General features: G+C 60.2%; 141 protein-coding genes, 2 tRNA genes, 3 rRNA genes and 3 pseudogenes (1 of these 149 only partly in view). 71 read left to right on the forward strand and 78 right to left on the reverse strand.

What is annotated here, in order from left to right; genetic code table 11:
- Window positions 1-161, forward strand: partial view of an NAD-dependent protein deacetylase gene (locus BFP95_RS22080; RefSeq protein WP_065872323.1) — the end only. The gene continues 685 nt to the left of window position 1, outside the view; 161 of the gene's 846 nt are visible here — the last part of the coding sequence; the start codon falls outside the window, past its left edge; the stop codon is at window positions 159-161.
- Between the two features lie 545 nt (window positions 162-706).
- On the forward strand, window positions 707-1,036 hold the full coding sequence (locus BFP95_RS22085; RefSeq protein WP_025854475.1) for a hypothetical protein: 330 nt from the start codon (window positions 707-709) through the stop codon (window positions 1,034-1,036).
- 61 nt (window positions 1,037-1,097) lie between these two features.
- Here the strand turns inward: BFP95_RS22085 and BFP95_RS22090 are convergent, their stop codons facing one another.
- Entirely contained in the window at window positions 1,098-2,003 is a 906-nt protein-coding gene (locus BFP95_RS22090) for a LysR family transcriptional regulator (protein WP_065872324.1), read from the reverse strand.
- A gap of 133 nt (window positions 2,004-2,136) precedes the next feature.
- Between BFP95_RS22090 and BFP95_RS22095 the strand changes: the two genes are divergently transcribed.
- Genes BFP95_RS22095 through BFP95_RS22105 form a run of 3 tightly spaced genes read left to right on the forward strand, consistent with a single transcriptional unit; the run spans window position 2,137 to window position 4,722 of the window.
- On the forward strand, window positions 2,137-2,835 hold the full coding sequence (locus BFP95_RS22095; protein ID WP_065910690.1) for a CoA transferase subunit A: 699 nt from the start codon (window positions 2,137-2,139) through the stop codon (window positions 2,833-2,835).
- 34 nt (window positions 2,836-2,869) lie between these two features.
- On the forward strand, window positions 2,870-3,529 hold the full coding sequence (locus BFP95_RS22100; protein WP_065910691.1) for a CoA transferase subunit B: 660 nt from the start codon (window positions 2,870-2,872) through the stop codon (window positions 3,527-3,529).
- A gap of 11 nt (window positions 3,530-3,540) precedes the next feature.
- A complete protein-coding gene (locus BFP95_RS22105) occupies window positions 3,541-4,722 on the forward strand; it encodes an acetyl-CoA C-acetyltransferase (RefSeq protein WP_065910692.1) in 1,182 nt (393 codons plus the stop codon).
- A gap of 136 nt (window positions 4,723-4,858) precedes the next feature.
- Here the strand turns inward: BFP95_RS22105 and BFP95_RS22110 are convergent, their stop codons facing one another.
- On the reverse strand, window positions 4,859-5,275 hold the full coding sequence (locus BFP95_RS22110) for a PaaI family thioesterase (protein WP_065910693.1): 417 nt from the start codon (window positions 5,273-5,275) through the stop codon (window positions 4,859-4,861).
- Between the two features lie 158 nt (window positions 5,276-5,433).
- Here BFP95_RS22110 and BFP95_RS22115 point away from each other — a divergent pair, with 158 nt between their 5' ends.
- Window positions 5,434-6,228, forward strand: a complete 795-nt coding sequence (locus tag BFP95_RS22115; RefSeq protein WP_065879984.1) for a DUF4349 domain-containing protein — start codon at window positions 5,434-5,436, stop codon at window positions 6,226-6,228.
- Here the strand turns inward: BFP95_RS22115 and BFP95_RS22120 are convergent, their stop codons facing one another.
- A complete protein-coding gene (locus BFP95_RS22120; RefSeq protein WP_065872329.1) occupies window positions 6,229-7,314 on the reverse strand; it encodes a DUF1615 domain-containing protein in 1,086 nt (361 codons plus the stop codon).
- 146 nt (window positions 7,315-7,460) lie between these two features.
- Here BFP95_RS22120 and BFP95_RS22125 point away from each other — a divergent pair, with 146 nt between their 5' ends.
- Window positions 7,461-8,075, forward strand: a complete 615-nt coding sequence (locus tag BFP95_RS22125; RefSeq protein ID WP_065879985.1) for a LysE family translocator — start codon at window positions 7,461-7,463, stop codon at window positions 8,073-8,075.
- A gap of 67 nt (window positions 8,076-8,142) precedes the next feature.
- On the opposite strand, the gene hemB is transcribed toward BFP95_RS22125, so the two are convergent.
- From hemB to BFP95_RS22140, 3 genes are all read right to left on the reverse strand, one after another.
- Complete coding sequence (gene hemB / locus BFP95_RS22130) at window positions 8,143-9,117, reverse strand: porphobilinogen synthase (RefSeq protein WP_065872331.1); 975 nt, start codon at window positions 9,115-9,117, stop codon at window positions 8,143-8,145.
- A gap of 114 nt (window positions 9,118-9,231) precedes the next feature.
- Window positions 9,232-10,074: a PhzF family phenazine biosynthesis protein gene (locus BFP95_RS22135; RefSeq protein ID WP_065872332.1), complete on the reverse strand. Its 843-nt coding sequence runs from the start codon at window positions 10,072-10,074 to the stop codon at window positions 9,232-9,234.
- A gap of 3 nt (window positions 10,075-10,077) precedes the next feature.
- Window positions 10,078-10,776, reverse strand: coding sequence for a glutathione S-transferase N-terminal domain-containing protein (locus tag BFP95_RS22140; protein WP_065879986.1), 699 nt, complete (start codon window positions 10,774-10,776; stop codon window positions 10,078-10,080).
- A gap of 254 nt (window positions 10,777-11,030) precedes the next feature.
- Between BFP95_RS22140 and BFP95_RS22145 the strand changes: the two genes are divergently transcribed.
- Entirely contained in the window at window positions 11,031-11,735 is a 705-nt protein-coding gene (locus BFP95_RS22145) for a histidine phosphatase family protein (protein ID WP_065872334.1), read from the forward strand.
- A gap of 44 nt (window positions 11,736-11,779) precedes the next feature.
- Window positions 11,780-12,835, forward strand: a complete 1,056-nt coding sequence (locus tag BFP95_RS22150) for a permease (protein WP_065910694.1) — start codon at window positions 11,780-11,782, stop codon at window positions 12,833-12,835.
- Here the strand turns inward: BFP95_RS22150 and mnmH are convergent.
- The 4 genes from mnmH to BFP95_RS22170 form a co-directional block, all read right to left on the reverse strand.
- A complete protein-coding gene (gene mnmH / locus BFP95_RS22155) occupies window positions 12,825-13,928 on the reverse strand; it encodes a tRNA 2-selenouridine(34) synthase MnmH (RefSeq protein WP_065872336.1) in 1,104 nt (367 codons plus the stop codon). The genes BFP95_RS22150 and mnmH overlap by 11 nt on opposite strands.
- Window positions 13,928-14,962 carry a selenide, water dikinase SelD gene (gene selD, locus BFP95_RS22160; protein ID WP_065872337.1) on the reverse strand — a complete coding sequence of 345 codons (1,035 nt, stop codon included), beginning with the start codon at window positions 14,960-14,962 and terminating at the stop codon, window positions 13,928-13,930. The genes mnmH and selD overlap by 1 nt, the downstream gene beginning before the upstream one ends.
- 94 nt (window positions 14,963-15,056) lie before the next feature.
- A complete protein-coding gene (locus tag BFP95_RS22165) occupies window positions 15,057-15,806 on the reverse strand; it encodes a TerC family protein (protein ID WP_065872338.1) in 750 nt (249 codons plus the stop codon).
- Window positions 15,807-15,847: 41 nt separating this feature from the next.
- Window positions 15,848-16,099, reverse strand: coding sequence for a hypothetical protein (locus BFP95_RS22170; protein ID WP_049709023.1), 252 nt, complete (start codon window positions 16,097-16,099; stop codon window positions 15,848-15,850).
- 134 nt (window positions 16,100-16,233) lie between these two features.
- Here BFP95_RS22170 and nhaR point away from each other — a divergent pair, with 134 nt between their 5' ends.
- Window positions 16,234-17,136, forward strand: coding sequence for a transcriptional activator NhaR (nhaR, locus tag BFP95_RS22175; protein ID WP_065910742.1), 903 nt, complete (start codon window positions 16,234-16,236; stop codon window positions 17,134-17,136).
- A 9-nt stretch (window positions 17,137-17,145) separates the two neighbouring features.
- Here the strand turns inward: nhaR and BFP95_RS22180 are convergent, their stop codons facing one another.
- Complete coding sequence (locus BFP95_RS22180) at window positions 17,146-18,300, reverse strand: MFS transporter (RefSeq protein WP_065910695.1); 1,155 nt, start codon at window positions 18,298-18,300, stop codon at window positions 17,146-17,148.
- 239 nt (window positions 18,301-18,539) lie between these two features.
- Here BFP95_RS22180 and sstT point away from each other — a divergent pair, with 239 nt between their 5' ends.
- Complete coding sequence (sstT, locus tag BFP95_RS22185; protein WP_065872341.1) at window positions 18,540-19,760, forward strand: serine/threonine transporter SstT; 1,221 nt, start codon at window positions 18,540-18,542, stop codon at window positions 19,758-19,760.
- Window positions 19,761-19,823: 63 nt separating this feature from the next.
- Here sstT and BFP95_RS22190 read toward each other — a convergent pair whose 3' ends face one another.
- Complete coding sequence (locus BFP95_RS22190; protein ID WP_065872342.1) at window positions 19,824-20,333, reverse strand: DUF1993 domain-containing protein; 510 nt, start codon at window positions 20,331-20,333, stop codon at window positions 19,824-19,826.
- Window positions 20,334-20,448: 115 nt separating this feature from the next.
- Here BFP95_RS22190 and BFP95_RS22195 point away from each other — a divergent pair, with 115 nt between their 5' ends.
- Complete coding sequence (locus BFP95_RS22195; protein WP_065910696.1) at window positions 20,449-21,096, forward strand: YceH family protein; 648 nt, start codon at window positions 20,449-20,451, stop codon at window positions 21,094-21,096.
- A gap of 42 nt (window positions 21,097-21,138) precedes the next feature.
- On the opposite strand, the gene BFP95_RS22200 is transcribed toward BFP95_RS22195, so the two are convergent.
- Window positions 21,139-21,945 (reverse strand): sulfite exporter TauE/SafE family protein, encoded by an 807-nt coding sequence (locus BFP95_RS22200; RefSeq protein WP_065910697.1) that lies wholly within the window; start codon window positions 21,943-21,945, stop codon window positions 21,139-21,141.
- Window positions 21,946-23,190 (reverse strand): NAD(P)/FAD-dependent oxidoreductase, encoded by a 1,245-nt coding sequence (locus tag BFP95_RS22205; protein WP_065910698.1) that lies wholly within the window; start codon window positions 23,188-23,190, stop codon window positions 21,946-21,948.
- 168 nt (window positions 23,191-23,358) lie between these two features.
- Here BFP95_RS22205 and BFP95_RS22210 point away from each other — a divergent pair, with 168 nt between their 5' ends.
- Complete coding sequence (locus tag BFP95_RS22210) at window positions 23,359-24,222, forward strand: MBL fold metallo-hydrolase (protein WP_065872346.1); 864 nt, start codon at window positions 23,359-23,361, stop codon at window positions 24,220-24,222.
- A gap of 137 nt (window positions 24,223-24,359) precedes the next feature.
- On the opposite strand, the gene bkdR is transcribed toward BFP95_RS22210, so the two are convergent.
- On the reverse strand, window positions 24,360-24,848 hold the full coding sequence (gene bkdR, locus BFP95_RS22215; protein WP_065872347.1) for a Bkd operon transcriptional regulator BkdR: 489 nt from the start codon (window positions 24,846-24,848) through the stop codon (window positions 24,360-24,362).
- A 195-nt stretch (window positions 24,849-25,043) separates the two neighbouring features.
- Here bkdR and BFP95_RS22220 point away from each other — a divergent pair, with 195 nt between their 5' ends.
- The 5 genes from BFP95_RS22220 (at window position 25,044) to BFP95_RS22240 (ending at window position 31,226) form a co-directional block, all read left to right on the forward strand.
- Window positions 25,044-26,279, forward strand: a complete 1,236-nt coding sequence (locus BFP95_RS22220; RefSeq protein ID WP_065910699.1) for a 3-methyl-2-oxobutanoate dehydrogenase (2-methylpropanoyl-transferring) subunit alpha — start codon at window positions 25,044-25,046, stop codon at window positions 26,277-26,279.
- Window position 26,280: 1 nt separating this feature from the next.
- A complete protein-coding gene (locus tag BFP95_RS22225; RefSeq protein WP_065879992.1) occupies window positions 26,281-27,339 on the forward strand; it encodes an alpha-ketoacid dehydrogenase subunit beta in 1,059 nt (352 codons plus the stop codon).
- Window positions 27,340-28,599 (forward strand): dihydrolipoamide acetyltransferase family protein, encoded by a 1,260-nt coding sequence (locus BFP95_RS22230; protein WP_065910700.1) that lies wholly within the window; start codon window positions 27,340-27,342, stop codon window positions 28,597-28,599. It begins immediately after the preceding gene.
- A 3-nt stretch (window positions 28,600-28,602) separates the two neighbouring features.
- Window positions 28,603-29,982 (forward strand): dihydrolipoyl dehydrogenase, encoded by a 1,380-nt coding sequence (gene lpdA, locus BFP95_RS22235; protein WP_065910701.1) that lies wholly within the window; start codon window positions 28,603-28,605, stop codon window positions 29,980-29,982.
- Between the two features lie 224 nt (window positions 29,983-30,206).
- On the forward strand, window positions 30,207-31,226 hold the full coding sequence (locus BFP95_RS22240; protein WP_065872351.1) for a branched-chain amino acid aminotransferase: 1,020 nt from the start codon (window positions 30,207-30,209) through the stop codon (window positions 31,224-31,226).
- Between the two features lie 143 nt (window positions 31,227-31,369).
- Here BFP95_RS22240 and BFP95_RS29140 read toward each other — a convergent pair whose 3' ends face one another.
- Complete coding sequence (locus BFP95_RS29140; protein ID WP_083207137.1) at window positions 31,370-32,263, reverse strand: GNAT family acetyltransferase; 894 nt, start codon at window positions 32,261-32,263, stop codon at window positions 31,370-31,372.
- Window positions 32,264-32,596: 333 nt separating this feature from the next.
- Between BFP95_RS29140 and BFP95_RS22250 the strand changes: the two genes are divergently transcribed.
- Both BFP95_RS22250 and BFP95_RS22255 read left to right on the forward strand, forming a co-directional pair.
- A complete protein-coding gene (locus BFP95_RS22250; RefSeq protein WP_065872352.1) occupies window positions 32,597-33,643 on the forward strand; it encodes an ornithine cyclodeaminase in 1,047 nt (348 codons plus the stop codon).
- 121 nt (window positions 33,644-33,764) lie between these two features.
- Window positions 33,765-34,262 (forward strand): Lrp/AsnC family transcriptional regulator, encoded by a 498-nt coding sequence (locus BFP95_RS22255; protein WP_065910702.1) that lies wholly within the window; start codon window positions 33,765-33,767, stop codon window positions 34,260-34,262.
- An 11-nt stretch (window positions 34,263-34,273) separates the two neighbouring features.
- On the opposite strand, the gene BFP95_RS22260 is transcribed toward BFP95_RS22255, so the two are convergent.
- Together BFP95_RS22260 and BFP95_RS22265 are read right to left on the reverse strand one after the other, a co-directional pair.
- Window positions 34,274-35,557: a Zn-dependent hydrolase gene (locus BFP95_RS22260; RefSeq protein ID WP_065910703.1), complete on the reverse strand. Its 1,284-nt coding sequence runs from the start codon at window positions 35,555-35,557 to the stop codon at window positions 34,274-34,276.
- Between the two features lie 160 nt (window positions 35,558-35,717).
- Window positions 35,718-37,205, reverse strand: a complete 1,488-nt coding sequence (locus tag BFP95_RS22265; RefSeq protein ID WP_065879996.1) for an NCS1 family nucleobase:cation symporter-1 — start codon at window positions 37,203-37,205, stop codon at window positions 35,718-35,720.
- Between the two features lie 591 nt (window positions 37,206-37,796).
- Here BFP95_RS22265 and hydA point away from each other — a divergent pair.
- The 3 genes from hydA (at window position 37,797) to preA (ending at window position 42,039) form a co-directional block, all read left to right on the forward strand.
- Window positions 37,797-39,236 (forward strand): dihydropyrimidinase, encoded by a 1,440-nt coding sequence (gene hydA / locus BFP95_RS22270; protein WP_065879997.1) that lies wholly within the window; start codon window positions 37,797-37,799, stop codon window positions 39,234-39,236.
- Window positions 39,237-39,397: 161 nt separating this feature from the next.
- Window positions 39,398-40,765 carry an NAD(P)-dependent oxidoreductase gene (locus tag BFP95_RS22275; RefSeq protein ID WP_065872394.1) on the forward strand — a complete coding sequence of 456 codons (1,368 nt, stop codon included), beginning with the start codon at window positions 39,398-39,400 and terminating at the stop codon, window positions 40,763-40,765.
- Window positions 40,765-42,039 carry an NAD-dependent dihydropyrimidine dehydrogenase subunit PreA gene (gene preA, locus BFP95_RS22280; protein ID WP_065889248.1) on the forward strand — a complete coding sequence of 425 codons (1,275 nt, stop codon included), beginning with the start codon at window positions 40,765-40,767 and terminating at the stop codon, window positions 42,037-42,039. The genes BFP95_RS22275 and preA overlap by 1 nt, the downstream gene beginning before the upstream one ends.
- A gap of 122 nt (window positions 42,040-42,161) precedes the next feature.
- Here the strand turns inward: preA and BFP95_RS22285 are convergent, their stop codons facing one another.
- The gene (locus BFP95_RS22285; RefSeq protein WP_049709047.1) at window positions 42,162-42,782 is read right to left on the reverse strand and encodes a TetR/AcrR family transcriptional regulator; all 621 of its coding nucleotides are present in this window, start codon (window positions 42,780-42,782) and stop codon (window positions 42,162-42,164) included.
- 116 nt (window positions 42,783-42,898) lie between these two features.
- Between BFP95_RS22285 and copC the strand changes: the two genes are divergently transcribed.
- From copC to BFP95_RS22330, 9 genes are all read left to right on the forward strand, one after another.
- The gene (gene copC / locus BFP95_RS22290) at window positions 42,899-43,264 is read left to right on the forward strand and encodes a copper homeostasis periplasmic binding protein CopC (RefSeq protein WP_065879999.1); all 366 of its coding nucleotides are present in this window, start codon (window positions 42,899-42,901) and stop codon (window positions 43,262-43,264) included.
- A gap of 3 nt (window positions 43,265-43,267) precedes the next feature.
- Window positions 43,268-44,125: a copper homeostasis membrane protein CopD gene (gene copD / locus BFP95_RS22295; RefSeq protein WP_065872358.1), complete on the forward strand. Its 858-nt coding sequence runs from the start codon at window positions 43,268-43,270 to the stop codon at window positions 44,123-44,125.
- 238 nt (window positions 44,126-44,363) lie between these two features.
- Window positions 44,364-45,626 (forward strand): OprD family porin, encoded by a 1,263-nt coding sequence (locus tag BFP95_RS22300; protein WP_065910704.1) that lies wholly within the window; start codon window positions 44,364-44,366, stop codon window positions 45,624-45,626.
- A 234-nt stretch (window positions 45,627-45,860) separates the two neighbouring features.
- Window positions 45,861-46,679, forward strand: a complete 819-nt coding sequence (locus BFP95_RS22305; RefSeq protein WP_065872360.1) for an NAD-dependent epimerase/dehydratase family protein — start codon at window positions 45,861-45,863, stop codon at window positions 46,677-46,679.
- Window positions 46,680-46,709: 30 nt separating this feature from the next.
- Window positions 46,710-47,585, forward strand: a complete 876-nt coding sequence (locus BFP95_RS22310; RefSeq protein WP_065872361.1) for an SMP-30/gluconolactonase/LRE family protein — start codon at window positions 46,710-46,712, stop codon at window positions 47,583-47,585.
- A gap of 51 nt (window positions 47,586-47,636) precedes the next feature.
- Window positions 47,637-48,599, forward strand: a complete 963-nt coding sequence (locus tag BFP95_RS22315) for a TRAP transporter substrate-binding protein (RefSeq protein WP_049709053.1) — start codon at window positions 47,637-47,639, stop codon at window positions 48,597-48,599.
- Between the two features lie 63 nt (window positions 48,600-48,662).
- The gene (locus BFP95_RS22320; protein ID WP_065872363.1) at window positions 48,663-49,190 is read left to right on the forward strand and encodes a TRAP transporter small permease; all 528 of its coding nucleotides are present in this window, start codon (window positions 48,663-48,665) and stop codon (window positions 49,188-49,190) included.
- Between the two features lies 1 nt (window position 49,191).
- Window positions 49,192-50,472 (forward strand): TRAP transporter large permease, encoded by a 1,281-nt coding sequence (locus tag BFP95_RS22325; RefSeq protein ID WP_049709055.1) that lies wholly within the window; start codon window positions 49,192-49,194, stop codon window positions 50,470-50,472.
- A 59-nt stretch (window positions 50,473-50,531) separates the two neighbouring features.
- The gene (locus BFP95_RS22330) at window positions 50,532-51,461 is read left to right on the forward strand and encodes an aldose 1-epimerase (RefSeq protein WP_065910705.1); all 930 of its coding nucleotides are present in this window, start codon (window positions 50,532-50,534) and stop codon (window positions 51,459-51,461) included.
- Window positions 51,462-51,698: 237 nt separating this feature from the next.
- Here BFP95_RS22330 and BFP95_RS22335 read toward each other — a convergent pair whose 3' ends face one another.
- The 5 genes from BFP95_RS22335 to BFP95_RS22355 form a co-directional block, all read right to left on the reverse strand.
- Complete coding sequence (locus BFP95_RS22335; RefSeq protein WP_065872364.1) at window positions 51,699-52,844, reverse strand: HlyD family secretion protein; 1,146 nt, start codon at window positions 52,842-52,844, stop codon at window positions 51,699-51,701.
- Window positions 52,841-54,487: an MFS transporter gene (locus tag BFP95_RS22340; RefSeq protein ID WP_065910706.1), complete on the reverse strand. Its 1,647-nt coding sequence runs from the start codon at window positions 54,485-54,487 to the stop codon at window positions 52,841-52,843. The genes BFP95_RS22335 and BFP95_RS22340 overlap by 4 nt, the downstream gene beginning before the upstream one ends.
- A gap of 277 nt (window positions 54,488-54,764) precedes the next feature.
- A complete protein-coding gene (locus BFP95_RS22345; protein ID WP_065910707.1) occupies window positions 54,765-56,243 on the reverse strand; it encodes a DASS family sodium-coupled anion symporter in 1,479 nt (492 codons plus the stop codon).
- A 102-nt stretch (window positions 56,244-56,345) separates the two neighbouring features.
- Window positions 56,346-57,632 carry an amidase gene (locus BFP95_RS22350; RefSeq protein WP_065910708.1) on the reverse strand — a complete coding sequence of 429 codons (1,287 nt, stop codon included), beginning with the start codon at window positions 57,630-57,632 and terminating at the stop codon, window positions 56,346-56,348.
- A gap of 59 nt (window positions 57,633-57,691) precedes the next feature.
- A complete protein-coding gene (locus BFP95_RS22355; RefSeq protein ID WP_065880007.1) occupies window positions 57,692-58,105 on the reverse strand; it encodes a VOC family protein in 414 nt (137 codons plus the stop codon).
- 115 nt (window positions 58,106-58,220) lie between these two features.
- On the opposite strand from BFP95_RS22355, the gene BFP95_RS22360 reads away from it, so the two are divergent.
- Window positions 58,221-59,081, forward strand: a complete 861-nt coding sequence (locus BFP95_RS22360) for a LysR substrate-binding domain-containing protein (RefSeq protein ID WP_065880008.1) — start codon at window positions 58,221-58,223, stop codon at window positions 59,079-59,081.
- A 57-nt stretch (window positions 59,082-59,138) separates the two neighbouring features.
- Here BFP95_RS22360 and BFP95_RS22365 read toward each other — a convergent pair whose 3' ends face one another.
- The 7 genes from BFP95_RS22365 to pedF all read right to left on the reverse strand — a co-directional run bounded on the left by BFP95_RS22365 (window position 59,139) and on the right by pedF (window position 65,762).
- Window positions 59,139-60,509 carry an ATP-binding response regulator gene (locus BFP95_RS22365; protein WP_065910709.1) on the reverse strand — a complete coding sequence of 457 codons (1,371 nt, stop codon included), beginning with the start codon at window positions 60,507-60,509 and terminating at the stop codon, window positions 59,139-59,141.
- The gene (ercA, locus tag BFP95_RS22370) at window positions 60,493-61,656 is read right to left on the reverse strand and encodes an alcohol dehydrogenase-like regulatory protein ErcA (protein WP_065872368.1); all 1,164 of its coding nucleotides are present in this window, start codon (window positions 61,654-61,656) and stop codon (window positions 60,493-60,495) included. Before ercA ends, BFP95_RS22365 begins: the two co-directional genes overlap by 17 nt.
- Before the next feature lie 104 nt (window positions 61,657-61,760).
- Window positions 61,761-61,832 (reverse strand): pyrroloquinoline quinone precursor peptide PqqA, encoded by a 72-nt coding sequence (gene pqqA, locus BFP95_RS29145; RefSeq protein WP_010209364.1) that lies wholly within the window; start codon window positions 61,830-61,832, stop codon window positions 61,761-61,763.
- Window positions 61,833-62,074: 242 nt separating this feature from the next.
- Window positions 62,075-63,595 carry an acetaldehyde dehydrogenase ExaC gene (locus BFP95_RS22375; RefSeq protein ID WP_065872369.1) on the reverse strand — a complete coding sequence of 507 codons (1,521 nt, stop codon included), beginning with the start codon at window positions 63,593-63,595 and terminating at the stop codon, window positions 62,075-62,077.
- A complete protein-coding gene (locus BFP95_RS22380; RefSeq protein ID WP_065872370.1) occupies window positions 63,592-64,557 on the reverse strand; it encodes a quinoprotein relay system zinc metallohydrolase 1 in 966 nt (321 codons plus the stop codon). The genes BFP95_RS22375 and BFP95_RS22380 overlap by 4 nt, the downstream gene beginning before the upstream one ends.
- Window positions 64,554-65,297, reverse strand: a complete 744-nt coding sequence (locus BFP95_RS22385; protein WP_065910710.1) for a quinoprotein dehydrogenase-associated SoxYZ-like carrier — start codon at window positions 65,295-65,297, stop codon at window positions 64,554-64,556. The genes BFP95_RS22380 and BFP95_RS22385 overlap by 4 nt, the downstream gene beginning before the upstream one ends.
- 3 nt (window positions 65,298-65,300) lie before the next feature.
- The gene (pedF, locus tag BFP95_RS22390; protein WP_065872372.1) at window positions 65,301-65,762 is read right to left on the reverse strand and encodes a cytochrome c-550 PedF; all 462 of its coding nucleotides are present in this window, start codon (window positions 65,760-65,762) and stop codon (window positions 65,301-65,303) included.
- Between the two features lie 254 nt (window positions 65,763-66,016).
- On the opposite strand from pedF, the gene exaA reads away from it, so the two are divergent.
- Both exaA and BFP95_RS22400 read left to right on the forward strand, forming a co-directional pair.
- The gene (exaA, locus tag BFP95_RS22395) at window positions 66,017-67,909 is read left to right on the forward strand and encodes a quinoprotein ethanol dehydrogenase (RefSeq protein WP_083207129.1); all 1,893 of its coding nucleotides are present in this window, start codon (window positions 66,017-66,019) and stop codon (window positions 67,907-67,909) included.
- Window positions 67,910-68,043: 134 nt separating this feature from the next.
- Entirely contained in the window at window positions 68,044-68,691 is a 648-nt protein-coding gene (locus tag BFP95_RS22400; protein ID WP_065880010.1) for a pentapeptide repeat-containing protein, read from the forward strand.
- 140 nt (window positions 68,692-68,831) lie between these two features.
- Here BFP95_RS22400 and BFP95_RS22405 read toward each other — a convergent pair whose 3' ends face one another.
- Complete coding sequence (locus tag BFP95_RS22405) at window positions 68,832-69,458, reverse strand: response regulator (protein WP_065910711.1); 627 nt, start codon at window positions 69,456-69,458, stop codon at window positions 68,832-68,834.
- 155 nt (window positions 69,459-69,613) lie between these two features.
- Between BFP95_RS22405 and BFP95_RS22410 the strand changes: the two genes are divergently transcribed.
- Both BFP95_RS22410 and BFP95_RS22415 read left to right on the forward strand, forming a co-directional pair.
- A complete protein-coding gene (locus BFP95_RS22410) occupies window positions 69,614-70,153 on the forward strand; it encodes a PQQ-dependent catabolism-associated CXXCW motif protein (protein ID WP_065880011.1) in 540 nt (179 codons plus the stop codon).
- Window positions 70,154-70,180: 27 nt separating this feature from the next.
- The gene (locus tag BFP95_RS22415; protein WP_065872377.1) at window positions 70,181-70,846 is read left to right on the forward strand and encodes a response regulator transcription factor; all 666 of its coding nucleotides are present in this window, start codon (window positions 70,181-70,183) and stop codon (window positions 70,844-70,846) included.
- Between the two features lie 130 nt (window positions 70,847-70,976).
- Here the strand turns inward: BFP95_RS22415 and BFP95_RS22420 are convergent, their stop codons facing one another.
- From BFP95_RS22420 to BFP95_RS22430, 3 genes are all read right to left on the reverse strand, one after another.
- On the reverse strand, window positions 70,977-72,920 hold the full coding sequence (locus BFP95_RS22420) for a PAS domain-containing hybrid sensor histidine kinase/response regulator (protein ID WP_065910712.1): 1,944 nt from the start codon (window positions 72,918-72,920) through the stop codon (window positions 70,977-70,979).
- The gene (gene nosP, locus BFP95_RS22425; RefSeq protein WP_065872379.1) at window positions 72,862-74,007 is read right to left on the reverse strand and encodes a nitric oxide-sensing protein NosP; all 1,146 of its coding nucleotides are present in this window, start codon (window positions 74,005-74,007) and stop codon (window positions 72,862-72,864) included. The genes BFP95_RS22420 and nosP overlap by 59 nt, the downstream gene beginning before the upstream one ends.
- A 95-nt stretch (window positions 74,008-74,102) precedes the next feature.
- Window positions 74,103-74,921, reverse strand: a complete 819-nt coding sequence (locus BFP95_RS22430) for a shikimate 5-dehydrogenase (protein WP_065910713.1) — start codon at window positions 74,919-74,921, stop codon at window positions 74,103-74,105.
- 155 nt (window positions 74,922-75,076) lie between these two features.
- Between BFP95_RS22430 and BFP95_RS22435 the strand changes: the two genes are divergently transcribed.
- The 3 genes from BFP95_RS22435 (at window position 75,077) to BFP95_RS22445 (ending at window position 76,144) form a co-directional block, all read left to right on the forward strand.
- A complete protein-coding gene (locus BFP95_RS22435; protein ID WP_065872381.1) occupies window positions 75,077-75,451 on the forward strand; it encodes a hypothetical protein in 375 nt (124 codons plus the stop codon).
- A gap of 225 nt (window positions 75,452-75,676) precedes the next feature.
- Window positions 75,677-75,871, forward strand: coding sequence for a hypothetical protein (locus tag BFP95_RS22440; protein WP_010211349.1), 195 nt, complete (start codon window positions 75,677-75,679; stop codon window positions 75,869-75,871).
- Between the two features lie 90 nt (window positions 75,872-75,961).
- On the forward strand, window positions 75,962-76,144 hold the full coding sequence (locus BFP95_RS22445) for a hypothetical protein (protein ID WP_065872382.1): 183 nt from the start codon (window positions 75,962-75,964) through the stop codon (window positions 76,142-76,144).
- 3 nt (window positions 76,145-76,147) lie between these two features.
- Here BFP95_RS22445 and BFP95_RS22450 read toward each other — a convergent pair whose 3' ends face one another.
- Window positions 76,148-77,215: an AI-2E family transporter gene (locus BFP95_RS22450; RefSeq protein WP_065872383.1), complete on the reverse strand. Its 1,068-nt coding sequence runs from the start codon at window positions 77,213-77,215 to the stop codon at window positions 76,148-76,150.
- A gap of 103 nt (window positions 77,216-77,318) precedes the next feature.
- Window positions 77,319-78,527, reverse strand: a complete 1,209-nt coding sequence (locus tag BFP95_RS22455) for a cytochrome c biogenesis protein DipZ (RefSeq protein WP_065910714.1) — start codon at window positions 78,525-78,527, stop codon at window positions 77,319-77,321.
- A gap of 237 nt (window positions 78,528-78,764) precedes the next feature.
- On the opposite strand from BFP95_RS22455, the gene yegQ reads away from it, so the two are divergent.
- A complete protein-coding gene (gene yegQ / locus BFP95_RS22460) occupies window positions 78,765-80,087 on the forward strand; it encodes a prephenate-dependent tRNA uridine(34) hydroxylase TrhP (protein ID WP_065910715.1) in 1,323 nt (440 codons plus the stop codon).
- Between the two features lie 145 nt (window positions 80,088-80,232).
- Here the strand turns inward: yegQ and BFP95_RS30435 are convergent, their stop codons facing one another.
- The 3 genes and pseudogenes from BFP95_RS30435 to BFP95_RS22470 all read right to left on the reverse strand — a co-directional run bounded on the left by BFP95_RS30435 (window position 80,233) and on the right by BFP95_RS22470 (window position 83,304).
- Entirely contained in the window at window positions 80,233-81,054 is an 822-nt protein-coding gene (locus BFP95_RS30435; RefSeq protein ID WP_371905333.1) for a methyl-accepting chemotaxis protein, read from the reverse strand.
- 36 nt (window positions 81,055-81,090) lie between these two features.
- Window positions 81,091-81,912, reverse strand: a pseudogene (locus BFP95_RS30440) (cache domain-containing protein); the annotation flags it as partial.
- A 72-nt stretch (window positions 81,913-81,984) separates the two neighbouring features.
- Window positions 81,985-83,304: a Na+/H+ antiporter family protein gene (locus BFP95_RS22470; protein WP_175403022.1), complete on the reverse strand. Its 1,320-nt coding sequence runs from the start codon at window positions 83,302-83,304 to the stop codon at window positions 81,985-81,987.
- Window positions 83,305-83,762: 458 nt separating this feature from the next.
- Here BFP95_RS22470 and BFP95_RS30445 point away from each other — a divergent pair.
- Window positions 83,763-84,833: pseudogene (locus BFP95_RS30445) on the forward strand (HAMP domain-containing protein); the annotation flags it as partial.
- A 348-nt stretch (window positions 84,834-85,181) separates the two neighbouring features.
- A pseudogene (locus BFP95_RS30450) lies at window positions 85,182-85,691 on the forward strand (methyl-accepting chemotaxis protein); the annotation flags it as partial.
- 129 nt (window positions 85,692-85,820) lie between these two features.
- Here the strand turns inward: BFP95_RS30450 and BFP95_RS22480 are convergent.
- From BFP95_RS22480 to BFP95_RS22495, 4 genes are read right to left on the reverse strand one after another with little or no spacing between them, the layout of a single operon-like run.
- A complete protein-coding gene (locus BFP95_RS22480) occupies window positions 85,821-87,134 on the reverse strand; it encodes a sensor histidine kinase (protein WP_065910717.1) in 1,314 nt (437 codons plus the stop codon).
- The gene (locus BFP95_RS22485; protein ID WP_065874642.1) at window positions 87,131-87,799 is read right to left on the reverse strand and encodes a response regulator transcription factor; all 669 of its coding nucleotides are present in this window, start codon (window positions 87,797-87,799) and stop codon (window positions 87,131-87,133) included. Before BFP95_RS22485 ends, BFP95_RS22480 begins: the two co-directional genes overlap by 4 nt.
- Window positions 87,799-88,110, reverse strand: coding sequence for a PepSY domain-containing protein (locus BFP95_RS22490; RefSeq protein WP_065874641.1), 312 nt, complete (start codon window positions 88,108-88,110; stop codon window positions 87,799-87,801). The genes BFP95_RS22485 and BFP95_RS22490 overlap by 1 nt, the downstream gene beginning before the upstream one ends.
- Entirely contained in the window at window positions 88,110-88,412 is a 303-nt protein-coding gene (locus BFP95_RS22495; protein WP_065874640.1) for a PepSY domain-containing protein, read from the reverse strand. Before BFP95_RS22495 ends, BFP95_RS22490 begins: the two co-directional genes overlap by 1 nt.
- Before the next feature lie 158 nt (window positions 88,413-88,570).
- On the opposite strand from BFP95_RS22495, the gene BFP95_RS22500 reads away from it, so the two are divergent.
- The 7 genes from BFP95_RS22500 to codA all read left to right on the forward strand — a co-directional run bounded on the left by BFP95_RS22500 (window position 88,571) and on the right by codA (window position 95,173).
- Window positions 88,571-89,650, forward strand: a complete 1,080-nt coding sequence (locus BFP95_RS22500; RefSeq protein ID WP_065880019.1) for a hypothetical protein — start codon at window positions 88,571-88,573, stop codon at window positions 89,648-89,650.
- A gap of 75 nt (window positions 89,651-89,725) precedes the next feature.
- Window positions 89,726-90,082 carry a 6-carboxytetrahydropterin synthase QueD gene (gene queD, locus BFP95_RS22505; RefSeq protein WP_019692825.1) on the forward strand — a complete coding sequence of 119 codons (357 nt, stop codon included), beginning with the start codon at window positions 89,726-89,728 and terminating at the stop codon, window positions 90,080-90,082.
- Between the two features lie 92 nt (window positions 90,083-90,174).
- Window positions 90,175-90,621 carry a GNAT family N-acetyltransferase gene (locus BFP95_RS22510; RefSeq protein WP_065910718.1) on the forward strand — a complete coding sequence of 149 codons (447 nt, stop codon included), beginning with the start codon at window positions 90,175-90,177 and terminating at the stop codon, window positions 90,619-90,621.
- A 3-nt stretch (window positions 90,622-90,624) separates the two neighbouring features.
- The gene (locus BFP95_RS22515; RefSeq protein WP_065874637.1) at window positions 90,625-91,248 is read left to right on the forward strand and encodes an NUDIX hydrolase; all 624 of its coding nucleotides are present in this window, start codon (window positions 90,625-90,627) and stop codon (window positions 91,246-91,248) included.
- A gap of 191 nt (window positions 91,249-91,439) precedes the next feature.
- Complete coding sequence (gene codB / locus BFP95_RS22520; protein WP_065874636.1) at window positions 91,440-92,708, forward strand: cytosine permease; 1,269 nt, start codon at window positions 91,440-91,442, stop codon at window positions 92,706-92,708.
- Window positions 92,705-93,910: a PucR family transcriptional regulator gene (locus BFP95_RS22525; protein ID WP_065910719.1), complete on the forward strand. Its 1,206-nt coding sequence runs from the start codon at window positions 92,705-92,707 to the stop codon at window positions 93,908-93,910. The genes codB and BFP95_RS22525 overlap by 4 nt, the downstream gene beginning before the upstream one ends.
- Window positions 93,911-93,937: 27 nt before the next feature.
- Window positions 93,938-95,173: a cytosine deaminase gene (codA, locus tag BFP95_RS22530; RefSeq protein WP_065910720.1), complete on the forward strand. Its 1,236-nt coding sequence runs from the start codon at window positions 93,938-93,940 to the stop codon at window positions 95,171-95,173.
- A gap of 9 nt (window positions 95,174-95,182) precedes the next feature.
- Here codA and BFP95_RS22535 read toward each other — a convergent pair whose 3' ends face one another.
- From BFP95_RS22535 to BFP95_RS22555, 5 genes are all read right to left on the reverse strand, one after another.
- Window positions 95,183-97,333 carry a lipase family protein gene (locus BFP95_RS22535; protein WP_065910721.1) on the reverse strand — a complete coding sequence of 717 codons (2,151 nt, stop codon included), beginning with the start codon at window positions 97,331-97,333 and terminating at the stop codon, window positions 95,183-95,185.
- A 14-nt stretch (window positions 97,334-97,347) separates the two neighbouring features.
- Complete coding sequence (locus BFP95_RS22540) at window positions 97,348-98,115, reverse strand: hypothetical protein (RefSeq protein ID WP_065910722.1); 768 nt, start codon at window positions 98,113-98,115, stop codon at window positions 97,348-97,350.
- Window positions 98,108-98,944 (reverse strand): DUF4123 domain-containing protein, encoded by an 837-nt coding sequence (locus BFP95_RS22545; protein WP_065910723.1) that lies wholly within the window; start codon window positions 98,942-98,944, stop codon window positions 98,108-98,110. The genes BFP95_RS22540 and BFP95_RS22545 overlap by 8 nt, the downstream gene beginning before the upstream one ends.
- A complete protein-coding gene (locus BFP95_RS22550; protein ID WP_065880024.1) occupies window positions 98,944-100,962 on the reverse strand; it encodes a type VI secretion system Vgr family protein in 2,019 nt (672 codons plus the stop codon). Before BFP95_RS22550 ends, BFP95_RS22545 begins: the two co-directional genes overlap by 1 nt.
- A gap of 305 nt (window positions 100,963-101,267) precedes the next feature.
- Window positions 101,268-102,254, reverse strand: a complete 987-nt coding sequence (locus tag BFP95_RS22555; protein ID WP_065910724.1) for a hypothetical protein — start codon at window positions 102,252-102,254, stop codon at window positions 101,268-101,270.
- A gap of 349 nt (window positions 102,255-102,603) precedes the next feature.
- On the opposite strand from BFP95_RS22555, the gene BFP95_RS22560 reads away from it, so the two are divergent.
- Window positions 102,604-103,755 (forward strand): MFS transporter, encoded by a 1,152-nt coding sequence (locus tag BFP95_RS22560; protein WP_065880025.1) that lies wholly within the window; start codon window positions 102,604-102,606, stop codon window positions 103,753-103,755.
- A gap of 62 nt (window positions 103,756-103,817) precedes the next feature.
- On the opposite strand, the gene BFP95_RS22565 is transcribed toward BFP95_RS22560, so the two are convergent.
- The 14 genes from BFP95_RS22565 to BFP95_RS22635 all read right to left on the reverse strand — a co-directional run bounded on the left by BFP95_RS22565 (window position 103,818) and on the right by BFP95_RS22635 (window position 118,484).
- Entirely contained in the window at window positions 103,818-104,732 is a 915-nt protein-coding gene (locus BFP95_RS22565; protein ID WP_065874628.1) for a hypothetical protein, read from the reverse strand.
- 640 nt (window positions 104,733-105,372) lie between these two features.
- On the reverse strand, window positions 105,373-106,227 hold the full coding sequence (locus BFP95_RS30080; protein WP_256534293.1) for a hypothetical protein: 855 nt from the start codon (window positions 106,225-106,227) through the stop codon (window positions 105,373-105,375).
- 261 nt (window positions 106,228-106,488) lie between these two features.
- Window positions 106,489-108,894 (reverse strand): TonB-dependent siderophore receptor, encoded by a 2,406-nt coding sequence (locus tag BFP95_RS22580; protein ID WP_065910725.1) that lies wholly within the window; start codon window positions 108,892-108,894, stop codon window positions 106,489-106,491.
- 97 nt (window positions 108,895-108,991) lie between these two features.
- Window positions 108,992-109,945, reverse strand: coding sequence for a FecR family protein (locus tag BFP95_RS22585; RefSeq protein ID WP_065874626.1), 954 nt, complete (start codon window positions 109,943-109,945; stop codon window positions 108,992-108,994).
- A 25-nt stretch (window positions 109,946-109,970) separates the two neighbouring features.
- A complete protein-coding gene (locus BFP95_RS22590; protein WP_065874625.1) occupies window positions 109,971-110,471 on the reverse strand; it encodes a sigma-70 family RNA polymerase sigma factor in 501 nt (166 codons plus the stop codon).
- Between the two features lie 84 nt (window positions 110,472-110,555).
- Window positions 110,556-111,200: a CGNR zinc finger domain-containing protein gene (locus tag BFP95_RS22595; protein WP_065874624.1), complete on the reverse strand. Its 645-nt coding sequence runs from the start codon at window positions 111,198-111,200 to the stop codon at window positions 110,556-110,558.
- A 107-nt stretch (window positions 111,201-111,307) separates the two neighbouring features.
- Window positions 111,308-111,922 (reverse strand): adenylyl-sulfate kinase, encoded by a 615-nt coding sequence (gene cysC / locus BFP95_RS22600; protein ID WP_065874623.1) that lies wholly within the window; start codon window positions 111,920-111,922, stop codon window positions 111,308-111,310.
- Window positions 111,919-113,148: an MFS transporter gene (locus tag BFP95_RS22605; protein ID WP_065874647.1), complete on the reverse strand. Its 1,230-nt coding sequence runs from the start codon at window positions 113,146-113,148 to the stop codon at window positions 111,919-111,921. The genes cysC and BFP95_RS22605 overlap by 4 nt, the downstream gene beginning before the upstream one ends.
- Before the next feature lie 10 nt (window positions 113,149-113,158).
- Window positions 113,159-113,929, reverse strand: coding sequence for a class I SAM-dependent methyltransferase (locus BFP95_RS22610; protein WP_065874622.1), 771 nt, complete (start codon window positions 113,927-113,929; stop codon window positions 113,159-113,161).
- 7 nt (window positions 113,930-113,936) lie between these two features.
- Entirely contained in the window at window positions 113,937-115,073 is a 1,137-nt protein-coding gene (locus tag BFP95_RS22615; RefSeq protein WP_065874621.1) for a hypothetical protein, read from the reverse strand.
- Entirely contained in the window at window positions 115,070-115,795 is a 726-nt protein-coding gene (locus BFP95_RS22620) for an SDR family NAD(P)-dependent oxidoreductase (protein ID WP_065874620.1), read from the reverse strand. The genes BFP95_RS22615 and BFP95_RS22620 overlap by 4 nt, the downstream gene beginning before the upstream one ends.
- A 10-nt stretch (window positions 115,796-115,805) precedes the next feature.
- Window positions 115,806-116,534, reverse strand: a complete 729-nt coding sequence (locus BFP95_RS22625; protein ID WP_065880029.1) for a sulfotransferase-like domain-containing protein — start codon at window positions 116,532-116,534, stop codon at window positions 115,806-115,808.
- Complete coding sequence (locus BFP95_RS22630) at window positions 116,531-117,754, reverse strand: transaldolase family protein (RefSeq protein ID WP_065910726.1); 1,224 nt, start codon at window positions 117,752-117,754, stop codon at window positions 116,531-116,533. The genes BFP95_RS22625 and BFP95_RS22630 overlap by 4 nt, the downstream gene beginning before the upstream one ends.
- A gap of 25 nt (window positions 117,755-117,779) precedes the next feature.
- Window positions 117,780-118,484: an HAD family hydrolase gene (locus BFP95_RS22635; protein WP_065910727.1), complete on the reverse strand. Its 705-nt coding sequence runs from the start codon at window positions 118,482-118,484 to the stop codon at window positions 117,780-117,782.
- Between the two features lie 254 nt (window positions 118,485-118,738).
- Here BFP95_RS22635 and BFP95_RS22640 point away from each other — a divergent pair, with 254 nt between their 5' ends.
- From BFP95_RS22640 to asnB, 6 genes are all read left to right on the forward strand, one after another.
- The gene (locus BFP95_RS22640) at window positions 118,739-119,539 is read left to right on the forward strand and encodes a glucose 1-dehydrogenase (RefSeq protein WP_065874616.1); all 801 of its coding nucleotides are present in this window, start codon (window positions 118,739-118,741) and stop codon (window positions 119,537-119,539) included.
- A complete protein-coding gene (locus BFP95_RS22645; RefSeq protein WP_065910728.1) occupies window positions 119,532-121,355 on the forward strand; it encodes a glycoside hydrolase family 15 protein in 1,824 nt (607 codons plus the stop codon). The genes BFP95_RS22640 and BFP95_RS22645 overlap by 8 nt, the downstream gene beginning before the upstream one ends.
- Window positions 121,356-121,477: 122 nt before the next feature.
- Window positions 121,478-122,407 (forward strand): alpha/beta fold hydrolase, encoded by a 930-nt coding sequence (locus tag BFP95_RS22650; protein WP_065874614.1) that lies wholly within the window; start codon window positions 121,478-121,480, stop codon window positions 122,405-122,407.
- 520 nt (window positions 122,408-122,927) lie between these two features.
- Window positions 122,928-123,917 (forward strand): L-tyrosine/L-tryptophan isonitrile synthase family protein, encoded by a 990-nt coding sequence (locus BFP95_RS22655; protein WP_065910729.1) that lies wholly within the window; start codon window positions 122,928-122,930, stop codon window positions 123,915-123,917.
- Window positions 123,914-124,789: a TauD/TfdA family dioxygenase gene (locus BFP95_RS29150; RefSeq protein ID WP_083214635.1), complete on the forward strand. Its 876-nt coding sequence runs from the start codon at window positions 123,914-123,916 to the stop codon at window positions 124,787-124,789. The genes BFP95_RS22655 and BFP95_RS29150 overlap by 4 nt, the downstream gene beginning before the upstream one ends.
- Before the next feature lie 84 nt (window positions 124,790-124,873).
- Window positions 124,874-126,748: an asparagine synthase (glutamine-hydrolyzing) gene (gene asnB, locus BFP95_RS22670; protein ID WP_065874610.1), complete on the forward strand. Its 1,875-nt coding sequence runs from the start codon at window positions 124,874-124,876 to the stop codon at window positions 126,746-126,748.
- On the opposite strand, the gene BFP95_RS22675 is transcribed toward asnB, so the two are convergent.
- Window positions 126,706-127,686, reverse strand: a complete 981-nt coding sequence (locus tag BFP95_RS22675) for a GlxA family transcriptional regulator (protein WP_065880032.1) — start codon at window positions 127,684-127,686, stop codon at window positions 126,706-126,708. The genes asnB and BFP95_RS22675 overlap by 43 nt on opposite strands.
- An 89-nt stretch (window positions 127,687-127,775) precedes the next feature.
- Here BFP95_RS22675 and inhA point away from each other — a divergent pair, with 89 nt between their 5' ends.
- Complete coding sequence (gene inhA, locus BFP95_RS22680; RefSeq protein ID WP_065880033.1) at window positions 127,776-128,456, forward strand: isonitrile hydratase; 681 nt, start codon at window positions 127,776-127,778, stop codon at window positions 128,454-128,456.
- Between the two features lie 14 nt (window positions 128,457-128,470).
- On the opposite strand, the gene BFP95_RS22685 is transcribed toward inhA, so the two are convergent.
- The gene (locus BFP95_RS22685) at window positions 128,471-129,100 is read right to left on the reverse strand and encodes a LysE family translocator (protein WP_065874646.1); all 630 of its coding nucleotides are present in this window, start codon (window positions 129,098-129,100) and stop codon (window positions 128,471-128,473) included.
- Between the two features lie 657 nt (window positions 129,101-129,757).
- Here BFP95_RS22685 and BFP95_RS22690 point away from each other — a divergent pair.
- Genes BFP95_RS22690 through BFP95_RS22745 form a run of 12 tightly spaced genes read left to right on the forward strand, consistent with a single transcriptional unit; the run spans window position 129,758 to window position 145,122 of the window.
- A complete protein-coding gene (locus BFP95_RS22690; RefSeq protein WP_065874607.1) occupies window positions 129,758-131,197 on the forward strand; it encodes an undecaprenyl-phosphate glucose phosphotransferase in 1,440 nt (479 codons plus the stop codon).
- The gene (locus tag BFP95_RS22695; protein WP_065874606.1) at window positions 131,197-132,657 is read left to right on the forward strand and encodes a mannose-1-phosphate guanylyltransferase/mannose-6-phosphate isomerase; all 1,461 of its coding nucleotides are present in this window, start codon (window positions 131,197-131,199) and stop codon (window positions 132,655-132,657) included. Before BFP95_RS22690 ends, BFP95_RS22695 begins: the two co-directional genes overlap by 1 nt.
- A 1-nt stretch (window position 132,658) precedes the next feature.
- Window positions 132,659-133,570 carry a glycosyltransferase family 2 protein gene (locus tag BFP95_RS22700; RefSeq protein ID WP_065874605.1) on the forward strand — a complete coding sequence of 304 codons (912 nt, stop codon included), beginning with the start codon at window positions 132,659-132,661 and terminating at the stop codon, window positions 133,568-133,570.
- A gap of 29 nt (window positions 133,571-133,599) precedes the next feature.
- Window positions 133,600-134,376, forward strand: a complete 777-nt coding sequence (locus BFP95_RS22705) for a polysaccharide biosynthesis/export family protein (protein ID WP_065874645.1) — start codon at window positions 133,600-133,602, stop codon at window positions 134,374-134,376.
- A 15-nt stretch (window positions 134,377-134,391) separates the two neighbouring features.
- Window positions 134,392-136,383: a GumC family protein gene (locus BFP95_RS22710; RefSeq protein ID WP_065874604.1), complete on the forward strand. Its 1,992-nt coding sequence runs from the start codon at window positions 134,392-134,394 to the stop codon at window positions 136,381-136,383.
- A complete protein-coding gene (locus tag BFP95_RS22715; protein ID WP_065874603.1) occupies window positions 136,383-137,573 on the forward strand; it encodes a glycosyltransferase in 1,191 nt (396 codons plus the stop codon). The genes BFP95_RS22710 and BFP95_RS22715 overlap by 1 nt, the downstream gene beginning before the upstream one ends.
- Window positions 137,563-138,891: a GH39 family glycosyl hydrolase gene (locus BFP95_RS22720; RefSeq protein WP_065874602.1), complete on the forward strand. Its 1,329-nt coding sequence runs from the start codon at window positions 137,563-137,565 to the stop codon at window positions 138,889-138,891. Before BFP95_RS22715 ends, BFP95_RS22720 begins: the two co-directional genes overlap by 11 nt.
- Before the next feature lie 8 nt (window positions 138,892-138,899).
- Complete coding sequence (locus BFP95_RS22725) at window positions 138,900-140,117, forward strand: glycosyltransferase family 4 protein (protein ID WP_065874601.1); 1,218 nt, start codon at window positions 138,900-138,902, stop codon at window positions 140,115-140,117.
- Window positions 140,108-141,211: a glycosyltransferase family 4 protein gene (locus tag BFP95_RS22730; RefSeq protein WP_065874600.1), complete on the forward strand. Its 1,104-nt coding sequence runs from the start codon at window positions 140,108-140,110 to the stop codon at window positions 141,209-141,211. Before BFP95_RS22725 ends, BFP95_RS22730 begins: the two co-directional genes overlap by 10 nt.
- Window positions 141,212-141,213: 2 nt before the next feature.
- On the forward strand, window positions 141,214-142,641 hold the full coding sequence (locus BFP95_RS22735; protein ID WP_065910743.1) for an O-antigen ligase family protein: 1,428 nt from the start codon (window positions 141,214-141,216) through the stop codon (window positions 142,639-142,641).
- Window positions 142,641-144,050 (forward strand): lipid II flippase MurJ, encoded by a 1,410-nt coding sequence (locus BFP95_RS22740; protein ID WP_065910730.1) that lies wholly within the window; start codon window positions 142,641-142,643, stop codon window positions 144,048-144,050. Before BFP95_RS22735 ends, BFP95_RS22740 begins: the two co-directional genes overlap by 1 nt.
- 22 nt (window positions 144,051-144,072) lie before the next feature.
- Window positions 144,073-145,122: an acyltransferase family protein gene (locus BFP95_RS22745; protein ID WP_065889180.1), complete on the forward strand. Its 1,050-nt coding sequence runs from the start codon at window positions 144,073-144,075 to the stop codon at window positions 145,120-145,122.
- A gap of 246 nt (window positions 145,123-145,368) precedes the next feature.
- Here BFP95_RS22745 and BFP95_RS22750 read toward each other — a convergent pair whose 3' ends face one another.
- From BFP95_RS22750 to BFP95_RS22780, 7 genes are all read right to left on the reverse strand, one after another.
- A complete protein-coding gene (locus BFP95_RS22750) occupies window positions 145,369-145,950 on the reverse strand; it encodes a DUF4174 domain-containing protein (RefSeq protein WP_065874597.1) in 582 nt (193 codons plus the stop codon).
- 164 nt (window positions 145,951-146,114) lie between these two features.
- Window positions 146,115-146,747, reverse strand: coding sequence for a glutathione S-transferase N-terminal domain-containing protein (locus BFP95_RS22755; protein WP_065889176.1), 633 nt, complete (start codon window positions 146,745-146,747; stop codon window positions 146,115-146,117).
- 66 nt (window positions 146,748-146,813) lie between these two features.
- A complete protein-coding gene (locus tag BFP95_RS22760) occupies window positions 146,814-149,171 on the reverse strand; it encodes a DNA polymerase II (protein ID WP_065910731.1) in 2,358 nt (785 codons plus the stop codon).
- Window positions 149,172-149,275: 104 nt separating this feature from the next.
- A complete protein-coding gene (locus tag BFP95_RS22765; protein WP_065910732.1) occupies window positions 149,276-149,740 on the reverse strand; it encodes an SRPBCC family protein in 465 nt (154 codons plus the stop codon).
- A 79-nt stretch (window positions 149,741-149,819) separates the two neighbouring features.
- Window positions 149,820-152,318 carry a TonB-dependent siderophore receptor gene (locus BFP95_RS22770; protein WP_065910733.1) on the reverse strand — a complete coding sequence of 833 codons (2,499 nt, stop codon included), beginning with the start codon at window positions 152,316-152,318 and terminating at the stop codon, window positions 149,820-149,822.
- 94 nt (window positions 152,319-152,412) lie between these two features.
- Entirely contained in the window at window positions 152,413-153,363 is a 951-nt protein-coding gene (locus BFP95_RS22775) for a FecR domain-containing protein (protein ID WP_065910734.1), read from the reverse strand.
- A 2-nt stretch (window positions 153,364-153,365) separates the two neighbouring features.
- Window positions 153,366-153,896, reverse strand: a complete 531-nt coding sequence (locus BFP95_RS22780) for a sigma-70 family RNA polymerase sigma factor (protein WP_065910735.1) — start codon at window positions 153,894-153,896, stop codon at window positions 153,366-153,368.
- 135 nt (window positions 153,897-154,031) lie between these two features.
- Here BFP95_RS22780 and BFP95_RS22785 point away from each other — a divergent pair, with 135 nt between their 5' ends.
- The gene (locus BFP95_RS22785) at window positions 154,032-154,433 is read left to right on the forward strand and encodes a GFA family protein (protein WP_065910736.1); all 402 of its coding nucleotides are present in this window, start codon (window positions 154,032-154,034) and stop codon (window positions 154,431-154,433) included.
- Between the two features lies 1 nt (window position 154,434).
- Here the strand turns inward: BFP95_RS22785 and mrdA are convergent, their stop codons facing one another.
- The 6 genes from mrdA to BFP95_RS22815 form a co-directional block, all read right to left on the reverse strand.
- Window positions 154,435-156,327: a penicillin-binding protein 2 gene (gene mrdA, locus BFP95_RS22790; RefSeq protein WP_065910737.1), complete on the reverse strand. Its 1,893-nt coding sequence runs from the start codon at window positions 156,325-156,327 to the stop codon at window positions 154,435-154,437.
- Window positions 156,328-156,586: 259 nt separating this feature from the next.
- A 5S ribosomal RNA gene (rrf, locus tag BFP95_RS22795) occupies window positions 156,587-156,702 on the reverse strand.
- Window positions 156,703-156,858: 156 nt separating this feature from the next.
- Window positions 156,859-159,750 (reverse strand): 23S ribosomal RNA (locus BFP95_RS22800).
- Window positions 159,751-159,999: 249 nt separating this feature from the next.
- A tRNA-Ala gene (locus BFP95_RS22805) sits at window positions 160,000-160,075 on the reverse strand.
- Window positions 160,076-160,105: 30 nt separating this feature from the next.
- Window positions 160,106-160,182: transfer RNA gene (locus tag BFP95_RS22810), tRNA-Ile, on the reverse strand.
- A gap of 82 nt (window positions 160,183-160,264) precedes the next feature.
- A 16S ribosomal RNA gene (locus tag BFP95_RS22815) occupies window positions 160,265-161,801 on the reverse strand.
- The 16S, 23S and 5S rRNA genes sit together here with 2 tRNA genes alongside, the layout of an rRNA operon.
- Window positions 161,802-162,122: the final 321 nt, after the last annotated feature.

A 162,122-nucleotide genomic window follows, 5' to 3' on the forward strand; every position in this document is an offset into this window, starting at 1 on the left:
TGGCCTATTCGGCGTTTCGTCTGTGCAAAGCGATGGTCGAGCAAGGCAAACCGGTGATCGCCATCAACCTGGGCAAGACTCGGGGGGATGAGCTGCTGCAGGTGAAGATCGAGGCGTCCTGCGAGCGTTTGTTGCCGTTGCTGGTTGAGCGGCTAGGATAGAAAGAACGCCACAAATCAAAATGTGGGAGCTGGCTTGCCAGCTCCCACAAGGGTTCGGTGTTGGATTGCCCATCGCGCCCTTACGACCCACCCCTCCAAAAAATGACGCCCAAGTCACGTTTCTCCGCATTCCCCTGCCCCCACAACAAATTATGTAGTGACCAAAAATAATCACTACATAATCGTTGACGTAACGTTTTTGTCCTTGCATTATCGAGACGTCTCCCGGATCGGGAGCGTTGGCAACAAGCGTTTTGAAAGAGCTCGTCTGACCGCCGAGCTGTTTTTTCCGGATGTGCACTGCCCACAAGGCGGATTGATGAAGCTGACCGGCCCGAGAGGATCGGTACAAGGAGCGCAAATGCTGCTTGTCTTCGTTGAGAAAGCATTGCGTAGCAGTTCATCAGCAAGACTACATGCATCAGGTTCAAGACCCTGCCCGTATTCGGCAGACAGTCGCTGACGCCCGGTATTCAAGACCTGAGACAACTAAGCAGTTTTAACGAATCAATTGATAGATCGCCAACTGGTCAAGGGGCTTACACATGAATCTGAACAACCAACCAACTATCGATGAATTGGCTGAGATGTTCGCAGCGCAAAAAGACACACTCGACGACCATATCCTGTGGATTGGCAAATCGGGCGAAGTCCAAATTGACTGCCTGGCGCCCCATACCGAAGAAGCCGAGTTCGACCGCAATAACCGTGAACTGGCGGCGCGCCTGAAGATGTACCGCCGTGGCCAAGGTTATGTGGGTAAGAAGGCTGCTGCCGATCGCAACTTTATCGAACAGGTCTTCCACACACTTAATACCGAATGGCAGAACCTCAAAGGCCAATCGCAGGTTAAAGTGATTGATAGATACTGCTGATAACACGGCCTTAAACATTTAAGCCCGCTCGTTAATTCGAGCGGGCTTTTTAATAGGTGTTTTACAACAACGCGGGTAACCGTCCCTTACCCGCCTCGTCGCAAAAGATATCAAACAGCACCTGAGCGGCCGCCGAAAGTTCATGCCCAGGCTTGGTCAGCACCCCAATCGGCCGTTCAATCACCGGATTGCTCAAGGTGATGCAATGGGCCCCCGCCTCGATCATCTGCCGCGCGCACAATGCAGGTACGGCACTGACCCCCAAACCATTCGCCACCATCTTGCCCACTGTCGCCAGTTGATGGCTCTCCAGTGCTACCGGCAACTTCATCTGCAGGGCGCCCAGGTGTTCTTCCAGCATCACCCGCACCGTCGAAGGCCGTTGCAGCGTAATGAACGGCTGCTCCAGCAGGGTTTTCCAATCGATTTCGTTGCATTGCGCCAAGACTGAGTCACCCGGCACAACCGCAATAAACCGGTCCAGGTACAGCGGCGTAAACGCCAGCGATGATCCTTCAGAGGGCTCGAATGCCACGCCCAGTTCCACTTGGCGATCGCGAACCATCTCCAGCACCTGCTCATTGATCAAGTCATGTACGGTCACATTTACCTGAGGGTAACGCGCGCGGAATATTTTCAGGATCGGCGGCAGCAAATTGCCGGCAAACGATGGCATCGCCGCCACCGTGACGCGCCCGCGCTGCAAGGTGAAGCGTTGGCGCAGTTCGTCTTCGGCGTTGTCCCAGTCGGCCATCAGTCGACGCGCCAGGGGCAACAGGGATTCGCCTTCAGGGGTCAACGCGACGTTACGCGTATTGCGGCTGAACAGACGCCCGCCCAACCCTTCTTCCAGCCCCTTGATGGTCAGGCTCAGCGCCGATTGGGAAAGATGCAGGCGCTCGCAGGCGGCGGCAAAACTCAGGCTTTGGGCCACGGCGAGAAACGCCCTCATCTGTTTAACTGTCATGACGCAACTCCAAACGGCTGGGCGACTATGCTGTTTTTTAAATCAATCAACCTTAAAAAACAACTTAACAAATCAATCCGTCGGAGCAACACTCGGTTCATTGGCTGGCCCACAAACAATAATAGAGGTGCATATGGCAGGTTTCGATAAGCGCGTGGCGTCCTACGAGGAAGCACTGGCAGGCCTGGAAGACGGCATGACCGTCCTCTCCGGCGGTTTTGGCCTGTGTGGCATTCCGGAAAACCTCATCGCCGAGATCAAGCGCAAAGGCACCCGCGACCTGACCGTGGTTTCGAATAACTGCGGCGTCGACGGTTTTGGCCTGGGCATGCTGCTGGAAGAAAAGCAGATCAGCAAAGTGATCGCGTCCTACGTCGGTGAAAACGCCCTGTTCGAGAAGCAATTGCTCAGCGGCGAAATCGAAGTGGTGCTGACCCCCCAAGGCACCCTGGCCGAAAAAATGCGCGCCGGCGGCGCCGGCATCCCAGCCTTCTTTACCGCAACCGGCGTCGGCACCCCGGTTGCCGAAGGCAAGGAAACCCGCGAGTTCAACGGTCGCCCGTACCTGATGGAAGAATCCATCACCGGCGACTTCGCCATCGTCAAAGGCTGGAAAGCCGACCATTTCGGCAACGTCATCTACCGCCACACCGCCCAGAACTTCAACCCCCTGGCCGCCACTGCGGGCAAGATCACCGTGGTCGAAGTCGAGGAAATCGTCGAACCGGGCGAGCTGGACCCGGCGCAGATCCACACCCCTGGCATCTACGTCGACCGGATCATCTGCGGCACGTTCGAGAAGCGCATCGAACAGCGCACCGTGCGCAAATAATCCGCCTCCAGCCCGAACAATAAGGACTCATAAAATGGCTCTTACCCGCGAACAAATGGCTCAACGCGTCGCCCGCGAAATGCAGGACGGTTTCTACGTCAACCTTGGCATCGGCATCCCGACCCTGGTGGCCAACTACATCCCCGAAGGCATGGAAGTGATGCTGCAATCGGAAAACGGCCTGCTCGGCATGGGCCCGTTTCCGACCGAAGACACCATTGATGCCGACATGATCAACGCCGGCAAGCAAACCGTCACCGCACGCATCGGTGCGTCGATCTTCTCCTCCGCCGAGTCCTTCGCGATGATTCGCGGCGGCCACGTCGACCTCACTGTGCTCGGCGCGTTTGAAGTGGACGTACAGGGCAACATCGCCTCGTGGATGATCCCCGGCAAGCTGGTCAAAGGCATGGGCGGCGCCATGGACCTGGTGGCCGGTGCAGAAAACATCATCGTGATCATGACCCACGCGTCCAAGGACGGTGAATCCAAGCTGCTCAGCCAGTGCAGCCTGCCGCTGACCGGTGCGAACTGCATCAAGCGTGTGCTGACTGACCTGGCGTACCTGGAAATCGAAAATGGCGCTTTTGTCCTCAAGGAACGCGCACCTGGCGTCAGCGTTGAAGAGATTGTGAGCAAGACCGCCGGTAAACTGATCATCCCGGACCACGTTCCAGAAATGCACTTCCAGTGAGGACAGATCCCATGCAAGACGTCGTGATTGTTGCTGCCACCCGCACCGCCGTGGGCAGCTTCCAGGGTTCGCTGGCGAATATCCCGGCACCCGAACTGGGCGCCGCCGTGATCCGTCGCTTATTGGAACAGACCGGCCTGGACCCGGCCGAAGTGGATGAAGTGATCCTCGGCCAGGTGCTCACCGCTGGCAGCGGCCAGAACCCGGCGCGCCAGGCCTCGATCCTCGCCGGCCTGCCCCATGCGGTGCCAAGCCTGACCTTGAACAAGGTTTGCGGCTCCGGCCTCAAGGCCTTGCACCTGGGCGCACAGGCCATCCGCTGCGGGGACGCTGACGTGATCATTGCCGGCGGCATGGAAAACATGAGCCTGGCCCCGTACGTATTGCCCGCCGCGCGCACCGGCTTGCGCATGGGTCATGCCAAGATGATCGACACAATGATCACCGACGGCCTGTGGGATGCGTTCAACGACTACCACATGGGCATCACCGCCGAGAACCTGGTCGACAAATACGGCATCAGCCGTGAAGCCCAGGATGCGTTCGCCGCCGCCTCCCAGCAAAAAGCGAGTGCTGCGATCGAAGCCGGACGCTTTGTGGATGAGATTACGCCGATCCTGATTCCCCAGCGCAAAGGCGACCCGGTGGCCTTCGCCGTGGATGAACAGCCGCGCGCCGGCACCACCGCCGAGTCCCTGGCCAAGCTCAAACCTGCATTCAAGAAAGATGGCAGCGTCACCGCCGGCAACGCGTCCAGCCTGAATGATGGCGCCGCTGCGGTGCTGCTGATGAGTGCCGACAAGGCCAAGGCCCTTGGCCTTCCAGTCTTGGCGCGCATCGCCAGCTATGCCAACGCCGGCGTCGACCCTGCCATCATGGGCATCGGCCCGGTCTCGGCCACCCGCCGCTGCCTGGACAAAGCCGGTTGGAGCCTGGGCGACCTGGACCTGATCGAAGCCAACGAAGCCTTCGCCGCGCAATCCCTGGCGGTAGGCAAAGAGCTGGAATGGGACGCCAACAAGGTCAACGTCAATGGCGGCGCCATCGCCATCGGCCATCCGATTGGTGCCTCAGGTTGCCGTGTTCTGGTGACCCTGCTGCATGAAATGATCAAACGCGACGCCAAAAAAGGCCTGGCGACGCTGTGCATCGGCGGCGGCCAGGGCGTGGCCCTCGCTCTCGAACGCAGCTGATTGTAGTGAGCGGGCTTGTCCCGCGCTGGGCTGCGAAGCGGCCCCAAAACCTGACGCCGCGCTTTACTTGAAAAACGCGGCGGCCCTATTGGGGCTGCTTCGCACCCCAGCGCGGGACAAGCCCGCTCACTACAGGTCAGTCAGAACGCGGCACCGCAAACACCGCACTCGCCCGCGCCACCACCTTCTCCCCCACCTGCAGGCTCACCGTGGCAAACGCCATCTGCCGCCCGCGTTTGTGATGCTCCAAGCGCACCACAACCCACTCCCCCACCTGCACCGCCCCCAGGTAATCCATGGTCATGCTCGCGGTAATCAGCGGCAGTGGCGGCTCACTGGAAAACGCCATCGCGTAGCCCATGCCGACATCCGCCAGGGTCGCCAGCACGCCGCCGTGCACCGTGCCGCGCCCATTGGCGTGGCGATTGTCGGCACGCAGGGCGATTTCCAGGTGCACGCCCTCACCCCGGCAATACGCCGGGCCAAGCAGATCAAGCAAAGGGCTGCTGCGGGGCAGCGAAACGAAACCTTCGGGCACGGCGTGGGCGATCATGGCGCTCTCTTCCTTGAAGTGAAGAGTGAGATGTACGCCACGCCACACGCAGCGGCCATTACCATCAACCACGCAAATCCCCCACGATGCTTTGCGTTAATCCACCAGACCCGCTTTAATCGCCGTCAAATTCCCCCGCACCCCCGCAAGGAACAGCAATGCGCCATCTGGACGGCAAGCCCCATCCGCTTCGCACCGGCTTAATGATCTTGATCACCGGCCTGGCCCTGGTCGGCTGCTCGCCCAAGGACCACAACCGCGCCACGGTGATCAACGGCGAAAAAGGCCGCGCCGGCGCACAATTGGCCTACGAGCACGAGCTGAGCCTGGCCCTGCCCGGCGCCCTGCTCGCGCCGCGCATGCAGGCGACACGCGAGGCCTGCGAAACAGCGCGCTTTGGCGCGTGCAATATCCTGGGCATCACCGAAGACGGCAACGGTGGCCAGATCATCCTGCGTATCTCGCCGACGGGCGTGGAGCCGATGGTCGCGATGGCCGCTGAAGGCGGCAAACTCGGCCAACGCATCACCACCGCCGAGGACCTGGCCGATGCGGTCGCCGACGTACGCCGCCGCCAGGACCGCCTGCTGGCCCAGCAACAACGCCTGGATGAATTGGCCAAACGCAAGGACATCACGGTCAGTGACCTGATCGCCCTGAGCAAGGAACAGGCGGGTATAGAGAACGAATTGCAGGAGCTCGCCCAAGTCGCTGCCGGCCAGCAACGCCGTCTCGACACCAACCGCGTGACCCTGAACTTCCGTTCCTCTGACGGCGCGAACCAGCCGTCACGGTTCAGTCGGATGTTCAGCAACCTGGGGGACAATATGGTCGAGGGCACTGCCGACGCCCTGGAACGCTCAAGCTATGTGCTGCCGTTCGTGATCCTGGCGTTCCCAGTGGTGTGGTTGTGGGTGTGGCTGTGGCGCCGCTTTGTCAAACGCCGCACCTGATCAGCGCTTCATGCAACGCTGATACCGCTCATCCACCCGCTTGGCAAACCACGCCGTCGTCAGGTTGCGGGTGATCTTGGGACTCTTGAGCACGATGCCCGGCAGGATCGCCCGTGGCATCGGCTTGCCAGCGGCTTTGTCCGCCAGTGCAAACACGCGTTTGTAGAGGGTGGTCTCTTCAAAATCCAGTTGCTCACCCTGCTCCAGCTGGCTGCGGATGCTCGGGTTGCGCATATCCAGCTTCGCCCCCAAGGAACGCACTGCCAGCTCGGTGGTGCCGGGCAGCAATGAACCGTACCGAATCAAATCCCCATCCAGCGCCAACTCGGTGCCCGAGGCACGGCTGACGGCGGCCTGGAACGCGGCGTTGCGGCTGGCGTACCAACCGGCATTGAAGTCGGCGAAGCGGTACAGAGGCTGGTCATAGTTCACCGGGTAACCCAGCAAATGCGCGATACCGAAGTACATGCCGCCACGGCGGGTGAAGACTTCGCGGCGAATGGTGCCGTCCACCGTGTAGGGATAACCCCGCGCCTGTTTCTGTGCAAAGTCGATGCTGACCTGCATCGGGCCTGCGGTATGCACCGGGTTGAAACCACCGAATAACGTGTTGCCCAGGGGCACCATGCTGATGAAGTCATCAAAGATGCCGCTCAGGTCCCTCTCCGTGCGTGCGGCGTTCAGGCGATCGGCGTAAGTCCTGCCTGTGGGCGAGCGCAATTGCAGTGCGCTGCGTACGACAAAGGCTGGCACATGGACCTTACCGGCACGCCGCAGGATTTCATCCTGGGCGATCTTGCCCATGTTTGGCACGGGCGGGTCGACTTGGTAAGTGGATTCCTGTTCGGTCACCGCCAGCACGGCGCAGATATTTTCCGTACTGGGGTAGATTTTCTGGGTGTCGAAGGCGGTGTAGATGTCCTGGGCCCAACCGTTGCGGTCCGAGACGTTAGCCGGCAGCAGGCGCACGATCTGCGCCTTCACCTCGGCCTCGCTGCGCTCCGGCTGTTGCGGGTTGCGTGTTGTAGAGCAACCGGCCAGCACCAGCAAAGTGGCAAGGCACAGGATCAGGCGGCTTGAATACATGGGGTTTCCTTGGATGACGGCGGGCCGGGCGTTGCAGATATCGACCGGTAAGTCTAACCAGGGTTCGCCAGCCTGGCGTGCTCGCCAGTCAATCACAAACGTGACAGGATCTGTCATCGACCATTCGTACACGGAGTTTGAATGCCATGCTCAGCCTGAACTTCCTCATCACCTGCCTGATCGTCGTGCTGATTCCCGGTACCGGCGTGATTTTTACCGTGTCCACAGGCCTCACCGCCGGCAAGCGCGCCAGTGTGTTCGCCGCGCTGGGCTGTACCGCCGGGATCATTCCACACTTACTGGCGTCGATTCTTGGTCTGTCCGCCCTATTGCACACCAGTGCATTAGCGTTCGATATGCTGAAGTACGCAGGCGTCGCCTACCTGTTGTACGTGGCATACGCCACCTGGCGGGATCGCTCGGCATTTGCGGTCAGCGAAACCCCTGCGCTTTCAAGTGCACGGACCCTGATGTTGCGCGGCCTGTTGATGAACATTCTCAACCCGAAGCTGACCATTTTCTTCCTGGCCTTCCTGCCCCAGTTCGTCACGCCAGGCAGCACGGCCCCTGCCCTGCAAATGCTGGTGCTGAGCGCTGTATTCATGGCAATGACGTTTGCGGTGTTCGTGATGTATGGCTTGCTGGCCAATGTGTTTCGCCGCGCAGTGATCGAGTCGCCACGGGTGCAGAACTGGCTGCGCCGCAGTTTTGCGGCGGCCTTTGCGGGGTTGGGCTTGAACTTGGCGTTTGCGCAACGCTGATAAACACTGCAATCAAATAATGTGGGAACGGGCAAGCCCGCTCCTACATTTAGACTTGCGGTGTTTTCTAGATCCCGGCCAGTGCCAGGTCCATCGCGAAGTAGGTGAAGATCAAGTCCGCGCCCGCGCGCTTGATTGAGCCCAAGGTCTCACGCACCACACGGTCCTCATCAATCGCACCGGCCTGGGCGCCGAACTTGATCATCGCGTACTCGCCACTGACCTGATACGCCGCCACCGGCAAACGCGAGGCTTCGCGGATATCACGGATGATGTCGAGGTAGGCACCGGCCGGCTTGACCATCAGCGCATCGGCACCTTCCTGTTCGTCCAGCAGCGATTCGCGCACGGCTTCGCGGCGGTTCATTGGGTTCATCTGGTAGCTTTTGCGGTCACCCTTGAGCGCGCTGCCGCCGGCTTCGCGGAACGGGCCGTAGAGGGCCGAGGCGAATTTGGTGGAGTAAGCCATGATCGGGATGTGGGTGAAACCGGCGTCGTCCAAGGCGTGGCGGATGGCCTGGACCTGACCGTCCATCGCTGCCGAAGGGGCGATTACATCAGCGCCCGCACGGGCAGCGGCCACGGCTTGCTTGCCGAGGTTCACCAGCGTCGCGTCATTGTCGACATGCGCACCGTGCATCACGCCGCAGTGGCCATGGTCGGTGTATTCACAGAAGCACGTGTCGGACATCACGATCATTTCCGGCACCGCGTCCTTGATGATCGAGGACATGCGCGAAACCAGGCCGCGTTCTTTCCACGTGTCGCTGCCGTTGGCGTCCAAGTGGTGGGACACGCCAAAGGTCATCACCGACTTGATGCCAGCACGCGCATAGCGCTCGATTTCACCGGCGAGTTTTTTCTCGGGGATGCGTAGCACGCCCGGCATGCTGGTGATGGGCACGAAGTCGTCGATTTCTTCTTCGACGAAAATCGGCAGCACCAAGTCGTTGAGGGTGAACTCGCTTTCCTGGAACAAGCCACGCAGCTCCGGGGAGCGGCGCAGGCGGCGTGGACGGGCTTGGGGGAACTGGCTGGTCATGGCAATCCTGGATAAAGGTCTACACTTTGGGGCGAAGCTTATGCCCCCCGGCCCCGGCAACACAAACCCGGAGGGCCCAATAGTGTATTGCGAGGGCCGTAACAATTTATTGATCTAGAGCTGTAGGCGCCCTTCGATACACACCGCGACAGCACCACCTACCCAGATTTCCTCGCCCTGGCGTTCAATGCGAATACGCCCCGCACGCCCCAACGCAGTGCCCTGGCTGACCACATAGCGCTCGGGCGCCAGGCCTTCGGCCAGCAGCCATTGCGCGACACCGGCATTCAGACTGCCGGTGGCCGGATCTTCCTGGGCGCCGTCGCCTGCGACAAAGGCACGCACTTCAAATTGCGCGTCGACGTCGTCGCGAGCAGGGTCGCAGGGGGCAATCACGCCCACGGCCAACCCCAGCAGTTGCGAATAGTCCGGCTGCAACGCCAGGACCTGCTCACGGCTGGGCAACATGACCGCGAGCCAACCGGCGCCGTTATCGACCCACTGGCTGCGCACAATGGCGCCCTGTGCCAGGCCCAACCCCAGGCGCACACGCTCCAACAACGGCGCGTCCACGGCACCTGAGCGCAACAACGGCGGCGCGATAAAGGCCAACTCATCACCTTGGTGACGGATACGCACCAGGCCGATTTCGCACTCCTGGACAATCTCCGCGCCTCGTGGCACGCCGCCAGCCTGTAACCAGGCATGGCAACTGCCCAACGTCGGGTGCCCGGCAAAAGGCAGCTCCTTCAAGGTGGTGAAAATTCGCACCCGGTAGTCAGCCTGGGGATCGCGGGGTGTCAGCAAAAATGTGGTTTCACTGAGGTTGGTCCACCGAGCGAAGTCGGCCATCTGTTGGTCGGTCAGGCTGTCAGCGCCCAATACCACCGCGAGCGGGTTGCCTTTGAGCGGTACGCTGCTGAACACATCCAGTTGTTTGAAATCGAAAGTCGGCATGCTTCAGCTCGGTATGTTGAGACCACGGATCACCGCCGGCCGGGCCACAAAGCCATCCAGCGCGCGCAGTACATTGGGGAAGTCGGCGATGCCAACAAGGTCGCCGGACTCATAAAACCCGATGAGGTTGCGCACCCAGGGGAACGTGGCGATGTCGGCGATGCTGTACTCGTCGCCCATGATCCAGGTACGGCCCAGCAGGCGTTTTTCCAGCACATCCAGCAGGCGTCTGGACTCGGCGGCGTAACGGTCACGAGGGCGTTTGTCTTCGTAAGCCTTGCCGGCGAATTTATTGAAGAAACCCAGTTGGCCAAACATTGGGCCGATACCGCCCACCTGGAACATCAGCCATTGAATAGTTTCATAACGTGTCGCCGGATCTTCGGAGAGCAACTGGCTGGTTTTTTCCGCCAGGTAGATCAGGATCGCACCCGACTCAAACAGCGCCAGAGGCTGACCGGCCGGGCCGTTGGGGTCGATGATCGCGGGGATCTTGTTGTTGGGATTCAGGGACAGGAACTCGGGGGACAACTGGTCCTGGGTCTCGAAACTGACCTTGTGCGCCTCGTAGGGCAGCCCCAATTCCTCGAGCATGATCGAGACTTTTACCCCGTTGGGCGTAGGCAGCGAGTACAGTTGCAAGCGCTCTGGATGCTGAGCGGGCCATTTGCGGTTGATCGGAAAGGCGGCGAGCGGGTTCATCGGGTTCTTCCCCTTGCAGAAAGCCCCCATGATAGACACCTACCCGGTGTCCTGCATGGGTCATCAATGCGCAACATCTGCTGGCTATTATCCCGCATGGGCGAACCAATACGCCCGCGTGCACTCTTAAGTGCGCGCTTACGGTGAATGGAGGCACCTGGCTATATCGACAAGGAATCCCCCACAAGGCGCCCACGGCGTCATTGGGGCCAGGCTTGTCCGCCTTAACGTGACGCACGAAGACTCGAACTATAATGACGATCAAGCCTCTGCGCCTTATGCAACAACTCAAACGCTACTCCTTCACCGTATTACCGATGCTGCTGGTCAGCGGCGCTCTGGTCGCGGCCCTCGATGCCCGCGAAAGCCGCGCCCAACCGGTGGATGGCGTGCAAACCCTGGTGTTCCTGCGCCACGCCGAAAAACCCGCCGGCGGCCTGGGCCAACTCAATTGCCAGGGCCTGAACCGGGCAATGAACCTGGCCACCCTGTTGCCGGAAAAATTCGGCAATGCCGACTTTGTGTTTGCCGCCAACCCGACGCGCAACGTCGAGGAAGGCGAGCAGGACAACTCCTACAGCTACATCCGCCCGCTGATGACCATCAGCCCCAGTGCAATCAAGCTCGGCCTGCCGGTCAATATCAACTTCTCGGCGAATGACACCAGTGACCTGGCCGATGAGTTGGTAGAAGACAAGTATCACAACGCCACGATCTACACGGCCTGGTCCCACGGCTACCTGCCGGAGTTGATCAACAAGGTGGCGAGTGAAGCTTCCGGCGAAAAACACACCATCACCGACGACTGGTCCGGCAGTGACTACGACACCTTGTATGTACTGACGCTGACCTGGCACAACGGCAAGGCCTCGCTGCTCAGTCGCAACTACAAGCAGGGCTTGAACCACGGTGAAGAATCCTGCCCGCCGTCGACGCAGGTGAGTGCCGATAACAGCTGACAGCGTATGATGCGCCGCTACTGACTCACCTGCGGATCATCACCATGCCTCATCTTTCCCCTACCCAGCCCGCCCGGGGTTGGTCCTTCTGGTACAAGCCTGCGCTGTTCCTGCTGGTGGCCTGCGTCGGCCTCTACTACGTTAAATGGTCGCCCTACTACCTCAAGGCGTTTGTCGCGGCGGATAACCACAGCATCGGCGCCTCGATTCTCAACGATCAACAAAGCTCGCCACTGGCGGCCGCGCTGGCCTATGCCCAGGTTTACTTCCTGGCAATCTGGAAAGCCGCCGTGCTGGCGGTGATCCTCGGCTCATTGCTGCAAGTGCTGATCCCCCGCGATTGGCTGCTGCGTCTGTTCGGTCGCGCCGGGCTGGGTTCGACCTTGCGCGGCGGGCTGTTCGCCTTGCCGGGGATGATGTGCAGTTGCTGCGCGGCCCCGGTGGCCGCGGGCATGCGACGCCAGCAGGTGTCGGTAGGTGCGGCGCTGGCCTTCTGGATCGCCAACCCGGTGCTGAACCCAGCGACCCTGGTGTTCATGGGCTTTGTGTTGGGTTGGGGCTTTACCGCGTTGCGGCTGGTGGCGGGTATCGTGCTGGTGGTGGGCGTGTCGCTGGTAGCGCAACGCATTGCGCGCCCGGAGCAGGTGCCGGACGTGGCACTGGGCGCCGTGGCCGAGGCCAGCGTGGTTGAATCGCAACCCTTCTTCAGCCGATGGTTGCGCACGCTGTGGCAATTGTTCTGGAGCACAATCCCGGTGTATATCCTGGCGGTGCTGGTGCTCGGCGCAGCGCGGGTGTGGTTGTTCCCCCATGTGGACGGCGCCATGGCCAACAGCCTGGTATGGCTGGTGCCCCTGGCGATTGTCGGCACGCTGTTCGTAATTCCTACAGCAGCAGAGATCCCCATCGTACAAACAATGATGGCCCTGGGCATGGGCACCGGCCCGGCCGTGGCGCTGCTGATGACCCTGCCGAGCGTGAGCCTGCCGTCACTGCTGATGCTGCGCAAGGATTTCGACGCGCGGGTGCTGGTGACGGTGGCCGGGCTGACCATGCTGGTGGGCGTGGTGTGTGGGCTGATCGGGGCGCTTATCTTGTGATCAGGGCGCGCTCGCGCAAATACGCCACGACGGCGTCCTGATCCCCGGCGAACTCGATGCGTGCGCCTTTGCTTTCCCGCTGGAAGGCGTACATCGGGTCGTAATATTCGCGCAATAAGCCTTCGATCCAACCGCGATGCAGGTCCACCGAACCACTGCGCGCCTGTTCCGCCAGGGCGTGCTGCAAAAGTACCTGCAACCGTTGGAACCGCTCGCCCCCCAGGCGCTTGTGGATATTGGCGAGGCTCTGGGTCAGGCGTTCGGCAAACAACGCCTGGCCCCGCTCGCCAAACACTGCGATGAATTCGGCGCACAGGTCGACCACGTAATCGCGCAGGATCCGTTCGACCCGTCCTTCGACGCTGTCTTGCAGCCACACCATCGGGAATGTCTGCATGCCCTTGTGCAACGGCAAGGGCAACGCACAACTGCCGATCATGCGGCTCTCGTCCTCGACCACAAACTGCTCGATACCTGCCGCACGTTTTTTCAACACGTCCACGGCCAGGCGGTTTTCGAAATCGATGTTGGACGGTTGCGCCGTGGCCCGTTTGCCGAAGCTTGAGCCGCGGTGGTTGGCGTGGCCTTCCAGGTCCAGGGCGTTGCGCAACTGGCCCAGGACTTCGGTCTTGCCGGTGCCGGTCATGCCGCCCAGCAGCACGAAATCACACTGCGCGGTGGCCTGTTCGACCGTCTCCAAAAGAAAGCTACGCATGGCCTTGTAGCCGCCGCCGACGCGCGGATACTCGATACCGGCTTCGGTTTTCAGCCATTGCTGCACGATCTGCGAGCGCAGCCCGCCACGAAAGCAGTACAGGTACCCATCGGGATTGGCCTGGGCGAACCGTGCCCATTGTTCGATGCGTTCGGCCTTGATCGCCCCGGACACCAATGCGTGGCCCAGCACAATTGCCGCCTGCTGACCCTGCTGCTTGTAGCAGGTGCCGACCTGCTGGCGCTCGTCGTCGGTCATCAACGGCAGGTTGATCACGCCAGGGAATGCCCCCTTGGCGAATTCGACCGGCGCGCGGGTGTCCATCATCGGCCGGTCACTCAGAAAGATGTCGCGGTAGTCGGTGATATCCATTGCCATCAGAACACCTCTACCGCGTGGGTCTGTCGCTCAACCAATTCGCCGATCGGCTCAAGGTTCAAGCCCAGTTCGGCAGCTACCGTGTGAAATTCGGCATCGCCTTGCGGGGTCACAGCGATCAACAGCCCCCCACTGGTCTGTGGGTCGCACAGCACTCGCTTGTGCAATTCCTGCAGGCGCCCGAGCTTGCTTGAATAGCTGTCAAAGTTGCGCAAGGTGCCACCGGGCATGCAGCCCTGGTCGAGGTAGTCCTCGATCCCCGGCAGGCGTGGGACTTTGTTGTATTCGATACGGGCAGTCACGCCACTGCCGTCAGCCATTTCCACCAAATGACCTAAAAGACCGAAACCGGTGACATCGGTCATGGCGGTGACACCCGCCAATTTACCGAAACGGCTACCCGGCTTATTGAGGGTGCACATCCAGTCGCGGGCCAGGCCGATGTCCGCCTCGCGCAGCTTGCCCTTTTTTTCGGCGGTGGTGAGGATGCCGATGCCCAGGGGCTTGGTCAGGTACAACCGGCAACCCGCGGTGGCGGTGTCATTGCGCTTCATATGGCGCTTTTGCACGATGCCGGTCACGGCCAGCCCGAAGATCGGTTCCGGGGCATCGATGGAGTGGCCGCCGGCCAGGGGAATGCCGGCTTCGTCGCACACGGAACGGCCACCCCGGATCACTTCCCGGGCAACTTCCGGCGCCAGGACATTGACCGGCCAGCCGAGGATCGCGATGGCCATCAATGGGTCGCCGCCCATGGCATAGATGTCGCTGATCGCATTGGTGGCGGCGATGCGGCCGAAGTCGAAAGGATCATCGACAATCGGCATGAAAAAATCAGTGGTGGAGACCACGCCGCGCTCGTCGTCGATGGCGTACACCGCTGCGTCGTCCCGGGAGGCGTTGCCCACCCACAGGTTGGGGTCGAGGTTCTGTGCGCCGCTGCCGGCGAGGATCACTTCCAGGACCTGCGGCGAAATCTTGCAGCCACACCCTGCGCCGTGGCTGTACTGGGTAAGGCGAATCGGCTCGTTCATGGTGGACCTCACGCTATCAAGTGCGCGGATTCTAACAGACAGCAAAAAGCCGGCTGGGCTCTTGTGAGCACAGCCGGCCTTTACGTGTCAGCCGTTATTGCCGCGCGGCGAGCAGGCGCTTGTGGCGGTTGCGTCGGGCGATGTTCAAGCACTCGATTGCCGCCGAGAACGCCATGGCCGCGTACACGTAGCCTTTAGGCACATGGGCACCGAAGCCTTCGGCGATCAACGTCATACCGATCATGATCAGGAAGCCCAGGGCCAACATCACCACGGTCGGGTTGTCATTGATGAACTTGGCCAACGGCTCGGCCGCCACCAGCATCACGATCACCGAGGTCACCACGGCAATGATCATGATCGGCAAGTGCTCGGTCATGCCCACGGCGGTGATGATGCTGTCGATGGAGAACACCAGGTCAAGCAACAGGATCTGCCCGATGGCCGCGGCGAAACCGATGGCTACCGTATTGCCGACGCTGGCCTTCTCTTCTGGCTCGGGGTCCATGCTGTGGTGGATCTCGGTGGTCGCCTTCCACACCAGGAACAGGCCACCGGCGATCAGGATCATGTCCTTCCACGAGAAACCCTGGCCGAGTACTTCGAATACCGGCGTGGTCAGTTGCACGATAAACGCGATGGTGCTCAACAAGCCCAGGCGCAATATCAACGCCATGCTGATACCAATGCGCCGTGCCTTGGCCCGATGCTTCTCCGGCAGCTTGTTGGTGAGGATCGAGATAAAGATCAGGTTATCGATGCCGAGCACGATTTCCATGACGATCAAGGTGGCCAGGGCAACCCAGGCGGTGGGGCTGGCAGCCAGCTGTAACAGGTAATCCATAGGTCAGTCCTGACGTTGTGCGGGAAATTAAGTGCGGGAAGTTAGGCTTCTTTACTGTTCGATTCTGATTCTTTCTCTTGCTGATCATCCTTCTTCTGCGGGGTGATCAGGCCGTTTGTCGCTTCACTCAATGCCTGTTCGGCGGCTTTGTGGGTGTCATCGATCGCTTGCTTGGCCGACTCGGTAGCCTTGCCCAACACTTGCTGTGCGCTTTTTTCGACCTGATCACACCCACTGATCACTACCAATGAAAGCGCAAGCAACGATGCCGCGCCCAGAGAATTGAGTTTCATGATGTATTCCTCGTTAGAACCATTGGGTCCAAATAGTGGCCCCGCGATAGCGAGGCATTCTATGCAGGAGAACAGTTCAGGAAAATTCGTATTTTTCTCGAGTATACTTCGGTTTTTACGAAGTGATGGCCGCCATGCTCAATTACCGACAACTGCACTACTTCTGGGTGGTGGCCAAGACTGGCAGCATCGTGCGCGCCTGTGAGCAGCTTAACCTCACGCCCCAGACCATCAGCGGGCAGATCAGCCTGCTTGAGCAGACCTTTGGTGTCGCGCTGTTTCAGCGCGTCGGTCGCCAGTTGGAGCTGACTGAAGCCGGGCGCCAGGCTTTGCCGTATGCCGAGCAGATGTTCCAGACCGGTAATGAATTGGAAGCCATGCTGCGCGCACAACCCGACGAACAACAGATCCAGTTTCGCGTCGGGGTGGCGGACGTGGTGCCCAAATCCATCGTCTACCGGCTGATCGCGCCGACCATGGAGCTGAGCGAGCCGATCCGCATCACCTGCCGCGAGGACAAACTCGAACGCCTGCTGGCTGACCTGGCGATCCAGCGCCTGGACCTGGTGATTTCCGACAGCCCCATGCCGACGCACCTGGATATCAAAGGCTACAGCCAGAAGCTGGGAGAATGTGGCATCAGTTTTTTCGCCACCCAAGCCTTGGCTGACAGATATGGCGGCGATTTTCCACAGTGCCTGCACGGCGCACCGCTATTGATTCCGGGGGCGGAAACCGTCGTCCGCAGCCGTTTGCAGCGCTGGTTTGCCGAGCAACAGATTCAACCACGGATCATCGGTGAGTTCGATGACAGCGCCTTGATGCAGGCGTTTGGCCAGTCCGGCAGCGGGATCTTTATCGCTCCCAGCGTGATCGCCGATGAGGTGGTGCGCCAGTATGGCGTTGCACTGATTGGCCAGACCGTCGCGGTGACCGAATCCTTCTACGCGATCTCGGTGGAACGCAAGGTCAAGCACCCCGGTATCGTGGCGATTACCGAGGGGGCCAGACGCGAGTTGTTTACCACCCTGCCCTGACCACATGAATCAGGCACAGGTCGACACCGATTTCGCCGTCATCAGCCACAATGCCAGCAGGATCGACACCAGGATAAACCCGGACGCCGCAAAACCCAGGCTGCCCAGGCCGAGTGTGTCGATCACATGGCCGCCGACCAGCGCCCCCAGCCCGATCCCCAGATTGGCCCCGGCAATATTCAGCGATGCAGCAAACGCAGGCGCATGGGGCGCGGCTTTCATCAGCCGTACATGGCTGACCAGGAACATCGCCGCCTGGGTCACGCCCCACACCGCCATCGCTGCCGCCAGGCCGACAGTGGAGTGAATCGCCGGCACCAGTGCCACCATGCCGGCGATCATGAAGCCGCAGAACACCATGGACGCGATCAACGGATGGCGATCCACCGCGCGCCCACCCAATGAATTGCCAATCAGACCGACCGCGCCAAAGCCCATCAAGCACCAGCCCACCAACGTGCCATCGAACCCGGCCAGGCGCTCAAGGATGTCTGCCAGGTAGGTGTAAGCGGTGAACATGCCGCTGAATACCAGGATCGACAGCAGGATATGGCCCTGCATCAGCGGGTTGCGCAATATCTTGAATTGCGAGCGCAACGTCACTTCATCGTTCTTCGGCGCCGTCACTGGCAGGTAGATAAACAACAACAAGGCCTTGGCCACCGCCACCACCGCGAGAATGGCAAACGCGCTGCGCCAGCCGAACATGTCGGAAATCAGCGTGCCCACCGGAATGCCGAACACCGTGGCGCAGACGATACCGAAACCAATCTTCTCGATGGCGCGCCCAGCGAACTCGGGGCCGACGATGTCCACCGCCGTTTCACTGGCCAGGGCCCAGAACACCGGCAAACCCAGCGCCGGAATCAAACGCGCCACCGCCATCACCCAGATGTTCGGTGCCAGTGCCGCCACGGTATTCGCCACGCCAAACATGATCAAAATGCTGATAAACAGCCGCTTGCGTGGGAAACGCGCGCAATAGGCCGTCAGAAACGGGCCGAACGCCGCCACGGTGAACGCAAACAACGTCACCAGCAGCCCGGCCTGGGAAACGCTGACATTCAGGTCGCGGGCAATGGACGGCAACAGGCCGACAATGACGAATTCTGTGGTCAGCACAGTGAAGCCGGCAGCCGACAGCAGCAGGATAGGAAACAACATGAAAACTCCAGAAACAACGACATCAACGACAACCCGAAGGGCTCGCTGAAGGATAGGAAACGTGAGAGGCGAGAATCTTAACAGAGTCTGTCCGGCCAGGCGAAAACCTGAGAACGCGGGTGACGGAATGCCGCACCGGCAGGGACATTTCCTACAGCATGTTAGACTCCGCACCTGCTTCCCATACCCTTCCTGCTTGCAATGCTGCGCCCTACTAAAAAAACTAGAGACAACTGCTTATGACTGCTGCCCCTTCCCTCCTGCAACGACTCGCGCGCGTCAGCCTGGTCACGCAAATCGTCATTGGCCTGATCGCGGGCATTCTGCTGGCCTTGCTGCTGCCCGAGGCGGCGAAAACCACCGGGTTTATCGGCAAGGTGTTCGTCGCGGCGCTCAAGGCTGTGGCACCGATCCTGGTGTTTGTACTGGTGATGGCGTCGATCGCCAACCATAAGCATGGCCAGGAAACCCATATCAAACCGATTCTGTTCCTGTACCTGCTGGGCACGTTTGCCGCCGCCGTGGTCGCCGTGATCGCCAGCACACTGTTCCCCTCGCCGCTGGTGCTCGCTACCCACGATGCGACGGTCAGTGCCCCTGGTGGTATCGGCGAGGTGTTGCAAAGTTTGTTGCTGAGTGTGGTGGACAACCCGATCAGCGCACTGATGAATGCCAACTTCATCGGCATCCTGGCCTGGGCCATCGGCATGGGCATTGCCATTCGCCATGCGGGCGAAACCACCCGCACGGTACTGGATGACTTGTCCAACGGCGTCACGCTGATCGTACGCGTGGTGATCCGCTTTGCGCCGCTGGGCATTTTTGGCCTGGTGGCCTCGACCCTGGCCACTTCCGGTTTCGGCGCCCTGCTCGGCTATGCCCACCTGCTGGTGGTGCTGATCGGCTGCATGCTGTTTGTGGCGCTGGTGATCAACCCGGCCATCGTCTTCTGGAAACTGCGCCGCAACCCTTACCCGCTGGTGCTGCTGTGCCTGCGCGAAAGCGGCATCACCGCGTTCTTCACCCGCAGCTCGGCAGCGAATATCCCGGTCAACCTGGCGTTGAGCAAGCGCCTGGGCCTGCATGAAGACACCTACTCGGTGTCGATCCCGCTCGGTGCCACCATCAACATGGCCGGTGCCGCGATCACCATCACCGTGCTGACCCTGGCCGCCGTGCACACCTTGGGCATCGCCGTCGACCTGCCCACCGCCGTGCTGCTCAGCGTGGTTGCAGCCATCTGCGCCTGCGGCGCATCCGGCGTCGCGGGCGGTTCGTTGCTGTTGATCCCGCTGGCGTGCAGCCTGTTTGGCATTCCCAGTGAAATCGCCATGCAGGTAGTGGCCGTAGGCTTCATCATCGGCGTGCTGCAGGATTCGGCGGAAACAGCCCTCAATTCGTCCACTGATGTGCTGTTCACCGCAGCTGCATGCCTGGGCAAAGAAGAACAACCGGCTTAAACGCCGCGTATAAAAAAACCGGGGCGATTCTTGAATGAACCGCCCCGGTTTTTTTATGGGTGTTTAGAACGCGCCCATGTAGTCGCGCTTGCCCACTTCCACACCGTTGTGACGCAGCAAGGCGTAAGCCGTGGTGACGTGGAAGAAGAACTGCGGCAGGCCATAGGTCAGCAGGTAGGACTGGCCGCTGAAGCGCTTCTCTTTAGGCGTGCCTGGGCGAGTGATGATCTCGATGCCTTCCTTGCCGTCGATTTGCTCAGGCTTGAGGGTGTCGATAAACGCCAGGACCTTGGCGATCAGCGCTTGCAGGTCGGCGAAGGTGACTTCGTTATCTTCATATTTCGGCACTTCAATCTCGGCCAGGCGCGCGGAAACGCCCTTGGCGAAGTCGACGGCGATCTGCACCTGGCGTACCAGTTGGAACATGTCCGGGAACAGGCGCGCTTGCAGCAAGGCGTTGGGCTCGATGTTCTTGGCGGTGGCGTGGGCTTCGGCTTTGGTCAACACGCCGCTCAGGGCGGTGAGCATTTGCTTGAAGACTGGGATGGAAGCGGCGTACAGGGAAATAGTCATGGCTGTCTCGCGGTAATGGCAGGATTGGAACCAGCGGCGATTATAGCCATGCCCGTCGCTTGTCTTTTATTTTTTCAGGATTAGGCTAGGCAGTTCACTGCATAGGGAAAGCGCGATGACCGCCGAGCACGACACCGACCCCCCTGAGCCGCGCCTGAACAGCACGGAAATCCGCGTCTTGGGCTGCCTGATCGAAAAACAGGCGACCAACCCGGAAACCTATCCCCTGACCCTCAATGCCTTGGTCCTGGCCTGTAACCAGAAGACCAGCCGCGAGCCGGTGATGAACCTGAGCCAGGGCCAGGTCGGCCAAAGCCTGCGCGCGCTGGAAGGCCAAGGTTTTACCCGCCTGGTGATGGGCAGCCGCGCCGACCGCTGGGAGCATCGCGTGGACAAGGCGCTGGAACTGGTGCCGGCCCAGGTGATCCTGACCGGGCTGCTGTTTTTGCGCGGGCCGCAGACCGTCAATGAACTGCTCACCCGCAGCGGGCGCATGCATGATTTTGAAGATGCCGAACAGGTGGTGCATCAGCTTGAGCGCCTGATTGCGCGAGGGCTGGCGGTGTTGGTGCCGCGTCAGGCGGGCCAGCGCGAAGATCGCTACACCCATGCGCTGGGTGATCCGGCTGATATCGAATTGATACTCGCGGCGCGTGGCAGTCCGGTGGAGCGCGGGGCTGGGGTTTCGGTAGACCGCCTTGAAGAACTTGAAGCGCGGATCGCGGCGCTTGAAGAACGGCTGGCTCAGTTGGAAAAGGCCTGACGGCATCCTCGGTGTGAGGGAGCCTGCTCCCTCATCACAGGTTCAGCGCAAGGCGTTAAATAGCATCCCGGCGGCCACCAGTACGCACAGGCTGGCAAACCCGACCTGCAAGGTGCGCGCAGGGATGACCGAACACAGGCGTCGACCCGCCAACATGCCGACGATGCTTGCGCCGATAAATACCCAGCCCACCGGCTCGATACGCACTCCAGCATGAAACGCGCCAGCCACACCGACCAGTGAGAGCAGGCTGATCACCATCAGGGAGGTGGCGACAATCCCGCGCATCTGCACATCGGTCAGTTGCTTGAACGCCGGCACGATGAGGAAGCCGCCGCCCACGCCGAGCAAGCCCGATACAGCCCCTGTGACAGCGCCGAGGGCGGCCAGGGTCGCGCTGCATTTGGCGGTCCAGGCGAAGCGCCCGGTCTGCTGGTTGAGCATGCAGTTCTTCTGGCCCCAGGACGCAGTGCCATGGTCACTCGGCCCGGCCTCGCGCTTTTCGCGCTGCAACATGCGCCAGGCCACCAGCACCATCAACGTGCTGAACAGGCCCATCAACACCGCTTCCGGCAACTGGTGGGCGAGAAACACCCCCACTGGCGAAAACAGCGCGCCGAGCAAGGCAATCAGCAACGCGGCGCGGTAGCGCACCAAGCCATGGCGCAAACCGTCGATCGCCCCCACCGCTGCCGCCGCGCCGACGGCAAGCAGCGACACCGGCGCAGCCTGGGTCATGCTCATGCCCAAGCCCAGCACCAGCGCCGGCACGCCAAGGATGCCGCCACCCGCGCCCGTCAGGCCCATGACCAGGCCCATCAATAATCCCAACACACTGGCCAGCAGCATTCAGTCCACCTTGCTCAAATGGGTCAGCCACTCGCGGCCCTTGAGCATGCCGTTCCAGTAGAACCAGGGCAGCAAGGTGGCCTTGAGGAACCACATCGAACGTCGGGCCTGGGTCGGGTCCAGGGGAAAGGTCGGCAGCAACTTGCCGCCGTAGCCGAACTCGGCCAGCACCACCTTGCCCTTCTCCACCGTCAACGGGCACGAGCCGTAGCCGTCGTATTTGAGCGGCAGAGGCGCCTGCTTGCGCAGGGCCAGCAGATTCTCGGCGACCACCACGATCTGCTTGCGCACGGCGGCGGCGGTCTTGGCGTTGGTGGTGCCACATACATCACCCAGGCCGAAGATGTGCGGGTAGCGCAAGTGTTGCAGGCTATGGGGGTTCACTTCGCACCAGCCGGCAGCGTCAGCCAGTGGGCTTTGGCGGATGAAATCCGGGGACACTTGCGGTGGGACCACGTGCAGCAAGTCGAAGGATTTTTCTTCAACGCTGACACTGCCTTCGGCGTCTTTCACTTCGAACCAGGCCTTGCGGGCCGGGCCGTCGACTTTCACCAGGTTGGCGTTGAACGCCAGGCGGGCGTTGTATTTTTCCACGTACTTCATCAACGGCGGCACAAAGGTCGCCACGCCAAACAGTGCTGCACCGGCCAAGTTGAATTCCACGTCGATGTTGTTCAGAGTGCCCTGTTTTAGCCAGTGATCGCAGGACAGGTACATGGCCTTTTGCGGTGCACCCGCGCATTTGATCGGCATGGCCGGCTGGGTGAAGATCGCCTTGCCGCCCTTGAGTTGCTGCACCAGCTGCCAGGTGTAGGCCGCGTGCTCGTAGCTGTAGTTGGACGTCACGCCATGCTGGCCGAGGGTGTCCTGCAGCCCTTCGACTTTTTCCCAGGCCAGGCGCAGGCCGGGGCAGACGATCAGGTTGTTCCAGCTGACGCGCTGGCCGCTGTCGAGGACCAGGGTTTGCTCGTCCGGCAGCAGTTCGGTGACGGCGGCTTGAACCCAGGTGACGCCATTGGGCAGTACGTCGGCCAGGGGCCGGCGGGTCTTTTTGACGTCGTATGCGCCGCCGCCGACCAACGTCCAGGCAGGCTGGTAGCAATGGTATTCGCTCGGTTCGATCAGCGTGATATTCAGCTGGGAGTCGCGCTTGAGCAAGCTGGCCACCAGGCCGATGCCCGCCGAGCCGCCGCCGATGACAACGATATCGCCACTGATGGTTGGGCCCCAGTGTTGTTCGGTCATGGTCTATCGCCTTTTATCGTCAATGCACACAAGGGGCGTTGCCGTATGGCGTCACGTCCCGTTACAGGTCGATCCTTTGCCTCGGACCGTTTTTTTCCCTTAAGCTCGCAAGCCTATGTGGAAAACATCTCGAATGTAAGCCGCAATCCGCTACCAAGGACCGCCGCCATGCCCGCGTTGATTCAAGCCTTTCTGGATGAGGCATCGTCGACCTACACCTATGTCCTACATGAAGCGGATGATGGCCCCTGTGCCATCGTCGACTCGGTGCTCAATTACGACCCGGCCTCCGGGCGCACCGACACACGCCAGGCCGACAAAGTAATCGCCTATGTGCGTGAACATCGCTTGCAGGTGCAATGGCTGCTGGAAACCCATGCCCATGCCGATCACCTGTCCGCCGCGCCGTACTTGCGCCGCACGCTGGGCGGCAAGATCGCCATCGGTCAGTCCATCAGCAAAGTGCAGGGCGTGTTCAAGAACCTGTTCAACCTCGAACCGGAGTTTCGTGCCGACGGCTCGCAGTTCGATCACTTGTTTGCGCCGGATGAAATCTTTTATATCGGCAACATCAAGGCACAGGCCCTGCACGTGCCTGGGCATACGCCGGCGGACATGGCCTATTTGATCGACGATCGAATGATTCTGGTGGGTGACACGTTGTTCATGCCGGATGTGGGTACGGCGCGGTGTGATTTTCCCGGTGGGGATGCGCGGCAGCTGTATGCGTCGATGCGCACGTTGCTGGCCTTTCCTTTGGAGACCGAATTGTACGTATGCCACGACTACCCGCCTGAGGGGCGTGAGGCGAAATGCCTGACGACCGTGGCTGAGCAGCGCGCGGGTAACATTCATGTGCATGACGGGGTGGATGAGGCGGCATTTGTAGAGATGCGTACAACGCGCGATGCGGGGCTGGGGATGCCGACGTTGCTGTTGCCGGCGATCCAGGTGAACGTGCGAGCGGGGAATATGCCGCCGGCAGAGAGCAATGGGGTGACTTACCTGAAGATCCCACTCAATCAACTTTGAAATGTTTAACCCTGTGGGAGCTGGTTTGCCTGCGATAGCGGTGGGCCAGTTGGCTCACTTGCTACTGACACACCGCTTTCGCAGGCAAGCCAGCTCCCACATTTTGGACTGTGTTTGGTCAGTGAGATCGGTGGTGTTCAGGAACCCAGGTTGATGCCGTTGGCGGGTAGCGGCAGTGCGGTTTTGTAACGCACTTGCTTGAGGGCAAAGCTGGAGCGGATGTTGGCGACGCCTGGCACTTTGGTCAGGAAGTCCATCATGAAGCGTTCCAGTGACTGGATCGTCGGTACCAGCACGCGAATCAGGTAGTCCGGGTCGCCGGCCATCAGGTAGCACTCCATCACTTCAGGGCGGTCGGCGATTGCGCCTTCGAACTGTTGCAACGCCAGCTCATTCTGTTTTTCCAGGCTGACGTGGATGAACACGTTGACGTGCAGCCCCAGCAGGTCGGCGTCCAGCAAGGTCACCTGCTCGCGAATCAAGCCCAATTCCTCCATCGCCTTCACCCGGTTGAAACACGGCGTGGGCGACAGGTTGACCGAGCGGGCCAGGTCGGCGTTGGTGATGCGGGCGTTCTCCTGCAAGGCGTTGAGAATGCCGATATCAGTACGGTCCAGTTTGCGCATGAGACAAAATCACCTGTTTATTATGGTTATGCAGTTTTTTTATCCGCAAATGATCCCGAGCGCAATGAAACACAGATAAATATTCTTCTACGCCCCGCCTATGATTGTTGTAGGACAAGATTTCTCCTATCCGGAGACTGACTGTCAGCTAGCGCGCCCACTACAAGAAATTCACAAGATAGAGCGTAGAAAGCCATGACCCAGCAGTATGAACCACTGCGCCTGCACGTCCCTGAACCCTCGGGCCGCCCAGGCTGCAAGACCGACTTTACCTACCTGCGCCTGACCGACGCGGGCCTGGTGCGCAAACCCGCCATCGACGTAGAACCTGCCGACACCGCCGAACTCGCCAAAGGCCTGATCCGCGTGCTCGACGACCAGGGCCAGGCCCTGGGCCCGTGGGCCGAAGGTGTCCCCGTCGAGATCTTGCGCAAAGGCATGCGCGCCATGCTCAAGACGCGGATCTTCGACAACCGCATGGTGGTCGCCCAGCGTCAGAAAAAAATGTCGTTCTACATGCAAAGCCTTGGCGAAGAAGCCATCGGCAGCGCCCAGGCCCTGGCCTTGAACATCGACGACATGTGCTTCCCCACCTACCGCCAGCAAAGCATCCTGATGGCCCGCGACGTGCCACTGGTGGACCTGATCTGCCAACTGCTGTCCAACGAGCGTGACCCGCTCAAGGGTCGCCAGTTGCCGATCATGTATTCGGTAAAAGACGCCGGTTTCTTCACCATTTCCGGCAACCTCGCCACCCAATTCGTCCAAGGCGTGGGCTGGGGCATGGCCTCGGCGATCAAGGGCGATACCAAGATCGCCTCCGCCTGGATCGGCGACGGTGCCACCGCCGAGTCCGACTTCCACACGGCCCTCACCTTCGCCCACGTGTACCGCGCGCCGGTGATTCTCAACGTGGTGAATAACCAGTGGGCCATCTCCACCTTCCAGGCCATTGCCGGCGGTGAAGCCACAACGTTCGCCGGACGCGGCGTGGGTTGCGGTATCGCCTCCCTGCGCGTGGACGGTAACGACTTCATCGCGGTGTACGCCGCTTCCGCCTGGGCCGCCGAGCGTGCGCGCCGCAACCTCGGGCCGACGCTGATCGAGTGGGTCACCTACCGCGCGGGGCCGCACTCCACCTCTGATGATCCGTCGAAATACCGTCCAGCCGATGACTGGAGCCACTTCCCCCTGGGCGACCCGATTGCCCGCCTCAAGCAGCACTTGATCCGCATTGGCCAGTGGTCCGAAGAGGAACACGCGGTAATCAGTGCCGAACTTGAGGCCGAAGTGGTCAAGGCGCAGAAAGAAGCCGAACAGTACGGCACCCTCGCCGGCGGCCAGATTCCAAGCGCCGCGACCATGTTCGAAGACGTTTATAAAGAGATGCCGGAGCACTTGAAGCGCCAGCGTCAAGAGTTGGGGATCTGACATGAACGATCACAACAACAGTATTGAAGTGGAAACCGCCATGACCACCACTACCATGACCATGATCCAGGCGCTGCGCTCGGCCATGGACGTGATGCTTGAGCGTGATAACAACGTGGTGGTTTTCGGTCAGGACGTGGGCTATTTCGGCGGCGTATTCCGTTGCACCGAAGGCTTGCAGACCAAATACGGCAGCTCGCGCGTGTTTGACGCGCCGATCTCCGAAAGCGGCATTATCGGCGTGGCGGTGGGCATGGGTGCCTACGGCCTGCGCCCGGTCGCCGAGATCCAGTTCGCCGACTATGTCTACCCCGCCACCGACCAGATCATCTCCGAAGCCGCACGTCTGCGTTATCGCTCGGCCGGCCAGTTCACCGCACCGTTGACCATGCGCATGCCGTGTGGCGGCGGTATCTACGGTGGTCAGACCCACAGCCAAAGTATCGAAGCGGTGTTCACCCAAGTCTGTGGGTTGCGCACGGTCATGCCGTCCAACCCGTATGACGCCAAGGGTTTGCTGATCGCCTCCATCGAAAACGATGACCCGGTGATCTTCCTTGAGCCAAAACGCCTGTACAACGGCCCGTTCGATGGCCATCACGACCGCCCGGTAACCCCGTGGTCGAAACACCCGCAAGCGCAAGTCCCGGACGGTTATTACACCGTGCCGCTGGACGTGGCCGCCATCGTGCGTCCCGGCTCGGCCGTCACCGTGCTGACCTACGGCACCACCGTGTATGTGTCGCAAGTCGCCGCCGAAGAAACCGGCATCGACGCCGAAGTCATCGACCTGCGCAGCCTATGGCCACTGGACCTGGAAACCATCGTCAAGTCGGTGAAAAAGACCGGTCGTTGTGTGGTGGTGCACGAAGCCACCCGTACCTGCGGCTTTGGCGCCGAGCTGGTAGCGCTGGTTCAGGAGCATTGCTTCCACTACCTGGAAGCGCCGATCGAACGCGTGACCGGTTGGGACACCCCCTACCCGCACGCGCAGGAGTGGGCGTATTTCCCAGGCCCGTCCCGAGTGGGCGCGGCGTTGAAACGGGTCATGGAGGTCTGAATGGGCACGCACGTTATCAAGATGCCGGACATTGGCGAAGGCATCGCAGAAGTTGAATTGTCGGTTTGGCACGTGAAGGTCGGCGACATGGTCGTCGAAGACCAGGTGCTGGCGGATGTCATGACCGACAAGGCGATGGTGGATATCCCCTCGCCGGTGCATGGCAAGGTGATTTCCCTCGGCGGCGAGCCAGGCGAAGTCATGGCCGTAGGCAGTATCTTGATCAGTATTGAAGTGGAAGGTGCCGGCAACGCCAAGGAAGCGCCCGCCGCGAAGGAAGCGCCGAAGGCCGCCCCTGTGGTGGAGGCCAAGCCTGCGCCGGTGGCGGTTGAGAGCAAACCTGTACCGGTGATCGCGGCCCCGGCGCCTGTTGCCCGTGAAGCCGACGACCGCCCGCTGGCCTCCCCGGCTGTGCGCAAACACGCATTGGACGCCGGGATTCAGCTGCGCCTGGTCCAGGGCTCGGGCCCGGCGGGCCGGATTCTGCACGAAGATGTGGACGCTTACTTGCTCCAGGGTCCGACGCAAAATAAAAACGCAGCCAACCCCTACGCCGAACGCAACACCGAGGAACAGATCCCGGTGATCGGCATGCGCCGCAAGATCGCCCAGCGCATGCAGGACGCCACCCGGCGCGCCGCGCATTTCAGCTATGTGGAAGAGATCGACGTCACCGCCCTCGACGAGCTGCGTGTGCACCTCAACGAAAAACACGGCGCCACGCGCGGCAAGCTGACGTTGCTGCCATTCATCGTGCGCGCCATGGTTGTGGCCCTGCGTGACTTCCCACAGATCAATGCGCGCTACGACGACGAAGCCCAGGTCATCACCCGTCTCGGCGCGGTGCATGTGGGCGTCGCCACCCAGAGCGACGTCGGCTTGATGGTGCCGGTGGTACGTCACGCCGAAGCCCGCAGCCTGTGGGGCAATGCCGAGGAAATCGCACGCCTGGCCACCGCCGCGCGCAATGGCAAGGCCAGCCGCGATGAGCTGTCAGGTTCCACCATCACGTTGACCAGCCTGGGTGCACTCGGCGGCATCGTCAGCACGCCGGTCTTGAACCTGCCAGAAGTGGCCATCGTTGGCGTCAATCGCATCGTCGAACGGCCAATGGTGATCAAGGGCCAGATCGTGGTGCGCAAGATGATGAACCTCTCCAGCTCCTTCGATCACCGCGTGGTCGATGGCATGGACGCGGCGCAATTCATCCAGGCCATTCGTGGCCTGCTCGAACAACCCGCCAGCCTGTTTCTGGAGTAAGGCATGTCTCAGACCTTGAATACCACGCTGCTGATTATCGGCGGCGGCCCTGGCGGTTATGTGGCAGCGATTCGCGCCGGCCAACTGGGCATCCAGACCATCCTGGTGGAAGGCCAGGCGCTCGGCGGCACCTGCCTGAATATCGGCTGCATTCCGTCCAAGGCCTTGATCCACGTGGCCGAGCAATTCCAGCAAACCATCCACCACAGCCAGAGCTCGAAACTGGGCATTGAAGTGGATGTGCCGACCCTGGACATCCGCAAAAGCGTGGAATGGAAAGACGGCATCGTCGACCGCCTGACCACGGGCGTCGCTGCGCTATTGAAGAAACACAAGGTGCAAGTGATCCACGGCTGGGCCAAGGTGGTGGACGGCAAGACCGTCGACGTCGGCGACCAACGCATTCAGTGCGAACATCTATTGCTGGCCACCGGTTCGAAAAGCGTCAACTTGCCGATGCTGCCGATTGGCGGGCCGATCATCTCCTCCACCGAAGCCCTGGCGCCAACATGCGTGCCCAAGCGGCTGATCGTGGTAGGTGGGGGTTATATCGGGCTGGAGCTGGGCATTGCCTACCGCAAGCTCGGCGCCGAGGTCAGTGTGGTCGAGGCCCAGGACCGCATCCTGCCAGCCTATGACGCCGAACTGACCCAACCTGTGAATGAATCCCTCAAGCAACTGGGGGTAAAACTGTACCTCAAGCACAGCGTCACCGGTTTTGCGGACAACTGCCTGCAAGTGCGCGATCCGAATGGCGACACGTTGTCGCTGGAAACGGACCAGGTGCTGGTCGCCGTAGGCCGCAAACCCAATACCCAAGGCTGGAACCTCGAAGCGCTGAACCTGGACATGAACGGTGCGGCGATCAAGATCGACAACCACTGCCAGACCAGCATGCGCAACGTATGGGCCATCGGCGACCTGAGCGGCGAACCGATGCTTGCGCACCGCGCCATGGCTCAGGGCGAAATGGTGGCCGAACTGATCAGCGGTCAATCCCGCGAATTCAACCCGGCCGCGATCCCGGCGGTGTGCTTTACCGACCCGGAGCTGGTGGTGGTCGGCAAGACCCCAGACGAGGCCACGGCTGCCGGCCTGGACTGCATCGTGTCGAGCTTCCCGTTCGCCGCCAATGGCCGGGCCATGACCCTGGAGTCGAAAACCGGCTTCGTGCGCGTCGTTGCACGCCGTGACAATCATCTGATCGTCGGCTGGCAAGCGGTTGGCGTTGGCGTCTCGGAACTGTCCACCGCGTTCGGCCTGAGCCTGGAGATGGGCGCACGCCTGGAAGACGTTGCCGGCACCATCCACGCCCACCCGACCCTCGGCGAGGCCGTGCAGGAAGCCGCCTTAAGGGCCCTGGGCCACGCGCTACACCTGTAAAACCGCAGCGAGGCCATTGCAGGCAAGCCAGCTCCCACAGGAGAATGCAATCCAAATGTGGGAGCTGGCTTGCCTGCGATAGCGGCGGATCAGCCAATACACAGGCTGAATGGCCCACCCACCTGCTCCCACACCGGCCAAGAATGAAGTATTGTTGCGCCCATCCAGTAAAAAACCGACAAGCCTGCTTCTGACCAGGCGGTTGACCAGAGATAGAGGGTGTCATGGGTAACGAAAGCATCAATTGGGACAAGCTGGGTTTTGACTACATCAAGACCGACAAGCGGTTTCTCCAGGTCTGGAAAAACGGCGAATGGCAAGAAGGCACCCTGACCGACGACAACGTGCTGCACATCAGCGAAGGCTCCACCGCCCTGCACTACGGTCAGCAATGCTTCGAAGGCCTCAAGGCCTACCGCTGCAAGGACGGCTCGATCAACCTGTTCCGCCCGGACCAGAACGCCGCCCGGATGCAGCGCAGCTGCGCCCGTCTGCTGATGCCGCATGTGCCGACCGACGTGTTCATCGACGCCTGCAAACAAGTGGTCAAGGCCAACGAGCGGTTCATCCCGCCGTACGGCAGTGGCGGCGCGCTGTACCTGCGCCCATTCGTGATCGGCACCGGTGAAAACATCGGCGTACGTACCGCACCGGAGTTCATCTTCTCGGTATTCGCGATCCCGGTCGGCGCCTACTTCAAAGGTGGCCTGGTGCCACACAACTTCCAGATCTCCACCTTCGACCGCGCCGCGCCACAAGGCACCGGTGCCGCCAAGGTCGGTGGCAACTACGCCGCCAGCCTGATGCCAGGTTCGGAAGCGAAAAAAGCCGGTTTCGCCGATGCGATCTACCTGGACCCGATGACTCACTCGAAAATCGAAGAAGTCGGCTCGGCCAACTTCTTCGGGATCACCCACGACAACCAGTTCATCACGCCGAAGTCGCCTTCGGTGCTGCCAGGCATCACCCGCCTGTCGCTGATCGAACTGGCACAGACCCGCCTGGGCCTGAAAGTGGTCGAGGGCGAAGTGCTCATCGATAAGCTGGACCAGTTCAAGGAAGCCGGCGCCTGCGGTACTGCTGCGGTCATCTCGCCAATCGGCGGCATCCAGTACAACGGCAAGCTGCACGTGTTTCACAGCGAAACCGAAGTCGGCCCGATCACCCAGAAGCTCTACAAAGAGCTGACCGGCGTACAGACCGGCGAAGTCGAAGCCCCAGCAGGCTGGATCGTCAAGGTCTAACCAGAACACCCGCTACACACGCTACACCACAAAACCCTGTGGGAGCTGGCTTGCCTGCGATAGCAGTAGATCAGTCACTGTCAATATTGACTGACACACCGCTATCGCAGGCAAGCCAGCTCCCACATTTGTTTCCGGTGTTCTCAGGATTGAGCCGGAATATTCCCCAAAAGCTTCTTCCCCATACTTATCCTCGGCTCCACCCCATACCCCAGCGCCTCATAAAACCCCACAACCGCATCATTCCCCCCGGTGATCTGCAGGTTGATCTTCATACAACCCAAGGCAGTCAACGCCTGTTCCGCATGCCTCACCAGCGAGGAACCCAGGCCATGCCGCCGATAATCCGCGTGCACCGCCACCGAATACAGCCACCCACGATGCCCGTCATACCCGGCAAGCACCGTACCGATCACGGCCTTTTTATCCGTCGCGACGAAAAACAGCCCATCGTTGACCGCCAGCTTTTTATCGATCGCCAGGCTTGGCACGTTATGCGCCGTCTCGTAACCAAAAGCCTCCTGCCATAACGCAACCACCTGCGCCCGATGCTGACGGTCGCGATACGGGCCGATGGGATGCCGGGACAGCAGCGCCTTTTCCATCACCAACGTGCGCTCGTTGCCATGGTAAACATCGCGCACGGTGTGAAACCCCAGTTTGGTATAGAACGGCTCGGCGGTCAGCGATGACGGCACACTCAGTACCGTCACCCCGGCCTCACGGGCGCGCAGTTCGATCTCGATCATCAACAGCCGGCCAATGCCCTGCCCTTGCAGCGCCGGATTGACGAACACCGAGCGCACTACATTGGCGTCCAGGGCCGCCGTGGCAACGATCACCTGATCCTTGATCGCCACCAGCACCACCCGGCGCGTGAGCAGCGCCAGCACGGCCTCCGGGGTAAAATGGGTCGCAACCCGCGCAATCACATCCGCCGGGTAATCCCGTGCATTGCTGCTGTGCAAAGCCGCCAGGATGACCTGGCTGATCCCCTCGGCATCGGCGGGTTGGGCAAGACGTACGGCGGTCGACATGATTCCTCCTGACTGACACAGCTATAACAACCACTACCATACCAATGTGAGAGCTGGCTTGCCTGCGATGGCGGTCCGTCAGTCGACATCTGCGGCACTGACCCAGCGCCATCGCAGGCGAGCCAGCTCCCACATTTTTAGTGCATTTCAGACTAAACAGCCGATTCGGCTGCGCCACTGTCCTTTTCAGCTTTCCCGGCTGAGCCATCCCTGCGTTTCAGCCGGGATAATCCGCCGATAACCCACACAATAACCCGACTGTACTTGCCTGCGGTGCCGCCTCACGCGCAGCAGAAAACGCTGAATGCCCCCTCGAATAACAAGGAGCCTCACATGACCCGCTACATCGACGTCAACGATCTCTGCTACCTGGTCTCGCAAAAAAGCCTGTCCACCTGCATCACCGAGATGGCCGAGTACATCCGCGCCGACTACCTGCGCTGGCAGGACTTCGAAAAATGCGCGCGCCTGGCCAACCACTCGCCGGATGGCGTGATCGAACTGATGCCGGTATCCGACGCGTCGCTGTATGCCTTCAAGTACGTCAATGGCCATCCTAAGAACACCCTGGCCGGCATGCTCACCGTGATGGCTTTCGGCGCGCTGGGCGATGTCGACACGGGCAAACCGGTGCTGCTGGCGGAAATGACCCTGACTACCGCGATTCGCACTGCCGCCACCTCGGCCCTGGTCGCCCGCTACCTGGCCCGCGACAACAGCCGCAGCATGGCGCTGATCGGCAACGGCTCGCAGAGCGAATTCCAGGCCCTGGCCTTCCATGCCATGCTTGGCATCAATGAGATCCGCCTGTTCGATATCGATGCCAAGGCCACCGCCAAACTGGCGGCCAACCTCAAGGCGTTCCCGGCGATCAAGGTGATCCTGGCCGGCAGCGTGGCCGAAGCCGTGAAAGGTGCGGACATCGTCACCACCGTCACCGCCGACAAGGCCTATGCCACTATCCTCACCGATGACATGATCGAACCCGGCATGCACCTTAACGCGGTCGGTGGCGACTGCCCTGGCAAGACCGAGCTGGACCGACGTATCGTCGAGCGCGCCCGGGTGATCGTTGAGTACGAACCGCAAAGCCGCATCGAAGGTGAAATCCAGCACATGCCGGACAATTCGCCGGTGACCGAACTCTGGCAAGTGATCAACGGCCAGCAGCCCGGCCGCGAAAATACGCACCAAGTGACCCTGTTCGATTCGGTGGGGTTTGCCATCGAAGATTACTCGGCCCTGCGCTACGTGCTGGACGTGGCCAAGGCGCTGGACGTGGGCAGCGACCTGGAGCTGGTGCCGGACCTGGCCGACCCGAAAGACCTGTTCGCACGCCTGGCGCAGCAACCACGCGTGCAACAGAAAAAGCGCGCCTGAGGCGTGTTGCAAGCCCTCAACCGCATACAGACGTTGACGGAGGAAGGCCGTACCATGTGACGGGTCCGGCAAACGCGAGACGTTTGCCGCCATTTTTTCTCAACCGTTTGAAGTGAACCCCATGGATACCAAGGCCAACGGACCCCATTCTTCCCCCGCGCTGGACCGCATCGATGAAGCCATCATCGAAGTGCTGCGGCACCAGGGGCGTATCACCTACGAAAAGCTCTCGTCGCTGGTGCACCTCACGCCTCGGCCCTGCCTGGAGCGGGTGCGCAAGCTGGAGCGACGCGGGGTGATCCGTGGGTATGGGGCGATCATTGATGTGCAGATGGTCTCACCAGGCCTGTCGTTGCTGGTGTTGGTGGCCTTGTCCAACCAGAGCGGGCGTTCGGCGCAAAAAGCCTTCGAAGCGTTTGTGAAGGCCTGCCCGCAGGTGTTCGAGTGCCAGCTGATCAGCGGCCCGTTTGACTACAGCCTACGCATGCGCTGCCGGGACATGGAGCACTACCGGGTGCTGACCGAGACCTGGTTGAACAATGACGAGTTGCACATTGATAAATTGGTGGCGCATCCGGAGTTGGCGGTGGTGAAAAACACCGCCACCGAATTGGCCTGAGCGGACGCCATTCAGGCCGCCAGTTTGCCGCTGGCGATGGCCGCCGACGCGGCCACCATCGCCCTTAGCAGCACCGCACACCCCGCCGCCAAGTCATCCGGTGCGGCGTTTTCGATTTCGTTATGGCTGATGCCGCCTTCACAGGGCACAAAAATCATCCCCGCCGGGCCCAGTTCGGCAACAAAGATCGCGTCATGCCCTGCCCCGCTGACGATGTCCATGTTCGACAACCCCAGCCCATTCGCGGCATCACGCACAGCGTCCACGCAACCCTTGTCGAAATACAGTGGTGGAAAATCTGCCGTAGGTTCCATCTCGAAACTCAAACCGTGCTTGGCGCACGTTTCATCGATCACCTTGCGTACTTCGGCAATCATCGAGTCCAGCCGCGCCGGCTCCAGGTGACGGAAGTCCAGGGTCATGCGCACTTCCCCCGGAATGACGTTGCGCGAACCGGGGTAAGCCTGCAGGCAGCCAACGGTGCCGCACGCATGCGGTTGATGCCCAAGCGCCGCCGCATTGACCGCCGCCACCACCGCCGCCGCGCCCACCAGGGCATCCTTGCGCAGGTGCATCGGTGTCGGTCCCGCGTGCGCTTCGATCCCGCGCAGTTTCAGGTCAAACCACTTTTGCCCAAGGGCGCCCAGCACCACGCCAATGGTCTTTTTCTCGTCTTCAAGAATCGGCCCCTGTTCGATATGCGCCTCGAAATAGGCGCCTACCTTGTGCCCACTGACCGGCCGCGAACCCGCATAGCCAATCGCGTTCAGCGCGTCGCCCACGCTGACGCCGTCCACGTCCACCTTGGCCAGGGTGTCCGCCAGGGTGAATTTCTCGGCAAACACCCCCGAGCCCATCATGCAGGGCGGAAAGCGCGAACCCTCTTCGTTGGTCCACACCACCACTTCCAATGGCGCCTCGGTCTCAACGTTGAGGTCATTGAGCGTACGCAGCACCTCCACACCCGCCAGCACACCGAAGCAACCGTCGAACTTACCGCCGGTGGGCTGGGTGTCGATATGGCTGCCAGTCATCACTGGCGGCAGGTTGGGGTTGCGTCCCGGGCGACGGGCGAAGATGTTGCCGATGCCGTCGACGGTCACGGTGCAACCCGCCTCTTCGCACCACTGCACAAACAGGTCGCGGGCCTTGCGATCAAGGTCGGTGAGCGCCAGGCGACACACACCGCCCTTGGGGGTGGCGCCGAGTCTGGCCAGGTCCATCAACGACTGCCACAGGCGGTCGCGGTTGATGTGCTGATGGGTGGATTGCAGAACGTCGAGGGCAGCGTTCATGGGGATCTCCTCAGGCAATATTTCTTATGATTGGAATGCGGTCAAAAATGTGGGAGCGGGCTTGCTCGCGAATGCAGTCTGTCAGTTGATAAATGCGGTGATTGACACACCGCATTCGCGAGCAAGCCCGCTCCCACATTTGGATTGCATTTCAACTTATTTACAGCGGTGTTTTCACTGCGGCCGGGCTGACACCACGCTTCGCATTCAGCCCGTAATACAACACGCCACCCAGCGCCGATCCGGTAAACCAGCCGTAGCTGTAGAACCAGCTGAATGCATCGCTGCCCAGCGACAGCAGGGTCAGCACCACCGGGACGCCAAACGCGATAAATCCGCTCCAGTTCCACGCCGGGTACACGTCATCGCGGTACAGCCCTGCGAGATCGAGCTGTTGTTTTCGCGTGATGAAGTAGTCCACCACCATGATCCCGGCGATCGGTCCCAGCAGGCTTGAATAACCCAGCAACCAATTGGAATAGACGGTTTCCAGGCTCACATCGGAAACGATCAGCCCGAGCTTCTTCAGCAGTTCATGCCCCATCAACGCCAACCCGACCAGACCGGTGAGCATCACGGCGGTGGTGCGGTTGATCAGCTTGGGCGCGATGTTCTGAAAGTCATTGGTGGGTGAAACAATGTTCGCGGCGGTGTTGGTGGACAAGGTCGCGACGATGATCAGCGCCATCGCCACGGCGACCCACACCGGGCTCTGGATGTGGCCGATCAGGGTCACCGGGTCGGACACGCTCACACCCACCAGTTTTACCGACGCGGCGGTCATGATCACGCCAAGGGAGGCGAACAGGAACATGGTCAGCGGCAGGCCGAAGATCTGCCCGAGAATCTGGTCTTTCTGGCTTTTGGCGTAGCGGCTGAAGTCCGGAATATTCAGCGACAACGTCGCCCAGAAACCCACCATCGCCGTGAGGCCGGCCATGAAGTAACCGGTGAGGCTCGCACCTTCGGGGCGTTTAGGTGGGATCGCCATCAACTCGCTGATCGACACATTAGGCATCGCCCACACCAGCAAACCAATCCCCACTGCCACCAGCAGCGGTGCCGACAGGGTTTCCAGGCGTTTGATCGACTCGGCGCCGCGCAGTACCACCCATAGATTCAGCGTCCAGAAAACCATGAAACCGATCACTTCACCGGTCCCGCCAAGGGACTTCCAGCCCTCGAAAATCGAGCCCAGGAACAGGTGAATCGCCAGCCCGCCAAACATCGTCTGGATACCAAACCAGCCGCACGCCACCAGCGCCCGGATCAGACACGGCACATTCGAACCGAGGATGCCGAACGATGAGCGCAACAACACCGGAAACGGTATGCCGTACTTGGTGCCAGGGAAGGCGTTGAGGGTCAACGGGATCAGCACCACGATATTGGCCAGCAGGATCGCCATCAGCGCTTCCCCCACCGACAACCCGAAATACGCGGTAAGCACCCCACCCAGCGTATAGGTGGGCACGCAGATCGACATGCCGACCCACAACGCGGTGATGTGCCACTTGTTCCAAGTGCGTTCGTGCACCTTGGTCGGTGCCATGTCGTGGTTATAGCGAGGGCTGTCGAGGACGTCGGGGCCGGCGTCTAGCTCGTATAGGCCGTTGCGTTCAATGACTTGCGATCTGTTCTGTTGCATGGCCGCTCCACGATTTTTTCGAATTATTTTTGCTCATCCAGCGCTGTGCGCTGGATGGCCGGAGTACCTCGTAAACAACATGACATCACGGGTCCGGCCAGCCGCCACTGCACTCAATATCCGTGCCGACACCCCACCTTGAACCCGCACCGCTTATATAACGTGCTGATGTTTATCAGCTTTCCGATTTATCCCTCGGTACTTGCCGCACTGCTCAGGCTAAACAATGCGAAAGTTGTCCGAACCTTCAGGACTCAATCTGGTGCAACACAATTATTTTTATTTCCCACCCCCGTCAAGAGGCATATCTCAAGCGTCTGATTTGCAATAAGAAATGTTGCTCAATTTAAGAACCTGTCAAGTGCGTCAAAATGGTGAGCGAGCGCTACATTTTGGTGATTTATGTTTTTTATACATATAAATCAATAACTTAATATGGATATATGCTTATAAAAAATCTTCTTGCCCAATCGAAAAACTCGGGCTAGTTTCTATTCCTGTCACCGATGACAGGAATCACCCCGCCATCGGTAAGCAGCATTACAACACTTAGAACTGGCACAAGCCGGTCAAGCCTGTGAGGAACTCGACATGTCGCTGTTGATCCGTGGCGCCACCGTTATTACCCATGATGAAAGTTACCGCGCCGATGTTTTATGCGCAGGCGGTCTCATTCGGGCCATTGGCACGAATCTGGAGATTCCCGCAGGCACTCAAACACTCGACGGCAGCGGCCAATTCTTGATGCCCGGCGGCATCGACCCCCATACCCATATGCAATTGCCCTTCATGGGGACCGTGGCCAGTGAAGACTTTTTCAGTGGCACGGCGGCAGGCCTGGCGGGGGGCACCACGTCGATCATCGACTTTGTGATTCCCAACCCACAGCAACCCTTGATGGAAGCGTTTCACCAGTGGCGCGGCTGGGCGGAAAAATCCGCCTCCGACTACGGTTTCCACGTGGCGATCACCTGGTGGAGCGAGCAGGTGCGCGAGGAAATGGCCGAACTGGTCAGCCACCACGGCATCAACAGCTTCAAGCACTTCATGGCCTACAAAAACGCGATCATGGCAGCGGATGACACCCTGGTCGCCAGCTTCGAGCGCTGCCTGGAACTGGGCGCGGTGCCCACGGTGCATGCGGAGAACGGCGAGTTGGTCTACCACCTGCAACGCAAGCTGATGGCCCAGGGCATCACTGGGCCAGAAGCGCACCCGCTGTCGCGCCCGTCCCAGGTAGAAGGCGAAGCGGCCAGCCGCGCCATTCGCATCGCCGAAACCATCGGCACGCCGTTATACCTGGTGCACGTGTCCACCAAGGAAGCGCTGGATGAAATCACCTACGCCCGCAGCAAAGGCCAGCCGGTCTATGGCGAAGTACTCGCCGGCCACTTGCTGCTGGATGACAGCGTCTACCAGCACCCTGACTGGCAGACCGCCGCCGGCTACGTGATGAGCCCACCCTTCCGCCCGCGCGGGCATCAGGAAGCGCTGTGGCATGGTTTGCAGTCCGGCAACCTGCACACCACCGCGACCGACCACTGCTGCTTCTGCGCCGAGCAAAAAGCCGCTGGCCGTGACGACTTCAGCAAGATCCCCAATGGCACTGCCGGTATCGAAGACCGCATGGCGCTGCTGTGGGATGAGGGGGTCAACACCGGGCGCCTGTCGATGCAGGAGTTCGTTGCGCTGACCTCCACCAATACCGCGAAGATCTTCAACCTTTATCCGCGCAAAGGCGCGATCCGCGTGGGGGCCGATGCGGATCTGGTGCTGTGGGACCCCGAGGGTACACGGACCATTTCCGCCAAGACTCATCATCAGAACGTCGACTTCAACATCTTCGAAGGCAAAACCGTGCGCGGCGTGCCGAGCCATACCATCAGCCAGGGCAAGCTGGTCTGGGCCGATGGCGACCTGCGCGCCGAACGCGGTGCCGGGCGGTATGTGGAGCGGCCGGCGTATCCGACGGTGTTTGAGCAGTTGAGCAAGCGGGCGGCGTATTCCAAGCCCACTGCTGTGAAACGCTGAAAGCGGCCTTCGGCCTATCGCAGGCAAGCCCGACTCCCACATTTGAACTGTGTGAACCCGACCAAATGTGGGAGCTGGCTTGCCTGCGAAGAGGCCAGCACAGACAACAAAAAACCAATGCCCATCAGAGGCAGTACCTCAACTACCGTGAGGCCAACACCGTGATCCAGACCCTGACGCACCTCCCCCATCCCGCTGAGGATGGACCCACGCTCGCCAGCCATTTCACCGACCTGGCGCCACCACTCAACGCCCGCCAGGCCCAACTGGAAGCCTCGCGCTGCCTGTATTGCTACGACGCACCGTGCGTGAACGCATGCCCCAGCGAAATCGACATTCCGTCGTTCATCCGCAATATCCACACCGAAAACGTGCAAGGCGCCGCGCAGAAGATCCTCTCGGCCAATATCCTTGGCGGCAGTTGCGCTCGGGTGTGCCCCACCGAGATCCTCTGCCAGCAGGCTTGCGTGCGTAACAACGCCGAAGAATGCGCCCCGGTCCTGATCGGCTTGCTGCAACGTTATGCAATCGACAACGCACACTTCAGCGAACACCCCTTCCACCGCGCCGCGCCGACCGGCAAGCGCATCGCCGTGGTCGGCGCCGGGCCGGCAGGCTTGGCCTGCGCCCATCGCAGCGCCTTGCACGGCCATGACGTGGTGATCTTCGAAGCCCGGGAAAAAGCCGGTGGCCTGAATGAATACGGGATCGCCAAGTACAAACTGGTGGATGACTTCGCGCAGAAGGAACTGGATTTCCTCCTGCAGATTGGCGGCATCGAGATCCGCCACGGCCAGCGCCTGGGCGACAACCTGACCTTGAGCGACCTGCACCAGCAATTCGACTCAGTCTTCCTCGGCCTCGGGTTGGCCGCCAGTAAACAGCTCGGTTTAGCCCACGAGGACGCGCCCGGCCTGCTTGCCGCCACCGACTACATCCGCGAGCTGCGCCAAGCCGACGACCTGACCCAACTGCCCCTGGCCGACCGCTGCATTGTGCTCGGTGCCGGCAACACCGCCATCGACATGGCCGTGCAAATGGCCCGCCTCGGTGCTCGTGATGTGAACCTCGTCTACCGTCGAGGGTTGGCAGATATGGGCGCCACCCACCACGAACAGGACATCGCCAAAGCCAACCAGGTCCGCCTGCTGACCTGGGCCCAGCCTGAAGAAGTGCTGCTGGATGAGCAGGGCCACGTGCGCGGCATGCGCTTCCAGCGCACGCGCCTGGAAAACGGCCGCCTGCACCCTACCGGCGAAACCTTCGAACTGGCCGCCGATGCAATCTTCAAGGCCATCGGCCAAGGGTTTGACAGCGAGGCCCTGCACGATCCGCTGGCCCAGCAACTGCAGCGTGTCGGTGAAAGAATCTTCGTCGATGAACAACTGCGCACCAGCATTCCCGGTGTATACGCCGGCGGCGATTGCGTCAGCCTCGGCCAGGACCTCACCGTGCAGGCAGTGCAACACGGCAAGCTGGCCGCTGAAGCCATGCACGCCCAACTCATGCTGAATGTGGAGGCTGCGTAATGGCCGATCTCTCGATTGTGTTCGCCGGTATCAAAGCCCCCAACCCGTTCTGGCTGGCCTCCGCGCCGCCCACCGACAAGGCCTACAACGTGGTCCGTGCCTTTGAAGCCGGCTGGGGCGGCGTGGTGTGGAAAACCCTGGGCGAAGACCCGGCGGCGGTCAACGTGTCGTCACGCTACTCGGCGCACTACGGCGCCAACCGTGAAGTGCTGGGCATCAATAACATCGAGCTGATCACTGACCGCTCCCTGGAGATCAACCTGCGGGAAATCACCCAGGTGAAAAAGGACTGGCCCGACCGCGCGCTGATCGTGTCGCTGATGGTGCCGTGCGTTGAGGAATCCTGGAAAAACATCCTGCCGTTGGTAGAAGCCACCGGTTGCGACGGTATTGAGCTGAACTTCGGCTGCCCCCACGGCATGCCCGAGCGAGGCATGGGCGCGGCGGTCGGCCAGGTGCCGGAGTATGTGGAGCAGGTCACGCGCTGGTGCAAGACGTATTGCTCGCTGCCGGTGATCGTCAAGCTCACGCCGAATATCACCGACATTCGCGTGGCGGCGCGCGCGGCGTATCGCGGTGGCGCGGATGCGGTGTCGCTGATCAACACCATCAACTCCATCACCAGCGTCGACCTGGAACGCATGGTCGCGCTGCCAGTGGTCGGCACGCAAAGCACCCACGGCGGTTACTGCGGTTCAGCGGTGAAGCCAATTGCGCTGAACATGGTCGCCGAGATCGCCCGTGACCCGCAGACACAGGGCCTGCCGATCTGCGGCATTGGCGGCATCGGCAACTGGCGCGACGCGGCGGAATTCGTTGCCCTGGGCTGTGGCGCGGTGCAGGTGTGCACGGCGGCAATGCTGCATGGGTTTCGGATTGTGGAAGAGATGAAGGACGGGCTGTCGCGCTGGATGGACAGCCAGGGTTACGCCAGCCTGCAGGAGTTTTCCGGGCGCGCGGTGGGTAATACGACGGATTGGAAGTACCTGGATATCAACTATCAGGTGATTGCGAAGATCGATCAGGAAGCCTGTATTGGCTGCGGGCGTTGCCATATTGCCTGTGAGGACACGTCGCACCAGGCGATTGCCAGTTTGAAATTGGCGGATGGCACGCATAAGTACGAAGTGATCGATGATGAATGTGTGGGCTGCAATTTGTGCCAGATCACCTGCCCGGTGGCCGACTGCATCGAGATGGTGCCGATCGACTCGGGCAAGCCGTATTTGAACTGGACGCAGGATCCGAGGAATCCCTATCGCGAGGCTGTGTAGCTCTCTAGATCGTTATCGCAGGCAAGCCAGCTCCCACATTCGATTGCATTCCTCCAGGAAGAATGCGCTCAACTGTGGGAGCAGGCTTGCCTGTGATGAGGCCTTAAGCCTCACCGCACAGCTCAAGGTTCCAACCCTATCCCCCGCAGAATCACCCCCGTCACCGTCTGTATCGCCTTCTCGAACTGCATATCCGACAACGGCTGGTGATCATTCAGGATCTTCACCTGATGATCAAAGTCGGCATAGTGCTGGGTCGAGGCCCAGATCATGTACAGCAGGCTCGACGGCTCAACTGGCAGGATGCGTTTGTCCTCCACCCACTGGCGAATCTTCGCTTCCTTCATCTTGGCCCAGTCGTACAGGCTTTCATCCAGCGCCTCACCGAGTGTCGGCGCGCCGTGGATGATTTCATTGGCCCAGACTTTCGAGCCATACGGCCGGGTGCGCGAGCGCTGCATCTTGGCGCGGATGTAACTGCTGAGCACCACCCGTGGGTCATCAAAGGTCTCAAAGCTCAGGGCGTCCTGCTTCCACACTTCCAGCAGGTCGAACAGCACCGCGCTGTACAGCTCACTTTTGGTGGTGAAGTAGTAGTGCAGGTTGGAGCGCGGCAGTTGCACTTCTTCGGCGATATCCGCCATGGCGGTGCTGCCATAGCCTTTTTCGGCGAAGATTTTCTCCGCCGCCAGCAGGATTTTTTCGACGTTGACCCGACGAATTCCGATCTTGTGATTGCCCATGAGGGCTCCCTGACAACGAGAGAGCCCAAAGACTACCATCCGCTCTAGATCGGGGCGACAGGCTGAACCGAAACTTCGTACACTGCCTGCTCCTGCCCATTGATTGGTATTGAACAATGTTGATCAAGAAAACCCTGACCTCCGTCGCCCTGCTCGCATCCTTACTGGGGGCTTCGGCAGCGTTTGCCCATGCTCACCTGAAAAGCGCCACACCCGCCGCCGACAGCACCGTCGCCGCCCCCGATGCTCTGCGCCTGACCTTCAGTGAAGGCGTCGAGGCCACCTTCACCAAGGTGTCCCTGAGCAAGGACGGCACGGAAATCGCCATCAAGGGCCTGGAAACCCCGGACGCCGACAAGAAAACCCTGGTAGTGACGCCTGCCGCCCCACTCGCTGCTGGTAACTACAAAGTGGTGTGGAACGCCGTCTCGGTCGATACCCACAAGAGCAATGGCGAATACAGTTTCAAGGTCGGCCGATAACCCATGGCGACCCTGCTGGTGCTGTGCCGTTTCCTGCATTTCATCGTCGTGTTGCTGATGTTCGGGGCTTGTGCGTTCAGGCCCTGGCTATTGGGCGCTGAACCGCAGCCGGTGCTGGACCGGCAACTCGAACGTATCACCCGCAGCCTCGCTGGGTTGGGCCTGTTCTCCGGCGTCGCCTGGCTGCTGTTGATCACCGCCAGTATGGCGGGCAGCTGGGACGCGGCGTTGCAACCGGCCACCCTCCAGTTGGTGCTGGGCAAAACCTTTTTTGGCCAGGTGTGGGTCTGGCATTTGCTGCTGAACCTGTTGCTGGTGATGGTGCTGATCACCCCCTGGCCGCTATTGCGCTTGCCGTTGACCGCATTGCTGCTGGCGACCCTCGCCCCTGTGGGTCATGGCGCCATGCTGGATGGGCTCAGCGGGCAATTGCTGATCCTTAATCAGGTGGTGCACCTGGTCTGCGTGGGCGCGTGGCTTGGGGGGTTGCTGGTGCTGGTGCTGATCCTGCGGCAACCGCAAGGTATTGCGCTGGAGCCAGTCCTGCGGCGTTTCAGCGGCGTGGGTTATGGCTTGGTTGCCGGTTTGCTGGTGACCGGGTTGATTAATGTGCGCGTGTTGACCGGGCAGCTGTGGCCGACGCCATTGTTCAGCGGGTTTGCGCTGATTCTGTTGATCAAGGTGATGTTAGTGTTAGGTATGTTGGCCCTGGCGTTGCTGAATCGATTGCGTCTTGAGCATTGCGAACAGCGACTGGGCGCCTTGAAGGCCAGTGTGATGATTGAATGGTTACTAGGTGTTTCAGCGGTAGCCGCTGTCTCCCTCCTCGGAACCCTGCCGCCGATGGTCATCGCTGGCTAAATCATGTGGGAGCTGGCTTGCCTGCGATGGCATCGCTGCGGTCCTCCTGCCAGACCACAGCGCCCGCATCGCAGGCAAGCCGGCTCCCACATTGACTGTGCCCGCTCTCGACCAGATCACGGCAGGTCATCGTATAACTTCCGCTTGACACGGCACGAAATCCCCGCAAATATCCCGCCCAATGTTGTACGACAACGTATGACAAATAATAAAAACAACAATAGAAGGGAGCTTCACTGTGAGTCAATTCGCCCGCAATTCCTGCGCACGTATCGCCCTTCTCGGCCTCAGCAGCCTGGCGTTCACCCTGCCCCTCAATGCCCAGGCCGAAGGTTTCATCGACGACGCCAAAGCCACGCTAAACCTGCGCAACGCCTACTTCAACCGCAACTTCACCAACCCGACCAACCCGCAGGGCAAGGCCGAAGAGTGGACGCAGAGCTTCATTCTCGATGCCAAATCCGGCTTTACCCAAGGCACGGTCGGCTTCGGGATTGACGTGCTGGGCCTGTACTCGCAAAAGCTCGATGGCGGCAAAGGCACCGGCGGCACCCAGTTGCTGCCGATCCACGATGACGGCCGCCCCGCCGATAATTTTGGGCGCCTGGGCGTGGCGCTGAAAACCAGGCTGTCGAAGACGGAATTGAAGGTGGGCGAATGGATGCCCGTGCTGCCAATCCTGCGCTCCGATGATGGTCGCTCCCTGCCCCAGACGTTTCGCGGCGGCCAGGTGACCTCCAACGAAATCGCCGGCCTGACCCTCTACGGCGGTCAGTTCCGCGGCAACAGCCCGCGCAACGACGCGAGCATGGAAGACATGTTCATGAACGGCAGAGCCGCGTTCACCTCGGACCGTTTCAACTTCGGCGGTGGCGAGTACACGTTCAACGACAAACGCACCCAGGTCGGCGTGTGGTACGCCGAACTCAGCGATATCTACCAGCAACAATATTTCAACCTGACCCACAGCCAACCCGTGGGCGACTGGACCCTGGGCGCCAACCTCGGCTTTTTCAATGGCAAGGAAGACGGCAGCGCCCTGGCTGGCGACCTCGACAACAAGACCGCCTTCGCCCTGCTCTCGGCCAAATACAATGGCAACACCTTCTACGTGGGCCTGCAGAAACTCACCGGCGACAGCGCGTGGATGCGGATCAACGGCACCAGCGGCGGCACCGTGGCCAACGACAGTTACAACGCCAGCTACGACAACGCCAAGGAAAAATCCTGGCAGGTGCGCCATGACTTCAACTTCGTGGTGCTCGGCCTCCCGGGGCTGACCATGATGAACCGCTATATCAGCGGCAGTAACGTGCACACCGGGGCGATCACCGATGGCAAGGAATGGGGTCGGGAATCGGAGCTGGCGTACACGGTACAGAGCGGCGCGCTGAAGAACCTCAACGTCAAATGGCGCAACTCGACCATGCGTCGGGATTTCAGCAATAACGAATTTGATGAGAACCGGATTTTTGTCAGCTATCCCATCTCACTGTTGTAGGTTTCGCGTCGGACCCAGACTGGCAGCCAACACAACCCCCCCTGTGGGAGCGGGCTTGCTCGCGAATGCGGTATATCAGACCCGAATGAGTCGACTGACACACCGTATTCGCGAGCAAGCCCGCTCCCACATTCTGGCCATCACCTGACCGGAAGGACGTTGACAACCTGGGGGATCACTCACAATACTTCGACATAGTCATATGACAACCTACAACAAAAATTTGGAATCCCCATGACCACGACCACCCCTGCTCCCTTCAACCGCCTGCTACTCACCGGCGCCGCCGGCGGCCTGGGCAAAGTCCTGCGTGAACGCCTGCGTCCTTATGCCCACGTGCTGCGCCTGTCCGACATCGCCAACATGGCCCCGGCTGCCGACGCGTCCGAAGAAGTGCAACCCTGCGACCTCGCCGACAAGCACGCCGTGCACCAGTTGGTGGAAGGTGTCGATGCGATCCTGCACTTCGGCGGCGTTTCGGTTGAGCGTTCGTTCGAAGAAGTCCTCGGCGCCAATATCAGCGGCATTTTCCATATCTACGAGGCCGCCCGCCGCCACGGTGTGAAGCGCGTGATTTTCGCCAGCTCCAACCATGTCATCGGCTTCTATAAACAAGGCGAGAAAATCGACGCCCACTCCCCTCGCCGTCCAGACAGCTACTACGGTTTGTCCAAGTCCTACGGCGAAGACATGGCCAGTTTCTACTTCGATCGCTACGGCATCGAGACCGTCAGCATCCGCATCGGCTCCTCGTTCCCGGAACCGCAGAACCGCCGGATGATGCACACCTGGCTGAGCTTCGACGACCTGACCCAACTGCTCGAACGCGCGCTGTACACACCCAACGTCGGCCACACCGTGGTCTACGGCATGTCGGATAACCTCGACACCTGGTGGGACAACCGCTACGCCGCGCACCTGGGCTTCGTCCCCAAAGACAGCTCCGAAGTGTTCCGCGCCCAGGTCGAAACCCAGCCACCGGTCGCCGCCGACGACCCGGCCAAGGTCTACCAGGGTGGCGCATTCTGCGCTGCTGGGCCGTTCGGTGACTGAGCGCACACCCACCCAAGGGAATGAGTTGCCATGACCGCTGAACTGATTGTCGATGCGCGCAATGCCGTGGGCGAATGCCCGGTGTGGGTGCCCGAGGAAAACGCCCTGTACTGGGTGGATATCCCCAACGGCGGCCTGCAACGCTGGAGCGCCGCCACTGGGCATATCGCTGCGTGGACAGCCCCGCAGATGCTCGCCTGCATCGCCCGCACCGATGCGGGCAACTGGGTTGCCGGGATGGAAACCGGCTTCTTCCAGCTCACCCCTCACAACGATGGCAGCCTCGACACCACGCCGCTGGCGAGTGTTACGCACCCACGCGCGGACATGCGTCTGAACGATGGCCGCTGTGATCGCCAGGGTCGTTTCTGGGCCGGCAGCATGGTGCTGAACATGGGTTTGAACGCGGCCGAGGGCGTCCTCTACCGCTACGCGTCAGGCCTGGCGCCCCACGCTCAGTTGGACGGTTTCATGACCCTGAACGGCCTGGCCTTCAGCCCCGACGGCCGCACGATGTACGCCTCGGACTCGCACCCGCTGGTGCAGCAGATCTGGGCGTTCGACTACGACATCGACAGCGGCACGCCGTCCAATCGCCGCGTGTTCGTGGATATGCACAAACACCTCGGCCGCCCCGATGGCGCGGCGGTGGACGCCGACGGCTGCTACTGGATCTGCGCCAATGACGCCGGGCTCATCCACCGCTTCACCCCCGAGGGGCGCCTCGATCGCTCCCTCACCGTACCGGTGAAAAAACCCACCATGTGCGCCTTTGGCGGCAGCCGCCTGGACACCCTGTTCGTCACCTCGATCCGTGATGACCAAAGTGAGCAGTCGCTGTCCGGCGGCGTGTTTGCCCTCAACCCAGGCATCACCGGTCTACCGGAGCCCACGTTCACCCTCTAGCTGCATCGCTGTGACTTGAATACAACAATAACAAGACAGGAATGAAACCCCATGGACTTCAAACGCACCTTGCTCGCCGCGGCATTTTTCACCCTCAGCAGCGCCGCCCACGCGCTGGAAATCAAATTCGCCGACATCCACCCCGCCGGCTACCCCACCGTCGTTGCAGAAGAGAACATGGGCAAAGCCCTGACCAAAGAAAGCAACGGCGAACTGACCTTCAAGTATTTCCCTGGCGGCGTTCTCGGCTCCGAGAAAGAAGTGGTCGAACAGGCTCAGGTCGGTGCCATCCAGATGACCCGCGTCAGCCTCGGCATCGTCGGGCCGGTAGTGCCGGACGTGAACGTGTTCAACCTGCCGTTCGTGTTCCGCGACCAGGCGCACATGCGCAAGGTCATCGACGGTGAAATCGGCGATGAAATCCTCGCCAAGATCACCGACTCCGAGTTCGGCCTGGTGGCCCTGGCCTGGATGGACGGCGGCACACGCAACCTCTACACGAAAAAGCCGGTGCGCAAGATCGAAGACCTCAAGGGCATGAAGATTCGCGTGCAAGGCAACCCGTTGTTCATCGACGCCTTCAATGCCATGGGCGCCAACGGCATTGCCATGGACACCGGCGAGATCTTCAGCGCCCTGCAGACCGGCGTTATCGACGGCGCGGAAAACAATCCGCCGACGATGCTGGAACACAACCACTTCCAGAACGCCAAGTTCTACACCCTTACCGAGCACCTGATCCTGCCTGAACCCATCGTGATGTCGAAAATCACCTGGAACAAACTCACCCCTGCGCAACAGGACATGGTCAAGAAAGCCGCCAAGGCCGCCCAGGCTGACGAGCGCGTGCTGTGGGACGCCAAGTCCGCCAGCAGCGAAGCCAAGCTCAAGGCCGCTGGCGTCGAGTTCATCACCGTCGACAAAAAACCCTTCTATGACGCCACCGCCGCCGTGCGTGCGAAGTACGGCGCGCCTTACGCCGACATCATCAAGCGTATCGACGCCGTTCAATAACGCCCCTCCTCCTAGCAAGGCCAGGCGCGGTCCGCACTGACGCGCCCGGTTACGGTGAACGCCATGAAGAATTTACTGCTGCGCATCAACGACCGCATCTACATGACCTGCATCTGGGTCGCCGGCCTCTCGGTATTGGGGGTCGCCCTGATCATCCCCTGGGGCATCTTCGCTCGCTACGTCCTCGGCACCGGCTCCAGTTGGCCGGAACCTACCGCCATCCTGCTGATGCTGGTGTTCACCTTTATCGGCGCCGCCGCGAGTTACCGCGCCGGGGCGCATATGTCGGTGGCCATGGTTACTGACCGCTTGCCGGCGCAACAACGCCGCCTCGTCAGCATTTTTTCCCAATTGCTGATGGCGACGGTCTGCCTGTTCATGACGATCTGGGGCACCAAGCTATGCATGTCCACCTGGAACCAGTTCATGAGCGCCATTCCTACTCTGCGGGTGGGCATCACCTACATGCCGATCCCGATTGGCGGGCTGCTGACGCTGATTTTTGTCGTGGAAAAACTCCTGCTCGGTGACCAGAGCAACCGTCGGGTCGTGCGCTTCGACCTGGTTGAAGAAAGCGAAGGGGCCGCCTGATATGGACGCATTGATTCTGTTGGGCAGCTTTATCGCCTTGATCCTGATCGGCATGCCGGTAGCCTACGCCCTCGGGTTGTCGGCGCTAATCGGCGCGTGGTGGATCGACATCCCGTTCCAGGCCCTGATGATTCAGGTGGCCGGCGGGGTGAACAAGTTTTCGCTGATGGCGATTCCGTTCTTTGTGCTGGCCGGGGCGATCATGGCCGAGGGCGGCATGTCGCGGCGGCTGGTGGCGTTTGCCGGGGTGCTGGTGGGCTTTGTACGCGGCGGCCTGTCCTTGGTGAACATCATGGCTTCGACGTTTTTTGGGGCGATTTCCGGCTCGTCGGTGGCGGACACCGCCTCGGTCGGCTCGGTGCTGATCCCGGAAATGGAACGCCGTGGTTACCCCCGCGAATTTGCCACGGCGGTGACCGTCAGCGGCTCGGTGCAGGCCCTGCTGACCCCGCCCAGCCATAACTCGGTGCTCTATTCCCTGGCAGCCGGCGGCACGGTGTCGATCGCCTCGCTGTTCATGGCCGGCGTGGTCCCGGGCTTGCTGATGAGCGCATGCCTGATGGTGCTGTGCCTGATTTTCGCGAAAAAGCGTGACTACCCCAAAGGTGAAGTCATTCCCTTGAAGCAGGCGCTGAAAATTGCCGCCGACGCGCTCTGGGGCTTGATGGCGATGGTGATCATCCTCGGCGGCATCCTCTCGGGCATTTTCACCGCCACTGAATCCGCCGCGATCGCCGTGCTGTGGGCGTTCTTCGTGACCATGTTCATTTACCGCGACTACAAATGGAGCGAGCTGCCCAAGCTGATGCACCGCACGGTGCGCACCATTTCCATCGTGATGATCCTGATCGCCTTCGCCGCCAGCTTCGGCTACATCATGACCCTGATGCAGATCCCGGCGAAGATCACCACGATGTTCCTGACCCTGTCAGACAACCGCTACGTGATCCTGATGTGCATCAACGCCATGCTGCTGTTGCTCGGCACGGTGATGGACATGGCGCCGCTGATCCTGATCCTTACGCCGATTCTGCTGCCGGTGGTGCTGGGTATTGGCGTCGATCCGGTGCACTTCGGCATGATCATGCTGGTGAACCTCGGCATTGGTTTGATCACCCCGCCGGTGGGCGCGGTGCTGTTCGTGGGCGCGGCGGTGGGCAAGACCACCATCGAGAAGACCGTGAAGGCGTTGCTGCCGTTTTACGCCGTGCTGTTCCTGGTGCTGATCGCCGTGACCTACATCCCGGCATTGTCGCTGTGGCTGCCGAGCGTGGTGCTGTAAACCTCTATCAAATACACATTGAACCTCTGCGTTGGGTCTATTCCATACGGCGGGACACCATGTCTTCATCCTTCATCGAACTCAGCGATCAACTCACCCACCTCACCCTCGCGCCGGCCACGGGTGGCAGCATCGTCAATTGGACGGTACACACCACCGGGCAGCCTTTGCTGCGCCATAACGATGAGCACGCGATAAATACCGGTTTGCCTGGAAAACTGGGCTGCTATCCGTTGGCCCCTTGGTCCAACCGAATTGCCCAAGGGGGTTTCGACAACCCCGACGGCTGGCTGGCCCTGGCGCCCAATAGCCTCACGGACCCCTTGCCGATTCATGGCTCAGCCTGGCAGCAGGCGTGGCAGGTGGTGAGCCAGTCAGCAAGTGAAGTGGTACTGGCAGTGGAGTGCGACACGCCGTTCGCCTATCGCGCCGAGCAGCGCTTTCGATTGAGCAAGGGTGAACTGAGCATTGCGCTGAGCGTGACCCATCTGGCGCAAGCGCCCGCGTGGCATGGCCTGGGATTGCATCCCTACTTGCCACGTCGGCCAGGCACACGCTTACAGGCCGAGGCGTCACAGGTGTGGATGAGTGACGCGTCCAAGTTGCCTACGGTGCTAGCGCCAGTGCCGGATGCCTGGGACTTCCGGGAACTGAAAACCCTGCCCGAAAGCCTGGTAGACAACGGCTTTTGCCAGTGGGATGGGCATTGCCTGATCGAGCAACCAGAGCTGGGCTATACGCTGGAATGCCAGGCCAGCGGCGCCGATTATTTCCTGCTGTATTGCCCACCGGGGCTGGGGTTCTTTTGCATCGAGCCAGTGAGCCATCCGGTGAATGCTCATCACCTGCCCGGCAGGCCGGGCCTGAGACTGCTGGAACAAAACCAGTCCACCCGCCTCGATTTCACCCTGAAATACAGTCCAACTGTGGGAGCTGGCTTGTCGAATCGTCGACCCGCTGCGATAGACAGAAGTATCTACACATCTTGAGCGAGTCCTCTGCGTAGCAGCTGTCGAGCCCTGGCGAGGCTGCGTTTGCGGTCTGTCTGACACACCGCTGACGCAGCCTCGCCAGGGCTCGACAGCTGCTACGCACTATCACATCTAAAATGTGTAGATACCTGTGCTGCGATAGCGGTACATCAGTGAGCGCTGCATCAGCTGACAGAGAGCTATCGCAGCGGTTCAACGATTCGACAAGCCAGCTCACACATTGACCGCATTCCGTCAGGGCGGGCTGTTTTTGAGGCGGCCTGCGGTATCGATACTGACCACTACAGACAACCCCGGCCGCAACCGCTCGCTCTCGGCCTGATCCGGATCCACCGTAATCCTGACCGGCACCCGCTGTGCGATCTTCACAAAGTTGCCGGTGGCGTTATCCGCCTGCAACAGGCTGAACTCCGAGCCGGTGGCCGGGGAAATATGCTGCACCGTGCCGTGGAATTTGCGGTGGTTCAGCGCATCCACGGTAAAAGTCACCGGCTGGCCGACCTGCACATTATCCATCTGGGTTTCTTTCATGTTGGCGATCACCCACAGCTGCGGCGGCACCAGCGCCATCAACTGCGCACCGGAGTTGACGTAAGCCCCCAGGCGCACGCCGATCTGCCCCAGTTGGCCGTCACGCGGCGCCGTGATGCGGGTGTTGGACAGGTCGATACGCGCCAGCTCCACCGCAGCATCGGCACTCGCCACGGCGGCTTCCAGGGAGCCACGATTGACGATCACCGTCTGCAAGTCCTGCCGCGCGATTTCCAGGCTGGCCTGGGCCTGGGCCACTGCTGCAATGGTCTGCGCGTTGGCGGCGCGGGTCACATCCAGCTCGCGCTTGGACACCGAGCCGTCGCTGATCAACGCTTCGTTACGGCGCAGATCGGCCGTGCTCTTGCGCGCCTGCGCCTGGCTGTCCGCCAACGCGGCCTGGCGCAATTTGATCGTGGCCTCGGCGCTGTTGCGCTGTTGCACCACGTTTGCCAACGATGCCTTCTGCACCGCCAGTTGCGCCAGCGCCTGGTCCAGGCGCTGCTTGTAGATACGGTCGTCGAGACGTACCAGCAGGTCGCCGGTCTTCACGTACTGGAAATCCTGCACCGGCACTTCGAACACGTAGCCGCTGAGCTGCGGCCCGATAATCGTGACCTGCCCACGCACCAGGGCATTTTCGGTGGTTTCCACCGCACTGCTGAACGGCGGCAATTGCCATGCGTACAGCACGATCAGCACACCGACGATGGCAATCGCGGCAAAGCCCAGGGACGAGATAATCCGCACCCGCAACGGCCGCAACTCGGTAGGCACGGCGCCTGGTGGCGTGCTGCCCTCCGGGGTGGAAGCGATGGCGGTGGTGGTGGTGGTTGAAGGTTCGGTCATGAAGGTGCGCCGCTGGGTTGAACGGGAGTGGTTGCTGCCTTGGTGGTGCTCATCAGCCACAGACTGCGGATAAAGATCCAGATCATGGTCAGTATCGCGATGATCGCGATCAGCATGAAGACATCGTTGTAGGCCATCACGTTCGCTTCACGGGTGGCCGCCGTGGCGAGGCTGCGAATGCCCATCAGATTACGCAGCTCGGGGTCGGCGACAATACCGCCGTAGGCTGAACCGCCGCTCTGCACTCGCGCGGCCACACGCGGGTCGAGCAGCGTCAGGTGCTCGACGATCATGCTGGAGTGATACTTCTCGCGCACGATCTGGAAGGTGCCAAGCAACGCCGCACCCATCAGGCCGCCGAGGTTCTGGCAAATACCGAACATCACCGAAAAACTCACCAGGTTGCGCGGGTTGGTCAACACGTTCTTGGTGCCCAGCACCATGGTCGGCCCGAGGAAGAACGTACCGCCGAAGCCTAGCAGGAACTGGCTGATGTACAGATTCTGCGGACGGGTCAGGTTGCTGGAGAAGCTGTCCATCACCGACCCCGTGGCCATCAGCGCCAGGGAAATCACCAGCGGCATCAGCAAGTGCGCCGGGTTGATCGTCAACGCACTCACCACCAGCCCGGCAATTGCCCCGGCCAGCATCACCACGTACAGCGTGTGCATCTGCTGGTAGCTCATGTTCAGCATCTGCATGAAACCCACGGCGCCGGTGGACTGCTCGGACAGCACCATGCGAATCAGCACCACCGCCAGCGCCAGGCGAATCATGGTGCCGCTGCCGAGCCAGCGGGTCATCAGCATCGGGTTGCTGCGGTTATGCTCGATGGCGAGGCCGGCCATGATCAACACCAGGGAGCAGGCCGAGGCCACGCCGATCCACGGGGCTTCCAGCCACCAGTCGATGCGGCCCAGGGACAGCACTGCGCAGAGCAAGGCGACGCCGGTCGCGAGGATGGCGAAGGTGAGGAAGTCGAGTTTTTCGAAGGTCTTGAAGCGATCGCCCGGCGGCAACTTGAGCAGGAACACACAGCCCAGGCAGATCAGCGCCAGGCCCAGCTCGAACAGGTACAAGCCGCGCCATTCGGCAATTTGCAGCAAATCTTCAGAAAACAATCGCGCCAAGGGCAACGCCAGCTGCGCCGTGCCCAACCCCAGCACCAATGCCTTCAAGCGCCACTTGGCCGGGAACGCCTGGATCATGTAGTACAAACCCAACGAACTCAGCGCCGCCCCCACCATGCCATGGGCCGCCCGTACGGCGATGGCCGAATTGAGGTCATTGACGAACAAATGCGCGAAGGTCACCAGCGCATACAGCACCAGGAACACCTCGGTAAACGCACGCAGGCCGAACTGCTGGCGAAACTTCACCAGCAACAGGTTCATGCATACGTTGGTCATGACATAGGCGGCGGGCAGCCAGGCCATTTCGGCGGTGGTCGCACCGAGTGCGCCTTGCAGGTATTGCAGGTTGGCGATCACCAGCGCGTTGCCCAGGCCCCCGGTGATTGCCACCAGCACGCCGACCATCGCGAACAGCCAACGCTTGTGCGTGGGGTGCAGCGGGGTTGACGGTGAACCGGGGAGGCTTGGCCGCTCGTGGGGTTCCCAGGTGTGGGGAGTGTATGTGTTCATTCGGTGACCTAGATGACCCGACGGGGGGAGTCGGTAAAACGGTTACTCAGGGAGTAGTAAACCTGAGCGGAGTTCATCTTGCCATGTTGGGGGTGGAATTGGTGTGGCGGCCTTTAGGCTGGCCTGGGGGGATTGGGTACATATCCGTTTTTGCGGTCATGGCGGCTATTGGTTCCGCCCTTACGGCGGGTCACTTTTGGAAAAGAGCCCCAAAAGTGAGCCGCCGTAAGGGCGGAACCCATTGCAGCCGTTACCCAAATAACGGATATGTACTCAATCAAACCCAACCCAACCAACTCCAATAAGTCGCCGCAAACACCAACATCAACAGGTACCCAATCAGCGTCACCAGAATCCCCACGTTGGCAAACTGCCGCGCCGTAAACGTCCCCGTCCCCAGGCACACCATGTTCTGCGGCGCATTGATCGGCAGGATAAACCCATAGCTCATCACAAACCCCAACAGCATGGTCATGCCCAACCGGCTGAAATCCCCCGGCAAGGTCTGCAGCACCGCGATCAAAATCGGCAGCAACGCCGAGGTCAACGCCGTGGCGCTGGCGAATCCCAGGTGAATCAGGATCAGGAATGCGCCAAGAATCGCAAACACACCCAAGGGCCCGACTTGATCCAACCCCGTGTGGGCCACGACAGCAGAACCCAGCCATTGACCGGCCTGGGTGGTCAGCAGCGCCGTGCCGAGGCTGATGCCAACCCCGAACACAATCACCGTACCCCACGGAATGCGTGACTGCACATCCTTCCAGGTCATCACGCCGATACCCGGCAATAGCAGAAACACCAGCCCAGCGTAGGTCGTGGAGGTGGTGTCGAAACTGTGCAGGCGCCCTTCCGTGGCCCAGGCCAGCAGCAACAATACCGAAACGCTCAACAGGCGCTTCTGCGGCCCGGTCATTGGCCCGATTTCCACCAGCGACTGTGCCACCGCTTCTTTACCGCCCGGGATGCTGTCGGTCTCCGGCGGCAGCAGTTTGAGCACCAGGAACAGCAACACCGCCGACATGATCAACGCCCACGGCGCGCCGGCGATCAGCCAGTCGATCCATGACACGCGCTGACCCAGCATCTTGTCCATAAAGCCAACGGTCAGCAGGTTCTGCGCGGCGGCGGTCTGGATGCCGACGTTCCAGATGCTGGTGCCCTGGGCGACGACGATCATGATGCCGGCGGCGATATTCGAACGTTTGTCGACACCAAAGGCCGCGATCACGCCCATCATGATCGGCACCACGCAGGCACTGCGCGCCGTGGCACTGGGCACCACGAGGCTGAGCAGGATGGTCACCGCAATCGCCCCCAGCAGGATGCGCCGGGTGCTGGTGCCGACCCGGCTTAACGTCACCAGGGCGATGCGCCGATCCAGGCCGGTGTGGGTCATGGCGGCGGCGATAAACAGCGCGCCGGCCACCAGCGCCAACGCCGGGTTGGAGAACCCGGTAAGGGCCATGCTGATCGCCGGGCTGGTGCCGATCAAGTGCGTCGGGTCTTGCAGCGACGGCGCGGTCCCCAACAAAAACGCTATCAGCGAAGTGATCATGATCGCGCTGGCTTCATAGGACACCGCTTCGGTGATCCACACCACCACGGCAAACGCGAGGATCGCCAGCATGCGGTGCCCGGCCACCGGCAAGTCAGTGGGCAACGGCAACAGCAGCACGCCGGTCATTACCAGCACCGCGACCACCAGGCCCAGGGGTAACTTGAATGATGCAGCGGTTGTCGCGGGGGCGTTCATGGGGTGCTCCGTCGGCCTTCAAATCAGGAAGGCAGCATGGGGCAAACCGCCGCGAGGCGTGTTGACGGACATCAACGCGCCAGGTCAACCCTCAGCGTCGATCTATCGGCTGGCCCCCCTCAGCACAGCATCCACCTGCTCAGCAGCCTGCAGCAGAAGGCTGTCGTTTCTAAACCCTCCAATTATTTGAAGCCCTACCGGAAGCTCCCCGGTTTTCCTTGCAAGCGGAATATTCACTTGCGGCAATCCAAATGCCATCCAGAACTTAATGAAGTCGGACGGCCCTGTGGCACCCAGGCCCAACGGAGCGACGATGCCACAGCTCGCGCCCAAAACAGCATCAAAAGGCTTGAATATCGCCTCAAGGACCGTGCCCAACTCCGCCAGGCGGCGCTTCGCCGCTGATTCTTGCGCCCAGCTTGTCGAGCTTGCGCGCTGGAACATATCCAACACTTCCCTGCTCATTTTGTCCGGATGCCGTTTCAACTCAGCCGACAGTGACCGGGCGCCCTCGCAGTCATTTATCAGCAAATGGTCATCAAACACGCTGGAAAACGTCTCGGGCAACTGCACTTCGCTGACGTGGTGCCCTGCCGCGCGCAGATCTTCCACAGCGGCCTCCAGTGAAGCGGCGACATCCTTGTCTACCTGGTCCCATCGGGCTGTACGGCAAAAGCCGAACGACCGTGGATGACGTGGCGGGCGACACGTCGGAAACCCCGGGACCAGCACTTGAGCGATCAAATTCAGGTCGCGCACGGACCGTCCATACCAACCTGCTGTGTCAAAACTGGGCGCCAGTGGCTTGACCCCTTCCATCGACACCAACCCAAACGATGGCTTGAAGGCATACACCCCACAATACGACGCGGGCTTGATCAATGATCCGGCCGTCTGTGTCCCCAGGGCGATCGGGAAAAAACCAGCGGCCATCCCCGCTGCCGACCCGGCACTCGAACTGCCAGGCGTTCTGCGAAGGTCATGTGGATTGCGGGTAGGCCCGGTGTGCATGTAGGCGAATTCGGTGGTATGGGTCTTGCCCATAATGATCGCCCCGGCCTGGCGCAGCTGCGAGACGACATGGGCGTCTCGAGATGGGCGGTTGTCGTCATAGATCGCAGAAAAAAAGCGGGTGGGATGATCCACGGTGTCGTAGTTGTCTTTGACGCCCACCGGGATACCTGCCAAGGGGCCTTTCGCGTTTGTCTGTGTTAATTGGCTTACTTGAGTCCGTACAGCATCAGGATCGAAAGATACAAAGGCGTTCAGGGTCGGTTCCTGCGATTCGATACACCCAAGGAAATGTTCGGCTACCGTATCTTCGCTCACGGCGCCCGAACGCACCCACTCTGAAAGGGTGGTGGCATCTGCATCAGCAAAATTGTCCATTAAGTCTCAACATACCTTGATTGAAGAAGGACACTTCCGTTTAACCATGAGAAAAAACTCTAACTTGCGAAGGCCGTTTCCAAATTAGACAAACCTTTTATCTCAATAGGATTTCCGGCGGGGTCCAGGAAAAACATAGTGGCTTGTTCACCGGGTTCCCCGGGAAAGCGAATGTGAGGTGGAAGGATAAATTCCACGCCACTCTTGACCAGACGGTCTCTGACCGCCGCCCAGTCAGACATTTCCAGTAGCACGCCAAGATGCGGCATCGGCACCAGATGATCGCCAACCTTTCCGGTATTCGTCACAGGAAAAGGGGTGCCCAAATGCAACGATAATTGATGCCCGAAAAAATTCACGTCTACCCATGTATCGGTACTTCGCCCTTGTACGCAACCCAGTACGCCACAATAGAACTGGCGAGAAAGTTCTAAGTCGCGAACATGAAAAGCAAAGTGAAAAATCGACTGCATAGTGCACTCCTTAAATCACCGCAAGTGAAACCAACGAGTGGGGAAAGACAGAGCTTGTGTCACTTTTACGCAAAGAGATAGCATGTAATTTTTATTCGAACCGAAAGAATTCTTTATGGATACGCGCTATCTGAAAAGCCTCATCACCGTCGTGGAATGCGGTTCCATTGCTCATGCCGCGCGCGCTGAAGGTTTGACAGCGGCGGCCATCAGCCAGCGAATTCTGGCCCTCGAACGACAACTCGGCTTCGAACTATTGTCTCGCCTCGGGCACGCGGCAAAGCCGAGTGAAGCCTGCCTCGCGCTGTTGCCCAGGGCTAAACGCATCGTTCGCGAGGTTGGGCTACTGGCGGGAGACGCCGACGGAGGGGGGCTTACGGGAGAGTTGAGGGTAGGTGCAATTTCGACCGTCCTCACCGGCCTGCTTCCCACCGCATTGCGCACCCTGACAGGGCTGGCGCCACACCTGAAACTGGTGATTGTGCCGGGAACCTCACGCTCGTTGTTTCAGGCACTTCTTGGCGGCGAACTGGACGCGGCCATATTGGTAGCTCCGCCGTTTGAACTGCCAAAAGCTATGCGCAGTGTGCCACTACGAAAGGAGCCGCTGGTCCTGCTATCGAAGGACAAGCCTTCAAGCAGTATCCTTTCTCAGCTGCAGACTCATCCCTATATTCGTTACGATCCAGACTCATGGGGCGGACGTCATGCGCAGCGTTACTTGGCAGACAACGGCTTAACGCCCACCCCCCTGATGGACCTCGACGCACTGGAAACCATAGCCATGCTGGTCGCTGAAGGCCTTGGGGTCAGTCTCGTGCCGTATTGGTCCGGCTTCGAACAATGGCGCCAGCAGTGCACAGTGAGCAGGGTAACGAGCGCGCGGTATGACAGAGACATCGTATTGGTCAGCCCTATTCAGACTGACCGGCCAAACATGATGAATGCTTTGCACCAAGCACTTTCTGCGAGCTGAAAAAGTCCTGGAAACGTCCGCCTACCCAATCAGACCAAGAGCAAGGCGCACAATCCGCTAGGCCAACAACTGGCTCAACACCGCGCGCAACTTGCCGGGCTTGACCGGTTTGTTCAGTAACGGCGCTTCCAGCCGGCGAAGTGCACGTCGGCATTGATCGGTGCGGTCAGCCGTGATGATCACCGCAGGAATGTGCTGCTCGAAATGCTCGCGCAGGTGCTTGACCACCGCACAGCCCACCACCCCATGGTCCAAGTGATAGTCCGCCAGGATCAGCTCCGGCGCCCTGCCCTGCAAGGCCAGCAACGCACCCGCCTGGTCGGTGGCGGTGACCACTTCACAGCCCCACTGCCCGAGCAGCGCGCGCATGCTCTCGAGGATGCTCACTTCGTTGTCGATCACCAGCAAACGCCGCCCTGGCAGCGGGTTACCCGTGATCGGTTGCACCGGCAACTGGCTGATCGGCAGGGGCATTTCGTCACTCAACGGCACCTCGATGCTGAACATCGAACCCCGCCCCGGCCAGGAACGCACGGCAATCGGATACCCCAGAATCTCGGCGATACGCTCGACAATCGCCAGCCCCAGCCCTACCCCCTTGCGGTCCGAGGCGCGGCCGACGTCGAGCTGGTTGAACTCGAGGAAGATCGCCTCCAGCCGGTCGGCCGCAATCCCGCGACCGGTGTCCCACACTTCCAGGCGCAGGCGATCCCCTCGGCGTCGAGCACCGAGCAGGATGCAACCTTCGTCGGTATAACGACAGGCATTGCTGAGGAAATTACGCAGAATCCGCGTCAACAGCCGCAAGTCGGTATTGATCGCATAACAGCCGGTGCGCACCCGCAGGTTCAACCCGGCCGCCTGGGCCACCGATTGAAACTCCGAAACCAGCGGCGCGAACAGCTCGTCCAGCCGATACAACGCCACGTCCGGTTTGACCGCCGCCTGATCCAGCCGCGAGATATCGAGCAAATCGGTGAGCAAATCCTCGGCGCCTTCCAGCGCCTGGTGCGTGCGCTCCACCAGCACCTGCTCAACGCTGGGCAACTGTCGCTCGCGCAAGGTGGCGATCAGCAATCGCGCGGCATTCAACGGCTGCAGCAGGTCATGGCTGGCGGCGGCGAGGTATTTGTCCTTGCTGCGGTTGGCGGCCTGGGCGGCGTCACGGGCATCGCGCAGGTCCTGTTCGATCTGTTCGCGCTGGGCGATCTGCTGTTGCAGGTTGAGGTTGGCTTCGAGCAGTTCATCGGTGCGCGCGGCGACGCGCTGTTCCAGCTCATCGTTGAGGCGGATATAGCGGTTGCGCTCGGCCTCCAGCTCGTCCAGTCGCGCGGCGAGTTCCGGGTAATGGCTCTTGCGCGCGGAGTGATTGCCCAGCCCCAGCAACCCCGCGAGGGCGCGTTGCTGGTCCTCAGAGCGCTTCGCCATAGACAACCTCGACGTCGCGCTGGCTCGACTCCCTCGGATTCGTGAGGATGCACGGGTCATGCATCGCATGCTGGGACAGGAACGGAATGTCCGCCACGCGCACGCCATGCAGGCCGAGGGTTTCATGGAAGCCAATCGCGTGCTTCAGTGCGATCAGATGCTCCACCAGCCGTCCGCAGATCTGCCGATGATTGAGGCCGCGGCAGTCGATGCCGAACGTCTCGGCAATCACCTGGAAACGCTCCGGCGCCGAGTTGTAGTTGAACGCCACCACATGCTCCACCAGCACCGCGTTGCACAACCCATGGGGCAAATCGAGGAAGCCGCCAAGGCTGTGGGACATGGCATGCACCGCGCCAAGGATCGCATTGGAAAACGCCAGGCCGGCCTGCATGCTGCCGAGCATGATTTTCTCGCGCAGGGCAATGTCGCCGGGGTTGGCGATCATCTGCACCAGGTTGCCGTTGATCAGGCGCATCGCCTCCAGCGCATGTGGGTCGGTCAGCGGACCATGGCCGGTGGAGACGAACGCTTCGATGGCATGCACCAGTGCGTCAATACCGGTACAGGCGGACAGGAACGGGTCCATGGTGGCGGTGGTTTCCGGGTCGATCAGCGACACGTCCGGCACCACCGCCTTGCTGACGATGGAGAACTTCATGCGTTCCTGCTGGTTGGAGATGATTACGAACTGCGAGACATCCGCCGAGGTGCCGGCGGTGGTTGGGATGAGGATCAGTGGCGGGCTGGGCACACGAATGGTATCCACGCCCTCGAACTCAAGGATGCTGCGCCCGTGGGCCACCACAATGCCGATGGCCTTGCCGCAATCCATCGGGCTACCGCCGCCAATGGCCACGATCACATCGCAGTGGTTTTCGCGGTACACCTCAGCACCGAGCATCACTTCTTCGACGCGGGGGTTGGGCGACACGGCGGTGTACAGGCAGTAGTCGACACCAATGGCTTGCAGGCTGGCTTCCACATCAGCCACCCAACCGGCGGCGATCACCCCGGGGTCGCTGACCACCAGCACCTTGCGCGCGCCAAAGGTCTTGGCATAGTTGCCGACGTTGTGCCGGCAGCCGGCACCAAAGATGATTTCAGGCGAGACGAATTTACGCAGAAGGCTCAGATTTGGGCTCATTGGAAAGCCTGTTTTTATTATTTTGGAAGAATGCGCTCCACACTAACTCATCCGGCTGCGATTGCAATCAGACCAAAGAGGCATCCTTCCTGCAGCACCCGAGATCAGCGGCTAGCGAAGTACATAGTGACTTCGAAGCCGATACGCAGGTCGGTAAACGCGGGTTTGGTCCACATGGGGGTTAGTCCTCTTGTTGTGCCGGAAGATTCCGGTAAGGGCATTAATGCATGGGTGGGTGGAGGAGCGAATGCTACTTTCGAAGTAGCGAAGACACTGCATTAGTCGCGGATAGATGCCAATCAAAATGTGGGAGCTGGCTTGCCTGCGATAGCGCTGGGTCAGATACAAATCAGTCGCTGATACACCGCTATCGCAGGCAAGCCAGCTCCCACAGTGGATTGCATTTCAGGTTTGAGGGTTAGAAGAAACCCAGTGGATTGATGTCGTAGCTCACCAGCAGGTTTTTGGTCTGTTGGTAATGGTCGAGCATCATCTTGTGGTTCTCACGCCCCACGCCCGACTTCTTGTACCCACCAAACGCCGCATGCGCCGGGTACAGGTGATAACAGTTGGTCCACACACGCCCGGCCTTGATCGCTCGGCCCATGCGGTACGCGCGGTTGATGTCGCGGGTCCACAAACCGGCGCCCAGGCCGAACTCGCTGTCATTGGCTATCGCCAACGCTTCGGCCTCGTCCTTGAAGGTGGTCACGCCCACTACCGGCCCGAAGATTTCCTCTTGGAACACGCGCATTTTGTTGTGGCCCTTGAGCAGGGTCGGCTGGATGTAATAGCCGCTGGACAGGTCGCCTTCCAGACGCTCGGCCGCGCCGCCAGCCAGCAGTACCGCGCCCTCTTCCTGAGCGATCTTCAGGTAGGAAAGGATCTTGTCGTATTGCTGCTCGGACGCCTGGGCGCCGACCATGGTTTCGGTGTCCAGCGGGTTGCCGCGCTTGATCTTGACGATCTTCTTCATCACCTCGGCCATGAACGCATCGTAAATCGACTCCTGCACCAGCGCCCGCGATGGGCAGGTGCACACTTCGCCCTGGTTGAAGAACGCCAGCACCAGGCCTTCGGCGGCTTTTTCGATGAATTGCGGCTCGGCCTGCATGATGTCTTCAAAGAAGATATTCGGCGACTTGCCACCCAGCTCTACGGTGGACGGAATAATGTTCTCGGCCGCCGCGTGCATGATGTGCGCGCCCACCGGGGTGGAGCCGGTAAAGGCGATCTTGGCGATGCGCTTGCTGGTGGCCAACGCCTCCCCCGCTTCGCGGCCAAAGCCTTGCACGATGTTGAGCACGCCCGGCGGCAGCAGATCATTGATCAGCTCGGCAAATACCATGATCGACAGCGGCGTCTGCTCAGCTGGCTTGAGCACGATGCAGTTACCGGCGGCCAACGCCGGCGCAAGTTTCCACGCGGCCATCAGCAGCGGGAAGTTCCACGGAATAATCTGCCCGACCACACCCAATGGCTCGTGGAAGTGATAGGCGGTGGTCAGTTCGTTGATCTCGGCGGCGCCGCCTTCCTGGGCGCGGATGCAACCGGCGAAGTAGCGGAAATGGTCAGCAGCCAGCGGCACGTCGGCGTTGAGGGTTTCGCGCACGGCCTTGCCGTTGTCCCAGGTCTCGGCCACGGCCAGCACTTCGAGGTTCTGCTCGATGCGGTCGGCGATTTTCAGCAACACCCGCGAGCGGTCCTGGGCCGATGTCTTGCCCCAGGCATCAGCGGCGGCGTGGGCGGCGTCGAGGGCCTTGTCGATATCGGCGGCGCTGGAGCGCGGGAACTCGGCGATGACTTCGCCGGTGACCGGCGAGGTATTGGTGAAGTACTCGCCATTGATCGGCGCGACAAACTCACCGCCGATGTAATTGCCGTAGCGCGGCTTGAAGCTGACGATGGCGCCGGGGGTGCCAGGTTGTGCGTAGATCATGGTGAGGCCTCTGTTTGTTGTGGGTGTTGTCTGGGGTGCAGGCGTTGCATCTGCTCGCGTTCGTACTGCGGGTACAGGTGGGTCACGCTGCGGATCAGTTCGTAGCGGCTGAGGTTGATCGCCGCGAAACGTTCGGGGATCGGGCTGCGGATCAGCTCAGGCATATCGCGACCTTGGACGGCGCCGTCACGCAGGAGCTGGTCGAGCCAGGTGAGGTAGTCGCGCATCTGTTCGAAGGGTTTTGCATCCGCCGCAATAGGGCCGTGGCCGGGCACGATCAGGGTCCAGGGCAAGCCTTGCAGGGTGGCGATATCCGCCAGCCACAGTGCAAGGCCCGGTGAATTGGGCGTGGTGAGCGCGCGCTGGTAGAACACCAGGTCTCCGGCAAACAGCACGCCGGTCTTCCGGTCGTGTATCGCCAGGTCGGCACCGGTATGGCCGCGCAGGTGCAGCAGTTGCAGGTCGTGGCTGCCGAAGGTTTTTACACCCGCTTGCAACACTTCACTCGGCAACACCACTTCAGTGCCGCGCATCCAGTCGCCAACCCTGCGGTACAGGTTCTCGGCCATGCTGTCGCCCTGCTCGTGCAGTAACTCGGCGGTGCCGGCCAGGGCGCCGATGGGCACCGCCTTGAACGCTTGGTTGCCGAGCGCATGGTCGGGGTGGTGGTGAGTCAGCAACACCTGGATCACCGGCTTATCGGTGACGCTGGCGATGGCCTGTCGCAAGGCTTCGCCGTAGCGCTTGGACGGCCCGGTGTCGATCACCACCACACCGGGTTCGGTGACGATGAACCCGACATTGACGATGTTGCCGCCATTGTCCTTGCCGAAATTGTCGGTGCTGCCCTCCAGCAGCCAGGTGTCGTCGGCGATCAGGCGGGGTTTCAGGCCGTAATCCAGCTCGGCCAGCACCGGCTGGCTGAGCATGATCAGCCAGAGCAGAATCCAGCGCCGGGTCATGGGATGACCGCTTCGAATTGACTGCCGCTGGTGTCGCGCAAGGTCAAACGCGTGGGGCCGGTGCCTTCGATGTCGAAGGCCAGGTTGGGGTTTTCGCTGACGGCAGGGAACAGTTCCAGGCGCGCCAAGACGGCGTTATCAGCGCCGCGCAACTCAGCGCTGTTGATGAAAAACTCGGGGATACCGCTGACCATCCCGTTATCCATCGGATGGGCGACTTGCAGCTTCACCCGGCTGAGTTCGGCGCGCGGGTAGCGCCCGCCGAGCACTTCGCCGAGGTGGTCTTCCCAACCCGCTTGCGTGCGCACCACGCTCGGCGCCGTGCAACCGCCGCCGGCGGCATCGATCAGGGTTGAGCCGACGTGCCACAGGCCATCCCGGGTCAACACCGCTGCGCGCAACGGCGTGGCCTGTTCGATGCGAATCCGGATCGACAGCCACGGCAGCACGCGCTCCACCGGCTGGAAGTCGACGATCTGCGGCAGCGGGTTGAGTTCGGCCCAGGCAAGGATCTTCACCACCTCGCCCTTGAACGCACGGGCATCAATCTCCAGCGGCACCTGGCGTGCGTCCTCGGCGAACGGCGGCGCCAAGAGCTTCACGCGCGCGTCGAATACGAACGGCGCATTGTCGAGGAAACGCTGGTGGTAGTAGCCCCACATCACCGAGGGCACCGGGTCGACGGGCGCGCCCCAGGCCAGCATCGGCAAACAGCAGACCCACCACCCGCGCAGAAGCATGGCTTACTCCTCGACGTGCACGCTGTCGAGGTAGGTGCGCACCGCCCACAGGGCTTCCTGGCTCAGGTAGTCAGCCATCTTCGGCATGTACACCCGGCCATCGCGTACGGCGCCGTGGCGGACCCGCTCGACAAACCACTCATCCCCGGCGTCACCGGCATCCAGCATGCGCAGGTCGGGGGCGATCCCGCCGGACTTGGCTTCCAGGCCATGGCACGCCGCGCAGTTCTGATTGTACGCCGAGGCACCGACTTCGACGGCCTTGTCATGCTCCGGGGAGGTACGATACGGGTTGGTCGCGGCCCAGCCATCGGCGTCCAGCGGCACGCCGGCCTCCTTGATCGGGGTGAGGCCTTTGGTTTCCACGGCCGTTGGGGTCACGTTGCCGTGGGCCCAGGCGGAACCGGCACCTATCGCAGCGGTAAGGAGGCAGGCGGTCAGCAAGGCGTTGCGTTTTGTTGTCATTATTTTTTCCCTCAGGAGTGCACGCAAAACCTCTTGGCAGAGGCTATGGCAACCATCTTAGGAAGCGCCCGGCAGCACCCGTATGCTGCTTTGGTGGGCGGGTTCTCATCCGTTGGTAGCAGGCCTTGTGGGGCACTGCTAAATCAGAGGCGGTTCGGGAAATTGTCCCGGCAACACCGGGACTTTTTCCGTATTCGCCAACCCGTCCAGGCAGCAACCTGTGCAGGCCAAAACCTCCACTGGGAACTGCAACCATGACAATAAGATCGCTACCCGCCCGCTCACCCCTAAGCCTTGCCGTGCAAGCCTTTCTGCTGGTGGGCAGCCTGTCCCTCAGTGCTGCAAGCTCTGCTGCCGCCGAACCTGCGAAGCCAACCCACAACGTCACCTGGGAAGACATCGCCAACGACCACCTGACGACCAAGGACGTGCTGCAATACGGCATGGGCACCAACGCCCAACGCTGGAGCCCCCTGGCCCAGGTCAACGACAAGAACGTGTTCAAGCTCACCCCGGCCTGGTCCTACTCGTTCGGCGACGAGAAGCAACGCGGCCAGGAATCCCAGGCCATCGTCAATGACGGCGTGGTCTACGTCACCGGCTCGTATTCCCGTGTGTTCGCCCTTGATGCGAAGACCGGCAAGCGCCTGTGGACCTACAACCACCGCCTGCCCGACAACATTCGCCCGTGCTGTGACGTGGTCAACCGTGGCGCGGCGATCTTTGGCGATAAGATCTACTTCGGCACCCTCGACGCGCGCCTGATTGCCCTCGACAAAAACACCGGCAAAGTGGTGTGGAACAAGAAGTTTGGTGACCACGCCGCCGGCTACACCATGACCGGCGCCCCGGTGCTGGTCAAAGACAAGGTCAGCGGCAAGGTGCTGCTGATCCACGGCAGCTCCGGCGATGAATTTGGCGTGGTCGGCCAGTTGTTTGCGCGCGACCCGGACACCGGCGAAGAGGTCTGGATGCGTCCGTTCGTGGAAGGCCATATGGGCCGCCTGAACGGCAAGGACAGCACCCCGACCGGCGACGTCAAGGCTCCTTCGTGGCCAGATGACCCGACCACCGAAACCGGCAAAGTCGAGGCCTGGAGCCACGGCGGCGGCGCGCCTTGGCAGAGCGCGAGCTTTGATGCCGAGACCAACACCATCATCGTCGGTGCCGGCAACCCTGGCCCATGGAACACCTGGGCGCGCACCTCCAAGGACGGCAACCCCCACGATTTCGACAGCCTCTACACCTCGGGCCAGGTCGGCGTCGACCCCAGCACCGGCGAAGTGAAGTGGTTCTACCAGCACACGCCGAACGATGCCTGGGACTTCTCCGGCAACAACGAACTGGTGCTGTTCGACTACAAGGACAAGGACGGCAAGGTCATCAAGGCCACCGGCCACGCTGACCGCAACGGCTTCTTCTATGTGGTGGACCGCAACAACGGCAAGCTGCAGAACGCCTTCCCGTTTGTCGACAACATCACTTGGGCCAGCCACATCGACCTGAAGACCGGCCGCCCCGTGGAGAACGAAGGCCAGCGTCCGGCCAAGCCATTGCCCGGTGAAACCAAGGGCAAGCCGGTGGAAGTCTCGCCGCCGTTCCTTGGTGGCAAAAACTGGAATCCCATGGCCTACAGCCAGGACACCGGCCTGTTCTACATCCCGGGCAATCAGTGGAAAGAGGAGTACTGGACCGAAGAGGTCAACTACAAGAAAGGCTCGGCTTATCTTGGGATGGGCTTTCGCATCAAGCGTATGTATGACGACCACGTTGGCACCCTGCGTGCGATGAACCCGACCACCGGCAAGGTGGTGTGGGAACACAAGGAAGCCCTGCCGCTGTGGGCCGGCGTGCTGGCGACCAAGGGCAACCTGGTGTTCACCGGGACCGGCGACGGTTTCTTCAAGGCTTTCGACGCAAAAACCGGCAAGGAACTGTGGAAGTTCCAGACCGGCAGCGGCATCGTCTCGCCGCCGATCACCTGGGAACAGGATGGCGAGCAGTACGTCGGCGTGACGGTCGGCTATGGCGGCGCGGTGCCGCTGTGGGGCGGCGACATGGCCGAGCTGACCAAGCCGGTGGCACAGGGTGGATCGTTCTGGGTGTTCAAGATCCCGAGTTGGGATAACAAGACCGCCCAGAAATAACCCCCCATCCCCGTCGTGGCAGCTGTCGAGCCCCAGCGAGGCTGCGTCCGCGGTGTGTCAGGCACGCCGCCAACGCAGCCTCGCCGGGGCTCGACAGCTGCTACGGCCGGGAGCCTGTTTGAAGAGGTTTCGAGATGAACTACCTGCCTTTATTACTGCTACTGTCCCTACCCTTCGCCCATGCCGACGACGGCGACGACGCCCCCCTGATCATCAACGGTTGCACCATCGCCGAACACAGCCAGTGCCCCGGCGCCAACCTCAAGGGCGCCAACCTGCGCAACCAGAACCTGAGCAAAATGAACCTGGCCGGTGCCGATTTGCGCGATGCGGATTTGCGCCACGCCAACCTGGACCTCGCCAATCTGGAAAAAGCCCAACTGCAAGGCGCCAACCTGACCCGCGCCAGCCTGCAGCAAGCCAATCTGCGCCTGGCCGACTTTACCGGTGCCACGTTGATGGCCGTGCAAGGCTGGGGGATGTTTGCCCAGGGCGCGCAATTCGAAAACGCCAACCTCAGCGCGGCCTACCTGCAATTTGCTCGGTTGTCAGGGGCGAAGATGCACAAGGCCAACCTGCGTGCGGCTGACCTGGAAATGACGTGGTTGAGCAAGGCCGACCTGCAAGGCGCGGACCTCAGTGATGCCAATCTGCAGGAGGCCAAGTTCGGTGAAAGCAACCTGGAGAAGGCCACGCTCACGGGGAGTCGCCAGCACTATGCGAACTTTCAGGATGCGAATATGGAGGGCTGCACGGACTGCCCCACAACTTGGGATCGCTGAGACAACGCAATCCAAATGTGGGAGCGGCGGTGCGACGATTCGACTTGCTCGCGAATGCGGTGGATCAGTAATGGATTGGGTGACTGACACACTGCATTCGCGAGCAAGCCCGCTCCCACAGGGGATTTGCGTCGCCACTGTCATCCCGCCACCCGCACCACCCCCATATCAATCCCCAAATGCACCAACTCAGCATGGGAACTCACCTGCAGCTTGCTCTTGAGCAAGGTCAGGTAATTGGACACGGTCTTGCTGCTGATACTCAGCTGGGCCGCAATCGAGCGGGCCGGGGTACCTCTGGCGAGCATCAGGAAAATCTCCAGTTCGCGCTGGGTCATGCTCTGCAAACGGCGGTCTGTGAGGTGATAGGCCAGTTGGGTCGCCAAGTCCTGTTCGATATAGGTGTGACCGTCGAGGATGCGCTCCACCGCATCCAGCATCACCGCAGGCGACGCGCTTTTGGTCAGGTAGCCCGATGCGCCCGCCTCCAGAGCCTGGCGCACCAGGGGCAACTCGGCGTGCTGGCTGAAAAACAGCACGCGCAACTGCGGCAAGCGCTGGCGCAGGCGGCGGGTGGTTTCCAGGCCGCTGATGCCCGGCAGGCCGAAGCCGATGATCACAAGGTTGGGCACCGCCTCATGCACGCGCGCCAGGGCTTCTTCGCCACTGGCCGCGTCACGCACCACCACGCCCGGCAGGCCGCTGCGCAACAGTCCGGCATAGCCCAGGCGGACCACGGCGTGATCATCGACCAACAGGATATTCATAATGCCTCCAATGGCAGCGGCTCTCGTCCCATGCTAGAACCCCGCGCCGCGCCGCGACCTACTACTTTGGTACTGGTTTTGCTGTCTATCGTCGCATTCCCAAGGCAGCGGGACTGGCGTGTAATAGGTGCATAACGATAACGACTGGACCCACCATGCTGCCCGTTCGACTGCCCCTAGCGGCCCTGTTGTGCCTGTTCATCACGCACGTACACGCCGACCCACCCCTGTTTTCCGCCGACGGCTACCGCATCAGCCTGTACCGCAGTCCTACGCCCGATCAACTGCCCGGTGCGACCATCGTCGACACCCCGGCCCTGCAAGCCCTGCTCAACCAGACGCCCGCACCGGTTCTGATCGACGTGTACCGGCGCCAGTGGCTGCAAGGCCGTTTCATCGAAGACCAGCCCCACGCCAACCTGCCCGGCAGCCACTGGCTGGCCAACACCGGCGACGGTGACCTCTCACCGGAATGGCAAGGCTATCTCGTGCGACATCTGTACAAGTTCACCGGCGGCAACCTGGCACGCCCGCTGGTGTTCTACTGCCGCTCCGATTGCTGGCTGAGTTGGAACGCGGTAAAACGAGCCGCCGAGCTGGGCTATACCTCTGTGTACTGGTATCGCGATGGCTTGGATGCATGGGAAGCGGCAAACCTGCCAGTGATGGCTGCGACACCCGAACCCTTTGAATAAAAAACCACAACAAGAAGGTGAACGGCCATGTACAAAATTTTGATTGCCGACGATCACCCGCTGTTTCGCGAGGCGATCCACAACGTTATCAGCGACGGCTTTCCCGGCAGCGAGGTGATGGAAACCGCCGACCTGGAGAGTGCCCTCGCCCTGACCCAGGAACACGACGACCTCGACCTGATCCTGCTGGATTTGAACATGCCCGGCATGCACGGCCTCAACGGTTTGATCAACCTGCGCAACGAGTCACCGACCATCCCGGTGGTGATTGTCTCGGCCGAACAGGACAAGCAAATCGTGCTGCAAGCCATCACGTATGGCGCCGTGGGGTTTATCACCAAGTCCTCGCCACGCCTGCAAATGACCGAGGCGATCCAGCAGATTCTCAACGGCAACGTGTACCTGCCGCCGGACATCATCCGCTCCCAGAAAAACACCGGGCAACGGCGCATGAACGACAACCCCGGTTTCGCCCCGGAACTGTTGCAGGCGCTGACGCGCAAGCAACTGCTGGTGTTGGAACGGATGACCAAGGGCGAGTCGAACAAGCAGATTGCGTACACCCTGGAGATTGCCGAGACCACGGTGAAGGCGCATGTGTCGGCGATCCTGCGCAAGTTGAATGTGCATAATCGGGTGCAGGCGATACTCAGTGCCGGGGATATTGATTTCGGCTCCTACCTGCGGCGCTGAACCTCCAGACAGAACACAAAACCAAATGTGGGAGCGGGCTTGCTCGCGAATGCGGTGCATCAGTATCAGATGTGCTGTCTGATACACCCCATTCGCGAGCAAGCCCGCTCCCACATTTAGATTGCCTGTGTCAGGGCCGACTGAGTAGATGACTCATCGCGGTCTTCAGCTTCATCGGCCGCACCGGCTTATGCATCAACGTATGCCCCAGTTCACGAATCTGCTGTTTCAACTCATTGCTGTAATTGGCAGTAATCATCATCGCCGGTATCGCTCGGCCCCGTCGCGCGTTGATGCGGGCCACCGCGTCAACGCCGTTCTGGTCGTTGTCGAGGTGGTAATCGGCAATCAGCAAGTCCGCCTCGGCATGGTAGTTGTCTACCTGTCGCGCCAGGTCCTGCTCCGACAGCGCGGTGACCACCCGGCAGCCCCAGCCTTCGAGCAACGTGCGCATGCCCGCGCAAATCGCCGCGTCGTTATCCAGCACCCACACGCGCGCGCCCTGCAAGCGTTCGAGCATCGGCTCGCTCATGCACGGCGCCGGCAAGGACTTGGGCGCGGTGGCGCTCAACGGCACCTCTACCGAAAACATCGAGCCTTTACCCGGCCAGGATTTGACGCTGATGCGATGGCCGAGAATCCCGGCGATCTTTTCCACGATGGCCAGGCCCAGGCCCAACCCGCGATCCTGGTCGGGGCGCTGCACGTCGCCGCGCTTGAACTCCTGGAAAATCTCCTCCAGACGCTCTTCGGCAATGCCCATGCCGCTGTCCCATACCTGAATCAACACGCGCTGATGCTGGCGTCGGCAACCCAGCACCACGCGGCCCTTGTAGGTGTAGCGGATCGCATTGCTCAGCAGGTTGCGCAGGATCCGCGCCAGCAGCTGGATATCGCTGCGCACCAGCGCCGAGCAGCCGATAAAGTGCAGCGCCAGCCCCTCGGCGCGGGCCAGTTCGGTGTATTCGACGGCGAGGTTGTCCAGCAACTCACGGAGGGCAAACGGCGCGATATCGGCCTTGATCACCCCGGCATCCAGCTTGGAAATATCCACCAGGGTGCCGAGCAGGTTTTCCACGTCTTCCAAGGAATTGCTGACGTTGCGCACCAGGGTTTCGCTGGGGCGTTCGAGCAATGCGCTGGTAAACAGGCGCGCGGCGTTCAGCGGTTGCAGCAGGTCATGGCTGACGGCGGCGAGGAATTTGGTTTTCGACAGGTTGGCTTGTTCGGCCTCCCGCTTGGCTTCGCGCAAGCGGGTTTCCATGCGCCGGCGCTCGTCGATTTCCTTGAGCAACTGGTCGTTGAGCGAGGTGAGTTCCGAGGTGCGCTGGGCCACGCGTTGCTCCAGGTGCTGGTAGGCCTGGTGCAAGGCCTCAGCGGTGCGACGACGTTCGGTGATGTCGCGGATCAATACGAAGATCCCCACCACTTCGCCACTGGCCAACAGGTTCGGCACATAGGAGCGCAGCATGTAGCGCTCCTGGTTGTTGATGTTGGTTTCGGCGAATTCGAACGTCACGCTTTCCCCCGCCAGGGCGCGGGCGACGTAGGCATCCAGGCGTTGGCAATGCTGCTCGCTGTGCACTTCGCGCAGGCTCTGGCCGAGCATCATGCCGCGCGGCCAGCAGTACCATTCTTCATAGACTTTATTGGTGAATTCATAGACCAGCTCAGCGTTCAGGTAGCCGATCAGCGCCGGCACGTTGTCGGTGATCAGGCGGATCCAGCGTTCGCTTTCCTGGGCCTTTTGCGCCGCTGCCTGTTCGCCGCGCAGGGCTTCGGCGCGCAGCCGGGCGTTGATCAGCAGGTGGTTGCTGGCCTTGAGTTCAGCCATCGCCTGGTTCAGCGCATCAGTGCGTTCGCGTACTTGCTCGGCCAATACCACCGAATGCTGGAAGGTGGTGTAGGGGTTGTTGCCCTGGGTCATGCCGGACTCGATGCGCTCGATCAGAGCCGCATTGATCCGCGCCAGCTTGTGGTTGTCCTGTTGCAGTCGCGCCACCTGGGCGAGCAGGTCAGCGTCGGCCTCGGGCAATGGCGACCCCGGTGAAGGTCTGGTTGATGTGCATGCCATTGAACTGTTCTCCGTAGGTGTTGAAGCCCATCACCCGCTGGTCGCTCAGATAGCTGCCGATCTGCTCGAGGGTGCCGTTGTCTTCCAGTTCCAGGCGCCGCAGGAAACAGTCGCAGCCAATGGTCAGCAGCAGGTCGCCAAGGCGCGACTGCAGGCCGTCGAACAGGGTTTGCAGGTTCGGCAGGATCGGGCCGGGCTTCATCGCGGTCAGGACGATGCCGTTTTCCACCGCGCAGTAGAAACTCAGGCTCAGGTCTTCGTGCACCTGCTGGATCGCGCGCACGTAGTATTGGTCGTGGATGCGCACCGCCAGCGGGTGCGCGGCGAAGGTGCGGTGGTCGAGGTTGGCCACGGCCACACCGATATGCCGCGCGTATTCTTCGGCGGCAGGCTCGGCGTTGAGTTCGAAGACCCGTCGCGACGGGCTGTCTGCGCCGGTGACCACCAGCTTTTCCGAGCGCGGCAGGATGTGGTGGGTGGTGAACACCTCGAAATCCAGCCAGGTATTGACCAGTACCACCACCGCTGCGCCGCTGTGGAACACGCCGTTGAAGTAGACATGGGTGTGCGTGAGGAAGTTGTCGTCACCCGCTGAACCGCCAAAGTGCGGGATATCACCCAACGCGGCGCTGAGGGCCGCGAGTACCATTTCTTCTCGGCTGGACAGGCCATCGAGCAGGGTCAGGGCGAAGGTGTTGCCCTTGATCGGCGCCAGCGTATTGCTGCGGCAACCGCCGACCAGGCGTTCGACCATGTCCTGGGCGTTGATCAGGCTGAAGTGTTCCACCTGGTCAATCAGCTCAGTGGCGATGGAAAAGTGCGCGTGGTTGAAGCCCACCGCCGTGATGCAGTTGCGGCCATAGCCTTGGGACGTGATCTCGCCGGCGCTAGTACAGCCGACCACGCGCACGCTGCCGAAGCACTGTTGCAGCGCGTGGCCCAGGGCCTGCAAATCATAGGAGGCAGAGCAGAAAAACAGCACGAAACCCAGGTACGGATGCAACAGTTGCCGCGCCAGCTCTTCGGCGGCCTGCCCGGCATCGGTGGCCTGGGACATGGCACTGACTACGCCTTCACTGTTGTGCATCGTTGGCTCCCCCTCTGAGACACAAGTGTACGAAGGGCCAGGGGGGAGACCTATGCTACTTGGGTACTGGGTGGGGGATGCGATGGGATGAGGTTTCAGGCACGCGCAAACACCACGGCTTTCTCGAATTGCTCTGGGGTCGGACGCACACCGGTATAGAGCACAAATTGCTCCAACGCCTGGATCGCGATCACTTCCAAGCCGGTAATTACCCGTTTGCCTTTGGCACGGCCGCGCACGATCAATGGGGTTTCAGAGGGGATCGCTACCACATCGAACACCGTTTCGGCAGCATCCACGGCTTCAGCATCAAACGCCAGGGCGTGCGCCTCAGGCCCACCGGTCATGCCGATAGGTGTCACGTTAATCAGCATCTGCGGGCGCAAGTCCCCTAGCTCGGGCAACCACTCATAGCCCAGGTTCTGCGCCAAGGCGCGGCCTGCGGCTTGGTTACGCGCCACTATTACGCCATTCGCGTAGCCGCCATCGCGCAAGGCACTGGCCACGGCCTTGGCCATGCCGCCGCTGCCACGCAGGGCGAATGTGGATGACTGCGGCACGGCGTGCTGTTTCAGCAGTTGCTCGATGGCGATGTAATCGGTGTTGTAGGCCTTGAGATGCCCATCGGTGTTGACGATGGTGTTCAGCGAGTCGATGGCTTGAACTGAATCGTCGAGTTCGTCCACTAAGGCAATGGCGGCCTCCTTGAACGGCATGGAAACCCCGCAACCACGGATGTTCAACGCGCGGATACCACCGATCGCACCGGGCAAATCCTGGCTGCTGAAGGCTTTATAGTAGAAGTTCAGACCCAACTGTTCGTACAGGTGGTTATGAAAACGCAGGCCAAAATTCCCGGGGCGCGCCGACAGTGACATGCACAGCCGAGTGTCCTTGTTGGGGTGCATCTGCATGGGTAACTCCTTGAGTAAGCGATTCGATACAGACCTTACACAACCTTTACCTAGCGGCTGTGCTGTTTTTCAGAAATACGTTGTCTTAAAAGTATCCCCGCGACATTACTTGAGTCTATTGATTGCAGACCACAAGCGCAGGGGCTAACCGAGGAATGACCATGATTCGTACAATCCCCAAGATCGCCTTGCTTGTTGGCGCACTCGCGATGGCAGGCCAAGCCTCCGCCCACGGTGGTGGTTGGGGTGGCCCGGCCGTATTGGGTGCCCTGGTCGGCGCAGCAGTCGTGGGCTCCGTGGTTGCCAGCCAGCCACGTGAGGTCTATGTGCAGCAGCCGGTGTATGTGCAACCGCAGCCGGTGTATGCCGCGCCGCCGCCGGTCTACTACGCACCGCCGCCACCGGTGTATGTGCAACAACAGGTCTACTACCGCCCGGCGCCGGTGTATTACGGTCCACCGCGTGGCTATTACGGCCCACCGCGCGGCGGCTACGGCCCTCCCCACGGCTACTACGGCCGCGGCTGGTAGTTGATCCCGCTGAAACGGGCCTCGCAGGTTGCGGGGCCTTTTTTTTGCCTGAAAAGTCTGGATTCATCCTGCAAAGGTCGCTCCGAGGACAATGCCCGCCGCGTAATCGCACATCATCAACACCAATGTCTACTTGCTCGACCGGGCCTCACGCTGTCATGTTTGTGTCACGACACACTCCCACTATCGAGCCTGTCCACCCAATAACAACAAGGACGACTGACCATGCCTACGCAAAACCCACACCGCACCGCTGGCCTCTGCACGTCCAGCAAGGTGTACAGCGCCCTCACCGAGCTCAAGCACCTGGAAGGCCACCGCAGCGCCAAATTCCTCGCACTGCTGGCAGAAAACCTGGTGCGCAAGGGTCTGCTCAGTGAGCAGGAAGTGGTGAACATGCTTGATCAGGTGGTGGACTGACGCTCGCGTTGATGTCGACTATCGAGACAGTTGATTTTTCCTACGCCGCCCAGCCCCGTAAGGTGACCTCCATAGCGATTGGAGGTCCTTATGCCCACTGTTCAGATCATGTCCGTCATCGGCAGCGCCGTCCCCGCCCCTCTTCGAGAGCTGGGCTTGCTCGCCTGCTGGTACGTAGTACGCGATGGCGAAGCCATCAGCGGCCCGCTCACGTCCTTGTCCGCCGCCGAAAAACAGCTGCAACACGCCTCGACCTTCAGGTTGCACGCCTGAGGCTCAGGGTAATGGCAACTTGACCCGCGGCTTGCTTTCCACAAACAACGCCCAGCTGGACATGAACAGCGCCGCCACCAGCGGCCCGATCACAAAGCCGTTCAAGCCAAACACCGACAGCCCGCCCAGGGTCGAGATCAGGATCAGGTAGTCCGGCATTTTGGTGTCCTTGCCCACCAGGATCGGGCGCAGCACGTTGTCCACCAAACCAATCACAAACACGCCAAACAGCGCCAGCACCACGCCCTGCCAGATCGAGCCGCTCAACAGGAAGTAAGCGGCCACCGGCCCCCACACAATCCCCGCGCCCACCGCCGGCAACAATGACAGAAACGCCATCAATACCGCCCAGAGCAACGCACTCGGGATATCGAGGAACCAGAAGATCAACCCGCCCAGCGCACCCTGGGTCACGGCCACCAGCACATTGCCCTTGACCGTGGCACGCACCACCCGATTGAACTTAAGCTGCAACCGGCGCTTCTGCGGCTCGGCCAACGGCACCGCCGTGCGCACCTTGCGCACCAGCTCCGGGCCGTCGCGCAGCAGGAAATACAGCAAATACAGCATGATGAAAAAACTCACCAGGAAATCGAACGTGCCCTGGCCGAAGCTGAACGCCTGGGTCGCAAAGAACTGGCTGCCCTGCATCGCGCTCTTGACGATATTTTCGCGCAAGCCTTCCAGGTTGCCCATGCCGAAGCGGTCGAGCAGGTGCTGGAAATACGGCGGCAGCACGTTTTTGAACTGCTCGATATACCCCGCCACGTCCAACTTACCGCTTTCGACGTTTTTATAGAGCGTCGCGCCCTCTTGCACCAGCAAGGCGCTGGTGAAGATCACCGGCAGGATCGCAATGATCAAGCAGGCACTCAAGGTGGCCAGGGACGTGAGGTTGCGGTTCCAGCCAAAGCGTTGCTGCAGGCGGCGCTGCATCGGGGCAAAGATAATGCCAAGGATCACCGCCCAGAACACCGCGCCGTAAAACGGCAGCAATATCCAGATAAAGGCAATGGTCACCAGGACCAGCAGCAACAGCAGGGTTTTGAATTGCAGGTTGGTTTGATTCATGTCCGGTCCATGTCAAAAAAGCAGTGGCCTCGTGTAGGCCCTGTTGCTTAGTCCGCAGCGAAACCTGGGAGTGCCCTCGGTTATCGAACAAGCATAGACCGCCTCACTGAAGGGCTTTGGCCTCCTTCAACAGCGCCTGGATCATCTGCTCCTGGGCCTCATAGCGGCCTTCGCCAAAATGCGTGTAACGCACCTGCCCCTTGGCGTCGATCAAGTAATGGGCGGGCCAGTATTGGTTCTCAAAGTTGCGCCAGATCGCGTAGTTGTTGTCGATGGCCACAGGGTAAGTGATGCCCAGCTTGCGCACCTGGTCCTTGACGTTGCCGATGATGCGTTCATAGCCGTATTCCGGGGTATGTACGCCGATCACCACCAAACCGTCCTTCTCGTACTTTTTTGCCCACGCTTTCACGTAGGGCAGGGTGTGCTGGCAGTTGATGCAGTCGTAGGTCCAGAAATCCACCAGCACCACCTTGCCTTCTAGAGCCTGCGAAGTCAGTTCCGGCGAGTTGAGCCATTCGACCGCACCGGCCAGCGATGGCATGGCGCCCTGTTCTTCACTCGGCGCCGGCTCGGCCTTGATCTTGCTCACCACGTAATCGACCGCCTTGGGGACGCTTTCCAGCACGCCTTTTTCCAGCCTGCTGACACCTTCGGATGAGGTACCGGCCAGCAAGGTTTTGTCGGTACCGGTTGAGATCACCACCGCCGCCGCCAGTACCGCCACCCCAGCCCCACGGCGCAGCCAGCCGGTGACGGGAATCGAGCGCTTGAGCCGATTGACCAGGCCGCGTCCGGCAAACATCAAGGTGCCCAGGGACAACGCGCTGCCCAGGCCGTACGCCACCAGCAGCAAGCTGGTTTGCGCGCTGGCGCCTTGCAGCATCGCACCGGTCAGGATCACCCCCAGGATAGGCCCGGCGCACGGCGCCCACAGCAGGCCGGTGGCGACGCCGATCAACAGCGATTTAAGTGGCCCGGACAGTGTGCGGCTGTCGGGATCGATGTGGTTGCCCAACCGTAAAAACGGGCGTGCCAGCCAGCTGCCGACCCGCGCCGAGATCAACGACAGCGCAAACAGCACCATCACGACCAGTGCCACATGGCGACCGGTGTCATTGGCCTGCACCACCCACTCACTGCTGACCACGGCCAGGCTGGATATCAACGCGAAGGTTAGGACCATGCCACCAAGGGTCAGCAGGACCGAACGGCGAGTGCGGTCAACGCCGGCGAAAAGGAACGGCACCACTGGCAGGATGCAAGGGCTGAGGACGGTCAGGATGCCGCCCAGGAACGCGATAATCAGCATGATGTTCACCTTATGGATTGACGCCAGGTTTCAGGAGTGGAGGCGGTGTGTGCCTCGTTGGAGTCAATTAAATGCCCCTGAGGTATCGCGCCTGTGTCGAGAACCCGCGCGGGCAAATCGATACGTATCAACAGCGCCTGTCGATACACAGCGATACAAAAAGCCCAAACGACGACCTGGATCAATAAACCGTCGTGACCGCTCGGCTACCTTCGCGACCTTTTGCGACCCGTGCCCATGCCTCCCATCCTCGCCCCCGAACTGCTCGCCCCTGCCGGCACCCTGAAAAACATGCGCTACGCCTTCGCCTACGGCGCCGATGCGGTCTACGCCGGCCAGCCGCGCTACAGCCTGCGCGTGCGCAACAACGAGTTCGACCACGCCAACCTGGCTCTCGGCATCAAGGAAGCCCACGCGCTGGGCAAACGTTTCTATGTGGTGGTGAACATCGCGCCGCACAACGCCAAGTTGAAGACCTTCCTCAAGGACCTGGCCCCGGTGATCGCGATGGGCCCGGATGCGCTGATCATGTCCGACCCCGGGTTGATCATGCTGGTGCGCCGACACTTCCCATCGATGCCGATCCATCTGTCTGTGCAGGCCAATACCGTGAACTGGGCCAGCGTAGAGTTCTGGCAGCAGCAAGGGATCTGCCGGGTGATCCTGTCGCGGGAACTGTCCCTGGAAGAGATCGGCGAGATCCGCCAGCAAGTACCGGCCATGGAACTGGAAGTGTTTGTGCACGGCGCTTTGTGCATGGCGTATTCAGGGCGCTGCCTGCTCTCGGGTTATATGAACAAGCGCGATGCCAACCAGGGCACCTGCACCAACGCGTGCCGCTGGAAATACCAGGCCACGCCGGCAGTGGAAAACGCCACGGGCGATATCGTCCAGGTGTTTCAACCGGAACCGACCCTGGGCATTGGCACACCAACCGACCAGGTGTTCCTGCTGCAAGAGGCCAACCGCCCCGATGAGCAGATGCCCGCCTTCGAAGACGAGCACGGCACCTACATCATGAACGCCAAGGACCTGCGCGCGGTGCAGCACGTGGAGCGCCTGGCCCACATGGGCGTGCATTCGCTGAAGATCGAGGGCCGCACCAAGTCCCACTTCTATTGCGCGCGCACCACCCAGGTGTATCGCCGGGCAATCGATGATGCGGTGGCCGGTCGCGCCTTCGACCGCAGCCTGATGAACGACCTCGAATCCCTGGCCCAACGCGGCTACACCGAGGGTTTCCTGCGCCGCCATGTGCACGATGAGTACCAGAACTACCAGAACGGCAGCTCGGTGTCGGAGCGCCAGCAATTCGTCGGAGAACTGACCGGCGAGCGTAGGGGCGAGTTGGCCGAGGTCAAGGTGAAGAACCGCTTTGCGGTGGGCGATCACCTGGAATTGATGACCCCGGCCGGCAATTTTCACTTTGATCTGGAGAGGATGCACAACAGCCAGGGCGAGGCTGTCGAGGTGGCGCCGGGAGATGGGCACACGGTGTATGTACCGGTCCCGGCGGAGATGGAGGTGCGCTTTGGCTTGCTGATGCGTGATGTCTCGTAGCCGCTGGATACCGGCTTAACACCACCGAGCATGGGTGGTGTCAGCTTGCGTAGCAGCTGTCGAGCTTAAGCGAGGCTGCGTTTGCGGAGTGTCAGGCGCGCCGCTGACGCAGCCTCGCTTAAGCTCGACAGCTGCTACGAAGGGGTCAGATTTTGAACTGGCCGACCAATTGCCCCAACCGTTGCCCCAAATCCGCCAGGCTACGTGAGGTCTGCGCACCCAGTTGGGTCTCGTCGGCCACGCTGTCCACCGCCACGGCAATCTGATGCACGCTGCGGTTGATCTCTTCGGCCACGGCGGTCTGCTCTTCGGCGGCGCTGGCGATCTGGGCGTTCATCGAATTGATGGTGCCAATCAACTGGGCCATGGTGTCCAGCGACGCGCCGGCTTGGTTGGCCTGGGCCGAGGTGCCGTCCCCGGCATCGCTGGAACGGCGCATGGCCTCCACGGCGGCTTCGGTGCCTTTTTGCAGGCGGTCGATCATGCCCTGGATTTCCTGGGTGCTGGTCTGGGTGCGGCTGGCCAGGGCACGCACTTCATCGGCGACCACGGCAAAACCACGCCCGGCCTCCCCTGCCCGCGCCGCTTCGATCGCCGCGTTGAGCGCCAGCAGGTTGGTCTGCTCGGCGATGGAGCGGATCACGCTGAGCACACTGACGATGGAGGACACGTCTTGCTGCAAGCTGTCGAGGGACACGCCGCTGCTACGGATGTCGTTCACCAGCGCATGGATCTGCGCGATGCTGCCGTCCACCACGCGCTTGGCGGCCTGGCCTTCGGCATCGGTTTGCTGGGCAGCCACCGAGGCGCCCTGGGCACTGCGCGCCACTTCTTGCGCAGCGGACGACATCTGGTTGATCGCAGTCGCCACCTGGTCGGTCTCGTGGCGCTGGCGTTCCATGGCCTGTTCGGAGCGCTGGGCCTGGTCGGAGACCTGGCTGACCAGGCCGGTGAGTTGGGTGGTCATCTCGGTGATCTGGCGCACCAGCCCATGGATCTTGTCGACAAAGCGGTTGAACGCGCCGGCAAGATCGCCCAGCTCGTCCTGGCTGGTGATGGCCAGCCGGCGGGTCAAGTCGCCTTCGCCGGCAGCGATGTCGTCGAGGTTGGCTTTCATCAAGTTCAGCGGACGCAGGATGGTATTGGCCAGCACCAAGCCGACGGCAGCGATCACCAGCAGCACCACCACGGCCACGCCGAGGATGCTCAGCAACACGCCTTCCATGCGTTTCTGCACCTTGGCCTCGACCACCGCGACCTGGGCTTCGATGCCGTCCAGGTTGACGGAGGTACCGATGACCATGTCCCATTTAGGCAGGTATTCGGTGTAGCCCATTTTGGGCACGAGTTCGGTCTGCCCCGGTTGGGTCGAGCTGTATTGCAGGTAGTGGGTGCCGTCCTTGCCGACCTTGACCAGGTCGCGGTTGACGTAGACGCCGTTGGGGTCGCGGTTGTCCTTGAAGCTCTTGCCCACGCCGTCTGGGCTGTTGCCCTTGAACAGGCGGATGGTCTCGGAGTCGTAGCCGAAGAAGTAGCCGTCCTTGCCGTAGCTGGTGTTGGAGAGCAACTTGACCACCTCTGCGCGCGCGGCGGTATCACCGGGCGCAGCCGCGTCGTAGAGCGGCTTGACGGTGCTCATGGCCACTTCTACATAACTTTGCAGGGTAACCTTGGCGTCGTTGAGCAGGCGCTGGCGGGTTTCATCCACCTCGTTGCGCGCCTGTCCTTGCAAGATCCACACGGTGGTCAGGCTGATGACCACCGCAAACAGCAACACCGGCACTACGGCGAGGGACAGGACTTTGGCCTTGAGGCTCAGACGCATGGCTTTTCTCTCTTATTAGTGGCGACTTGAGAGGTTAACGGCCAATGGTCGAGTTTCTGTAGGACGATCCGGTCAGAGCGTCATCGCCGCCAGCCAGCCAAACGCCAGCAATGGCAGGTTGTAGTGCAGGAACGTCGGCACCACGGTGTCCCAGATATGGTGGTGCTGGCCGTCGATATTCAGGCCGGAGGTTGGGCCGAGGGTGGAGTCCGAGGCCGGTGAGCCGGCGTCACCCAAGGCACCCGCCGTGCCGACGATGCACACGATGGCGACCGGGCTGAAGCCCAGTTGCACACACAGCGGCACAAAGATCGCGGCCAGGATCGGCACGGTGGAGAACGACGAACCGATGCCCATGGTCACCAGCAGCCCCACCAGCAACATCAGCAATGCCCCCACGCCACGGCTGTGGCCGATGAACGCCGCCGACGTTTCCACCAGCGAGCGCACATCGCCCGTGGCCTTGAGCACTTCGGCAAACCCCGACGCGGCAATCATGATGAAGCCGATCATCGCCATCATCTTCATGCCTTCGGTGAACAGGTCATCGGTATCGCGCCAGCGCACGATGCCCGACACCGAGAAAATCAGGAAGCCGGCCAGCGCGCCGATGATCATCGAGTCCAGCCACAGCTGGATGATGAACGCCGAGGCAATCGCCACGCCGGCCACCAGCAGGGTCAACGGGTTGTACTGCACCGCTACCTGCTCGACGCGCTCGATTTTTTCCAGGTCGTACACACGCTTTTTGCGGTAGCTGATAAACACCGCCACCAGCAGGCCAACCACCATGCCCAGGGCCGGCAGGCTCATGGCGTGAGTGACGTTGACCTGGCTGATGTCCACGCCGCTCTTGGCCACGTTGGCCAGCAGGATCTGGTTGAGGAAGATATTGCCAAAGCCCACCGGCAGGAACATGTAGGGCGTGATCAGGCCGAAGGTCATCACGCAGGCGATCAGGCGGCGGTCCAGTTGCAGCTTGGTCAGCACATACAACAGCGGCGGCACCAGCAACGGGATAAACGCAATGTGGATCGGCAGGATGTTCTGCGAGGCAATCGCCACCACCCACAGCAGGCCGATCAATAGCCATTTGACGTGACTGCCACCGCTGGCTTCCTGGCGGTCCACCAGCAGCAGCGCCTTGTCGGCCAGGGCGTGGGCCAGGCCAGACTTGGCAATCGCCACCGCGAAAGCGCCGAGCAAGGCGTAGGACAAGGCCACGGTGGCACCACCGCCCAAACCGCCGTTGAAGGCCGTGAGCGTGGCCTCGATGCCCAGCCCACCGCTAAGGCCGCCCACCAGCGCGCCCACAATGATGGCGATGACCACATGCACGCGGGACAGGCTGAGCACCAGCATGGTGCCGACCGCGGCAATAACTGCGTTAATCATGGTTACCTCAAGCAAAAAACGTAAACAACAGGCATGCCTGCGCCCTGGCGGCCATCGGGCGGCAGACGGCGTACAGGCTTGAAGGAGGTCTTATTAGAGGGCGCGCACTTTGCAGCAGGTGGGCGCGCATGTCAAAAAGCGGCGCCGCTTTCAGGGTTAAATTGATCGTTTGAATTAAGAAAATGTGAAATCAGCCGATAACCGGGCTCTATGTGTTTTCAGGTAAGGATGTACCGATGTCGCTTAGGCAGCTCTCCATTCAATGGAAAATCACCCTGCTCGCCGGCCTGTGCCTGCTGGGAATCGTGACCCTGCTGGTGGGTCTGTCGCTGTATCGCATGGAGCAGAGTTCGCAGCAGGTCAAGGCGTCCAGCATGCAGATGCTGGATGAAGCCGCCCAAGCGCGCATCGAAGCCCAAGGCGAAGTGCAAGCGCTGGGTATTCGGCAGCAGTTCATGGACGCCTATCAGTACGGCCATGGTTTTTCCCGTCAGGTGCTGTTCTTGCGCGAACAGGCGGAAAAACGCTTTCTCGACGCCTTCGACACCCGCGAAGACCTGACCCGCCAGGTCAGGGCCGCGTTGCAGGCCAACCCGGACTTGCTCGGTTTGTCCCTGGTGTTCGAAGCCAATGCCCTGGATGGCAAGGATGAGTTGTTCGCCGGCCAAGCCGAGTTGGGCAGTAACGACAAAGGCCGCTTCGCCCTGTACTGGTCGCAGCCGACACCCGGCAAGCTGACCTCAATGGCCTTGCCGGAAAGCGACATGACCGACGCCAGCGTCGGCCCCAGCGGTGAAAAGGCCAACGCCTGGTTCACCTGCCCGCGCACCACCCTCAAGCCGTGCGTGATCGAACCCTACTTTTATGTGATCAACGGGCAAAACGTGCTGATGACCAGCATCGTTTTCCCATTGATGGTCGATGGCAAAGTCATCGCCTCGTTATCGGTCGACATCAACCTCAACAGCCTGCAGGCCGTGAGCCAACAGGCCAGCCACAAGCTGTATGACGGCCAGACCCAGGTCAGCATCCTCAGCCCTACAGGTTTGCTCGCCGGCCACAGCCCGGACGCCAGCAAGCTCAGTCAGCGCCTGGACCAGGTCGACAGCGCCAACGGCGCGCAATTGATCAGCGCCCTGGCTGGCAGCACCCACATCCGCAGCCTGCGTAGCGACCACCAACTCAAGGTGCTGGCGCCGTTCGCGCCGATCCCGGATGGCAAGCCGTGGGGCGTGTTGCTGGATGTGCCGGAAAAAGTCCTGGTAGGCCCGGCCGAAGCGCTCAAGGCGCAACTGGACGCCGATAACACGCGCGGCACCCTGCTGGAACTGGGCCTGGGCCTGCTGGCGGCGGTGGTCGGCCTGATCCTGGTGTGGCTGATGGCACGCAGCGTGACCCGGCCGATCCTCGGCGTGGCGCAGATGCTCGAAGACATTGCCAGCGGCGAAGGCGACCTGACCCGCCGCCTGGCCTACGACAAGCAGGACGAGCTGGGCCAACTGGCCGGCTGGTTCAACCGCTTCCTGGACAAGCTGCAACCGATTATCGCCGAGGTGAAGCGCTCGGTGCAGGACGCCCGTGGCACCGCCGACCAGTCCGCCGCGATTGCTACGCAAACCAGTGCCGGCATGGAACAGCAATATCGTCAGGTCGACCAGGTGGCCACCGCTTCCCACGAAATGAGTGCCACCGCCCAGGATGTGGCGCGCAGCGCTGCGCAGGCGGCCCAAGCTGCACGTGATGCCGACCAGGCGACCCGCGACGGCCTCACAGTAATCGACCGCACCACCCGCAATATCGGGGAGTTGGCGGCGGATATGAGCACGGCCATGAACCAGGTCGAAGGCCTGGCTGCCAATAGTGAAAAAATCGGTTCGGTGCTGGAAGTGATTCGCGGTATTGCCGAACAGACCAACCTGTTGGCGCTCAACGCCGCCATCGAAGCGGCCCGCGCCGGCGAGGCTGGACGTGGCTTTGCGGTGGTGGCTGATGAAGTGCGCAACCTGGCGCGACGCACCCAGGAGTCGGTCGAAGAAACCCGCCAGGTCATCGAGCAATTGCAAGGCGGCACCGAAGAGGTCGTCAGCGCCATGGGCAACAGCTATCGCCAGGCCCAGGGCAGCGTCGAACAAGTTGGCGAGGCGGTGACCGCCCTGCGCCAGATCGGCGAGGCCGTCACGGTGATCAGCGACATGAACCTGCAAATCGCCAGCGCTGCCGAAGAGCAAAGCGCGGTGGCTGAGGAAATCAACAGCAATGTGGCGACGATTCGCGATGTAACCGAGTCGCTGTCGGAACAGGCGAATGAATCGGCGCGGGTGAGCCAGGCGTTGAATAGCCTGGCGAATCAGCAGCAGGGGTTGATGGATCAGTTCCGGGTCTGAAGGTTTAATAGATCCAATGTGGGAGCGGGCTTGCTCGCGAATGCTGTACATCAGTCGACATATTCAGTGACTGACACACTGCATTCGCGAGCAAGCCCGCTCCCACATTTTGATTGTGGTGTGTCAGCACTAACGCTTGGGCAACTCAATCGTTACTTTCAAACCGCCCAACGCACTTTCCTGCAACTGCAACACCCCGCCCCACACCTCGACGATATCCCGCACGATGCCCAATCCCAGGCCATGCCCATCAATCTGTTCATCCAGTCGTGCACCGCGGCTGAAGACTTGATCGCGCTGGGTTTCGGGGATACCGGGACCGTCGTCTTCCACCGCCAGCACGTAGCTGTGCGCAGTCTCTGTGACGGTCAGGCGCACCTCGGCATCCGCCCATTTGCAGGCGTTATCCAACAGATTGCCCAGCAGCTCCAGCAGGTCTTCACGGTCCCAGGGCAGTTGCAGCCCGGGCGCGGCGTGATAGCTCAGGTCCAGGTGCTCCCCGTGGATCATGTTCAAGGTAGCGAGCAGGCCCGGCAATTCCTTGTCACAGTCGAACAACGCACCCGGCAAGGTTTCACCGGCCAGGCGCGCGCGGTTGAGTTCACGGTTGAGACGTTGCTGCACGTGTTCCAACTGATCACGCAGCAGCTTGCTCAGTTCAGGGTGATCCTTCAGCGCTTCGCTTGACGCCGCGCTCAACAGTACCGCCAGCGGGGTCTTGAGGGCGTGTCCGAGGTTGCCCAAGGCATTGCGCGAACGCTTGAGGCTGTCTTCGGTGTGGGCCAGCAAGTGGTTGATCTGCGCCACCAGCGGCTCCAGCTCCAGTGGCACCTGGGTGTCGAGTTGCGAACGCTGGCCCTGTTGCAGTTGAGCAATCTGGTTACGCGCGGTTTCCAAGGGTCGCAAGGCGCGGCGCACGGTGAGCCGTTGCAGGATCAACACCAGCAGCAGCGCCGCCAGCCCCAGCACCAGCCCGATCTGACGCATCAGGCGAAAGCTTTCCCGCACCGGCGTGTAGTCCTGGGCCACGCTGATGGAAATCGACTGCCCGAAGCGCTTGTAGTCCTCGCGCAACACCAACAGTTGCTGACCTTCCGGCCCCAGTTGCAGGTTGCCCTTGAGGCCGGCCTCGGGCAGTTGCGGCAGGTCCTGGTCCCACAGCGAGCGGGAGCGCCAGTGCGTATCGGCGAAATCAATCCGGAAATAGTGCCCGGAAAACGGCCGTTGATACGCTGGCGATAGGCGCTTTTCATGCAGTTGCAAGCCATCCGGGCCGCGTACCAGCGCCACCAGCAGGCTCTCACTGTCGTTGCGCAGCCCCGCTTCCAGGTAGCGCTGCAAACCCGTTTCGAACAACCACAGACTGGTTTGCGCCAACGCAACGCCGACAATCACCATCACGCTGACCAGGCCCAGGCTCAGGCGCCGCTGGATCGACCTCATTCGGCGCTGGCGCCAAACCGGTAACCCTGGCCGCGCCGGGTTTCGATCACGCTGCGCCCCAACTTGCGGCGTAGGTGGTTGACGTGGACTTCCAGCACATTGGAGTCGCGCTCGGTTTCGCCATCATACAAATGCTCGGCCAGGTGGCTTTTCGACAGGATTTGCTCGGGATGCAGCATGAAGTAGCGCAACAGGCGGAATTCGGCGGCGGTCAGCTGGATCTCTGCGCCATCACGCAACACGCACTGACGCCCTTCATCCAAGTGCAGGCCGGCCGCCTGCAGGGTGGGCTGGTTGGTCTGCCCATGGGAGCGGCGCAGCAGTGCCTGGATGCGCAGGTGCAGTTCCTCGGGATGGAACGGTTTACTCAGGTAATCGTCGGCGCCAGCCTTGAGCCCTTCGATGCGCTCGGCCCAGGAGTCGCGCGCGGTGAGAATCAGTACCGGGATGGCCAGCGCGGCGGCGCGCCATTGCGCGAGTACTTCAAGCCCAGGCAAACCGGGCAGGCCAAGGTCGAGGATGATCAGGTCATAGGGTTCGCTGCGTCCCTGGTACACAGCATCGCGGCCATCAGCCAGCCAATCGACGGCATAGCCCTGGCGCTGCAAGCCGGCCAACAGTTCATCGGCCAGAGGAACGTTGTCTTCCACCAAAAGCAGGCGCATCAGTCTTCCTCGTCTTTGATCAGCGCACCCGTGGATGCATCCAACTTGATCTCACGCACCACGCCTTCGGCGGTGACCAGTTCCACTTCATAGGCATATTTACCGTGCTTTTTCTCAAGCTCGGCCTCCAGCAGGCGCGAACCCGGATGACGCGCCATGGCCTGTTCCAGCAACTGCTCCAGCGGCAGGATCACGCCGTTCTGGCGCAGGACCAAGGCCTCGTCCTGATCAAGATCGCGGGCTGCCAGGCTTGAGCAAAAAACCAGGAGCAGCAACGCCATTCGACTGCCGGCGTATAAATTTACCTTCATTACGTTTCCTGATGATTCTTGAGAACCTGCCCGGTGAGCGCGTCCAATTCAACCTCCCACTCGATGCCGTCGGTATCCTCCAGTTCAACTTGGTAAAGATACTTGCCGTATTCCTCGTCCAGGTCGGTATCCAGCAGTGTTGAACCCGGGTGCAAGGCCAGGGCCGTAGCTTCCAGCTGATCAAAGGCGATAATTGTAACAGTGGCAGGCACTTTCAGTGGTTTGTCGGGGTCCACGGCTTGGGCCTGGATCGCCGTGAAGGCGATGATACCGGCGGCGACCAGCCCTGTAAGGCGCTTCATGGGGAGTCTCCGTTTCAAGATTTTTCCTACGTCGGCCACCGTACCTGTAGCAACTTAATTGAAACTGAATTGCCACCATGGCAATTTCCGACATCCTCCTTCCCCAGTTATTGTGCGAGATTTCCTATACAACCCTGCTCGCTTCCACAGAGACCGGTATGACAGCGATTCACATCAAGTTTTCCGCCCTGACCTTAAAGGCCGGTAAACGCGCCTTTGCGCGCATTCGCGAACAGGGCCTGGCGCCTGCCGACGTTGGCATCCTGCCTGGCGCGGCCGGCGGCCCCAAGGCGCTGGGTATCCAAGGCCTGGACCTGGCGCTGTTTGGCGATTGGTTGCCGCGTGCACCACGGGAACGCGCGCTGATCGGCGCGTCCATCGGCTCCTGGCGGTTTGCCAGTGCGTGCCTGCCGGACCCGGTGCAAGGTCTGCTGGACCTCGGGCGCCTGTATAACGAACAAAGCTTTGCCAAAGGCGTGACCATGGCTGCGGTCAGCCAGAGCTGCCAGCGCATGCTCGACGACCTGCTGGCCGGCCGCGATGCGCAGGTGTTGGAAAACCCCAACTATCGCCTCAACATCATGGTGGTCAAGAGCCACGGACTGCTTGCCGATGATCACCGTGGGCGCCTCGGGCTGGGCCTGTCGTCGGTGATTGCCGATAATTTGCGTGGCCGCGCACGGCTGTCGCGGCACTTCGAACGGCTGATCATCCACGACCCGCGCCAGGCGCCGCCAGTGCATCCGTTGAAGGATTTCCCGTCACGCTTCCTCGCCCTGGAATTGGGCAACCTGCGCCAGGCGCTGCTGGCGTCGGGCTCGATTCCCATGGTGATGCAAGGCGTACGCGACCTGCCCGGCGCGGGCGCCGGCACCTACCGCGACGGCGGCCTGCTCGACTACCACCTCGACCTGCCTTATCAAGGCGATGACATTGTGCTGTACCCGCACTTTACTGACCGGGTCATTCCCGGCTGGTTCGACAAAGGCCTGCCGTGGCGGCGCAGCAATCCACAGGGTTTGCAGGACGTGTTGCTGCTGGCGCCGTCCAAGGACTACCTCGCCCGCCTGCCCCACGGCAAACTGCCGGACCGCAGCGACTTCAAGCGCTTTATGGGCGACGACCCGAGCCGCAACAGATATTGGCAGACCGCGATGAGCGAAAGCCGGCGGTTGGGGGATGAGTTTCTTGAGCTGGCGGATAACGGCAAATTGGGCGAGCACTTACTGGCGCTATGACCAAGCGGTATGCGCGGCAAGGGATCAAGCTGTTAAACTCGCCGCCTGCCAGACACCGACCGAGCTGAAAACACTGTGGAAATCTTCAAGGAATTTACATTCGAATCCGCCCACCGCCTGCCCCACGTACCGGAAGGCCACAAATGCGGGCGCCTGCATGGGCATTCGTTCAAGGTGGCGATCCACCTGAGCGGCGACCTGGATCCCCATACCGGCTGGATTCGCGACTTCTCGGAGATCAAGGCGATTTTCAAGCCGCTCTATGAACGCCTCGACCACAACTACTTGAATGACATCCCTGGCCTGGAAAACCCGACCAGCGAAGTGCTCGCCAAGTGGATCTGGAATGAGCTGAAACCCTTGCTGCCTGAGCTCAGTGCGATTCGCATCCACGAGACCTGCACCAGCGGCTGCATTTATCACGGCGAGTAAGCCTGCGATATGAAAAAACCACCCACGCGGTGGTTTTTTTGTGCCTGCCTCCCTTACAGTCGTGGCTTCCCTGCCACAAGGAGCACGCGGCAATGATGCGCCCCGCCACTGTCCATGATGTTGCAGCCATCGAGGCCATCGTCCAGGCAGCTTACTCGCCGTATATCGCACGGATCGGCCGTAAGCCCGGGCCGATGCTCGAGGATTATCGCCAACGGGTGGAAGCCGGCGACGTGCACGTGCTGGAAAACGCCCGGCAAGTCCAGGGCTTTATTGTCCTGCTGGAGGCCGACGGCGCGCTGTTGCTGGATAACCTGGCCGTCGCCCTTGAGGCTCAGGGCCTGGGTTTCGGGCGGTTGCTGTTGGATTTTGCCGAACAGCAGGCGATCGACGCAGGTTTCGCTGTGATCCGCCTGTACACCAATGAAGCCATGACCGAGAACATCGCGCTCTACCATCGCCGCGGCTATGTTGAAACCCATCGCGCCGAGGAACACGGCCTGCGGCGCGTGTACATGACCAAGCCTCTCCAGGAGTAACCCATGGAAAACATCTGGCTGGCCCAAGCCAAACGCTTGCAGGCGCTGGCGTCCACGGGGCTGCACTTTTGCACTGATGATTTCGAGCGCGAGCGCCTGGAAGAAATTGCCGAGATTGCCCACAGCATGCTGGCGCAATTGGGCAATGTCCCGTTGGAACGTATCTGCGGGCTGGTCACAGATTTTGCCCAGCGTTATTCGACGCCAATGATTGACGTGCGCGGTGCGGTTATCGAAGGCGACCGGATTTTGTTGGTGCGGGAGTTGACCGATGGCTGCTGGGCGTTGCCGGGTGGGTATGCGGATATCGGCTTGTCGGCAGCCGAAAACATCGTCAAAGAGATTCGCGAGGAAGCCGGGCTGACGGTAACCGCCAGGGCACTGTACAGCGTGACGCACAAGGCCAAAGGCTTGTATCGACCGGATGTGCGGGATTTCTACAAGCTGTACTTCCTGTGTGAATCGGTGGATCAGTCGGCACCGATGGCCGGGTTCGAAACCACTGACGTGGGCTTTTTCCGCCTCGGTGCACTGCCGCCGCTGTCCCGTGGGCGCACCATCGAAAGTGATCTGGAGGCCGCCTTTGCCTTCCATCGCGGCGAGACGACTCAGACGCTGTTTGACTGATCCACTTTGTATCACTGCTGCACTGCTTTCGTGCCCGACTGGGCACTGCGACCATTCCTTGCTGTGCTTCCCCCCTCTTTCGCTATAAAAATTGTGCACGGTGCACAGCGCCCACCGTGCGTTTGTCACTGCTGCCGGTTTGGCACGCACGGTGCAACAGGGCTGCGTCACTCACTCAGGGAGCAAGGCACATGACGCAGCAAGAACCGGGCAACGACTACCCCCTCAGCGAAGTCCCCATGCATGCGCGCAAGGGTCTGGCATCGACCGCCATGGTGCTGCTGGGCTTTACCTTTTTTACCGCGACCATGTTTGCCGGCGGCAAGCTGGGGGTGGCGTTCAGTTTCGTCGACATGCTCGGCGTGGTGGCCCTGGGTAACCTTTTGTTGGGTATGTACGCCGCAGGCCTGGGTTACATCGCCTTCAAGAGCGGGCTGAATTCAGTGTTGATGGGGCGCTTCTGCTTTGGCGAAGTGGGCAGCAAACTCAGCGACTTGATCCTCGGCTTCACTCAAATCGGCTGGTATGCCTGGGGTACTGCCACTGCTGCCGTAGTGCTTGGCAAGTATTTCGAACTGAGCCAGGGCAGTGTGCTTGCGTTGATGGTGTTGTTTGGTCTGGTGTTCTGCGCCACGGCCTACATTGGTTATCGTGGGCTGGAAATTCTGTCCTATATCGCGGTGCCGGCCATGGGCATTCTGCTGTTTCTGTCGATGTGGGTAGCCACAGTGAAAGTCGGTGGACTGGACGGACTGCTGGCAGTGGTACCGACCGCTGAGCTGGACTTGTCCACGGCGATTACCCTGGTGTTCGGCACCTTTGTCAGCGGTGCGACCCAGGCCACCAATTGGACGCGGTTTTCGCGTTCGGCCAAGGTGGCGGTGCTGGCGAGCCTGATCGGTTTCTTTATCGGCAACGGCTTGATGGTGCTGATCGGCGCCTACGGTGCCATCGTCTACCAGCAACCGGACGTAGTCGAAGTGTTGTTGCTGCAAGGCTTTGCCATGGCGGCGATGGCCATGTTGCTACTCAATATCTGGAGTACCCAGGACAACACCATCTACAACTTCGCCGTGGCCGGCTGCAACTTGCTGCGCACCAAACGGCGCAAGACCGTGACCCTGGCCGGTGCGGTGATCGGCACCCTGCTGGCGTTACTCGGCATGTACGACTTGCTGGTGCCCTATTTGATTGTGCTGGGTACGGTGATCCCGCCGATTGGTGGGGTAATCATGGCGGACTTCTTCTATCGCTATCGCGGCCACTATCCACGCCTGGCCGACGCCCGCCTGCCGGCGTTCAACTGGCCGGGACTGGTGGCCTATGCCGTGGGCACGGTGCTGGCGTTCAACTCGCCCTGGGTCGCGCCATTGGTGGGCATCGTCGCCGCGTCGTTGACCTACATCGCGCTCACCGCCGTACTACGGGTGCGAGCGCCGCTGGCTGACGCTCAAGCATGAGCCTGACCCTTGCCGATGTGCTCGCACTGCCAGGCTTGGAGTCCATGCGCCTGCGCGCGGGCGAGGCGGGCCTGGATAACGGCGTGCGCTGGCCTTATGTGGCGGAAAACAGCGGGATCGCCGAATGGGTGCTGGGCGGCGAACTGGTATTCGTCACCGGGATCAATCACCCGCGCGACGAAGCCAACCTGCTGCAATTGCTGGAGGAAGCCTGCGAGCGTCAAGTGGCTGGGTTGGTGGTTCTGACCGGGCCGTCCTATATCCAGGCGATCCCCCAGCGCTTACTCGACGCTGCCGAAGCCGCCGGCATGCCGCTGGTCGAACAGCCCTACTCGCTGAAAATGGTATTGGTGACCCAAGCTATCGGTTCGGCGCTGATCCAGTCCGAGCAGTTGGGGCGCTCGCGGCATGACGTACTGGAACGCTTGCTGACCGGCGACTACCAATCCCTGGATCTCTTGTTGCACCGGGCCACGCAGTTGGGCATGCCGCTGGCCGGGCATTGGCAGGTGGTGCAACTGCAACTGGAAGGCAGTGAATCGCTGTTTGCCCAGGGTGATGCGGCTTCTGTGGAGGCGCAACTGGCCCGACAACACGACGCCATCAGCCGCCGTTTACGTCAGTTCTCGGCCGGGTTGCCGGTGCAGGGTCGAGCCGGGCAATGGACGTTGCTGCTGCCGGCACAGGACGCTGCCGCAGCATTGGCCAACCGTCAGCAATTGGCCAACTGGCTCAACCCACTGAATCTGCGCCTGTCGCCGCTTAAATTGTTTATTGGCCTCAGCGCCGCCGCTCACCCACCCGCACGCCTGGCCCAGGCGCAGGAGGAGGCCCGCCAGGCACTCGCGGCTGCGCGGCGTTTCAGCGAACGCGCCGGGCTGTGCGTGTACGACGAACTGGGCGTGCTCAAGCTGCTCAGCGGCGTGCGTGATCGCGCCCTGCTCGACCAATTCCTGAATGAACGCCTCGGCCCCTTGCTGCGCCACGACCGGCACCATGGCCCCAGCCTCATGCCCACGCTGGAAGCCTGGTTTCACGAGAATGGTAACCTTGTGGCCGCCGCCCAGCGCCTGGCCGTGCACCGCAACACCCTGACGCACCGCGTCCAGCGCATCGAAGTCCTGTGCGGGCTGACGCTGGATAATGCTTATGATCGCCTGGACATCGGCATTGCGCTGATGATCTGGCGGCTGTCTGCCTGACTGTTTTTAGCCAAGAGGAACTTGCCCATGCACATCATCAACGCCCGCCTGCGCAACCGTGAAGGCCTGCATGATCTGCACCTGGAACATGGCCGGATCGCCAGCATCACCCCACAATCGGGCGCACCGAGTGCGGCGGCCGACGCCCTGGACGCCGCCGGCAACCTGGTGATTCCACCCTTTGTCGAACCGCATATCCATCTCGACGCCACCCTGACCGCCGGCGAGCCGCGCTGGAACATGAGCGGCACCCTGTTCGAAGGCATCGAATGCTGGGGCGAACGCAAAGCCACCATCACCCAGGAAGACACCAAGGCCCGCGCCAAAAAGACTATCCAGACCCTCGCCGCCCACGGTATCCAGCATGTGCGTACCCACGTCGACGTCACCGACCCGGACCTCACAGCACTCAAGGCCATGCTGCAAGTGCGTGAAGAAAGCACGCACCTGATCGACCTGCAGATCGTCGCGTTCCCCCAGGAAGGCATCGAGTCGTACCGCAACGGCCGCGAGCTGATGGAAGAAGCCATTCGCCTGGGCGCCGACGTGATCGGTGGTATCCCGCACTTTGAATACACCCGCGACCAAGGCGTGAGTTCGGTGAAGTTCCTGATGGACCTGGCTGAACGTACCGGCTGCCTGGTGGACGTGCACTGCGACGAAACCGATGACCCGCACTCGCGCTTTCTCGAAGTGCTGGCCGAAGAAGCCCGCAGCCGCGACATGGGCGCCCGCGTCACCGCCAGTCACACCACGGCCATGGGCTCCTACGACAATGCCTATTGCGCCAAACTCTTTCGCTTGCTCGGGCACTCAGGTATCAGTTTCGTCTCCTGCCCCACCGAGAGCATTCACCTGCAAGGCCGCTTCGACACCTTCCCGAAACGCCGCGGCGTCACCCGGGTCAACGAACTGCTGGAAGCCGGCATGAACGTGTGCTTCGGCCAGGACTCCATCGTCGACCCCTGGTACCCCCTGGGCAACGGCAACATCCTGCGGGTGCTCGAAGCCGGTTTGCACATCTGCCACATGCTCGGCTACCGCAACCTGCAAAGCGCCCTCGACCTGGTCACCGACAACAGCGCCAAGGCCATGGCCCTGGGTGACCGCTACGGCCTGGAGCCTGGACGGCCAGCCAACCTGTTGATCCTGTCGGCGGACAGCGACTACGAGTTCATCCGCAGCCAGGGCTTGCCGCTGTACTCGATCCGCAATGGCAACGTGTTGATGAAGCGTCAGCCAGCGCAGGTGGAGTTTATGTAAACGTCTCGGTCATACGATCGAGTCGATATCCAGCGTTTGCGCCCTCCCCCATTCGGTTTGCGTGGCGGGAGGGATACTGGCGACCTGGGCCGGTTCACGGTTTTCACGGTGGCTGAACCAGCGCTTGAGGCTGGGTTGCAAATGAGCGCCGTGGGCGTGACTGCCGTAGACATCACGGGCGTCCAGACGGCGCCAGCGCAGGGTGGCAAGGCGCTCGCGGCTGGTGTGCAAGCGATCGATCTCGGCGTTCAAGGCTTCGTTGTGTTCATAGCCACGGTCGTTGGCAGGTCTTAGCCGGGCCAGTTCCCTGCGTTTGTTTCGCAACTGCTGGCGCATGCCCTCCAGTGCATGATCAAGTAATTCAAACTCTCTTGGCGTGACCAATGGGCCGTCGCTTTCCTGGGTTTGTTGCCAGCGACGCAACGTCGCCCAGGCAGCCGGGATGTAGCTGGCGGTCATGAAGTGCTGGTTGGCCTGGAACAGCTGTTTTAGCAGGTTTTCGCGGTCGGGCATGTCGCCGTGGACTTGCAACGCTCGGTTGCAACCCGCTTCTTGAATGGATTCACAACCGGGCTTCCAAAGCACCGAAGAACGCGTGCCATCCGCGAGCATGATCGGCATGAAGTGTTGTTGTTCGCCATGGTGCTGATAAGGGTTCCCACCGAAACGAACCAGACCGGCGGCGAACAGCAGGCCGCCCGGTGCAGGGGCACTGAACAGGGTGACGGCACCAGGGACCCAGAGTTTGGCGGTGGTGTTCATCCATGGCGCCGGGACGCTGGGAACTGGGTCGTTGTGGTTGACGATGCGGTGGTGGACCAAGGTGGAGGCGCCTGCTGTGAATTCGGCATCAGCGGCGCGGGGGGCGCCGTAGGTATAGAGGAGGATGTTGTAGTTGGCATCCGGTGCTCGGCGTAGGCCTTCTGCCAAAAGCAAAGCGATTGCGCCGCCCAGGCTGTGGCCGCAGATGATTATTCGTTGGTCGGTGTGGAATTGGTCTAGGTAGCGCAGCACGAAATTACGCATTGCCCGGTAGGCCTCATAAAAACCTTCGTGAGCCTTGCCGACACCCTCGAGAAAATCCACCTGATGGGCGTTGGCATCTCGCAACCCGTCTGCAGCGCTCGCGGTACCACGCACGGCAATCAGGATTACGTCATCGTGATGGGTGATAAAAGCCTGGGTATCCGTCCCAAACTTTTCATCATCGAAAAAGTGCAAATTGGCTGGGTGCTCCTGCTCATCCTCCAGCTCCGGTTGGTTTTGTGGGTATAACTCAGGATCGAAAGGTAGAATCTCAAAACGCCGGGAGTAAGGGACCTCTTCGTAAAGGGGGTAGAAACGGTCCACTTGCTCTGCATCAAATCGCCAAGCCTCGTGGTAACCCGATAGCTCTTCGGCAAATAGATGGCCGACGCTTGGGTTGAGGGGGAATTGAACCTGGTCGTGAGGCTTTTTAGGTGGCTCCTGGCCGAAATGGCAATAACTCAAGGTGGCCATCAGTGCCAGCTGATAAAGGTTCAAGGCACAGAAACTGTCTGCCGTTGAAAGCATCGGGCGTAAGGCCCGCAGTGGTCGAACCTCCATAGCGGTGTGGTTGTTGGGAAACAACACGATTCCTGCCAAGATCGACTGAGGGGGCCCGAATCCCAAGTCACCCATCATTTTCAATGCATGCTGCTGGGGTTGATAAGTCCGTCGCATAATCGGTGGCAAGTGGGCGACATGACGGACTAAATCACGCACTTCAACTTGATAAAACCGGTTGGCCTTTTGCTGAGCAGGATTACTGTCGGGCCGCCGGCCATCAGAAGCAGCAAACCGAGTCTGCTCCGCCCGAATTTGAAGCTCGGTGATAGGTAGCTTGTAGGTGGAACGCAACATCAGCCAATGATAGGGCTGCTCTGTACCTGAATACAGGTCATCAAAAACAAGCACCACAGGCCCACAATAAATATCTTGCAACTTGGCAAACCCTTCTCCATCTAACCTGCCTTTGTACTGCTGCCCTGCACTATCGTGGACAGTGTAAGGCAGGCCACCGTATGCCGTTCCCACGCCCAGTTCATCGACGAGGCAAAAGCTCACCCAATGCCCACGCACTGAACAGGCCGGCTTTCTATCACTGAAAAAAGATTGCTTCCATGCATCCAGCGTCATGAACTTGCTCCTTGTTATTTACACGATGGATAGACATCACAAACACGACCATCCGGCATTTTTATAGGCTTAAAGTCGGTGGTATTGCCGTCACAAAAGCCGTAAAGGTCCTCAAAGTTTTTACCTTTACAACGCCTCCAGCCTCCTGGTACGACTACCCAGTTATCCCCAACAGCTGGCTCTTCCTCATCAGTGACCGTCAGCACCATCCTGAGCGTTTTCCCTGCTAACTGATCACGTTGAGCAACACCACCGGCCAGAGAATTCTGCAACTCTCCCCTTTCATTCATCGAGCGACATCGCAGAAGCTTCCTGATCGCATGAAACGGCCCCACCGTCCTGAACCGCCACTGACATTGCCCGATTAGCTCCTGTACACCCGACTCAGGCATACCAAGTTGATCATTCCAGCCATCTCGAATGGCAATACCTGCACGATCCCCACCTACGTCCGTATCACGCTTACCCCACTTCGCATAAAACTCAAATTCCAGACTTCGCAGCACCGAAGGGCAACCCTCGATTTTTTCACTCAGCGGTAGTTCATAGCTCACCCGACTTGGCAAAGATTTGTAATCAGTAAAGAACACTTTCCGTTCCGACCTCTTGCCTCGACGTCGCGGCAAAGTGCAGGTCTCACCAGTCGTGGGCAGATAATTCGCAGCCGTTTTGAGTTCAAATTCCGCTGGTAAATCCACCTCCAACGTAACGCTATCAACCGGCTCTCCCGCACAACCCATTAGACCCAGCGCGACCAACACTCCAACACTTCGCCTACCCATCCTTTTCCCCCATCAATTCCCACTGCTCCACCATCCGTTGAAAATGTTCCTGCGGTGTTTCTCCCACTTTCGGTTGCCACCGGATAAAGCTGTTCCTTGTGGCCTCCTCCAACCTGCGTACCACCAAAAACTCCAACTGCTCCGGCCCCTGCCATTGCCAGGCCCGCGCCTGTTCCAGCACCTGTATCAGCCAGATTCTCGGGTCCTGGAATTCCACCAGTGCGACCAAGTCTTCGCTGTGTTCGGTCAACAGGTAACGCAGGATATTGGCGTGCAGGATGGCTTCGGCGTTTGGGTTGGGCGTGTTCAGCCAAGGGACCGGGTCAGGCAGCGAATGCTCACCGGGGGCTGGGTTGTCAGCCGTGCGCCAGCGGTCTTCGTGCCAGTAGCACACGCTGATCAACGGGCCGAGGAATACCGGCCAGTGCTCCAGGCACAGATAGGCCAATGCACGCGCCAGAGTGCGGTTGTCGTGAAAACGGTAGAGCGATTGCTCGCCTTCCTGCCCCACCAGCAAACGGTCGCGCCAGTGTTGAGCCACGCCTGTCAGGTCCTCGCATGGCAAAGCGCCCAGCCAGCCCCAGTTCGTTTCGGGCTGTTGCAAGAGGTTGAGCAGCGCGGGCTCGCTCATCTGTTTCAACAGAAGGATCACCGGGCCCTCCACCGCCAGTTCCGCCAGCACGGTCTGGCCATAGAGGCTGCGATACTCTGACAAACTGCGCGCCGCCAGCAGCGGCTGTCGCGCGTTACTGTGCCCCTCAAGGATCAAACACAGCTGTCGCCCAGCTTGCTGCTGTTGAGCCATCCATTGGCCTGGCAAGTTCTGCATCAGGCAGCCCTCCCCGGCAGCTCACACTGGCCTTCACGACAGCGCTCGCACACCGGGCAGTAATCCGCCCCCAGGTGCCTGGACAGGTTCATGATGCTGCTTTGTACCTTGGAGACCCGTGGCACATCGGACACCGTAAAGGTGTTCTCCAGTAGGCCCCCTGACGGTGACCCCCCCTGGGTGATAGGGCGACTGCTGAAGATGCCGCCCGCCTGGATGACCAGATGCTCTCCTCCCGCTCGGAGGCTCAGTTGCGCACCGGCATCGATCACCAGGCTGGCACCGGACTTGAGGTGAAGCTGCTGCCCCGCCTCAATGACCAAGTTCTGAGTCACGTGGGTCCGGCTATCGCCTTGCACATCAAGGTAATCGCTCGCCTTGAGCACGACTTTGCGATCGCCGGTGACATGACGATGCTCTTCACTTTCAACGTGAGTCGTGCTTAAACCATGGATAACTTCTCGCCGTTCCCCCGCGACCTCCAACCGACTGTCATGGCCGACCCGTTGCTCCAGGTCGCGCTGCGCACGCAGGTAAACAAGCTCTTCGCCACGACGGTCTTCCAGGTACATTTCGTTGGAGCCCTCGCCGCCAAGGGAACTGCGGCTGCGCAAAACACTGCGGGTCTTGTGCTGGGGCAAAGGATAGGCCGGCCGATGCAGCGCGTTCGGCAGGCAACCGTTGATCAGCGGCCGGTCCGGGTCCCCTTCCAGGAAGGTCACCAGCACTTCCATGCCCACGCGCGGGATCATCGTTGCGCCGAACCCGTCTCCGGCCCACCCGGACGCAACCCGAACCCAACAACTGCTTTTGTCGTCCGCCTTGTCCAGGCGGTCCCAGTGAAAGCGCACCTTCACCCGGCCATAGGCGTCGCAATGCACGTCCTCACCGTCTGGCCCCGTCACGGTTGCGGTCTGGCTGCCATTGATGGTCGGTTTGGGGTGCTTGAGGGGCGGCCGATGCACAGCTTGCCAGGGTGTCGCGATAAAGCGATTGCGATACCCCCGGAACACGTCAGCCGCAGGTGTAGCCTCCTCCAGCACCTGCGGTTGATAACCCTCGTGACGCACCGAAGTGATCAGCCAAAGGTCGTTGCAGGAGGGGTCGGGATGATCACGCAGTTCAAGGAAATGCCCACTGCGCAGTGCGGGTTGATCACTCTTGCCCAATGCCCGATGCCGGTCGCGTTGGTGACGCTCCAGCCCTCGACGCGCCAATTGCCTGCCGCGGGCATGGCCGGCAAAACCTGCGGGGTACCGATAGTCCTCAAGCGGGAGTATCGAAGCAGAACCAGCGCTGTCCTGCAGGTGCAACGAGGGATGTTCAAAGTCGTGATCCCGGCGCACCGTCTTTTGGCTACGGATGGCCAAGCGCAGGTCGAAACGCTGGATCACTTTTGTATCGGCTTGCAGCCCGCCGTCAGGGCAGTAGCGCTGCACGGGCAAGCGGCGAAACACGGTCTGGTCATCACCAAAGACCAACAGGTGAGCGTCCGCGCTGTGACGAAAATGGTAGTGAATACCCTCCTCTTCACACAGCCGCTGGATGAAGTGCAAGTCACTTTCCGCGTACTGCACACAGAACGTGCGCGGCGGATAAACCACAGGGCCTAGCTCGAATGCATAGGCGTCCGCCAGGATGCCATGCTGTTCCAGGACCGCCGCGATGATCTGCGGCACGCTGCGCTGCTGGAAAATCCGCTGGTCATGCCGGTGTGCAAGGTAAGCCAGGCGGGGCGCCAGGGTCAGGTGATAACGAGTAATGCGCCGGCCCGGGTCATCCCGGCCCACGGCGTAAACCTGACCATGCAGGCCTTCGTTGATTTCGCCGAAGTCCAGGTAGGCGGGTTGGTGAAGCAACGCCTGTAGATCAAGGGAAGGGTTTTCACTGACCACCTGCACGTGGATAAAGAACGGTTGATCAAGGACCTCACTGCCTTTGAATGCCAGTACTTGTAAGTCGATATTTATGCGTGGAAGAATCAGATTGAAACGTGACGAAACAAACGCGTTAACCATCCGTTGTTACCCGCCGTTAATGAATGAGCGCCCTGAGATACTTCCTCTCGCTAAACATGGAATAAGTTGCTGAGAAAAAGTCCTTGAACGCCTCGAAGCTTAGCGATTCCAGGCAAAAATCGGCCGTTTTAAAATAAAAAAGAAGTTTCGTACGACGAAGTTGGAAGTGTCTTTTACAAAATAAGAAAATGAGTCAATGAGCCACTTCCTAACAATAAGAAATGCCCTACGCAAACTTTCGCTGGAATGACTAACTGATAGAGAAACAGCTGACACCGGATCGCAGCGTCAGCGGCTGAACAACCTCACGCCTGCGGCTGTGCAGCCCCGAAGAGACTGACACTCAGCAACGTCTCGCCCTGAGCGTGCAAACGCACCGGCGCAATGCCACCCGGCATCACCACGGCAACCTCACCGCTCTCAACCCATCCAGCACGCCATGCCGCGCAAGCCACAGCGCTGGCGCTGGTTCCGGAAGACGCGGTGGGCCCTTCCCCGCGCTCAAACACCCGTGCGATGACTCGGTTGCCGGGCTGGCGCGCCGCCCATTGCAAGTTGATACCGGCCACACAGGGTTCACCGCCACCCGCTGGGGGCGCGAAGGCAATCGCTTTCAAGGGTTCGAACAGGGCTGGCTGCCGCATCTGTGCGTTATCCGGCAATGCCGAAACGTGCTCGACCAGCGTCACACAATGAGGGTTGCCCACCCGCACAAACTGACTGGTTGCCCACTGTGGGTTGATCACCGCCAACGCGCTCACGTGGCTCAGTTCAGTTGCGCCTAGCATCGTCCGCCCAACGGCCTGCGCCCCCACCGCCATGGGCCCGAAAGCTGGAAAACCCAGCTCAAGCCAGAACCCGGCAACCTGTTCGTGGACTGCCGGCTCAACCCGTGTCGGTACCGGTGTCAACGCATCCGACTTGTCGTGATGCACCCGCAACTCACTGGCTCCAGTCATCAGGCCCTGGTCAGTGAGCGCCTGGGCGAAAATCGTCAAGCCATTGCCACTGCGCTCGGCCAAAGAGCCGTCGGTGTTAACGATCAGCAGGTCAAACGGCGGCTCGGCCTGGAACGGGCCGACCAGCAGACCGTCGCTGCGGTGGGCCTTTGCGCCGGCCGGGCGCGGTGTCGAGCCCCAATCGCATTCGCGGGCGATGGCGGATGTTGCCCAACGGTCACGAGTCTGCGCGACCAAGGCAGCGCTTTCGGGCAGATCAATACCCTTGCTTCTTAATGAGGCCGGGCTGACCACGCCGTAGATATTGCCGCGGGCGTCATAGAACAGGGTCATGACGTTGTTTGCCTGAAGTGTTTCATCGATGAGTCCGTGCGCTTGCCTACCTATTGAGACAACAGCGTATTACAGAACCTACCGATGATGGGAGGCGGGCTGGAAGGTGGTAATCCACCGTGAGCACCCAGGGGTTCAAAAGCGCCCACAGGGATTACGCACCTTCCAGACCGCCTCCTACACACTCGATACGGCATACGTGGCTGCAAACTGCCCTTACGTTCCAGGTTTTTAAAACAAAATCCACGACCAGCAGAATCCCAGGGGAGCCCGGCTCGCGTGCCACGGCCTGATATGCAACGATGTCGCGCCGGACATCGTTCGTTGAACGCAAGACCAAGGATTATTCATGACTGCCATCCCCACCTCAGCGCCCGTGGTTCCCGGGCGGCTGGAGCAAATGTCGACCCGTATCGCTTTCTTTATCGCCGGTTTCGGCATCGCGGCCTGGGCGCCACTGGTGCCGTATGCCAAGGCGCGCGCCGGGCTGAGCGAAGGTACGCTGGGCCTGCTGTTGTTGTGCCTGGGTGTCGGCTCGATCATCGCCATGCCCGCAGCGGGTGCGCTGGCTTCGCGCTATGGCTGCCGAAAGGTGTTGAGCGCCGGGACAATCATGATTTGCCTGGCGTTGCCGATGCTGGCGACGGTCAGTTCAATTCCGTTACTGATGGCGGGCTTGTTTCTGTTTGGTGCTGGCTTGGGCACGGTGGATTCCACCGTCAACCTGCAGGCGGTGATCGTGGAGCGGGCCAGCGGCAAAACCATGATGTCTGGCTTTCACGGGCTGTTCAGCCTGGGAGGAATCGTCGGCGCGGCGGGGGTTTCGGCATTGCTGGGGCTGGGCCTGTCGCCGCTGCAGGCAACCCTCGTGGTGATCGTCATTACGCTGGCGGCGCTGCTCAAGGCCGCACCGCATCTGTTGCCTTATGGCAGTGAGAGTTCGGGCCCGGCTTTTGCCGTGCCCCACGGCGTGGTGCTGTTCATCGGTTGCCTGTGCTTTATCGTGTTTCTTGCCGAAGGTGCGGTGCTCGACTGGAGCGCAGTGTTCCTCAGTGACGAGCGCAGCCTTGACGAAGCCTATGCTGGCCTGGGTTACGCGGCATTTGCCTTGACCATGACTGCCGGGCGGTTGACCGGTGACGCAATCGTGCGCCGGCTGGGCGCGACCTGGGTCATCGTGGCCGGTGGCGCCCTCGCCGCCGCCGGCACATTCCTCGCCACATTATCCCCAGCCTGGGAAGTGGCATTGTTGGGTTATGCACTCGTAGGTGCCGGGTGCTCCAATATTGTCCCGGTGCTCTATACCGCGGTTGGCAAACAGAATGTCATGCCAGAACACATTGCCGTGCCGGCCATTACAACCCTGGGCTACGCGGGGATATTGGCCGGGCCTGCCGTGATTGGATTTATCGCCCATGGCAGCAGCCTGGCAACCGCCTTCCTGTTGATAGGCATGTTGCTGGCGGCAGTGGCGGTCAGTGGGAAAATACTGCGGGTATGACCGCACAGCGGCATGAGCAGCTTGAGTCTTTCAGCTGCTCATGCCGCTGTGCGCTTCTTTAATTACCCTCTCTCTTTCTTGTCGTTCTCCAGCCAGCGATCAATGCTGTAGTTCTTCAACCACCCATCGTCGTTACGGCTACCGAAGATGTTGTAACCGTTAGCCTTGTAACTGTCCAGAGAGTCCAATAAGCCTGGTCTCCCCACAAGATTTTTGGCCAGATATACCTCATCCTCGCTGTATTTTTTCAAAGGGAACCCGGTGCGCGGATCCCGCACAACCTCACCCTTAGCATCCGTTACGTTAGGGTCCTTGCTAATCTCAATAATTGTCTCCCTTCGAACGTAGCGATGTTTTTCTAATCCAAACAAAATATCGTTGTCTTGTGACTTGTCCCGCCAATCATTGAATTTCCCCTTGAATGCCTGGACGACCTGCGCGTTAGTTTTCCCATGGAACGGATCCGCGCTCTGCGTGTTGGGGTTGGTATTACCGATCTGTGAGTCGCTCGCCGAGGTAAGGCTTTCATGGGTGATTTCACCGCCCTTTGCAGTAATGGCATCGTTCAGCCGGGGGCGGTTGAGTATCTCTCGCGCCAACATAATCGTGCGCTCGGAGACCTTACTGCTGCTGGGTTCCTCTTTGGCAATCTCCTGCAAAGAGCTTTGGGTCAGTCGTCCCTCTTTTTTGAAGGCGTCCAGCAATGGCAGGTTGTTCTTCAGGTCAGTCGCCAACAGATGATCGTCTGAGCTGACAAAGGGGTTACCAACCTTCGTCATGCCTCCGTACAGATTCTGACCGTCAAAGTGCCGGTCGGCGCCATTCGCGAATCGGGAGTTGATTGGCTGCGCCGCTGGCAGCGGTTTACCTAATGCGCGAGCATCGACCTCAAAACGAGAGTGACCGCTTCCCGCCGACCCTGATGTCGCTGGCGCCGCCATTTGCGTAAAGCCCGGATTATTGACACTACCAATCATGATTCACCTCCACCCTATCTAGATTCCGTAGCCTGGGCCTGATTGCCTGATCCTCGAAAACGCCTCGAAATCAACATGGCACAAGCACCGACTGAGTGGCTCTCAGAAAACAATGGTTCCGCAGACGGTCGTCCAAGACGCCCGATATGCCCCGGTGAACCTTGAGCGTTTGTAACCGCCTCAGTTTTGTGGGCCATCCATGGCCTGGAACGGCCTGCTAGCGGCGGGACAACTTGCTCCAAAAGCTGGCAAACATCGAAAGTACAGGGCTGGGCGCCGGCTCTTCCATGAACACCCGAGAGCCTTTGTCAAAATCTTCGGCGGTGGGCGCCTTGAAGCTGGACTTGGGCGAGGATGTGAGGTTGAGCCCCTGTAGCCGGGATGCTGTTGGGCTTTCTGCCTCCTGCGCAAGCCCGACCAGGGCCGAGGCGTTGTACTGGGAGTGACGGGATTCAAATGATGTCGAATTCATGGTCCAGACCTAATCCGGTAGATGAAGGCCCCCACCGGTAATCAATGACCGGTGGATATTTTCTTGGTGGTGCATTTTCGTAAACGGTTTCTGCACGCCTGGGTTGTATTTACTGCATCAAACGCCTGCCAACTTCTGCCGCGTGTGCACGGCAGAAGACAGCCAGGTCTAACGAAGCAGCGCGTACAGTTCCTGTCGAGAGATCTTGCCATCGCGTTGCCAACTGACAATATTGTCCATCGCCGACCTCAGATCTGAACGGGACATGACTTCCCTCGACAGCTGGGTGAGATGGTCGGTGTAAGGGTTGCCCGTCAACGGCTGCATGGCGCGTGCGTTGAGTTCCCTGAGCTTTATCGTGCTGCTGAAGTAGCCACCTTTCAATGCGTTGAAATTATTCAGTACGTCTTGGACGATCTGCTTGTCGTCATTCAGTTTCAAGGGGTTATCTGAACGAACAAAGCTCCGGATATCGTCCTTGGACAAACGGCCATCCAATGCACCGGTGCTGCCATTTCGGTCAAGCGATTGCAGCAACCCGGGACGCCGCAGCACCTCGTTTGCCAGTCGGATGTTCGGGTCCTTATAGGGGTTGCCCGTTAACGGTTGATCGGCCATTTTCTGCAAGCTCTGGCGCGTGACCTCGCGCGAAGGCCAGCGGCCCTTGAACGCGTCATAATTATTCAAAAGCCCCTGGGCCAGTTGCTCATTGCTTTGCTTGGAGTAGTAAGGGTCTGGCAACGTGGGGGTCGGGCGCGGAGGTGGGCCGGGATTGGGACGCACGTTTTCTGGGACTGGGCGCGGCGGCGGGCCGGGATTGGGGCGCACGTTTTCTGGGACTGGGCGCGGCGGCGGGCCACCGAATACTGGGCCGCATTGATCAGGCTGCGAGCTGAAGTTGACGCCTATCGTGACCTGGGCACTAGACGCGGTAGCAGTCCGCTCGGTGCTGGGCTTTGCATCTGCGAGGGAGGCGTTATCGAGGGAAGGAGCGACGCTCTGGTTGTATGCTGATACCGACATTCTAGTTCTCCAGTTCGGTGTATTCAGGTGCCTGGCCTCACTGTTCCAGCGACCCCGGCGCTTAATGAGTCGTCAGGGAAACCAGTGGAGGCAGGCATATCCTGTGTGGCATAACTGTGGGAGCCGGTTCCTGAGGCCGCTGAAAGTTTCCAGAATCGAGGTAGGAAGAACGTCTGAAGGCGTGAGAGACAAACCACACCATCGGCATGGGTGGCCGCCCAACCTGGCCAGGATGAGCGGACATGTCGAGTCAATGCAGGCTTAGAACCCGACGCTTGCCTGTACAAAGAACGTACGTGGCTCCCCCAGGTACAGCCCGGCATTGTTGTCGCTCGAACGGGTGTAGTGCTGTTGATCAAAAACGTTTTTCACGCCGACTCCCAACTTCAAGTTAGACAACTGCTCGCCAAAGTCATAGCCACTGCGCACGTTGACCGAGACATAGCCGGGGATATCGCCAAATTGACCATCGGCGGTACCTTGGGTGATGTAGGTGCTCGTTGTACCTGGCGCACGCTGGCCTGACTGGGCGTACACATCCAGGTTGTGGGTCCACTGGTTGACGTCGTAACGCAGGCCCAACGTCGCCACTTCACGGGAATACAACGGCAGGTCACGGCCCTTGAACGGTACGTCGCCTTCGGAGGTGGCCTTGGTGTAAGTGAAACCGACGTTCGCGGTCAGGCCGTCCAGGCGTGGGTCCAGGTTTGCCAGGTCGTAGTGGGCCGAGGCTTCGATACCCGTGTGCTTGGTAGCACCGAGGTTGGTCCAGCCCACATCGTTGCTGACGTATTGCAACTCATCCGAGAAGTCGATGTAGAAAAACGTCAGCTCACCGCCCCAGACAGCGTCGTTGTAGCGCGTGCCGACCTCGTAGGTCTTGGCCTTTTCCGGGTTCAAACCGTTGGCGGTCTGGTCGCCGGTGCCGCCCTGGCCCAGCTGGAAGTATTGCAGGCTACCAAACGAAGTCTCGTAGTTGGCGAACAGTTTCCAGGCATCAGAGACGTGGTACATCACGCTCAACGCCGGCAGCGGCTCGTTGTTGTGGACTTCGCGGCGTTTTTCCAGGGTGCGCGGACCGGTCAAAGGGATGACCGGACGGTCGTGCCATTCGGTTCGAATATCCTCGAAGCGGATGCCTGGCGTGATAGTCCACTTGCCGATATCGATCTTGTTATCGACGTAAAAGGCGTTGGCCTCGGTGCCGCCGGTACGGTCCTGGTAGACATGGCCATCACTGCGACCGACCGGCGTCGGTACGTTGTTGACCAGGCCCAGGCTACTGGCCTGCTCATGCATGCCTTCCTTGAGGTAGCGATAACCCACGCTGACCTCTTGGGTGCTCGGGCCCAGATCGAACACATGGGACACTCGCGGTTCGATGCCGAAGGTGTAGTAGGTGCGCGGATAAGAACCAACGGTGCGCAAGTCGCGGTTAGCGATGTTGCTGCCGCGGAAACTGTCGGAATAGTAGGTCAGTACTTCTGCCTGGGTGCGGTCGTCGATCTGACGGATGTACTTGAAGGACACATCCTTGCGGCGGCCGCTGAAGTTGTCCCAGTCGCGTACCGACTGGTAAGGGTTGGCGTCGAATTGCCGCTGGGTCAGGCCGCCGGGCATGTCGGCACTGGCGTCGTAGTAGTGGAAGTTCAGCGAGAAGTCGTCTTGATCGGTCGGCGCCCAGTGGGTCTTGAGCATCACATCGTCGATGTCGTTGGAATTGTTGCTGGTACGGTACCCGTTACCATTGACACCGGAGTACAGCAGCGCAACACCGATACCGTTGTCGGCAGTGCCGCCAATAAAGGCGTTCTCGACGTGCTTCCAGCCACCGTGGGCGGAGGTCTGCAGGGTAGTGCCGACTTCGCCGGAGACTTTCTCGGGAATGGCGCGGGTCACGAAGTTGATCACACCGCCGACGTTTTGTGGCCCATAACGCACGGAACCGGCGCCGCGTACCACGTCGATGCTATCGAGGTTACCCGCCGAAATCGGCGCCATCGACAGCTGTGGCTGGCCGTACGGCGCGAATGCAGCCGGTACGCCATCGATCAGCACGGTGGAGCGTGGCGACAGGCGCGACGTCAGGCCACGTACACCAACGTTGAGGGAAATATCACTGCCGCCGGTGCCGTTGGATTCCTGCACTTGCACACCGGGCACGCGCCGCAGCACGTCGCCGACGTTCATTGCGCCCTGCTCCGCCATGGCTTCGCGGCGGATCACCGTGCGTGCCCCGGGGTGGTTCTGCACCACTTCGGCGTTGGCATCACCGAGCCAGTCGCCCACCACCTTGATATCAGTGGCGCCCAGTTCCAGCGGGGAGCCGGTCTCACCACTGCCAACGCTCAGCGGGCGCAGCGTCACGGAGCCTGCATCTATCCGGTAATCCAGGCCACTGCCTTGCAGCAACTGGCGCAGGGCTTGTTCAGGGGAAAGGTTGCCGTCTACCGCTGGCGCTTGTTTGCCAGCGACCATGTCGGGGCTGAAGAACACTTGCAGGGCCGTCTGCTGGCCCAATTGGCTCAGCGCCGCGCCCAGGGGCTGGGCCTCGATATGAATGGCGTCGGCGGCATAAGCCGCAGGAAGCGCGGCACTGACCGCGAGCGCCAGGGCCAGTGGCGCCCAGCGGGAGATTTTATTGTTGTTGACGGCAAGTTTTTTCACGTCGAACCCAGTCCTGTGATCGCAAGAGTGCGCGGCTGTTAATGCAAACCAGTTGCAGTTGCAGGAGAAGACGAAGAACGTGGAAAAAACCTGAATGTCAGCGTGAAATAATTTCCTGGCTGCCGTCTGGCAAGGTTCGCAGGGCCACCGGCAGGATGTGCGGCAAGGCTTTGAGCAAGGCGTCGGTATCGTTGGCCTTGAACACGCTGGTCAGCCGCAGGTCGCGCACGGCCGGCGTGCTGACCCGCAGCGGTTGCTCGCGGTAACGCGAGACCTCCCGCGCCACATCGCCCAACGTAGCGTTATTGAAGACCAGCTTGCCCGTGCGCCAGGCGGTCAGTTCCTCGGTATTCACTGAGTAAGCTGCCGCTACCATCCCCTTATTGTCGACATGGGTGCCCAGGCCCGCCGTCAGCGTCACCACGTTGTCCGGCGCACTACCTTGCACCTTCACCGTACCGGCTTCGACCATGACGCGGGTCTGATCTTCATCACGGCGCACATCGAACCGCGTGCCGGTCACTGTCACCTGCCCTGCCCCGGCGGCCACGACGAAAGGCCGGCGGGTGTCATGCTCGACACTGAACATCGCTTCGCCCCGCTTGAGCTCCACACCGCGCCGGCCTTTTTCATAGTGCACCGCGACGATGCTGCGGCTATTGAGGTCCATCACCGAGCCATCGGGCAATGCCACCTGACGATGCTCGCCCAAGCGTGTACTGAACTCCGCGCTGAAAGGCTTGGGATCACCAAGCCCGCTGAACAGGCCCAATCCCAGAGCAACACCGACCACGCTGGCCGCCACCGCGTAACGCAAAGCGGTGCGACGCTTGGGCCGCACCACCGGGGCTTCGCACAGCGCTTGCAGATGCGCTTTGGGCAGCAAATCGGTAGCGCGCCACACGCCTTGCAGCACATCGAATTCGTATTGGTGGTCGGGATGCGCATTGCGCCATGCGTCGAAGTGCTGGCGCTCGGTAGCGCTCAACTCGGCGTCTTGCAGGCGCACAAACCATTGCGCGGCTTCGTCTCGGGCACGGTTATCCGTCATGGAAGATCCTGTTTCAAACGGGCGGTCATGGCGCCATCGCGTCCAGGCGGTCGCGCAAATGCCGCAGGGTGCGGATCATATACTTTTCCACCATGTTTTTAGACAGCCCCAGGCGTTCGGCGATTTCCTGTTGAGTCAGGCCCTCGATTTTCTGCCAGATAAAAATTCGGCGGCAGTTGAGCGGCAGCTCCGCCAGGGCCCGCTCGATAGAGTCCGCCAACTGGATCGCGTGCATGAAATGCTCCGGGTCGTCACTGTGCGGCGAACGCTGATCACAGGCTTGCAGCGTGAGGGCCTCGCGACGGTCTTCGCGTCGATAGGCGTCCACGGCGATATTGCGCGCAGTTTGATGCAGGTAGGCGCGCGGTTGCGCAACCTCGGAGGCGGTTGATTCAAGGACCCGCACAAAGGTGTCATGGGCCAGGTCTTCGGCCTGCTGACGGTTTCTCAGGCGGCGCGTCCAGGTCCCGATCAACTCTTCGTAGTGTTCGAAAAAGCCTGTTCTGCGGGGCGGCTGAGGGATCATTGCGGGTGCACTGGTGAGGCGGGGCGTGAATAGTAATGCTTCCTATTAAGTGGAGCAATTGCTACCCGCCGTATGACCTCGAAACTACTGCGCGCCGCCAACCTGCTTGAGTCGGCTGAGTTTTTCGCGGCTGCCGCACACGCTCATCTGGCACCATTTGCGCTGTTTGTTCTTGGAGATGTCCAGAAACACCCAATCGCAGTCAGTCGAGGTGCAACTGCGCAACGCCTGCAAATCACCCGATACCAGCAATTGCGTGGCGTCTATCGCCAGGCGCCCCAGCACAGTGGCCGTCAGTTCCTGTGCCGTACTGCAAGGCCTCCACTCCCAGGTAGGCTTGCCGTCGACAGTACGCAGCACGCGCCGTGCAACACCGTGCTGGAACGTTTGGTTAATCTGCTGCAACGCCTCATCGGGTGCAGCGCCGCGCAACGACAACGGATAGAACACCTCGTACAGGCACTCCCTGAATGCGATAACGGCGTCCAGGTCCGGTTGGTAGGCGATCGATGACCCAAGCACCATCGGCTTGTAGTCCGCAAACTCCTGGGCCGAGATCAACGACGCATGGAATGCCCATTCAAAGAAGAACTGAAAGCTCGTGAGTCGCTCTTCCAGGACCTTGAGTCCGGTGCCGGGACGACGACCATTGGTGGTATTGATAAAGTCCAATACCCGAGCCCCACCAATCAGACGGATCGATTTTGCAGTGCCCGTAAAATGTGTCATGCCTGCTCCCGAAAAAACGCATTCTCCTTGCGATGGCGCAGATTACCTTGTTTTTTCGAATGGCAGACATTGCGATCCCGGCGCAAACCCGACGCAAAGACAGACGGCTAGGTGCGCTTGTCGTTATGCGCCACCCAATCAAGGATAGCCGCCACAGACTGCGCCACGGAAAGCGCCTGGGTGTTCAAGTGCACTTCCGGAAACACCGGCACGTCATAATTGGAGTCAATACCGGTGAAGTTCTTGATCAACCCCGCGCGGGCCTTTTTATACAGGCCTTTAGGATCACGCTGTTCGGCGGTTTCCAGCGGCGCGTCCACATGCACTTCCACGAAGTACTCATTGCCGATAATCGAGCGCGCGTAGTGCCGGCTGGCCGACGAGGGTGAAATCAGCGCGACAATCACCATCAGCCCCGCGTCGAGCATCAGCCGCGCGACCTCGGCGACCCGGCGGATATTCTCATCGCGGTCGCTGTCGGTAAAACCCAAGTCCCGGCACAGCCCGCCACGTACCGAGTCGCCGTCAATAATGGCCGTGATCCGCCCCTGTTCCTGCAGGGCAATGTCCAACGCATCAGCGATGGTCGACTTGCCGGAAGCAGAGATACCGGTCATCCAGATGACGGCAGGCTTGTGGTTCATCCGCACGTGTTCGGCGCGCCGGTGGCTGAACGCAAACGCATGCAGATTCTGGTTTTGACTGTTTGGAAAATAACTCATGACTGCTCGCCCTCCTCGACCGAAACAGGCTGTTTACCCAACATGAACACCATCACGCATTGCACGAACAGCAACAGCGCAACCACCCAGTAGACCGTCGAGAACGACCCGGTCAGGTCCTTGGAAAAGCCGCCCAGGAAGTTGCCGCACACCCCACCCAAGCCGATCAGAACGTTGGCGATGCCAAAGGCCTGGGTCAACCGGTTGACCGGCACGATTTGCCCGATGTAACTGGGGACCAGCCCGAAGATGGGGTAAAACGCCAGTGCAAACAGAAACGCCGCCAGGTAGAACAGCGGGAGGCTGTTGAAACTGAACACCAGGGTGGCGGCCAGCCCGGCACTGAGAAAACACATCGCCAGCGACGCCCGCACACCGACCTTGTCGGCAATCCACCCCACCAGAAAGCCCGACGCCATGCCCACGGCACCGATGGTGGTCCAGATAAACCCGGCGTCTTGTACCGACACGCCCAATTCATCACGCAGGAACGGCGCGAGGTACGTCTGGAACGGCAGCAGCGCCATGCCATTGAGAAAGGCGATGGCCCACGTCAGGTACAACGAACGGCTGAGCCAGGGTCGTTGACTGTCAAATGCAGCGGCGCGCTCCCCGGAAAATCCGGTGTCCCGGCTCGTGGCCAGGGTGCGCAACAGAAACCACGCCACCACGCACAGCACAACCGATATCAGGCCAGCGGTAAGCCAGATCGAGCGCCAGCCGCCATTCAATGTCAGGAACGACACCAGCAAGCCATTGATAAACACGCCGTAGCTGGTGCCACTGGAAATCAGCCCCATGACCCGGGAGCGATTACCCGGGCTGAAACCCTTGGTGACGATTTCCGCCAACGGGATGTACACCGAGGCGGAACAGCCACCGAGCAGGATCAAAAGAGCGCCCGACAGCCAGATACTGTCACTGATACTCAGGCCCAGCAGCGCCAGGGAGGTCATCACCGTGGACACCAGGCTGATTTTCCAGCCCTCGAAAAACCGGCTGATTACGCTTGTCACCGACGAGAACAGCAGGAATCCGATCTGCGCGCCGCCGGTGATCAAGCCCACCGTGGTGTAGTCGAAGCCAATGTCGCGGCGCATGTCCACCACGAGGTTGGCGAACAGGTAGACACCAAATCCGTAGGTGCTGGCCACGAAGCCAGTGAGGACGACCGCCAATACGACGCTGTCCAAGGGGCGGGTATTGCTCTGAACCAGTGTGCTCATCATCGACCTCTCATTCAGCGCGCGCGGTGTGGATGACGAAATCGCAATTCATCATGTCGTAGACAGACTTGAAATCACCGTAGCTCTCATGGGCGCGAAACCCGGAAGCCAGCATTTCAGTGGCCAACTCGCCCGGCAACAACGGGTAAACCTTCAACGTGTAGCGTTCCTTGTTATCAAAGTTGTAGATGAACTCACACAGGTGCTCATCGACCTGCCCCAAGCTCACGGATGCGTTTGTACCGCAGTAATAATAATTCCCGCTGGCCTTGAAATTACCTGCGCGAATAGCCAGGAAATTACGCTGGTCCACAATCAACAGGCCACCCGGCTTGAGCAATGCCCTGAACTTCGCCAACACGCTCAATCGGTCGTGAGCGGCGAACACATGGCACAGCGAACTGCCCAGGCACACCACGGCGTCGAATTGGCCCAGCTCCTGCGGGTCCAGTGAGTGCCAGTCGCGGTAATTGGACTCGATGTCCAGCCCGTGTTTGCGAAAGTTCGCCCGCGCCTTGGTCAACATCGTGCTGCTGCCATCCGTGGCGACCACATCAAAGCCCGCCTGCTTGAGCTGCACCGCATGAAAACCACTGCCCGTCGATACGTCGATGACCGAGCGCACGCCGTGCTTGTGCAGCAGGTTTTCAAAGAACCCGCCCTCCCCTGCCTTGCGTTTTTCCCAGTCGATCAACTCATCCCAACGCTCGACGAAATCCGCCGAGTACTGCGTGGAATAACTGGCAACTTCGTTGTGCTTGCGCTCGGAAATCTGATTCATCACACACCTACCAGGTTGAATTCTTGAAGGACAGGTACTTGCTCGCCAACTCGAGGGCGAACTCGGCGGACTGCTCGATAGACATGGTGTTCTTGGAATACCCCAGCATCGATTGCATGACGGCCATGCACTGGGGGTTGTAGCTGACTGAGCCGTCACAATGGATTTCGTCAATGCCATCCTGGCTCTGGCAAATGGTGTTGATGCGCACCGCTTCGTCCTTTGGGCAAGCCTCGGAGAACTGCACCTCGATCCGCCCCTCGTGCAGCAACACCGGGTAACCGCCCGGAAGCCCGAGGGGGCCTGGTGCGTGCACCACAACCGGCGTGGGTGAGAACAGCCCTTCGATGACGGTGACGGCGGAACATGCCGTGAGGAACTGCCCATCCACCCCGCCCAGGCGACGGAATTCGGATTTCACCGTAGAGAAAATCGCCTCGGCCGACGGACCAGCCAGCTCCGGCCGATCGCGCACCTCATACAACAACCGGTAACTGGCACGCGGGGGCAAGCCACCACGCGGCACGTAGTGGCTGAAGTAATGCTGGGCATACAGCTGCACTTGCACATCAGCGGGCGCGCATTCGAGCAAGCGGGCGATGGAAAACCGCACAGCGGGAACCAGGTTGGCCACATTGCCCACGCCGATATCCGGCGCCAGGCCAATGCGCGCCAGAATCGGATTGACCGCATCGGGGAACGCTGCATTAACGGTTTTAGTGGTGATGCCCGAGGCTTTTACCGCTCGCATCAGGCAATGCATCAGCGTCAGGTGCATGGGCAGCCAGGGACCGAACTGAGCTTGGTCAAGCTTCTCGAACGACAGCTTGGGCAACCCGGTAATAACCCGCCAGGACTGCAGCGACGCGCAGTTCACCAGCATATCCGGCGCTTCTTCACGCAGCAGTTGCGCGACTGTCGCGATATCTGTCAGGTCGGCGACCACCGGCTTGATGGCAATGAATTGCCCTAATTGCGCACACGACAGCTCTACCAGGTTACACAGCCGAATCGTCGACTCTTCATTGCGGCCCAGTACTACAAAGTCGAAAGCGTTTTTGGGGCCGAGAATCTTGAGGATCTGCAGGCACAGGTTGCCGGCGCCGACCAGCAGCAGTTTTTTCCTGGGCATCGACTGGCTCATCGTGGGTAGGCTCCGTTGTCGACCGGAATGACCCTGCCGGTGATGTGGCGCATTGCATCGCCAACCAGCAGCATGATGACCTCGGCAACGCCGCTGGGCAGGATCGGGTCCTTGAGGACTTCCTGGCGTGCGTACTCGGCACGCCGGTATTCAGGGATGGTGTCGTAGATGGCGGTTTCGTGGATCAGCGCCGGGGACACCGCGTTCACCCGCACAAACGGTGCGAAATTCCAGGCGTTGGCCTTGGTCAGGCCGATCACCGCTGCCTTGGTGGCACCGTAGAGGGCATCGCAGCTGCCGACTTCACCGGCCACCGAGGCGATATTGACGATGCTGCGCGGGGCCTCGTGCTTCATTTCCCGTTCGGCGAAGTCTTTGGAGAGATAGACCAGCGCCTTGAGGTTGACGTTGAGGATCTCGTCTATTTGCTCATCGGAATAGGCGTAGACACTTTTGCCGTGATAAAGGCCGGCGTTATTGACCAGTCCATAAACAGTCGCGTGGCGCTCATACAGGGTTGGGATAAAACTTTTGATAACGGTCATATCAGAAAAGTCGGCAACCTGTGCTTCAAACACGTCCGCGCTGTAAAGGTCCTGCAACACTTTCAGCCCCCCGGCATCTTTGTCGGCGCCGATAACAAAGTAACCCTGTTGAATAGCCATCTCGACAGTCGCTCGACCAATTCCGTTGGCCGCTCCGGTGATAATCAGCTTCTTCATACAAATATCCTTATTGACAAAACTCATTCATGCGCGCGTAAAACGTCCGATGGTATTCATACATTTTCTTTAACTTTGGATACTGTTCGAAAGCCTCGATATCGATAGTGTGATGATCCGGCGAAACAATGCGATCGCTATTTTCCGCAGCCACATGCCAACTCCGCCAGGTTTTCCATTGTTGTGGACACTCGCGTTTCCAGGTCATTGCGTGCGGCAGAAACTCAATACCCAAGTGATCACACAGTTTGCGAATCACCCGCTCCGGCTCGGCGGCCAAATCATCTGCATTAATGACATAAGGAACGTGGCCTGTGAGTTTAGTGACCACACAGAATATGTCGTACAGCGCTTTATGCCCGATGGCCTGCAACGGCATATCGGGGTGGACTCGATGATGGGAAATAATGCTGCTGGCGGGTTCGCGAATAAGAAAGATATTATCCTGTTGCGCCAGAAAGCCGACATCAACTTTCAAATCATCCAAACAGTGGTAACACATATCTTTATGAAAAACGTTAGTTCGTTCGCGCGCCGTGACCAAGTGTTCTTTTATGCCCTGGTAAGTGGTGGGCAAACTGTGATCCCACTCATCCGAAGGGATCGCCGAGTCCTCTGAAAACGCCATATGCGCAAAGGGCTCGTGGAAGACCTCGAAATCCCCCCGCTCGATAAACACGCGCTCCAATACGGTGGAGCGCGAACGTGGGTGGGCCCACAACCCGATCATCCGGTTCATGCGATCACCCCGAATTCGGCGGCCAGCAGCGCGTTGAGCGCGCGCTTGAAGGGTTTGGTTACCGGGCAGAGCCGCACGCAGTAGTCCGCCAGGCGCCGGTGTGCGCTGTTGGCTTCATTGCAGGCGTTGATAAACGCCTCGTGGTTGCCAAAGTCGTACGGCTCGATGCTGTCGATGAAATAGGCTTCGTAGAAATACGGGATGCGGATCAGCTTGGCGAAGGTCGACGCAGGCGGCTTCTGGGGTTCCACCGCAGGCACCACCGGCTTGCCATGGCTCTCGCGCTCGATCAGAAACTCCACCACCTCCGGCGTCAGCGTGTAGCAGGTCGCCGTCTGCCCGGTCTTTTCCAAGTGCCAGCAGTGCTTGTTGCCACGCTCGTCCACGTCGATTTTTATACTGGAAAGCAAGGTTTTGACCGGCACGGTCGAGGCCGCGACCAGCGCCTGGACCTGCTCGTAAATCATCAATTCAGCCCAGCGCAGTTCCTCGGCACTCAAGACCAGACCACGCTCCGCCGCCTGCAACGTGAACTCAGGTTGGCAGGCGAAACGCCCAATCATGAAGGTGATGACGTACTTGCAGCGACGGGTGTCGATACCGTTGCGGCGTGCAGTCGCCAGGCCGCGTTCGATGGCTTGGATACCGGCCTGGAACTGCGCCACCGTGAAGCAGAAGGTGATATTCACCGACGCGCCCAGGGCGACCAGCTGTTCTACAGTCGCCATCCCTTCGAGGCTGCCCGGCACCTTGACCATCACGTTCGGTGCGAGGCGATGCAGTTCCAGGCCCCTGGCGGTCATGCGCTCGGTGCAGCGCACATCCACCGGGTCGACCTGGGCGGAAATCCAGCCCTCGACCTGCGCCGATTGAACCCACAGCGGCTTGAGCGTCGCGGCGCCTTCGAGGATGACTTCGTTGTACAACTGCTTGCGCAGCTCACTGGGAGACAGGCTCGCGAGGTTGAAACGCGATGACCAATACTCGCGCTTTTCGAGGATAACGGCCGTCACCAACCGCGGGTTGGTGGTCACACTGCACAAGCCTCTGGGCTGGGCGATATCATCCGGCATCAACGCATCTATATAAGTCGTCGCCGCCGGGTACTTTTCCAACAGGTGCTGTTTATAAGACAGGTACACGGCCGGCGATGAATCCCACCACACTTCTGAATAGTGATTGTTGCGTTTAAGCCGTTCTACGTAACCACGTGTATTCACGACGCCTCCTCCCTGAGTAATAAGATCAATTAAAAACGGCCAGCATTTCACGTATATCGGCAATCGGCCGTGCGCCGGCAGCCACTAACTGCGGATGCCGATGCGGAGGGCCAAAGCCCAAGACACGTAGATGGGCGGCAACAGCAGCCTGAATACCGGTCACACTGTCTTCAACAACCAATGCATCACTCACATCAATACCGTAAGCATCACACGCCGTCAGAAACACTAAGGGATCAGGCTTCCAACTGCCCAACTCATAACAACTGAATATTCGCCCTTCGAAATAAGAGAGCAGCCCGGTAAGGCGCAGACAGTGTTCTATCTTGTCACGTGGCGCACTGGACGCTACGCAAAAAGGAACGGTCAGCGCTTGCAGTACTTCAATCATTCCATCAGTGGCTTTTAAACGTTTTGTCAGTGCGTCCAATGCCTGCTTTCGAAAGCGCTGTTCAAACTCACTGTCCAGGCGAACATTTAAAAGCTGTTCCGCCTCGCGTAAACACTCAACAACCTTGCGCCCACGGAAGTGTTCGATAAAACGTGTGGCATCTAACATCGCGTCGTCCGGTACTAACGCATTTAGCAGGGCGATCAACACAGACAGGGTTATTTCTTCGCTTTGGACAAGCACACCGTCGCAATCGAAGATAACTAACTTAGGCACGCCAACTAAGGCAGCGGCTGTTTCCTGAACGGGCAGTTCCCCTATATCGGCCGAGAGGCACATAGATATCTCTTATTGCTGGCCCCGCGATGACTTCCGAACTACCAACGGAGCGGGTTGAGGTGTGCCTATAAGACACGGGGCGAAAAAGCCTGTCAAACGCTTTTGAGCGGTTTTTTAGTATCTTATGGTTATTTTTTATAGTTCTGTTATTCCATTTTTCACCATGGTTGTAGTCGCTAATTTCACACGGGTGAACTTCCCTTGCGCGCTATCAGTCAGCTACTTGAACTCACGGATTTAAGGCTGGGTGAGCAATGCATATTTCGTTGGAACAACAAGTGGCACTGGTGACAGGCGCCAGTTCCGGCATCGGTGCCGGCGCGGCCAAGGCTCTGGCACAGGCCGGAGCGGCCGTGGTGCTGAATTACAATGCCCAGGCGGCGCCCGCCGAAGCCCTTGCCGAACAGATCAATGCCAGCGGCGGCCGGGCGATTGCGATCGGCGCCGACGTGTCTAAAGAAGCGGACGTGGAGCGGCTGTTTGCCCAAGCGCTGGATGCCTTTGGCCGCCTGGACATCCTGGTGGCCAATTCCGGCATGCAAAAGGACGCCAACCTGGTCGACATGAGCCTCGACGACTGGAACGCAGTGATCGGCGTCAACCTCACCGGCCAGTTTCTGTGTGCGCGGGCGGCTGTGCGGATCTTCAATCGCCAGGGCGTGCGCGAGGGTGTGTCGCGGGCGGCAGGCAAAATCATCCACATGAGCTCGGTGCACCAGTTGATCCCCTGGGCCGGGCATGTGAATTACGCGGCGTCCAAAGGTGGCGTGGAAATGCTGATGCGCACTCTCGCCCAGGAAGTCAGCGAACAGCGCATCCGCATCAACGGCATTGCGCCCGGCGCGATTCGTACGGCGATCAACCGTGCGGCCACTGAAGGTGCCGCAGAGAAGGAGTTGCTGAAGCTGATTCCCTATGGCCGCGTCGGCGATGTAGAAGATGTAGCCAACGCCGTGGTGTGGCTGGCCAGTGATGCTTCCGACTACGTCGTGGGCAGCACGCTCTTTATCGATGGCGGCATGAGCCTTTATCCGGAGTTTCGTGGCAATGGTTGATTTGAACGAACAACAAAGCGCCATCGATGCCCACGGCATCATCGGCGATATGCGCAGTGCGGCCTTGGTAAACGATAAAGGCAGCATCGACTTCTTCTGCTGGCCGGAATTCGACAGCCCGTCGATCTTCTGCTCGCTGCTGGACAGCCCCGACGCCGGCATTTTCCAACTCGCCCCGGACCTGCCCAACGCGCGGCGCGAACAAATTTACCTGCCCGACACCAACGTGCTGCAGACCCGCTGGCTCAGCGACGAAGCCGTGGTGGAGATCACTGATCTGTTGGTCATCAGCGAAGAAATCGAAGACCTGCCGCTGCTGATCCGCCGAGTGCGCGTGGTCAGTGGCAAGGCCACCCTTCATCTGCGTTGCGCGGTGCGCCACGACTACGCACGCACGCCTACCCACGCCAGCCTCGACAACGGCAAGGTGTGTTTCAGCGCCGACGGCCAACCTGGCCTGCGCCTGGCCAGCAGCCAGCCGTTGCAGATCAAGGACGGCGCCGCCGTGGCCAGTTTTACCCTGGACCAGGAAGAGGGTGCCGAGTTCGTCTTGGGCGGCCAGGAGGATGAACGCGTCGACGGCGGCTGCACCGACCTGGCGCTGGCCCACACCTTGAAGTTCTGGCGCGGCTGGATCGCGCAGTCGAACTACCGTGGCCGCTGGCGCGAAATGGTCAACCGCTCGGCCCTGGCGCTCAAGCTTTTGACCTCGCGCAAACACGGCGCAATCATCGCCGCTGCCACCTTCAGCCTGCCGGAAACGCCCGGTGGCGAACGTAACTGGGACTACCGCTACACCTGGATCCGCGACGCCTCGTTCACCGTCTACGCCTTTATGCGCCTGGGGTTTGTCGAAGAAGCCAACGCTTATATGCGCTGGCTCAAAGGACGGGTCAGTGACTGCTGCGGCCAGCCGACCAAAATCAATATTCTCTACGGCATCGATGGTCGCCAGGAGCTGCCGGAAGCCGAGCTGGACCACTTCAGCGGCCACGGCGGCGCCAAGCCGGTGCGCATTGGCAACGAGGCGTTCGACCAGATCCAGCTTGACATCTACGGCGAACTGATGGACGCGGTGTACCTGGTCAACAAGTACGGCGAAGCCATCTCTCATGAGGGCTGGAAACATACGGTAGAAGTCGCCGATCAGGTCTGCGAGATCTGGAACACCAAAGACGTAGGCATCTGGGAAATGCGCGGCGAGCAGCATCACTTCCTGCACTCGCGACTGATGTGCTGGGTCGCGCTGGACCGCGCCATCCGCCTGGCGTCCAAGCGTTCGCTGCCGGCGCCTTTTGCACGTTGGGACCAGACCCGCCAAGCGATCTATGCCGACATCTGGAGCAACTTCTGGAACGAAGAACGCGGACATTTTGTGCAGCATATCGGCAGCACCGCGCTCGACGGCTCGATGCTACTGATGCCGTTGGTGCGCTTCGTCGCGGCGACCGATCCACGCTGGCTCTCAACGCTGGAAGCCATCCAGAAAAGCCTGGTGCGCGACGGCATGGTCTACCGCTATCGCAACGACGACAGCCAGATCGACGGCCTGCAAGGCACTGAAGGCGCATTTGCGGCCTGCTCGTTCTGGTACGTCGAATGCCTGGCCCGCGCCGGGCAAGTGGAAAAGGCCCACCTGGAATTCGAACAACTGCTGCGTTACGCCAACCCTCTGGGGCTGTACGCAGAAGAGTTCGACAGCCAGGCCCGCCACTTGGGCAATACGCCGCAAGCCTTGAGCCACTTGGCGTTGATCAGCGCTGCGACCTTCCTGGACCGTAAGCTCAGCGGGGAAAAAACCACCTGGCAACCCTGAGGTCGCCGAACGGCGCTGACCTCGGGCTACACACGTCAGCCTATTGCCTTAAATTCCACCCCTCCCGTTCACGGCTTTCGGCTAGAGTTCCAGCACCTCTGGCCAGCCGATGAACGCTCACCATGACCACCACTGCCCCGCTGCTTTACGTCCGTACGTCCATGCTCGATGTGGCGTATGAAGCCCACGGCCCCGTTGGTGGAAAACCTGTGATCCTGCTGCACGGCTTCCCCTACGACCCTCGCGCCTATGACGCGATAGCGCCCGTACTGGCCGGGCATGGCTTGCGGGTGCTGGTGCCGTACCTGCGCGGTTACGGCCCGACGCGTTTTATCAACGAACACGTCATGCGCTCCGGACAGCAGGCGGCGTTGGCCAAGGACCTGCTGGACTTCATGGATGCGCTGGGCATCCCACAGGCGACCCTCGCCGGCTACGATTGGGGTGGACGTGCCGCGTGTATCGTCGCGGCGCTGTGGCCCGATCGCGTCAGTGGATTGGTGACCGGTGACGGCTACAACATCCAGGACATCGCCGAGTCGCTGGCGCCACGGGCACCCGAGACGGAACACCGCTTGTGGTACCAGTACTACTTTCATACCCAGCGCGGTGTCGACGGCTTGACCGCCAACCGTCGCGAACTCTGCGAACTGCTGTGGTCACTGTGGTCGCCGTCCTGGACCGAAGGACCGGGGCTGTATGAGCAGACGGCGCCGTCGTTTGATAACCCGGATTTTGTCGAGGTGGTGATCCATTCCTATCGCCACCGTTTTATGTATGCGCCTGGTGACCCCGCACTCGAAGCCATCGAGCAAGCCCTGGTATTGCAGCCGCCGATTTCGGTGCCAAGCATTTCGCTGTGCGGTGCCGATGATGGGGTGGGCCCGCCACCCGAAGAGGATGATGACGTGGCGCATTTCAGCGGGTTTTACCGGCGCCAGGTGCTGCCCGGCGTGGGCCACAATATCCCCCAGGAAGCGCCGCAGACTACCCTTGACGCGCTATTGGAATTACTCGCATTTGACAAGGGACGCAGGATTTTTTCGCAGTAGATCAGTGCTACATGCCTACCCTCTTCGGCGACACTTTGCTGTAAGTCATTGCGCTACGCGTTCGAACCAATTTCGACGCACAGATAAAGAAAAACCTACCTACCAATGAAGAAACGCCAAAAAAAAATAACAAATCATTATGTCGACACAAACAGAAAAATATACACAACCCTTTGAAACTTTAAACATGCGTACATATAAATACTTTAGAAACCACCTCAGCGCGCGACTCATTCACCATCAAAAATCCTCAACGCCATACAGCACAGACACTTCAGCCACTCCTGCGTAAAAAGAATGCTGCCCCCAGTACTTTCTCAACCTTAAAAAAACATAAACAAAAGCCAACCCAAAAAAAGCAAAAGTAACAAAACGTTAGTACAGGCTTGCTCGAGGCATCGCTAACATTTTAACTATTTTTTACGCCAGCGCCGTGCACGGCAGCTGGCAATACCATCCAAAACAGAAAAAACCGCGCCTTAAAAACAATGACCAAACAACTACAAAAAAGGTACATCCGATGCATAACATGCCAAGTGATACGTCCTCTATTATTCTGAACGAAATTCTGCGTATTCGTCGGCGAGATGAGCGGGCCTCCTTGCCCATCGCGCTGGACGAGGAAGCCGATCAAATCCACTCCATTCAGATTCCACGGATCCAACGATTCGTGGAAGCGGGTAGACCGATCGAATTGGTCTTGCCTGCCTTTCCCGCCAAATCGCCTAATCCGGATAAAGTGATCGGCCGACTTCCTGATCTGGCGGAAAGAATTTCCTTACAGTCTCTGGATAAGTTATGCACCGATATAAAATCCCACTACGCGCCAGGCGCGCGGCTGACTATCTGCTCAGATGGGCGTGTATTCAGCGAAGTGATAGGTGTCGATGACGAAGATGTGAGTCGGTATCAATCTGCAATCGGCCATATAATTGCGCAAAAACACGCCCATCATTTACGGCTCTATAATCTCGAAGATTGCACTCGACTCAATGCGTTAACAGATGACTTTGACCAGTTGCGTAGGCTATTGATCGAGGGCTATGCAGAACCACTGACGACAGTTAAAAAAACGTTAATGAAAACGCCAGAGGGCGTTGAGTTGTATCGGGCAATCACCCGCTTCATGTTTGAAGACAACCTGATACCCGGCTATTCAGGATCACGAAGTGCCCTACAGAAGAAAGCCAAGCTGCTGTCCGTCGAGGTCATTCAACGCAGTTGGGCGTGGGGCGAACTCTTGGCACAGGAGTTCCCCAACGCCATCAGATTATCCATCCATCCGCAGCCAGTTAGCAGCTTGAAGATAGGCATTCATATGATGCCGGCCCAGGACAGCTGGATTACGCCTTGGCATGGCGTAGCGGTAGGTATGGGAGATGACTTCAAGCTAATGAACCGCAAGGACGCACAACGCTGTGGAGCCCACCTGATCATGCAAGATGACCTGCGCAGCCACTATGCGATTGACTCATCCCAAACGACCTCCTTGCTGGCGGCTGCAGTATGACGGACCCGAACCTGTCACACTTGATCACCACGGCGCGTCTGCCTGCCACACTCACTCCACCTGAATTCGGCGTGATGATCACACCACGGCATCCCGACGTCCATCTCGGGGAGCTATCGACTGCCTGGCTCCGCATGTTGGTACATAACCACCAGCTCGTCATTCTTCGCGGTTTTGACAGTTTTGATACAGCAGAAAGCCTCACGCGATATTGCTCTACGTTCGGCGAAATCATGATGTGGCCTTTTGGCGCTGTACTGGAGCTGCAGGAGCAACTGGCACCGGACGACCATATTTTCTCCAACAGCTACGTACCACTGCATTGGGACGGCATGTATCTGGAGAGCGTACCCGAATTCCAGATATTTCATTGCGTGAGAGCCGACGATTGTCCCCACGGTGGGCGCACCACGTTCGCCTGCACGCCCGTTGCATTGCGCATCGCAACGCCCGAAACACGCAACTTATGGAGCCGGGCCCAAGGCACGTACCGACGAACGGTGGAGCTCTACAGCAACTGCGCCAGCGCACCTATCATCAATCGACATCCGCGGAGGGAATTCCCTGTACTGCGATATTGCGAACAACCGGTTGCGGGGGACACTGACTTCATAAATCCATCGCAATACACTTTCAGCGGGATCGACGACAGCGAGCACGCCGCATTACTCGATAGCCTTGGCGCCGCATTGCATGACCCGCGTGCCTACTACGCCCATCAGTGGCAAACCGGCGATGTCGTGCTCACCGACAACTTCAGCCTGCTCCACGGCCGAGAGAGCTTCACCAGCAAAAATGGTCGACATCTGCGCCGGGTTCATATCCACAGCGATCCGCCATTGCTCAACCCTCATATCCCATCTCAGGCCTGACGCCTGGTCCTGACGCCTGGTCCTAACCCAAGGGGAGGTGTCAGGGACACCCATTATTTCTCTTTTTCAGCGGAGTACATTCCCATGTGTGGAATAACCGGTTGGGTTGACTTTGCCCACGACCTGAGACACGAAACAGCCACCATCGACGCGATGACAGACACCCTGAAACTGCGTGGCCCTGACGCACGCGGTGTTTGGATCGACAAGCACGTAGCCCTGGGTCACCGCAGGCTATCGATCATTGACCCAGAACGTGGTTTGCAACCGATGCAGAGCCAGCAGACAGGCCCTGGCAATCTGCCCAGAGCCGTCATTTCCTATGCTGGCGAAACCTACAACTTCATCGAGCTGCGCGCTGAACTGATGCAGGCGGGCTATCGATTCGCGACGCATTGCGATACCGAAGTGGTGCTGCAGGCATACCTGCACTGGGGCGCTGACTTCGTGCATCGCCTTAACGGCATGTACTCAATTGCAATTTGGGACAGCGCGAATGATGAACTGATTTTGGTCAGGGACCGGCTTGGGGTAAAACCACTGTTTTACTATCCAACGGCCGACGGCGTTCTTTTCGGCTCGGAACCCAAGGCGCTCCTGGCCAACCCTGACGTCAAAGCACTCTCCACTCGTGAAAGCCTCTGCGACGCACTCCTATTTTTACGTACTCCGGGGCAAGTGCCCTTCAGCGGTATGAAAGAACTCAAGCCTGGCCACCTGCTGCGGGTGCGTCGTGGACAAATACGCGAAGAACGCTATTGGGCGCTCGAAGCAAAACCGCACACAGACGATCTTGAAACCACCATTGCCACCATCCGCGAGCTACTCGATGACATTGTGGCCCGACAAATGATTGCTGACGTTCCGTTGTGTGCACTGCTATCGGGAGGGTTGGACTCTAGTACCGTCGCTGCACTCGCACAAAAGAAGCGTCTGGCCAATGGCGAGGATCCACTATCGACGTTCTGCATCGACTTTGTGGGACACACTGAAAACTATCGGCCGGATCCCGTCCGGCCCTCCGCCGACGCGCCTTTCGCAGCCGAAGCCGCACGCCACATCGGCAGCCGGCACCACAACATCGTCCTGGATCGCGCAAGTTTACTTGACCCGACTCTGCGTGAAAAAGTCATGCGTGCCTGGGACTTGCCCTTCAACTTTGGCGACTTGGACATCTCACTGCATCAACTGTTTGCCAACGTGCGCCAACACGCCACCGTCGCGCTTTCCGGCGAGGCTGCCGATGAACTATTCGGGGGCTACCTGTGGATTTCTGACCCGCAGGCTCGGGCGGCGCAAACCTTTCCATGGCTAAAACTCGGGGCTCATCGCGGGCTGTCCCCCAAAGCGCTGTTTCATAAACAGTTTATCGATGACCTGAAACTGGACGACTATGAAGCCGAACTCTACCGCACAGCGTTGGCCGAGGTCCCCAGGCTCGACGGAGAGTCTGCGGAAGAGCGACGTACTCGCGAGTTGAACTACCTCACACTCACCCGATGGCTGCCGATGCTGCTCGACAAAAAAGATCGCATGGGGATGGCCAGCGGCCTTGAGGGGCGAGTCCCGTTCTGCGATCACCGCCTGGTGGAGTACGTATTCAACATCCCGTGGGCCATGAAGATCTTCAACGGCGAGAGCAAAGCGCTGTTGCGGGCAGCTGCCGCTGACCTGTTGCCTGACTCGATCCTGCGTAGAGGTAAATCAGCCTTTCCGTCGATTCAGGACCCGGGCTACGACCAAGGACTGATCGCCAGGCTCAACGCCTCCATCCAGAACCACGACGGCTCACTGACGTCGTACATCGACCCTGTCGCACTGCAGCAACTAGGCGCGAAGAGTGACACTGGCAGTTTTTCCGATCTCGAGCGTATTCTGGTGGAGTCTGCCGAACGGCTGAGCCGTTGGATTGACACCTACGCTGTCGAGCTTGATATTCGAGAAAATCGCTCCCTGTAAGCCTGCGGAGTCACCGCCAGCACGCGCAGAAAACTGCGCCGCATGGTTTCTTCGCATTTAAAACCGCACTGCGAGGCGACTCGCTTGATCGGCGTGTCTTCGTCAACCAGTCGCCGCCGTGCGGTTTCCACTCGTATCAGCTCCACTGCCCGTGCTGGCGTCCGTCCGGTTTCAGCCCGGTAGTGACGCACAAAACTGCGCTCGCTCATCCCGGCCTGGGCCGCCAGTGTCGAGATATTCCAATTCAACGTCAGACGCTCGGCGATCCAGGCATGCAACTCAGCAAACCGACCACTGCCCTGTTGCAGAGACAGGGTGACGCTGAACTGGGATTGCCCTCCCGGGCGTTTCAGAAACACCACCAAGTGCCGTGCCACTTCCAGGGCGACGGCGGCACCCAGATCGTCTTCCACCAGGGCCAGGCACAAATCAATACCGGCGGTGACCCCCGCTGACGTCCACAGCGCCCCTTGCTGGATAAAAATCGGGTTAGCCTCCACCTGCAATTTCGGATACTTGAGCGCCAATTCCTCACAACGCGTCCAATGGGTAGCCACACGACAGCCATCGAGCAAGCCTGCGGCCGCCATCAAAAAAGCGCCCGTGCAGACCGACGCCGTCCGGCGTGAGTTGACACTCTTTTGTCGCACCCAATCCACCAGGTCAGCGTCCTCGGCAGCGCCATAAACCCCCCAACCACCGGCGATCACCAGGGTATCGCACGGGGCATCAATCACCGGCAAGGGCTCAGCCACCACTGCAAGGCCTGCCGAGGTCATGACCGCCGAGGTCTGAGCAGCGATCACGTTGACCGCGTACGGCAACGCGAAGCCCCGTTGTCGCGCCAGGTCATTGGCGGACGAGAACACTTGCAAGGGGCCGGTAACATCAAGTATCTGAGCGCCTGGAAAGGCGAGTACATGGATAATTTTTGTCATGTTGGCGTAATTCGTGGGCGTAATGGCGTGTAGGCCAAATCCTGAATCACTAAAGTGAAGCCGTCCACCCCTTTATCGGAGCGCTATCCATGACCTTGCAGATCGGCTTTGTGTTGTTCCCCGGCATCCAGCAACTTGACCTCACCGGCCCTTATGACGTACTTGGTTCGCTGCCGGACGTGAAATTGCACCTGGTGTGGAAAGACCTGGAACCGGTCACCTCCAGCACCGGCCTGGTGTTCACCCCGACCATAACCTACGCCGACTGCCCGCTGCTGGATGTGATCTGCGTGCCCGGCGGTTCCGGCGTGGGCGCGTTGATGGAAGACCCGCTCACGCTGGACTTCCTCAAGGCCCAGGCGCAAACCGCACGCTACGTGACCTCGGTGTGCACCGGCTCGCTGGTACTGGGCGCGGCGGGTTTGCTGCGCGGGCGCCGGGCGACGACTCACTGGGCTTACCACGACCTGCTCGCCCCGCTCGGCGCGACCCCGGTGCAAGAGCGCGTGGTGCGTGACGGCAACCTGTTCACCGGTGGCGGCATCACCGCCGGCATCGACTTCGCCCTGACCCTGGCGGCCGAGTTGTACAGCGACGCGACGGCGCAACTGGTGCAGTTGCAGATTGAATACGCGCCAGCGCCACCGTTCGATGCAGGCCGACCGGACACTGCGCCCAAGCACGTATTGGAGGAAGCCAACAACCGCACGGCCGAATCGCGCAGAGTACGCGGCGAGATCGTCGCACGCGCAGCTGCACGCCTGGGCTAACACCGTGAGTTGAATCAGCTTGGGCGAGACATCACCGCCAGGCGCACGGCCAGCACCATCAGCACCGTCGCCAAGCCCCATTTCTGTAGCCAGGCGCCTTTTGAGCGCCTGGCGAAGAATCGGCTCAGCGCACCACCAAAAATGCCCAGCACCGCATGAAACACCCCAGCGACTAACGTCAGCACGCCCCCGAGCACCATCAACTGCACGGCAATGGACCCCGCCTCCGGCCGTACAAACTGCGGCAAAAACACCACGAAAAACAGTAATGCCTTGGGGTTGAGCAGGCTGTTGAACATGGCCTGCAGAAACACTCGTCCCAGGGGCATGCGATTGACCTGGGCCGCGCCCAGCCCTGGGGTTTTCTGCAACGTCTTGACCACCAGCCACAGCAGGTAAACCACTCCCGCATAGCGGATCAAATCGAAGGATGGCGGCCAACTGGCGACCAATGCCGTCACCCCTGTGGCGGTCAATGCGGTCAGCAACAGGTCGGCCACGCTGATACCCAAGGCTGATGTCACTCCCCCGCGCCAGCCATGAGTCACGCCGTGGCTGATCACAAAGGCCATGTTCGGCCCAGGCGATAACAGCAGCAACAGCACAGCCCCCGAAAAAACCGCCAGGGTTGCAAGGTCAATCATGCTCAAGCCATCCACCGCAAAAGCCTGCAGATTAATCGGCGTACCGTGTGCGAACAAAAAATTGTGCTGGATACATTGTTTCTGGTAATCGCGAGTGGGGTGACTACCGGTTCGACACTGCCCTGTCGAAATGGAACGCAGGCGTAGCTTTTGCGGCAACTTCTATAGTGAACCGCGTAATTTTTATGGTGAGTTTGAAAGGTAACTTCTGATCGGGCGAAAGCCCCATGGGCAGGGCACTTAGTGCGCCCTGCCACCGCTGTTTTGTCCCTCTTTCCCACCGCGCTGCAAAAAAGCTTTCTCCTTTAAGCAGGAAAAATTCCTTATTTGTTCCTACACTCAAAAACACACCCAATCACCGCGTGTTCGGACAAGGAATGTCAATAAAATGCCACTAAAAAGAATGATAAAACTGTCTACTACGCAGCTCCCGCACCATTGTCAATTTATTGACTGAGCACATAAAGGGAACAGTCCTTTAGTCACTACCCCCGCAAAAACACTTCAAATGAATAGCTGTGTTTGGATGGTGCATTTGAATTGGAAAGTTGCGTATTACCCAGTGCAACCAGTTCGAGCTGAACGCTAAAGCAGCCCGCTGCTTTATTGAGCAAACAGTCGAACAGTGCAGCCTGGAGTGCAATGAGGGATGGTTTTATGCGAGAGAAGTCGTCAGTCGACAGCTTGTTTTTAACACGTGCTGGTTTTGTTGAGTTCTTTGTCGTTTTCGTCAAATTGATCCACGGCCTGACGGCCATTTTGCCCCCTCTGGTCCTGGTGCTTTTCCTGGACCCGATGGACCCTGAACTGCGCCCTCATTTCGTGGGCCTGCTGGTTTTTTTCGCGGTCCTGACCATTATTCTGTTTCAGGCCCTGGGCATATATTCCGAAGAATTGTTCAGCAACCGGCTGCGCTTGAAAACCAAGATCAAAGCCTGGTCGGCGGCGTTTTGCATTCTGTTGTTCATGTACCAGATCCTGCAGATGTTCCCGCAATTAACCCCGCGTAACCTGGCGACGTGGTACGTCGCCAGCCTGGCGTTGTTCTGCCTGGAACGCCTGATGATGTTGCGCCTTTATCGCAGGCTGATGCGGGCTGGCAAATACCTGCAACGCACGGTGATCCTGGGCTTTACCGAGACCGCTGTGCACGTCGCCGATCACCTGCAGCGCAACGGCGATATCCGTTCCGGCCTGGTCGGTTTTATCGACGACCGCACCGAGCGCATTCCCAAGGAGCTGAGCAAGCTGCCCCTGCTGGGCAATACCCGCGACCTCGAAAAACTGATCCGTGCCGAGCAGGTCAACCAAGTGATGATCTGCCTGCCCTGGGCCGCCGAGCAACGCATCCACGGCTTGGTCAACCGCCTGCGGCAGTTGTCGGTGAACGTCATGCTGGTGCCGGACATGGCGGCCCTGCGCTACGGCCACAGCAAAATCACCGATGTGGGCGGCATTCTGATGTTCAACACTTCACAGTTGCCGTTGCGTGGCTGGTCGCCGGTGATCAAGCGCTGTGAGGATTTCCTGCTGGCCAGCCTGGCGTTGGTGTGCCTGTCACCGCTGATGGTGGCGACAGCGATTGCGATCAAGCTCGACTCCAAGGGCCCAGTGCTGTTTCGCCAGAACCGCTATGGCTACAACGACAACGAAATCCGCGTGTTCAAATTCCGCTCGATGTACACCGACCAGAGCGACTTCACCGCCGAACGCCAAACAACGCGCGCAGACCCGCGCATCACCCGCGTGGGCCGCATCATCCGCAAGACCAGCATCGACGAGCTGCCGCAACTGTTCAATGTGCTGCTGGGCAACATGTCCATCGTCGGCCCGCGCCCGCACGCCACGGCAACCAAGGCCGCAGGCGTGCCCTTCGAAGTGGCGGTCAGCGAATACAGCTCGCGGCACCGAGTCAAGCCGGGTATCACCGGCTGGGCGCAGATCAACGGTTACCGGGGTGAGACCGACACCCTGTTCAAGATCCAGAAACGTGTCGAGTACGACCTGGAGTACATCTCCAAGTGGTCGGTGTGGTTTGACTTGTACATCGTCTTCATGACGGTCCCGGCCGTCCTTTCCACCAAGGAAGTCTATTGATGAACACCCTCAACGGATTAATTCCCTGCATCATTTCCGGTGGTTCGGGCACGCGGCTGTGGCCGGTGTCCCGGCAGAACATGCCCAAGCCGTTCATGCGCATGCGCGATGGCATGAGCCTGCTGCAGAAAACCTTTCAGCGCGCGGCCAAACTGCCCGGCGTGGAAAGCGTGTTGACGGTGACCAACCGCGACCTGCTGTTCCGCACCCTGGATGACTACCGTCTGGTCAACAAGGCCCATCTGCCGCTGGATTTGCTGCTGGAGCCGTTCGGGCGTAATACGGCAGCGGCGATTGCCGTGGCGGCGCTGCATGTGCAGGAACATTTCGGCGGCGACGCACAGTTGCTGGTGATGCCCGCCGACCATTTGATCCTCAATGAAGTGGCGTTTGCCGAGGCCGTGACCCAGGCCCGCGACCTGGCCGAAGCCGGCTACCTGGTGACGTTCGGTATCCAGCCGGATCACCCGGAGACTGGCTTTGGCTACATCGAACAGGGTGAGCCGTTGAGCACGGGCAACCGGGTCAAACGCTTCGTCGAAAAACCCGACCTGGCCACCGCCCAGGGCTATCTCGACGGCGGCAAGCACCTGTGGAACGCCGGCATGTTCTGCTTCAAGGCCAGCACCCTGGTGGACGAACTCACCACCCATGCGCCCGACGTGCTGGAAGCCGCCCGCGCCGCGCTGGACCATAGCCAGAGCCTGCAAAACAAAACCTCGCGCCAGCGTGAGCTGGACGCGGATGCTTTCGGCAGCGCGCCGGATATTTCCATCGACGTGGCCTTGATGGAGAAGTCCAAGCAAGTCGCCGTGGTGCCCTGCGACATCGGCTGGAGCGATATCGGCTCGTGGGAAGCCCTGCGCCAGCTCACCCCCAGCGACGCCCATGGCAACCAAGTCAATGGCGAAGCGATTCTGCATGACGTGCACAACTGCTACATCGACTCGCCCAAGCGCGTACTCGGCGCGGTGGGCGTGCGCGACCTGATCATCGTCGACACGCCCGACGCGCTGCTGATCGCCGACGCCCACCGTAGCCAGGATGTGCGCTACATCGTCGCCGAACTCAAGCGCCAGAACCATCCGGCGTACAGCCTGCACCGCACCGTCACCCGGCCGTGGGGCACCTACACCGTGCTCGAGGAAAGCAGCCGCTTCAAGATCAAGCGCATCGTGGTCAAGCCGCAGGCGTCGCTGTCGTTGCAGATGCACCACCACCGCAGCGAACACTGGGTGGTGGTCAGCGGCGCCGCGCAGATCACCAACGGCGAGCGCGAATTCCTGATCAACGCCAACGAGTCCACTTACATCCCAGCCGGGCATAAACACCGGCTGACCAACCCCGGCATTATCGACCTAGTGATGATCGAGGTGCAGAGCGGCGAGTACCTGGGCGAAGACGACATCGTGCGCTTCGACGACATCTACGGGCGCGCCCCGGCTGAAGTGAAAAAATGACATGCGTACGTCTCTGATCATCCCGACCCGTAACGCCTCCAGCCACCTGGCACGCCTGCTGCCGGCGCTGGAGATGCAAACCCTGCAACCTGACGAGATGCTGGTAGTGGACAGCGCCTCCAGCGACGACACCGTGGCGCGCTTCCGCGCGTTCGGTGCACGGGTTGAGGTGATCGACGCGCGTGATTTCAACCATGGCGGTACGCGGCGCTGGGCCAGCGAACAAGTGGGCGGTGAGGCGCTGATCGTGATGACCCAGGACGCGATCCCCGCCACCCCCGAGACCTTCGCCAACCTGCTCGCCGAATTGCAGCAGGACCCGCTCAATGGCGTGGCCTACGGACGCCAGTTGCCCCATCCCGATGCGGGTGTGTTGGGCGCGCAATCGCGGCACTTCAACTACCCGGAACAGAGCCGCAGCAAGAGCCTGGCCGATGCACCGGAATTAGGGATCAAGACCTGCTTCAGTTCCGACTCGTTTTCCGTGTACCGGCGCAGCGTGCTGGAAGCGGTGGGCGGTTTCCCGGCAGACGTGATCGGCAGCGAAGACGCCTTCGTGGCCGCACGCATGCTGCTCGAAGGCTACAAGGTGCGCTACGCCGCCACGGCGCTGGTGCACCACTCCCACGATTACAAACTCATGGATGAGTTTCACCGCTACTTCGACATTGGCGTGTTCTACGGCCGCGAGCCGTGGATCAAGCAGGCCTTCGGCGATGCGGGTGGCGAAGGCAAGCGCTATGTGCTGGCTGAACTCAGGGCTTTGCGCAAGGCGGGCGCCCTGCACCGCATTCCCGAAGTGCTGGTGCGCAGCGCGTTCAAATTGCTCGGCTACCGGCTGGGCCATCTGGAGCGCCGTCTCCCCCTCGCCCTCAAGCGGCGCATCAGCATGTTTCCCGGTTATTGGAGGTGAGCATCATGACCTACAGGAAGTCCCCCTTGATCAAACAGACCCTGCTCGTGCTCGCCCTGCTGACGGTGGCAGGCTGTAACACGCCGGCGCGCATTGTGCCGCCGGACGGCAAGACCGTCGAAGAAGGCAAGCGCGCCCTCGACCAGCTCGCACAGCTACCGCCGGCGGTGGAACGTATCCGCATCGGCGACCAGCTGCGCATCGTGCGCGATGCCGGTGAGATGCCGACGCTGTCAGCGTTCAACGTCAGCACCATCTATGAGCTGACGCTGTACACGGTGCAGACCGACGGCAAGATCAACTACCCGTTCCTGGGGCCGATCCAAGTGGCCGGGCGCCAGCCTTCGGAATTGGCCACGGAGCTGACCACCAAGCTCGCGCCGACCTACCGCGAACCGCGCGTGACCGTAAACATCAACCAGGCACCGGGCAGCTCGATCATCGTCGGTGGCGCGGTGAACAACCCGACGGCAGTGCAGATTGCCACGGCCAACACCCTTGAGCAGGCAATCATCGGTGCCGGCGGGGTCAGCCCGGCGGGCAATGCCAGCATGGTCGCCCTGCTGCGTGAAGACGCACAGGGTGCCTATCACGCCTACTTCCTGGACTTCAGCCAACTGCTCAAGACCGGCCCCAACGGGCGCAAGCCCGTGCACCTGCAACGCGGCGATGTGGTGTTCGTGCCCAAATCCAACGTGGGCGAGCGCATCCAAGGGGTGGATACCTACCTGAACCAACTGATCCCCTTCACCAAGTCCATTGGGGTTGGCTACAACTACACACGAACCAGCGGCGGCAGTAACTAAAGGAGCGACATCCCTATGATCGAGATCCGTTCTTTTCGTGATCTTCTGCGTTTGTTCTTCATTTTCCGGCGCGAGTTCAAACTGGCGGCGATTGCCGCGCTGGTGATCATCCTGCTGGGGGCTTTCTTGCTGCCGGCCAAGTACGAATCCACTGCGCGCCTGCTGGTCAAGCCTGGGCGGGATTCGACCCTGCCCATCGAGATCAGCAACCGCCAGGCGCTGGTGATGCCCAGCACGCAGCGTGACCCGATTGTCGACGAAGAGCGCCTGCTCACCGGTCGCCCGATCGTGCGCGCGGTGGCTGAACACTACTTGGAAGTGATCGACAACGCGCCACCGCCGGAAGGTTTCTGGAAGCGCACCAAGTACTACGTCAAGAGCGGCGTGGGTGCGGTATTCGATGGCCTGCGTGTGGTGCTGGAAACCGTTGGCGTGGTTGAAAAGACTACCCCGGTTGAACGCCTGGCCGCCGGCCTGGAGAAGAACTTTGAAGTGAGTCACGCCGCCGGTTCGACGGTGATGGATATCAGCTTCAAGTGGGGCGACCCACAAATCGCCCAGGCGGTGGTCAAGGATTGGGTCGAAACCTATATCAACGAACGCACCCAGGCCCTGGGGCGCAAGAGCCTGTATGCCTTTTATGAAGGCCAGGCGGCCAACAGCGCGACCGAGATCAAGAGCTACAAGCAACAGATCCTCACGCACCTCAACGAGATCGGCGCGGCGAGTATCACCGACCGCCTGGAAGACTTGTCCGAGCGCATCAACGTACTGCGCGGCGAGACCTTCAACACTACGCGGCTGATCGCCTCGTCCGACAGCGCAATCCAGAGCACGCGCAATCAACTCAAGGGCCAGCCGAAGGAAGTCACCACGGTGCGCCAGATCGCTCTGAACCCGCAGCAGCAGGACTTGCGTCGCCTGCTTAACCAGAAGCTGCTGGAAAAGGCCGACATGATGCGCACGTACACGGACAATGCGCCGCCGGTCAAAGCCCTGGACGCGTCGATTCGTGCCATGCAGGTCCAGGTCGCCAGCGAGAGCAACACCATTCAAGCCTCGGAAAACCGCGCGCCGAACACCCTGGAAATCCACTTGCAGCGCGTGCTGCTGGATGAAACCAGTAACAACCTGGCACTGCGCACGCAGTTGGTTCAACAGCAGAAACAATTGGTGAACCTGGAAGCGCAGCGCAAGCAAGCCCTGGAGATAGAACCGGAGCTGGCCCGCCTCTCCCGCGAGCTGAACACCACCGAGCGCAATTACGCGTTGTACGTGGATAACCTGGAAAAATCGCGCATCGACCGTGAGCTGGACAACAGCCAGATCAGCAACATTGCCGTGATCGAAGAAGCAACCTTGAACCCAGGCCGCATCTTCCCGAAAACCCTGGTGATGCTAGTCCTGGCGATCCCGTTTGCGATCGTCGTCGGCTTGCTGGTGATCTACCTGTGCTACCTGCTCGACCAGCGTATTCACGACGGTGGCCTGGTGGAGCGCAAGTTTGGCCTGCCGCTGTGGACCACCCTGCCCGAGCTGGACACCACCACCGCGCAAAGCGCCAACGCGTTCAATGCGAGCATCTACCGGCTGTACAGTTTGCTGCAGCCCGCCCGCATCGCTGAACAGGGCCTGACACTCGGGCTGACCTCGGCGCGTCACGGCGAGGGGGTGACCTTTGTGGTCGAACAACTGCGCCAGTTGCTGGCCGAAAACGGCATCAATGTGCGGGTCGGAGGGCTTGAAGCGGCGGCGCCCGGCGAGGTGGTGCTGCTGGATGCCTCGGCGTTGCTGGCTAACCGCGATGCGTTTGTGACCCTGCGCCGCGCCGACCTGATCGCGCTGGTGGTGGAGGCGCGCAAAAGTACCGTGCCGGTGGTGGAGCATGCGCTGTCGATTCTCAACACGGCGTTCGGCAAGGTGGACGGCATCATCATTAACCGGCGCAAGTTCGAAGTGCCGAGCAAGGTGCTGCAGACCATTGGCAAATACCGGGGAGCGTTCTGATGCGTATCGCCCTGCTCGCGCCCTTGCCACCGGAAAAAAACGGCATCGCCGACTACGCGAACCATTTCCGTACGGCGCTGGAACAACTCGGTGTGACGGTGCTGACGCCGTTGGCCGGAGTGGCGGGCAACGCCGAGGCGATAAAGCTGGCCATTGCTGGCTTCGATTGGCAAACCGTCGACGTGGTGCACGCCGAGCTGGGCGGCGGGCGGCTGGGGGAGTTCCTGGCCCTGCGCGAGCTGCGCAAGGCTTACCCGCAACTGCCACTGACCGCCACCGTGCATGACCCGGAACGCATGGTGTGGCGGCGTGAGCATCTGCCGTTCCCTTTGAGCTTGCTGGAGCGTTTACCCAGCCCATTGCCCCAGGCGGCCGTGGTGCTGGCCGACCCGCTGACGTTGCGCGAAGAACGCCAGGTCGCCAAAGGGCTGACCCGGCTGGTGACCCTCACCCGCCTGGGTGCCGAGTGCTTGAGCCAGCGCATGCAATTGCCCGCCGGCAAAGTGGCGGTGATCAACCATGCCAACCTGGCGATTACACCGGCACCGCTGCCGTCACTGGACACGCTGCACCTGCTGTACTTCGGCTTCATCTACCGCGGCAAGGGCATCGAAGACCTGGTGCAGGCCCTGGCGGATGTGTTCAAGCAAGCCCCCGAATTACGCGACCGCGTGCGCCTGACCCTGGCCGGCGGCACTGCCCCGGAGATGGCGTTTGGCGCGGGCGGTAATTACCTGGAGCAACTGAACGCGCAGATCGCGTCACTGGGCCTGACCGCGTCCATCGACTGGCGGCTGAACCTGCCTGCCGATGAAATTGCCCACACCATCCAGGCCCACCATGCGATGGTGCTGCCGTACCGCGAATCGAAAAAACTCGGCCTGCTCGGGCGCCAGCGCGGCACCAGTGGGGCGTTGTCCTGGGCGACCGCCTGCGGGCGCGGCGCGATCACCTCCGATGCGCGCGCGTTTGCCGAGGAAGTCGCCAGTGGCAACGGCGCCATTTACCCAGAGGGTGATGTGGCTGCGCTCGGCGAACAACTGTTACGCCTGGCACGCACGCCGCTGCTGGCGCGGGATTGGGCCGAGCGTGCCGGGGAAATTGGTCGCGAACGGTTGTGGCCGTTGACGGCGCAGAAATTTGTCACGCTGTTTGACGAGGCCATCGTCGGAGCCCGCCATGTCGCGTAAACGCACTTACCTGGCCACCCTGGCGGTGGTCGCAGCCCTGGGTCTCAGCGCGTTTTTGTGGGGGCGCCAGGCCGATGCCGAGAACCATGTGCTCAAGGGCAGCAAGGTCGTGGTGTGGAAGGATTTCCTGGGGGTGAACGCGCAATTCCTGTGGTTCAGCCCTGCGCGTTACCAGATGCAGATCGACCGCCTAAAGGCCCTGGGCCTGGAATGGGTGCGCCTGGATCTGCACTGGGATCAGCTTGAACCTGCCGAGAACCAGTACCAGGTCGCAACCCTGGATCAGTTGGTCGGCAAGTTGCAGGACAACCAGCTCAAGTCGGTGTTCTACCTAGTCGGCTCGGCGCCCTTCGCGACCACCGCGCCAGCCGGTGCGCCGTATCAGGATCAATACCCGCCCAAGGATCCGAACGTGTTCGCCAACCGCATGGCGCTGTTGGCCCAGCGTTATCCCAGTGTGGATGCCTGGCAGGTGTGGAACGAGCCGAACCTGCTGGGCTTCTGGCGCCCGGTGGCGGACCCGGCCGGTTATGCCGCCCTGTTGACGACCACCGCCAATGCCTTGCGCACCGTGAACCCGAACAAGCCGGTGGTGGCCGCTGGTATGGCGTTCTTCAGTGAAATGCCTAATGGGCAGACCATGCTCGCGGCCCTCGGTGCGCTGGGTGTGGCCAGCTTGAATACGGTAATTTCCTATCACCCCTACACCCAACTGCCTGAAGGCAACGATCCGGCGAACCTGGACTTCATCGCCAAGACCACCCAACTCAACCAGGCCCTGCGCAACGGCGGCGTGCAAACCCTGTGGAGCACCGAGTGGGGCTGGTCGACTTACCCTGGGCCAAAAGACGCCCAGGACATCATCACGCTAAAAGCCCAGGCCGATTACATCGTGCGGCGCGTGGCGCTGATGAGCGCGATGGATTACGACAAAATCTTCCTGTTCACCCTCAGCGACCTCGACCAGCGCGCCAGCGTGCGCGACCAGTCGTATGGCCTGCTCGATATCGACGCCAACCCCAAGCCCGCCTACACCGCGCTGAAAAACTTCCTCGACGTCAGCGGGCCGCAACTCACGCCGGGCGACCCACCGGTTGCCGACCAGTTGCCCGGCGGTTTGTTCAGCATCGGCTGGACCCGTGCGGACGGGCGCAAGCTGTGGTTTTTCTGGTCGGCCCAGGGCGGCGACGCACATTTGCCGGGCCTGGCCAGCGCCACCTTGTACGACCCGTTGCGCGGCACCCAGACCCCGGTGAGCGGCACCAACGGCCTGACTGTACCGGTCAAGTCGAACCTGCAAATTCTGTTATGGGATTGAGGCCTGCGATGCGTATTTTATGGATCCTGCCCTACTCACCCTGGCCCGCCACCAGCGGCGGCAAGACGCGCCAGTTTCACCTGCTGCGCAGCCTGGCCGCGCGCGGGCATCGGATCACCCTGCTGCTGCATGACAAGCACCCGGTCTCCCTCACAGACCGCCAGGTGCTGGAAGCATTTCTCGAACAACTGATCATCCTGCCGCGCCGCCCGTTGCGCAGTGTGAAGACCCTCGTGGCCGGGCTGTTTGCACCCTACCCGCTGCTGGCCAGTGTGAATGGCCTGTCGAATGAACTGCAGGAAACCTTCAACTGGTTGCTGGGTGACCATTGGGACGTGGTGCAGGTTGAGCACAGCTACAGCTTCCAGCCTTACGAGGACGCGCTGGCGCGTAAATCCCAGCCGTTCGTGCTGACCGAACACAATGTCGAGTCGGCCCTCGGCGCGGCCACCTATGACCGTTTGCCGAGCTGGGCGCTGCCCTTCATTCGCTACGATCAATGGCGCTACACGCGCTGGGAACGTCGTGTGATGCGCCAGGCCACGCAGGTCGTGGCGGTGACTGACAGCGATGCACAGACCCTGACGAAGATCGCCGGCAAACCGGTGTCGGTGGTGGTCAATGGCGTGGATTGCGATCACTTCGCGGTGGCCCGTCCCGATCCATCGGCACGCCGCGTGCTGTTCCTGGGCAATTACGAATACGCCCCCAATGTGGACGCTATCGAGTGGGCGCTGGATGAGATCCTGCCCAAGGTCTGGGAGCGCTGCCCGCAGGCACGCATGAGCGTGTGTGGTTTCGGCATGCCAGCCAGCTGGCGCGAGCGCTGGCAGGACCCGCGCATTGAGTGGCAAGGTTTTGTGCCCAACCTGATAGACCTGCAATCGAGTTGCTCGGTTTTTCTTGCGCCGTTGCGCCATGGCGGCGGTTCCAAACTCAAGGTGCTTGAAGCCTTGGCCGCCGGCCTGCCGCTGGCGAGTACCGAGCAAGGTGTCTCGGGGCTCGACCTGGTAGAAGGCCTGGACTACCTGGGCGGACAGACCGCCGCGAGCCTGGCAGACGCCGTGGTGCGCCTGCTGCAGTTCCCCGATGCCGCCGTGCCCATGGGTGAAGCGGGACGCGCGTACGTGCGTCGCGCCCATGACTGGAGCGTCGCCGCCAGCCAGCTGGAGCAGGTGTACGCGAGCCTTTCGCCGTTGAATCAAAAGGAGCCCGTATGCGTGTAGGCCTGGATTACCGCACCGTCGGCACCTCGCCGCAATCGGGCATCAGCCGCCAGGTGTACGCGCTGGAAAGCGCCCTGCACAGCCTGCCGGGCATTGAGCTTGAACGGTTTACCGTGGCGCCCCTGGGCGATGAAACCCGTTTGCAGGCCCACTGCCCAGCCTGGGGCTGCGCGAAGACCGCCATGCACCAGCCGCAGAATCGCCTGCGTTTCGAGGCCGGTTTTCTACCGCGCGCGTTGCGTGAGCAGCATATCGATCTGTACATCAGCACCTTTAACATGGGCCTGCCGTTGCCGCCCAGGCCGAAAGGATTGCGCACCGTGGTGCTGCTGCATGACCTGTTTCAAATCACCCTGGACAACTACCACGCCAACCGTTTGAAGGCGCTGATCTACAAGACCAGCGATCGCCTGTCGATTGCCTACGCGGTGCACAGCGCCGACCGGGTGTGGACGCCGTCGCAATACAGTGCCGATGAAACGGTGCGGTTGTTTCCCAAGTCGGCGGGCAAAATTCGTGTGCTGCCCAATCAGGTCGATGGGTTTTCCGAACTGGCGGCGGACCTCAGCGCCCGCCAACTCCCCGAGCACTACTGGCTGCTGGTGGGCACCCGCGAGCTGCGCAAAAACGTGCCATTCCTGGTGGAGGCCTGGCAGAAAGCGCGACGCCAATCCCCTGCCGTGCCGGATTTGGTGCTGGTGGGCAGCCTCGACCATTTGCCCGAAGCCCAGCGCACCCTGCCGGGCATTCGCGCGCTGAGTGGCGTGTCGGATGCCGAATTGCACGCGCTGTACCGCCGGGCATCGCGCTTGTGGCAACCTTCGTATGCCGAGGGTTTTGGTCTGCCTGTGATCGAAGCCCTGAGCGTGGGCACCCCGGTGGCGGTGGCCAGCGGTACGTCGCTGGATGAAATCACCCCGCCGTCGGCACCGCGCTTCTCGCCCACCGATGGCCCGGCACTGACGCAGTTGATGATCAGCCTGGGCGAACGCGCCAATGAGGAATTGCCCGAGCAACAGCGCCAGTGGGCGGAGCGCTTCAACCATCACGCCTATCGCAGGCGCCTGGGCGAACTGATTGAGGATCTGAAGTGAAAATAAACTTGCCCAGCCTCTTCGCGATCCTCTTCGGCCTGCTGTTTGGCGCCCTCGCGCTGCTGCTGTCACCGGCCAAGGCGTTCCTCGCCGTGATCGGCCTGGCCGGGACCGTGACCATTCTGCGCTTTCCGCTCTGGGGCTTGTTGCTGTTTGCCCTGATCGCCACGTTCATGCCGTACTCCACGGTCAACCTGGGCATTCGCAGTACCGTCAGCGAAGCCATCCTGGCGCTGACATGGGGCGCGGTGCTGTGGCACAACTTCCTGGCCCGCTTGCCCGACACACCGAGCCTCTCCCGCCGGCCTACCGACCAGATGCTGCTGTGGCTGATGCTGTTCAGTGTGTTCCCGTTTATCGTCGGCCAGGTCACCATCCACGCCGACACCAGCGGTGTGGCCAACTGGTTGCGCTGGTTGTTGAGCCTGTCGTCGGTATTCCTCTGCGCCAAATTGCTGGTGGATCACAAGCACCGCGAATCGCTGGTAATCGCCCTGCTGCTGGGCAGCCTGGCGATGCTGGTGCTGTCGATTGCAGTGTTTGTGCGCACGCGCTCCGGGGCCAGCATTGCGCCGATCCTGGGGCTGTTCAACTACGCCAACTTCGACATGTTGAAGTTTGGCCTGGAGGCCATGTCTTCGCGCATGGGCTCGCCGTGGATGCACCCGAATGCCATCGGCGGGATCATGGCGTTGCTGCTGCCCCTGGCCTTCTGTTTCGGCATGACCGAGCAAGGCTGGAAACGCGCGCTGGGCCTGAGCGTGGCGTGCCTGGGCGCGGCGGCGCTGCTGTTGGCCAGCAGCCGCGGCGCGATGGTCAGCCTGGCATTGGTGCTGCTGTGGATGGCCACTCGCCGGGTGCCCTACACCGGCCGCCTGCTGATGATCGGCGCGGCGCTGACGGTGGCGTTGGTGATGGCTTATCCACCTTTACAGGAGCGCCTGGCGACGATCTTTTCGTCGGATAACGCCAGTACCGAAGTGCGTTTAGACGAGTACCGCATGTTCCCGCAGGCGGTGGTGTCGTACCCGTTCGGTATTGGCTTCAAGGTCGATCCGCCCGTGCCAGGCACGCATTTGCTAGGCATCTCGAACCTGTGGCTGAACTTCATCTACAAGACCGGCATCGTCGGCATGCTGTTTTTTGTGGCGGTGACGGTGCGCTGGTGGCGTGAAGCGCGCCCGGACAGCGGCCCGATCCGCCTGACTAAGGACAATGCGCTATGGCTGGGCACCAGCGCCGGGATTCTCTCGGCGCTGGTCAGCGGCCTGTTCGACCACTACTTCAGCTTTGCGGTGGTGATGGTCGCGCTGTTCTGGCTGATGGTGGGGATCAATGTGCTGGAAGCCCGCCGACTGTTTCCGGCGCGCCTGCCACAGGTAAAAAGCGTGGCGTTGCGCAAACCGCTGATTAATGGCGCGCAACCCTGATGCTGGGCTCCGCCGTCTGGCTGACCCTGGCGACACTGCTGGGCTTGTGCCTGGGCTTCGCCCGCGAATGGTTGCTGGTGGCGGCCTGGGGGGCGGGTGAGCGCAGTGATGCGTTCCTGATCGCGCTGTTTTTGCCGGAGGCGTTGCGCATGTCCCTGGCTGGCGGTGTGCTGAGTGCCGCTGCGCTGCCGCTTTATCTCGCGCGCAAAGACGACGAGCGGCTGGGCTGGTTGGCGGTGTTGTTTCCGGCATTGCTGCTGATCGCGCTGTTCATCAGCCTGCTGCTGACGCTGGTGGCGCCGTGGCTGGTGCAACTGCTCGGGCCGGGCTTGGCGGCCAGTGCGACGGCGTTGGCAAGCAGCAACTTGCAGATTGTCGCGTGGTGCGTGCCGGGTCTGATGCTGCATGCACTGTTCAGTATTCCGTTGCAGGCCAGCGAGCGTTTTGTGCTGGCAGGCTTGGGCTCATTGTTGTTCAACCTGCCGCCGGTGACCTACCTCGCGCTCGCAGGCACCGCCACCCAACCGCACGCCCTGGCACTGGCCTGCCTGGCCGGCAGCGTGTTGATGCCGTTGGCGCTGCTGCCGTCGATGTGGCGTCAGGGTTGGCGGCCATGGCATTGGCAATTGTCATTGGCGCCACTACGGGAGTTGGGCCAGCGCATCGGCCCGCTGTTGTTGAGCAATGGCGCGAGCCAGGGCCTGGCGCTGATCGAGCGGCTGGTGGCGTCGTTGCTGGGGGAAGGCGCGGTGACCTGGGTCAACCTGGCGCGCAAGCTGATGAACCTGCCGCTGATTGCGCTAATGAGCCTCAACCAGGTGCTGCTGGGCATGATGAGCCGTCGCCAGCGCGATGAACGCCTGGCCCTGCTCAAGCGCGGCCTGGAAACCGCCAGCGTGCTGACCCTGCCCGCTGGCGTTGGCCTGGTGGCGGCGGCACCGAGCCTGGTGGCGTTGCTGCTGCCCAAGCAATCGGTGGACTCGCCGTTGCCGCTGTTGCTGGCCTGGTTTGCTGTGCCACTGGTGTTCGGCGCCTGGAACGCCTTGCTCGCGCGCTATGCCTATGCCGCCGGCGATACGCGCCAGCCACTGCGCTGCGAATTGCTCGGTAGCCTGGTCAATGTGCTGCTGCTCAGCGCTCTGCCTTTTGTGTTCGGCATGGCGGGCATTCCCCTGGCTGCGCTGGCCGGGGTGATCTGCACCGCGCTACTGCTGATGCAGCGCCAGGCCTTGCTTGGCGCCCTGCACTGGGCCCGGCATTGGCTGCTCAGCGCAGTGCTGATGGGCGCGGCGGCGCTGGCGCTGTTTCGGGTTGAAGACGTGTGGCTGCAACTGGGGCTGAGCACCCTGGCCGGCGCGGTGGTGTTGCTCGGGATGGGGCTGTGGCTGAAGCCGTGGCGCAAGGCATGAACGATCAATCGGGACGACTCAGATGAAACATCGCTGGATTCAAATGGATATTGCCAAGGGTATCGGCATCCTGGTGATCGTATTTGCCCACAGCTGGTTCGTCGCCACCTCGCCGGACTTGCTGTACCCGGTACTGGCGTCGTTTATCTTGCCGTTGTTCTTCTTTTTGTCCGGGGTATTCTTCAAGCCTGAACAACCGTTCGTGGAGATGGCGGTGCGCAAGGCCGATGGCCTGCTCAAGCCGTTTTTCTTCACCATGCTCACCTATGTGATCGTGCGCAGCATTCTGCGCGGCCAGCCGCTGCTACCGGATGTGGGTGGCGTGCTGTATGCCTCGGTGGACACCATCCCGTGGCAGGCGCTGTGGTTTCTGCCGCACTTCTGGGTGGCGATCCTGTTCAGTTGGGTGATGCTGCGGTTGATCCAGCGCTTGAAGCTGTCGCTGTGGTTGAGCCTCGCGCTGGTGGCACTGCAATTGATCGTGGGCGCCTGGATGCTGCCGTGGTTCTGGCAACTGCCGGTCACCTTCGGCGAGCATACGTGGGTGCTGCCCGGCCTGCCGTTCAGCCTGGATATCACGCTGATCAGCAGCACTTACTTCATTGTCGGCTACCTGTTGCGCGATTGGTTGCGCCGGCACTCGGGTTCCTGGCTGACGCTGTTGGTCTCGATCGCGTCGTTTGCCCTGGTGTTCACCTTCACCTGGGACACCATGGACCTGGCGCAGCGGCGCTACGATCACTGGTTCTGGACCACCCTGTCGGCCGCGATCGGCGTGTACGCCTGCTGGGCACTGGCGCGGGTAATGATGGTCTCGGACAGGGTCACGCGGGCCATGACCTACATCGGCCAGAACACCTTGATCCTGCTGATCTTCCACGGCGAGATCCAGCACAAGACCTTCGACCTGATGGAGCGCTTGGGGCTGCCTGCGCTGCCGGCGGCGTGCGTGGGTTTTGTGGTGGCGGTGGTGGTGCCGTTGTTGATCGGGGAAGTGATCAAGCGGGTGGCGTTTTTGCGGTTCTTCTACTTTCCGTTGCGTAAGGCGACCGGGGAGAAGGCGGCAACTTAAGGAACACTGGAAGATGCGCGGCATTGGTAGCTACACATCTCGAGAGCAACCTGTAGTGAGCGGGCTTGCCCCGCGCTGGGTGGCGAAGCCGCCCCAAACCAGGCGACTTGGTTTTGTCTGGAACTCGGCGGTGCCTCTATGGGGGCGGCTTCGCCACCCAGCGCGGGGCAAGCCCGCTCACTACAGGGTTGTGTAGGTACTTATAGCCATCGCGGGCAAGCCCGCTCCCACAGTGGGTTGTTTATTTCAGTCGTCGAGTTGTTGCGGGGCTGGCTTGCTGCCGTGCTTGGCCGGTTTGGCACCCTTGGCCGGCGCAGCAGCGGGGGCTGCGGGTTCAGGTTCTGCAGCGGCGGCAGCTTCTTTTTCGGCCATCGGCATCTGGTCAATGGCGCTGAAGAACTCCTTCAGATCAAGGGTATCCGGTGGCACGGTCTTCTCGACTTTCTTCTCACCGTCCTTGCCCACCAGGATCACTTTAGTGCCACTGCCGGCGCCCAGTTTGAGGGCACGAATCAGCGCGTTGGTTTCAGGCGGCGTGAGCTTTTTGTTGTCCTTTGGGTCCTTGGCGAACTTCTCCCCTTCGGCACCGATGCTGCCGAATTTCACGGTGTAGAACACCATGCTGCGCTCTTCAAAGGACTGCTTGGTCGCAGGCTCGTCCAACTGTTTCTTGAGGGTCGCCAAGGTGTCGTTGCCAGAATCAAGCTCCACCACCACCAGCGGCCGGGCTTTGCCCAAGTCCTGCTTGAGCGGGTTGATATCATCAGCAGCCAACAGCGGCCCCGTTAAAGCCATCAAGGTAGCCAGGGTCAGCGACCGGATGAGCATGCGCACCTCCTTTGAATTCCATGCAGGGTTCTTGAGTTTCATGTCTGCGACAGTCAAATTCAAGGATGATTCCTACACCACTTTAAGAAAGCGTAGGTCAGGGCGCCCGCTGCGCAAGGGTTTGATGGGTTCAACCGTCATTGTTTCCACTGATTGCGGAAACATCATGCGACCTTCCACTCCGGCCAATGCCTCGCAAATACGGGGGCGACAATGGGATCGGCATCCACTTGCCCCAGGCTCTGGGCAAAGCTCGGCGCCAGCCCGTTCAACGCGTCCCGTGCCTCGTCCCAGCGCGACACCGCTGCGGCCATCAAGCCCAGTGCATTCGGCGTATGGTTCGGGCCAAACAACTGCCCGGCAAACTGATCGGCAAATACCACCCAGGCCTGGTGCAGGTAGCGCCGGGTGCCCGCAACAAGCTGCGCCTGCACCGTTTCGTCGACGTCGCCGATCCAGCGTTGCGGGTAGTCGATAATGCCGATCGCCGAATAGCAATTGGCTGCGATATACACAAGGCCGCGAATGATCTGCGCACGGTTGCCGGCCAGCAGGTCGGAGCCGGGAAACTCCAGGCCCAGGTGGATCAGGATCGCTGCGCTTTCCGTCAGCACCTGGCCGTCGGGGGTGACCAGGGTGGGCACCTGTTTGAGCGGGTTGATACGGGCCAGCTCATCACTGCCCTCACCTTCCGCCCAGGAGGCCGCGTCTACCCTTCGCCACGGCACCGCACATCGTTGCAGGGCGATTTCAATCATGCAGGAACCGGATTCGTCGATGCCGTAGAGCGTGTACATGGGCCTGTCCTCCTAGCGGTGCCTGTGCCCAAGAGTGCAAGTAACCACGGAGTCGAATCAAGTGTTTTAAAACAAGCCCATTTGCCCGCCGACCAGCGTGCTGAAATCGTCATTCACAAACGGCAGGATCGCGTCGGCCACCGGCTGCAATTGCCGGGTGACGTAGTGGTCGTAGTCGATGGGTGCTTGCCGCACTTCGAGGGGTTCCGGGCCGTTGACGCTGATCACGTAGCTGATCCAGCCACCGCGCTGGTATTGACGGGGGCGGTTCAGGCGGTCGTTGTATTCGTCCGCCAGGCGCGCAGCACGCACATGCGGCGGCACGTTGCGCTCGTAATCGTCCAGCCGTCGGCGCAGCCGTTTGCGGTAGATCAGCAACTCATCGAATTCGCCGCTCAGGGTACGGCGCACGTAGTCGCGTATGTAGTCCTGATGGGGCAGGCGATGGAAAATGCGCTGGTACAGCTCCTGCTGGAATCGGCGAGCCAGGGGCGACCAGTCGCTGCGCACGGTTTCCAGGCCTTTGTAAACCATTTCTTCGCTGCCATCGCTACGCACGACAAGGCCGGCGTAGCGCTTCTTGCTGCCCTCCTCCGCGCCACGAATGGTGGGCATGAGGAAGCGCGTGAAGTGGGTTTCGTATTGCAATTCCAGGGCGCTTTGCAGGCCGAACGCCGTTTGCAGGTGCTCGTGCCACCAGTCGTTGACGTGCTGCACCAACGCCCGTCCGATGCCGCTGGCCTCTTCCTGGGAATGCGCACTGCCGAGCCAGACGAAGGTGGAGTCGGTGTCGCCGTAGATCACCTCATAGCCTTGAGCTTCGACCAGTTCGCGGGTCTGGCGCATGATCTGGTGACCGCGCAGGGTGATTGACGACGCGAGCCGTGTATCGAAGAAACGGCAGCCGCTGGAACCGAGTACGCCGTAGAAGGCGTTCATGATGATTTTCAGGGCCTGGGACAGCGGCGCATTGTGCTCGCGCTTGGCCACTTCGCGGCCTTCGGAGACCCGCGCGACGATGGAGGGCAGACAGTGCCGGGTGCGGGAAAAACGCGCGCCGCGAAAGCCTTCCACCGACGCACTGTCATCGGGGTACTTGAGGCCTTCGATCAGGCCCACCGGGTCGATCAAGAAACTACGGATGATCGACGGGTAGAGGCTTTTGTAATCGAGTACCAACACCGACTCGTAGAGGCCGGGGCGCGAGTCCATGACAAATCCGCCGGGGCTGGCCTGGGGTGGTTTGTCGCCCAGGTTTGGCGCGACAAAGCCCTGGCGGTGCATCAACGGCATATACAAATGGGTGAACGCGGCGACAGAGCCACCGTTGCGATCAGCCGGCAACCCGGTGACGCTGGCGCGCTCCAGCAGGAACTTGAGCAGCTCGGTCTTCTCGAAAATCCGCGTGACCAGCTCGCAGTCCTTGAGGTTGTAGCGTGCCAGGGCGGGCTTGTCCTCGGCAAACATGCGGTTGATTTCGTCCATGCGCTGGTATGGCGTGGAGATGTCCTTGCCCTCGCCCAACAGGGTTTGCGCGACGTTCTCCAGGCTGAACGATTCGAAGCTCCAGGTCGCCGAGCGCAGGGCCTCGATGCCATCAATGATCAGCCGCCCCGGCGCCGCTGCGAAGTAGTGATTACGGCTACCGTGTTCGCGCCAGGCCATCGGCTCTTCGCCACGACCAAGCATCAGCGGCACGTTGAGGCGCTGGGCGTGTTCGTGGAGGACACGCAGGTCGAACTGCACCACGTTCCAACCGATGATCGCATCGGGGTCGTGCTGGGCAAGCCATTGGTTGAGGCGTTCGAGCAATTGCACGCGGGTGTCGCAGTAGTCGAGCTTGAAGTTCACCGCGTCGGTTTTGTTCGGCGGGCCGAGCATGTACACCTGGCGCTCGCCGCAGCCTTCGAGGGCGATGGAATAGAGATCGCCCTGGGCAGTGGTCTCGATGTCGAGGGACACCAGTTTCAGCGGCGGGCGGTAGTCGGGCGCGGGTTTCATCTGCGCGTCGCAGAGCACGCCGTTTGCGTCGGGAGTGCCACCGAACCACACCGGTGCGGTGATGAAACGCTCCATCATGTAGCGCTCGGGTGGGCGCACGTCACCTTCGTAGACATCCACACCGGCAGCGCGCAGGCGTTTTTCCACGTCCATCGCCTGGCGGTGCTGGCGGGTGTAGAGACCCAGGACCGGGCGATGATGAAAATCGCACAGCTGCAACGGGCGCAATTCGATATCGCGCTCACCCTTGAGCAGCCAATCCAGCGGCTTGCGATGGGCTTCGGGGATAAACATCACCGAGGTCTGCACGGGTAGGCGGATAAACCTAGGGCCGTGGTCGGTCGCCAGCCAAAAGCTCACCTCCGTGCCCGCCGGGGTATCACGCCAATGCCGGGTCAGGACAAAACCCTGCTGTAAATCCACCGTAACGCACCTCAGGAATCGCTTTCAGGGCGTGATTCTACTCGGCATCGCACGCGTGCGGCACGTTAACGCTCATGAAGGCTGCCCCGCAATCATGACGCTGTTTAGGGCCCAGCCTGGCTCAGATAGGTTTCGATGTTGCTCATCTGTTCGTCCCAGCCACGGGAATTCATTTTGAAGGCTTTTTGGCGCCTCGCCTCAGGCACCGCGTCAAAACCCGATTCGACCACCCGTAGCAGAATGCCCGGAGCACGGTCTTCAAGGGTGAACTCCACCAACGTCGGGGTCTCCTGGTCATAGTCGACGCCCTCTTCTACCGCGAACGGATGCCACCAGAAAGAGAACAGTGTTTGCGGCAGGATGCGTTCGATTTTCACCTTCCAGATCACATGTTCGTAACCTGGGTAGGTGATAGGCGCTTCAATGGTTTGCCCCGCGACAAATGCCTTGCCCGTGAGCGCAATCCGAAACCATCGGCCGAATTGCTCGGCGTCTGTCAGAGCTCCCCACACCTGTTTACGTGGAGCATTGAGCAGTACTTTTCGTTCTATGCGGTCCAATACGTGCATACGTCACCTCCTGCATTGACAGTAGGCGACATCGACCAATGCGCAACCTTTCGGTCACGCATTGGTGTTGCTACTTACTTCAGAATTTCCATTTGGCGTTGACCATCGCATTGCGCGGATCGCCGTAGGAACCGGAGTTGAATGTACCCATGCCGTCGTAATATTTCTTGTCGAACAGGTTGTTGACATTCAGCCCCACAGACAGATGCTCGTCCACCTTGTAGTTGGCTAACAGACCCACCACGGCGTAAGGGTCCTGTACCGCCTTGTAGTTAGGCCCGGTGTAGTTGATCTGCGTGGTGGCGTACATTTCGCTTTGCCAGGTGACGTTGCCACCCACGGTCAAGCGGTTCAGGGCACCTGGCAGGCGGTAAGAGGTGCCGAGCTTGAACAGGTTGATTGGCTGATTGACCTGGACGCGCTCACCGTCCTTGCTGTGAGACTCGCGGTAGGTATAGCCGCCGAACACGTTCCAGCCTGCGGCCACTTCACCGGAAATCTCCGTTTCGACACCGCGCGTGGTGGTGCCAGCGATGGCCTTGTAAACGGTCTTGCCCGTGGCATCGTTGCCCGAGTCGGCAGCGGTGTTCTTTTGCTCGATGTCGAACAGGGCGATGCTCGCGTTCAGCGCCCCCTGGAAAAATTCGCCCTTGAGCCCGATCTCGTAGTTATCCCCTTCCAGCGGTGCAAGCGAGCCACCACTGGCGGTCTTGTAGAACGTCTGCGGCAAGAAGATGCTGGTATAGCTGGCGTAGACCGAGTAGGTGTCGTTGAGGTCGTAGATGATGCCCGCGTAGGGTGTCACGACGCCGCTCTTCTTGGTTTTGTCGGTGTTTTTCGAGTAGGGGGCGTCCTCAGTCACCTCATCGAGCTGCTTCCACCAACTGACGCGGGTGCCGAGAATAAGGGTCAGCGGGTCCATCGGTTTCAAACGCAGCGCGCCGTAAATCCCGGTCTGTTGCAGCGTAGTCACAGTGCCGCCGACTTCGTTGTAGGAACGACGCCCATACTGCCGGCCGTCCCAGGCGAAGATGTTGTTTACATCACCATAGTCATTGTCTTGGTCGACCAAGGTACTGCTGTAGTCCGGAAAATTCAGATGGGTGCGCGAAGTGCTCGCGCCCACCACCAACTCATGCTCGCGCGCGCCCAGCTGGAACGGGCCACTGGCATACACATCCAGGGTGTCCTGGGTCTGGTAACTGTCGAGACGGTAGATGAACGCCTTGGCGCCCTGGCCGGTGATCGGGTCCGGGTAGCTGCCACTGGCGGAGGCGCCCTGCCCTTTGCGGTAGGAATACTGATGGCTGTACGCCGTCTTCAGGCCCCAGTCGTTATCCAGTTTATGGTCCAGCATCGTGGTGAAGGTGTAGCTGGTGTTGTCCATGTAGCTGGAGCGTGTAGCCGGGTTGAAGGATCGGGAAAAATGGGTCTGGCTGCCATTGCTATAGAACAACGGAATATGGCCGTAGCTGCTGCCATTGGCATCGTTGTTCTGGTAATCGAGGCTGGTGCGCAGGGTCGTGTTGTCATTCAGGTCGATATCGAGCGCGCCATACATCACACGCTTGTCTTGCTTGTACCAATCCACGAAGGCGTTCTGCTTCTGGTATACCGCGACAAACCGTCCGCGCACATTGCCGGTTTCGGTCAACGGGCCAGACACATCGACTTCGGAACGGTAACGATCCCACGCGCCTGCTTCTCCCGAAATATGGGCCTGGAAGTCTTTGGTCGGACGCTTGCGCACCAGGTTGATGGTGGCGGACGGAGTGCCTGCACCGCTCATCAAGCCTGTGGCGCCCCGCACGACCTCGACACGGTCATAGATGGCCATGTCCGAGAGCGGGCCGATGAACTGCTGGGACTCGTTGGCAACCTGGGACGGAATGCCGTCGTACTGGAAGTTCTGGATATCGAAGCCGCGGGAGTAAAAGGAGTATCGCTCGCTGTCACGATGGTTGCTGGTGATGCCGGGCGTGAAGCTCAGCACCTCGTTGAGCGTGGACAGGTGCTGGTCGTCCATCAGTTGGCGGGTGACCACACTGACCGACTGCGGCGTTTCGCGCAGTGTCAGCGGCAACTTGGTCGCGGTGCTGGTCGCGCCAGTGGTGTAGGAGCCGCTGTTTTCGGTGGTCAGGCCCAGCCCTTCGGCGTTAATACTGGTGGCCCCAAGGGTCAACGCACCGCCAGTGCCTTGGGGCGCGAGGCCGTAACTGCCGTCGTTATTCGCGGCCAGGGCCAGATTGCTGTCGGCCAATAGTCGGGCGAAGCCTTGTTCGACGCTATACGTACCCTGCAGACCGACGCTTTGCTTGCCAGCAGTCAGGCCGGAATCGAAGGACAAGACCACGCCAGCGTCGCTGGCAAATCGGCTCAACACCGAACCCAGTGGGCCGGGGGCAATGGAGAAAGCCTGCTGCTGGCTGGCCGCCATTGCGTTGGAGCCTGTCCCAAATATCGGGGCCATCAGCCCGGTCTGCACCATCAGCGACACGCCAAACAACGCCACCTGCAAGGGCTTTTTGCGAAATGAGCGAAGCGGTTGAGTGGCGACTGAAATATGCCCTGCGCGCATGTTGACTCCTGAGGGTTCGAAACGAATGAAGGGGGGTTTGCAGGAGGAGTCGAACGAGGTGCGGCAAATCGACAACAGTGGGTGATAATTATTTTCAACCGCGCGGGACGACTGTCGTCCAGTAACGGGTGCGTGTAATGAGTCGCACCGGCAGGGCGTGGGTCAAGGCGTTAAGGGTCAGGTCGATATCGTCCAGGGAATAAGCACCCGAGACCATCAGATGGCTGATCTCAGTGGCACACCCCAGATAACCCGGGCGGTAGCGAGCCAGTTCGGCCAGCAGGCGATCCAGTCGCCAATCGTCGACGATCAGCCGTCCTTGCGCCCATGCGCCGTCACCGGGCTCGTTGGCCCGTCGGGACAGCATGCGCTGTGTATCGAACGTGACTGTCTGGCCGGCGGTGACGACGGTCTCAGCCGGCTCGCTGCCCTGACGCACCGCCACAGCGTGTTGTAATACGCTCATCGCCGTGAAGTCATCGAACTGGCGCACGGTAAAGCGTGTGCCCAACGCGCGTATTTCACCCTGGGCACTGCGGACCAGCAATGGACGTGGGTCGGGGGCGGTTTCCACCAGGATTTCTCCGGCGCGCAAAATCAGCAGTCGTTGCTCGGCGGTGTAGCGGATATCCACGGAACTGGCAGTGTTGAGGGACAGCCGCGTGCCATCGTCCAGGCTTAGGCTATGGCGCTCGCCCGTGGTAGTGCGTTGATCGGCCATCCATTGCGGTGCCTGTCGATACCCCGACCAACCAACGGCGCTCACACCGGCGCCGATCACCACGCTCTTGAGCAATGTGCGGCGCCCAAATCGCCGGGATTGATCGGCGGCGGCGTCCATCACATTGATGGCTACCACACCTGGCAAGCACTGGAGTTGGCTCTGCAGCATTTCAACGCGCTGCCACGCCCATTGGTTCAGCGAACTTTCCTCACGCCAGGCGAGCCAAGCCGAGTGCAACTCAGAGTCACCGGGCTCGGCAGCCAAACGGGCGACCCATTGGGCTGCCGCGCTGAGTGCATGGCGTTGTAGATTACTGGCCACCGTTAATGCTCTAGGGCGAAAATCAGACAATGCTCGGTGGCCTTGGCAATATATTTGGTCACCGAACTTACCGATACCTGTAGCTCTTCGGCAATTTCCTTGTAAGGCATACCCTGCAACTGCGAGAGCAGAAAGGCGCGCTTAGCCTTGTGCCCAAGACCGTCAAGCATGACATCAAGACGCTGCAGGGTTTCTATGATCAATAGCCGCTCTTGCGGCGAAATCGCATAGGCCTGCGGTTGCTCGGCCAAGGCCTGGAGGTAAGCCTGCTCAAGGGCTTTGCGGCGAAAGCTGTCGATCATCACGCGCTTGGCAATCGTCACCAGAAAGTGCCGGGGCTCCTTCAAGTCAGCGGCCACCGGCTGCGCGCGCTCGGCCAGCAACAAACGGATAAAGGTGTCTTGAGCCAGGTCTGCAGCCTGATGGGAACAACCCAGGCGCGCACGTAGCCAACTGACCAACCAGCGGTGGTGGTCACCGTAGAGTTGGCCAATAGGTTCGTGGATAGGATGAGGCCCAGCGGACAACGGCATAGTGATATTGCGCACGAATGAGAACGCTTCGCAATTTAGAGCAATGTAGGACTAAGGGCAATGGCTTGTATGACGGTGATGCGCAACACGGCGGTAAAAGGTAGATTCTCCCCCTCCCCCCTGAGGTGACGCACCATGACTCAACAGCTCCATGGAAGTTGTTTCTGCAAAGCCGTGCAGTATCAGCTGGACAGCTTGGATATGCCCATCAGCCACTGCCATTGCGACAGCTGCCGCAAGGTGCATGCGGCGGCCTTTGTGGCGACGGCCGGCGTGATGCGCGAACACTTTCGCTGGACGCGAGGCGTGGAACTGCTAGCGTCTTTCGAATCTTCGCCAGGCAAACTCAGGCATTTCTGCTCGCGCTGTGGCTCGCATCTGATGGCAGAGCGTGGGCATCAACCCCATGTCATTGTGCGGGTGGCGACGCTGGATGATGACCCGGGCGTCACGGCCACCGCGCATATCTGGACAGCCCATGACGTGCCCTGGCTTGCCTACGAAGGCGTAGAGCAATGGGACGAATGGCAAGTTTGATTTAAACCTTTGGGTCGCCAGGCGTCTTAGCCGGCGTCGCATATTGCGGTTTCAGGTGGCCTTCCTGATCGAGCAACCAGGCATCCATAATCTGACGCACTACCGGCCCCGCGACGCGGCCGCCGGCCTCGCCGTTTTCGATCATCACCGAGATCACGATTTTCGGGTGCTCCGCCGGAGCGAAGCCGACGAACAAGGCGTTGTCACGGTGGCGCTCCAGGGTCTTTTCGCGGTTGTAACGCTCACCCTGCTTGATCGCCACCACTTGCGCCGTACCACTCTTGCCGGCAATGCGGTATTGCGCGCCTTGTGCCGCCGCGCGGGCAATACCGCGTGGATCGTGCATCACCAGTTGCATGCCGTGGTTGACCTGCTCCCAATCGCGCGGGTCCTTAAGGACCACGTTAGGCATAGGATTTTCATCCACGGGCGGCACGCCGTTGATGGTCTTGGCCAGATGCGGTCGGTTCCACACACCTTTATTGGCGATCAAAGCAGTGGCCTGGGCCAGTTGCAGCGGCGTGACTTGCATATAGCCCTGACCGATACCGAGAATCACGGTTTCACCCGGGAACCACGGCTGACGCCGGGTGGCGCGCTTCCAGGCCTGGGATGGCATCAGGCCGGCTGACTCTTCGAACATATCCAGCGACACTTTCTGGCCCAGGCCGAATTCCGCCAAGTAGTCGTGCAAGCGGTCAATGCCAAGCTTGTGGGCCAGGTCGTAAAAGTAGGTGTCGTTGGAGCGCATGATGGCGGCGTCCATGTCTACCCAGCCGTCGCCGCTGTGGTTCCAATTGCGGTATTTGTGGTCAAAATCCGGCAGTTGGTAGTAACCAGGGTCGAAGACACGGGTTTGCGGCGTGACGACACCGCTGTCGAGGCCGGCAATGGCGACTTCAGGCTTGATGGTCGAGCCCGGCGCGTAAAGCCCTCTAAGGACGCGGTTGAACAGTGGCCGGTCGATGGAGTCATGCAACGCGGCATATTCCTTGAAGCTGATGCCGGTAACGAACAGGTTTGGGTCGAAACTCGGCTTGCTGACCATGGCCAGCACTTCCCCGGTTTGCGGGTCGAGGGCAACCACCGAGCCGCGGCGATCACCGAGGGCTTCTTCCGCCGCTTCCTGAAGGTGCACGTCGAGGCTCAGCACAATGTTTTTACCCGGGATCGGATCCGTGTGTTTGAGTACGCGAAGTACGCGGCCCTGAGCATTGGTCTCGACTTCTTCATAGCCTACGTGACCATGCAGCTCGGACTCGTAGAAGCGCTCGATACCGGTCTTGCCGATGGATTGCGTACCGCGATACTCCACAGAGTCGAGGGCTTTGGATTCTTTCTCATTGATCCGCCCCACATACCCGATGGAATGGGCAAAGTGGGCGCCCAGAGGATAGTGGCGAACGAATTGCGGTTCTACGTCTACCCCAGGCAGGCGGAACTCGTTCACAGCCAGCAGCGCAATCTGTTCTTCGGTCAGCTCGTAAAACAATGTCACAGGCACGAAGGGGTGGCGTGCTTGTTTTAGCGCCTTGTCGAACACTGCACGGTCTTCGATGGGCAGGTGCAGCAAACTGACGATGGCATCCAGCTCACCTTTGAGGTCAGTGGTGCGCTCACGGGTGATGGTCAGGTTGTAGCTGGGGCGGTTGTCGGCAAGCACCACACCATTGCGGTCATAGATCAACCCGCGCGTTGGTGTGATGGGCAACACGTGGACACGGTTGTTTTCAGAAATCGTAGAGTGATAGTCATATTGCACCACCTGCAGGAAATACATGCGGCCTACCAAGGCACAGGTGATGCCGATCACTAACAGTGCGCAGGCGAGCAGGCGCTTGTTGACCAGGCGGTTTTCTTTTTCGTGATCTTTGATCGGTATCGGTTCAGGCATTTCTACAGCATCTCGTTAAAGAAGGTCGACGCCGCGTCCTGCGGATGAAAGATCAATCCCTGTGAAAATGTGCTGCACCATACCAAAAATGCAGAAACACTTTGTATCGATTTCCCCAACGGTATGCCGGATGAGGGATTTTTCATGGAGGTTCGGGGTACGGCAAGGGGAACGGTGACAGGCCCTTACTCCTGAGACTTTTCGACCGTCCAAAACAAAACCCCTGTTCGCGTTAGCAAACAGGGGTTCTGGAATTTAATCTTGACGATGACCTACTCTCACATGGGGAAACCCCACACTACCATCGGCGATGCATCGTTTCACTACTGAGTTCGGGATGGGATCAGGTGGTTCCAATGCTCTATGGTCGTCAAGAAATTCGGGTACTGAGTCGTGGCCAGATGGCCTCGCTTCAGCAAATTGGGTATGTGACAGCTTTCGGTGTTTTCGTGAGATCGAACTTTCGGTTCTATCGTCTTCACACACCGCAATCTGATGCTCGTTAGAGTAGTCAAATTGCTTGGGTGTTATATGGTCAAGCCTCACGGGCAATTAGTATTGGTTAGCTCAACGCCTCACAGCGCTTACACACCCAACCTATCAACGTCGTAGTCTTCGACGGCCCTTCAGGGGACTCAAGGTCCCAGTGAGATCTCATCTTGAGGCTAGTTTCCCGCTTAGATGCTTTCAGCGGTTATCTATTCCGAACATAGCTACCCGGCAATGCCACTGGCGTGACAACCGGAACACCAGAGGTTCGTCCACTCCGGTCCTCTCGTACTAGGAGCAGCCCCTCTCAAATCTCAAACGTCCACGGCAGATAGGGACCGAACTGTCTCACGACGTTCTAAACCCAGCTCGCGTACCACTTTAAATGGCGAACAGCCATACCCTTGGGACCGGCTTCAGCCCCAGGATGTGATGAGCCGACATCGAGGTGCCAAACACCGCCGTCGATATGAACTCTTGGGCGGTATCAGCCTGTTATCCCCGGAGTACCTTTTATCCGTTGAGCGATGGCCCTTCCATACAGAACCACCGGATCACTAAGACCTACTTTCGTACCTGCTCGACGTGTCTGTCTCGCAGTCAAGCGCGCTTTTGCCTTTATACTCTACGACCGATTTCCGACCGGTCTGAGCGCACCTTCGTACTCCTCCGTTACTCTTTAGGAGGAGACCGCCCCAGTCAAACTACCCACCATACACTGTCCTCGATCCGGATAACGGACCTGAGTTAGAACCTCAAAGTTGCCAGGGTGGTATTTCAAGGTTGGCTCCACGCAGACTGGCGTCCACGCTTCAAAGCCTCCCACCTATCCTACACAAGCAAATTCAAAGTCCAGTGCAAAGCTATAGTAAAGGTTCACGGGGTCTTTCCGTCTAGCCGCGGATACACTGCATCTTCACAGCGATTTCAATTTCACTGAGTCTCGGGTGGAGACAGCGCCGCCATCGTTACGCCATTCGTGCAGGTCGGAACTTACCCGACAAGGAATTTCGCTACCTTAGGACCGTTATAGTTACGGCCGCCGTTTACCGGGGCTTCGATCAAGAGCTTCGCGTTAGCTAACCCCATCAATTAACCTTCCGGCACCGGGCAGGCGTCACACCCTATACGTCCACTTTCGTGTTTGCAGAGTGCTGTGTTTTTAATAAACAGTCGCAGCGGCCTGGTATCTTCGACCGGCATGAGCTTACGGAGCAAGTCCTTCACCCTCACCGGCGCACCTTCTCCCGAAGTTACGGTGCCATTTTGCCTAGTTCCTTCACCCGAGTTCTCTCAAGCGCCTTGGTATTCTCTACCCAACCACCTGTGTCGGTTTGGGGTACGGTTCCTGGTTACCTGAAGCTTAGAAGCTTTTCTTGGAAGCATGGCATCAACCACTTCGCTAACTAAAAGTTAGCTCGTCATCAGCTCTCGGCCTTAAGATCCCGGATTTACCTAAGATCTCAGCCTACCACCTTAAACTTGGACAACCAACGCCAAGCTGGCCTAGCCTTCTCCGTCCCTCCATCGCAATAACCAGAAGTACAGGAATATTAACCTGTTTTCCATCGACTACGCTTTTCAGCCTCGCCTTAGGGACCGACTAACCCTGCGTCGATTAACGTTGCGCAGGAAACCTTGGTCTTTCGGCGTGGGTGTTTTTCACACCCATTGTCGTTACTCATGTCAGCATTCGCACTTCTGATACCTCCAGCAAGCTTCTCAACTCACCTTCACAGGCTTACAGAACGCTCCTCTACCGCATCACTTACGTGATACCCGTAGCTTCGGTGTATGGTTTGAGCCCCGTTACATCTTCCGCGCAGGCCGACTCGACTAGTGAGCTATTACGCTTTCTTTAAAGGGTGGCTGCTTCTAAGCCAACCTCCTAGCTGTCTAAGCCTTCCCACATCGTTTCCCACTTAACCATAACTTTGGGACCTTAGCTGACGGTCTGGGTTGTTTCCCTTTTCACGACGGACGTTAGCACCCGCCGTGTGTCTCCCATGCTCGGCACTTGTAGGTATTCGGAGTTTGCATCGGTTTGGTAAGTCGGGATGACCCCCTAGCCGAAACAGTGCTCTACCCCCTACAGTGATACATGAGGCGCTACCTAAATAGCTTTCGAGGAGAACCAGCTATCTCCGAGCTTGATTAGCCTTTCACTCCGATCCACAGGTCATCCGCTAACTTTTCAACGGTAGTCGGTTCGGTCCTCCAGTTAGTGTTACCCAACCTTCAACCTGCCCATGGATAGATCGCCCGGTTTCGGGTCTATTCCCAGCGACTAGACGCCCTATTAAGACTCGCTTTCGCTACGCCTCCCCTATTCGGTTAAGCTCGCCACTGAAAATAAGTCGCTGACCCATTATACAAAAGGTACGCAGTCACCCAACAAAGTGGGCTCCCACTGCTTGTACGCATACGGTTTCAGGATCTATTTCACTCCCCTCTCCGGGGTTCTTTTCGCCTTTCCCTCACGGTACTAGTTCACTATCGGTCAGTCAGTAGTATTTAGCCTTGGAGGATGGTCCCCCCATATTCAGACAAAGTTTCTCGTGCTCCGTCCTACTCGATTTCATGACTAAGAGATTTTCGCGTACAGGGCTATCACCCACTATGGCCGCACTTTCCAGAGCGTTCCGCTAATCTCAAAGCCACTTAAGGGCTAGTCCCCGTTCGCTCGCCACTACTAAGGGAATCTCGGTTGATTTCTTTTCCTCAGGGTACTTAGATGTTTCAGTTCCCCTGGTTCGCTCCATACACCTATGTATTCAGTGTAAGGTAACCATCTTATGATGGCTGGGTTCCCCCATTCAGACATCTCCGGATCAAAGTCTGTTTGCCGACTCCCCGAAGCTTTTCGCAGGCTACCACGTCTTTCATCGCCTCTGACTGCCAAGGCATCCACCGTATGCGCTTCTTCACTTGACCATATAACCCCAAGCAATCTGGTTATACTGTGAAGACAACATTCGCCGAAAATTCGATAATACTCAAAACTGAGTAACTCACAAATTTTACCTTAGCCTGATCCGTTACCAGTGAAAGTAACGTTCAGTCTATCTTTCTATCACATACCCAAATTTTTAAAGAACGATCTAATCAAAGACTAGAAATCAACATTCACCATCATAACGATGGAATGCTCATTTCTAAGCTTTCATAACGTAGAAGCAGTAGTGGTGGAGCCAAACGGGATCGAACCGTTGACCTCCTGCGTGCAAGGCAGGCGCTCTCCCAGCTGAGCTATGGCCCCGTATTTCTACAGGCGTTTCCCACACAAAATTGGTGGGTCTGGGCAGATTCGAACTGCCGACCTCACCCTTATCAGGGGTGCGCTCTAACCAACTGAGCTACAGACCCAATTTCGGGCTGCTTCTTATCGTCTTCTTCAATGAATCAAGCAATTCGTGTGGGAACTTATGGAGCAGCTGATGTCGTCGATTAAGGAGGTGATCCAGCCGCAGGTTCCCCTACGGCTACCTTGTTACGACTTCACCCCAGTCATGAATCACACCGTGGTAACCGTCCTCCCGAAGGTTAGACTAGCTACTTCTGGTGCAACCCACTCCCATGGTGTGACGGGCGGTGTGTACAAGGCCCGGGAACGTATTCACCGCGACATTCTGATTCGCGATTACTAGCGATTCCGACTTCACGCAGTCGAGTTGCAGACTGCGATCCGGACTACGATCGGTTTTCTGGGATTAGCTCCACCTCGCGGCTTGGCAACCCTCTGTACCGACCATTGTAGCACGTGTGTAGCCCAGGCCGTAAGGGCCATGATGACTTGACGTCATCCCCACCTTCCTCCGGTTTGTCACCGGCAGTCTCCTTAGAGTGCCCACCATTATGTGCTGGTAACTAAGGACAAGGGTTGCGCTCGTTACGGGACTTAACCCAACATCTCACGACACGAGCTGACGACAGCCATGCAGCACCTGTCTCAATGTTCCCGAAGGCACCAATCTATCTCTAGAAAGTTCATTGGATGTCAAGGCCTGGTAAGGTTCTTCGCGTTGCTTCGAATTAAACCACATGCTCCACCGCTTGTGCGGGCCCCCGTCAATTCATTTGAGTTTTAACCTTGCGGCCGTACTCCCCAGGCGGTCAACTTAATGCGTTAGCTGCGCCACTAAAAGCTCAAGGCTTCCAACGGCTAGTTGACATCGTTTACGGCGTGGACTACCAGGGTATCTAATCCTGTTTGCTCCCCACGCTTTCGCACCTCAGTGTCAGTATTAGTCCAGGTGGTCGCCTTCGCCACTGGTGTTCCTTCCTATATCTACGCATTTCACCGCTACACAGGAAATTCCACCACCCTCTACCATACTCTAGTCAGTCAGTTTTGAATGCAGTTCCCAGGTTGAGCCCGGGGATTTCACATCCAACTTAACAAACCACCTACGCGCGCTTTACGCCCAGTAATTCCGATTAACGCTTGCACCCTCTGTATTACCGCGGCTGCTGGCACAGAGTTAGCCGGTGCTTATTCTGTCGGTAACGTCAAAACAATCACGTATTAGGTAACTGCCCTTCCTCCCAACTTAAAGTGCTTTACAATCCGAAGACCTTCTTCACACACGCGGCATGGCTGGATCAGGCTTTCGCCCATTGTCCAATATTCCCCACTGCTGCCTCCCGTAGGAGTCTGGACCGTGTCTCAGTTCCAGTGTGACTGATCATCCTCTCAGACCAGTTACGGATCGTCGCCTTGGTGAGCCATTACCTCACCAACTAGCTAATCCGACCTAGGCTCATCTGATAGCGCAAGGCCCGAAGGTCCCCTGCTTTCTCCCGTAGGACGTATGCGGTATTAGCGTCCGTTTCCGAACGTTATCCCCCACTACCAGGCAGATTCCTAGGCATTACTCACCCGTCCGCCGCTCTCAAGAGAAGCAAGCTTCTCTCTACCGCTCGACTTGCATGTGTTAGGCCTGCCGCCAGCGTTCAATCTGAGCCATGATCAAACTCTTCAGTTCAAACATCTTTGGGTTTTTAAGAAACCCTAAACTTGGCTCAGCAATCGTTGGTTACATCTTTGATTTCTCGCGGAGTAACTTGTGATGCTGATAATCTTGTTGACTATCAGTCTGACTCCACAAGCACCCACACGAATTGCTTGATTCAGTTGTTAAAGAGCGGTTGGTTAAGATCTTTCGTCTCAACCGAGGCGCGCATTCTACAGCAGCCTCATTTGCTGTCAAGTGATTATTTTCAGAAGTTTTCGAAGAATTCTTCAACAACTTCAACCACTTGCGCTTCCGATCTCTCGTTAGCGGGAGGCGAATTCTACAGCGTTA

This window comes from Pseudomonas sp. 58 R 12, from assembly GCF_900005865.1.
In the GTDB taxonomy this organism is placed as follows: Bacteria; Pseudomonadota; Gammaproteobacteria; order Pseudomonadales; family Pseudomonadaceae; genus Aquipseudomonas; species Aquipseudomonas tritici.

What these genes read in the sequence shown, in the direction of transcription:
- BFP95_RS22085 (WP_025854475.1), top strand. Translation starts at nt 707, where the DNA reads ATGAATCTGAACAACCAACCAACTATCGATGAATTGGCTGAGATGTTC.
- BFP95_RS22090 (WP_065872324.1), bottom strand. Translation starts at nt 2,003, where the DNA reads ATGACAGTTAAACAGATGAGGGCGTTTCTCGCCGTGGCCCAAAGCCTG.
- BFP95_RS22095 (WP_065910690.1), top strand. Translation starts at nt 2,137, where the DNA reads ATGGCAGGTTTCGATAAGCGCGTGGCGTCCTACGAGGAAGCACTGGCA.
- BFP95_RS22100 (WP_065910691.1), top strand. Translation starts at nt 2,870, where the DNA reads ATGGCTCTTACCCGCGAACAAATGGCTCAACGCGTCGCCCGCGAAATG.
- BFP95_RS22105 (WP_065910692.1), top strand. Translation starts at nt 3,541, where the DNA reads ATGCAAGACGTCGTGATTGTTGCTGCCACCCGCACCGCCGTGGGCAGC.
- BFP95_RS22110 (WP_065910693.1), bottom strand. Translation starts at nt 5,275, where the DNA reads ATGATCGCCCACGCCGTGCCCGAAGGTTTCGTTTCGCTGCCCCGCAGC.
- BFP95_RS22115 (WP_065879984.1), top strand. Translation starts at nt 5,434, where the DNA reads ATGCGCCATCTGGACGGCAAGCCCCATCCGCTTCGCACCGGCTTAATG.
- BFP95_RS22120 (WP_065872329.1), bottom strand. Translation starts at nt 7,314, where the DNA reads ATGTATTCAAGCCGCCTGATCCTGTGCCTTGCCACTTTGCTGGTGCTG.
- BFP95_RS22125 (WP_065879985.1), top strand. Translation starts at nt 7,461, where the DNA reads ATGCTCAGCCTGAACTTCCTCATCACCTGCCTGATCGTCGTGCTGATT.
- hemB (WP_065872331.1), bottom strand. Translation starts at nt 9,117, where the DNA reads ATGACCAGCCAGTTCCCCCAAGCCCGTCCACGCCGCCTGCGCCGCTCC.
- BFP95_RS22135 (WP_065872332.1), bottom strand. Translation starts at nt 10,074, where the DNA reads ATGCCGACTTTCGATTTCAAACAACTGGATGTGTTCAGCAGCGTACCG.
- BFP95_RS22140 (WP_065879986.1), bottom strand. Translation starts at nt 10,776, where the DNA reads ATGAACCCGCTCGCCGCCTTTCCGATCAACCGCAAATGGCCCGCTCAG.
- BFP95_RS22145 (WP_065872334.1), top strand. Translation starts at nt 11,031, where the DNA reads ATGACGATCAAGCCTCTGCGCCTTATGCAACAACTCAAACGCTACTCC.
- BFP95_RS22150 (WP_065910694.1), top strand. Translation starts at nt 11,780, where the DNA reads ATGCCTCATCTTTCCCCTACCCAGCCCGCCCGGGGTTGGTCCTTCTGG.
- mnmH (WP_065872336.1), bottom strand. Translation starts at nt 13,928, where the DNA reads ATGGCAATGGATATCACCGACTACCGCGACATCTTTCTGAGTGACCGG.
- selD (WP_065872337.1), bottom strand. Translation starts at nt 14,962, where the DNA reads ATGAACGAGCCGATTCGCCTTACCCAGTACAGCCACGGCGCAGGGTGT.
- BFP95_RS22165 (WP_065872338.1), bottom strand. Translation starts at nt 15,806, where the DNA reads ATGGATTACCTGTTACAGCTGGCTGCCAGCCCCACCGCCTGGGTTGCC.
- BFP95_RS22170 (WP_049709023.1), bottom strand. Translation starts at nt 16,099, where the DNA reads ATGAAACTCAATTCTCTGGGCGCGGCATCGTTGCTTGCGCTTTCATTG.
- nhaR (WP_065910742.1), top strand. Translation starts at nt 16,234, where the DNA reads ATGCTCAATTACCGACAACTGCACTACTTCTGGGTGGTGGCCAAGACT.
- BFP95_RS22180 (WP_065910695.1), bottom strand. Translation starts at nt 18,300, where the DNA reads ATGTTGTTTCCTATCCTGCTGCTGTCGGCTGCCGGCTTCACTGTGCTG.
- sstT (WP_065872341.1), top strand. Translation starts at nt 18,540, where the DNA reads ATGACTGCTGCCCCTTCCCTCCTGCAACGACTCGCGCGCGTCAGCCTG.
- BFP95_RS22190 (WP_065872342.1), bottom strand. Translation starts at nt 20,333, where the DNA reads ATGACTATTTCCCTGTACGCCGCTTCCATCCCAGTCTTCAAGCAAATG.
- BFP95_RS22195 (WP_065910696.1), top strand. Translation starts at nt 20,449, where the DNA reads ATGACCGCCGAGCACGACACCGACCCCCCTGAGCCGCGCCTGAACAGC.
- BFP95_RS22200 (WP_065910697.1), bottom strand. Translation starts at nt 21,945, where the DNA reads ATGCTGCTGGCCAGTGTGTTGGGATTATTGATGGGCCTGGTCATGGGC.
- BFP95_RS22205 (WP_065910698.1), bottom strand. Translation starts at nt 23,190, where the DNA reads ATGACCGAACAACACTGGGGCCCAACCATCAGTGGCGATATCGTTGTC.
- BFP95_RS22210 (WP_065872346.1), top strand. Translation starts at nt 23,359, where the DNA reads ATGCCCGCGTTGATTCAAGCCTTTCTGGATGAGGCATCGTCGACCTAC.
- bkdR (WP_065872347.1), bottom strand. Translation starts at nt 24,848, where the DNA reads ATGCGCAAACTGGACCGTACTGATATCGGCATTCTCAACGCCTTGCAG.
- BFP95_RS22220 (WP_065910699.1), top strand. Translation starts at nt 25,044, where the DNA reads ATGACCCAGCAGTATGAACCACTGCGCCTGCACGTCCCTGAACCCTCG.
- BFP95_RS22225 (WP_065879992.1), top strand. Translation starts at nt 26,281, where the DNA reads ATGAACGATCACAACAACAGTATTGAAGTGGAAACCGCCATGACCACC.
- BFP95_RS22230 (WP_065910700.1), top strand. Translation starts at nt 27,340, where the DNA reads ATGGGCACGCACGTTATCAAGATGCCGGACATTGGCGAAGGCATCGCA.
- lpdA (WP_065910701.1), top strand. Translation starts at nt 28,603, where the DNA reads ATGTCTCAGACCTTGAATACCACGCTGCTGATTATCGGCGGCGGCCCT.
- BFP95_RS22240 (WP_065872351.1), top strand. Translation starts at nt 30,207, where the DNA reads ATGGGTAACGAAAGCATCAATTGGGACAAGCTGGGTTTTGACTACATC.
- BFP95_RS29140 (WP_083207137.1), bottom strand. Translation starts at nt 32,263, where the DNA reads ATGTCGACCGCCGTACGTCTTGCCCAACCCGCCGATGCCGAGGGGATC.
- BFP95_RS22250 (WP_065872352.1), top strand. Translation starts at nt 32,597, where the DNA reads ATGACCCGCTACATCGACGTCAACGATCTCTGCTACCTGGTCTCGCAA.
- BFP95_RS22255 (WP_065910702.1), top strand. Translation starts at nt 33,765, where the DNA reads ATGGATACCAAGGCCAACGGACCCCATTCTTCCCCCGCGCTGGACCGC.
- BFP95_RS22260 (WP_065910703.1), bottom strand. Translation starts at nt 35,557, where the DNA reads ATGAACGCTGCCCTCGACGTTCTGCAATCCACCCATCAGCACATCAAC.
- BFP95_RS22265 (WP_065879996.1), bottom strand. Translation starts at nt 37,205, where the DNA reads ATGCAACAGAACAGATCGCAAGTCATTGAACGCAACGGCCTATACGAG.
- hydA (WP_065879997.1), top strand. Translation starts at nt 37,797, where the DNA reads ATGTCGCTGTTGATCCGTGGCGCCACCGTTATTACCCATGATGAAAGT.
- preA (WP_065889248.1), top strand. Translation starts at nt 40,765, where the DNA reads ATGGCCGATCTCTCGATTGTGTTCGCCGGTATCAAAGCCCCCAACCCG.
- BFP95_RS22285 (WP_049709047.1), bottom strand. Translation starts at nt 42,782, where the DNA reads ATGGGCAATCACAAGATCGGAATTCGTCGGGTCAACGTCGAAAAAATC.
- copC (WP_065879999.1), top strand. Translation starts at nt 42,899, where the DNA reads ATGTTGATCAAGAAAACCCTGACCTCCGTCGCCCTGCTCGCATCCTTA.
- copD (WP_065872358.1), top strand. Translation starts at nt 43,268, where the DNA reads ATGGCGACCCTGCTGGTGCTGTGCCGTTTCCTGCATTTCATCGTCGTG.
- BFP95_RS22305 (WP_065872360.1), top strand. Translation starts at nt 45,861, where the DNA reads ATGACCACGACCACCCCTGCTCCCTTCAACCGCCTGCTACTCACCGGC.
- BFP95_RS22310 (WP_065872361.1), top strand. Translation starts at nt 46,710, where the DNA reads ATGACCGCTGAACTGATTGTCGATGCGCGCAATGCCGTGGGCGAATGC.
- BFP95_RS22315 (WP_049709053.1), top strand. Translation starts at nt 47,637, where the DNA reads ATGGACTTCAAACGCACCTTGCTCGCCGCGGCATTTTTCACCCTCAGC.
- BFP95_RS22320 (WP_065872363.1), top strand. Translation starts at nt 48,663, where the DNA reads ATGAAGAATTTACTGCTGCGCATCAACGACCGCATCTACATGACCTGC.
- BFP95_RS22325 (WP_049709055.1), top strand. Translation starts at nt 49,192, where the DNA reads ATGGACGCATTGATTCTGTTGGGCAGCTTTATCGCCTTGATCCTGATC.
- BFP95_RS22330 (WP_065910705.1), top strand. Translation starts at nt 50,532, where the DNA reads ATGTCTTCATCCTTCATCGAACTCAGCGATCAACTCACCCACCTCACC.
- BFP95_RS22335 (WP_065872364.1), bottom strand. Translation starts at nt 52,844, where the DNA reads ATGACCGAACCTTCAACCACCACCACCACCGCCATCGCTTCCACCCCG.
- BFP95_RS22340 (WP_065910706.1), bottom strand. Translation starts at nt 54,487, where the DNA reads ATGAACACATACACTCCCCACACCTGGGAACCCCACGAGCGGCCAAGC.
- BFP95_RS22345 (WP_065910707.1), bottom strand. Translation starts at nt 56,243, where the DNA reads ATGAACGCCCCCGCGACAACCGCTGCATCATTCAAGTTACCCCTGGGC.
- BFP95_RS22350 (WP_065910708.1), bottom strand. Translation starts at nt 57,632, where the DNA reads ATGGACAATTTTGCTGATGCAGATGCCACCACCCTTTCAGAGTGGGTG.
- BFP95_RS22355 (WP_065880007.1), bottom strand. Translation starts at nt 58,105, where the DNA reads ATGCAGTCGATTTTTCACTTTGCTTTTCATGTTCGCGACTTAGAACTT.
- BFP95_RS22360 (WP_065880008.1), top strand. Translation starts at nt 58,221, where the DNA reads ATGGATACGCGCTATCTGAAAAGCCTCATCACCGTCGTGGAATGCGGT.
- BFP95_RS22365 (WP_065910709.1), bottom strand. Translation starts at nt 60,509, where the DNA reads ATGGCGAAGCGCTCTGAGGACCAGCAACGCGCCCTCGCGGGGTTGCTG.
- ercA (WP_065872368.1), bottom strand. Translation starts at nt 61,656, where the DNA reads ATGAGCCCAAATCTGAGCCTTCTGCGTAAATTCGTCTCGCCTGAAATC.
- BFP95_RS22375 (WP_065872369.1), bottom strand. Translation starts at nt 63,595, where the DNA reads ATGATCTACGCACAACCTGGCACCCCCGGCGCCATCGTCAGCTTCAAG.
- BFP95_RS22380 (WP_065872370.1), bottom strand. Translation starts at nt 64,557, where the DNA reads ATGACCCGGCGCTGGATTCTGCTCTGGCTGATCATGCTCAGCCAGCCG.
- BFP95_RS22385 (WP_065910710.1), bottom strand. Translation starts at nt 65,297, where the DNA reads ATGCTTCTGCGCGGGTGGTGGGTCTGCTGTTTGCCGATGCTGGCCTGG.
- pedF (WP_065872372.1), bottom strand. Translation starts at nt 65,762, where the DNA reads ATGACAACAAAACGCAACGCCTTGCTGACCGCCTGCCTCCTTACCGCT.
- exaA (WP_083207129.1), top strand. Translation starts at nt 66,017, where the DNA reads ATGACAATAAGATCGCTACCCGCCCGCTCACCCCTAAGCCTTGCCGTG.
- BFP95_RS22400 (WP_065880010.1), top strand. Translation starts at nt 68,044, where the DNA reads ATGAACTACCTGCCTTTATTACTGCTACTGTCCCTACCCTTCGCCCAT.
- BFP95_RS22405 (WP_065910711.1), bottom strand. Translation starts at nt 69,458, where the DNA reads ATGAATATCCTGTTGGTCGATGATCACGCCGTGGTCCGCCTGGGCTAT.
- BFP95_RS22410 (WP_065880011.1), top strand. Translation starts at nt 69,614, where the DNA reads ATGCTGCCCGTTCGACTGCCCCTAGCGGCCCTGTTGTGCCTGTTCATC.
- BFP95_RS22415 (WP_065872377.1), top strand. Translation starts at nt 70,181, where the DNA reads ATGTACAAAATTTTGATTGCCGACGATCACCCGCTGTTTCGCGAGGCG.
- BFP95_RS22420 (WP_065910712.1), bottom strand. Translation starts at nt 72,920, where the DNA reads ATGGCATGCACATCAACCAGACCTTCACCGGGGTCGCCATTGCCCGAG.
- nosP (WP_065872379.1), bottom strand. Translation starts at nt 74,007, where the DNA reads ATGCACAACAGTGAAGGCGTAGTCAGTGCCATGTCCCAGGCCACCGAT.
- BFP95_RS22430 (WP_065910713.1), bottom strand. Translation starts at nt 74,921, where the DNA reads ATGCAGATGCACCCCAACAAGGACACTCGGCTGTGCATGTCACTGTCG.
- BFP95_RS22435 (WP_065872381.1), top strand. Translation starts at nt 75,077, where the DNA reads ATGACCATGATTCGTACAATCCCCAAGATCGCCTTGCTTGTTGGCGCA.
- BFP95_RS22440 (WP_010211349.1), top strand. Translation starts at nt 75,677, where the DNA reads ATGCCTACGCAAAACCCACACCGCACCGCTGGCCTCTGCACGTCCAGC.
- BFP95_RS22445 (WP_065872382.1), top strand. Translation starts at nt 75,962, where the DNA reads ATGCCCACTGTTCAGATCATGTCCGTCATCGGCAGCGCCGTCCCCGCC.
- BFP95_RS22450 (WP_065872383.1), bottom strand. Translation starts at nt 77,215, where the DNA reads ATGAATCAAACCAACCTGCAATTCAAAACCCTGCTGTTGCTGCTGGTC.
- BFP95_RS22455 (WP_065910714.1), bottom strand. Translation starts at nt 78,527, where the DNA reads ATGCTGATTATCGCGTTCCTGGGCGGCATCCTGACCGTCCTCAGCCCT.
- yegQ (WP_065910715.1), top strand. Translation starts at nt 78,765, where the DNA reads ATGCCTCCCATCCTCGCCCCCGAACTGCTCGCCCCTGCCGGCACCCTG.
- BFP95_RS30435 (WP_371905333.1), bottom strand. Translation starts at nt 81,054, where the DNA reads ATGACCACCCAACTCACCGGCCTGGTCAGCCAGGTCTCCGACCAGGCC.
- BFP95_RS22480 (WP_065910717.1), bottom strand. Translation starts at nt 87,134, where the DNA reads ATGAGGTCGATCCAGCGGCGCCTGAGCCTGGGCCTGGTCAGCGTGATG.
- BFP95_RS22485 (WP_065874642.1), bottom strand. Translation starts at nt 87,799, where the DNA reads ATGCGCCTGCTTTTGGTGGAAGACAACGTTCCTCTGGCCGATGAACTG.
- BFP95_RS22490 (WP_065874641.1), bottom strand. Translation starts at nt 88,110, where the DNA reads ATGAAGGTAAATTTATACGCCGGCAGTCGAATGGCGTTGCTGCTCCTG.
- BFP95_RS22495 (WP_065874640.1), bottom strand. Translation starts at nt 88,412, where the DNA reads ATGAAGCGCCTTACAGGGCTGGTCGCCGCCGGTATCATCGCCTTCACG.
- BFP95_RS22500 (WP_065880019.1), top strand. Translation starts at nt 88,571, where the DNA reads ATGACAGCGATTCACATCAAGTTTTCCGCCCTGACCTTAAAGGCCGGT.
- BFP95_RS22510 (WP_065910718.1), top strand. Translation starts at nt 90,175, where the DNA reads ATGATGCGCCCCGCCACTGTCCATGATGTTGCAGCCATCGAGGCCATC.
- BFP95_RS22515 (WP_065874637.1), top strand. Translation starts at nt 90,625, where the DNA reads ATGGAAAACATCTGGCTGGCCCAAGCCAAACGCTTGCAGGCGCTGGCG.
- codB (WP_065874636.1), top strand. Translation starts at nt 91,440, where the DNA reads ATGACGCAGCAAGAACCGGGCAACGACTACCCCCTCAGCGAAGTCCCC.
- BFP95_RS22525 (WP_065910719.1), top strand. Translation starts at nt 92,705, where the DNA reads ATGAGCCTGACCCTTGCCGATGTGCTCGCACTGCCAGGCTTGGAGTCC.
- codA (WP_065910720.1), top strand. Translation starts at nt 93,938, where the DNA reads ATGCACATCATCAACGCCCGCCTGCGCAACCGTGAAGGCCTGCATGAT.
- BFP95_RS22535 (WP_065910721.1), bottom strand. Translation starts at nt 97,333, where the DNA reads ATGACGCTGGATGCATGGAAGCAATCTTTTTTCAGTGATAGAAAGCCG.
- BFP95_RS22540 (WP_065910722.1), bottom strand. Translation starts at nt 98,115, where the DNA reads ATGGGTAGGCGAAGTGTTGGAGTGTTGGTCGCGCTGGGTCTAATGGGT.
- BFP95_RS22545 (WP_065910723.1), bottom strand. Translation starts at nt 98,944, where the DNA reads ATGCAGAACTTGCCAGGCCAATGGATGGCTCAACAGCAGCAAGCTGGG.
- BFP95_RS22550 (WP_065880024.1), bottom strand. Translation starts at nt 100,962, where the DNA reads ATGGTTAACGCGTTTGTTTCGTCACGTTTCAATCTGATTCTTCCACGC.
- BFP95_RS22555 (WP_065910724.1), bottom strand. Translation starts at nt 102,254, where the DNA reads ATGACCCTGTTCTATGACGCCCGCGGCAATATCTACGGCGTGGTCAGC.
- BFP95_RS22560 (WP_065880025.1), top strand. Translation starts at nt 102,604, where the DNA reads ATGACTGCCATCCCCACCTCAGCGCCCGTGGTTCCCGGGCGGCTGGAG.
- BFP95_RS22565 (WP_065874628.1), bottom strand. Translation starts at nt 104,732, where the DNA reads ATGATTGGTAGTGTCAATAATCCGGGCTTTACGCAAATGGCGGCGCCA.
- BFP95_RS30080 (WP_256534293.1), bottom strand. Translation starts at nt 106,227, where the DNA reads ATGTCGGTATCAGCATACAACCAGAGCGTCGCTCCTTCCCTCGATAAC.
- BFP95_RS22585 (WP_065874626.1), bottom strand. Translation starts at nt 109,945, where the DNA reads ATGACGGATAACCGTGCCCGAGACGAAGCCGCGCAATGGTTTGTGCGC.
- BFP95_RS22590 (WP_065874625.1), bottom strand. Translation starts at nt 110,471, where the DNA reads ATGATCCCTCAGCCGCCCCGCAGAACAGGCTTTTTCGAACACTACGAA.
- BFP95_RS22595 (WP_065874624.1), bottom strand. Translation starts at nt 111,200, where the DNA reads ATGACACATTTTACGGGCACTGCAAAATCGATCCGTCTGATTGGTGGG.
- cysC (WP_065874623.1), bottom strand. Translation starts at nt 111,922, where the DNA reads ATGAGTTATTTTCCAAACAGTCAAAACCAGAATCTGCATGCGTTTGCG.
- BFP95_RS22605 (WP_065874647.1), bottom strand. Translation starts at nt 113,148, where the DNA reads ATGAGCACACTGGTTCAGAGCAATACCCGCCCCTTGGACAGCGTCGTA.
- BFP95_RS22610 (WP_065874622.1), bottom strand. Translation starts at nt 113,929, where the DNA reads ATGAATCAGATTTCCGAGCGCAAGCACAACGAAGTTGCCAGTTATTCC.
- BFP95_RS22615 (WP_065874621.1), bottom strand. Translation starts at nt 115,073, where the DNA reads ATGAGCCAGTCGATGCCCAGGAAAAAACTGCTGCTGGTCGGCGCCGGC.
- BFP95_RS22620 (WP_065874620.1), bottom strand. Translation starts at nt 115,795, where the DNA reads ATGAAGAAGCTGATTATCACCGGAGCGGCCAACGGAATTGGTCGAGCG.
- BFP95_RS22625 (WP_065880029.1), bottom strand. Translation starts at nt 116,534, where the DNA reads ATGAACCGGATGATCGGGTTGTGGGCCCACCCACGTTCGCGCTCCACC.
- BFP95_RS22635 (WP_065910727.1), bottom strand. Translation starts at nt 118,484, where the DNA reads ATGTGCCTCTCGGCCGATATAGGGGAACTGCCCGTTCAGGAAACAGCC.
- BFP95_RS22640 (WP_065874616.1), top strand. Translation starts at nt 118,739, where the DNA reads ATGCATATTTCGTTGGAACAACAAGTGGCACTGGTGACAGGCGCCAGT.
- BFP95_RS22645 (WP_065910728.1), top strand. Translation starts at nt 119,532, where the DNA reads ATGGTTGATTTGAACGAACAACAAAGCGCCATCGATGCCCACGGCATC.
- BFP95_RS22650 (WP_065874614.1), top strand. Translation starts at nt 121,478, where the DNA reads ATGACCACCACTGCCCCGCTGCTTTACGTCCGTACGTCCATGCTCGAT.
- BFP95_RS22655 (WP_065910729.1), top strand. Translation starts at nt 122,928, where the DNA reads ATGCATAACATGCCAAGTGATACGTCCTCTATTATTCTGAACGAAATT.
- BFP95_RS29150 (WP_083214635.1), top strand. Translation starts at nt 123,914, where the DNA reads ATGACGGACCCGAACCTGTCACACTTGATCACCACGGCGCGTCTGCCT.
- asnB (WP_065874610.1), top strand. Translation starts at nt 124,874, where the DNA reads ATGTGTGGAATAACCGGTTGGGTTGACTTTGCCCACGACCTGAGACAC.
- BFP95_RS22675 (WP_065880032.1), bottom strand. Translation starts at nt 127,686, where the DNA reads ATGACAAAAATTATCCATGTACTCGCCTTTCCAGGCGCTCAGATACTT.
- inhA (WP_065880033.1), top strand. Translation starts at nt 127,776, where the DNA reads ATGACCTTGCAGATCGGCTTTGTGTTGTTCCCCGGCATCCAGCAACTT.
- BFP95_RS22685 (WP_065874646.1), bottom strand. Translation starts at nt 129,100, where the DNA reads ATGATTGACCTTGCAACCCTGGCGGTTTTTTCGGGGGCTGTGCTGTTG.
- BFP95_RS22690 (WP_065874607.1), top strand. Translation starts at nt 129,758, where the DNA reads ATGCGAGAGAAGTCGTCAGTCGACAGCTTGTTTTTAACACGTGCTGGT.
- BFP95_RS22695 (WP_065874606.1), top strand. Translation starts at nt 131,197, where the DNA reads ATGAACACCCTCAACGGATTAATTCCCTGCATCATTTCCGGTGGTTCG.
- BFP95_RS22700 (WP_065874605.1), top strand. Translation starts at nt 132,659, where the DNA reads ATGCGTACGTCTCTGATCATCCCGACCCGTAACGCCTCCAGCCACCTG.
- BFP95_RS22710 (WP_065874604.1), top strand. Translation starts at nt 134,392, where the DNA reads ATGATCGAGATCCGTTCTTTTCGTGATCTTCTGCGTTTGTTCTTCATT.
- BFP95_RS22715 (WP_065874603.1), top strand. Translation starts at nt 136,383, where the DNA reads ATGCGTATCGCCCTGCTCGCGCCCTTGCCACCGGAAAAAAACGGCATC.
- BFP95_RS22720 (WP_065874602.1), top strand. Translation starts at nt 137,563, where the DNA reads ATGTCGCGTAAACGCACTTACCTGGCCACCCTGGCGGTGGTCGCAGCC.
- BFP95_RS22725 (WP_065874601.1), top strand. Translation starts at nt 138,900, where the DNA reads ATGCGTATTTTATGGATCCTGCCCTACTCACCCTGGCCCGCCACCAGC.
- BFP95_RS22730 (WP_065874600.1), top strand. Translation starts at nt 140,108, where the DNA reads ATGCGTGTAGGCCTGGATTACCGCACCGTCGGCACCTCGCCGCAATCG.
- BFP95_RS22740 (WP_065910730.1), top strand. Translation starts at nt 142,641, where the DNA reads ATGCTGGGCTCCGCCGTCTGGCTGACCCTGGCGACACTGCTGGGCTTG.
- BFP95_RS22745 (WP_065889180.1), top strand. Translation starts at nt 144,073, where the DNA reads ATGAAACATCGCTGGATTCAAATGGATATTGCCAAGGGTATCGGCATC.
- BFP95_RS22750 (WP_065874597.1), bottom strand. Translation starts at nt 145,950, where the DNA reads ATGCTCATCCGGTCGCTGACCCTGGCTACCTTGATGGCTTTAACGGGG.
- BFP95_RS22755 (WP_065889176.1), bottom strand. Translation starts at nt 146,747, where the DNA reads ATGTACACGCTCTACGGCATCGACGAATCCGGTTCCTGCATGATTGAA.
- BFP95_RS22765 (WP_065910732.1), bottom strand. Translation starts at nt 149,740, where the DNA reads ATGCACGTATTGGACCGCATAGAACGAAAAGTACTGCTCAATGCTCCA.
- BFP95_RS22770 (WP_065910733.1), bottom strand. Translation starts at nt 152,318, where the DNA reads ATGCGCGCAGGGCATATTTCAGTCGCCACTCAACCGCTTCGCTCATTT.
- BFP95_RS22780 (WP_065910735.1), bottom strand. Translation starts at nt 153,896, where the DNA reads ATGCCGTTGTCCGCTGGGCCTCATCCTATCCACGAACCTATTGGCCAA.
- BFP95_RS22785 (WP_065910736.1), top strand. Translation starts at nt 154,032, where the DNA reads ATGACTCAACAGCTCCATGGAAGTTGTTTCTGCAAAGCCGTGCAGTAT.
- mrdA (WP_065910737.1), bottom strand. Translation starts at nt 156,327, where the DNA reads ATGCCTGAACCGATACCGATCAAAGATCACGAAAAAGAAAACCGCCTG.